The organism is Bacillus paranthracis (assembly GCF_024296885.1).
GTDB lineage: Bacteria > Bacillota > Bacilli > Bacillales > Bacillaceae_G > Bacillus_A > Bacillus_A paranthracis.
In genome coordinates, this window is sequence record NZ_CP101135.1 from 4,175,148 (window position 1) to 4,405,833 (window position 230,686).

At 36.0% G+C, this 230,686-nt stretch carries 236 protein-coding genes, 1 tRNA gene, 4 pseudogenes and 7 other annotated features (2 of these 248 only partly in view); of the genes and pseudogenes, 52 read left to right on the forward strand and 189 right to left on the reverse strand.

The window, feature by feature from the left end; genetic code table 11:
* The 26 genes from obgE to hemA all read right to left on the reverse strand — a co-directional run.
* Positions 1-214, reverse strand: partial view of a GTPase ObgE gene (gene obgE, locus NLJ82_RS21595; protein ID WP_000497125.1) — the beginning only. The gene continues 1,073 nt to the left of window position 1, outside the view; the window shows 214 of its 1,287 coding nt (coding positions 1-214); it begins with the start codon at positions 212-214; the stop codon falls past the left edge of the window.
* Positions 214-762, reverse strand: coding sequence for a sporulation initiation phosphotransferase B (locus NLJ82_RS21600; RefSeq protein WP_001037006.1), 549 nt, complete (start codon positions 760-762; stop codon positions 214-216). Before NLJ82_RS21600 ends, obgE begins: the two co-directional genes overlap by 1 nt.
* 63 nt (positions 763-825) lie before the next feature.
* Positions 826-1,116 carry a 50S ribosomal protein L27 gene (gene rpmA, locus NLJ82_RS21605; protein ID WP_000944958.1) on the reverse strand — a complete coding sequence of 97 codons (291 nt, stop codon included), beginning with the start codon at positions 1,114-1,116 and terminating at the stop codon, positions 826-828.
* A 3-nt stretch (positions 1,117-1,119) separates the two neighbouring features.
* Positions 1,120-1,464, reverse strand: coding sequence for a ribosomal-processing cysteine protease Prp (locus NLJ82_RS21610; RefSeq protein WP_001993153.1), 345 nt, complete (start codon positions 1,462-1,464; stop codon positions 1,120-1,122).
* Between the two features lie 11 nt (positions 1,465-1,475).
* Complete coding sequence (gene rplU / locus NLJ82_RS21615) at positions 1,476-1,784, reverse strand: 50S ribosomal protein L21 (protein ID WP_000270908.1); 309 nt, start codon at positions 1,782-1,784, stop codon at positions 1,476-1,478.
* A gap of 14 nt (positions 1,785-1,798) precedes the next feature.
* Positions 1,799-1,876: a sequence feature (ribosomal protein L21 leader region), on the reverse strand.
* 77 nt (positions 1,877-1,953) lie between these two features.
* On the reverse strand, positions 1,954-3,342 hold the full coding sequence (locus NLJ82_RS21620) for an Rne/Rng family ribonuclease (protein ID WP_000855434.1): 1,389 nt from the start codon (positions 3,340-3,342) through the stop codon (positions 1,954-1,956).
* Between the two features lie 67 nt (positions 3,343-3,409).
* On the reverse strand, positions 3,410-4,270 hold the full coding sequence (gene spoIVFB / locus NLJ82_RS21625; RefSeq protein ID WP_000599050.1) for a stage IV sporulation intramembrane metalloprotease SpoIVFB: 861 nt from the start codon (positions 4,268-4,270) through the stop codon (positions 3,410-3,412).
* The gene (spoIVFA, locus tag NLJ82_RS21630; RefSeq protein WP_000797473.1) at positions 4,263-5,009 is read right to left on the reverse strand and encodes a stage IV sporulation protein SpoIVFA; all 747 of its coding nucleotides are present in this window, start codon (positions 5,007-5,009) and stop codon (positions 4,263-4,265) included. Before spoIVFA ends, spoIVFB begins: the two co-directional genes overlap by 8 nt.
* A gap of 133 nt (positions 5,010-5,142) precedes the next feature.
* A complete protein-coding gene (minD, locus tag NLJ82_RS21635; protein WP_000503310.1) occupies positions 5,143-5,940 on the reverse strand; it encodes a septum site-determining protein MinD in 798 nt (265 codons plus the stop codon).
* Between the two features lie 2 nt (positions 5,941-5,942).
* On the reverse strand, positions 5,943-6,629 hold the full coding sequence (minC, locus tag NLJ82_RS21640; RefSeq protein WP_000391517.1) for a septum site-determining protein MinC: 687 nt from the start codon (positions 6,627-6,629) through the stop codon (positions 5,943-5,945).
* Between the two features lie 35 nt (positions 6,630-6,664).
* A complete protein-coding gene (gene mreD, locus NLJ82_RS21645; protein WP_000975746.1) occupies positions 6,665-7,210 on the reverse strand; it encodes a rod shape-determining protein MreD in 546 nt (181 codons plus the stop codon).
* A 14-nt stretch (positions 7,211-7,224) separates the two neighbouring features.
* Positions 7,225-8,076, reverse strand: a complete 852-nt coding sequence (mreC, locus tag NLJ82_RS21650) for a rod shape-determining protein MreC (protein WP_001135483.1) — start codon at positions 8,074-8,076, stop codon at positions 7,225-7,227.
* A 41-nt stretch (positions 8,077-8,117) separates the two neighbouring features.
* On the reverse strand, positions 8,118-9,137 hold the full coding sequence (mreB, locus tag NLJ82_RS21655; protein WP_000466737.1) for a cell shape-determining protein MreB: 1,020 nt from the start codon (positions 9,135-9,137) through the stop codon (positions 8,118-8,120).
* Positions 9,138-9,294: 157 nt separating this feature from the next.
* Entirely contained in the window at positions 9,295-9,972 is a 678-nt protein-coding gene (gene radC, locus NLJ82_RS21660) for a DNA repair protein RadC (RefSeq protein ID WP_001013367.1), read from the reverse strand.
* A gap of 46 nt (positions 9,973-10,018) precedes the next feature.
* Positions 10,019-10,594, reverse strand: coding sequence for a Maf family protein (locus NLJ82_RS21665; protein WP_001226286.1), 576 nt, complete (start codon positions 10,592-10,594; stop codon positions 10,019-10,021).
* A gap of 221 nt (positions 10,595-10,815) precedes the next feature.
* Positions 10,816-11,778 (reverse strand): hypothetical protein, encoded by a 963-nt coding sequence (locus NLJ82_RS21670; RefSeq protein WP_000360988.1) that lies wholly within the window; start codon positions 11,776-11,778, stop codon positions 10,816-10,818.
* Positions 11,779-11,943: 165 nt separating this feature from the next.
* The gene (locus NLJ82_RS21675) at positions 11,944-13,245 is read right to left on the reverse strand and encodes a bifunctional folylpolyglutamate synthase/dihydrofolate synthase (RefSeq protein ID WP_000582085.1); all 1,302 of its coding nucleotides are present in this window, start codon (positions 13,243-13,245) and stop codon (positions 11,944-11,946) included.
* Positions 13,246-13,338: 93 nt separating this feature from the next.
* Complete coding sequence (locus tag NLJ82_RS21680) at positions 13,339-15,984, reverse strand: valine--tRNA ligase (protein WP_000072232.1); 2,646 nt, start codon at positions 15,982-15,984, stop codon at positions 13,339-13,341.
* A 38-nt stretch (positions 15,985-16,022) separates the two neighbouring features.
* Positions 16,023-16,255 (reverse strand) — a binding site (T-box leader).
* A 122-nt stretch (positions 16,256-16,377) separates the two neighbouring features.
* Positions 16,378-17,403, reverse strand: a complete 1,026-nt coding sequence (gene ysxE / locus NLJ82_RS21685) for a spore coat protein YsxE (RefSeq protein ID WP_000367001.1) — start codon at positions 17,401-17,403, stop codon at positions 16,378-16,380.
* Between the two features lie 62 nt (positions 17,404-17,465).
* Positions 17,466-18,485, reverse strand: coding sequence for a stage VI sporulation protein D (gene spoVID / locus NLJ82_RS21690; protein ID WP_139253834.1), 1,020 nt, complete (start codon positions 18,483-18,485; stop codon positions 17,466-17,468).
* A 79-nt stretch (positions 18,486-18,564) separates the two neighbouring features.
* Positions 18,565-19,854, reverse strand: a complete 1,290-nt coding sequence (hemL, locus tag NLJ82_RS21695) for a glutamate-1-semialdehyde 2,1-aminomutase (protein WP_000712928.1) — start codon at positions 19,852-19,854, stop codon at positions 18,565-18,567.
* Complete coding sequence (hemB, locus tag NLJ82_RS21700) at positions 19,854-20,843, reverse strand: porphobilinogen synthase (protein ID WP_001087059.1); 990 nt, start codon at positions 20,841-20,843, stop codon at positions 19,854-19,856. The genes hemL and hemB overlap by 1 nt, the downstream gene beginning before the upstream one ends.
* 20 nt (positions 20,844-20,863) lie before the next feature.
* On the reverse strand, positions 20,864-21,616 hold the full coding sequence (gene hemD / locus NLJ82_RS21705) for a uroporphyrinogen-III synthase (protein WP_000992370.1): 753 nt from the start codon (positions 21,614-21,616) through the stop codon (positions 20,864-20,866).
* A 2-nt stretch (positions 21,617-21,618) separates the two neighbouring features.
* Positions 21,619-22,548, reverse strand: coding sequence for a hydroxymethylbilane synthase (gene hemC, locus NLJ82_RS21710; protein ID WP_001226410.1), 930 nt, complete (start codon positions 22,546-22,548; stop codon positions 21,619-21,621).
* Positions 22,549-22,563: 15 nt separating this feature from the next.
* A complete protein-coding gene (locus NLJ82_RS21715) occupies positions 22,564-23,397 on the reverse strand; it encodes a cytochrome C assembly family protein (protein WP_000008995.1) in 834 nt (277 codons plus the stop codon).
* Positions 23,398-23,414: 17 nt separating this feature from the next.
* Positions 23,415-24,749 carry a glutamyl-tRNA reductase gene (hemA, locus tag NLJ82_RS21720; protein WP_000547852.1) on the reverse strand — a complete coding sequence of 445 codons (1,335 nt, stop codon included), beginning with the start codon at positions 24,747-24,749 and terminating at the stop codon, positions 23,415-23,417.
* 416 nt (positions 24,750-25,165) lie between these two features.
* Between hemA and NLJ82_RS21725 the strand changes: the two genes are divergently transcribed.
* Both NLJ82_RS21725 and NLJ82_RS21730 read left to right on the forward strand, forming a co-directional pair.
* On the forward strand, positions 25,166-25,618 hold the full coding sequence (locus NLJ82_RS21725; protein ID WP_000133920.1) for a MarR family winged helix-turn-helix transcriptional regulator: 453 nt from the start codon (positions 25,166-25,168) through the stop codon (positions 25,616-25,618).
* Positions 25,619-25,620: 2 nt separating this feature from the next.
* On the forward strand, positions 25,621-26,037 hold the full coding sequence (locus tag NLJ82_RS21730) for an organic hydroperoxide resistance protein (RefSeq protein WP_000359781.1): 417 nt from the start codon (positions 25,621-25,623) through the stop codon (positions 26,035-26,037).
* A gap of 32 nt (positions 26,038-26,069) precedes the next feature.
* Here NLJ82_RS21730 and ysxC read toward each other — a convergent pair whose 3' ends face one another.
* The 8 genes from ysxC to NLJ82_RS21770 form a co-directional block, all read right to left on the reverse strand.
* On the reverse strand, positions 26,070-26,666 hold the full coding sequence (gene ysxC, locus NLJ82_RS21735) for a ribosome biogenesis GTP-binding protein YsxC (protein WP_000869113.1): 597 nt from the start codon (positions 26,664-26,666) through the stop codon (positions 26,070-26,072).
* Positions 26,663-28,993, reverse strand: coding sequence for an endopeptidase La (gene lon, locus NLJ82_RS21740; RefSeq protein WP_000097295.1), 2,331 nt, complete (start codon positions 28,991-28,993; stop codon positions 26,663-26,665). Before lon ends, ysxC begins: the two co-directional genes overlap by 4 nt.
* Before the next feature lie 182 nt (positions 28,994-29,175).
* Complete coding sequence (gene lonB, locus NLJ82_RS21745) at positions 29,176-30,846, reverse strand: ATP-dependent protease LonB (RefSeq protein WP_025991615.1); 1,671 nt, start codon at positions 30,844-30,846, stop codon at positions 29,176-29,178.
* 106 nt (positions 30,847-30,952) lie between these two features.
* On the reverse strand, positions 30,953-32,212 hold the full coding sequence (clpX, locus tag NLJ82_RS21750) for an ATP-dependent protease ATP-binding subunit ClpX (RefSeq protein WP_000472282.1): 1,260 nt from the start codon (positions 32,210-32,212) through the stop codon (positions 30,953-30,955).
* A gap of 264 nt (positions 32,213-32,476) precedes the next feature.
* Positions 32,477-33,754 (reverse strand): trigger factor, encoded by a 1,278-nt coding sequence (tig, locus tag NLJ82_RS21755; protein ID WP_000729258.1) that lies wholly within the window; start codon positions 33,752-33,754, stop codon positions 32,477-32,479.
* Positions 33,755-34,063: 309 nt separating this feature from the next.
* On the reverse strand, positions 34,064-35,062 hold the full coding sequence (locus tag NLJ82_RS21760) for a hypothetical protein (protein ID WP_000358268.1): 999 nt from the start codon (positions 35,060-35,062) through the stop codon (positions 34,064-34,066).
* Positions 35,063-35,259: 197 nt separating this feature from the next.
* The gene (locus NLJ82_RS21765) at positions 35,260-35,508 is read right to left on the reverse strand and encodes a hypothetical protein (protein ID WP_001993185.1); all 249 of its coding nucleotides are present in this window, start codon (positions 35,506-35,508) and stop codon (positions 35,260-35,262) included.
* A 286-nt stretch (positions 35,509-35,794) separates the two neighbouring features.
* Positions 35,795-36,208: a group I intron-associated PD-(D/E)XK endonuclease gene (locus NLJ82_RS21770; protein ID WP_000274735.1), complete on the reverse strand. Its 414-nt coding sequence runs from the start codon at positions 36,206-36,208 to the stop codon at positions 35,795-35,797.
* A 156-nt stretch (positions 36,209-36,364) separates the two neighbouring features.
* On the opposite strand from NLJ82_RS21770, the gene NLJ82_RS21775 reads away from it, so the two are divergent.
* Entirely contained in the window at positions 36,365-36,979 is a 615-nt protein-coding gene (locus tag NLJ82_RS21775; RefSeq protein ID WP_000475206.1) for a PH domain-containing protein, read from the forward strand.
* A gap of 205 nt (positions 36,980-37,184) precedes the next feature.
* Here NLJ82_RS21775 and NLJ82_RS21780 read toward each other — a convergent pair whose 3' ends face one another.
* The 3 genes from NLJ82_RS21780 to NLJ82_RS21790 form a co-directional block, all read right to left on the reverse strand.
* Entirely contained in the window at positions 37,185-38,054 is an 870-nt protein-coding gene (locus NLJ82_RS21780; protein ID WP_002028537.1) for a hypothetical protein, read from the reverse strand.
* A gap of 40 nt (positions 38,055-38,094) precedes the next feature.
* Entirely contained in the window at positions 38,095-38,280 is a 186-nt protein-coding gene (locus NLJ82_RS21785) for a hypothetical protein (protein ID WP_000715456.1), read from the reverse strand.
* Positions 38,281-38,607: 327 nt separating this feature from the next.
* Positions 38,608-38,808 carry a hypothetical protein gene (locus NLJ82_RS21790; RefSeq protein ID WP_000124456.1) on the reverse strand — a complete coding sequence of 67 codons (201 nt, stop codon included), beginning with the start codon at positions 38,806-38,808 and terminating at the stop codon, positions 38,608-38,610.
* Positions 38,809-38,960: 152 nt separating this feature from the next.
* On the opposite strand from NLJ82_RS21790, the pseudogene NLJ82_RS28940 reads away from it, so the two are divergent.
* Positions 38,961-39,047: pseudogene (locus NLJ82_RS28940) on the forward strand (DUF6572 domain-containing protein); the annotation flags it as partial.
* 495 nt (positions 39,048-39,542) lie between these two features.
* Here the strand turns inward: NLJ82_RS28940 and NLJ82_RS21795 are convergent.
* The 9 genes from NLJ82_RS21795 to NLJ82_RS21835 form a co-directional block, all read right to left on the reverse strand.
* Positions 39,543-40,040 (reverse strand): hypothetical protein, encoded by a 498-nt coding sequence (locus NLJ82_RS21795; protein WP_001100287.1) that lies wholly within the window; start codon positions 40,038-40,040, stop codon positions 39,543-39,545.
* A 459-nt stretch (positions 40,041-40,499) separates the two neighbouring features.
* A complete protein-coding gene (locus NLJ82_RS21800) occupies positions 40,500-40,733 on the reverse strand; it encodes a hypothetical protein (protein ID WP_000170096.1) in 234 nt (77 codons plus the stop codon).
* A gap of 34 nt (positions 40,734-40,767) precedes the next feature.
* Positions 40,768-41,019: a hypothetical protein gene (locus tag NLJ82_RS21805; RefSeq protein ID WP_000044269.1), complete on the reverse strand. Its 252-nt coding sequence runs from the start codon at positions 41,017-41,019 to the stop codon at positions 40,768-40,770.
* Positions 41,020-41,078: 59 nt separating this feature from the next.
* Positions 41,079-41,240 (reverse strand): hypothetical protein, encoded by a 162-nt coding sequence (locus NLJ82_RS21810; protein ID WP_000848813.1) that lies wholly within the window; start codon positions 41,238-41,240, stop codon positions 41,079-41,081.
* A gap of 68 nt (positions 41,241-41,308) precedes the next feature.
* Complete coding sequence (locus NLJ82_RS21815) at positions 41,309-42,103, reverse strand: hypothetical protein (RefSeq protein WP_000183764.1); 795 nt, start codon at positions 42,101-42,103, stop codon at positions 41,309-41,311.
* A 127-nt stretch (positions 42,104-42,230) separates the two neighbouring features.
* The gene (locus tag NLJ82_RS21820) at positions 42,231-42,500 is read right to left on the reverse strand and encodes a helix-turn-helix domain-containing protein (protein WP_000501236.1); all 270 of its coding nucleotides are present in this window, start codon (positions 42,498-42,500) and stop codon (positions 42,231-42,233) included.
* A 274-nt stretch (positions 42,501-42,774) separates the two neighbouring features.
* Positions 42,775-43,470, reverse strand: coding sequence for a phage antirepressor KilAC domain-containing protein (locus tag NLJ82_RS21825; RefSeq protein WP_249276739.1), 696 nt, complete (start codon positions 43,468-43,470; stop codon positions 42,775-42,777).
* A gap of 315 nt (positions 43,471-43,785) precedes the next feature.
* Positions 43,786-44,133 carry a hypothetical protein gene (locus tag NLJ82_RS21830; protein WP_001224387.1) on the reverse strand — a complete coding sequence of 116 codons (348 nt, stop codon included), beginning with the start codon at positions 44,131-44,133 and terminating at the stop codon, positions 43,786-43,788.
* 12 nt (positions 44,134-44,145) lie between these two features.
* Positions 44,146-44,823, reverse strand: coding sequence for a helix-turn-helix domain-containing protein (locus NLJ82_RS21835; protein WP_140418903.1), 678 nt, complete (start codon positions 44,821-44,823; stop codon positions 44,146-44,148).
* Positions 44,824-46,325: 1,502 nt separating this feature from the next.
* Between NLJ82_RS21835 and NLJ82_RS21840 the strand changes: the two genes are divergently transcribed.
* On the forward strand, positions 46,326-46,907 hold the full coding sequence (locus NLJ82_RS21840) for a recombinase family protein (RefSeq protein WP_000873667.1): 582 nt from the start codon (positions 46,326-46,328) through the stop codon (positions 46,905-46,907).
* Between the two features lie 505 nt (positions 46,908-47,412).
* Here NLJ82_RS21840 and NLJ82_RS21845 read toward each other — a convergent pair.
* The 14 genes and pseudogenes from NLJ82_RS21845 to NLJ82_RS21910 form a co-directional block, all read right to left on the reverse strand.
* The gene (locus tag NLJ82_RS21845) at positions 47,413-48,147 is read right to left on the reverse strand and encodes a dCTP deaminase domain-containing protein (protein ID WP_000927248.1); all 735 of its coding nucleotides are present in this window, start codon (positions 48,145-48,147) and stop codon (positions 47,413-47,415) included.
* A 676-nt stretch (positions 48,148-48,823) separates the two neighbouring features.
* Positions 48,824-49,159: pseudogene (locus tag NLJ82_RS21850) on the reverse strand (DnaD domain protein); the annotation flags it as partial.
* A gap of 196 nt (positions 49,160-49,355) precedes the next feature.
* Entirely contained in the window at positions 49,356-50,492 is a 1,137-nt protein-coding gene (locus tag NLJ82_RS21855) for a DUF5677 domain-containing protein (protein ID WP_000054132.1), read from the reverse strand.
* A gap of 260 nt (positions 50,493-50,752) precedes the next feature.
* Positions 50,753-51,604 (reverse strand): hypothetical protein, encoded by an 852-nt coding sequence (locus tag NLJ82_RS21860; RefSeq protein ID WP_000834581.1) that lies wholly within the window; start codon positions 51,602-51,604, stop codon positions 50,753-50,755.
* 28 nt (positions 51,605-51,632) lie between these two features.
* The gene (locus NLJ82_RS21865) at positions 51,633-51,833 is read right to left on the reverse strand and encodes a hypothetical protein (RefSeq protein WP_000654945.1); all 201 of its coding nucleotides are present in this window, start codon (positions 51,831-51,833) and stop codon (positions 51,633-51,635) included.
* Positions 51,830-52,513, reverse strand: coding sequence for a hypothetical protein (locus tag NLJ82_RS21870; protein WP_000445883.1), 684 nt, complete (start codon positions 52,511-52,513; stop codon positions 51,830-51,832). Before NLJ82_RS21870 ends, NLJ82_RS21865 begins: the two co-directional genes overlap by 4 nt.
* Before the next feature lie 707 nt (positions 52,514-53,220).
* A complete protein-coding gene (locus NLJ82_RS21875; protein WP_000039107.1) occupies positions 53,221-54,219 on the reverse strand; it encodes a tyrosine-type recombinase/integrase in 999 nt (332 codons plus the stop codon).
* A 473-nt stretch (positions 54,220-54,692) separates the two neighbouring features.
* Positions 54,693-54,766, reverse strand: a tRNA-Gly gene (locus tag NLJ82_RS21880).
* 109 nt (positions 54,767-54,875) lie between these two features.
* Positions 54,876-55,379 (reverse strand): metallophosphoesterase, encoded by a 504-nt coding sequence (locus NLJ82_RS21885; RefSeq protein WP_000645498.1) that lies wholly within the window; start codon positions 55,377-55,379, stop codon positions 54,876-54,878.
* A 13-nt stretch (positions 55,380-55,392) separates the two neighbouring features.
* Positions 55,393-56,001 (reverse strand): XTP/dITP diphosphatase, encoded by a 609-nt coding sequence (locus NLJ82_RS21890; protein WP_000815941.1) that lies wholly within the window; start codon positions 55,999-56,001, stop codon positions 55,393-55,395.
* Between the two features lie 11 nt (positions 56,002-56,012).
* Positions 56,013-56,750, reverse strand: a complete 738-nt coding sequence (rph, locus tag NLJ82_RS21895) for a ribonuclease PH (RefSeq protein WP_001261765.1) — start codon at positions 56,748-56,750, stop codon at positions 56,013-56,015.
* Between the two features lie 128 nt (positions 56,751-56,878).
* Positions 56,879-57,928, reverse strand: coding sequence for a spore germination protein GerM (gene gerM, locus NLJ82_RS21900; RefSeq protein WP_001126764.1), 1,050 nt, complete (start codon positions 57,926-57,928; stop codon positions 56,879-56,881).
* Between the two features lie 131 nt (positions 57,929-58,059).
* The gene (gene racE, locus NLJ82_RS21905) at positions 58,060-58,869 is read right to left on the reverse strand and encodes a glutamate racemase (protein ID WP_000773996.1); all 810 of its coding nucleotides are present in this window, start codon (positions 58,867-58,869) and stop codon (positions 58,060-58,062) included.
* Between the two features lie 210 nt (positions 58,870-59,079).
* Positions 59,080-60,405, reverse strand: a complete 1,326-nt coding sequence (locus NLJ82_RS21910) for an MFS transporter (RefSeq protein ID WP_000503381.1) — start codon at positions 60,403-60,405, stop codon at positions 59,080-59,082.
* 361 nt (positions 60,406-60,766) lie between these two features.
* Here NLJ82_RS21910 and NLJ82_RS21915 point away from each other — a divergent pair, with 361 nt between their 5' ends.
* On the forward strand, positions 60,767-61,456 hold the full coding sequence (locus NLJ82_RS21915) for a type 1 glutamine amidotransferase domain-containing protein (protein WP_000728511.1): 690 nt from the start codon (positions 60,767-60,769) through the stop codon (positions 61,454-61,456).
* A 43-nt stretch (positions 61,457-61,499) separates the two neighbouring features.
* Here NLJ82_RS21915 and NLJ82_RS21920 read toward each other — a convergent pair whose 3' ends face one another.
* From NLJ82_RS21920 to gerE, 4 genes and pseudogenes are all read right to left on the reverse strand, one after another.
* Positions 61,500-62,138 carry a TetR/AcrR family transcriptional regulator gene (locus NLJ82_RS21920; RefSeq protein WP_001233027.1) on the reverse strand — a complete coding sequence of 213 codons (639 nt, stop codon included), beginning with the start codon at positions 62,136-62,138 and terminating at the stop codon, positions 61,500-61,502.
* Between the two features lie 156 nt (positions 62,139-62,294).
* On the reverse strand, positions 62,295-62,957 hold the full coding sequence (locus NLJ82_RS21925) for a type 1 glutamine amidotransferase domain-containing protein (RefSeq protein WP_000919613.1): 663 nt from the start codon (positions 62,955-62,957) through the stop codon (positions 62,295-62,297).
* A 154-nt stretch (positions 62,958-63,111) separates the two neighbouring features.
* Positions 63,112-63,399, reverse strand: coding sequence for a hypothetical protein (locus NLJ82_RS21930; RefSeq protein ID WP_000780754.1), 288 nt, complete (start codon positions 63,397-63,399; stop codon positions 63,112-63,114).
* 158 nt (positions 63,400-63,557) lie between these two features.
* A pseudogene (gene gerE, locus NLJ82_RS21935) lies at positions 63,558-63,647 on the reverse strand (spore germination transcription factor GerE); the annotation flags it as partial.
* 440 nt (positions 63,648-64,087) lie between these two features.
* On the opposite strand from gerE, the gene NLJ82_RS21940 reads away from it, so the two are divergent.
* Both NLJ82_RS21940 and NLJ82_RS21945 read left to right on the forward strand, forming a co-directional pair.
* Positions 64,088-64,786 carry a hypothetical protein gene (locus NLJ82_RS21940; protein ID WP_000823539.1) on the forward strand — a complete coding sequence of 233 codons (699 nt, stop codon included), beginning with the start codon at positions 64,088-64,090 and terminating at the stop codon, positions 64,784-64,786.
* 5 nt (positions 64,787-64,791) lie between these two features.
* Complete coding sequence (locus NLJ82_RS21945) at positions 64,792-65,187, forward strand: DUF1413 domain-containing protein (protein ID WP_163170609.1); 396 nt, start codon at positions 64,792-64,794, stop codon at positions 65,185-65,187.
* 76 nt (positions 65,188-65,263) lie between these two features.
* Here NLJ82_RS21945 and NLJ82_RS21950 read toward each other — a convergent pair whose 3' ends face one another.
* A complete protein-coding gene (locus NLJ82_RS21950; RefSeq protein ID WP_012644631.1) occupies positions 65,264-66,739 on the reverse strand; it encodes a recombinase family protein in 1,476 nt (491 codons plus the stop codon).
* Positions 66,740-67,243: 504 nt separating this feature from the next.
* On the opposite strand from NLJ82_RS21950, the gene NLJ82_RS21955 reads away from it, so the two are divergent.
* Entirely contained in the window at positions 67,244-67,597 is a 354-nt protein-coding gene (locus tag NLJ82_RS21955; RefSeq protein WP_000620280.1) for a YopX family protein, read from the forward strand.
* A 44-nt stretch (positions 67,598-67,641) separates the two neighbouring features.
* On the opposite strand, the gene NLJ82_RS21960 is transcribed toward NLJ82_RS21955, so the two are convergent.
* The 4 genes from NLJ82_RS21960 to NLJ82_RS21975 form a co-directional block, all read right to left on the reverse strand.
* A complete protein-coding gene (locus NLJ82_RS21960) occupies positions 67,642-70,641 on the reverse strand; it encodes a TrlF family AAA-like ATPase (protein WP_000121932.1) in 3,000 nt (999 codons plus the stop codon).
* Between the two features lie 934 nt (positions 70,642-71,575).
* Entirely contained in the window at positions 71,576-73,174 is a 1,599-nt protein-coding gene (locus NLJ82_RS21965; RefSeq protein WP_000816327.1) for a recombinase family protein, read from the reverse strand.
* Positions 73,161-74,681 (reverse strand): recombinase family protein, encoded by a 1,521-nt coding sequence (locus NLJ82_RS21970; RefSeq protein WP_000750831.1) that lies wholly within the window; start codon positions 74,679-74,681, stop codon positions 73,161-73,163. The genes NLJ82_RS21965 and NLJ82_RS21970 overlap by 14 nt, the downstream gene beginning before the upstream one ends.
* Positions 74,656-74,865 (reverse strand): hypothetical protein, encoded by a 210-nt coding sequence (locus NLJ82_RS21975; protein WP_001129132.1) that lies wholly within the window; start codon positions 74,863-74,865, stop codon positions 74,656-74,658. The genes NLJ82_RS21970 and NLJ82_RS21975 overlap by 26 nt, the downstream gene beginning before the upstream one ends.
* A 42-nt stretch (positions 74,866-74,907) precedes the next feature.
* Here NLJ82_RS21975 and NLJ82_RS21980 point away from each other — a divergent pair, with 42 nt between their 5' ends.
* Both NLJ82_RS21980 and recJ read left to right on the forward strand, forming a co-directional pair.
* Positions 74,908-75,255: a helix-turn-helix domain-containing protein gene (locus tag NLJ82_RS21980; protein WP_000615667.1), complete on the forward strand. Its 348-nt coding sequence runs from the start codon at positions 74,908-74,910 to the stop codon at positions 75,253-75,255.
* 137 nt (positions 75,256-75,392) lie between these two features.
* Entirely contained in the window at positions 75,393-77,054 is a 1,662-nt protein-coding gene (gene recJ / locus NLJ82_RS21985; RefSeq protein WP_000558658.1) for a single-stranded-DNA-specific exonuclease RecJ, read from the forward strand.
* Between the two features lie 104 nt (positions 77,055-77,158).
* Here the strand turns inward: recJ and NLJ82_RS21990 are convergent, their stop codons facing one another.
* On the reverse strand, positions 77,159-78,040 hold the full coding sequence (locus NLJ82_RS21990; protein ID WP_000186197.1) for a helix-turn-helix domain-containing protein: 882 nt from the start codon (positions 78,038-78,040) through the stop codon (positions 77,159-77,161).
* A 312-nt stretch (positions 78,041-78,352) separates the two neighbouring features.
* Between NLJ82_RS21990 and NLJ82_RS21995 the strand changes: the two genes are divergently transcribed.
* Positions 78,353-78,727 (forward strand): hypothetical protein, encoded by a 375-nt coding sequence (locus NLJ82_RS21995; RefSeq protein WP_000377848.1) that lies wholly within the window; start codon positions 78,353-78,355, stop codon positions 78,725-78,727.
* A gap of 41 nt (positions 78,728-78,768) precedes the next feature.
* Here NLJ82_RS21995 and NLJ82_RS28685 read toward each other — a convergent pair whose 3' ends face one another.
* The 3 genes from NLJ82_RS28685 to NLJ82_RS22005 form a co-directional block, all read right to left on the reverse strand.
* Positions 78,769-78,897, reverse strand: a complete 129-nt coding sequence (locus NLJ82_RS28685; protein ID WP_254915608.1) for a hypothetical protein — start codon at positions 78,895-78,897, stop codon at positions 78,769-78,771.
* An 82-nt stretch (positions 78,898-78,979) separates the two neighbouring features.
* Positions 78,980-80,320: a hypothetical protein gene (locus NLJ82_RS22000; protein ID WP_001031198.1), complete on the reverse strand. Its 1,341-nt coding sequence runs from the start codon at positions 80,318-80,320 to the stop codon at positions 78,980-78,982.
* Entirely contained in the window at positions 80,313-80,498 is a 186-nt protein-coding gene (locus tag NLJ82_RS22005; protein WP_000058763.1) for a hypothetical protein, read from the reverse strand. The genes NLJ82_RS22000 and NLJ82_RS22005 overlap by 8 nt, the downstream gene beginning before the upstream one ends.
* A 434-nt stretch (positions 80,499-80,932) precedes the next feature.
* On the opposite strand from NLJ82_RS22005, the gene NLJ82_RS22010 reads away from it, so the two are divergent.
* The 4 genes from NLJ82_RS22010 to NLJ82_RS22020 all read left to right on the forward strand — a co-directional run bounded on the left by NLJ82_RS22010 (position 80,933) and on the right by NLJ82_RS22020 (position 83,787).
* Positions 80,933-82,057 (forward strand): hypothetical protein, encoded by a 1,125-nt coding sequence (locus tag NLJ82_RS22010; RefSeq protein WP_012644635.1) that lies wholly within the window; start codon positions 80,933-80,935, stop codon positions 82,055-82,057.
* 54 nt (positions 82,058-82,111) lie between these two features.
* Entirely contained in the window at positions 82,112-82,342 is a 231-nt protein-coding gene (locus tag NLJ82_RS22015; RefSeq protein ID WP_000610000.1) for a glycine zipper family protein, read from the forward strand.
* Positions 82,343-82,344: 2 nt separating this feature from the next.
* Complete coding sequence (locus NLJ82_RS28690) at positions 82,345-82,476, forward strand: hypothetical protein (RefSeq protein ID WP_254915609.1); 132 nt, start codon at positions 82,345-82,347, stop codon at positions 82,474-82,476.
* A 315-nt stretch (positions 82,477-82,791) separates the two neighbouring features.
* Complete coding sequence (locus tag NLJ82_RS22020) at positions 82,792-83,787, forward strand: RpnC/YadD family protein (RefSeq protein WP_000208889.1); 996 nt, start codon at positions 82,792-82,794, stop codon at positions 83,785-83,787.
* 15 nt (positions 83,788-83,802) lie between these two features.
* Here the strand turns inward: NLJ82_RS22020 and NLJ82_RS22025 are convergent, their stop codons facing one another.
* The 4 genes from NLJ82_RS22025 to NLJ82_RS22040 form a co-directional block, all read right to left on the reverse strand.
* On the reverse strand, positions 83,803-84,291 hold the full coding sequence (locus NLJ82_RS22025; protein ID WP_000227017.1) for a hypothetical protein: 489 nt from the start codon (positions 84,289-84,291) through the stop codon (positions 83,803-83,805).
* A gap of 482 nt (positions 84,292-84,773) precedes the next feature.
* Positions 84,774-84,947 carry a helix-turn-helix domain-containing protein gene (locus tag NLJ82_RS22030; protein ID WP_000659489.1) on the reverse strand — a complete coding sequence of 58 codons (174 nt, stop codon included), beginning with the start codon at positions 84,945-84,947 and terminating at the stop codon, positions 84,774-84,776.
* 165 nt (positions 84,948-85,112) lie between these two features.
* Entirely contained in the window at positions 85,113-86,408 is a 1,296-nt protein-coding gene (locus NLJ82_RS22035; protein ID WP_000792693.1) for a purine/pyrimidine permease, read from the reverse strand.
* A gap of 97 nt (positions 86,409-86,505) precedes the next feature.
* On the reverse strand, positions 86,506-87,747 hold the full coding sequence (locus tag NLJ82_RS22040; protein ID WP_000128154.1) for an amidohydrolase family protein: 1,242 nt from the start codon (positions 87,745-87,747) through the stop codon (positions 86,506-86,508).
* 180 nt (positions 87,748-87,927) lie between these two features.
* Here NLJ82_RS22040 and NLJ82_RS22045 point away from each other — a divergent pair, with 180 nt between their 5' ends.
* Positions 87,928-88,113, forward strand: a complete 186-nt coding sequence (locus tag NLJ82_RS22045; protein ID WP_000044337.1) for a PspC domain-containing protein — start codon at positions 87,928-87,930, stop codon at positions 88,111-88,113.
* Between the two features lie 70 nt (positions 88,114-88,183).
* Here the strand turns inward: NLJ82_RS22045 and NLJ82_RS22050 are convergent, their stop codons facing one another.
* Entirely contained in the window at positions 88,184-88,756 is a 573-nt protein-coding gene (locus NLJ82_RS22050; protein WP_000658053.1) for a helix-turn-helix domain-containing protein, read from the reverse strand.
* A gap of 100 nt (positions 88,757-88,856) precedes the next feature.
* Between NLJ82_RS22050 and NLJ82_RS22055 the strand changes: the two genes are divergently transcribed.
* Both NLJ82_RS22055 and NLJ82_RS22060 read left to right on the forward strand, forming a co-directional pair.
* Positions 88,857-89,822 (forward strand): DMT family transporter, encoded by a 966-nt coding sequence (locus tag NLJ82_RS22055; protein ID WP_001201652.1) that lies wholly within the window; start codon positions 88,857-88,859, stop codon positions 89,820-89,822.
* A 143-nt stretch (positions 89,823-89,965) separates the two neighbouring features.
* Positions 89,966-90,631, forward strand: coding sequence for an MIP/aquaporin family protein (locus tag NLJ82_RS22060; protein ID WP_000913198.1), 666 nt, complete (start codon positions 89,966-89,968; stop codon positions 90,629-90,631).
* A gap of 59 nt (positions 90,632-90,690) precedes the next feature.
* On the opposite strand, the gene NLJ82_RS22065 is transcribed toward NLJ82_RS22060, so the two are convergent.
* From NLJ82_RS22065 to NLJ82_RS22075, 3 genes are all read right to left on the reverse strand, one after another.
* The gene (locus NLJ82_RS22065) at positions 90,691-91,122 is read right to left on the reverse strand and encodes an Rrf2 family transcriptional regulator (RefSeq protein ID WP_000512998.1); all 432 of its coding nucleotides are present in this window, start codon (positions 91,120-91,122) and stop codon (positions 90,691-90,693) included.
* A gap of 118 nt (positions 91,123-91,240) precedes the next feature.
* Entirely contained in the window at positions 91,241-92,467 is a 1,227-nt protein-coding gene (locus NLJ82_RS22070; RefSeq protein WP_001224982.1) for an ABC transporter permease, read from the reverse strand.
* Positions 92,468-92,469: 2 nt separating this feature from the next.
* Complete coding sequence (locus NLJ82_RS22075; RefSeq protein WP_000058123.1) at positions 92,470-93,354, reverse strand: ABC transporter ATP-binding protein; 885 nt, start codon at positions 93,352-93,354, stop codon at positions 92,470-92,472.
* 344 nt (positions 93,355-93,698) lie between these two features.
* On the opposite strand from NLJ82_RS22075, the gene NLJ82_RS22080 reads away from it, so the two are divergent.
* A complete protein-coding gene (locus NLJ82_RS22080) occupies positions 93,699-94,526 on the forward strand; it encodes a 5'-nucleotidase, lipoprotein e(P4) family (RefSeq protein ID WP_000782776.1) in 828 nt (275 codons plus the stop codon).
* 26 nt (positions 94,527-94,552) lie between these two features.
* Here the strand turns inward: NLJ82_RS22080 and motB are convergent, their stop codons facing one another.
* Positions 94,553-95,338, reverse strand: coding sequence for a flagellar motor protein MotB (gene motB / locus NLJ82_RS22085; protein ID WP_001256753.1), 786 nt, complete (start codon positions 95,336-95,338; stop codon positions 94,553-94,555).
* Complete coding sequence (motA, locus tag NLJ82_RS22090) at positions 95,328-96,122, reverse strand: flagellar motor stator protein MotA (RefSeq protein WP_000344867.1); 795 nt, start codon at positions 96,120-96,122, stop codon at positions 95,328-95,330. The genes motB and motA overlap by 11 nt, the downstream gene beginning before the upstream one ends.
* Before the next feature lie 265 nt (positions 96,123-96,387).
* On the opposite strand from motA, the gene NLJ82_RS22095 reads away from it, so the two are divergent.
* Positions 96,388-97,167 carry a M15 family metallopeptidase gene (locus NLJ82_RS22095; protein ID WP_000720579.1) on the forward strand — a complete coding sequence of 260 codons (780 nt, stop codon included), beginning with the start codon at positions 96,388-96,390 and terminating at the stop codon, positions 97,165-97,167.
* A 36-nt stretch (positions 97,168-97,203) separates the two neighbouring features.
* Here NLJ82_RS22095 and NLJ82_RS22100 read toward each other — a convergent pair whose 3' ends face one another.
* From NLJ82_RS22100 to sdhC, 4 genes are all read right to left on the reverse strand, one after another.
* Positions 97,204-97,650: an acyl-CoA thioesterase gene (locus tag NLJ82_RS22100; RefSeq protein WP_000822740.1), complete on the reverse strand. Its 447-nt coding sequence runs from the start codon at positions 97,648-97,650 to the stop codon at positions 97,204-97,206.
* 92 nt (positions 97,651-97,742) lie between these two features.
* Positions 97,743-98,504 (reverse strand): succinate dehydrogenase iron-sulfur subunit, encoded by a 762-nt coding sequence (gene sdhB / locus NLJ82_RS22105; protein WP_001291826.1) that lies wholly within the window; start codon positions 98,502-98,504, stop codon positions 97,743-97,745.
* On the reverse strand, positions 98,497-100,290 hold the full coding sequence (sdhA, locus tag NLJ82_RS22110; RefSeq protein ID WP_000676735.1) for a succinate dehydrogenase flavoprotein subunit: 1,794 nt from the start codon (positions 100,288-100,290) through the stop codon (positions 98,497-98,499). The genes sdhB and sdhA overlap by 8 nt, the downstream gene beginning before the upstream one ends.
* Positions 100,291-100,303: 13 nt before the next feature.
* Positions 100,304-100,930: a succinate dehydrogenase cytochrome B558 gene (gene sdhC / locus NLJ82_RS22115; RefSeq protein ID WP_000678352.1), complete on the reverse strand. Its 627-nt coding sequence runs from the start codon at positions 100,928-100,930 to the stop codon at positions 100,304-100,306.
* Between the two features lie 300 nt (positions 100,931-101,230).
* Here sdhC and NLJ82_RS22120 point away from each other — a divergent pair, with 300 nt between their 5' ends.
* Positions 101,231-101,680, forward strand: coding sequence for a YslB family protein (locus NLJ82_RS22120; RefSeq protein WP_000042220.1), 450 nt, complete (start codon positions 101,231-101,233; stop codon positions 101,678-101,680).
* 113 nt (positions 101,681-101,793) lie between these two features.
* On the opposite strand, the gene uvrC is transcribed toward NLJ82_RS22120, so the two are convergent.
* The 8 genes from uvrC to NLJ82_RS28945 form a co-directional block, all read right to left on the reverse strand.
* Positions 101,794-103,578, reverse strand: coding sequence for an excinuclease ABC subunit C (gene uvrC, locus NLJ82_RS22125; protein ID WP_000544270.1), 1,785 nt, complete (start codon positions 103,576-103,578; stop codon positions 101,794-101,796).
* Between the two features lie 148 nt (positions 103,579-103,726).
* Entirely contained in the window at positions 103,727-104,041 is a 315-nt protein-coding gene (gene trxA / locus NLJ82_RS22130; protein ID WP_001018943.1) for a thioredoxin, read from the reverse strand.
* Between the two features lie 211 nt (positions 104,042-104,252).
* Entirely contained in the window at positions 104,253-105,230 is a 978-nt protein-coding gene (gene etfA, locus NLJ82_RS22135) for an electron transfer flavoprotein subunit alpha (RefSeq protein ID WP_000101965.1), read from the reverse strand.
* Positions 105,231-105,266: 36 nt separating this feature from the next.
* A complete protein-coding gene (gene etfB / locus NLJ82_RS22140) occupies positions 105,267-106,040 on the reverse strand; it encodes an electron transfer flavoprotein subunit beta (protein ID WP_001029030.1) in 774 nt (257 codons plus the stop codon).
* A gap of 78 nt (positions 106,041-106,118) precedes the next feature.
* The gene (locus NLJ82_RS22145) at positions 106,119-106,895 is read right to left on the reverse strand and encodes an enoyl-CoA hydratase (RefSeq protein ID WP_000911295.1); all 777 of its coding nucleotides are present in this window, start codon (positions 106,893-106,895) and stop codon (positions 106,119-106,121) included.
* An 11-nt stretch (positions 106,896-106,906) separates the two neighbouring features.
* A complete protein-coding gene (fadR, locus tag NLJ82_RS22150) occupies positions 106,907-107,494 on the reverse strand; it encodes a fatty acid metabolism transcriptional regulator FadR (protein WP_000742222.1) in 588 nt (195 codons plus the stop codon).
* A gap of 106 nt (positions 107,495-107,600) precedes the next feature.
* A complete protein-coding gene (locus tag NLJ82_RS22155; RefSeq protein ID WP_000414716.1) occupies positions 107,601-109,286 on the reverse strand; it encodes a long-chain-fatty-acid--CoA ligase in 1,686 nt (561 codons plus the stop codon).
* Between the two features lie 188 nt (positions 109,287-109,474).
* A complete protein-coding gene (locus NLJ82_RS28945; RefSeq protein WP_254754595.1) occupies positions 109,475-110,782 on the reverse strand; it encodes a BclA C-terminal domain-containing protein in 1,308 nt (435 codons plus the stop codon).
* Between the two features lie 566 nt (positions 110,783-111,348).
* Here NLJ82_RS28945 and NLJ82_RS22165 point away from each other — a divergent pair.
* Entirely contained in the window at positions 111,349-111,852 is a 504-nt protein-coding gene (locus tag NLJ82_RS22165) for a DinB family protein (RefSeq protein ID WP_000284985.1), read from the forward strand.
* An 80-nt stretch (positions 111,853-111,932) separates the two neighbouring features.
* On the opposite strand, the gene NLJ82_RS22170 is transcribed toward NLJ82_RS22165, so the two are convergent.
* The 7 genes from NLJ82_RS22170 to NLJ82_RS22200 form a co-directional block, all read right to left on the reverse strand.
* Positions 111,933-112,628: an ABC transporter permease gene (locus NLJ82_RS22170; RefSeq protein WP_000902928.1), complete on the reverse strand. Its 696-nt coding sequence runs from the start codon at positions 112,626-112,628 to the stop codon at positions 111,933-111,935.
* A 26-nt stretch (positions 112,629-112,654) separates the two neighbouring features.
* Positions 112,655-113,527 carry a DUF4097 family beta strand repeat-containing protein gene (locus tag NLJ82_RS22175; protein ID WP_000240790.1) on the reverse strand — a complete coding sequence of 291 codons (873 nt, stop codon included), beginning with the start codon at positions 113,525-113,527 and terminating at the stop codon, positions 112,655-112,657.
* A gap of 34 nt (positions 113,528-113,561) precedes the next feature.
* Positions 113,562-114,266, reverse strand: coding sequence for an ABC transporter permease (locus NLJ82_RS22180; RefSeq protein ID WP_000475554.1), 705 nt, complete (start codon positions 114,264-114,266; stop codon positions 113,562-113,564).
* A gap of 34 nt (positions 114,267-114,300) precedes the next feature.
* Positions 114,301-114,462 carry a hypothetical protein gene (locus tag NLJ82_RS22185; protein WP_000931776.1) on the reverse strand — a complete coding sequence of 54 codons (162 nt, stop codon included), beginning with the start codon at positions 114,460-114,462 and terminating at the stop codon, positions 114,301-114,303.
* On the reverse strand, positions 114,455-115,378 hold the full coding sequence (locus NLJ82_RS22190) for an ABC transporter ATP-binding protein (RefSeq protein ID WP_000221085.1): 924 nt from the start codon (positions 115,376-115,378) through the stop codon (positions 114,455-114,457). The genes NLJ82_RS22185 and NLJ82_RS22190 overlap by 8 nt, the downstream gene beginning before the upstream one ends.
* Before the next feature lie 125 nt (positions 115,379-115,503).
* On the reverse strand, positions 115,504-116,439 hold the full coding sequence (locus NLJ82_RS22195) for a HAMP domain-containing histidine kinase (protein ID WP_000247671.1): 936 nt from the start codon (positions 116,437-116,439) through the stop codon (positions 115,504-115,506).
* Position 116,440: 1 nt separating this feature from the next.
* Positions 116,441-117,133, reverse strand: coding sequence for a response regulator transcription factor (locus tag NLJ82_RS22200; RefSeq protein WP_000018056.1), 693 nt, complete (start codon positions 117,131-117,133; stop codon positions 116,441-116,443).
* Positions 117,134-117,301: 168 nt separating this feature from the next.
* Between NLJ82_RS22200 and NLJ82_RS22205 the strand changes: the two genes are divergently transcribed.
* Together NLJ82_RS22205 and NLJ82_RS22210 are read left to right on the forward strand one after the other, a co-directional pair.
* Positions 117,302-117,475 carry a hypothetical protein gene (locus NLJ82_RS22205; protein ID WP_001293578.1) on the forward strand — a complete coding sequence of 58 codons (174 nt, stop codon included), beginning with the start codon at positions 117,302-117,304 and terminating at the stop codon, positions 117,473-117,475.
* Complete coding sequence (locus NLJ82_RS22210) at positions 117,476-117,670, forward strand: YwbE family protein (protein WP_001014310.1); 195 nt, start codon at positions 117,476-117,478, stop codon at positions 117,668-117,670.
* A 39-nt stretch (positions 117,671-117,709) separates the two neighbouring features.
* Here NLJ82_RS22210 and NLJ82_RS22215 read toward each other — a convergent pair whose 3' ends face one another.
* A complete protein-coding gene (locus tag NLJ82_RS22215) occupies positions 117,710-118,909 on the reverse strand; it encodes a class I SAM-dependent rRNA methyltransferase (RefSeq protein WP_001255958.1) in 1,200 nt (399 codons plus the stop codon).
* 89 nt (positions 118,910-118,998) lie between these two features.
* On the reverse strand, positions 118,999-120,789 hold the full coding sequence (locus NLJ82_RS22220; protein ID WP_000230342.1) for a cation:proton antiporter: 1,791 nt from the start codon (positions 120,787-120,789) through the stop codon (positions 118,999-119,001).
* Positions 120,790-121,132: 343 nt separating this feature from the next.
* Here NLJ82_RS22220 and isdG point away from each other — a divergent pair, with 343 nt between their 5' ends.
* Positions 121,133-121,456: a heme oxygenase gene (isdG, locus tag NLJ82_RS22225; protein WP_000587815.1), complete on the forward strand. Its 324-nt coding sequence runs from the start codon at positions 121,133-121,135 to the stop codon at positions 121,454-121,456.
* Positions 121,457-121,521: 65 nt separating this feature from the next.
* On the opposite strand, the gene srtB is transcribed toward isdG, so the two are convergent.
* From srtB to zapA, 12 genes are all read right to left on the reverse strand, one after another.
* Positions 121,522-122,286 carry a class B sortase gene (srtB, locus tag NLJ82_RS22230; RefSeq protein ID WP_001086115.1) on the reverse strand — a complete coding sequence of 255 codons (765 nt, stop codon included), beginning with the start codon at positions 122,284-122,286 and terminating at the stop codon, positions 121,522-121,524.
* A gap of 32 nt (positions 122,287-122,318) precedes the next feature.
* Positions 122,319-123,089, reverse strand: a complete 771-nt coding sequence (locus NLJ82_RS22235) for an ABC transporter ATP-binding protein (protein ID WP_000403769.1) — start codon at positions 123,087-123,089, stop codon at positions 122,319-122,321.
* Entirely contained in the window at positions 123,079-124,062 is a 984-nt protein-coding gene (locus tag NLJ82_RS22240; protein ID WP_001036818.1) for a FecCD family ABC transporter permease, read from the reverse strand. Before NLJ82_RS22240 ends, NLJ82_RS22235 begins: the two co-directional genes overlap by 11 nt.
* A gap of 27 nt (positions 124,063-124,089) precedes the next feature.
* Positions 124,090-124,971, reverse strand: a complete 882-nt coding sequence (gene isdE, locus NLJ82_RS22245; protein WP_041185190.1) for a heme ABC transporter substrate-binding protein IsdE — start codon at positions 124,969-124,971, stop codon at positions 124,090-124,092.
* A gap of 69 nt (positions 124,972-125,040) precedes the next feature.
* On the reverse strand, positions 125,041-127,926 hold the full coding sequence (isdX2, locus tag NLJ82_RS22250) for an NEAT domain-containing hemophore IsdX2 (RefSeq protein ID WP_001083142.1): 2,886 nt from the start codon (positions 127,924-127,926) through the stop codon (positions 125,041-125,043).
* 21 nt (positions 127,927-127,947) lie between these two features.
* The gene (gene isdC / locus NLJ82_RS22255) at positions 127,948-128,673 is read right to left on the reverse strand and encodes a heme uptake protein IsdC (RefSeq protein ID WP_001226894.1); all 726 of its coding nucleotides are present in this window, start codon (positions 128,671-128,673) and stop codon (positions 127,948-127,950) included.
* Positions 128,674-129,172: 499 nt separating this feature from the next.
* Entirely contained in the window at positions 129,173-130,498 is a 1,326-nt protein-coding gene (brnQ6, locus tag NLJ82_RS22260; RefSeq protein WP_000842666.1) for a branched-chain amino acid transport system II carrier protein BrnQ6, read from the reverse strand.
* A gap of 117 nt (positions 130,499-130,615) precedes the next feature.
* Positions 130,616-130,871: a binding site (T-box leader), on the reverse strand.
* A 108-nt stretch (positions 130,872-130,979) separates the two neighbouring features.
* The gene (locus NLJ82_RS22265; protein WP_000700731.1) at positions 130,980-131,669 is read right to left on the reverse strand and encodes a 23S rRNA pseudouridine(2604) synthase RluF; all 690 of its coding nucleotides are present in this window, start codon (positions 131,667-131,669) and stop codon (positions 130,980-130,982) included.
* Between the two features lie 195 nt (positions 131,670-131,864).
* Complete coding sequence (locus NLJ82_RS22270) at positions 131,865-134,225, reverse strand: endonuclease MutS2 (RefSeq protein WP_000893744.1); 2,361 nt, start codon at positions 134,223-134,225, stop codon at positions 131,865-131,867.
* A gap of 19 nt (positions 134,226-134,244) precedes the next feature.
* Positions 134,245-135,963, reverse strand: a complete 1,719-nt coding sequence (gene polX, locus NLJ82_RS22275; protein WP_000867555.1) for a DNA polymerase/3'-5' exonuclease PolX — start codon at positions 135,961-135,963, stop codon at positions 134,245-134,247.
* A gap of 54 nt (positions 135,964-136,017) precedes the next feature.
* Positions 136,018-136,557: a CvpA family protein gene (locus NLJ82_RS22280; RefSeq protein WP_000565413.1), complete on the reverse strand. Its 540-nt coding sequence runs from the start codon at positions 136,555-136,557 to the stop codon at positions 136,018-136,020.
* 1 nt (position 136,558) lies between these two features.
* Entirely contained in the window at positions 136,559-136,828 is a 270-nt protein-coding gene (zapA, locus tag NLJ82_RS22285) for a cell division protein ZapA (RefSeq protein WP_000082701.1), read from the reverse strand.
* Positions 136,829-136,951: 123 nt separating this feature from the next.
* On the opposite strand from zapA, the gene rnhC reads away from it, so the two are divergent.
* From rnhC to NLJ82_RS22300, 3 genes are all read left to right on the forward strand, one after another.
* Positions 136,952-137,887 carry a ribonuclease HIII gene (gene rnhC, locus NLJ82_RS22290; protein ID WP_000071600.1) on the forward strand — a complete coding sequence of 312 codons (936 nt, stop codon included), beginning with the start codon at positions 136,952-136,954 and terminating at the stop codon, positions 137,885-137,887.
* Between the two features lie 116 nt (positions 137,888-138,003).
* Positions 138,004-138,273 carry a hypothetical protein gene (locus NLJ82_RS22295; RefSeq protein ID WP_000925558.1) on the forward strand — a complete coding sequence of 90 codons (270 nt, stop codon included), beginning with the start codon at positions 138,004-138,006 and terminating at the stop codon, positions 138,271-138,273.
* Entirely contained in the window at positions 138,270-138,521 is a 252-nt protein-coding gene (locus NLJ82_RS22300; RefSeq protein WP_000994761.1) for a hypothetical protein, read from the forward strand. The genes NLJ82_RS22295 and NLJ82_RS22300 overlap by 4 nt, the downstream gene beginning before the upstream one ends.
* Positions 138,522-138,560: 39 nt before the next feature.
* On the opposite strand, the gene NLJ82_RS22305 is transcribed toward NLJ82_RS22300, so the two are convergent.
* The 5 genes from NLJ82_RS22305 to NLJ82_RS22325 form a co-directional block, all read right to left on the reverse strand.
* Complete coding sequence (locus NLJ82_RS22305) at positions 138,561-138,695, reverse strand: YuzL family protein (protein WP_000039587.1); 135 nt, start codon at positions 138,693-138,695, stop codon at positions 138,561-138,563.
* 92 nt (positions 138,696-138,787) lie between these two features.
* The gene (asnS, locus tag NLJ82_RS22310; RefSeq protein WP_000432166.1) at positions 138,788-140,179 is read right to left on the reverse strand and encodes an asparagine--tRNA ligase; all 1,392 of its coding nucleotides are present in this window, start codon (positions 140,177-140,179) and stop codon (positions 138,788-138,790) included.
* 52 nt (positions 140,180-140,231) lie between these two features.
* Positions 140,232-140,483 (reverse strand) — a binding site (T-box leader).
* Between the two features lie 317 nt (positions 140,484-140,800).
* Positions 140,801-143,221 carry a phenylalanine--tRNA ligase subunit beta gene (gene pheT, locus NLJ82_RS22315; protein WP_000498169.1) on the reverse strand — a complete coding sequence of 807 codons (2,421 nt, stop codon included), beginning with the start codon at positions 143,219-143,221 and terminating at the stop codon, positions 140,801-140,803.
* 18 nt (positions 143,222-143,239) lie between these two features.
* Positions 143,240-144,274, reverse strand: a complete 1,035-nt coding sequence (gene pheS, locus NLJ82_RS22320; protein WP_000388219.1) for a phenylalanine--tRNA ligase subunit alpha — start codon at positions 144,272-144,274, stop codon at positions 143,240-143,242.
* A gap of 43 nt (positions 144,275-144,317) precedes the next feature.
* Positions 144,318-144,546 (reverse strand) — a binding site (T-box leader).
* A 48-nt stretch (positions 144,547-144,594) separates the two neighbouring features.
* On the reverse strand, positions 144,595-145,392 hold the full coding sequence (locus NLJ82_RS22325) for a TrmH family RNA methyltransferase (RefSeq protein WP_001993769.1): 798 nt from the start codon (positions 145,390-145,392) through the stop codon (positions 144,595-144,597).
* Positions 145,393-145,474: 82 nt separating this feature from the next.
* Between NLJ82_RS22325 and sspI the strand changes: the two genes are divergently transcribed.
* The 3 genes from sspI (at position 145,475) to NLJ82_RS22340 (ending at position 147,257) form a co-directional block, all read left to right on the forward strand.
* Positions 145,475-145,684: a small acid-soluble spore protein SspI gene (gene sspI, locus NLJ82_RS22330; protein WP_000009513.1), complete on the forward strand. Its 210-nt coding sequence runs from the start codon at positions 145,475-145,477 to the stop codon at positions 145,682-145,684.
* A 161-nt stretch (positions 145,685-145,845) separates the two neighbouring features.
* On the forward strand, positions 145,846-146,403 hold the full coding sequence (locus NLJ82_RS22335; RefSeq protein ID WP_000554789.1) for an HD domain-containing protein: 558 nt from the start codon (positions 145,846-145,848) through the stop codon (positions 146,401-146,403).
* 140 nt (positions 146,404-146,543) lie between these two features.
* Entirely contained in the window at positions 146,544-147,257 is a 714-nt protein-coding gene (locus NLJ82_RS22340; RefSeq protein WP_001183249.1) for a CPBP family intramembrane glutamic endopeptidase, read from the forward strand.
* A gap of 137 nt (positions 147,258-147,394) precedes the next feature.
* On the opposite strand, the gene NLJ82_RS22345 is transcribed toward NLJ82_RS22340, so the two are convergent.
* The gene (locus tag NLJ82_RS22345) at positions 147,395-149,194 is read right to left on the reverse strand and encodes a DHA2 family efflux MFS transporter permease subunit (RefSeq protein WP_000095287.1); all 1,800 of its coding nucleotides are present in this window, start codon (positions 149,192-149,194) and stop codon (positions 147,395-147,397) included.
* A 12-nt stretch (positions 149,195-149,206) separates the two neighbouring features.
* Positions 149,207-149,860: an HlyD family secretion protein gene (locus NLJ82_RS22350; protein ID WP_001071404.1), complete on the reverse strand. Its 654-nt coding sequence runs from the start codon at positions 149,858-149,860 to the stop codon at positions 149,207-149,209.
* Positions 149,861-150,157: 297 nt separating this feature from the next.
* Between NLJ82_RS22350 and NLJ82_RS22355 the strand changes: the two genes are divergently transcribed.
* A complete protein-coding gene (locus NLJ82_RS22355) occupies positions 150,158-150,775 on the forward strand; it encodes a TetR/AcrR family transcriptional regulator (protein ID WP_000023670.1) in 618 nt (205 codons plus the stop codon).
* Positions 150,776-150,816: 41 nt separating this feature from the next.
* Here the strand turns inward: NLJ82_RS22355 and NLJ82_RS22360 are convergent, their stop codons facing one another.
* The 19 genes from NLJ82_RS22360 to NLJ82_RS22450 all read right to left on the reverse strand — a co-directional run bounded on the left by NLJ82_RS22360 (position 150,817) and on the right by NLJ82_RS22450 (position 170,999).
* On the reverse strand, positions 150,817-151,902 hold the full coding sequence (locus NLJ82_RS22360; RefSeq protein ID WP_000163568.1) for a M42 family metallopeptidase: 1,086 nt from the start codon (positions 151,900-151,902) through the stop codon (positions 150,817-150,819).
* Between the two features lie 69 nt (positions 151,903-151,971).
* On the reverse strand, positions 151,972-152,463 hold the full coding sequence (locus NLJ82_RS22365; protein WP_000365050.1) for a dUTP diphosphatase: 492 nt from the start codon (positions 152,461-152,463) through the stop codon (positions 151,972-151,974).
* Positions 152,464-152,933: 470 nt separating this feature from the next.
* Complete coding sequence (gene rplT, locus NLJ82_RS22370) at positions 152,934-153,290, reverse strand: 50S ribosomal protein L20 (protein ID WP_001138362.1); 357 nt, start codon at positions 153,288-153,290, stop codon at positions 152,934-152,936.
* 37 nt (positions 153,291-153,327) lie between these two features.
* Entirely contained in the window at positions 153,328-153,528 is a 201-nt protein-coding gene (gene rpmI / locus NLJ82_RS22375) for a 50S ribosomal protein L35 (RefSeq protein WP_001125945.1), read from the reverse strand.
* A gap of 21 nt (positions 153,529-153,549) precedes the next feature.
* The gene (gene infC, locus NLJ82_RS22380) at positions 153,550-154,053 is read right to left on the reverse strand and encodes a translation initiation factor IF-3 (protein WP_000973214.1); all 504 of its coding nucleotides are present in this window, start codon (positions 154,051-154,053) and stop codon (positions 153,550-153,552) included.
* Between the two features lie 62 nt (positions 154,054-154,115).
* Positions 154,116-154,236: a sequence feature (ribosomal protein L20 leader region), on the reverse strand.
* Between the two features lie 210 nt (positions 154,237-154,446).
* Positions 154,447-156,384, reverse strand: a complete 1,938-nt coding sequence (thrS, locus tag NLJ82_RS22385) for a threonine--tRNA ligase (protein WP_000786084.1) — start codon at positions 156,382-156,384, stop codon at positions 154,447-154,449.
* Positions 156,385-156,431: 47 nt separating this feature from the next.
* Positions 156,432-156,660, reverse strand: a binding site (T-box leader).
* Positions 156,661-156,691: 31 nt separating this feature from the next.
* The gene (gene ytxC, locus NLJ82_RS22390) at positions 156,692-157,573 is read right to left on the reverse strand and encodes a putative sporulation protein YtxC (RefSeq protein WP_000569621.1); all 882 of its coding nucleotides are present in this window, start codon (positions 157,571-157,573) and stop codon (positions 156,692-156,694) included.
* Between the two features lie 279 nt (positions 157,574-157,852).
* Positions 157,853-158,791, reverse strand: coding sequence for a primosomal protein DnaI (gene dnaI / locus NLJ82_RS22395; RefSeq protein WP_000400101.1), 939 nt, complete (start codon positions 158,789-158,791; stop codon positions 157,853-157,855).
* Between the two features lie 33 nt (positions 158,792-158,824).
* On the reverse strand, positions 158,825-160,231 hold the full coding sequence (locus NLJ82_RS22400; protein ID WP_000415043.1) for a replication initiation and membrane attachment family protein: 1,407 nt from the start codon (positions 160,229-160,231) through the stop codon (positions 158,825-158,827).
* 126 nt (positions 160,232-160,357) lie between these two features.
* Positions 160,358-160,819 (reverse strand): transcriptional regulator NrdR, encoded by a 462-nt coding sequence (gene nrdR, locus NLJ82_RS22405; protein ID WP_001203687.1) that lies wholly within the window; start codon positions 160,817-160,819, stop codon positions 160,358-160,360.
* Positions 160,820-161,104: 285 nt separating this feature from the next.
* A complete protein-coding gene (gene speD, locus NLJ82_RS22410; RefSeq protein WP_002003660.1) occupies positions 161,105-161,488 on the reverse strand; it encodes an adenosylmethionine decarboxylase in 384 nt (127 codons plus the stop codon).
* A gap of 389 nt (positions 161,489-161,877) precedes the next feature.
* Positions 161,878-162,906 carry a glyceraldehyde-3-phosphate dehydrogenase gene (locus NLJ82_RS22415; protein WP_000198972.1) on the reverse strand — a complete coding sequence of 343 codons (1,029 nt, stop codon included), beginning with the start codon at positions 162,904-162,906 and terminating at the stop codon, positions 161,878-161,880.
* A gap of 109 nt (positions 162,907-163,015) precedes the next feature.
* Complete coding sequence (gene coaE, locus NLJ82_RS22420) at positions 163,016-163,618, reverse strand: dephospho-CoA kinase (protein WP_000219296.1); 603 nt, start codon at positions 163,616-163,618, stop codon at positions 163,016-163,018.
* Between the two features lie 53 nt (positions 163,619-163,671).
* The gene (gene ytaF, locus NLJ82_RS22425) at positions 163,672-164,304 is read right to left on the reverse strand and encodes a sporulation membrane protein YtaF (RefSeq protein ID WP_000281751.1); all 633 of its coding nucleotides are present in this window, start codon (positions 164,302-164,304) and stop codon (positions 163,672-163,674) included.
* Positions 164,305-164,376: 72 nt separating this feature from the next.
* The gene (gene mutM / locus NLJ82_RS22430) at positions 164,377-165,207 is read right to left on the reverse strand and encodes a DNA-formamidopyrimidine glycosylase (protein ID WP_001114483.1); all 831 of its coding nucleotides are present in this window, start codon (positions 165,205-165,207) and stop codon (positions 164,377-164,379) included.
* A 12-nt stretch (positions 165,208-165,219) separates the two neighbouring features.
* Positions 165,220-167,853, reverse strand: coding sequence for a DNA polymerase I (gene polA, locus NLJ82_RS22435; RefSeq protein ID WP_000412816.1), 2,634 nt, complete (start codon positions 167,851-167,853; stop codon positions 165,220-165,222).
* 285 nt (positions 167,854-168,138) lie between these two features.
* Entirely contained in the window at positions 168,139-169,902 is a 1,764-nt protein-coding gene (gene phoR / locus NLJ82_RS22440; protein ID WP_001032121.1) for a sensory box histidine kinase PhoR, read from the reverse strand.
* A complete protein-coding gene (gene phoP / locus NLJ82_RS22445; RefSeq protein WP_001065225.1) occupies positions 169,895-170,614 on the reverse strand; it encodes a two-component system response regulator PhoP in 720 nt (239 codons plus the stop codon). The genes phoR and phoP overlap by 8 nt, the downstream gene beginning before the upstream one ends.
* Positions 170,615-170,762: 148 nt before the next feature.
* Complete coding sequence (locus NLJ82_RS22450) at positions 170,763-170,999, reverse strand: hypothetical protein (RefSeq protein ID WP_000871418.1); 237 nt, start codon at positions 170,997-170,999, stop codon at positions 170,763-170,765.
* A gap of 86 nt (positions 171,000-171,085) precedes the next feature.
* Here NLJ82_RS22450 and NLJ82_RS28695 point away from each other — a divergent pair, with 86 nt between their 5' ends.
* On the forward strand, positions 171,086-171,217 hold the full coding sequence (locus tag NLJ82_RS28695; RefSeq protein ID WP_001993614.1) for a hypothetical protein: 132 nt from the start codon (positions 171,086-171,088) through the stop codon (positions 171,215-171,217).
* A gap of 56 nt (positions 171,218-171,273) precedes the next feature.
* Here the strand turns inward: NLJ82_RS28695 and NLJ82_RS22455 are convergent, their stop codons facing one another.
* The 5 genes from NLJ82_RS22455 to NLJ82_RS22475 form a co-directional block, all read right to left on the reverse strand.
* A complete protein-coding gene (locus tag NLJ82_RS22455) occupies positions 171,274-171,747 on the reverse strand; it encodes a MaoC family dehydratase (protein ID WP_000914178.1) in 474 nt (157 codons plus the stop codon).
* 216 nt (positions 171,748-171,963) lie between these two features.
* Positions 171,964-172,902, reverse strand: coding sequence for a malate dehydrogenase (mdh, locus tag NLJ82_RS22460; protein ID WP_000153232.1), 939 nt, complete (start codon positions 172,900-172,902; stop codon positions 171,964-171,966).
* A 19-nt stretch (positions 172,903-172,921) separates the two neighbouring features.
* Positions 172,922-174,214, reverse strand: coding sequence for an NADP-dependent isocitrate dehydrogenase (gene icd, locus NLJ82_RS22465; RefSeq protein ID WP_000206898.1), 1,293 nt, complete (start codon positions 174,212-174,214; stop codon positions 172,922-172,924).
* A gap of 160 nt (positions 174,215-174,374) precedes the next feature.
* Positions 174,375-175,523 carry a citrate synthase gene (gene citZ, locus NLJ82_RS22470; RefSeq protein ID WP_000503660.1) on the reverse strand — a complete coding sequence of 383 codons (1,149 nt, stop codon included), beginning with the start codon at positions 175,521-175,523 and terminating at the stop codon, positions 174,375-174,377.
* A 387-nt stretch (positions 175,524-175,910) separates the two neighbouring features.
* On the reverse strand, positions 175,911-176,372 hold the full coding sequence (locus tag NLJ82_RS22475) for a DUF441 domain-containing protein (RefSeq protein ID WP_000625508.1): 462 nt from the start codon (positions 176,370-176,372) through the stop codon (positions 175,911-175,913).
* Between the two features lie 419 nt (positions 176,373-176,791).
* On the opposite strand from NLJ82_RS22475, the gene ytvI reads away from it, so the two are divergent.
* Positions 176,792-177,910, forward strand: coding sequence for a sporulation integral membrane protein YtvI (gene ytvI / locus NLJ82_RS22480; RefSeq protein ID WP_001081397.1), 1,119 nt, complete (start codon positions 176,792-176,794; stop codon positions 177,908-177,910).
* A gap of 574 nt (positions 177,911-178,484) precedes the next feature.
* Here the strand turns inward: ytvI and NLJ82_RS22485 are convergent.
* The 8 genes from NLJ82_RS22485 to dnaE form a co-directional block, all read right to left on the reverse strand.
* Positions 178,485-178,874, reverse strand: a complete 390-nt coding sequence (locus NLJ82_RS22485; RefSeq protein WP_000871624.1) for an FxsA family protein — start codon at positions 178,872-178,874, stop codon at positions 178,485-178,487.
* A 199-nt stretch (positions 178,875-179,073) separates the two neighbouring features.
* Positions 179,074-180,831 carry a pyruvate kinase gene (pyk, locus tag NLJ82_RS22490; protein ID WP_001232661.1) on the reverse strand — a complete coding sequence of 586 codons (1,758 nt, stop codon included), beginning with the start codon at positions 180,829-180,831 and terminating at the stop codon, positions 179,074-179,076.
* Positions 180,832-180,884: 53 nt separating this feature from the next.
* On the reverse strand, positions 180,885-181,844 hold the full coding sequence (gene pfkA / locus NLJ82_RS22495) for a 6-phosphofructokinase (protein ID WP_000821163.1): 960 nt from the start codon (positions 181,842-181,844) through the stop codon (positions 180,885-180,887).
* A gap of 128 nt (positions 181,845-181,972) precedes the next feature.
* Positions 181,973-182,947, reverse strand: a complete 975-nt coding sequence (accA, locus tag NLJ82_RS22500; RefSeq protein WP_000818794.1) for an acetyl-CoA carboxylase carboxyl transferase subunit alpha — start codon at positions 182,945-182,947, stop codon at positions 181,973-181,975.
* Positions 182,935-183,804: an acetyl-CoA carboxylase, carboxyltransferase subunit beta gene (gene accD, locus NLJ82_RS22505; RefSeq protein ID WP_000942861.1), complete on the reverse strand. Its 870-nt coding sequence runs from the start codon at positions 183,802-183,804 to the stop codon at positions 182,935-182,937. The genes accA and accD overlap by 13 nt, the downstream gene beginning before the upstream one ends.
* 185 nt (positions 183,805-183,989) lie before the next feature.
* Positions 183,990-184,634 (reverse strand): FadR/GntR family transcriptional regulator, encoded by a 645-nt coding sequence (locus tag NLJ82_RS22510; protein WP_000204431.1) that lies wholly within the window; start codon positions 184,632-184,634, stop codon positions 183,990-183,992.
* Between the two features lie 14 nt (positions 184,635-184,648).
* On the reverse strand, positions 184,649-185,857 hold the full coding sequence (ystJ, locus tag NLJ82_RS22515) for an NADP-dependent malic enzyme (RefSeq protein ID WP_001970845.1): 1,209 nt from the start codon (positions 185,855-185,857) through the stop codon (positions 184,649-184,651).
* A gap of 133 nt (positions 185,858-185,990) precedes the next feature.
* Positions 185,991-189,317: a DNA polymerase III subunit alpha gene (dnaE, locus tag NLJ82_RS22520; RefSeq protein WP_000673752.1), complete on the reverse strand. Its 3,327-nt coding sequence runs from the start codon at positions 189,315-189,317 to the stop codon at positions 185,991-185,993.
* Between the two features lie 42 nt (positions 189,318-189,359).
* Here dnaE and NLJ82_RS22525 point away from each other — a divergent pair, with 42 nt between their 5' ends.
* Together NLJ82_RS22525 and ytrI are read left to right on the forward strand one after the other, a co-directional pair.
* The gene (locus NLJ82_RS22525; RefSeq protein ID WP_002003648.1) at positions 189,360-189,773 is read left to right on the forward strand and encodes a YtrH family sporulation protein; all 414 of its coding nucleotides are present in this window, start codon (positions 189,360-189,362) and stop codon (positions 189,771-189,773) included.
* A complete protein-coding gene (gene ytrI, locus NLJ82_RS22530; RefSeq protein WP_001265737.1) occupies positions 189,770-190,273 on the forward strand; it encodes a sporulation membrane protein YtrI in 504 nt (167 codons plus the stop codon). Before NLJ82_RS22525 ends, ytrI begins: the two co-directional genes overlap by 4 nt.
* Before the next feature lie 51 nt (positions 190,274-190,324).
* Here the strand turns inward: ytrI and NLJ82_RS22535 are convergent, their stop codons facing one another.
* Positions 190,325-191,257 carry a DHH family phosphoesterase gene (locus NLJ82_RS22535; protein ID WP_000545147.1) on the reverse strand — a complete coding sequence of 311 codons (933 nt, stop codon included), beginning with the start codon at positions 191,255-191,257 and terminating at the stop codon, positions 190,325-190,327.
* Between the two features lie 236 nt (positions 191,258-191,493).
* Here NLJ82_RS22535 and NLJ82_RS22540 point away from each other — a divergent pair, with 236 nt between their 5' ends.
* Positions 191,494-191,799, forward strand: coding sequence for a YtpI family protein (locus tag NLJ82_RS22540; RefSeq protein ID WP_001144764.1), 306 nt, complete (start codon positions 191,494-191,496; stop codon positions 191,797-191,799).
* Between the two features lie 7 nt (positions 191,800-191,806).
* Here NLJ82_RS22540 and NLJ82_RS22545 read toward each other — a convergent pair whose 3' ends face one another.
* The 4 genes and pseudogenes from NLJ82_RS22545 to NLJ82_RS22560 all read right to left on the reverse strand — a co-directional run bounded on the left by NLJ82_RS22545 (position 191,807) and on the right by NLJ82_RS22560 (position 194,237).
* On the reverse strand, positions 191,807-192,070 hold the full coding sequence (locus NLJ82_RS22545; protein WP_000099739.1) for a DUF3949 domain-containing protein: 264 nt from the start codon (positions 192,068-192,070) through the stop codon (positions 191,807-191,809).
* An 89-nt stretch (positions 192,071-192,159) separates the two neighbouring features.
* Positions 192,160-192,339: pseudogene (locus NLJ82_RS22550) on the reverse strand (phosphotransferase enzyme family protein); the annotation flags it as partial.
* A gap of 62 nt (positions 192,340-192,401) precedes the next feature.
* The gene (locus tag NLJ82_RS22555; RefSeq protein WP_000538207.1) at positions 192,402-192,725 is read right to left on the reverse strand and encodes a hypothetical protein; all 324 of its coding nucleotides are present in this window, start codon (positions 192,723-192,725) and stop codon (positions 192,402-192,404) included.
* Between the two features lie 198 nt (positions 192,726-192,923).
* Complete coding sequence (locus NLJ82_RS22560; protein WP_000201583.1) at positions 192,924-194,237, reverse strand: CBS domain-containing protein; 1,314 nt, start codon at positions 194,235-194,237, stop codon at positions 192,924-192,926.
* A gap of 244 nt (positions 194,238-194,481) precedes the next feature.
* Here NLJ82_RS22560 and NLJ82_RS22565 point away from each other — a divergent pair, with 244 nt between their 5' ends.
* Positions 194,482-194,643, forward strand: a complete 162-nt coding sequence (locus tag NLJ82_RS22565; protein WP_000976310.1) for a hypothetical protein — start codon at positions 194,482-194,484, stop codon at positions 194,641-194,643.
* Between the two features lie 40 nt (positions 194,644-194,683).
* Here NLJ82_RS22565 and NLJ82_RS22570 read toward each other — a convergent pair whose 3' ends face one another.
* Positions 194,684-195,367, reverse strand: a complete 684-nt coding sequence (locus NLJ82_RS22570) for a metal-dependent hydrolase (protein ID WP_000868956.1) — start codon at positions 195,365-195,367, stop codon at positions 194,684-194,686.
* 149 nt (positions 195,368-195,516) lie between these two features.
* Here NLJ82_RS22570 and pepQ point away from each other — a divergent pair, with 149 nt between their 5' ends.
* On the forward strand, positions 195,517-196,614 hold the full coding sequence (gene pepQ / locus NLJ82_RS22575; protein ID WP_000994043.1) for a Xaa-Pro dipeptidase: 1,098 nt from the start codon (positions 195,517-195,519) through the stop codon (positions 196,612-196,614).
* A 27-nt stretch (positions 196,615-196,641) separates the two neighbouring features.
* On the opposite strand, the gene NLJ82_RS22580 is transcribed toward pepQ, so the two are convergent.
* Together NLJ82_RS22580 and NLJ82_RS22585 are read right to left on the reverse strand one after the other, a co-directional pair.
* Positions 196,642-197,004 (reverse strand): DUF3221 domain-containing protein, encoded by a 363-nt coding sequence (locus tag NLJ82_RS22580; RefSeq protein WP_001038938.1) that lies wholly within the window; start codon positions 197,002-197,004, stop codon positions 196,642-196,644.
* 20 nt (positions 197,005-197,024) lie between these two features.
* The gene (locus NLJ82_RS22585; protein WP_074601433.1) at positions 197,025-197,402 is read right to left on the reverse strand and encodes a hypothetical protein; all 378 of its coding nucleotides are present in this window, start codon (positions 197,400-197,402) and stop codon (positions 197,025-197,027) included.
* 90 nt (positions 197,403-197,492) lie between these two features.
* Between NLJ82_RS22585 and NLJ82_RS22590 the strand changes: the two genes are divergently transcribed.
* Positions 197,493-198,320, forward strand: coding sequence for a DUF2785 domain-containing protein (locus NLJ82_RS22590; protein WP_000917773.1), 828 nt, complete (start codon positions 197,493-197,495; stop codon positions 198,318-198,320).
* Positions 198,321-198,334: 14 nt separating this feature from the next.
* Here the strand turns inward: NLJ82_RS22590 and NLJ82_RS22595 are convergent, their stop codons facing one another.
* The 7 genes from NLJ82_RS22595 to NLJ82_RS22625 all read right to left on the reverse strand — a co-directional run bounded on the left by NLJ82_RS22595 (position 198,335) and on the right by NLJ82_RS22625 (position 202,052).
* Positions 198,335-198,541, reverse strand: a complete 207-nt coding sequence (locus NLJ82_RS22595) for a hypothetical protein (RefSeq protein WP_001248905.1) — start codon at positions 198,539-198,541, stop codon at positions 198,335-198,337.
* A gap of 63 nt (positions 198,542-198,604) precedes the next feature.
* Positions 198,605-199,618, reverse strand: coding sequence for an anti-sigma factor C-terminal domain-containing protein (locus NLJ82_RS22600; RefSeq protein ID WP_000087163.1), 1,014 nt, complete (start codon positions 199,616-199,618; stop codon positions 198,605-198,607).
* Positions 199,599-200,108 (reverse strand): RNA polymerase sigma factor, encoded by a 510-nt coding sequence (locus tag NLJ82_RS22605; protein ID WP_000017722.1) that lies wholly within the window; start codon positions 200,106-200,108, stop codon positions 199,599-199,601. Before NLJ82_RS22605 ends, NLJ82_RS22600 begins: the two co-directional genes overlap by 20 nt.
* A 123-nt stretch (positions 200,109-200,231) precedes the next feature.
* Positions 200,232-200,576, reverse strand: coding sequence for a DUF6176 family protein (locus tag NLJ82_RS22610; protein ID WP_001100222.1), 345 nt, complete (start codon positions 200,574-200,576; stop codon positions 200,232-200,234).
* A 2-nt stretch (positions 200,577-200,578) separates the two neighbouring features.
* Complete coding sequence (locus tag NLJ82_RS22615; protein ID WP_000736722.1) at positions 200,579-201,367, reverse strand: GNAT family N-acetyltransferase; 789 nt, start codon at positions 201,365-201,367, stop codon at positions 200,579-200,581.
* Positions 201,364-201,696, reverse strand: a complete 333-nt coding sequence (locus NLJ82_RS22620; RefSeq protein WP_000411496.1) for a cupin domain-containing protein — start codon at positions 201,694-201,696, stop codon at positions 201,364-201,366. The genes NLJ82_RS22615 and NLJ82_RS22620 overlap by 4 nt, the downstream gene beginning before the upstream one ends.
* A gap of 146 nt (positions 201,697-201,842) precedes the next feature.
* The gene (locus NLJ82_RS22625; RefSeq protein ID WP_000540691.1) at positions 201,843-202,052 is read right to left on the reverse strand and encodes a hypothetical protein; all 210 of its coding nucleotides are present in this window, start codon (positions 202,050-202,052) and stop codon (positions 201,843-201,845) included.
* Between the two features lie 136 nt (positions 202,053-202,188).
* Between NLJ82_RS22625 and NLJ82_RS22630 the strand changes: the two genes are divergently transcribed.
* Positions 202,189-203,534 (forward strand): IS3-like element ISBth10 family transposase gene (locus tag NLJ82_RS22630; protein WP_085964325.1). Its coding sequence is split into 2 segments (ribosomal slippage): positions 202,189-202,630 and positions 202,630-203,534, totalling 1,347 coding nucleotides; the frame shifts between segments, so codons are not numbered across the junction.
* Positions 203,535-203,594: 60 nt separating this feature from the next.
* Here NLJ82_RS22630 and ald read toward each other — a convergent pair.
* Both ald and NLJ82_RS22640 read right to left on the reverse strand, forming a co-directional pair.
* Positions 203,595-204,728, reverse strand: coding sequence for an alanine dehydrogenase (ald, locus tag NLJ82_RS22635; RefSeq protein ID WP_001219405.1), 1,134 nt, complete (start codon positions 204,726-204,728; stop codon positions 203,595-203,597).
* Between the two features lie 213 nt (positions 204,729-204,941).
* Positions 204,942-205,733, reverse strand: a complete 792-nt coding sequence (locus NLJ82_RS22640) for an SDR family oxidoreductase (RefSeq protein WP_002028605.1) — start codon at positions 205,731-205,733, stop codon at positions 204,942-204,944.
* Between the two features lie 147 nt (positions 205,734-205,880).
* Here NLJ82_RS22640 and NLJ82_RS22645 point away from each other — a divergent pair, with 147 nt between their 5' ends.
* The 3 genes from NLJ82_RS22645 (at position 205,881) to NLJ82_RS22655 (ending at position 208,733) form a co-directional block, all read left to right on the forward strand.
* Complete coding sequence (locus NLJ82_RS22645; RefSeq protein WP_001066673.1) at positions 205,881-206,339, forward strand: universal stress protein; 459 nt, start codon at positions 205,881-205,883, stop codon at positions 206,337-206,339.
* A 547-nt stretch (positions 206,340-206,886) separates the two neighbouring features.
* A complete protein-coding gene (locus NLJ82_RS22650; RefSeq protein WP_000659475.1) occupies positions 206,887-207,339 on the forward strand; it encodes an ArsR/SmtB family transcription factor in 453 nt (150 codons plus the stop codon).
* 104 nt (positions 207,340-207,443) lie between these two features.
* Positions 207,444-208,733, forward strand: coding sequence for an MFS transporter (locus NLJ82_RS22655; RefSeq protein ID WP_000749778.1), 1,290 nt, complete (start codon positions 207,444-207,446; stop codon positions 208,731-208,733).
* Between the two features lie 137 nt (positions 208,734-208,870).
* On the opposite strand, the gene NLJ82_RS22660 is transcribed toward NLJ82_RS22655, so the two are convergent.
* From NLJ82_RS22660 to NLJ82_RS22680, 5 genes are all read right to left on the reverse strand, one after another.
* Positions 208,871-211,387 (reverse strand): class III lanthionine synthetase LanKC N-terminal domain-containing protein, encoded by a 2,517-nt coding sequence (locus NLJ82_RS22660; protein ID WP_000999991.1) that lies wholly within the window; start codon positions 211,385-211,387, stop codon positions 208,871-208,873.
* 68 nt (positions 211,388-211,455) lie between these two features.
* On the reverse strand, positions 211,456-211,965 hold the full coding sequence (locus NLJ82_RS22665; protein ID WP_000528928.1) for a GNAT family N-acetyltransferase: 510 nt from the start codon (positions 211,963-211,965) through the stop codon (positions 211,456-211,458).
* A 64-nt stretch (positions 211,966-212,029) separates the two neighbouring features.
* Complete coding sequence (locus tag NLJ82_RS22670) at positions 212,030-212,119, reverse strand: class III lanthipeptide (protein WP_000994778.1); 90 nt, start codon at positions 212,117-212,119, stop codon at positions 212,030-212,032.
* Between the two features lie 44 nt (positions 212,120-212,163).
* Complete coding sequence (locus tag NLJ82_RS22675; RefSeq protein ID WP_000994777.1) at positions 212,164-212,253, reverse strand: class III lanthipeptide; 90 nt, start codon at positions 212,251-212,253, stop codon at positions 212,164-212,166.
* A gap of 548 nt (positions 212,254-212,801) precedes the next feature.
* Positions 212,802-213,497, reverse strand: coding sequence for a hypothetical protein (locus tag NLJ82_RS22680; protein ID WP_001252901.1), 696 nt, complete (start codon positions 213,495-213,497; stop codon positions 212,802-212,804).
* 95 nt (positions 213,498-213,592) lie between these two features.
* Between NLJ82_RS22680 and NLJ82_RS22685 the strand changes: the two genes are divergently transcribed.
* The gene (locus tag NLJ82_RS22685; protein ID WP_000342760.1) at positions 213,593-213,772 is read left to right on the forward strand and encodes a hypothetical protein; all 180 of its coding nucleotides are present in this window, start codon (positions 213,593-213,595) and stop codon (positions 213,770-213,772) included.
* Positions 213,773-213,867: 95 nt separating this feature from the next.
* Positions 213,868-214,434, forward strand: a complete 567-nt coding sequence (locus tag NLJ82_RS22690) for a DinB family protein (protein ID WP_000834361.1) — start codon at positions 213,868-213,870, stop codon at positions 214,432-214,434.
* A gap of 54 nt (positions 214,435-214,488) precedes the next feature.
* On the opposite strand, the gene argH is transcribed toward NLJ82_RS22690, so the two are convergent.
* Entirely contained in the window at positions 214,489-215,880 is a 1,392-nt protein-coding gene (gene argH, locus NLJ82_RS22695; protein ID WP_000041272.1) for an argininosuccinate lyase, read from the reverse strand.
* The gene (locus NLJ82_RS22700; protein ID WP_000412313.1) at positions 215,877-217,082 is read right to left on the reverse strand and encodes an argininosuccinate synthase; all 1,206 of its coding nucleotides are present in this window, start codon (positions 217,080-217,082) and stop codon (positions 215,877-215,879) included. The genes argH and NLJ82_RS22700 overlap by 4 nt, the downstream gene beginning before the upstream one ends.
* 166 nt (positions 217,083-217,248) lie before the next feature.
* Between NLJ82_RS22700 and NLJ82_RS22705 the strand changes: the two genes are divergently transcribed.
* Entirely contained in the window at positions 217,249-217,566 is a 318-nt protein-coding gene (locus NLJ82_RS22705) for a hypothetical protein (RefSeq protein WP_000417212.1), read from the forward strand.
* A gap of 28 nt (positions 217,567-217,594) precedes the next feature.
* On the opposite strand, the gene NLJ82_RS22710 is transcribed toward NLJ82_RS22705, so the two are convergent.
* Positions 217,595-217,789 (reverse strand): hypothetical protein, encoded by a 195-nt coding sequence (locus NLJ82_RS22710; protein ID WP_000910278.1) that lies wholly within the window; start codon positions 217,787-217,789, stop codon positions 217,595-217,597.
* An 842-nt stretch (positions 217,790-218,631) separates the two neighbouring features.
* Here NLJ82_RS22710 and NLJ82_RS22715 point away from each other — a divergent pair.
* On the forward strand, positions 218,632-219,294 hold the full coding sequence (locus NLJ82_RS22715) for a YitT family protein (RefSeq protein WP_001244531.1): 663 nt from the start codon (positions 218,632-218,634) through the stop codon (positions 219,292-219,294).
* A gap of 31 nt (positions 219,295-219,325) precedes the next feature.
* On the opposite strand, the gene NLJ82_RS22720 is transcribed toward NLJ82_RS22715, so the two are convergent.
* Positions 219,326-220,159: an EcsC family protein gene (locus tag NLJ82_RS22720; protein WP_001256868.1), complete on the reverse strand. Its 834-nt coding sequence runs from the start codon at positions 220,157-220,159 to the stop codon at positions 219,326-219,328.
* 136 nt (positions 220,160-220,295) lie between these two features.
* Between NLJ82_RS22720 and NLJ82_RS22725 the strand changes: the two genes are divergently transcribed.
* On the forward strand, positions 220,296-220,931 hold the full coding sequence (locus NLJ82_RS22725; RefSeq protein WP_001053723.1) for a DUF1796 family putative cysteine peptidase: 636 nt from the start codon (positions 220,296-220,298) through the stop codon (positions 220,929-220,931).
* 226 nt (positions 220,932-221,157) lie between these two features.
* Positions 221,158-221,592, forward strand: coding sequence for an NUDIX hydrolase (locus NLJ82_RS22730; RefSeq protein ID WP_000283491.1), 435 nt, complete (start codon positions 221,158-221,160; stop codon positions 221,590-221,592).
* Positions 221,593-221,615: 23 nt separating this feature from the next.
* Here NLJ82_RS22730 and ackA read toward each other — a convergent pair whose 3' ends face one another.
* The 5 genes from ackA to NLJ82_RS22755 form a co-directional block, all read right to left on the reverse strand.
* A complete protein-coding gene (ackA, locus tag NLJ82_RS22735) occupies positions 221,616-222,809 on the reverse strand; it encodes an acetate kinase (protein WP_000034576.1) in 1,194 nt (397 codons plus the stop codon).
* Between the two features lie 299 nt (positions 222,810-223,108).
* Complete coding sequence (locus tag NLJ82_RS22740; RefSeq protein WP_000084357.1) at positions 223,109-224,095, reverse strand: class I SAM-dependent methyltransferase; 987 nt, start codon at positions 224,093-224,095, stop codon at positions 223,109-223,111.
* A 197-nt stretch (positions 224,096-224,292) separates the two neighbouring features.
* Positions 224,293-224,793 carry a thiol peroxidase gene (tpx, locus tag NLJ82_RS22745; RefSeq protein ID WP_000024528.1) on the reverse strand — a complete coding sequence of 167 codons (501 nt, stop codon included), beginning with the start codon at positions 224,791-224,793 and terminating at the stop codon, positions 224,293-224,295.
* A gap of 134 nt (positions 224,794-224,927) precedes the next feature.
* Entirely contained in the window at positions 224,928-225,323 is a 396-nt protein-coding gene (gene ytfJ / locus NLJ82_RS22750) for a GerW family sporulation protein (protein ID WP_000350002.1), read from the reverse strand.
* Positions 225,324-225,335: 12 nt separating this feature from the next.
* A complete protein-coding gene (locus NLJ82_RS22755) occupies positions 225,336-225,974 on the reverse strand; it encodes a DUF2953 domain-containing protein (protein ID WP_041185191.1) in 639 nt (212 codons plus the stop codon).
* Between the two features lie 205 nt (positions 225,975-226,179).
* Between NLJ82_RS22755 and NLJ82_RS22760 the strand changes: the two genes are divergently transcribed.
* A complete protein-coding gene (locus NLJ82_RS22760) occupies positions 226,180-226,983 on the forward strand; it encodes an NAD kinase (protein WP_000785168.1) in 804 nt (267 codons plus the stop codon).
* Between the two features lie 234 nt (positions 226,984-227,217).
* Here NLJ82_RS22760 and NLJ82_RS22765 read toward each other — a convergent pair whose 3' ends face one another.
* The 3 genes from NLJ82_RS22765 to mbcS form a co-directional block, all read right to left on the reverse strand.
* Complete coding sequence (locus NLJ82_RS22765; RefSeq protein ID WP_000503956.1) at positions 227,218-228,786, reverse strand: amidohydrolase; 1,569 nt, start codon at positions 228,784-228,786, stop codon at positions 227,218-227,220.
* A gap of 71 nt (positions 228,787-228,857) precedes the next feature.
* Positions 228,858-229,289 (reverse strand): VOC family protein, encoded by a 432-nt coding sequence (locus tag NLJ82_RS22770; RefSeq protein ID WP_000600363.1) that lies wholly within the window; start codon positions 229,287-229,289, stop codon positions 228,858-228,860.
* Positions 229,290-229,391: 102 nt separating this feature from the next.
* Positions 229,392-230,686, reverse strand: the 3' portion of a protein-coding gene (mbcS, locus tag NLJ82_RS22775) for an acyl-CoA synthetase MbcS (RefSeq protein ID WP_000817739.1). It continues 292 nt past the right edge of the window; only the last 1,295 of its 1,587 coding nucleotides appear in the window; the start codon falls outside the window, past its right edge; its stop codon occupies positions 229,392-229,394.

The following is a 230,686-nucleotide window of genomic DNA, read 5'->3' on the forward strand; positions in this document are numbered from 1 at the left end:
CGTGCTGACCGCGATCAGCTTTGAAATGACGTTGGTAGCGGAAGTCCATTAATGTACGTAAGCCTTCTTCAACAACGAAAACAACATCTGCACCTTTACCACCGTCGCCACCTGCTGGACCACCTTTTGGAACATACTTCTCACGACGATACGCAACCATTCCGTTACCACCGTCGCCGCCTTTTACATATATCTTGACCTGATCTACAAACATTATTTCACCACACTTTTTTCAATTGGTTGTAATATAACTGAGACTTCTTCGTCTCTTACTGTATAAGAAATGGAATACCATTTATTGTTTTGGTTCGCAAGCCAATTCTGTAGTTCTTCTACACTCGTTAGCTTACCACGAAAATCAAAAAAGAAACGAGCATTCTCCGCGTCACATTCAATTGTGATACAAACATAATTTTCAACATATACGTCTAAACTATGCTGAAGCATTGAGAAAAATTGATTCGTCCATGTACATACAGTCTCATCTAAGTGAGATAAGTTATGTAAATTCCCTAATACTTCGTACTCCAATAAGCACGGCTGCTGTTTCCAATTATATGTTAAAATCCACTCTGAAAATAAAGGCATTGATAGCCCCATCAGATTGGATTCTTGTCTCGCTTCTTGGACAAAACGATCGATGAGACTATGAATTTCTTCCACTTTTCCAAGGGAAAGGTTTCCTTTCACCATCTGCATACGATTGAGCCAATCATGTCTTGAATGGCGCAATGCATCTATAATTGTCCATTTTTTATTCATTTAGATACTCCTTAATATAGAAAAACTCTAACCTGCACTCAGGTTAGAGTTTTCCGTGAGTTCTTATGCTTCTTGAGCAACAGGATATACGCTCACTTGTTTGCGGTCACGGCCAAGACGCTCGAAGCGTACTACGCCGTCAACTTTCGCGTATAAAGTGTCATCGCCACCACGACCAACGTTAACACCTGGATAAATTTTTGTACCGCGTTGACGGTAAAGAATTGAACCACCTGTAACCGTTTGACCATCTGCGCGTTTAGCACCAAGACGTTTTGACTGAGAGTCACGACCGTTCTTTGTACTACCTACACCTTTCTTAGATGCGAAAAACTGAAGATCTAATCTTAACATACGTTACACCTCCTGCACTTTTTCTATTAAACGGATATACTTTCCGTAATCAAGTTCGATCGTCTTAAGCGAAACAACCAATCCTTCTAAAAGTATCTGTGCTTTTTCTGCTGTATGAACGTCTAAATCATTAGGCAATTCATACGTTAAGAATCCACCATCACTTCCGAGTTCAATAGTTGCCTGCACATTACAAAGTTCTTCCACAGCATTTATGGAACCAAACACAACCGCTGTAGTTCCAGCACAGACAAGATCTTGTCCATGTGGCGCATAATCGGCATGTCCAGTCATTTTAAATGATTGGATACTTCCTAATTTCGTGCGACTTATCGTAATTTTAATCATGTTAACCAGAATTAAGCGTTGATAGCTTCAACAACTAGCTTAGTGTAAGGTTGACGATGACCTTGTTTCTTACGATTGTTCTTTTTCGCTTTGTATTTGAAAACGATGATTTTCTTAGCGCGACCGTGTTTTTCAACTTTCGCAGTAACTGTTGCACCTTCTACAACTGGGCTACCAACTTTCACGTTTTCGCCACCAACGAAAAGAACTTTGTCAAAAGTAACAGTTTCACCAGCTTCAACATCTAATTTTTCAATGTAGATTTCTTGACCAGCTTCAACTTTGATTTGTTTTCCACCTGTTTCGATAATTGCGTACATACTTGCACCTCCTCTTAATTACTAAGACTCGCCAAAAACGAGGTAGACATAAATGCCTTTAAGGAACCTGTCTTGTGCGGTTGTAGCATATAGCCGTTTAGGTGCTATAAACTATAACATAAAGATGTTATCATGAATCATAGACTATTGTCAATGAAAGTTCTAATAACTATTTTTTCCGTTCTATAATTTCTTTTTTACTTCCAAAACGGATAATAGCGTACTTTTCGATCATATCATCTTTGAAATAAATTTCAAATGGAATATTTTTTTGTAATTCTTTTTGCAAAAATTGTTTTTGTAATTCTTTAGGTGCAGAGATTAATACTGCCTCATCTTCTATATTGCCATATGTAATTAGCTCTCTCTCTAGCTCATACGCAATCGTTTCATATGACATGACATAACCCGTCGCTTTGCACGGTGCACACTCTTCAAGTAATACGTCGCGTAAAGAATGTTTTTTACGTTTACGTGTCATCTCTAAAATCCCTAACTCTGTGAACCCGAGCACTCTTGTATATGTGCGATCATGTTGCATAGCAGCGATGAGACATTCTCTTATCTTTTCTTTATCTTCTCTTCTTTTCATATTAATAAAGTCAATTAATATCATACCACCAATATCACGGAGTCTTAATTGACGCGCTATCTCTTCAGCTGCTACTTCATTTGTACGAAGGACTGTATCTTGTAAATTCTGTTTTCCAGTAAACTTACCCGTATTCACATCAATTACAGTCATCGTCTCCATTTGTTCCACAATTAAATAAGCACCATTTGGGAGCCACACAATTTTTTGAAGTGCTTTCTCAATCTCACGCTCTATGCCAAAATGGTTAAATATTGAAGACTTTTCATTATAAAAAGATATTTTTTCTTTGCCGACTTTTTCTTCTAATTCTTTTACTATACTTCTTGTATCTACAACTACTTTTTCAATCGTTTCAATTGGATTCTCTTGAAATACACGATCTAAAAAGGTTGCTGGCCGATGGACTAGTAACGGTGCCTTTCCTTGGCCCTCTTTTCTTTTTAACTCTTCATATAACTGCTGTAACCTTTGCATTTCAGCTTGTATTTCTTCAATTTCTCCTTTTTCAGAAGCTGAGCGGAAAATATAACCTCCTTTCCCTTCTACTTCAATTTGGAGTAATTGTTGCCTTCTTTTATTGTTTTTTATTTTCCGAGAAACCGCACGCATTTCATCATATGGCATATAAACGACATATTTCCCGGTAAATTCTATATTTGCTGTCAATTTTGGTCCTTTCGTATCAATTGCCTCTTTTACAACTTGTACGAGTACCGCTTTTCCTTCATGTATATGATAAGAAGATGGTACATCATCGTACGAAAGATAAGCATGTTTTTCTAAACCTATATTTACAAAAGCCGCATTCATTCCAGCAATCGTTCTTACGATACGTCCAACATAAATATGCCCAACAATCTCTTGTTCTTCATTTCGTTTCCATAAAAACTCAACAATTTTCTTCTTCTCTTCAATTGCAACGCGTTTTTCCGATCCAGCGTAGTTCATATATAACGTTTTCAAAATACTTTCCTCACTTTATAATCTTCTTTGCTTTTACAATAATAAAAGGTTAGTGCTAACGTCAACACTAACCGATTAATTCTTCAACAGATGAAGTTGTTCGTTTTTCAGTAAAATACGCATAAAGCAATTCATTTTCATCCAATGTGTAATGTTCTTTATATTTTCCGCGGACGATAATAGAATGCTTATATCCTCTACGAAATTTTGTGAATATCTTATATAAATGATCTTCTGATTGCACCTCAATCGATGCAATCTTTTCAATTCCTCTTTTGTTCCCATAATAACGTTCTAATAAAAAACGCATAAAGGCATACCGTCTTTGCTTCCATTCTTGATATAACGACACCGCTAAAAATATGAGTAGTACCCACATCATAATATTATTACTATTCCAAAGTAACTGCCACCCTAGTATGACACTAAAAAAAACACATGATAATTTCATCATCTTTTCATGTGCTTGTAAATAAGGAAAACGATATGATAGTACGTTAAACAATACTTTTCCACCATCAAGAGGCCAAATAGGTAGTAAATTAAACGCTAAAATAATTATATTATTCCACATAAAGAAATAATATAATTCCGCATGAAGCCAACCAGCTTCAAACAACATATAGCCTACCGCCATCATCCAAATATGTTGAATAGGTCCTGCAATTACAACAACTAGTTCCTCTTTCAATGATTTATTCCCATGTTCCTCAAGCTCAGCCACACCACCAAACGGCAAAAGTTGAATCTTCTTAATACGCCAATTATAGTGTGCCGCTGCAAAAGCATGCCCAAGTTCATGGATGAGAACGATACAAAATAACAGTAGTAACTCTTTAAAACGTGCCGTGAAAATACCAATGACAATAATAACCCAAAACAACGGATGTACTGAAATCTTTGTTAAAACATCTCTATATTTAATCAAATGAAATCACCTGAATCGGATCAATAAATTTTTCGTCCTTTTTTATTGCGAAATAAAACTTACCATTTTTATTATTCGCATCATTATTCACTGTTCCAATTTTTTGTTTCTTTGAAACATAATCATATAATTTCACTGACATATCATTTAAATTTGCATACCATGACTCCGTACCATCTGCATGCTGAATTTGAACTGTATTACCAAGTTCCTCTTTCTTGCCCGCAAAAACTACTAGCCCTTCATTCACTGACTCAACAGTTGCATTTGTAGCTGTTTGTACAAATACACCTTGGCCATTTTTTTGAAACCCTTGCATCACCTTTCCGGAAGCAGGAATGGCATAATCTTTTTGCTGAATCATTTCTTCTTTTTTCTCATTAGGCGAATAGAACACGAGCGGTTTTCCAAACTGTTTTTCGTACCATTTCGCTACAGTAGCAAACTGAAATTCTTCTTTCATCACTTTTTCTGTAACAGCTTTAGCACCGTCGAAAGAAGCTGGTGCATTCTTATATAAAATAGCGACAGAAAGAACTAATATTGCTGATAACAATACTTTGAAGAAAAACACTTCTTTTCGAAATAAAGGATGAATTTCCTTTTCTCCATCTTCAATAAATACTGTTTCACTATCAAAATTCCCTTCAGTAAAATACTGCTCTTCCTCCATCCTTTCTTGCTCTGCCTTCCTCTTCGCAATCCGTTTTTTAATTTCTTCTACACGTCTATTCTTCATACTGTCTCCTTTCTTTCGTTAAGCTAATGTACATAGAAACAGTTGTATACAGTTTGTACATATGTATGAGCTAGGTATGGAAGATATTCGTGTGAAGAAAAAAGAAAGCACTCCGCAAATATGCGAAGTGCTTTTAACGGATTCCAAAGAAGTTTTTCATCTTTGTAAATACCGATACCTTTTCTTGTTCAAATGCTTGTAATGGGACATTCTCACCCAACAAACGTCTTGCAATATTACGATAAGCTAACGCTGCTTTTCCGCTCGGTTGCAACGCTACAGGTTCACCTGTATTTGTAGCACGAATAACTTCATCATCATCTTCGACAACACCAAGAAGCTCGATTGACAATGTACGTACGATTTCATCAACATCTAACATATCCTGTTCATGAAGCATATGACTACGCACACGATTAATAACAAGTTTCGGTGGTTCAATATCCTCTTTTTCTAAAAGCCCGATAATACGATCCGCATCGCGCATTGAGGATACTTCTGGCGTCGTAACAACAATTGCTTTATCCGCACCAGCTACCGCGTTTTTAAATCCCTGCTCAATCCCCGCAGGACAATCAATTAATATGTAATCATAATCTTGACGTAATACTTGTATTAATTCATCCATTTGTTCAGGTGTTACCGCTGATTTATCACTCGTTTGTGCTGCAGGTAATAAATAAAGATCATCAAAACGTTTATCTTTAATAAGAGCCTGAGGTAAACGGCAACGCCCTTCAACGACATCAACAAGATCAAATACAATACGATTTTCCAGCCCCATTACTACGTCTAAGTTTCGAAGACCGATATCTGTGTCAATTAAGCACACTTTCTTTCCAGATAACGCTAGGGCTGTCCCAATGTTCGCAGACGTTGTAGTTTTACCTACACCGCCTTTTCCAGATGTAATTACTATTGCTTCTCCCACAGCTATACAATTCCCCTTTCTAACTTTGTTAAATTAGGTCTAAGATGAGTGAGAAGTTGCAGTCGATCGACAACAATGTGATTGTTCTCATTAATATACGCACATTCTGCCGCCTCCGCTCCGTCTTCTTTCTCTTCCGGAGCCCGCATTGCCACATCACTAATTCGAAGTTGCATCGGGTTCATAACAGATGCAGCGATTACAGCATCTGAATCCCCATAATACCCCGCATGTGCAATTCCTCTTAATGATCCTACGACAAAAATATTCCCCCCAGCGATAACCGTTCCGCCTGGATTAACATCACCAATTAACAATAAATTTCCTTTTACATGTAAAACTTGTCCAGAGCGAACAATTTTGGAAATAGGGACGATTTCTGTTTCTTCTTTCCAAGCTATTGCTTCCTCTTTCGTTATAACATCACTTTCAATCGAATCCACAACGAGATTCTTTTTATTACGAATTAACGTACGAATCTCTTCTTGTTGGACTTCTGTTAAATAACGGTTTCCTACTTTCACATGCACTTCAATTAAAGAGCGTCCATCACCATCATAGTAATGTGTAGAAAGCTTTTCATCCAATTCCTTCAATAATTCAGAGAATGAACAACAATCATCTAAATGAAGGGTTATTCCGTCTTTTGTCCCTTTTATTGTTACATTTTGTTGCTTTTTTTCTTCCACTAAAGTTCACCCCACCGATTCAATTCGACATAAAATTAGAAAATCCTTTTTTCTTTTTCTTCCATCGCTTTTGAAAGACGCACTAAATATCGTCTCAGTGGGAAACAAACTATCAATAAGAAAATTGCATTTAGCAATAAAGTAGACAGGAGACGATCTGTGAAAAAGACATACGCCGACATATGAGTACGTCCTAACAAAGTTAAAAATCCATACACATAATACTCTAATGCTACTATGCTAGCTAGTACGATAGAAGTAACAATAAATAAATTCAATTGTAGTACCTTCATCACACTATAAACTAAATAAACTAAAATCGGATACGCAAAAATATATATACCAACAAGTTCCGTGTATACGGTATCAAATAAGAAACCAAATAATAGTCCGTAATAAATCCCTTGGACCGGACTATAGTACACAGTAATAAAACATAACACAATGATAAAGAAATGAGGTGATGCTATACTGTCTTTCCAAAAAACCTCTGTTGGAACAATAGTAGCAAACATATTTTCAAATAAAAAAGCAAAAAGGAGCAAAAGAGGAAGAGCTGCTCTTTTTAAAATCTTCATCATCTCTTCTCCCCCTCCTATTCTAATGGCGCTGAAGGCGTTTCACGTTTCGCAACTACAACATGCTCTACGTCATTTAAATCAGCGGCTGGCTTTACATAAGCTGTTTTTGTTAAACCGTATGGATCCTGCTGAACTTCAACGATTTTTCCAATTACAAGACCTTTCGGGAAAATATCACCGAGCCCAGATGTTACAACTAGTTGATCCTTATCTACCGGTGCATCAGAACCAATCTTTGTGAAAAGAAGTAAGTGCTTTTCTTTATCGTAACCTTCAATCAATCCAAAGATTTTCTCATTCCCTTGTACGATAGCAGAAACACGATTTGTTCGGCTCATAGAACTTAACAATTCTACTGATGATGTAAACTGAGATACACTTTTCACTCGTCCCACTAAACCTTGTGGAGTTAATACAGCCATATCTTTTTTTATTCCTTGCTGTGCCCCTTTATCAAGTCCAACTAAATCGTACCATTTATCTGGGTTACGAGAAACAACAGTCGCTGGAATTTCAGTATAACCGCTATTTAACTTATCTTTACCCGTTAACTCTTGTAACTTCTTGTTATCATCTTCTAATTGTTTTACTTTCCCTGATAGACCTGCATAATTGTCTAATTTTGCTTTTAATTCTTTATTCTCTTCATACGTGCGCTTTACATCCTCTACATTTTCGAAGAATCCAGCTACGTATTTCGCTGGCTTTTGGAATACACGTTCTACAACACCGACAGTGTCTTTAACAAACTGCTCTGGCCATGTTAAACTGTTCCGTTCTTTCAATGAGATTCCAATCAATGCCACGAGAAGAATAATACTAACTAACAAAACAATTAATCTTTTGTTTAAGAAAAACTGTGGCACGTTCACACCCTCTTAATTTCATTGATTTTTATTTTGCAATATTATCGAGCAGCAGTTTTGAAAAGATCGATATTGTCTAATGCTTTACCCGTTCCAATTGCTACGCAATCTAATGGATCTTCTGCAACAAGAACTGGCATATTTGTTTCTTCACTAATTACTTTATCTAAATTACGTAGTAATGCTCCGCCACCTGTTAATACGATGCCACGGTCCATAATGTCTGCCGCTAATTCTGGTGGAGTTTTCTCTAACGTATTTTTAACAGATTCTACAATGGCATCTACTGTATCTTTTAATGCATCTGCAATTTCTTCTGGTTGAATTAGTACTGTTTTTGGTAAACCACTTACTAAATCACGACCACGAATTTCCATAGGCTCGATACCTTCTGGCTCGCCTGCAGAACCGATTTCTAATTTTAATGCTTCAGCTGTTCTTTCACCGATCATTAAGTTGTAGCTTTTCTTAATGTACTGAATGATTGAATCATCCATATCATCACCAGCAACACGAACTGATTGACTTGTTACAATACCACCTAAAGAAATGATTGCAACTTCTGTTGTACCGCCACCGATATCAACAACCATGCTACCAGTTGGTTCCCAAACAGGTAAGTTTGCACCAATTGCTGCTGCAAATGGTTCTTCGATAGGATAAGCATCACGAGCACCAGCTTGACGAGTCGCATCGATTACTGCACGTCTTTCTACAGCTGTAATACCAGATGGTACACATACCATTACATAAGGCTTACGTGAGAAGAATCCATTTGATTTTTGAGCTTGTTGAATGTAATATTTCATCATTGTTGCTGTTGTTTCGTAATCAGCAATTACACCGTCTTTCATCGGGCGAAGTGCCACAACGTTTCCTGGTGTACGACCAATCATTTGTTTTGCATCGCTACCTACAGCAACGATTTGTTTCGTATCAGTTTGTAACGCTACTACTGAAGGTTCACGTAAAACTACACCTTTTCCCTTTACATATACAAGCGTGTTCGCAGTTCCTAAGTCTATTCCAAGATCGCGAGTAAAGCCACCAAATCCAAACATATTATTTATCTTCCTTTCTTGTTTTCACGGACTCATTTTTTCTTACTTTATATTATAAAAACAGTACGTTTTTTATATCTTTATCCTTTTTGTAGATAATTTTCTACAAAAAACTCATAAATCACATTATAAAACAAAATAAGTAAAAAGCATAGTCTTAAATATGACCTTTTTCCTTTAAACTCACGAATTTATGGTCACCTATTATAATATGATCGAGCACTTCAATTCCGATAATCCTGCCGCATTCTACTAAGCGTTTTGTTACTTCAATATCTTCTCGGCTCGGCGCAGGGTCTCCTGAGGGATGGTTATGAAGACATATGATAGAGGCTGCTGCACGGCGAAATGCTTCTTTAAAAACTTCCCTGGGATGTACAATTGAAGAGTTTAAACTTCCAATAAAAATCGTTTGCCTATGTATAACTTGATTCTTTGTGTTCAAATAGAGACATACAAAATGCTCCTGCTGCAAGAAGCGCATTTCTTCCATCATATATCTGGCGCAATCTTCCGGGCTTCGAATGCTGTATCTATTTTGATATTCTAAACGCACCATTCTTCTACCGAGTTCAAAAGCAGCGATGAGCTGTGATGCCTTCGCAACTCCAACACCATGTATACTCACTAACTCTTCTAGCGTTGCGTCTTTCAACATACGTAAACCATCAAAATGATGCAAAATTTTATCCGATAACTTTAAAACTGTTTCGTCTTTAGAACCTGTTCTGAGTAACACTGCAAGAAGCTCCCGATTGGATAAACTTCCAGCCCCTTCTAACAATAAACGCTCCCGTGGCTGTTCTTCTTTGACAACATCACGAATACCGTTCATTTCTCCACCCCTTTATTTGTTCTCTCAAAGAAAATCCCATGCAGTTTTACGCATGGGTTACATCAATATTAAATTGTTTTAATTCCCGAACAAGACGTGAAATTGGTAACCCAACTACACTATAGTAGTCCCCTTGAATATGTTGAACAAAAATAGACCCTTTACCTTGAATCCCATAACTTCCTGCTTTATCCAAAGGCTCTTTTAATGCAATGTATGCGTCAATTTCCTCTTCTGTTAATTCCCAAAACGTAACTTCTGTACGCTCGTAAAAAGTGACTGTTTTGTCTTTTGCTATAATTGCAACACCTGTATACACTTCATGTGTTTTCCCTGATAATAATTGCAACATTTCTTTCGCCTCAGCCTCATTAGATGGCTTTCCAAGAATACGCGATTCATATGTAACAATTGTATCTGCACCTAACACAATATGATCACTGTTATATTCTGCTACCGCAGATGCTTTTTGCAGGGCGAGGGACATAACAATATCAGAAGGTGATGAATACGCACCAATCGTTTCTTCTACTTCACTTACAATAATTTCAAATGGTACACTCGCTAACTCAAGCAATTCCTTCCTGCGAGGTGATCCTGAAGCTAAAATAATTTTTCTCATATTTTCTCCTTCCTTTCTCACATGAAGCAGAATCATTTATATCAATCGTATCAAAGGAATAGTTTGTCCACAAATAAAAGAAATATTATTTTCTCTAAACAAAATAATACTTCCTTACTAAAACACGATTATATTCCTGTCATAGAGAAAGCACTTTACTCTAAATTCAAAAGAAAAGAAAGAAGCCTCTACACTTCTTCCTTCGTCATTTCATTATCCTATTATTTCACCTTTTGTGAAACAATTTTTTCGTATGAAAGTATACCATCAATGATAACTTGATTTAATTTCGCCAAAGACTCCTTATCACCTTTGCCGTCCTTCACTGTTTGCACAGCTACTGAAGTGTACATATACAATTTCTTTGCTTCCTCCTGCTTCATACTTTTCCCTTCTTTTTCAATCGCTTTCCACTCTTTTTCGATCGCACTTATATCTTTTGCATTACTTTTTTCACTAGCTTGTACGCTAGAAGCATATTTTGCTAAATGAGTATATAATGGCTGTACTTTTGTTAAAAACGCCCCAACTTCTTTATCATCTTTCAGTAACGCTTTATCTGTTATATCCCAGTCCTTTTTCAATACGGAGACATTATCATTTTTATACTGCGTCATTAATTGGTTTATGCCTTGTTCATCGCTAGCAATACCAACAACTAATGCATACTTATCACCGCTCGGTTTTAAGGCTGCTACACCTCCATTACCTTTCCACTCTTCAAGAGCGGCCTGTCCCTTTTCTTCAGAAGAATAGATTCCTCCTTGAACAAAAAATAATTTCATTGGATCTAATGACGTTCCTGTCTGTGCTTTTGTTTTTTCCTCTTTTGGTGCTGGTGTTTGTTCTGCCGTTCCACCCACCTTTGATTCTTCCTTTCGCATCTGCTTCGAAGCTGTTACTTCGCTTCCTCCTGTGGCACCTTGTCCTTTCAGTAACTGTAGCATCCCCATCCCAAACGCCGTACCAATAATAATTGCAGTTGCAACGATTGCAATTAACGTATTGCTCCACTTCTTTCGATTTTTTTCCGTAGACGCTACTTTCGATTTTTGAAACGGAACAACGTTTTTTGGCCTTTCACTTTCTACTACCATCCAGTCAAATTCATCTTTCTTCTTCTCCTCATACTTCGCTTCTGTTCCATTCACTTTCACTGAGATCGTTCGTGATTGCTTGTCCATACACTCACACCTCACCTCTTATCGTTGTCCGCATCATATCATATTCATTTCACAAAAAAACGAGATATTTGTCAGAGGAATTCGCCAAATAACCCTATATATTTATCTTATATGTATGCATTTGACTTCATTTGTAGAACAAAAAAACTAGATAGCAAAGACTATCTAGTTTTTTTCGCGAATATATTTTCGAACTTCCGAAATGAAATAAAGAGAACCTGTTATGATAAAAACATCATTTTCTCCAAGCATTTCAACCTTCGTATCAATTGCCTCTTTCCAATTGTCAAAAACTAATTTTGACTCTTCCTTTGCATACGATGCAAGCTCGCCTGCTGAAATAGCACGATCAAAGGCGAATGTTGTAAAAATAATTTCATCGGCGATGCTTTCTAATTGACCTACCATATTGTGCAATTGTTTATCACCAAGGGCAGTAAATAAAACTATTACATTTTTATCTTTGTAATGTGATTCTACCGTTTTCACAAGACTTTCAATACCTTCTGGGTTATGAGCACCATCTATAATAATATCCGGATTACTTTGCAGTTTTTCAAAGCGCCCCACCCAATACGCTTCCTGTAATCCAGTTCTTATTTCTTCTTCCTCAATTAAAAATGATAAGTATATTTTTACATACATGACTGCCATAAGTGCAAGTGCTGCGTTTCCTACTTGATGGCTGCCTTTCATTGTGATTCGCACATCTTCAAAAGAGGCGAAAGGACAAGTGAAATCGAACTGTTCTCCATCTTCACTAGACTGTTTATGTAACGATGTAAAATGGTTGCCCATCTCGTATAAGTTTGCCTGATTTTCCTTTGCAACTTTTTGAATGACTTGCAACGCTTCCTCATCTTGCACACCAGTAATAACCGGAACACCAGATTTAATAATCCCCGCCTTTTCATATGCAATTTCTCCTAATGTATTACCTAAAATATGCATATGATCGTGACCGATATTCGTAATAATCGTGAGAACTGGATGAATCACATTCGTAGAATCAAAGCGCCCTCCAAGCCCTGTTTCAAATAAAACAACATCACAGAAATTAACTTTACCGAAATAACAAATTGCCATAACAGTAATAATTTCAAACTCAGTCGCTTCCCCTAAATCCGTCTCATCTAGTTTTTCAACGACTGGCTTTACCATCTTTACAAGTTCAGTAATCTCTTCATCTGCAATTGGCGTTCCATTCACACTAATACGCTCGTTAAATGTTTCAATATAAGGGGAGGTAAATGTTCCTACCTTATATTTTGCATTTTCTAACATGTAGCGCATATATGTTAACGTTGAACCTTTTCCATTTGTACCAGCAAGATGAACACATTTTATGTGACGTTCTGGATTTCCGAGTTCTTCTAGCATCCATCTCATTCTTTCTAATCCTGGTTTAATACCAAACTTCAATCGGCTATGAATCCACCCTATCGCTTCTTCGTATGTATGTATCACGTATGCTTTCCCCTTTCAAAAAACAACCTTCATCATTCTATTATACGCAAAGAAAAGAGACTCACCAATATAGTGAGTCTCTAAAAAACATTTTTATTTCTCAAGATCCGCTAGACGTTGACGAACTGCTTCGCGTTTTTCTAGGTAATCTTGCTCTTTCGCACGCTCTCCTTCAATAACTGCTGCAGGAGCTTTCGCTACGAAACCTTGGTTTGAAAGTTTCTTCTGTACACGTTCTACTTCTTTATCGAACTTCTCAAGCTCTTTCTCAAGACGTGCTCTCTCTTCATCAAGATTGATAAGATCAGCTAACGGTAAGAATAACTCTGCACCTGTTACGATTGCAGTCATTGCTTTTTCTGGCGCTTGTAAGTCCGTTTGAATTGTTAATTCGCTTGGGTTACAGAAACGCTCAATGTAAGAGCTGTTTTTCGTAAGTTGAGCAAGTACAGCCTCGTCTTTTGCTTTAATTTGCATTTGAACTTTTTTGCTCATTGGCGTATTAACTTCTGCACGAATGTTACGAACAGAGCGAATGATATCAACTAGAAGGTGCATTTCTGCTGCAGCTTCTGTATCTTGTAAATCTTCGCGAACTGTTGGCCACGCTGCTACTGTAATAGATTCGCCTTCGTGCGGTAAATGTTGCCAAATCTTCTCTGTTACGAAAGGCATGAATGGGTGTAATAGACGCATTGTTTGGTCTAATACGTAAGCTAAAATAGAACGAGTTGTTTTCTTAGCTGCTTCATCTTCACCGTATAGAGGAAGTTTCGCCATTTCAATGTACCAGTCACAGAAATCATCCCAAATAAAGTTGTATAATGAGCGACCAGCTTCACCGAACTCATATTTATCCATGTTACGTGTTACGCTTTCGATTGTTTCATTTAAGCGAGTTAAAATCCACTTATCTGCAACTGATTTTTCACCAGTTAAATCGATTTCTTCATATTTCATGTCATCCATGTTCATTAATACGAAACGTGATGCATTCCAAATTTTATTAATGAAGTTCCAAGTAGATTCTACTTTCTCCATGCTGAAGCGTAAATCTTGACCTGGTGCACTTCCCGTTGATAAGAAGAAACGCATTGCATCTGCACCGTACTTCTCGATAACTTCCATTGGGTCAATACCGTTACCAAGAGATTTACTCATTTTACGTCCTTGCTCATCACGAACTAAACCGTGAATTAATACATCTTTAAATGGACGCTCGCCTGTAAACTCTAAACCTTGGAAAATCATACGAGATACCCAGAAGAAGATGATGTCATAACCAGTTACTAGTGCATCTGTTGAATAGTAACGCTTGAAGTCTGCTGCATCTTCATTTGGCCAACCAAGTGTTGAGAATGGCCATAGTGCTGAACTGAACCATGTATCAAGTACGTCGTTATCTTGATTCCAGTTTTCAATATCTGCTGGTGCTTCTGTACCTACGTATACTTCACCAGTTTCTTTATGATACCAAGCTGGAATACGGTGTCCCCACCATAATTGACGAGAAATACACCAGTCGTGAATATTTTCCATCCAACGTAAATATGTGTTTTCGAAACGCTCTGGTACGAACGTTACTTTCTCTTCTTCTTTTTGCTGAAGCGCTACTGCCTTCTCAGCAAGTGGAGCCATTTTTACGAACCATTGTGTTGATAAGTAAGGCTCAACAACTGCACCACTACGCTCACTATGACCTACTGAATGCATATGAGGCTCGATTTCTACTAATACGCCCACTTCTTGTAAATCTTTTACTAACGCTTTACGGCACTCGAAACGATCCATACCGTTATACTTACCAGCTTTTTCGTTCATCGTTCCATCTTCGTTCATTACTAAGATACGTGGTAAGTCATGACGGTTACCTACTTCAAAGTCATTCGGGTCATGAGCTGGCGTAATTTTTACAACACCTGTTCCGAAATCTTTTTCTACATACTCATCAGCAATAATCGGAATCTCACGGCCTACGATTGGAAGTGTAACTGTTTTTCCGATTAAATGCTTGTAACGATCGTCTTCTGGATGAACTGCTACCGCTGTATCACCAAGCATCGTTTCTGGACGAGTTGTTGCAAGACGAATGTGGCCAGATCCATCTGTTAACGGATAGTTCATATGGTAGAATGCACCTTGAACTTCTTTATGAATTACTTCAATATCAGAAAGAGCTGTGCGTGTTGCCGGGTCCCAGTTGATAATATATTCACCGCGGTAAATTAAGCCTTTTTCGTATAATTGAACGAATACTTTATTAACCGCATCAGATAAACCTTCGTCTAATGTGAAACGTTCGCGAGAATAGTCTAGTCCTAAACCAACTTTCCCCCATTGTTGACGAATGTGAGAAGCGTATTCTTCTTTCCATTCCCAAGCCTTTTCAAGGAATTTCTCACGGCCAAGATCGTAACGTGAAATACCTTCTTCACGAAGTTTCCCTTCTACTTTTGCTTGTGTTGCGATACCCGCATGGTCCATTCCTGGAAGCCACAATACATCGTAACCTTGCATACGCTTCGTACGAGTTAAAATATCTTGAAGAGTTGTATCCCAAGCATGACCTAAGTGTAACTTACCAGTTACGTTCGGAGGTGGAATTACAATTGTATACGGTTGTTTCTTCTCGTCTCCTGTTGCTTCAAAATATTTGCCTTCTAACCACCACTGATAAAGGCCTTCTTCAACGGACATATGATCATATTTAGTTGGTAAATTCTTTTCCGTGTTTGACATTATTTTCCCTCCTTAAAATAAAAAATGCCCCTCATCCAAAAAAGGACGAGGGACATCGCGGTACCACCTTTATTTACAAACAAATTCAGGAATTTGCTTATACTCTTAATTTGATAACGGACAAATCCGTCTTTTCCTAATGAGAACTATTCCGTTCAGAAAAGATGCTCCAGGGCTACCTTCTAACATAACTATCTAGAGAATCTCCCAGCTAATGATTCTCCTCTCTGAAGACGTTTCTTGTTATACTCTTCCCCTTCAAGGCATTTATATGATTGTTAATTATTATATACAATAGTGTAAAAAACGAAACCTTATTCGTCAAGATAAATTTAATACTACAGCTTTTTGAGTAAAAAAAAGAAGATAAGTAACATCCTCTACTTACCTTCTTTATCCGTTCCCTTGCTGGGCAGCTTGTAATTGCGAAAGAAAATATTCTATATTACTAACGAGCCAATGCGCTTGTTGCAAACTCTTTACTCCGAGAAGTTCATTTTCCTCATTACGCCGCTCTCTTCTTTTCTTATAAGACTGGATTTGCCGAATAAATTGCGATGGATACGTCATATACGCAAACATGAGTAGTTGCTCTTCTTTCGTAAAAGGGAAATTTTTTTGATACATTTGATACCATTCAAACCGATCACTTCGCGCAATTGGATATGTGTTTAAAGACCGAGAATAAAAGCCTACAATATCTTGCACAGGTGTTGCAAACTTCGATTTTTCTAAACTAATAAAATAGCCATTCCGTTCATAATCAAATAAAAAATGATTAAGCGATACGTTACCATGTACAAAAGTAATGCGCGTTGTTTCTTTTTCTTTCATTGCATCGTTCCACTCATTTAATTGCTTCGTTGCAAACTCACGCGCCCTCATTACATGATGATAGTACGTACAATATTGCAATTCAAACGGAGACATATACCACTTCGCTTCAGATTCTACAAGAAACTCTTCTAACATCTCTCCATCACTTTCCCAGCGATCGGATATATTTGTATAATGTTTTTCTAAATCCTCTTCTGTATACGTTTCTTCTTTTACCGTTTTTTGATGCAACGTTCCGAGAGTCTGAAACATTTTATGGTATTGATCATTATCCTCGCCGTTCCCTTCCGCACGCTCTAACCAGGGCATTAAATAATAATTATACGTACCGTCACTTAAAATATAATTTCCGTCCGTCGCATGATATATAGGTACATAATTTGAAAAGCCTTTCTCCTTTAAATATTGAATATGATGCAAAAAGTTATTCCGCTCTAACTTCCTGCCTTCTATTTTCTTGAGCGCATATGGACCTTGATTCGTATAAATTTTCGTCACGCTTCCGTGTTCTTCCATATGCTGCGTATCCAATCTATATTGCCTTACAATGGGTTCATAGCGATTTCGTAATTCCATATCCATACGAATAACCCTTTCTATTCAAAACATAGCCTTTAGAAAAATAAGTGAGTGAAAACACTCACTTATTTCGCTTTTGCTCTTGAAACAGGAATATAAATAATTTGTCCTGTAGTTAAATATATATCTTCTGTTTGATTGACACGGTATAAGTTTTGTACAGATGTTTCATAACGTTCTGCAACAGATTCAATCGTATCTCCTTCTTGCACGAAATACATTCTTAACTTTGTAAATTCTTCTTCCGGTTCTTTCGTAAATAATTTCGTTAAATAAAGCGCATTTTCATCTCGCTGTGAATACGTTTCTTCTTCTTGCTCTTCTTGTTTTTTCGCTTTTTCTTTCTTGAAATCTTTTCGTCCGAACAATTCAAATTGCGGCGTTGTTTCTTTCTCCTCTTCACGCTCTACAAATTCATGTTCTTCTATTTCCTCTTCTTCTACTTCCTGCTCTTTTCTTTCTTCTAGTTGGAACGGTTCAAACGCGTAATCTTCCCACTCATCTGATTCCTTATAAGCTGGTTCTTCTACTTGCGGCGTCGGTCTATTTTCATCCTCTTGCGCTGAATCAACTTCCAACTCAGCATACGCCGTTTCTTCCTCTTCCTCTTCCTCTTCATCCTCGATTCGTTCTTCATCACATAAACCTGTAATAGATATATCCGCTAATAATTGTAAGCAACCATTTTCCTTTAGTTCATAATCAAATTCCTCGATAGATACATATAGTTCTTCAATTACTTTCACACGGTTTCTCGGGATTGATATTTCAAGCGGAAAGGAATGAACAAGTTCATTAACCCCATCTTCTCTCGTTTCTACATAATCTATTGACTTCGCTGGCGATAAATCTCTTAATGAATAAGCTGAATCATCTTGCCTTGCAACATACTCTCCCGTTAAATCTAATTGCCCTCTCACAATTACCTCATGATCAAGCTCTTCTATCTCAACGTCTGGATCTAACGAAATTGACAAAAGTTCTTCGACTTCCTGTCCTTTTTGGAACCAAACAGATTCTTTTAATGAAAAACGTAATGAATGATCTGTTGCCACTTCTTTTCCCCCTCCCAAACTATATGTCATTACAGATTTATGTACGGAAAGCTGACTTTATGAATAAAAAAAATCGCCCCCCTTACGGAGAGCGATTTTCTTTATTCAATTAAGCTTTTAATTTTGACATGGCAATTTCAGCCGCTGCAATCGTCGCTTCAATATCTGCATCACTATGTGCTGTCGATAAGAATAAACCTTCGAATTGAGATGGTGGCAAGAATACACCTTGTTCTACCATTTCACGATAGTAAGCTGCAAAGAATTCTAAGTTTGAAGATTTTGCTGCATCGTAATTAATAACTGGTTCGTCTGTAAAGAAGATACCAATCATAGAACCCGCACGGTTAATATGATGCGGAATGCCATGTTTTTCAGCCGCTTTACGTAAACCAGCTTCTAACATTTCAGCTTTACGCTCGAATTCTACATACGATTCTGGCGTTAACTGTACTAACGTTTCATAACCTGCTGCCATTGCTAGTGGGTTACCTGATAAAGTACCCGCTTGATAAATTGGTCCGCTCGGTGCAACTTGGCGCATAATTTCTGCTTTACCACCGTATGCTCCTACCGGTAATCCACCACCGATTACTTTACCTAAACAAGTTAAATCAGGTGTTACACCGTAATAACCTTGTCCGCAATTATAAGCAACACGGAATCCTGTCATTACTTCATCAAAAATAAGCAATGCACCATTTTGCTCTGTTACTTCACGAAGACCTTCTAAAAATCCTGGTTGCGGAGGAACAACACCCATATTCCCTGCTACTGGTTCTACAATGACACAAGCAATATCATCACCGAATTGTTCGAAAGCGTATTTCACACTTTCTAAATCGTTATACGCTACTGTAATCGTATTTTTCGCTACACCTTCTGGTACACCAGGGCTATCTGGTAAACCTAGCGTTGCTACCCCAGAACCCGCTTTAATTAATAACGAGTCACCATGACCGTGATAACAACCGATAAATTTCAAAATTTTGTTACGGCCTGTATAACCACGAGCTAAACGTAGTGCACTCATTGTTGCTTCTGTTCCAGAGTTAACCATACGTACAATCTCAATTGATGGTACACGCTCAATAACAAGTTTCGCTAATTTATTTTCAATTTCCGTTGGGGCACCGAAGCTTGTACCTCTTTCAGCAACAGCTTTTAAAGCCTCAACAACACGATCATTTGCATGACCATGAATTAAAGGACCCCATGATAATACGTAATCGATGTATTCATTTCCATCGATATCATATACTTTAGAGCCTTTTCCACGCTCCATAAACAACGGATTCATACCGACAGACTTAAAAGCACGAACTGGGCTATTTACGCCACCAGGCATTAAATCTTGAGCCTCTTCAAACGCTGCAATCGACTTATCAAACTTTTTCATTATTTAGCGCCTCCTTCTTGTAACCATCTTGCTGCATCTTTCGCATGATACGTAATAATTAAATCTGCTCCTGCGCGTTTCATACTAATTAATTTTTCAAGTACAACTTCTTTTTCATTAACCCAGCCATTTTGCGCTGCCGCTTTAATCATTGAATATTCACCGCTTACGTTATAAGCAACGACTGGTAAATTAAAGTTATTTTTCACATCACGAACGATATCTAAGTAAGAAAGAGCTGGCTTTACAATTAAGAAATCTGCCCCTTCCATTACATCTGATTCTGCTTCACGGAATGCTTCCATGCGGTTCGCTGGGTCCATTTGATATGTTTTACGATCACCAAATTGCGGTGCACCATGCGCCGCATCACGGAATGGTCCGTAAAATGCTGATGAATATTTAACAGCGTACGACATAACTGGTACATGTCCAAAACCATTTTCATCTAATGCGTGGCGAATTGCTGTTACGAATCCGTCCATCATGTTTGATGGCGCAATAATGTCCGCTCCTGCTTTCGCTTGGCTTACAGCTGTTTTTGCAAGAACTGCAAGAGACTCGTCATTTAAAATAATACCATCTTCAATTACACCGCAATGACCATGGCTTGTGAATTGACATAAACATGTATCCGCAACTACTACTAGATCAGGGAATTCACCTTTAATTTGCTGAATCGCACGTTGCACAATTCCATGATCACAATATGCTGATGATCCAACTTCATCTTTTTCAGCAGGTAAACCAAATACAATAACAGAACGAATACCTAAATCAACAACTTCTTGCATTTCAGCTTGCAATAAATCTAAAGATATTTGATATACGCCTGGCATAGAAGGCACTTCATTACGAACATTCTCTCCTTCTAATACAAAAATAGGGTAAATAAAATCTTCCGTATGTAAAAACGTTTCACGCACAAGCGCACGCATGCCTCCACTTTGTCTTAAGCGACGATGACGATTAAATTGTAAAGAGTTCATAGATTTCTATCCCCATTCTTTTATTTTATAGATTCACAAACACATTGTAGTAATGCTTCTACAGTGTACTCTTTCGGCATAATAATATGCGAAAAATAAAGGCTCGCCTCTTTTTCCGTAATAGGCCCTATACAAGCAATTGTACATTTTTTTGTCCATTCTCTCCAGTTTGTATCCTCAAGTAAACGAACAAAACTCGTAACAGTGGAAGGGCTCGTAAATGTAATAATGTCTACTTTCCCTACTTCTAACGCTTCTATAAGCTCTTGCCTTTTCTCTACATTTTCTTTCGTACCATATACGATAAGCTCATCTAGAGAAACACCCATTTCACGAAGCGCAACTGGAATTACGTCTCTTGCTAAATTCCCTTTCGGAAATAAAATACGTTCGTTTCCACTTAATCTTTTTACAAACTCTTCTGCAAATACTTCTGCAACAAATGAAGTTGGAACAAAATCCACTCGATAGCCTCGCTTTTCTAACTCTAACTTTGTTTTCACACCTACTGCAGCAATTTTAGTCGTTACAGGTAGCTTCTGTCTCAAACGATCTAGAAAAAAAGCTACCCCATTTTTACTCGTAAAAATAACCCAGTCATACGAATGTAACTGCCCTGCTATATGTTGAATTTGCCTATGAGACATACCTTCCATACGCAAAAGCGGAATTTCCAATGGAATTCCGCTCTTTTCTTTCACCGCTACACTCATTTGTTTTGCTTGATGCTGGGCACGCGTAACCAATACCGTTTTGCCAGCGAGAGCGTTCATACTTATTGTTGCTCCTTATTTGCAGCAAGAATGAGTTCTTTTGCGCCTTGGTTAATTAAACGGTCCGCAGCCTCTAATCCTACTTTCTCTGGATCAGTTCCTACTACTTTCTCTTTCAATAAAACAGAACCGTCCATAGACCCGACAAGAGCTGTTAATTCGATTGCATCGTTTTCCGTAAGAGTTGCATATCCAGCGATCGGAACTTGGCATCCCCCTTCAAGTTTATGAAGAAATACGCGTTCTGCTGCCACTGTTTTTTCTGTTACTCCATCATTCATATGAGCTAACAACTGCAGTAAATCTTTATCATCCTCACGACACTCAATCGCTAATGCACCTTGTCCTACAGCAGGTACACATAACGTCTCATCTAAATGTTCTGTAATAACTTCATTATCCCAGCCCATTCTTTGTAATCCCGCTGTCGCTAAAATAATTGCATCGTAATCTTCTTCTTTTAATTTGCGTAAACGTGTATCGATATTTCCACGAATCCACTTCACTTGTAAGTCTGGTCTCGCAGCGAGTAGCTGTGCACTACGTCTTAAACTACTCGTACCTAAAATAGCGCCTTCTGCTAACTCTTTAAACGACGCTCCGTTTTTTGAGATAAAAGCATCACGAGGGTCAACACGCTTTGGTGTACAACCAATCATTAATCCTTCTGGAAGTACGGCCGGCATATCTTTCATACTATGTACAGCCATATCAATTTCTTTCGTAAGTAGCGCATGTTCAATCTCTTTCACAAACAAGCCTTTGCCACCTACTTTTGAAAGAGTAACATCTAAAATTACATCGCCTTTTGTGACGATTTCTTTCACTTCAAATTCATATGGTAAACCTAGCGCTTTTAACTGATCAATAAACCAGTTTGTTTGCGTTAATGCTAATTTACTCTTTCGTGACCCTACAATAATTTTGCGCATAATTTTCTCTCCTCATTATAAATACCAAAAGTGGAAGTTGGATAAACTGCTTAATAGAAAAATGTTAATTAGCATTACGAGAAATGCTCCGATGTTCCACTGCACGATTTTCTTCCCTAGCAATACATCTGCCGCTCGTAAATAAAGACCCGCACAATATACAAATAGAACGACAAAAGACCCGATTACTTTCGTATCATACCAATGGAAATTGTCCAATTTTGTATATCCCCATATGCATCCTAATAAAATAGCTAGTAAGAAAAATGGAACAGAAAATAAATTTAATCCGTAAGACATCGATTCTAGCTTCGGTAAATTCCCTAACCTTCTTAATCTCGCATTCCATTTTTTCTTTTTTAATAGGCGATATTGCAATAAATACATAATAGAAAAAATGAACGATACAGTAAAAGTTGCATAAGAAATAATAGCCATACCGACATGTACATATACAAGCTCCGAAACTAATTGCTCTGCAAGTACCGGCGACATCTTTCCAAGCGGCGTAAAAATAGAAAAAGCGCTTACGCCAAATGCAACAACATTTGTAAAAAAGACTAAAAAATCGATTCTCATAAATCGATTAATGACTAACGACATCGTAATCAATAGCCAAACATAAAAATAAATGCCTGATAATAAGGTTAAAAGGGGGTTCGTTTCTGAATCTGTAGCTCTAAGCAACATAAAAATAGAATGCAGAACCCATACAATCGAAAGTAACCAAAAAGCAAATCGGTTCGCCTTTCGGTTACTTTGGAAATAATCTATAAAATATAAACTAATGCTACAAGCATATAAAATAATTGCAATATGATAAATAATACTGTTATTTAAAAAGCTCATCCGATCATCCTTCCAAATTATAAAGATGGAACGGATGGTGTCCACGCTCTTTTATGTTCTACTTCTTCCGCACGACTCTCTACGTCTTCCATTTCTAAATCGAAAATCTTTGCAAATAACGCTAATTTTTCGTCTGCTCCCTCTTCAGCAGCTATTTCTTTCGCTACTAAAATTGGGTCTTTTAATAATTGATTAATAATACTTTTCGTATGCTTACTAATTACTTTTCTCTCACGATCACTAAGAGTTGGTATTTTTCGTTCCAAACTTTCCATCGTTTCACTTTGAATAGCAAGTGCCTTATCACGAAGAGCTGATATTAACGGAACGACACCAAGTGTACTTAACCACGTTTTAAATACAACAATTTCCTCTTCAATCATAAATTGAATTTTCTCTGCTTCTTTTAAACGTTCAGCACGGTTCGCTTCCACTACTCCTTGCAAATCATCAATGTCATACAAGAAAGAACCTTCTAGCTCATCAATTGCTGGATCAATATCACGCGGCACTGCAATATCAACCATAAATAATGGACGACCAGAGCGCATTTTCTCTACCTTGGTCATCATCTCTTTCGTAATGACATAATCCGATGCACCAGTTGAACTAATTAAAATATCAGCTTCTAATAATGCACATTGTAATTCACTTAAAGGTTTTGCGTGTCCCATATATTTCTCAGCCATTATTTCTGCTTTTGAAAGCGTTCTATTCATGACTGTTACTTTACGAGCACCACTTCCATATAAGTTTTGTAGTGCAAGTTCACCCATTTTACCAGCACCAAGAATAAGTACGTGACAATCTGTTAACTCGCCAAATATTTTCTTCCCAAGCTCAACAGCAGCATAACTAACAGACATCGCGCTTTCACCAATTGTCGTTTCTGAGTGAGCACGTTTCGCCAATGTAATAACTTGCTTAAACAATTCATTAAAAATTGTCCCTGTTGCTTTTACTTGTTGCGCTTCTAAAAAGCTATCTTTTATTTGACCTAAAATTTGCGTCTCTCCAACTACCATAGAATCTAAACCGCACGTTACGCGGAATAAATGATCGATTGCACCATCTTGTTCAAAAATAGTTAAATATGGTGCGACTTCTTCTATTTCAAGCTGAAACCAATCAGCTAAAAACTTCTTAATATAATACCGTCCCGTGTGTAATTGATCGACAACAGCATAAACCTCAGTGCGATTACAAGTTGATACAATGACATTCTCTAACACGCTCTTTTGATTTTGTAATGTAGTCATTGCTTGCTCTAGCTCTGCTGCCTGAAATGTGAGTTTCTCACGAAATTCTACAGGGGCTGTTCGATAATTTACACTAACAACAAGAATATGCACGCAGCATGTCCCCCTTCACCCGTTTTATCACTTTATCTACTATCATAATACAACTTTCCTCTTATGAATCTGACAATCGTGTGAACAACCGATTATTTTTTTATTTATTCTCCATATGTAAGAAAGGAGATTCAGTAAAATGAATAAAATTTTCCTACTTTATAATGATTATAAATTAATAACTCTATTTGTACGTTACCAAAAAAAGCCCTCATAATCAAGTGATGGAAACTATTCCATATAAATTATAACATCATCTTTCCTATCTTCTTTCATCATGAAGGAAAATATGTATGATTGTTCCAAATTGTAGCACAAACTTTCTCAATACAATGTATTTGACATTGTATTTCTTTTTCGTTATATTGATTTTACAAAATTAAATTGTGCACAACTTAATTAGAAAGGAGTCATTCATGACAGAAGATTCTTTGCATCTAGATAATCAACTTTGTTTTTCTATTTATGCTTGTTCTAGAGAGGTTACACGCTTTTACCGACCATATTTAGAAGAAATGGGCATTACGTATCCACAGTACATTACTTTACTCGTACTATGGGAGCAAGATGGACTCACAGTAAAAGAAATTGGAGAACGTCTATTTTTAGATTCCGGTACGTTAACACCTATGTTAAAACGAATGGAATCATTAAACCTTGTAAAACGCGTTCGTTCCAAAGAAGATGAGCGAAAAGTGTGTATTGAATTAACAGAACAAGGAAAAGATTTACAAGATAAGGCTTGTTCATTGCCGACAACGATGGCAACAAATTTAGGAATTACAGAACAAGAATATCGTTCTTTATTAATTCAATTAAATAAACTAATTGAAACAATGAAAACAATTAATGATAGAAAAGGGGAATAAACATGGATAAATTATATACTGCTTCAGTAACTGCTACAGGTGGAAGAAATGGAAAAGTAGTATCAGATGATGGCATATTAAATCTTGATGTGAAAATGCCGAAAGCACTAGGTGGTGCAGGCGGAGAGGCAACAAATCCAGAACAACTATTTGCTGCTGGTTACGCTGCTTGTTTTGATAGTGCATTACAACTTGTCATTCGTACGAAACGTGTGAAAGTAGAAAGTACAGAAGTAACTGCTCACGTTTCTATCGGAAAAGATACAGATGGTGGTTTCGGCCTATCTGCTGTACTTGATGTACATGTCGCTGGCGTTTCACATAGCGAAGCACAAGAACTTGTAGAAGCCGCTCACGGCGTATGTCCTTACTCTAAAGCAACACGAGGAAATATTGAGGTTACATTAAACGTACGCTAAAAGTGTATAAAGAAAAAAACGCGCGACATTCGTCACGCGTTTTTTGTTTTTGTAAATTTATGAATTGCTTTCCATGCTTCTTCTTTTCCAAGTCCTGTTTCAGAAGAGAATAGAACGACTTCATCGCCACTTTCAATATCAAGCGTTTCTTTTACAACTTTTAAATGCTTTTGCCATTTCCCTTTCGGAATTTTATCGGCTTTCGTTGCAATAATAATGGTTGGAATGTCATAATGCTTTAAGAAATCATACATCATTACATCATCATTTGTTGGTTTGTGACGTAAATCAACTACTAATACAGCTGCATCTAATTGCTCACGTGTTGTAAAATACGTTTCAATCATTTTACCCCAAGCCGCGCGCTCTGTTTTAGATACTTTCGCATATCCGTAACCTGGAACGTCCACAAAGTGCATCATCTCATTAATTAAGAAGAAGTTTAATGTTTGTGTTTTTCCTGGTTTAGAAGAAATACGTACTAACTTTTTACGATTTAAAATTTTATTAATAAAGGAAGACTTCCCGACATTTGAACGACCTGCTAATGCAATTTCTGGTAAGTCACCGTCTGGATATTGTTCTGGTTTAACAGCACTAATTACAATGTCTGCTTTTGTTACTTTCATTGTTTCACTCCTACTAATGCGTGCTCCAATACTTCATCTAAATGAGATGCAAGCACAAACGTAAGGTTTTCTTTTACGCTCTCTGGAATATCATCTAAATCTTTCTCATTTTCCGCTGGTAAAATAATCTTTGTTAAACCTGCGCGGTGAGCACTTAATGTTTTTTCTTTTAAACCACCAATCGGTAATACACGACCACGAAGTGTAATTTCACCTGTCATCCCCACTTCTTTACTTACAGGAATACCTGTTAGCGCAGAAATAAGTGCCGTTGCCATCGTAATACCTGCTGACGGTCCATCCTTTGGAACTGCTCCTTCTGGAACATGAATATGAATATCATTTTTCTCATGGAAATCAGGATCAATCTGAAGCTCTTCTGCACGAGAACGAATATAGCTAAACGCTGCTTGCGCGGATTCTTTCATAACATCCCCAAGTTTCCCTGTTAAAATTAATTTCCCTTTACCTGGCGCTACAGACACTTCAATCGCCAGTGTATCGCCACCTGCTGTCGTATACGCTAAACCTGTCGCCATACCAACTTGGTCTGTTTTTTCAGCTTGCCCATAACGGAATATGTGCTTACCAAGTAAATCAACAACGTTTTTCTCTGTTACTACAATACGCTTACGTTCTGCTGTAACGATAATCTTTGCTGCTTTACGACAAACCTTTGCAATTTGGCGCTCTAATGTACGAACACCAGCCTCACGTGTATAATAGCGGATAATTTCAAGAAGCGCTTCATCACGTACTTGTAAATTACCTTTTCGTAAGCCATGCTCTTTTAATTGTTTCGGCAATAAATGTTCACGAGCAATGTGAACCTTTTCAAGCTCTGTATAGCCAGCAATCGAAATAATTTCCATACGGTCAAGTAACGGACCTGGAATACTTGAAAGTGTATTCGCAGTTGCTACAAACATAACTTTCGATAGATCATATGGTTCTTCAATATAATGATCACTGAAGTTATGGTTTTGTTCTGGGTCTAACACTTCAAGTAATGCTGCTGAAGGATCTCCACGGAAATCGTTAGACATTTTATCAATTTCATCTAATAAGAAGACTGGATTAACTGATTTCGCCTTTTTCATACCTTGAATAATACGTCCTGGCATTGCTCCAACGTACGTACGACGGTGACCACGAATTTCAGATTCATCACGCACACCACCAAGGGATACACGGACAAAATTACGATTTAATGATGTTGCAATAGAACGCGCTAACGAAGTTTTTCCGACCCCAGGTGGTCCTACTAAACAAAGGATAGGCCCTTTTAATGAATTCGTTAACTTCTGTACCGCTAAATATTCAAGTACGCGCTCTTTCACTTTCTCAAGACCGTAATGATCTTTGTTTAAAATCTCTTCAGAATGAGCAAGATCAATCATATCTTCTGTTGCCTCTGTCCACGGAAGTGCTAATAACCAATCGATATAATTGCGAATAACACCGCTCTCCGCAGAACTTGCTGGTAACTTTTCATAACGATCTAATTCTTTCAGTGCGGCCTTCATTGTTTCTTCAGGCATTCCTGACTGTTCAATTTTCTCACGAAGTTCTTCAACTTCCCCGCCCTTACCTTCTTTATCGCCAAGTTCAGTTTGAATCGCCTTCATTTGCTCACGTAAAAAATATTCTTTTTGCGTGCGCTCCATTGAACGTTTCACTTTTTGTCCAATTTTCTTTTCTAAACTAAGTAATTCTTGTTCATCTTGAATAATTGAAATAAGTGTATGTAATCGTTCTTTCACAGATATGATTTCTAAAATTTCTTGTTTCTGCTTCGTTTTAATTGGCAAGTGAGAAGCAATTAAATCCGCTAATCTTCCTGGCTCTTCTACATCAGCTACCGTTGCAAATGTTTCATTTGAAACCTTTTTCGAAACTTTAATATATTGTTCGAAATGCTCCAGTAATGTGCGCATAAGAGCTTTCTCTTCTAAATCAGCTTCCACTTCTTCCGTTATCGTTTTAATAGAAACTTGCACTACATTTTCTTCTTCGATAAACTCTACTACTTCTGCTCTATGTAAACCTTCTACAAGGACACGAAGCGTACCGTTCGGCAATTTTAACATTTGCTTCACTTTCGCCACTGTACCTACACTATATATGTCATCTTCTTTCGGATCATCGATATTCATTTCTTTTTGCATTGCTAAAAAGATGATATTTTCATCCATTGCCGCCTGCTCTAGTGCTTGTATCGATTTATCACGTCCTACATCAAGATGCAGAACCATCGTTGGATATACGAGAACGCCTCTTAATGGTAGGAGGGGCACGATTCTTTCATTCGTATTCATACTAGACATAGCACCTCCATAATAAATTAAACTCCTGTTCAACTATTTTATATTACAATACATCTAGATGCAATTGCAGAGATTCTCCGCAACTGTAAATCTCTCGTTTTTTCTCCCTTATAAAAGAAAAAAGACTCCGCTTAAGCATACAAACTTAAACGAAGTCTGGCAAATACTATTATCGTTCATTCTCACATTGATTGTGCATCTGTTTCGTCTATCGTAGTATGTACATCGAGCTCTCGATGTATATTTTCCTGTATAAACGTTAGCTCAAATACTTCCTTCAACTTCCGAACAGGAATAATTTCAATTCCTTTTATTGTATACAAAAATGGTTGCATGTTTTCAGCAGGAATGATAACTTTCTTAGCTCCTGCCTTTTTCGCAGCTTTTATTTTTGCGTACACACCACCGATAGGTTTCACTTCCCCGTGTATACTTATCTCACCAGTCATCGCTACTTCATTATTCACATACGTATGATGCACTGCTGAATACACACCTGTTGCCATAGCAATTCCCGCCGAAGGCCCATCAATCGGGATACCACCTGGAAAATTAATATGTATATCGTACCCTTCTGGCAATACATCTAGAGATCGAAGCACTGTTAATACATTATCTACAGAACCTTTCGCCATACTTTTACGACGAATGGATTTCGTTTGACTACCAATACTTTCCTCTTCAACAATTCCGGTAACATTTACCGATCCTTTATCTTTCGCCTTGATTGCTGTTACTTCAATTTCTAATAACGCACCTGTATTTGGTCCGTATACAGCAAGTCCATTTACAAGACCGATTCTCGGAATAGGGTAAATGCGTTTTTCATACTTCGGTGTAAGTTGACTAGAGTGAACAACCCACTCTATATCTTCATCTTTAATGAAAGGACGTTCTTCATTTATTGCCATTCCAGCAGAAATTTGTACAAGATTAATCGCTTCTCGCCCATTTCTTGCATACATCCCGATCATTTCAATACCATTTTCACCGATTTGCATTTCCACTTTGTCAGCCGCATTCTTCGCTACTTTTTGAATTTCTTCTGTATCTAACTCACGGAAGAACACTTCTAAACAGCGCGACCGAATAGCAGGAGGAATCTCCTCTGGCGAACGTGTCGTCGCCCCAACTAAGCGAAAATCGGCTGGTAAACCTTTTTGAAAAATGTCATGTATATACGTTGGAATCATCGTATTCTCTTCACTGTAGTATGCACTTTCCAAAAATACTTTTCGATCTTCTAGCACCTTTAACATTTTGTTCATTTGAATCGGATGTAATTCACCTATCTCATCAATAAACAAAATACCACCGTGAGCATCTGTTACCGCACCTTTTTTCGGTTGCGGAATACCTGCTTGCCCCATCGCACCAGCACCTTGATAAATTGGATCATGCACCGAACCAATTAAAGGGTCTGCAATACCACGTTCATCAAACCGAGCTGTCGTCGCATCCAGTTCAATAAATGTTGCATTTGTGCGAAATGGAGATTTTGGATTTCGTTTCGCTTCTTCTAATACGAGACGTGCTGCCGCTGTCTTTCCGACACCTGGCGGACCATATATAATCACATGTTGCGGGTTCGGACCACAAAGAGCCGCTTTTAACGACTTAATCCCGTCCTCTTGCCCTACAATATCTAAAAAGGATGTAGGACGCACCTTTTCCGCAAGCGGCTCTGTTAAAGAAATCTCGCGCATTTTACGAAGCTGTTCTAATTCTTTTTTCGATTCTCGATCAATTGAAACTTTTTGTGTTCGCTGATTTCGAAGTAAATGCCAAAAATACAATCCGACAATTACACCAAAAACAAGTTGAACAAGTAAAAATATATTTGTCCAGCTCATCATTTATTTCCTCCCGCAATGTTTTATCTCTTAGTATTTCCGCGGAGGAACATAGCTAAACATAAAGAAAAACAGCAATTATAAAAATTGCTGTTTCTCCTTCGCATTATGCAGATGTTTTTGTATCAAGTACAGTACCGTCTTGTAACACCAATTTTGGTGCTGCATTATCAGCTACTGTTTCTTTTGTAAGAATACACTTCTCGATATCTTTGCGAGATGGTAGCTCGAACATTACCTCAAGCATTAAGCCTTCAATAATAGAACGAAGTCCACGAGCACCTGTTTTACGTTCAATTGCTTTTTTCGCAATCTCAATTAGTGCGCCTTCTTCAAACTCTAACTCAACATCGTCAAGCTCCAATAGTTTTTGGAATTGCTTAACAAGTGCATTTTTCGGTTTCGTTAAAATATCAACAAGAGCATCTTCATCAAGCGGCTCTAGGTTCGCAATAACTGGAAGACGACCGATAAACTCTGGAATTAAACCAAATCTTAAAAGGTCCTCTGGTAATACGTGAGATAAAACATGCTTCTCATTTACATCAGCATTTTTCTTCTCAGAACCAAATCCAATTACTTTTTCACCAAGACGACGTTTAATAATTGGCTCGATGCCATCAAACGCTCCACCACAGATGAATAAGATATTCGTTGTATCAATTTGAATAAACTCTTGATGCGGATGCTTACGGCCACCTTGAGGTGGAACGCTTGCTACAGTACCTTCTAAAATTTTCAGAAGTGCCTGCTGCACACCTTCACCAGATACATCACGTGTAATTGATGGATTTTCGGACTTACGTGCCACTTTATCAATCTCATCAATATAAATGATTCCTTTTTCCGCTTTCTCTACATCATAATCAGCTGCTTGGATTAATTTAAGTAAGATGTTTTCTACATCTTCCCCAACGTACCCAGCTTCAGTTAAAGATGTTGCGTCCGCGATTGCAAATGGAACATTTAAAATACGCGCTAACGTTTGTGCCAGTAATGTTTTACCACTACCTGTTGGCCCGATAAGTGCGATATTACTCTTCGCCAATTCTACATCATCAATTTTGCTGTTAGAATTAATGCGTTTGTAATGGTTATATACCGCTACCGCTAGTGCTTTTTTCGCGTTATCTTGTCCGATGACATACTCATCTAAAATTTCACGAATTTCTACCGGTTTCGGTACATCTTTGAATTCTACTTCTTCGTCTTTCGCAAGCTCCTCTTGTACAATTTCAGTACAAAGTTCGATACACTCGTCACAAATGTAAACACCTGGACCTGCAACTAACTTTCGGACTTGCGTTTGTGTTTTACCACAGAAAGAACATTTTAATTGCCCTTTTTCATCATTAAATTTAAACATATTTTCACACCCCTTACAAAGTGCTAACCTCTTGCCTTCGTATGTACACGATAAATGTATCGTATGTAAATACATATTATGTCACTACGTGGCGAGAAATACAAATAATATGACTAGTTATGTACAAATAAAAAATTTTTAAAACTTTTGAAATATGTATATTCGACTTATTAAGGAAGTTTTCCTTCTTCATCGAAAAGTTTTATAAATATATTTCTATATTTATAAAACAAGGCACGATTAAAATCGCGCCTTGTTATTTTATTATGCAGCGTTTTCTACTAAGAAGTCTACAGCTTTACGAACTTTAAGATCTTCAGCTAAAGCGTCTACGCTTCCAAGAGCTTGCTTGATAGCGTCTACTGGCATACCGTACATTTCAGCCATTTTTTCAACTTCTGCAGTTACTTCTTCTTCAGTAACTTCGATGTTTTCAGCTTCAATGATAGCTTCAAGAACAAGGTTGATTCTTACGCGTTTTTGAGCGTCTTCTTTCATTTGCTCTTTTAACTTGTCAGCATCAGTACCTGTGAATTGGTAGTAAAGCTCAAGGTTCATACCTTGTTGGCTTAAACGTTGCTCGAATTCACGAACCATACGATCTAACTCAGTGTCGATCATAGCTTCTGGAATGTCGATTTCAGCGTTAGCAGCAGCTAATTCTACTACTTCGTCACGTACTTTGTGCTCAGCTTCGTGCTTTTTGCCTTCTTCTAAGTTTGTGCGAAGTTTTGCTTTTAATTCATCAAGAGTTGCAACCGCTTCGTCAGCTTCTTTAGCGAACTCGTCGTTTAACTCAGGAAGTTCTTTTGTTTTGATTTCGTGAACTGTTACTTTGAATGTTGCTGGTTTGCCAGCTAATTCAGCAGCATGGTACTCTTCTGGGAATGATACTTCAACGTCTTTAGACTCACCAGATTTAAGACCAATTAATTGCTCTTCGAAACCTGGGATGAATGTACCAGAACCGATTGCTAGAGAGTAGTTTTCGCCTTTTCCGCCTTCAAATGCTTCGCCATCAACGAAACCTTCGAAGTCGATTACAGCTGTATCACCGTTTTCAACAGTTCCTTCTTCTTTAACAACTAGCTCAGCTTGACGCTCTTGTAAAGATTTTAATTCGTTCTCTACATCTTCGTCAGTTACAGTTGTTTCAACTTTTTCTACTGCTAAACCTTTGTACTCACCTAATTTAACTTCAGGTTTCACTGTAACTTTTGCAGTGAAGATAAGGTTAGCATTTTTTTCGAACTTCTCAATGTCGATTTCAGGATGAGCAACTGGGAAGATACCAGCTTCATCGATTGCTTCACCGTATGCTTTTGGTAAGATGATATCTAAAGCATCTTGGTATAAAGATTCAACACCAAAGCGTTGTTCGAATAACGGACGAGGCATTTTTCCTTTACGGAAACCTGGTACGTTGATTGTTTTTACTACTTTTTTGAACGCAGCGTCGATAGAGTTGTTTACTTCTTTAGCATCAACTTCGATTGTTAAAACGCCTACGTTACCTTCTAATTTTTCCCATTTTGCAGCCATTTATTCTTTCCCTCCAACTATAATAATGTATGCACATACCTCTATAGATTAAGATCTTCATTATCTCTTTTTTGAAATAACAAAAGTACAAATAATCCTCTAGCAAAAGCTTTCAGATATAATGTTCCAATCTACTAATTGCCTAAAAGACAACTACGGTATATTTTGTTCGAGAATAATATGAAACATATTAAGTAAGAGAATTACACTTCTCTTCTCTTACAAACAGGCAGATTTCTGCCTTTTGCAACCCTTACATTATAACATAGAATATGCTCGTTTCAAGAACCGAACGATTCTTTTTCATAATTATACGGGCAAATATCCTTCTCTTTCGACACGTAATAACCATTGATAGGCAATATGAAACTCTTCTAATTCAATATTATACGCTGTCATAAGCTCTTCTTCATCAATAGTCAACCCGAAACGCTTCCTACCAATTCTCTCTAAAACAGCAGCCCAAATCTCCACTTTATCCATTAATAGAGCGAATGGGAAAATGCTAATTTGCAATTCTTTCCAATATGTAACCATCGCATCAAATATATCAGGATAATTTTGCTCTAATCGACTTGATAATCTATGTATAATGTTATCGGATTGCTCCTCATTATGACCTGTAAATGCCGGAATTACTTTGATCGTATTCCCAAACTTTTCTACCTCTATCTCTTCTTCTATTTGATTTTCTATCATTTTATACAAAATAGAAGTTTTCAAATAAGGGTGCTGTTTTTCGTCTATTAAAAATTTCTTTAAAATAGGTAATGCAAGATCCAAGTCTTTTAACGAAAGTTGCTGAATCGCTCTTAGCTTTTGCCCAAAGTTTTCTCCAAATATTTCATTAGTAAATTCATCTAACTCAAAATTCGAATCAACTCGTGATGTATCTACTTCATGTAACATACCTTCTGCAAATAAAGCGAGCTGTGCTAATTTTTCCTTTTGCTCAGGCATTACATCTTTCGTTTGCAAAACTTTTTCAACAGTTTCAATAACGCCTTCATAATCATTTGTTTGAACTAAAATTGTCACATACGTTTCAAGAATATCACCAAATAAGACCGCTCCTGTTTCCAGTAACTGTTCACATTTCTCTTTCGCTTCTTCCATATGTTTTAATTCTAACAAACAAATAACCGAAGCTAGTTCCGTTTGTTCCGTTTCTGCATTATACTGACGTAATATTTCAAAGCAGCGCAATGCATCTTCGAATTTCCGCTCTTTCAGCGCTAAAAAACCTTCATCAATATAGCGCTCTGATAATTGCGGAAACAATACGACCGTATTTTCTTTTTTATCCATACGTCCGCCTCTTTTTCTAGATTTTAATTATCTTTAAAGTAAATATATCAAATGAGTAATGAGAACACAACATCCCGAAACCCTTTGTTTGAAATATAGAAATATTTAATTTTTACATTTCAATACAAGTGAATTCCTACTCAAAATTAAAAATATGCAAATAAAAACCCTCAGCAATTCAAGCAGAGGATTCATCATTAATGGAAAGCTTTTATAATAGTGGGGTATATAACAAGGGTAATAATTTGGAGAACAATAATTGCCATAACAATCATGCTAAAGTAGAAGATTGGTTTACTTCGCTTCATTAAAAACATAATGATGAGCATTGTACAAGCAAACAAACTTAAGAAGAACAAACTCGTTGTCGAACTAAGTATACCACTTGGGACAAAGAACAATAACGCAACACTACAAGTACCTATAATTCCAAATAACCATTCCATTCATTCACTCATTCCCTTTCCCTCTCATGGTAGTTTCCTCTACGCGATTAAATGTTTTACAACATCAACTACATACGTTAATTTCTCATACGCTACAAATCCAAAAGCAACTGTTAAACCCGTTACGATTAATCCCTTCATTATTTCTTCCTCCTCGTTTTATCGTTGTTACCTTCATTATAGAGGATTAACAATTTGTTACCATCGAACTACCTTACAGTTACCTTACAGAATTGTAAGATTTCAAAGAGAGATTGAAAAACACCCCATATCGCTTGAGGTGCTTTCACGGAATTTCTCTATAATCACTTGCAAAATTAACTTTTTTCTCTTGTTTATTTTTCGGAGAATCCACTCTTAAACTAATAGATTTACTAAATAATTTCGGATTGAAATAATAACAACAATCCGTTTGAGGACAATATACACAATACACGTCTATTTCTTCTTTATTCACTTCTTTTGTAGCGACTCCGCTTGCTGTAGAATAACTAGATCGGAATCTTACTTCCAGTATCCCTCTTGCATTCAACTCTCTATATTTCACTTGCACCCTTTTAAATACCCCGCCCTTATATACTACAAGATCAAAGGGCGAATGCTCTGTTTGTGGTATTAAAATCATATATCCTTTTTCATACAAATCAACTTGTGCCTTTAAAACAGCTAAATCTCCTTTTGTTTTTGTATGATGGTACACTTTTTCTCAGCACCTTTTTACATATTTTCAAAATAATATTCGTTCCTTTTCTTAACTTACCTCCCAACATTTTCTCATTAAAAGAAAACTCTTTGTTAAAACCATGTTAATATATTTTTGTATAATTAAGAATTTAATTTACAAGGGGGATTATATATGTTCAAAAAAGTAGCTGCTGATGTTTTAGGGTTAAGTGATGTAGGTTCTGTAATTACACCGAAAGATTATGACAAGGTCGATGCTGATGATTACGTAATGCATGAAGATGGAGAGAAAATTTATTTTCTAATTAAATCGAAATCAGATGAATATTGCTTCACAAACAAAGGATTACTTCACCTAGATGGTACAAGTGCGACAAGCAAAAAACGTACACTACGCCGCTTTAGCTATAGTAAATATCAAATTAAAAACGTAGCGCTTGAAACTGCGGGAACGATTGATTTAGATGTAGAAATTAAATTTCAAATGGGAGATGAACATTATTCAATTGATGTTCATAAAAAACATATCGAGGAATTAAAAGATTTATATAAAGCTTTACTTAAAATCGAAGAAATTTCATACGACAACGACATTACATTGCAGTATGCACATAAAAGTTTAGATATGGCATCTAACGCTTTTAGCCGTATTTCAAACGCACAAGTAAATTTAGCAGAGCAGTTTAAAGAAATGAATGAGATTGCCTTTAACTGGCTTGTTGATACGAAGAAACAATATAATGTGAAAGATTATGGTTTTGTATTTGAGAAGTTTATTAATAACTAATTTAAAATACACAAAAAACCTTGTTATCAAAAGATAACAAGGTTTTTATCTCAGGAGAAAGTTAAATTCCTGATCCATCTATTACCTATGTTCTATTACAATCCAGCAAAAATTTCTTTCCTTCCGCACTAATCTTCTACTCAGATTAGTGATATATAATAAAATTAAATTTCTTATTATATATACAAATGAAATATACGTTACTTTATTCCTGACTTTCCATCTCTTTCATTTCATCTTGCCACGTACCACCGATACCACCGCTAGGCGTATTCCAACGTTTTTCCTGTCTTTTGATTCTCATCTTGTCTTCTTCAGATAGTTCATATTGTTCCATTTCTTTACGTTGTTGTTCCTCATATTCTCTTTCCTGTTGTTCTATATGCCTTCTATGAGCTTCCCTATCAATAATCTTGTCGCAGCCGTGTGCTAACTCCTTCGTTTCATCATGTCCGTGTCCACAATAATCGTTCGGAATTTTAGCATTAGATTTCGTAGCTGGTTTAGAATCACGCTCATGGTTGCTTGTAACTCGACCTTCGTTTCCTCCGTTAGCTGTCGCATCTTGAATCCTAGTATTTCTAAGGCCATCTTGCTCTTTCTTCGTTACACTACCATCAGGATTAAACGTTATAGTCATGGTGCCTTCTCCACCATGACCTAAATACCCGTAAATAGAAAACGACTTATATTTCTCGATAAATCTAGGCGCACCCGCTATTTCTTTAACTTTATTCGCAGACATTCCAACCTTAATTCCTTCGTACTGTTCTAACGACACGGTTGGTGCATCATTATTCGCATCTTTATAATATGGACGCCTGTCGTTAATCTCCTTATCTTCTTTTGTCGTTTCCTCCACTTGTTGTAACTCCTCGTCCTTAGCAGGTTCTTCGTCAATCTTCTCGCCCTTATCCGAATTAGATGTGCCCTCTTCCCTCTGCGCATTTTCAACAGATTCATGTTTCTTATATGGCTCATAGTTCGCTTTTTCTTTCGCGGAGCAAGCACTAAGAGTTAATAGAGACATGGCACCTAGTAAAAACAACTTTTTAAATGCTTTCTTATTAAACATCACAGTATAATTCCTCTCTTTACCTTCTTTGAATCGAACTTCAAGAGTCTTCTTTCCTCTTTCGTATAAAATTGCCAATCCGTGCAGTAATAACCGTAGCGACTACAGCCATTGCTAACACTACCGCAAGCCCACCTAATATTGAATTTCCTATAATACCTGTAACTATTAGCATCAGCAATGCAATTGTCATTAGATTGATAGTATCCTTCTTTCCCTTTTTCATTGTAATTTTGCTACACCAACTTTTCTATTACTTCTTTTTCGTATCCTCTGGCCTAGATCCTCGCACCATACCTCTAGCCGAATCAAACAAGTAACTTAATCACGTATCTTATTCTACAGAAATAGTCGACTACTCCATTTAATCAGCAATATGTAATACGATTTTATTTTTTCTATATAATTATTATCACATATTCCATTGTGATAATCTTCCATTTTTAATCAAAAATCAATTTTTAAACAAACAGAAAACCTTGTTATCAAAAGATAACAAGGTTTTGTTAGCGCCCTAGGAGAGGTTCGAACTCTCCACCCGCCCATTTCCGTACTATTTTATATATTTTGATCGCAGTCTTAATATATCTTCCTCTTCTCGAATACCTGCCGATCCTTTCCTCACATTTTTTACGATAGTCCAATCCGGGTTGGTTTCATCACCGATGTTCTGTACTGTAAAGTTGCCATCACCATATTTTCGGTGACCTTCTGCCAATTTCTCCGTCAAATCGTTCTCATTTGATCTCGCCATCTTTGCGCCATCTCCCTTTTTTATACAACCTTCTTAAACTGTCTAACCAATCACAGGTCTAGTCAATTGGAGATTCTCGTTTTCCGCTTCTATTCATTGTAACACACTAACGGGGATAAGTTTCGATAACGGTTGCTCAATCGTACGAGGGCGGTAAAAAGTTTTATAATATTGTAAGTGAACAGTTAGGAGAATCTGGATATGGATTTGAGTTCCATCATAAACCTATTGATTCTTGAAATGAAATAAGAGGAATAGGGCGCATAAATGGCACTCTTTTCTTCATGCACTTTAATCCGTTACACATAATAATTACCACATATTACGTTACATTTTTTACACCTTTTGCACATACATCAATTTGTAGACAAACAAAAAACCTTGTTATCAAAAGATAACAAGGTTTTCTTAGCGTCCCAGGAGAGATTCGAACTCCCGACCCGTCAATTACCTATGATATATAAACGATTCTTTCATCGCTTGCTGAACGTTCATTTGTGCGGTCAACTGACCGTTTTTGTTAATTAATATTATACGCTATATAGTAGTTTTGCGTCAATGTTAAAAGCACTCTTATTCTATCGATTCCCTCTCGAAAATTCTGATGCATTTAGATGATACTATATCCACTGGAGAAAAGATAATTGCCTTAAAACCGCAATCTCGGCGAACCTTTACGCAATTACAGCCGAAAAAAGACGCAGATTATAAATCCCACGTCCCTCTCACCGTTATTACACCTTATATTTCTCAAAGAACTCACGAAGCGCAATCTCTATAATATCATCACGATTGATTCGAAGCACATCTTCGGCTATACCTAATTTCGAACATGTCTCCTTGCCGAGATACACCGTCCTACTAACCTTTTCTTTCGACCCACTTTTCCTAATACGCTCATTTAACGAATGAATCGAATTAGTATTCTTCTGTGCCAAAACCTTTTCCTTTTGTTGCATTTTCCGTAGCCCACTTACCTTTTTTTTCTTAAGAGTATTATCTGTATTTTCCGCCTGCGTATCGTCAGTGCCTGTTATAAATTCTCGGATATCCGCTTTTAAAGGTGGTTCGCCTGCACCCGCAAAATACCAACCTCTGCCACTATTTCGACTATATTCATAACCTGCGGCTTTTAATGCTTTACGCAACTTTTTGTCATTCATATCAATTTTTTCCGCCACTGCCACAGTCCCATTCGCTTTCAATTCATTCACTATATATTCCACATTCATATTTATTCCTCGTTTCTTTTTAGGATTATATTTAAGTATATAATTTCGCAAGTTGCTAAATTATTATATTATTCAAATAATTAATTTCATTTTCTAAATATAACACATAAAAATAAAAAATGTAACGAGTCTGCTGTCCCCTCAATTTCATCATTCTCCTAATCTATTTAAATCGCCATAGAGCGCATATAAGCGTATAAACTGTTCATCACATTAAATCTAATCGCCTAGAATTGCGTTTCTCAACATCGTAGTTTTTGAATGTAAGATATAAAAAGAAAGGCGATGCCATTAAACACTGCCATTCGTTTCACGCAAGTCTATTAATTCGAATTCAGATGCCTAGACGTCGCCATACCTCGAACAATAGTTTTCTCTCGTGGTGCGTCGTTCCCTTTCGGCTGAATATCTCTCGATGTCATTTGGGTCGTTACCTTTTGCGCATCTTGTTTCTTCATATTATCTCTCCCCTTCGCTTAGCCGTTTAACTTCTTTTTCTAACTCTAGCACTCGCCCAACCGCTTTTAGTAGTACAACGTCTGAAAGCGATGCGCCTTCGTCCTCTTTTGTGATTCTATCTATTTCCGTGTGTGCCGATGGTACTAACTCTATCTTGCTTCGTAATGCTTCGCCGATATCCTCGACAATGTCCGTATTATGTAATCTTAGCGTTGTTTTGTTTACTTTCGTCATGTTATCTCTCCCCTTCTTCTTCCAGCGATCCGTTTTAGATTGCGAAACTTAATTCGTTGCTTGTATAACCTCGGTGGCGTCGTTCGTATTCGTCAACCCCCGCATTTCCTTTATTGACTTTCTTTACTATTTGCCACTCGTTAGTCTTTGCGCATCGAATTAAATTAAATCCGTCACGCCCGTGCAAATGCGCTCCTACTCGTAGCATTATGTTTACGTCTTCTTTATCTGATTTCGTTAGTTGGTCGAGAATATGTAGAATTGCTTCGCCTTTTCTTTTGCTCATTCCGTTTCCCTCCGATTAGTAGAATAGGTGGAGCGATATCGTCCGCCCCGTTACGTTTGTTATTTCGCATTAACTACGACATCGTTTGCCGTACCATTCTTCGAGAATTTAACAGTAATATCATTACCGTACTTCTCGTTTAGTGCGTACATTTGACGCTTAATGTTGTCGTGATTGATTTGCTCGCCTTTTGTTGCTTCGATTTCGATGATAGTTTTCATAGTTTCGTTTCCCTCCAATATATTTATAATTTACGAGATAGGCGAGGGCATAACGCCCTCTTCCTGTCTTACTCGCTATATAGGTCGTGACCGAATCTTTTATGATTCTCAATCTTGCCTTCTACGAACTCGACTGTTTCCGAATGGTCTTCGAAATACTTCGTAGGATTATTTACGTATCGACCTGCAACGTGTCCGATATTTTCTGTGATAGCTGTTTGCGTTTGACCTATCGCAAATGCAACCTCTCTCATTTCGTTAATATCGTTTAGTTGCGCCTTGATGCCGTCGAAATCGTCGACCTGTGACGCCCGTGCTAGTTTCTTGGACATCGTTAGTAGTTGCGGACGGATATGTGCTAGATTCTGACTCTTGCCGACCATTTCCGCTAGTTGCCCAGTTAGATATCCCTGTAACTCGTGCGCCGTCTTTCCATTCTTGCTCGCTAGATTTACCATTTTCTCTAGGTATTGCATTGATAGTTTTTCGTCGACTGATAATAACACCTTCGTTTTTAGGTCGCTGATTTCCGCATCATATAAAATACGGTCGCTTTCCTCTAGGTCTTCGAATTGCGGTGTTAACTTCGCTCGCACTTGCTTTTCAGCTTCATCTAGTAGTGCGCCGTATTTCTCTCGGCGCTCTTTCATTTCAGTCATTAGCACATATTCAGCAACTTTCTTTACTCGCCCTTTCTTCGCTTGCTTGCCTTGGAACGTTAGATTTGCGTCTGTATCGATTTTACTTGTTGTTTCGTATAGTCCGCCTTGACCTCGTACCAGTTCGACTACGAAACTAGGTGTAGCACTTTTGATTTCTCTTGCTTCTACGATTAACTCATTGATTGATTTATTGTTTGTCATATTAATACATCCCCTTAATTAGTTTAGTTTGGTTTATACCTGCATGTGTTTGAATAGCTTTTTGCACCATTTTATGAAATGGCTGCTGGCGATCCGTTTGCTCTTTTTTATTTCGTGTGTTGGCATTTTAACGCTCACATCTCTTTGCCTGTATACGTTTCTGAATATCTTCCGCCACTTCTAGCAACGGCATATTATAAATGAGTGTCGATTGTATAACCTGTAAGTTTTTCGCACCTACTAACGACTCGATTCGTTTAATGCTTGCTAGTTTCGGTTGTACGTGACCGCATTCCCAGCGATTCACCGTTAATTCCGACACGCCGATAAGTCGTGCAAATTCATTTTGTGACAACCCTATGAGTTGACGAAGTGCTTTGATGTCTCTTGCTCCCATTTTCCTATACCTCCTGGCATTGTTAATTACATACTGGGGTTTTGTGTTCTCCATACTTAGCGGATAAATAAAGGAGGAAGACGGACTATAAAGGAAAAGCCCTCCTATGCATCATCTAATCGTATCCGCTCGTAGTTCCCTACGTTATATATTGGGGACTGAGGGTATATAATTTGCATACTCACCGTAATATTTTTCTATTTTATTTACGGTAAATGAAATTATCTCCGCTTCGTATGTATGGGCGCACCTTCTCACCTGTTCTCGGTCAGTTTTACGCACTCATCTCCTGCGCTTGCACCTTCTTATAGAATTCAGCGATTTCCATGCGTCCCTTCGTCGTAATGTACGTGTTAGTAAACGTAACTCCCGACCACTTTGCCACTCTTGTTTGTGTACTGAACCAGCCTAGTCCCTTATACTTTCCAATTGGTCGATACACTTCACCTCTCGACTTATGACCCAGTACGCCATGTACTTGTAGGAATTCACGCAATGCTTGTGCGGACAGTCCATCGATTCCTTCTGCGACCTCACCAAACGTATATACTTCATCAGATTCGATGAATGCCGATACCTTTTCGCCTAGTGAATCCCTTTCTTCTGTGACTTCGTTTAGTTTCGCTTCTACTTTTGCGATATGGCGGTTTTTATATTCGATGATTTTCGCATTAACTAAGGCAACGGCTTGTACGTCACCGTTCATAAGTGCCCTCGCTAGTTCCATTTGTAACTCTAGTTCGTTATTGATTTCGGCTACTTTGACCTCTTTGCTCGCCTTCTCTTCGATATTTAGTAACTGGGTGCGGACTTCCCTCGCAACTTCGCTATCTCGTAGCAACATGCCGATACGAAGAATTGCGCGTTTAGGATATAGCCCAATCGTTGAATATGGAATTTGTGTCGCCATTCCATCAAATTCTATTAGAATGTGTCCTTTTTCTCTCGTAACTTTAGCCGTAGACATCATGTTGGTGGCTAAATTCTCCGCCAACATTTTTCCTGTCATGGTCGTATATCCATCTTCTCGAATTTCCGCAATGTGTCGGGTATATATCTTTTGTATAGTCTTAACAGGTACCTCGTAGAATTCCGCAATCTGTCTATTCGTTGCAAATTCCATGTTAGGAAATAATAGCAACCCTTTGACCTTTTCTAGTACGCCAACACGCCCTGCCAGTTCGTCACGTTGCGCCTTTGATTCGATTAATTCCACTTCGTTAACCGTTCCTTGCACTACATCCTTATTGATTACTAGTTCTAGTTTCATCTTTTAACCTCTCCTTTAATTTAGTCGTTTTATAATCGCTTGCTCATCGTCTTCAAGCGGTTTCCCGCCATTGAAGGTTATTACTAGTTTGGGCATCTTGTTTCGCCTTGTACTGCGCTCCCTTTCCGCTTGTTTTTGCGTTTCAGTTTGCTTCCTCTTCGTCTTTACTTCGTTATTACCTTCAAATATATTAACGCCATCTTGCGACGTTTCTGCGGTGCTTCTCGTAGGTTTCCTGCGACATCTTCGCTTTCTTTTCTTCGTATAGAGTTCAGCTTTCACACTCTCAGGAAGGTCTAGATATCTCGTAGCGCTTGCGGGTATTTCTATGAAACCGTACGTACTTGTTATTTCTTTTCGCATATGGATCGCCCCTTAGAACGTAATATCGTCGTAGTCCGTTTGCGTTTCGCCTTGCTTCGGTGCGCTGGCTGGTTTCCCGCCGTTTTTTACGATTCTTGATAGTAATTCATTTCGCTTTTCGACGTCTCTTCTTCGAAGTTTCTCGACCGCTAGCGTGTGCTTTAAATAGCGTAGGCGGGCTTTAGGAAATCTTTGTAGCAACTCGTCTAGGTCTAGCGGTAACTTTGGCTTGTATTCGTTATTTTGACGTATGCCCGTACGATTAATTTCGATTAAACCAACACTAGCGAGCGCTTTTAAGTTTTGATTAATCGTTCGTACACTTTTCCCCGTCTCTAGTGCTAGCTTGTATTGAGAAGGGTACGCCTTCTTTGTATCTCTATTGAATTTATCGACAATAATTTGATATAGCATCAACGCACTATCATTTATCCCGTAATCTTGCATATACACGTAGTTTCGTAGATATGTCGGCATCTTAATAAACATTAATTCGGGCTTCTTGTCGGGATTGTCCAGTGACTTATCGAATACAGGTCGATTCTTTAAACCTACGGCGAGTGTTTCGACGTCTGTATTTAATAGCGGTTTGTCCTCCTTTAGTGCCTCGATTGTTTGCGTTATTGCTTTGATTGATACTTCTCGTTCTTCTTGCTTGGTTGTTTTTTCTACCATTAATGACCATCTCACTTTCTTTTTATTGCTAGAGTTCGGCAGAATTTCGCTTGTGGCATTATATCGCCAAACTCCCAGCGGAATATCGCTCAACTCTCGGCAGTATTCTTCTGGTTAAACTAGATTTATATAACGATATTTATGTAACTAGAAAATATACCGTCTTACTTCGTAAGAGCGTAGCTAAAGCTAACGCAATAATAGTAATAACGTACTTACTTAGTTAAAAGATCGGCACGCAGTACTAATAGAATAGAAAGAGGGAAGAGGGAAGAGCGAAGGGAAACCGCCCGACCTGTGTTAGTATTTGACGCCGTAGTGGTTTTTTGCGTCACCTACGTTTATATAGGGGCGTGATACCCGCTAGAAAGGTTAATACGATATATGTCGTTCCCCTTACGTATCTATTGGCGCACCCGTAGGCGCTTTTGGGTATCGGTATGCCTTACACTGATATAAGGGCACAACACTCGTATAAAAGAGCATATATACCTTATATTCTTTCTGCGTATCTTTCGCAGTATAAGATTTATATTGGCTATAGTTCTTTATAGGTCGAGTTAGTGAGCGGTTGGGCTATGATAGGTAGACCTCTCATGTGAATAACGCCCCCAGTTGAAAAATGGTGTGCGCTATTTGTAGGGGCTTGCTTCAGGGGTATCAAGGGGGTGGCTTGGAGGGGAGCGAGTTTTCGAGTGATGGGCGAGTGATTTGGTCACGTCGTCCTTATCGTTCATCAGCGAGTCAAAGAAGTGCTTCAAAGACTTCGCAAAAGTTTTGAGACTCAAAAAGAAACGAATTCGAATCACAAAAGCAAACGCAAAGAAGTTCGAAACTTAATTCGAATCGCAATCACAATCGAAACTTAATTCGAAGAAGAAAGAGAGACGAAATCATTTACGAATTCGATTCGAATTACAATCGCAATCACAATCGAAGAAGAAGACAACGAAGAAGAAAGCAATCAAAATAACTTCGCAATCTTTTCATTATTATTTTGAATTGAATCGCAAATACAATCGAATCAATCACAACGAATCAATCACGCACAACGTTCATATGCTCATCGTGAGCACGGCAAGCCACGGCATGATGAGTGATACGCTGTACTATATAGTACGTGTACGTAGCCTATTGCGTTAAAGGCGTCAGTCAAGCCGAATAAGAGCCGTTAGCTACTTCGAATTTTTATATTGATTGAACGTGTACGAGCGATCATGTGAGCGCCGTGGTATTGTGGTGTGGTACGTCGGGTATGCAAGGATAGGCATACCCCTGTTGGTAATATAGTGCGGGCTGTTGGTGATGTGGTGTCAGCGCTTGGTAATACGAAACACATAGCGGGGTATTCGAGTATGTAATAAGGGCTTGGTCAATAGATGCAATGTCATATGTCATTATACTTATGTCATAACTCTCGAGATTTGACACAAATTTTAAAGTGTAGTAATATAGCATCATCTTATTATGTCGTAACTCTATGTCAAAAGTGATGGCGCAGAAAGGACGGATTAATTATGAAATATGGATACGCTCGTGTCTCAACGGTAACTCAAGATTTAGAATCACAACTACAAACGTTAAAAGCAGAAGGATGCGATGTCATTTATTCGGAAAAGTTCACGGGAACGACTACAGACCGCCCCGAACTATCGAAGGTACTCACAGTATTAAGCGAAGGAGATACACTGACAGTAACGAAGCTAGATCGCCTTGCACGTAATACAAAGGAAGGTATCGAGATAATTGAAGCGCTATTCAAAAGAGGTATAAGGGTTCACGTTCTCAACGTAGGACTACTAGAAGATACGACAATGGGGCGATTCTTCTTACAAACGTTATTAGCAGTCGCAGAAATGGAGCGCAACCTAATCTTAGAAAGAACACAAGAAGGTAAAATAGTAGCTAGACAGAATCCGAATTACAAGGAAGGTCGCCCGAAGTCACATTCAGATAAAAAACTAGTCGAAGCTATGCGTATGAAAGAGAAAATGGGCTACTCATTCCGCCAGCTATCGGAAGCAACAGGTATTAGCATGAGTACGCTACAACGATTCGCTAGAAAGCAACGTGACCAGCAAGAAGCATCGGCAGAATAGGTCGGTGTCTTTTTATTATGCGCTGATTTCTTCACCCCCCGAGTTCCGAAGTCGACGCTCTTCCTACTCCTCAGCAGGTGTATAGCTGTCATTCGCAGCGCTACACACCAATCTGACGACATTTTCCCCCGTGACATCGCTTATTTTTGTAAATCGTTGTAATCGTTATATTTACACCTAAACCATCATAAACCCTACAGTGGCATAGCTTTGCGCTGTCTTACGTTAAATTGTCAGATAGTTTACACGACATAAATTTTCGTTACTTTGCACATATAAAAAGAGCTACACCTTCTCAGCGTAACCCTCCTATCAATTACCAACTATACGGTACTACAATTCTATTAAAGCATACCAATTCATAAGAAGCTTCAATAGATCGCTCTGACTTCTTTGAGATTATGGGAGGAAAGAGAGATGGAAGGGCTTTCAAATATACCTAAAAAAATATCTTAAATGAAAAAGTCCCCCTAAAAACCTTTCCTTATCCTAACTTTAGCTAATTTTACTTTAAAAACAAACTTGCCAAATAAGTAGACAGTGCACTCCCTAAAATTGCTCCTAAAACTGCCCCTATTATAGCTATACTTAAAGGATACTTAAAAGTTTCCTTAAACTTTTTTTTATCTTGTTCTTTTTTGATTATTTCTGCATTTTCTTCTTTATAAAACTCTTTATAACTGTCTGATTTTAACATTCTACCTGATATACCTTGTTCATTCCTATGCCATTGTTCTTGCAGAAATAAATCCTCTCCACTACTTAAGTTAAAGGTCTTGGCAATATCTGGTCGACTCGGTGTGTTTTCTAATGTGTTTAAAGAAGAGGGAGTTTTTAAATAGTACAGCATAATAGAAACTAATGATTCCCCTACTATGATGCTTACAGCTTTATTTGTAGGATTATTAACAGCAATTAATGACAAACCAGCCCATCCAGGGTCTAAGGTAGTTGAGATATGACCTAATCCTTTTGAAACAAGTGATACTCTAGGATGATATGTACCTCCTATCCACTTAGACACCCATATTGCTTCATTTGTGTAAATACAAACAGTGTCATTAGGAGGAATCTCTATAATATTATCCTTAACAGCAGAATTTTTATCTGACACCCTCCATGCCAATTGGCTTGCAGTTAGGTTTATTGAACCCCCTTTAATATTATCCATATTCAAAGGGTGAATCCTAATATTACCTTTAATTAATTCTCTCTTTATATCATTATTACTTAGTAGCAAGTTAGTCCCCCCGCATTTCTGACAATTCTATTAAAAGGCAATAATCACAATAGTAATATTTTATCATATTTTGTGAGTTTTATCCATTCAAGGATTTTAATATAATTAACTAATTAAATTAAGTTTTGTAAAACGAGCAACACCACGATTACGCATGATATCACTTGATAGCAAATAAGTTCTTACAAGACTATTAAATATCGATAAGAAGACGAAGACAGACGTTAAAACTGCGTATATTAACGAAGAATTAACGCTACAGACTAACATGTATAAGACATTATATCATGCGCAATATTACCAGCTAGTGTACAGTCGATTTGTGTACGATACCTCAACGGTAAACATACGTAATTGCATTCTTGTTAGTTTCAGAGGGGGGACGTGCGTTACAAGGTTTCGGCTGGTAATATGTAACGTAATGTATAACGGTTAGAGTACGCTAAAATGTTAAGTTACGTTAAGTATACCGTTGTATGTGTCCGAATAAGGCACGCATGCTTAGTCGGTGCCACATGTCACTACCCTCTTCCCCCCTATCGATTGGCATATCGACATGTCATTAACCTTATTGATTTCCTTCAAATAATGTACGAACAAACTTCCCTAACTCTTCATCGGAAATCCCCTGAGAAATCGCCTGCTCTATTGCTATACTTCTAGCCCTTTCAACAGGCGTTGGTTTAGCACTTTCTTTCTTCCTGTCTGCCCATTCTTGGTATTGACGATTTTCTTTTTTCGCAAGCGCTAGTGCTTCACGGACCGTATTAACTTTCTTTCGTGCCCAATGTCCAGCGACTTTTTCAACGTATGATTTTGGCAACATCATATCGTTTCTAAGTAGAACATAATAAATTAATACGTTCACTACACCTGGTCTTAGCTTTTGATTTATCATTATATCTTCGACTATTTTTAAGTCTGCTATCGTTACCTCTGCACCACCTGAAATTTCTTTCAGCAGTTGTTTTGGAGTAATTTCCTCTAACTGCTTTATTAACATTTCTTCTTGTATGTTCATAGGTCCCTCCCATTACAAATTGGTTATGTGAAATTTTCATGTGCTATTTTATATTTTTGGATTTTCTTACTGATTATAATTACCTACCCTTTACGCGTTCCCCTCACTTAGTTAGTGGTAATAACTCTCGTCATCCCTTGTCACTTATCCCTCTCGTAGCCAGTGGCATTATATGTAATTTGTTCTTTTAGTATAAAGTGGTATTCAAAATACTCTCTTCAATCTCTTCCTGTTCAATCTCATTTTGGACCTTATCAAACTCAAGTATTGCATTATCTGCGTACTTTTGAAAAACTGTTGCCCTTATTAATCTATCTATGTTTGAGTTTAGTAACAATAAAGAAGTCGCCATTTGCATTAATGATATAATAGTTAATTGGCCTGGTATTGATAAACCGTAGTTACTAGGACCAAAAACATATCCATGTTTCTGTACCCTTTCGTCTTGAATATCCCCTAAGCTATTGTATAATCCAGTAGGGCTTGCGTGTATGTGATAGCTTGCTTGTTTATAATAAATAGATAGGCGATCAATTCCTGCATTATTCTCTAAATCACTGAAGTATATTCTATTTTTAAAAGGAAATAAAGATTTCGCCCATGAATATGGTTTGCTAAAATCGTTACCGTATTTCTTTAGAACCTCTTTATAATCCTTTTCTATATTATTTGCTTCTATTTGATTTAGTTTAAACTCGTCATCTTTTTTCCTATATTTAGTCAACTCTTGGTAGTCTTCAACAACTGAATAATCTATGAATTTACATATTAAATCGTCTGTGAACCCTTTATCGCTATACCTTGAAGTTAGATTTCGAAAATATACATTGCATTCATGGAGACTTCTCCATCTAGACATTGCTCCATCTGAAAATCCCGATTTAAGCAAAGTATATATTTCCTTGCTTATAACGATTGCTTTAGCATAGAGTTTCATTAGTACATCAAAGGTAACAGAAATTGAATATTTATTATTTTCTACTTCAGCATGCTCTTCCATATACTCATCAATAATATTCATAGCTGTTTCTTCTGAAATCTTTATAATAGAGGCTAAATCGTAAAAAGCATCTAACCATCTAAGTTGGAGTCGCGACTCAAATTCTTGATGTATTAACCTCTCTTCCTCTACCATTTTTGGTGTTGTTTGCTTAAGTGTAGAGTAGATAGGACTTGCATACTCATCAAGGTTTTCCTTTGAATATATTCCTTTTATAGCGGATAATAATTTATCTTCGTCAATTTCTTCTCCCTTTTTTAATTTTTCTTCAACAACTTTTTTGACTATGTTACCTAATTCTTTTTCAAACGTTTTTAAACTCAATATAATCCCCCCGTACCTTATAGTTGTGGTTGTTAAAACATTAATAGAATATATCCCCATAATAATTGAGTCAATATTTCGAAAAACATAAATGATGATGTGTACATATACACCCAAACATCTCATCCAACTTACCCGCTACCTCCCGTTGCATCGTCGGCAGCACATGGATATATGTATTAAGCGTCATCTGCTTATCCCATAATTTTATTTTCTTCGCGTAAAATCTTCACGCGCCCCCTTCTTTCTTAAATCGAACTTTAACGCGTCCCTTCCTGCTCTTCCATTTCTTTTAATTCATCTTGCCACTTATCACCAATACCACCGCTAGGCGTATTCCAACGCTTTTCTTGACGTAGGATTCTCGCCTTATCTTCCTCGGTCATTTCATCTTGGTATTTTTTCGCTTCCTTACGTTGCTGTTCTTCATATTCTCTTTCCTGTTGCTCTAGATGTCTTCGGTGTGCCTCTTCATCAATAATCTTATCGCAGTCATGCTCTGGTTCCTTCGTTTCATCGTGTCCGTGTCCGCAATAATCGTTCGGAATTTTAGTACTAGATTTCGTAGCAGGTTTAGAATTACGGTCACCATTACCAGTTGAACTATTTTCATTAACTTGAGTATTTCTAAGACCATCTTGCTCTTTCTTCGTTACACTACCATCAGGATTAAACGTTATAGTCATCGTGCCTTCTCCACCATGCCCTAAATATCCGTAGATAGAGAACGACTTATATTTCTCGATAAATCTAGGCACACCTGCTATCTCTTTAACTTTGTTCGCAGACATTCCGACCTCAATTCCATCATACTGTTCTAATGACACGGTTGGTGCGTTGTTATTCGCATCTTTATAATATGGACGTCTGTCATTAATCTCCGAATCTCCCTTCGTGGATTCCTCCACTTGTTGCGGTTTCTCATCCTTCGTAGGTTCATCTTCAATCCCCTCGACCTTAGGCGGATTGGATGTTTCCTCTTCTCCTTGCGCAGTTTCAACAGATTCGTGTTTCTTATATGGCTCATAGTCCGCCTTTTCTTTCGTAGAGCAAGCACTAAATATTGACGTTGTCGCCACACCTAATAAAACTACTTTCTTAAATGACTTCATAGTAATTCCCCCTTCTTTCTTCGAACCTTTATACGTCCTCTTTTTCCTTCCTCTTCCGCATAAACTCTCCAATCTTAGCAGTTATAACCGATGCGACTACAGCCATTGCAAACAATACTGATAGCCCACCCATAATGGCATTTCCGATTATCTTTGTAACAACCAGCAATACAAATGAAACTATTAACAGGTTCGCCCTTATATTTTTCTCTTTCTTTCTATCCTTCACGCCCTATCTTCCTTTCTAATATTTCTTTTTTGGATTCTCTGCTTAAATCCTCTCACCGTACTTCTAGCGGAATCAAATGAGCGCCCCGTCTTTTTCGATAATACTCTAGAGATTTCGGCTTCTGTAACCCTATTGTAATTCTCTACCGTATGTATCATAGTATCTAGTACAATGAAATCTATTTTCTTCTTGCATATGTTTTCATATAGCTTTGCGTAAGTATCTCGGTTAGTCATTATATTGCAGATCGCTTTCTCTTCCGCATTTTCTGCACAATCCTCTAGCGTTTCAAGTACGTTTATATCACTTATAAGCGTTAGTACCGTTCGTCTTTTTCCTCTTTCTCCGCAATATTTACGTAATGCTTGATAAATAAAACTCTTAACTCTCTTATCGAAATCACCCTTATTTATATCAAACGTTCTAATCGCATATCTTATTCTACGGAAACACTCATCGATAAAGTGTACCTCGTTATTTATCTTATACCAGTTAGCTTTGGCTAAGTTTTCAATCAACGGTATGTAATGCGCTTCAATTTTTTCTACATACTTATTATCGCATATTCCAGTGTAATAATCTTCCACTTCTTCTTTAGCCAGTATCGCTATTCTATTTAATGTTGCGCTTATGTCTTCGCCTTTATTTGCATATCTTCTTATAGTCAGTCTGCTTTCCATACGTAAGTCCTCCGCCTCTTGTAGCGCCCTGTGTCGACCTTAGATGTTTAACTCACTTCCGCTAGTAACGTTAAATACCGAGTTTATGCTATTGACAAGCGGTGACACATCGACTAGCAGAGGCGAGGGAGTCGTAGGAAGCTGGGCGCAGTTTGAACCCCTATTTCGCAGAGATAAAAAATAACGAAGCATTTAAACTTCGTCAGATTTCTTATATATCAATGCAAATAGAGGTAAGGCGTTAACAACTAGCGTCGGCTCGTTGTGTGAGGTTTTCAGTAACGCATTCCCCGTCCTTGTGCTTTCACACATATCGACTTTCTACACTACAAAACGTCCCATAGTGCTTAAATCTTTCGATACACCCTGTTACCGCAGTAACAACGTATTTCCACCCTTGCCGTATAATGCCCGCAATCGGCTAGACCTATACGACGCACGGGGAATGATATGCGTTGAATTGTATAGCGCTAGTGGATGCAGCGGTCTAGCTACCCTTTTACGTTTTTAAGTTATCGACTTGGTACGGCTTCCACGTCGTGACTTACCGCATCAGTACCTAAAAAAGACATTACTAAAGACGCCTTGCAATTTCCGAATTTTTTCGATAAAATGCAAAGTAGATGGTCGAACTGATACGGCTTGTCCGTTATTAAGTTTCGATGTGTATAGTTTTGAGTCTCCGATTGCCGTCGGGGACTTTTTATTTACAAGAAGTTTCGTAGACTTTCCGCCACTTCGTTTTTATCTAAATGCAGATAACGCGTTGTAACGGATATATCACTATGCCCTAGCGCCTTTGATATCAGCGCGACATTTGCGCCTTTCTTCAAGAGATTCTTCGCAAAACCTCTACGTATAGCATGCGGATTAATGTTTTTAAGTCCGTATTCCTTCGCATGTTTAGTCATTCGTTTTGATATAATGTTATTCGTCGGACTAGTTAAAACACTTCCACCGCTCTTCGTAATAAAGAGATAATCATTTTTTACGTTATATTCTCTTCGAATAATTTCGTTTTGTTTCATAAGAACGCTTATTAACCGCGCCAGAACATCATCAAACGGTAGATATATCGATTCATGATTCTTAATAATTCCACCATCGACATTTAATACTTTTGCATCTAAATCGACGTGCTTATGTTCTAGTTGCGCCAATGTGCCGACACGTATTCCCGTCTGATACATAAGTAAGATAGCGGTAGCATCTCGTAAATCTAAGAATCGTGTTAAATCGAGTACCGATAACAAGATATTAATTTCACGGTCTGTCGCACCTTCTTTAACAGGTGTATCCACCTTTATCTTCACATTGCGCCAAAAGTTAATATCAATCCACCCGTTATCATGACAACGTCCTAGAAATGCCTTTAGACACTTCAAACGGGTTAATTTCGTTTGATTACTAACATTCATAGACGACAACCACTCGTAAATATGATTAACGTTCAACTCTTCTATATAGTGCGTGTCTGTTATTTTCGCAAAATGACTAACGTGTATGTAATAATCGTTTATCGTGCGCTCACGTAAGCCTGTCGCTTTCATTTGACGCACAATTATCTCGAGCGCTTTGTCGATTGTTAAATTGAACGTATAACGATTTTCTGCGGTCTCTTTCTTTCGCTGATCGCTTTTCAATCTATCGCCAAAAACATTCGATAAATCCTCACTAATCGTTAAAGAATCGCGTTTTTTTGACATAAAAAAATAAGCCCCCTAACTCGTTAGCGACCGCACATTGTACGATTCAACTTACGAATTAGAGAGCTTATATATTGCGGATTTTGACGTCACCGCAAAAGGTTTTCTTAGCGTCCCAGGAGAGATTCGAACTCCCGACCGACGGCTTAGCTTACCACCATAGCTTTCGCTACCAGCAATTACTGTTTGTAGTCTGGACTATATCTTCACCATTTCAGGTGCGACACGTGTAGTCTCTACGGAACCTCACGATGATTTTCATCATACTTCAGAGTCTTTACCATTAAATTTTACTTAATCATTCAAAACTCCTTAATCTTTTTCAAGATCGTAAGTTTCCTCGGTATTACCATCAGCCGAACTGTTAAGGCTTCACCGATATAGTGTCGTCCACTTTATAGGTTCTTGTTTCCCTATAAAGGCTCCTATTTTTCTTGAAGGCCGTTGCTCTATCCTGCTGAGCTACTGGGACATGGAGCGGGTGAAGAGAATCGAACTCTCGACCAGAGCTTGGAAGGCTCTTGTTTTACCACTAAACTACACCCGCATATGTTATTTTATTTTTCTTCGTTAGCGCCGTTGCCCTATCGACAATATTTATTATATGTATAACCATACATAAAGTCAACACCTTTTTTAAAAGAGGATAATTTTTCTTATCCTCTTTTAAAAACTGCTTGTTCAACTAGCTGTCCGTCTAGTGTTTCAAAACGAACTTCCATTTGATTTTCATCCATTTCTAATAAAGCAAATGTTTTTTCTACACGCTGACGCGGTAATAAAATACTGCCTGGATTAATAAATAAAACGCCGTCGATTAATTCCGCACCTAATACGTGAGAGTGTCCGAAGCATGCAACTTGCGCCCCTACCTCTTCAGCATGGTACGCTAATGTTTGTAACGTCATTTTCACGTTATGACGATGTCCGTGCACAACTATGAAACGAACACCATCTACATCAGTTACAATTTCGTCTTGAAAGTTAGCATAATCACAATTCCCTTTTACAACATGGAAACCTTGCAACTCTTCATGAGCAGGCGTTAGCTCTGAATCACCGCAATGAATCATGATATCTACTTTCCCTTCATACTTCTCTTTTAACTGCTGTAATTCCTTCACAGAGCTATGACTATCGCTTACGATTAAAGCTTTCATCAATCTCTCTCCCTTATTCTCCTAAAAACCATTCAGGGATTTTTTCTTCTAGCTTACGTAGAGCACGTCCGCGGTGACTAATAGCATTTTTCTCATCTGAACTTAGTTCCGCCATCGATTTTTTATATTCTTCCACATAAAAAATCGGATCATATCCGAAGCCGTTTTCCCCGCGGCGTTGTTCTAAAATAAAACCTTCGCACGTCCCATTTACAATGACAGGCTTTTTATCCCCTTCAGGGAAAGCCACTGCTAATGCACAGTAGAAGCGAGCTTTACGCTTATCAAACGGTATTTCATTTAATTCTTGTAAAACTTTATCAATATTTGCTTGATCATCTTTCGGCTCTCCAGCAAAACGTGCTGAATACACACCTGGTTTCCCGTTTAAAGCATCTACAATAAGACCTGAATCATCCGCAATTACAATTGCATTCAATTGTCTACTCAAACTGTCCGCTTTTAAGATTGCATTTTCTTCAAATGTTTCACCAGTTTCTTCGACTTCTTCAATATGAGGAAAATCGTGTAATGATTTCACTTCTAAATCAAATCGCTCAAATAACTCAGCAAATTCACGTACTTTCCCCATATTTTTTGTCGCTACAACAACTTGTTTCATTTTTTCCACCTCTACTCTATATGAGATACGATGTCACCTAACGCTTCTTTTTGCATATCAATCAGTTGGAAAATGCCTTGTTCTGCAGCATCAAGTAATTCATTTAACTGCGCTCTACTAAACGTCGCTTCTTCTCCAGTTCCTTGCACTTCAACGAACTGACCTTTTCCAGTCATAATTACGTTCATATCAACGTCTGCTTTAGAATCTTCTGCATAGTTCAAATCTAAAACAACACCTTGCTCTTCAACAATCCCTACTGACGTTGCTGCTAAATAATCTTTTACTGGAATTTTAGATACTTTTTCTGCTTGTAATAACTTCTCAAACGCTAATACCATCGCTACGTATGCACCTGTAATAGAAGCAGTTCGCGTTCCACCATCCGCTTGAATAACATCACAATCAATCCAAACCGTTCTCTCACCAAGCGCTTCTAAGTCAACTACCGCACGTAATGCTCGTCCAATTAAGCGCTGGATTTCCATTGTACGTCCTGTTACTTTCCCTTTACTTGACTCCCTAATTGTACGTTGTTCTGTCGCACGTGGAATCATCGCATATTCAGCTGTTACCCAGCCCTTTCCTTCTCCACGCATAAAAGGCGGGACGCGCTCTTCAATTGTCGCTGAGCAAATTACCTTTGTATCCCCAACCTCAATTAACACTGATCCTTCTGGATGTTTTAAATAATTCGTATGAATATGTATATGGCGTAATTCTGTTTTTTCTCTACCATCTACTCGCATAAAAATAACCTCCTCATAACTACTTGTTAGTATAGCCAAATTTAAATGTATGATATGTATACAATAAAAGAAGAGGAACCCAAAAAGCAATTCCTCTTTCTTACTTAAGTATATCAAATTATTGACGATTAAAAACTACCTGTATTCACGTTTTCTGGACGATCTACAGGTTTTATTAACTTTCCGCCCTTTTCATCTACAAGATTTGCTTTACCATTCACTTCAATAGAAACGCTTTTCACACCTTTCTTTTCAGTTAAAGATAAAACTAATGACTTCAATACATAATTTGAAACCATATTTTTATCTGGGTTTATAAATATATTTTCGTTAAAGTTTAATGTAAGATTTCCGTCTTGTAATTTTGGATTCGTAATCAGCTTAACTCCTGGATTAAAATCATTTAGGAGCGATTGATGAATCGGCCCTTTTACAAGTTCATCTACAATTGCTGCATAATCATTTTCTTTTCCTTCTACAACGCGGCGTGTTACTGGTACGTAGTATTGCTGTTTATTATTATTTTGTGCCATAAAATAAAGTGTTACTGGTTTTGTATTTGTTACATCCGCTACTTGCTCATCATCGAAGTTAATACCGTTCGCACGGCTCACCCCTTCACCAAGCGGTGTACCACTAACAGGCATCTTCGCTAATTTTTCACCATTTATTTGGAACTGCACTTGTTTTATTTCTTTAAATTGCGTCAACGTCCATGCAATAGATTCAACGATTTGACGTTCTTCCTCTTTCGCATAGTTTTTCATTTCTTTAGAAAAATCAATGACTGCCGTCCCATCTTTTTTCAAGTTAAGGGTCATCGATGTATTCGCTGGAATGACTGCACGGAACCCATTCGGTAATAAATTCGTTACCGGCCCATCTTTCACAAGGTACTCTAACGTTTGCTGAATAACCTCATTCGCTTTCGGAGTAGGTATAGCTAACGTCTGCGGTACAACATAGCCATTTTTATCAACAAGGTATAATTCTCTATTCACTGTTTGTCCTTGCTTATCTTTCTTAGATACTTCTTTCTTTCCACCCTCTGTATACGTAACTTGTTTTGGTGGATCAATTTGTTCCGTTGCTTTCTCCTGATTTATAAAGCCACACCCTGTTAGTAAAACAGCGCTCACAGTAGCACCAACAACCCATTTAAAAGTGGATTTAGGCATGCCATTCCCCCCTAAAATCTAAGTTTGTACTATTATGTATACGAGCTGTTTCATGTTTTAGAACAAGCTGTGCTCCCTATAAACAAAAAAACTCCTGATTTCTCAGGAGTTCACTTATATGAATTCTATTATTATTCTTTTTCTAAATAAATATGTTTCACATTTTCAATCGGTTGACCGAACCATTTTGATGCAATTTCTTTAAATAGGCCTATTTTTCCTGTTGTTAAGAAGAGATGATCACTTTGTTCCTCTCCCTCATTCAACATTTTACTATGGTATAAAATGGTACTTACTTCACGTGCCGTTTCATCACCAGAACTAATGAGTTGCACTTTATCTCCCATTACTTGTTTAATAACAGGACCTAAAATTGGATAATGTGTACAGCCTAAAATAAGCGTATCAATATCAGTGTTTTTCAGCGGTTGCAACGTTTCTCTTACAACTTCATACGCCATTTCACTTTCGAAATTACCGCTCTCTACAAGCTCAACAAAAGGTGGACACGCTAAACTTTCTACCATAACACGATTATTAATAGACTTTAACGCTTCTTCGTATGCACCACTTTTCACCGTTCCAATCGTTCCAATAATCCCAACATGATACGTGTTTGTCATTTTTAAAGCTGTACGTGATCCTGGGTGAATAACTCCTACCACTGGAATTGGTAATTGTTTCTGCATCTCTTCTAATACAACTGCAGTTGCTGTATTACATGCAATAACTAACATTTTGATATTTAAATCTAGTAAATGCTCCGTCATTTCCCACGTAAATTGACGCACTTCTTCTCGAGAACGTGGACCATAAGGGCAACGTGCTGTATCCCCTAAATATATAATGCGCTCTTTCGGCAACTGACGAATTAATTCCTTCGCCACTGTTAAACCGCCAACTCCTGAATCGATAACACCGATTGCTCTATTCAACTTCATCACCCGTTTTCTCATTCATCATCTTATTTTATCATTATATTTTTCACACTTTAAGTTCGCTCACTTAAACTGCTTCTATATGAAAATTTTCATTTGTACCTGTATAGACTAGGACCTTTTTTATTTTGCTCCTTTTTTTCATAATTTGCAAGACAGAAAAACAACCGACCTTCTATATGAAAGTCGGTTTCTTCTATATAAAGTACATCTTTAATGCTCCATCTTTTTTTGGAAAGAAGACATTCCTATTAATAAGAAGAAATGAGCAGAAATTAACATGACGATTAAAATAAAATTGAAACGATAACTATTTGTAGATTCCATAATTTTGCTCGCAACAGCTGGTCCAAATGCCATACCGAAAAAGTTAATTAAATTATATAAGCCGAGACCGACTCCAACTTTAGCTGCATGTAATGTTTTCGGTATAAATGTGTTCAATGATACTTGAATGGCAGAATAACTCATAAATGTCAAAATAATCGCCAATACAATAACGACTATACTTCCATTCGGAATAAACCCTAAAATTAAAAAGCCAACAATCATAATGACAGACGCTACATAAATCATATTCACATTTCCAAACGAAGGGACAATCTTTCCAGTAATAAAACTAGACACAATACCAAAGAGTGATGCAACAAATAATACAATTCCGATAACAAATGGAGACAATCCGTGCTCTCTTCCTAACAGTAATGGCAACAATAATAAATTAGCACATAACGCCACATTAATTATAAATCCGACTGTTATTAAACGAAGAAATGCTTTGTTCGAAAACAACTCAATATCGATAAATGGATGCTCCGCTTTCTTCATACGAACCGTGAATAAAAATAAAGAAATTATCGATAACACAAATAGCCAACGATTCATATTGATACCTAGTAAAACAGTCGTAATGAATGCAAATAGTAACGCCGCTCCAATATAATCAAAATGAAACGTTTCATCCGTATGCTGCATTTCTTCTGGCATAAATTTTATAAGCAAGAAAATCCCCACTACTGAAATAACCATAAATAAAAATAAATATGGCCATCCTAGTGTATTTGTAATAGCCCCGCCAACTAAAGGGCCAATACCTATTGCTAATGCAATAGAAGAACTAATCATCGCTAACGCACCAGGCTTCTTATGAGGAACAACTAATTTTGCCACCGCGATCATACTAAGCGCAATAAACGCCGCACCCCCGCTCGCCTGCACTAATCTTGCAAAAATGACAATCGCATAAGATTGATTTACAAATCCAATAATGGATCCAGCTACAAATATGATGATTGAAATAATCAATAGTTTTTTTACACTGTAACGATCAGCAAGCTTCCCATATATCATCGAACCAATACCGACAGCTAAGGAATAGCCTACTACAACCCAACTTACTTTCGATTGACTAATGGATAAATCATGAGCAATATCCTCTAACGCAACATTAAATAAAACCGCATTCATCGGTCCTAATAAAACGATAAAACATAATGTGAAAACAAACCATTTTGAATGATTGTTTATATCTTCCCCCATGTGTAACACCTCTCCTGATTGTAGTAATTGAAAACGAAAAATGAAGTTGTTTAGCTCTTCTATTATCACTAGACAACTTCATCAAATGTATACATTTATCGCGCGACAAATTGAATTCGAAACGAAACATGTACGTTGTTCGATATTCATGGAACTATCATAGTTTCAGCATTACAGTTTGTCAACGAAAAATATACAAAGTAAACTAATTTAGTGTTTTTAGTTTACTTCGTTCGAAAATTGTTATACACTAATTTCGAATCCGATATAAGGAGGACTAACACGGTTATTCAAATTTGCAATTTCTAACTTAATAAAATAATGAACTTGTATACGGAAGAAACATTACAGGAGGATTATGATGAAGAAAAAAATGTTAGTTGTATTAACGAGCGTTGAAAAATATCCAAATTTAAATCGAGCTACTGGCCTTTGGCTTGGTGAAGCTGTCCATTTCGTTAAAAAAGTTGAAGAAGCTGGTTACGAAGTAGATTATGTTAGCCCACAAGGTGGTTATACACCGATTGATCCGCATAGTTTAGCAATGGCGGAGAGCATCGATTGGGAATGGTATCAAAAGAAAGAATTTATGAATCGCCTCGGTTCTACAATGAAACCGAGTGAGGTGAATCCAGAAGACTATGCTGTTATTTATTACGCAGGTGGTCACGGTGTGATTTGGGACTTCCCTGAAAATAAAGAACTCCAAATGATTAGCCGTAGCATCTATGAAAATGGCGGAATTGTTTCCTCTGTTTGTCACGGAGCTGCTGGTTTATTTCATATTACATTAAGTAATGGGGAACGTTTAATTAGCGGTAAAAAAGTAACAGGATTCTCAAATGAAGAGGAAAAACTAGCTGAATTAGATCAATTCGTTCCATTTTTAACAGAAGATGAACTTATTAAAAATGGAGGACTTTACGAAAAAGCAGCGCAGCCTTGGGACGCTTTCGCTGTAGAAGATAGTCGTGTTATCACTGGTCAAAACCCAGCTTCAGGTGGTCCAGTAGCTGAATTAGTATTACAACACTTAAAAAAGAACATGTAATAAAAAAAGCAGATTTTCCATTCATATAGGAAAATCTGCTTTTTTACGAAATCATTTGCAAAATAGCCATAACTTCTTTTTCAATTTCCGAATCATCAATTGCTTCTATATACTCCGGTTTAAACAGTTGATACTTCTTTAGTTGATAAAAATCAAGTATCGCTTTCTTTAACGTAATATCGTACTGAATACAAAAAGAATGATCTATAATACGCCTTAACATCACATCATCTTGCACCATAAATAATTGTGCGTTCATCTTATTAAAGTAGCCTTGTTCCATACCAGCTTCAAAAAACATTTGCAAATTATGATTACGATTTTGTTGTGCAGCGACTAACCGATCAGATAAGTGCGGATATGCCTCTTTCAAATCTTGTAAAAAGACATCTGAAATGTATGTCACACATTTTAAAGAGTGAATAAACGTCTTTTGGAAACGTTCTGCAAAAGACATACTTTCATCTTGATTATCCGCATCCCCTTCAAGAAGATAGTTCATAAAATCTTCTACCACAGCTTCAATAATCTCATCTTTTGAAGAAAAACGTTTATATAAAGTAGCTTTACTAATATCCATATACTTCGCAATTTCATCTATTTTCAATTGACTAAAACTCGTTTTTCTAATAACGGGCTTTATTTTATTAATATAAGTATTTGCACACGCAACTTTTCTCATTAAAAGAGCCTCCCCTTTTGTCCATACAAAATAGTATAGCAAATTCACGATTAATTATAAATGAAGTCACTATACTCAATACATCTTTTTAGTTTAAGGGGTCATTTATCCTATAGAAAAAGTGCCCGCTACCTTTATGAGTAACGAGCACTTTTTCTATACTTTATTTACAGCTCTTCTTATAGCTTTCCCTATTTCCATACTAGACTGCGGATTTTGCCCTGTAATTAAACGCCCATCTACTACGACGTGCGGCGTAAAGTTTGGAGCAACATAAAACAAAGCCCCTTCTTCTTTCAATTTATTTTCTAACAAAAACGGCACTCGCTTTTCTAAATGTACAGCTTTTTCCTCATCATTTGTATAACCTGTTATATGCTTACCCGCACTAAAAAACGAGCCGTCCTTATTTTTCACACCGACTAAAGAACTTACTCCGTGACAAACAGCCGCTACAATTCGGTTGTTGTTGTACATATTCACAATTAAGTTTGCAACATATGGATTACCTGGAAAATCTACAATCGCCCCGTGTCCACCACCAAATAAAACCGCATCATAATCCGAAAAATGAACATTTGAGATTGGCTTCGTATTTTGCAATAAAGAAGCGACATGCTTAAATTCACGAGGTATCCCGTTCGGAATAGAAACTCTATCAATCGGCACTCTACCGCCCTGTATCGACACAATATCAACATCGAACTTAGCTTTTTTAAACAAGTTATAAGGAGCTGCGAGCTCTTCCAGCCACAAACCAGTCGGGTGTCCATTCATATCATGAGCGCTTGTTGAAACTAACAATATCCTTTTCAACATATCCCCTCCTTACTACCTATTTATGTATGGAGTGTTCTTATCATTCATATAGCAAGCGAAAAAACGATAACAATAAGCTGACCTTTTGTAAAAAGTGAGCTTATTGTTATCGTTTGAATTCTTTCATACGAAGATGTTCACAACTGTATAGCTTTTATCTCCAACGCCACGCAATTGTTGTATCCTCCATATGAATAGCAGGTATATCAATCCCTAAATACCGCTGAGCATCCTCATCAAAAATAGACCAATTTTCTTCATATAAAAATTCAGGGTCTATGCTTTCAAAATCAAATATACTATCTTCGTCTACCATCTCACGAAAATATTTTTGGAAAGGCTTACTATTCTCGAATAAACGAATTGTTCCATACATCCATGGCATGTCTCCAAAAACATCTTTAATTTCACCTATCTCCATATCCTTAAAATACAACTTCATATTTGCACCTTCTTATCCATGAATGACAAGGACACCTCATCATATGTTAAAATGGTTATTTTTAACACATCTTCTCCCTCACAGTCTGAGATACCTTTTTTAAGTTCAAAATATAAACAGAAAAATAGCCGACTCTCTTATAAAAGTCGGCTTTCTTTTTATAACTCGAGCTCTCCCATACGAAGAAGCTCAACAACTGCTTGTGAACGTCCTTTAACCCCTAGCTTTTGCATTGCGTTTGAAATGCGTAGTGTTTGCAAATTAATTACGAAAAATACACGTTTTTAACAGTTGCTAAATAAAAAAATCTCTCTTTTTGATCATCACTGAATCTCATGTTCAGACCTGGAAACAACTATTATCCAAAATAAAAACGAGATACTCTTTATCCATCAATTGCTAGTCCCTTCTTCATTTTTATCCCCTATATTTTCCCGAGTGTGTTTCCTTGATATCTCCCTTATTTCCTATATCTAATCTTATATTCTTTCCCACGTCCTATACTTTATTGTAATAAAAAATTCTTAAGAATTAAAAGTTAGTTACCAGTAAAAAATTAATTAGATTATGGCGTATAACCTAAAGTATTTTTGAAGGAATTAAAATAAGTTGTCTTATTTCCATACTTGTGTTATTGTTGTTAACACAAAATTAATAAATTGTCATACATATTAAAGGAGAGATCATTATGAAGAGAAAAAAGGTGTATAAAAAAACATGTAAAAGATTAAAAAATTTAAGAAGCACGATGATAAGCAAACTAACGCCTATTAGCATGAGTAATGAAGAAAAATATATATTGGAGAGAATAGAAAGGCTTTCCATTGAGGTTAAACAAAACATGCTTCCAAAATCCAAAAAAAGATATATGATTATGAAATATAGTCGACCGATACTTGAAATATGTACAAATATAATTAATTTAATAGAGGTAGAAGGATATACAAATCATTTAAATAAGGAGTCCGAGGAAAAAGCATTGGAAAATTCTCGTGATTACTTAAGAGGTTTCATTGATTCCAAGGAAAAAAATGATCGAATGAAGTTTCTTAAACGAAACAATGAAGCCTGTAAATATAATAAGCTCAGCCATATGCCTATTAGGTGTAGTGATATATATATCGATTCGAGTGCAATAATTCATGATAATCAAGTTTCATATAAATATCACCCTAAAAAAGAAGATATAAGATATGTCGATAGTATTTTGCTATACCTCATAACATACATTTACCGCAGATTGTGTAGTAAATACGGATTTAGTAATAATCAATATATAAACAAAGTGCATTGGAAAATGCATACAATCCTTCAAGTTGACTATAACTTAACCTTAAAAAAAGGACATAAAAAAATGTATAATGGATTAAAACGAATTGGAGGATAATGAAAGTGGATTCAAGAATTGTTGTACGTTTTTCCGTAGAAGAAAAGGAAGATTTAATGGAAATTTCTTCAGATTTAAATTTAACATTAAGTTCGTATATTAGGGAGAAATTATTAGGGGGAAATTTAGAAAATAATTATTTAGTATTCATAAATAATCGATTAAACCAATATAATGAAGGTCAAGTATTTACTCTTAAAGAACTTTTAGGAAAGCACTGGAATTACATGTCTAAGCATGAAAGGCTACACCTTTTAAATGTTATTATTGAAGAAATCGAAGAAGAAGAAATGGAAATGGATATTTATAAGGTAACCAAAAAAGGTAAGTATAAATTTATTAAATCAAAGGATTCCTACTATATAAATGAATTGATTGAAAAATATATGGAAGCAGATTAAATAAAATTTCCTCATACTAAATTAATTACTTTTATTTGATCCATAAAAAATAAGAAGGGATATATACATCCCCTTCTTATAATGGACTTTCAAAAGTATATGTAATATCCACCATACCATCTTGATGAATCACGATTTTTTGAATAAGCGTTTGAAATACATGATATAAATCATGCTCTCTCTGTCGTAGCTGCTCAAAAGCTTCTTTTATCGTTTTAATATCTGTTTGTACTATATCATTCTGCTGCAGAATAAACAATTCATGATTCGCTTTCGTTATTTCTGCTTCAAGATCGTTCCGTTTTTTTTCAAATTCTTCTTTATTAATGAGTCCTTCTAAATACAGATCTAGTAGTGCTTTTTTCTTTTGTTCGTTCACGTTCATAAGCTGTTGTAACTTTTTTATTTTTTTCTCTTGCCCCTCTTCGATATTACCTTGAAGTTTTAAAGTGACAGACTCCCCTTTTTTTACTAACAAATCAATAATGAACTGACGAAAATCACGATATTGAATGGGTACATGATTTACACAACCATGCTTCCCAGCTCTTCTGTACTGTGAACACTTTAAATATTTCCATTCTGTTCGTTCTCCGTTCTTCTTTTTCGAATATGATTGTACAATCACCATATTTGAACTACAAACTGCACATTTTGCTAAATTACGAAATTCATTCCAAGCCGTAATCTTTGTTTTATTTGTATTAGTATCTTTGGGATTCACTTGATTCCATACCTCTTCATCTATAATTGCTGGGTGATGATTAGGAAAAACAAACCATTTTTCTTTCGGATTTCGAATTTGTTTTTTCTTACCACTAACTTTCACGGAAGTATATTGATTTAAAATAAAAGTGCCTTTATAGATTGGATTTCGAAGAATTCGCTGGACAGAAGTCATTTGCCAATTCTTTTTAGTTTTCGACTTTACACCTAATCGGTTTAATTCATTTGTAATCTTTTTATATCCCCAACCATCGGTATACCAACTATATATCTTTTGAACAATTTCTGCTTCTTCATCATGAATTACTAATTTCTGATTTTCACGATTATATCCAAAAGGAACTTTCCCAATATGCTCTCCACGACGTACTTTTACTGCCAAAGCTGCGGTAATACTTGAAGAAAGAGTTCTGCTGTATTGAGCTGAAAATAAAGACCATAGCTCAAACGCCATATCATTTTTCCCAGCTTTTACTGAATCGTAACCTTCTTCCACAGAGATAATTCGAACATTATGAGCCAAAAGCACTTCACGAATTTCAAGCGAATCCTTCAAATCCCTTGCTAAACGAGAAATAGATTTAAAAACAACCATATCAATTTCTTTTGCTTTTGCTTTTTGCAGTAACAATTGAATAGCAGGACGATTTACAAATAAAGTCCCACTAATTCCCTCATCTTTGAACACACGTTTTTCATCCCATATAAATCCATTTCGTTCTAACCAGTTTCGGCAGATGTCAATTTGGTTTTCGACAGATGAAACCTGTTCATCTCGGTCTGTTGATACACGAACATAAATTGCATAAGACCCCAATCTTTTCACCTTCCCATCTTCGAAGCACCAGACTACCGAATTTCACACTACATACTTTTGTCTTCTTATAAAAGATATGACACCTTAGTGTTTTTTCATTACTAAAAGAAAATATAACCTGTTTCAATATTAGTATATCTTTAACAACACATAAAATTCATTTTGATAAAATTAATTTATAAAAATGAATTATGAATACAAATAAATAAGGAACTAGCATAGGCCCTTTTAAACAACTTCTACTATAAGTGTCCATTAATAAACTTAGAAAAACTTTACATGTCTTGTATCTCTCCCTTACAAACCCTCAATCCCAAACACTTTTCATAAATCCGAATTTCCCGCCAATATATAAACCACCAATATCGACTTGTAAAACCATGCATATACGTTAACTAATAAAAATAAATTATAAACAACTAAGCACAATAAAACTCATTAAATCCACACTAATATAAATGAAATTTAAGGTCATCTGATTCTTCATCAACTTAAAAACTAGGGGTGTGTTACATGATAAGATTGAAATTCAGAGCCTACGATTCTCTTGAAAATAAGATGTATGAGGTTACAGAAATATCCTTTGAGAGAGGACAAATTGGAGTTTTATTTCGGGGACATTTAAAAAACTATTTTGATTTTGATGAGGTTCTTTTATTACAATTCACTGGCTGGGCAGATAAACATAATAACGAAATTTATGAAAAAGACATATTAACGAAAAAAGAGGAGAAATATATTGTTGACTATGATTTTAATTGCAATGGATATATATGTACTAGTACCTCCCACAATAAACCATATCACTTAAACGATCTCATCAAGAGTGGTTATGTCGTTGAAGGTAGTAGTTTACTCACAAAATAATAAAAAACATGAAGAGGACGGCATACTGCGCCGCCCTTTTCGTATTAATGTACGTCTTTCATATAATATTTCGATTCCCTGTTCTTAAAAGCTGGAGTAGTTCCTTCAAGTATGTCAATAAGCTTTTTATTAATTATAGGGCTCTCTATTGAACCAACTTCATAACTAATATTGTTGTTTTTTACCTTATCTATACTTGCATGAATAATCTGCTCTGCATCACAAACTACTGCAAGGTTTGGATTATGAGTTACTATAATAATTTGTCTCCGATTTTTCGCCTCTTTTATGCTTGGTACTAACAATTTATAAACAGTTTGATTGTCTAAATTCTCTTCTGGTTGATCAATAATCAAAGGAATATCATCATTGTCTACTAGTAAATAAAATATTAAAAGCAATGTCCCCTTTTCTCCTGGAGATAAAGTGTTTAATTCCTTTTCGCCCAGCTTCAGCATGTACACAGGGTTTAGATAGGAAAGTGAGAATAAATAATCATAAAATTCTTCCATTGTCGCATGCTTAGTTAATTGTAGTGCAACATTGTAAGTCTCAGGTTCATTTTCATCTTTATTGCATAATTTTGATATCACTGTCGTTATGAAATCCAGTGTAGACTCAGTATTATTAAAGTCATGAGTTTCAACTATTTCTTGTAAAATGTTTCTTCCTTCTTCTTTCCCCTGAAAAGCCCCTTTTACTCCTTGATTAATGTAACTCAGACACTTATCCACAAAATTTTTCAACTGTAGAGACACTTCAAATTTTAGTTGGAAATTCGAATCTGCCAACTCGTGTTTGGAAATAAACTCCTGAACTGGTTTATATAACTCCTCGTAGATACTTTTAATTTTAATAATATTTCCATGTATTTCCTGTACTTTTTCCACCCTTTCAGCTTTAAATTGTTTAAGTTCTACAGCTACTTTTCCGTTTATGGAGTCCCTTCTCTCCTCCAGCCCCTTTAATTCTTTTTGTAAATCATTGCTCTTCACCTGCCACTCTAATAACTCTTTTTGATAAAGCTGATACTTCCTTTGCGGCTCATCTAATTGAACTTGTAACTTACGGATTTCACCTTCAATAGTCTCTTTCGTTTTAAATAAGCTATGATCAGATTGTTGTTGTAACTTAACATCTAATTGTCGTTTTTGTTCGATAAGTTCTCTCTTCAATTTTTCAAGAGCTTCAAGGTTTGTTTGAACAACCATCATTTCTTTAATATTAAGACCTATACCACCTAACTCTTTTTCACAATTTGCTATAAATAGCTGATATTGCTTCTTAAAGTTCTCGATATGCCCTTCCACTCTTTCAATTGAAGATAAATCTCTATTAACCTTCCCTTTAAACCCTTCACTATCGTCTATATTTTTGTAAACATTCTCCAATTCTCCATGTAGTTCTTCCAATTTTTTTTGAATTTGAGGATCAGTCTCTACTTCTACTACTTCAACAGGTTTAAGCCCCTGTTGAACAGCGATTTCCTTCTTTTTATACTCAATTTTCTCTTGAAATTTCTTTTTGTAATCACTAGTAAAAAGCTTTTCAAGATCAAAAATTGCTTTGTTAATGTGTTTAAGCTCTTCTTTTAACAAACTTATATTATCTTTAAAACGACCAGTTCTCAATTCAATTAATTCATCTAATGATTGCTGTTGCAGCCGCTCTGTCTCAATAACATGAGAAAATATTACTTGCTTTAGCTCACTTTCAAATTTATCATTATCTAAATTACAAATCTTTTCAATAAATTGCTGGGGTAAGTATTTTACCTTCTCCGTTTCATGCGCCTGAGGGTCTTCACTTAAAAACTTGGTTTCTTTATTACCACTTTCCCATTCTATTTCTCCTAAAAAGCCATTTGCTAAACTTCCACTTCGAAACTTATTTTTTACAAGAAATGAGAATTCTTTATGGTTTTTTGTATTTCCTAACAGGCCCATAATATCAGCCAAAGCACTTTTTCCGTTTCCTTTGTTTCCAATCACAGCAATTAAATCATGGTTAAGTGGAATAGTAGAATTAAACCAACCATCATGTGCGGATTCTTCTGTTTTTCTCACCGATATGCTTTTAATATATTTAGTTGGATTTTTCTGAACCTTATCCAACTTAGCTGGAATATCACCTATAAACACACGATCTTCAAATTCATTTCTAATTTGCTTCAATCCCTCAAAAGTTGGATCACATTTTAGCCATGTTAAACAGTTACCAAGACGATCTTTTTCAACAGAATCTGAAAAATAATGTGCATCACTACAATCAAGAAGCCTTGAGTTTACCTTCTCTTTGATAAGGCTGCTCTTTGCATTTTCAAAATGTCGAATATCAGGGCTAGCAATAAAAACGAAATCACTTGTATTAATAATTGTTTTTTTGTCCGCTATAGAATGATCATTCCATTTAATATCAGCCCATTCAGTTTTCCCTACGGCTGTTAAATACTTCCCTTTAAAATAATTTCTCGATAATACTTCCTTGACATGTGATAATTCTAAATTTAAATTATTAAACCCTTCAATAAAATCACTTCCATAGTGATTCAGTTGTTCTTGCGGCACAGTTGCTTTTATTTTCCTTCCCAGCTCTTCTAAACTATCTCTTGTAATAACTCCCTGCCAATAGCTTTCGCCACAAGAAGGATCCAACTTATAGTTCGATGTCAGAGCGTGCAAAAATTGATTTTGAATTACATCAGGTGATATTTCATTAGAAAAAATAACATGGTAGTTTACCCTGCTAAGTTTACTTTTTGTCCCCCCAAATTTATTGAGCCTTAGCTCAATCACTGGCAAAATAAGATCAATATTTACCAATCTACCTGACTGTTTATACTCCAACACTTTACGATAACCCTCAATAAATATGTAATCATTTATACCTAAGACCTTTATATCTTCAGGTAAGCCTTCCAATTCACTTATAAATTTCTCCCAAACATCCTCTGCTTCTCCACAACTATAATTGTGAACTACAGAAGCTGGAGTATGTACATGTAAATCCCACTTTCTCCAAACCGAACCTCTTTGATAAGACATATTTAACTTCTCCTCCTTTATATTCCCAATGTAAATTATACTAAATTTGTTTATTCACAGGAATTAATTTAGAAAATTTAAGAATATGTTATCATTTAAAATCCTGTTACAAAATTCCCCATAATAAAATGTCTGTCTTTTAATATAACAAATGTGATGTAAGAAAGTTAAAATAGCAAACAACCTAACATTCTCGTAAGAAGAGTACTTTCATGTCATCAAAATCATGTAACATCTATATTAAAATAAATCCAAATAAGAATATTCCATTTTTTCTTTTTATCACCATATATAAAACGTGCATACTTCAAATACCCCTATCAAACTTTGAAACTATATCTTAATATCTATACACCCAAAGCCGAAACACAAATAGCTTGTTATGCTTGACCAGTTCCCAAAACCGAAAGATCACTTACATAAGTTTCTTTTATTTACAAGCGAAGGACAAGAATCCAGTAATACCATAGGATAAGCACTCTTTTTCTCTAATCATTCGGTTTTGAGTTATGATTGGCATGGGTTACATAACTTTAAACCGAATAGATGAATTACCGATTTTACAGTAACTTCTCTCAAAACCGAAATACCGCTTGTCCTAATTTAGTATTTTCATAGTACAAAAATGCTAATTGTGTAGATTCCACAGGGGATTTTTGGAATAACCGCTGGTATTTAAAACTAAAATCCGTTTTCCTTTGTCATTCCCTCTATATTCGACAACCTATTCGACATTTCTTTTACCTAGAATATTTTACCCCTTAAAAATAAGAAAAAAATTTTAAAATCCCACCATGAAATTTTTCTCCACCGCCCTATTTGGAATAGGCATGAACAGTGGCCCTTTCGCTACTACACACAAAATATATTTTTCTTATTTTTACACAGAGAAAATCTCAAAAAAAAAACTCTTTCTCATTTTTAGAAAGAGTTTTTATGATTCAATTAAAGAATTATTTACGATCATTAACAATTCACCGTCACTTGTAATATATACACATTTAAAAAATTGAAGTAAAAATGCTCTTAATTTTTGCGGGTTCACATTTTCTTGTGCAAATTCACTGAGTAGATTGTGCGAAGGAAGATAATTTTTTTCTTTTATAGTCTGTTCAATACGATTCATTCTCTTCTTCAATTCATCTCGATTATCCTTTATCACATTCAGTTCATGCATCTTATTCGAACGATGGGTCATTAATATCTTCATAAATTCTAATACTTCTTCTTGAATTATTTCTTGTTCATAATGCAATTTTATTTCTCGATTCAATTCCTCAATTTGTTGATTTAATTCTATAGCTTCAGTTTCCAACTTTCGGTTCGCGCTTCTCAAATCACTTAGTTCTTTCTTTAATCTTCTTTCTATAGAAAGTTCAACTTGATCTTTTTTCCCCTGTGTTACTTGTTCTAATACATATGGAAGGTACTTCTTTCGAAATTGTTCATGGACCATCTCTGCTTGCAACTTAAAGTTACAGTTCTTGCAATCATATATACGTCTTATTTTCTCTACTTTTTTATTTTTGGATTTCGTTCCACCTGGTTCTTGATTTTTTGTTGTCATCGATTCTTTACAATGCTCACAATACAAAATGTTTCTTAATAAAAAAGGCGTGCTATAATCTTTCGAGTGAATTTTTCTTTCTTTACGTTCCTCAAATAGCCCTATTATATATTCCCAATACTCTTGAGAAAATATAGGATTCATATTAGGTACTTTCCCTTTAATCCATTCACTTTTATTATTTAACACTCCCTTATGATAACGATTCATTGTTATCATACCAGAGTAAAATGGATTTGTAATAATATACCGTATCCGTTCTTTTGTCCATTTAATTCTTTCATCCCATTTTTTATTTCTTATCTCATCTGCAATTTGCTGAAACCCAAATCCTAATTCAAATAATCGGTATATTTCCTTTACAACTTGTTGTTCCTGCTCTACATCATCAAATTGTTCTACCCGACTCTTTATTCCGCCGTTATTCTCCACTGTTACCTGATACTCATATCCGTATGACGCTTTACCACCTAGCCATGCGCCTCTCTTAGCTTTACTATGAAATGTATCTTTTGTACGCTCTTGAATTAAAGCAGCTTCAATTCTAGTCAATCCATCCTTCACCGTTTGCGGCACGATTTCTCCAACGGTATATAGTTCATGAGAACTACTCACTACTACATGCATATTCATTTCAAACATTTGTTTTCGAAATTTATCATGCTCTTCAATGTGTCTTGCAATACGATCATTTTTATACACAATAATACAGTCAAACTTTTTATCTGCTGCATCACCAATTAATTTTTGTAAATAAGGTCTCTCTTCAAATGGAACCTTTGTAGCAGAAACTCCTGCATCCACATACTCGTTTTTAATTTCACACCCATATTTTTGTAAAAAAACTTCTACAGAATGCTTTTGCATTTCATACCCTTGATCTTTCGTAGAATAACGTGCATAAAAAGCAACTCGTTTCCCTGGTTGTAAAATGTCTTCTAAGCGCATTTCATTATACTGTTTCACTATTTTGATGCACCTCCTGTATCAGCATAAAAGGATGCTTAAACACAATATGGTATTCCCATGAATCCACCTGAATGCAATGGATCATGTCACGATAAAAACGCTTTCGTTCCTCTTTCTCAAGAAACAAAATATCTTTTGGACACTCTAAATGAGTTAACCATTCTTTTGCTTTCTCTTTAAAATTTTTAATTTCATATAATCGCATCCGCAAATGTTGTAACTTTCTTTTTTCAATCTTTAAAATTTCATTTGCTTCTTTTATCTCTCCTATATGTTGATTACTTTGGCATTTCGCACACTCATTTTCCTCATGTTTTCGTTGCACCTTTTGACAATTCAACCACTGATCTATTAATTTACCAACTTTTTTCGTCACACTCTTAATAACCATATCCTGGTTTGCGATAATTTTTTGAATCTTTCGTACATTTTGATATGTACTTCTTTCATATAATTCATTAAAATTTTCATCCAATAGACGATGAAAAAAAGCTTTTGCATGTTTCAATATTTCTTCTTCTATATACCTAGCTTCGACACAAACGTCATGTTCTTTGCACTCATATATGTAGTAATCCTGATAATTTCTCATACGTTTTTTTGCAATAAGTGGCTTTTGACATTCATGACAATGAAGGATATTTTCTAGTAAAAATTGAATTATTTCCTTACCAGTCTCTCGCTTCACAATCATTTTATCTAATTGTTCATTCGCTATATCCCAATCTATTTTTTCAACTACTTTAATGTTTTTGTATGCTTTTTTATATTCTTTACTTCCAAAGTTCATCACTCGCAAACCGTGATAAATAGGGTTTTTTACGATGTTAACAACTTTAGATTGATCCCAATCTTTAGTCTCTTCTATTTTATATTTTTCATTTAAACCGTTACACAATTCTTGTATACTTTTACATTCTTTATTTAGTAATGCGTTATATATTTCTTTCACTACTTCAATTTCATGTGATACTTGTAAAATATTCACTTGTCCATCGGCATTCGGTTCACCTTTTTCATATCCATAGGGTAAATTCCCTGCATACTTTCCGCTCAAAAACTTTGCAATCTTTGTTTCTTGAATGCGCTGCGCAATCAGTGAACCTTCGTTTTCACATATAGAACCGAGAATCGCTTCAATGTATTCACCAATGGGCGAATAATTTATTTGCACCTCACTATCTGATGAAAAATAAACATCAATATCATACTCTTGAAATAGACGATATAACTGCATATGCTCTTGTAACTTACGCGCCAATCTATCTCTTTTATAAACAATAATACTACCCACAACTCCAGCTTCGATTTCTTTCATTAACTTATTCATACCAGGTCGTTGCATCAATGTTTTTTTTCGAGCAGAAACATCTTTATCTACATATTCTTCATCAATTGTTATACGTTTTTTCATGCTATACTCAAAAGCTTTTATTTGTTGCATCTCAATCGAATTTTCTTGAAGATCAGTCGAACTTCTATAATAAGCTATTGTCTTTTTCATTTTCAGCATCACCATCCTTTCTACTTACAATATGCACTTGTCCTTCTACTTTAGAAGAATCTTGCATCAACTTTTCATGTAAACATTCTATATATAAAGCAAACCATTTTTCTGCTGCCTTAGGGTCATGAACATATTGAATCGAACCCAATGTGACATGTCTTACTTCCTTACGCTTTGCCATCTTTTACACACCCTTTATCTAATAAATAAGGAGGAATATCATATGATACAAAACCTCGGACAAACCATTCGAAATTTACGAAAACAAAAAAATATTACTTTAAACGATTTTGCTGAAAAGCTTAATATTTCGGCAGGTTACTTAAGCAATCTAGAAACAGCAAAAACAGATACTATCTCCTTACAATTACTTGTAAAACTAAATGAAGAACTTGATTTATTTCCTTCACTGAATCAAACTTCTTCTCCCTATCATGAATTACATTTCCGCTTGGATCGTATGTGTCAGTTGCTAAAATCACTGCATGATACTGATCCAAAGTTAGCCAATTATTTTATCTCTCATATCGAAGAAGGTTTAGAGTTGTTCAAACAGAAGCAAATCCCTTGATGGTTAATATTGTCAAAAAAACTCAATTTTATTCATATTAATGAACATTTTTTATAAAAATGAATAAAATTACATAGAAGAAGAGAACCTGTTGATAAAAAGGTTCTCTTTTTTGTGCCTATCCAAGGAGGTTCTTTATGCATTGGAAACAACTTGATATTCCATTTGAAAATCATCCGCACTGCGCGAACATGCTGTACCTAGCAAAACATGTAAACATCCATCCTTTACTCGGTTATCATTTGTTTGTTCATGGTATTCAAACCGAAGAACAATTATGGTCGTTCTTATATCCTGATCCTTCACAATTCCACAATCCTTTTCTACTCAATGATATGAAGCGAGCAGTCGATCGTATTTTAAAGGCTATTCAGCAAAAAGAAAGCATTTATATTTTTGGTGACTACGATTGCGACGGAATTACTTCTTCAACGATTTTAAAACAAGCACTAGAAAAGATCGGTGCACATGTAATGGCACGACTACCTTTACGAGAAGAAGGGTATGGATTATCACCATATGCCGTGGATTCTCTTCCTGAAAATGTTTCACTATTAATCACCGTTGATAATGGCTCAAGTGCACACCCAGCAATAAAACGAGCAAAAGAAAAAGGAATTGATGTAATTGTCACAGATCATCATGAAGTATTAGGAGAACATCCTAATTGTTTAGCATTCGTGAATCCAAAGCGAAAAGACAATACTTACCCCTATCAACATCTATGCGGTGCTGGAGTTGCATTAAAATTGATACAAGCTCTTTTTATCACATTAAAACAAGATTGGGTGAAAGAAACATGGAATTACATTGAATATGCAACCATAGGAACCATTGCTGATGTTATGCCACTGACTGGAGAAAATCGAATTATCTGCTGGTACGGTCTCTATAAAATGCGAAATTGTCCAAATCCACTTTTGAAATTATTTCGGGAACAACTACAACTCAATTATGTTGACAGCACTACCATTGGCTTTTTTATTGGACCTATGCTAAATTCCTGCGGTCGTATATCTGATCCTAATCTCGGAGGAGCACTTCTCCAAAAAGTAGAACCAACAACAGACGATATTCAGCTTCTTATAAATTTAAATAACAAACGCAAGCAATTAACAAACGAACAATTTCGAATCGCATCTAAAATCATTCAACAACAATCACTAGAACGAGATTCCTTACTCGTTGTACAAGGAGATTTTCATAAAGGCATTACAGGTATATTAGCTTCTAAAATTTCTAGCCATTATAAAAAGCCCACAATTGTACTTACCCAAGATGGAGTGGGCTCCGCTAGAAGCGGAAACGGAAGTAAGTTCTCCATCATTCAGGCTATACAATCTGGTGGTGAACTATTGAAGAAATACGGCGGACACGAGGCAGCAGCTGGATTATCTATTGATCCTACAGAACAGAATGTTCAACTGTTTCGAGAGCAAATGCAAGAAGCGGTTAAGCAACAAACCGACCCTAAACCTATTTCGTATTTTATAAGTGAGTTTCCAATCTATAACTTTCCAAATCATTTATTTGATGACTTGATGGCACTAGAACCCTTCGGAAATGGTCATCCAAAACCTATTTTTCGAAGCCAAAACATATTTGCATGTGGGCACTCCTGCTTTGGGAAAAATAAAGAACATGTTGAACTCTTTTTTTCAAAAAAGCGGGCCCACGCCTATTCGCACGGTCACTTATTTCAAAACTGGAATCGATATAATCGAATGGATGTTTTATATACACCTCATTCTTACGAAAAACTAGATTTTCTTATCAATGACATTCGATTGGTTCAATAAAAACTAAAAAGGTACAATGTGTTTATCACCTAACATTGTACCTTCTTTATTTCTCTTACTTTATACTCGCTGAATATCATTAGTTTACTAAAACCCCTATCTTCTTATAACACATTTCCAACCGAAATCATTGCATTCTTTTTTCCGTTTTCTTCTTGTATTATATTGTCCAACATCTTACGAATCACAGGATTATAAATGCGATTAATGTGTTTATATTCTTTCTGACTAACAGGACAAATATAAAAGTCGCCTTTTCTTATGATTACTGATTCTTGATTTTCCCCCTGTTGGTATAATTTCTTATGAAATATTATATAAAACCTTTTTATTTCTTCATCTTCTAAGGAAATCATTGCATTAGGAAATTTCTTTTTCCATTGTTCCTCTAATAAATCATGAAATTCTTTTTCGCTTATCTTAGCAACTTCTTCTCTTTCTTCTTCCTCCTCACCTAACACTGGTGCTTCAGCATTTGCACGTTGTGTTTGTAATTCCTCATATAAAAAATTATAGTCGCCTATCATTTGTTCATACGCTTGATTTATCCATTCATTTTGCTTTTTTACTTCCTGCAATTCATCTAACACCATCTCTAAAAGATCATATAAAAACTTCATTTCATCGTTATAAACCTGCCTTTTTACTGGTAGAGGATTACAACTTTTCTCTTCATCCCACACTCCTACATGCACACCAATATTCTGTTCACTTTCCATTAGTACTTTTACTTGTAGTTTCACCTGTTCCATATCTTCCACTAAACCTTGATATCCCTCCAGTATTTGCCGCAAACCTGGTCGCTTTTTATCAATAAACGCTAAAATATCCTCTTTTCTAATTACCCATCCCTCCTTACGATTCTCTGACGGAACTGCTGGAATTTCTAATTTACGGAGCCAATCTGTAAATGTCTTATAACTAACTTGTATATAATGTTCCTCCAAAATCTTCATTGCTTCTTGAACATTAATCCAATTTGTCATATTTCACCTCGTATTATTTCTTTAGTTACTTTATGAACGTAATAAGAAAGATATAACTATACAAATGTGATAAGAAAAATTTAAAATACGACTTCACTCACTTAGGAACAAAGTCGTATTAACATAAATATGTTTTATAATTCATTTCACGGAACTCCTAATATTTTTCATTTTACATTCCTGTTTACCGAACCTATTTCAATCCCGTTTTTTCATATACATAAATAAATTTTATAATTATGAATAAAATCTTTAAAAACAGGGAATCTATATGTGTAGATGCTCTTGTTTATTTAAAAGGAGGGAAAAACAGTGGATTCTCTTTCACTTACAGAATGCATTCAAAAATTAGGAGTAAATGATTCAAAACCAATTATTACATTTTTAGAAAATCAAAAACGGAATGGATTTATTTATTACAAAGAAGATTTAAATACTATCCCAGAAGATACCCAATTCGATTTATACTTCTCAGAAACAAAGGGATTTATTAAAAACAATCACGCTTTTCCAATCTCACGCAATCTATATCACTCTTTAAAAATTAATCATTGGTCTTTTAGATGGCTAAGTTTCTTTTATCACTTGTATTATCAAGAAACTTCTCCCTCGCCTTTCGAATGGCAAGATTGGGATTTTTATATCGGGGATCAATTTGTTTGGGTTTATAAATTAATTCAAAAATAACGTTAAATCACAATTTAAGGAAAAGAAAAATCTCCTAATTTTTAATTAGAAGATTTTTCTTCTTGCTGTGTTTTAAAGAATTCTTGCAAAGCTTTCAAGAACGCCTCTTCTACTTTTAGTCCCCCAAAAGTTTCTTTTCCAATTTTAAGTGGAGATGTTTTTTGAACCACACAACATCACCTCACTCAAATATATGCGAATTGATTTTAAGGACAACCCTATTTCTTTTGAGGGGGAAAAAAGCTTTAAATATTAGGCATAATATTTATCTTCAATCTCATCACTTGTACCAGGATTATATCGAACTTTAATTGTATCTCCTTCATCCATTAGCTCGTATTTCCTTTTTAATTTATCAATATCTGCAACTACTAAGTTATTATAACTCCTTTCTAACTTAGACAGATGGATATGAGTACCAAAAAGATATATATCAATACCTTTATATACAGCAGTCAATTTAACTCCCTTTGGTTCTTTGTTAAAGATATCTAATATAGATGATAATTGTTCCTTCTCTGTAACTTCTGTATTCAAAAACTCAAACTTTGAAATTGTTAACGTTTGATTCATTACAGCTTCTAACACTTCAATTGCTTCAAAATCACTAATATCAAACTCTTCTGGAACATCAAATGCAACATTAAAAAATTCTTCTAACTTTTTTAAACGTTTAAATAAGGAAAGACTCTGTTGAATGTTTTCTGATTGTTCTTCATCCGCTGTATAATTTTTCCCAACCAAAAATACTCTATTTTTTTGTAAGTCTGTAAATACAACATCTTTACCCAACTTCGTCCCTTCGATGAAATTCAAAAGGGCTAATTGAGCATCCACTTTATGTTGAAATTCATCTCTTACCACTATATTAACTTTCCCGTTGACTACAACTCCCTCTTCGGAAGTGCCCTGCAAATTATCAAATTGTAATATAATTTCAACCACAAGAGGACTATTCACCTGTCGATTATTATTTATCACAAAGGTTTTCTCTATCTCATTAAAATCTCCTAGAGTCATTTCAAGATAATCTGCTATACCTAGCTCTATATTCTCATTTTTCAAAGAAAGCTTTAACAAAACCGTTTCAGGTTCATCTATAGGTTTTATAAACCATTGTATATTATCCCCATCTAATTGTTCGGTAATTGAAGGGACTTTTATTTGTTTAATCCACGCTTCTAAAGAAAGCATATCAATTTCGATTTGTTGTCGATTTAAATAAGCATACTTTAAAACCTCGTTAACATTTCCAAGTTTAGGGATGTTTTTATCTACAATTTTAAATGTCCCTTTATACATTAAAGGGAACTCTTTAGCCGCATACTCACTTGTGGGCTGATGTTCAAAAACTACTTTTGATCCTATTTGAATCGGTTCGTACATATAATGTGGTGCAAATGGATGTTTGCTACTCATAAATCTCTGCAATTCACTAAACATCGTGGCTGCTCCCTGAAGATCACCAGTGGATAATAATTTTGAAAGCTCATCTATTGCTGTATTTTGATGTACAACAACACTTACGTTTTTAGATCGATTTATCGCCAAATTGTTTCGCCCGTCAACTTGCACTTCATTTTCTTTATTCACTCTTATCACCTTTAATTGAGATGTTAACATTTTTAGATTTATTAACCCCTATGTTTTTCTTTCCTTTTTGCACGATGCCTGCATTCTTTTTTTTCTTTTTTATTACATATGTAGCTCCTACGAATACAGTTGCTAAAATACCTGCTAATACAGACCATATAAATGCACTTAAACTCATTACATTTACTCCCCTCGTTAACTAGTTTGCTAATTACTATTTTAACAGAAATAATACTCCTGTTTAAATCAGATTTACTGGTTGCTTCTTTATAAACTGCTCCTCTAAAACTCGAAGAAATAATTCCTCAAATTTTATTATCTTATATAATTCATTACCTAGTTTAAGTAGAACTACTTTTTTGAACATAAAATATCACCTCATTCCACTATCTTTCCTGAATAATAAGCACATCTTATTTATCGTTCTAATTCAAGCTTTTTGCATGAGTATTAGTATTTTATAGTCTGAATAAAAACAGTTTGAATTTAACCCCTCTCTAAAAACCCTAATTTATCAAGAAAAAAATGATTCCAACACAACGGTTTAATACACAAAAAAAGATGATATATTACTTTTATAAAATAAAATTGGCTATGAAAGGGATGGTTAGGTTGAACTGGTTTAAATTAGCAGATGGGGATTTCAGATTATTCCCTTTATTTCTAAATGTCCGATTTCAAGATAACCAAGGCGATATTTCTATAGATGATTGGGTCGAAATGCTTTATCAAGCAAAGCAAATTGAGCTTCTTACAAAAATACATTTACATGTTAATTCAAAAGGAAATTATTTAATTTACCATAATATGGATATAACATTAAATAATACTCAGGTAACGTACTGGTTTATGGAAAATAAAGAAACTACAAAAAACCATAAGATACGGGATATTAATTTCCTAAAGAAACATCGAGAGCTATTCTATAAATTACAAACAGATGTATACAACATTATTATAGCTATGGAAAACTCACATGAATTAAATAAGAAGATTGCATCTGTTTATAAGAACGTTAGTCCTTTAGATGCTCAGGATATATTTGACTATCATCAAAACTTATATGAAACAGCAGCAAATGTAATCACAAACAAGGGGAATGAAGAGTGGATAAAAAATCCGAATATAAATCTAGATATAAAAGAAAACGATATTTCAGAGGCATTAGATATCATTAAAGATATAGAAAATCATCCTGATAAATATAATTTTTCAATTAATTTTAATATGCCTGCATTTGACTGGGAACTTTTCGATAAAATGGATCAATATACAAAAAATCCACATGTGACCTCATTTTGGGATAACAATAAAAACAACTATATTTATTTCGCTGACTTGGCTGGAAATAAAACTAACCAATTATTAAATGAACTTAAAGAGGTTTACATCAGCAAAGGTCGTCCTATTCGTGATCCTCACACAGGCGTTTATATGCCAACATTTGATCGTTCGAGACATTTTCGCGGAGAACTCTATCTTCACTTAGTTCAATATGCCGTAGAACAATTTGAAGAATATGGTAGATTCCCAAGATGTTCTTGGTGCGGGGCCCTCGTATCCCCTAAAAAAAATCAAAAAAGAGCTTTAAAAAATGGTGCAAGAATCTATTGTCACCCTACTTCAAATCAATGTGAAGAATCCGAAACATGCTATGGGAAACAACGCAGACATGACCAAAATACAAAAAGAAACCAAAACAAACAAAAAAAACAAATTGTACTACATTCTTTTTAAAAGTATTAATGATCTTTTAACAGAATTAAAACACTTAACTTAGGAGGATATTTTATGATTAACCAAATGATTTCTTCAACTGCTGGAGGCGCAGTCGTTGGTGCGGCTAGTTCTTCTATATTTACAGGAGTAGGTTTAGTGATAGGAGGGCCGATCGGCGCTGCAGTCGGCTTTGGCTTTGGTACAGTCACTGGAACTGTAGCAGGGACAATGCTTGGGAATGAACTATCCAAAAAGTTTAAACAAAACAAAAATACAAATTCAATCAAAAGAGAGGGGAATTAGATATGGACTGGAGCAGATTTTCTGAGGGATCATCGAAAGGATTTGATATGTTTATCTCTATTCTCAAAGGCAAGGATCTTATAGATGCGATGAAGGATATTAAAGAATATTTCGAAAAACAAGATACAAAATAATAATGAATATTAGATAAAAATTCCTAAATTAAACAGGAGTTTTTATCTTCCCATTGTAAAGCAAAGATCCTTAATACACACTTACTTCTCTTCTATTACCCAAAACTCATATTTTTATAGAAAAGAAAAAACAACGAATTCCACTATAGTTTTTTCTAACTAACAACCTTGACCAATAAACACAATAAGCAAGGTAATCTATACAATAAAACTAAAAAATCCCTCCGCACAATTTAAGAAAATAATTAAACAAAATATTTTTAAAAAGGATATTTTATATTATTATTTAATTAATACATTAGGGGGATTATCATTTTGACTACAAAAACTAAAAAAGAAGAGTGGAATAGACATGACAGGAATTTTAAGAGGCTATTCCATCAATCAGCAAAAAAATTCATTCAATTATTTTATCCTAATTTCTACAAAGACCTAGACATTTCAGGCGAATGGTTAACAGTTAGTGAAAACCCAGAAGACGCAGCAACGATTTTTAACAATGAAGCAATAGATCAATTTCTTGACAAAGCATTCTTAGTGAATACTCTAAATGGACAATCACTAGTTTTACACTTTGAATTCCAATCTACAGTAGGACAAGGCGACTTTGATAAAAGAGTTCTACACTATAACGATCGACTCTCTGCTATATACAAAGAGAGAGAAGTCATTTCTTTCGGCATCTGTTTTTGGGAATATCCCACCTCAAAAGCAAAAAGTGTAGAAAGAAAATCGGATTTCCAGAAATATTGGGGGTTACAAACAGCAAAAAAAGTTTTCGATTATGAAAAAATTCATTTAGAAACAATTCAGTGGAACGATAGCAAGTATTATAAAGAAGATGAACCCAATCCAGTATTAATTGCATTTTGGGGGCTTATGAAGCATAATAAAGGCACAGAGTGTATAGAAATTGCTCGTAAGGCCTACACTGGACTTGCAAAGATAAAAAAAGAATTAGATAATGCAGAAATAAAGGTAGTGCTAAAGTTTATTGGTGATTATTTAGAACGTCACTTAACCAAAGATCAGTCGAATGAATTAAAAACCTGGTTAAGTAATTTACAAAAGAATAAAGAAAAGGAGGAAGATATTGTGGCTCTTTTAGACTTAATTGCTAATGAGAAAGTTATTGAACATGAGCAGAAAAGAATTCGTGAAGAAGTGATCTCATTGTTTGGAAAAAAAGGATTAGACTCAATTTCTCCCTTATTAGATAATATTGATGATTTAAAAAAATTAGACGATGTATACAAAACTATGGTTAAAACTGAAAGTTTCGAATCTACAAAAAGAGTTTTAGAAAAATAAAAGGAGTCATGTTATTCATGAACTCCTTTTTTCCTGATTTTTTATCCATTCTTCAATTAACAAGGTATATTTATTAAATACTCGATTGATTGCATCCTGTTCTTGTTTTATTGTCTCTAATACCTCACTCATGTCAGGCTGATTAATATGATCCCTAATCTCCATTAGATCTTTAACCACTGTATATAAACCCCTTGTTATTTCTAACTTATTATCTTTAATTTTCTCTGGAATTTTAGAAATGTTACGGAACTCATAGTCTGTTTGTATTGCTAATAAATTAATTAGTTCCCGCTTTACTTTAGATTCATGGTCACAAATTAGCAAGGATTCCTGACTTTCATCAGTAAGAGGATAAGTATTTGATTGAGGTGATGGAACACGCTTTAAAAGATTAAACATCTGTTCAACTTCCACAGACAATGATATTTTATTTTTCAATTGACTAAGAATATACTCTCGCTTTTCTTTAAATAGTTCCTCACAAGTCTTTATACACACCATTATACCCCTCCCTTTATCAATTAATCGTCTTAATATATATTCATTTCATTTTTTTTCATTTATAAACCTTGAATTTTTTTATTAACTCCTAAAATAATTCTAAATATTAATTTTTTGAAAGTGTAAAGTTCTTAATTCACCATAAAAACATCTACTTTATCAAAATTATCATTCTCCTTTTTATAAATAATATGCTGGCATAAAAGCTTATTATTCATAAAGGATTTGTTTTCAATATTCTTTTTTACCATGCAATTTTTCAAATTCCCCTCCCCGAATCTTTCTTAATCAGAAAGAATAACAACGACATCCCAATCAATAATATCCAGAATACGGTATACACTTGAACTTAATCGCTCTTTAAAATAAACAAAATTCGGAAAAATACTCTTAAAAAATAGCATTTAACTCCTAAAAACAAATCATACATTAATTTTTCCATATAAAAAAATATAAGGACTGACCTTAATATACTGTACACTTTATCTTTTGCAATCCCTACACATGACATTTGAGATGTGGTTGCGAACTGTCTTTTCACTGATAAAAAGTTCACCTGCAATTTCCTTCGTTGTTTTATCTTGAACCAGTAATTCAAATACTTCTCTCTCTCTCTTTGTGAGTAAAGGTTTAGATTGATACGCTTTTTCCTTCAACTGGTATAACCCTCCTTGCTTAAGCCAGAGCTGTGTATGTGTAAGTTGGGTGTTTATTTAGTCAAGATATTGTATGAACGAAATGTGCGGGTGGTGAATGAAAATGGGCTTTATTTCACATGTTATTTTAGACTTTTATACAGTGCGTTCACTCTTTGTATCCACTTACTTTTCGGTACGCCATATTTGTTCTAGTAATATGCTGACAACTGTACCTACGAACAAACCATTTCCAAATATATATTGTATGACAGACGGCAAGGACTGGAGCGCCCCAGACGGTAAAAACATAACGCCGCTACCAAATAATACTGCAACGCCTAAAATTGTTACATTCCTTTCATTAAGCTCCACTTGTTTTATATTATTTAACCCAATTCCAATTAACTGTACGAAAGAAGCCATTAAAACCGCAGATGCGACAGCGGGTGGTAAAGATGCTAAATAACGAATAATACTTGGAAACAGCGACATTACGACTAGTAACATACATGCTAATAAGAACGAACGTATATATTTTTGTTTCGTTAAACGTATAAATCCTGCCGTTGCCGGTAACGGCACGACACCTACAGTTGAAAATATGGAAGAAATGATGTGTGAAATCCCTCCAACCCACGTGCCATCCTTTAACTGTTTCTGTTCAATAGTCGCTTTTTGAATGGTAGCTTGATTAATGGCTATAATAGCTGCCACTGTATTTGAAACTAAAATACATACCATAACGAAACTTGATACTGCCATACCTGTATTCCATTTTGGAAGTCCCCAAGCAAATATTTGCGGAAGTTGCACAAAATGAGTTACTTGAGATGGAATCGTCACTTTTCCTGCAATGAGAAAAAGAATCCACCCACTAATTAATCCTATTAAAACCGCATAACTTTTGACAAAACCTTTTCCAAAATTAGATAGTATAACAACGAACAAAAATATACTAAACGCGATTATCGCTGTAAATCCATCGATTTGCGAAGCAGTAGCAGTAATTCCTAGCATTCCCTTTAAAAATACACCGCTTAATTGTAAACATAATAAAAGTAAAAACGTCCCTGTCACAAGTGGCGTAAATAAAAATAAAATACGTCCGATGAAACCAGTTACTCCTAGTCCTATTAAAATAACACCAGAAATAATCATTCCTAATTCTAAAATTTGCAATGTACTGTGTAATTGATCTTGTCCGGCCGTTGCGTAAGCAAGTACAGTAAATACTCCAACCCAAGATCCAGCTGGTCCATCTGCAATTGGTAGTCTATGTCCAAGCCACCCTTGTAAAAAAGAAGATATACCAACTACAAAAAATGTACGCTGCATTAAATAAAATATTTCCTCCGTCGTAAGATGAAATAATCCGCCAACGACAATTGGTAATGCGATTGAATTCGCTAATAAAAATATAAACCATTGCAAAGTTCCCATAATATGATTTTGGTTATGTTGATTGTCCAAATTTTTCATCCCTTCTAGCTTCCTTATAAAAAATATATTGTAAGCATAAAAAAGAAGGGTTCTACACACACAATTAGAACCCTTCCAAAACATTTAAACGATTCCTTTACACAAGATTATTTAATTCCACCTCATTTAAACTTCCAACAACAATATTTCCTTTATGCACGACTAAACGCTTCTCTGTTTGACGCGCTACCGCTTCAGCGACACATGTTGCATTCGTCAAAACAAAACTCGCTTCATCTCCTACATTCGGCCAAACTCGCTTCCCATCATCGTTTAACGTTTCTTTTCCTCCCGTAATAAAGCGAAGTGCCTTTCCTAAAGACCTTTCATCACTCCATCCGAAACGTTCCGCTAATCGATTTGCCTTTTGCAGCATATCACCCGTTCCAAACGGTGACCAATGATCTGTAATACTATCGTTTCCTAATGAAACTTTCACACCTTTTTTATCTAATAACGGAATTGGAATTACTTGTTTCCCAATTGGAACCGTTGAAGTAATATCAATGTTTAAAGCAGCTAGTCTTTCTGCCACTTCTTCAGCTTCTTTATCCGTAACACCACCAAGTCCAAGCGCATGACTAACTGTTACGCGCCCTTGCCATCCCGCTTCCTCTGTTAAACTTGCCAATCTTTTCATCGTAAACGTTCCAAGATTGTTCGCATCATGCAGATGAATATCAACGTCCGCATTAAATTCTACCGCGATATCCATAATGGTATGTAATGATTTTTCAATATCATTATCCACTGTAGCTGGATCCACTCCACCAACTAGTTGCGCACCCATACGCATCGCATCTTTCACGAGTTGCACAGAATTACTGCGCAATAATCCATGTTGCGGAAACGCAACGATTCTACTAGAAACCTGATCTTTATATGTTTCCAACGCCGCTAACGTCGCCTCCAAATTACCAAGTCCAATAATCGGATCAACATTACAATGCGTTCTTATATTCGTCGCACCGTTTCGAAGCAATAACGCTAGCATATTTTCCGCTCTATCTTGAGCAGTTGCTAGTTGCTTTGGCAAAATCTTTTCTTCTTCTTTAAAACGTGTAAAGATACTTTCTGCTGGCATACAAGCTTTCCACGGGCCACTATAATAGGTTTTATCAATATGAATATGCATCTCTTCAAAAGCCGGTAAAATTAATAAGCGATTGGCATCAAGAATGAGTAAACCTTCCTCTTGAACAGTCCCTGCTATGATGTTTTTAATTCGTCCCTCTTCAATAAGTAAACTACATAACTCTGTTTCTGTTTTTGAAATTCTTCCCTCTTCATATGTATACCCCGATTCAAGCGTTACATTAGTCAACCAATATGCTGTCATCTCTATTTCCCCACCCTTTATTAAAAGTTACGTCTTACTATAATTTTAATATCAACTGAAAATTAAGACAATTAATATGACTGTCCCCTAAAAAAATGTAATACAACCTCATAGTCTCCTCATAGATTTCCATATAGAATAAAAGTATAGAGTTTGCTATAAAAAGGAGTGTATTGGAAGATGTCAAAAAGATTATGTAAATCCGAAACTGATAAAATGCTATTTGGTATATGCGGTGGTTTAGGAGAATATTTTGATATTAGCTCTACTCTCATTCGCATACTTTGGGTCATTGCAGTTTTATGTTTTGGGACGGGGTTTTTAGTTTATTTTATTTGTTTATTACTTATGCCACGCTCTTACTAATAACATTCTTTCGTATATTTGAGCATAGTGTATACAAAATCCCCTATAGATTTTTCTATAGGGAATTTTTTCATGAAGAATATTTCATCGTTAAATGTAATACCGCCACTTCATCTTCTTCATTCTTATAACTATGTTTCTTATTCGCTTCAAATTGAATCGAGTCAAACTCATTTAATTCGTATACATCGCTTTCTACTTGAATCGATACTTTCCCTTTCATTACCGTTACAAGCTCAATAGCACCTTCATGATGAGATTCTGGTTCATATATACTATTCGACCTTAAACAAGCACGATGCATTTCCATACCCGTTTCTTTCGTATAACGGAACATTGTTTCTAAATGCCATGCTTGTCCTACGTCTACTGCAAATCCTTCTCCGCAGCGCGCAACCGCTACAGGTTCTCCAACGACCATCAATCTCGATAAAGGAATCGATAACCCTTTCGTTATTTTCCAAATGACAGCTAACGTCGGATTCGTTTCGCCTCTTTCAATCTTTCCTAATGTTAATTTACTAACCCCTGTTTTTTGAGCTAATTCTTCTAAACTTAATTTTTGTTCATTTCGAATTTGCCTTAATAACTGACCTACTTGCTGAATGACTTCTTTCGTTTGCATATCTTCATGTTCTTTCATCTATAAAACCACCTTAAAATATAAAATAGTTTACTTTTATCTAGATAAAGTATATTATACTATACATAATCATTAAATTCCGAAAGGAGTGCTATACTTCATGCGCGCAATTTTATTAGGCCTTTTATCATCAGCCTTTTTTTCCGCAACTTTTATTATAAATCGAGCGATGAATGTATCTGGAACGAGCTGGGCTTGGACAGCTTCCTTCCGTTTTTTATTTGCTCTCCCTATTTTATTCCTTATCGTTTTATTTCGCAAAAACTTAAGGGAGTTATGGGAAGAATTAAAGAAACATCCATTGGCTTGGATTGGGTGGGGTTCTGTTGCTGGTATTGGTTTCTATTCTTTATTAAGTTTTGCAGCTGTCTTTTCTCCAGCTTGGCTCGTTGCTGGAACTTGGCAAGTTACTATATTAGCAGGTTTACTACTCTCGCCATTATTTTTCGTTAAAATAGAAACGAAATCAGGTACGAAACTTGTACGCGGAAAAATTCCACTTCGTAGTTTATACGTTGCATTATTTATTTTACTTGGTGTAATTTGTATGCAAGCAACTGCAGCAGGTCACATTACAATAACTCAGTTTATTTCAGGGTTTTTACCTGTCGTGTTAGCTGCTTTCTTATATCCGTTCGGTAACCGAAAAATGATGGAACTTGTTGGTGGGCGCCTTGATACATTCCAACGTGTATTAGGAATGGCAATAGGCAGTCTTCCTATAACAATTTTACTTGGTATATACGGATTTTCTACTACTGGTATTCCAACATCAAGCCAAATGCTACAAGGATTTTTGTTAGCATTATGTTCTGGCGTTATAGCGACAATGACATTTTTCTTTGCTACTGACTTAGCCAAAGATAATCTCGCTCTACTTGGAGCTGTTGAAGCAACGCAAGCTGGAACGATGGTCTTTACCGTGCTTGGCGAAATTGTTTTCTTAAATGGTTCATTTCCTGGGGGGCTTTCCCTACTTGGAATGATTATTATTATGTTAGGAATGGTTGCAAATAGCATTTTAAACCGTTCTGTTCCAGTCGTTAAACAGAAAAAAACAGCATAAAAAAAGAGTATGGTTCTGTGACAAAGAACTATACTCTTTTTTATTGTCCCCCTATTGCGCCTTATCAGAATAGTATTTCATTAACGGTTTATACTAAAACCTATGTTATAATACGGTTCATGCGCAACAATAGGAGGTAAATTATGTTAAAAAAAGCAATCGCTGAATTTATTGGTACATTTGTACTAGTATTATTCGGAACTGGAGTAGCTGTCATTGGCGGCGGAATTGAAGGAATTGGAACATTAGGAATCGCCATGGCTTTCGGTCTATCTATTGTGGCTATGGCATATAGCATCGGAACAATTTCTGGATGTCACATTAACCCAGCAGTATCAGTAGCTATGTTCATCAATAAAAGAATGAACGCTATGGAACTTTGTTATTATGTATTAGCTCAAATTTTAGGTGGTTTATTAGGAACTGCAACGTTAGTAACAATTTTAAAATCTGCTAAAACACCTTTAGATAATTTAGGACAAAACGGTTTTGGAACTCTTGGTTTATCTGGAGCATTTCTAGTTGAATTTATTTTAACTTTCGTATTCATTTTAGTGATCGTTGCTGTAACAGGTAAAAAAGGAAGTTCTTCTCTAGCAGGATTAGTAATTGGTTTCACATTAGTTTTAGTTCACTTATTAGGTATTCCGTTAACTGGAACTTCTGTTAACCCAGCTCGTAGTATCGCCCCAGCTTTATTCGCTGGCGGAGAAGCCCTTTCTCAACTATGGGTATTCATCATCGCACCAATTCTTGGTGGTATCGTAGCAGCTATCGTAGGTAAATTCATTTTAAATACTGAAAAATAGAATTTTCAATATTTCTGAATAAAAAAAGGCGAGCCCTCATTATGAGGATGCTCGCTTTTTTACTCTTTCATTTTAGACTTTAAATTTGTAACTAGTTGATCTACCGTTACATTTGCAAGTACATTTTCCATCGCTTCTTGTGCTTGCATTAAAATAATTTCTAATACTGATTGAATATTAGCTCCTACTGGACATTCAATGTTGGGATTTTCATGGAAGGAAAATAGCTGTCCTTCTTCTACAACTTCCACTGCTTTATATACATCAAGTAATGTAATTTCTTCTAAATCACGAGCAAGTGTCGTACCACCTTTACCAGCTTGTACATCAACAAGTCCTGCTCTCTTCAACATTCCTGTAATGCGACGAATCACAACTGGATTTGTATTCACACTACCGGCAATCCATTCAGAGGTACAGCGAGAGTTTCGATCTATCGCAAGTAATGTCAGCATATGAACACCTACTGTAAAACGACTACTAATCCCCATCTGCACACCCTCCTTTTTATTCATTCTATTAAAAGACGACTCTTATTATTATATACTATTTTTAATTTATACATAAAGAAAAAGCATGATTTCAATAGGAAATCATGCTTTTCTCTCATTATTGACGCTTTATAAATTTCGCTAAATCTTTAAATTTCACTTTATCTGAGTAATTCATTACGCCGTTTACGTAAATGCGGCTTGTAACAGCATTTAATACTGCAATTGTCGCCAATAAGACTGCTAATGTTATCGTAATTTCTAGCATACCTGCTTCACCAGCTACAATACGTGAGAAGGTAACCATTGGTGTAAAAAATGGAACGTAAGAACTTACAACAACGATAGTACTATTCGGATCACTTAATGATTTAATACTAATAAAGAATGCAGCCATAATTAAAATCATTACCGGGAAAGATACAGCTTGTAAATCCTCCGTCTTAGATACGACAGCTCCAGCAGCAGCATACATCATCGCATAAAGTAAATATCCCGTAATGAAATAAACAAGAAACATGCTGATAACTTTTGCATCTAATTTCGTAAAGTCAATTGGAATACCAAATAGTGAGGCACTTTCTAAATCGACCCAACCTAACAAATATGGAATAAGATAACCACACGCCAATACGACAAGTTGCAATAACGCCGTTGAAACAACCGCTAAAATTTTCGCATACATCATCGTAAGAGGCTTCACTTTCGGAAGCATTACTTCCATTACACGTGACGCCTTTTCAGATGCAATATTCATTGCGATTGTATTTCCGAACGCTACAATAAACATATATAAAGCAAATGTAAAGAAATAGGCAATTCCGAAAGAAGATGTACGATCTTTTATCGCTTCTTGCTTTACTTGAATTTCTGTTTGTAATTGCTGTGCAATTTCTGGTGAAACATTATTTTTGGCAATCGTCACCATCGTATATTGTTGCTTTAAATATCCTGCCATAATTGCAGAAGTTGCTTGGCTTGGAAATCCATTATACATATATGTAATCGATGGAGCCCCACCCTTTTCCGTCACATGGAATAGACCATCTAAATCGCCTTCTTCTACTTGCTTATGCAGTTTATCAAAATCATCCTTTGAACCAATTGTTATTTTTGCTGATGGCAATAGCTTATTTAGCTCGTCTTTTTGTACTTTATATGTGGAACTCTCTACTACAACTGCAATTTTATCTTTATCCTTATTTTTATCATCGCCTGAAGTAAAATGATTAAATGCAAAAATCCCAAACACAACTAAAAATAAAATCGCACTCGTAATTAATGATTTTTTAGATAAAAATGCTTCTCTAAAATAAAATGAAAATACGTGAGAAAATTTACGCATCGTTATTTCGCCCTCTCTACAAAAATTTCGTTTAACGTCGGCTCTAACATTTTAAATTGTCTTAAGGTAACACCCTGCTCTTGCAATTGTTGTAAAATGTTGAGAGCTTCTGCATCATCTTGTACTCGCACATAAAGAAGGCCTTGTTGTTTTTCATACGATACATGTATAGCTTCTAATCCCTTCTCATTCACTTCTGTATCTTCAATCGTTAAATTACGAAAACCATATTGTTTTTTAATATCACTTAACTGGCCTTTTACGACTGCTTCGCCTTTTTTCAAAATACATACATGTTGGCAAAAAGCCTCTACTTGTTCCATACGATGACTAGATAAAATAATTGTCTTTCCGCTCTGTACTTGTTCTTCAATAATGCTAGCTAACATTCCAGCATTCACTGGATCCAGTCCGCTAAATGGCTCATCTAAAATGAGAAGTTCTGGATTATGAAGAAGAGCAGCAATTAATTGAATTTTTTGCTGGTTCCCTTTTGAAAGCTCTCCTGCTGTTTTAAATTTATATTCTGGTATTGCTAATCGATCTAACCAGTGATCAATAGCAAGATCTACTTCTTTTTTCGTCATTCCTTCTAATCTACCAAAATATCGCAACTGGTCTATTACTCTACTTTTAGTATATAAACCTCTTTCTTCTGGTAAGTATCCTATCGTTACCCCACTAGTCCCAAATGGTTTTCCATCCCATGTAATAGAGCCTTCATTAGGCGTTAATAATCCGAGAAGCATTTTGATTGTCGTTGTTTTTCCTGCACCATTTCGTCCAAGTAATCCTAACACTTCACCTTTTGGTAACGAAATTTGCAAGCCGTTAACTGCTTTTGATTCCCCAAATTGTTTCGTTAAGTTTTGAATTTGTAAACTCAAAGTATAAAGCCTCCCCTTTAGTATCATTCATACTCTCTTTCAAAGACTATGTTTATTCAGGATAAAATATAGCACTACACTCCATCCTCTTATTATGTAGCATCTCTCTAATCCATCATTTGTTTCATTTAGTTAAAATTGTAAATAAAATTACATGATTTGTCAATTATTATTGTCATTTCGACAATTAAACTTGTCAAAATAATTCCCATCATTTTTTCTCATCTTTCTAATATAGGACATACTACTATATATACAAAAGACAATATGCAAATGTTCATACAAAAAATATTATTTTTCGATATATAATATTAACTGGTTTTCTAACATCAAGGAGGGTACATATGAAGATGAAAAGGGGCATTACCACTTTATTATCTGTAGCGGTTCTATCTACATCGCTTGTAGCATGTTCAGGAACACAAGAGAAAACAGTGGCGAAAGAAGAGAAAGTAAAATTAACAGACCAGCAATTAATGGCTGATTTATGGTATCAAACAGCCGGTGAAACGAAAGCACTGTACTACCAAGGATACAATATCGGTCAATTGAAACTTGATGCAGCTCTTGCAAAAGGAACCGAGAAAAAACCCGCTATCGTACTTGATTTAGATGAAACTGTTTTAGATAACAGTCCTCATCAAGCAATGAGCGTAAAAACAGGAAAAGGCTATCCGTATAAATGGGATGATTGGATTAATAAGGCTGAAGCTGAGGCCCTTCCAGGTGCAATTGATTTCTTAAAATATACAGAGTCTAAAGGTGTAGATATTTACTACATCTCAAATCGTAAAACGAACCAACTAGATGCAACAATTAAAAATCTTGAGCGTGTAGGCGCTCCTCAAGCAACAAAAGAACATATATTACTACAAGACCCGAAAGAAAAAGGAAAAGAAAAACGACGTGAACTCGTTTCTCAAACACATGATATCGTCTTATTCTTCGGTGATAACTTATCTGACTTCACTGGTTTTGATGGAAAGTCTGTAAAGGACCGAAACCAAGCAGTAGCAGATTCAAAAGCACAATTTGGTGAGAAATTTATTATTTTCCCTAATCCGATGTATGGTGATTGGGAAGGCGCTTTATATGATTATGATTTCAAAAAATCAGATGCAGAAAAAGATAAAATCCGCCATGACAACTTAAAATCATTTGATGCAAAATAAAAGAGGATGGCATGTGCCCTCCTCTTTTATTGCATATTTCTCGTTAAAGGTAAAATAAACACTTCTACACGTCTATTTTTCGCTTTTCCTTCTTGTGTATCATTTGGAGCAATTGACCGATATTCTCCGTAACCAACTGCACTAAATTTTCCTGGTTGTAATTCTTTATTTTGCAGTAATACTTGCATAAAATTAACTGCCCGCTGCGTACTTAATTCCCAGTTCGATGCAAATTGCGCATTTGCAATAGGAACATTATCTGTATGTCCAGATACTGTGATTTCACGAGGTGATGCTGAAACAAGTAAATTAGACATTTCTTTCGCAATACTTAACGATTCTAATTTTACGTCCGCTTTCCCAGAATCAAATAGTACATTTTCTAATATCGTTACCTTCAATCCCTTTTCTGTTAAATCAGTTTTAAAAGAAGAAGATAATCGATTTTCCTCAATATACTTATCAATACCTTTTTGTACCGCTTTTAATTCGTTCATTTCTTGTTGCTTTACTTCAGCTTCAGCATTCTTTTTAATCTTCTCAGACTCTAAACTACTTGCTGATAATTCCTTTTCATCATTTGGCTTCTGATCACTTAAAAATTCTTTGTTACCTGTTCCACCAGCTAATTCACTTCGAAAAGCAACAGCCATCTGTTTAAACTTAGCAGCATCTATACTGCTCATTGCGAATAAAACGATGAACAATGCAAACAACAACGTTAACATATCAGAATAAGGGATTAGCCAAGTTTCATCGATATGTTCTTCGTGTTTTTTCTTTTTACTTCTTCTATTTTTTTTACTCCGCATTTTTTTCTGCCCCTTTTTCAAGCTTTTTGCGCTCAGTTGCAGAAAGTGCACCTAAAATGCGGTTCTTCATAATAAACGGATATGTACCTTCTTGTAACATTAATAAACAATCAATAATTAAACGTTTTTTCTCTAATTCAGCTGCAGATTTTTGCTTTAATTTATTTGCAAATGGATGCCATAGTATATAACCTGAGAAAATACCAAAAATCGTTGCAATAAATGCACCCGAAATAGCGTGACCTAACTTTTCAATATCAGTTAAATTACCAAGTGCAGCTACAAGACCAATAACAGCACCTAAAACCCCTAATGTTGGTGCATATGTACCAGCTTGAGAAAAAATTGCTGCCCCCTTTGCATGCCTTTCTTCAATTGCTTCTAATTCAGCTTCTAAAATCTGTTCTAAATCTTCTGCAGATACGCCATCAATCACAAACTTCATACCACGCAAAAGAAATTCATCTTGAATTTTGTCTAATTGCTGCTCTAAAGACAAAATACCGTATTTTCTACTTTCAGATGTCCAATGAACAAACAATTCTAGCAACTGTTCATAACTTAAATCTTTTTTATTAGAACCAAAAAGAACTTTAAATAATTTTGGAATCTTTTTTAATTGATCCATCGGAAATGCGATACATACTGCAGCAAATGTACCTACAAAAATAATTAATGCTGCGGCAGGATTAACTAAGGCCATTACGTCAGCGCCCTTGACGACCATCCCTACAACTACCGCCACTACTCCTAAAATGATTCCAATAAGTGTTGCAAAATCCATTCCCATTCACTCCTAGTCTATACAAGAAGTTCTTTATTCTCGATAATCGCTACATCTTCTTATGTATATATATTACATAAAAAATGAATTTCATGAAAGATAAGAAATGAATTATATAAAAAAATACTACAATTCCACACATTTTCTGACATTTTCTTTGCATTTCTATTACGTTACGACTCTTATATTTCTTTTTCAGTAAACTAGACTTATAATAAAAAACGATACATATTTTATTAAGAAAGGATCGTGATTACAAGGCATCATGAAAAAAATAATCCTTATTTCTGCCGCTACTATTGTAATCGGTATCACTTCTTTCGCTTACTTTGATTCTAAATCGCCACTACAAAATGAGGCGAAAGCTGTCGAAAGTCAACAGCATAATAATCACCAAAAAGAAGAGATTCCTGCTTTTCCAAAAGCTGATCATAACGCCAAGAAGCTAGACAATGATTTTTCCGTTGTAACAAATCCAGATTCTAACCTTGTATTAGTTAATAAACATCGAAAACTACCAGATGGATACACACCTGAAGACTTAACAAGACCAAATGTACCATTTACTAGTCCAAAAGATAAAGAAAAAACATTGCTACGCAAAGATGCTGCAGATGCGCTTGAAAATATGTTTGCAGCAGCAAAAAAAGAAGGACTTGAACTTACAGCTGTATCTGGTTATCGTTCATACAAACGCCAAAAATCATTACATGATACATACGTTAGACGTCAAGGAAAAGCTGAGGCAGATTCAGTAAGCGCCATTCCTGGTACGAGTGAACATCAAACTGGTTTAGCAATGGATATTAGTTCAAAATCTGCTAAATTCCAATTAGAGCCTATTTTTGGAGAGACAGCCGAAGGTAAATGGGTTGCAAAACATGCTCATGAATTTGGCTTTGTCATTCGTTATTTAGAAGATAAAACAGAAACAACAGAATACTCATATGAACCGTGGCATTTGCGCTACGTTGGAAATCCATACGCTACATACATATATAAACATCATTTAACATTAGAAGAAGCGATGGAAGACAAAAAATAAGAGAGCATGTTGCTCTCTTATTTTTCTTTCACTCTATTATTGTAGTAATTTTTTCTTCCACTCTTCAGGCCACGGTTCGCCTCTTCCTGTTTTTTTCGACGCTTGGACCATCATTCCACGACCAACTAAACAAACCTCTCCTTCTGCATTCTTCACCATATAATGCAAATCTAATGAAGAATTTCCAACTGATCCCGCTTTTACATACACCTTCAACTGTTCATCAAAATATATTTGTTTAATAAAATTACATTGTAAATCCGCAACAACAATCATCGTTTCTGAAGATTCATGCGTCCATTCTTGCATAAATCCAAGTTCTTTAAACAATGCGATACGCGCTTCTTCAAAATAGGTGAAGGCAACGACATTATTTACATGTCCAAACATATCTACTTCACCAAAACGAACCTTTACAGGATTGTAAAACGAAAAACCACTTTCCCATTGCTCAAAGTCTTCAATATAAGAAATCCTCTTCATTGTTCCCTCTCCTTTTCGCTTTAAAATAAACAGAATAAACAGAAAAATGCAGTTATAAATATTGCCCCTTCGAAATGAAGAGGCAATATTTTTTAATAGTTATTGTCGCTACCAAAGAAATCTTTGAACGATTGAATTGTTGTATCACGGTTTAACGCCGCAATTGAAGTTGTTAATGGAATACCCTTTGGACATGATTGCACACAGTTTTGAGAGTTACCACAGTTTGCAAGTCCTCCATCACCCATAATTGCACGTAAGCGATCTGCTTTATGCATTTCACCCGTTGGATGTGAGTTAAATAAACGAGCTTGTGATAACGGTGCTGGTCCAATAAAGTCCGATTTACTATTTACGTTTGGACATGATTCTAAGCAAACACCACATGTCATACATTTTGAAAGCTCATAAGCCCATTGACGTTTCTTCTCTGGCATCCTTGGTCCTGGTCCTAAGTCATACGTACCATCAATTGGAATCCAAGCTTTAACACGTTTTAGAGCATTAAACATGCGACTACGGTCAACTTGTAAGTCACGAACAACCGGGAATGTCTTCATCGGTTTTAAGCGAATTGGTTGTTCTAATTGATCGATAAGCGCTGTACATGATTGACGTGGTTTTCCGTTAATCACCATCGAACATGCACCACATACTTCCTCTAAACAGTTCATATCCCATGCAATCGGAGTTGTTTTGTTTCCTTTTGAATCAACAGGATTACGACGAATTTCCATAAGCGCCGAAATAATATTCATATTCGGACGATACGGAATTTCAAACTCTTGGTCAAACGCTTGCGCATCTGGTCCGTCTTGTCTCGTAATGATGAGGCGGATTGTTTTCTCAGACATGTTGTTTATCCCCCTTCTCTTCACTCTTAGCAGCTACATCGTGTTTTGAAGAATAATCACGTTTACGTGGTTTAATTAATGAAATATCCACGTCTTCGTAATGGAATGCCGGTGCATTTCCTTCTCCTTCAAATTTCGCCATCGTAGTTTTTAAGAAGTTTGCATCATCACGATTTGGGAATTCAGGTTTGTAATGCGCCCCACGGCTCTCATTACGGTTATATGCACCAATTGTAATAACACGTGCTAATTCAAACATATTTGCAAGTTGGCGTGTAAATGAAGCACCTTGGTTGCTCCATCTCGCTGTATCGTTAATGTTAATACGTTTGTAGCGAGCCATTAACTCTTCAATTTTTGCATCTGTTTCTAATAATTTTTTATTTTCACGAACTACTGTAACGTTATCTGTCATCCATTCTCCAAGCTCTTTATGAAGAACATACGCATTTTCGTTACCATCGAGCGTTAAAATATTGTTAAATTTCTCTGTTTCGATTAATTCATTTTGTTCATACACAGTAGATGAAACAGCATCTGATGATTTAGAAAGACCTTTCATATATTCAATTGCATTTGGTCCTGCTACCATACCACCGTAAATTGCTGATAATAGTGAGTTCGCGCCAAGACGGTTACCACCGTGCATAGAATAATCACACTCACCTGCTGCAAATAAACCTGGAATGCTTGTCATCTGCTTATAATCAACCCATAGCCCGCCCATTGAATAGTGAACAGCTGGGAAGATTTTCATTGGTAGTTTACGAGGATCATCACCTGTAAATTTCTCATAGATTTCAATAATTCCACCAAGTTTAATATCTAGTTCTTTCGGATCTTTATGAGAAAGATCTAAGTACACCATGTTTTCACCGTTAATACCTAGTTTTTGCTCTACGCAAACATCAAAGATTTCACGCGTTGCGATATCACGAGGTACAAGGTTTCCGTAAGCCGGATATTTTTCTTCTAAGAAATACCATGGTTTACCATCTTTATATGTCCAAACACGTCCACCTTCACCACGTGCAGATTCACTCATCAGACGTAATTTATCGTCTCCAGGAATTGCCGTTGGGTGAATTTGAATGAACTCACCGTTTGCATAATATGCGCCTTGTTGATATACAGCAGAAGCTGCTGTACCTGTATTGATAATGGAGTTTGTTGATTTTCCGAAGATGATACCAGGGCCCCCTGTTGCCATAATCACGGCATCAGCTCGGAAACTTCTAATCTCCATAGTTTGTAAGTCTTGTGCAACGATTCCTCGGCACACACCTTCATCATCAATAACAGCTCGTAAGAAATCCCAACCTTCATATTTCGTTACAAGTCCTGCTACTTCGTGACGACGTACTTGCTCATCTAATGCGTATAGTAATTGCTGTCCAGTTGTTGCACCAGCAAATGCTGTACGGTGATGTTGAGTTCCACCAAAACGACGGAAATCAAGAAGTCCTTCTTCCGTACGGTTGAACATAACACCCATACGGTCCATTAAATGAATGATACCAGGTGCTGCTTCACACATTGCTTTAACTGGTGGTTGGTTCGCTAAGAAGTCCCCACCATAAATTGTATCGTCAAAGTGGATCCATGGAGAATCCCCTTCACCTTTCGTATTTACGGCACCGTTAATTCCACCTTGGGCACATACAGAATGCGAACGTTTTACTGGTACTAAAGAGAACAGTTCAACATTTACTCCTGCTTCCGCCGCTTTAATCGTTGCCATTAAGCCAGCCAAGCCACCGCCGACTACTATAAGTTTCCCTTTCATGCTCTCCCACTCCTTACTGGTTTGCTAGCTGTGGATCGATGAACGCTAATAATGCACTCACACCTACATAAGATAGACCTAAGAAAATAGCTAATGTTACATAAGTAGAGATTCTTTGTGAACGTGGAGATACTGTAATTCCCCAGCTGATGCAGAATGTCCATAGTCCATTTGCAAAGTGGAAAATTGTTGAAACAACACCAACTAAGTAGAATGCAAACATAGCTGGATTGTTTAAAATATCTGCCATCATGTCATAGTTTACCTCTTTACCTAACGCTGCTTGAATACGAGTTTCCCAGACGTGCCAAGAAATGAAAATCAGTGTAACGATACCTGAAATTCTTTGGAAGACGAACATCCAGTTGCGGAAATAACCGTAAGAAACCGCATTGTTCTTAGCTGTAAATGCAATATATAAGCCATATATAGCATGGTACAGTATTGGTAAAAAGATAATGAAAATTTCTAGCGCATACCGGAATGGAAGGAGCTCCATAAAGCCTGCAGCTTTGTTAAAAGCCTCTGCTCCTCGTGTTGCAAAGTTGTTTACAATTAAATGTTGCGTCAAAAAGACACCAACCGGGATGACCCCCATTAATGAGTGCCACTTACGAAACGTATACTCGCGGCCTTTCATGTCCCCATTACCCCCCTTGAATGATTGACTGCTGTTTTCAGATTAGTTTATGGCAATAATGTTTTTTCACTATTGGCATAAGAAAAACTGAAAAAATTATTCGAAATATTTCAGCATAATTTGATACCAAGTTCATTTTACTCCTATTTTTGTCGAAGCGTCAAGAAAACGTATACATAATTTGCATATAATTTGCCAATTCTTTTTTTCTTCTTATATATTCAGATTTTCCCAAAGAAAAATCTGTTTTTATAAATGAGAAATGTTATATAATAATCCCTATAGAAAGAGGGGAATATTGTGAGTAAAAATACAATCGATACAACATCTTTAGAAGATGTTTCATTGAACGCCTTCGCTTACGAATTGCTACGTGAAGAATTACTACCTGATTTAATCGGTAACGATCTAGATGGTATTTTATACTGGTCCGGTAGAAACCTTGCAAGAAAATATCCACTAGACACAATTGAAGAAGTCATTCAGTTCTTTGAAAAAGCTGGCTGGGGCACTTTAAGCATTATTGAACATAAGCGTCGTGAAATGCAGTTCCAACTTAAAGGCACACTCATCGCTGAACGTCAAAAACAAAAAAGACATTCTTCTTATCAATTAGAAGCTGGGTTCATCGCTGAACAAATTCAAAAGCAACGAAACGTCGTTGCAGAGTCCTACGAAGAAAAGAAAAAACGTTCAGACTCTATTACATTTCTCGTAAAATGGGATATAAAAGACCTCATTGAAGTGTAGCATTACCCACAGTCAACTAGACATATCAGTTTAGTTGACTTTTTGCATTTTCATTCATTTGAATTTATTTTAAATCTTCAGAAATTATACCAAAAAATAGAAGACGTTGTAAACTACAACGTCTTCTTATCCGCTAAATAACTATAAATCGTCTCTGCGACATTTTTCGGCATACCCGCTTCGACAAATTCTGTTACAGAAGCCTCTTTCATCTTTTTTAGCGATCCGAAATGTTTTAACAATATCTTTTTTCGTTTATCTCCAATTCCAGGAATATCATCGAGTGCCGATTGAATGACAGATTTCCCGTGTAATTGACGATGGAATGTAATTGCAAATCGATGCACTTCATCTTGAATGCGCTGCAATAAATAAAATTCTTGGCTATTTCTCTCAAGCATCACAGGTTCAGGTGGATCTCCAATAATTAAATGAGATGTTTTATGTTTGTCATCTTTTACAAGACCTGCCATCGGAATATATAAACCGAGCTCATTTTCTAAAACATCACTTGCAGCCGCCAGATGACCTTTTCCGCCATCAATAATGATTAAATCTGGTAAAGGTAACCCCTCTTTCAGCGCCCTTGTATAACGGCGTCTCACAACTTCTCTCATAGACTCATAATCATCTGGTCCTTGAACTGTTTTAATTTTATATTTCCTGTATTCTTTCTTAGCTGGTTTCCCATCAATAAAAGCAATCATTGCCGAAACAGGATTTGTCCCTTGAATATTTGAGTTATCAAACGCTTCAATACGATAAGGCGTTTCAATTCCGAGCTGCTCCCCTAAATTCTCTACCGCTTTAATCGTTCGTTCTTCATCACGTTCAATTAAATAGAATTTCTCTTCCAAGGCAATCTTCGCATTTTTATTTGCCAGTTCTACAAGATCTTTTTTCTTACCGCGTTTCGGCTGTGTCGCTTCCACTTCTAAAAAGCGTTCTACTAATTCAGAGTCTATACTTCCTGGAACGACAATTTCTTTCGGCTTAAAATGACTGCTGTTTTCATAAAATTGACCGATAAACGTTAAGAACCCCTCTTCTGGTTCATCGTAGATTGGAAACATAGAAACATCACGTTCAATTAGCTTTCCTTTTCGAACGAAGAAAACTTGAACACACATCCACCCTTTATCAACTGCATAGCCAAACACATCACGATCCACTAAATCACTCATAATCATCTTTTGCTTTTCCATAATCGCATCGATATGAGCAATTTGATCACGTAACTCTTTTGCACGTTCAAACTCTAGTTTCTCTGAAGCTTCATACATTTTTGTTTCTAATTCTGAACGAACTTCTTTATGTCCACCATTTAAAAACTTAATAATTTCATCTACAATTTCTTTATTTTGTTCTTCCGTAACTTCTTTCACACAAGGTGCTAAACATTGACCCATATGATAATATAAACAAACTTTATCGGGCATATTTGAGCACTTACGAAGCGGGTACATACGATCTAGCAGTTTTTTCGTTTCATGAGCTGATTGTGCATTCGGATAAGGACCAAAATACTTTCCCTTATCCTTTTTTACATTTCGCGTAATGAGTAATCGCGGCTGTTTCTCAGCTGTAATTTTAATAAAAGGATATGTTTTATCATCTTTTAATTGAATATTATATTTTGGATCATGTTTTTTTATTAAGTTTAACTCTAAAATGAGAGCCTCTAGATTTGAGGAGGTTACAATATATTCAAAATCTACAATTTCTCCTACTAACCGAAGTGTTTTCCCATCATGCGAACCAGTAAAGTACGAGCGCACACGATTTTTAAGCACTTTTGCCTTTCCGACATATATAACCGTTCCTTGCTTATCTTTCATTAAATAACAACCAGGTTGATCTGGTAAAATGGCCAATTTTTCTTTTAAATGTTCGTGCACTCGTTACCCTCCATTTCTACATGCTTAGCATTTTTATTTTCACATGAAAACATACTATGCCAAAATACCCAACATACGTTCTTTCATTGTAACGGAAAGGTGTAAAAAAGGAAAATAAAAAAGGCTACCATTTGGTAGCCTTTTTATTTTAGAAGTGTTTAGAAACTAATTCTACTAACGCTTCTTTCGGTTTGTAACCTAACGCTTGATCAACTACTTTACCGTCTTTTAATACGAAAAGAGCTGGAATGCTCATTACTTCGAATTGACGAGCAGTTTCTTGATTTTCATCCACGTCTACTTTTACTACTTTTACTTTTTCGCCTAGTTCTGCATCAATTTCCTCTAATACAGGAGCGATCATTTTACAAGGTCCACACCAAGGTGCCCAGAAATCTAATAATACAACACCTTCGCTAGTTTCTGCTGCGAAGCTTTGGTCATTTGCGTTTACAATTGCCATTTTATTTCCTCCTTCAAGTATATTCTACCAAGAGTATATCATTAACTTATATACGTGGCGAATAATATGTATCGTTATGTATTGTAACAAAAAAGTGTTCCTTTATACTATATAAAAATACGGATTAAATACTAAAAAGATGAGAGACAGGGGATCTCTCACCTTTTTCTATATATAGGGGTACTTCACTTGGAACTCAAGGGTACTCAAATCATGAATGTACTTTTAACTTTTTAAACTCTTCTGTTAAAAGAGGTACCACTTCAAATAGATCGCCAACAATACCGTAGTCAGCTACTTTGAAGATACTTGCTTCTGGGTCTTTATTAATCGCAACGATTATTTTTGAGTTAGACATACCAGCTAAATGCTGAATCGCTCCAGAAATACCGCATGCAATGTATAGGTCTGGCGTAACAACTTTACCAGTTTGACCAATTTGTAATGAGTAATCGCAATACTCAGCGTCACAAGCACCACGAGATGCTCCAACAGCGCCGCCTAATACGTCAGCTAACTCTTTTAATGGTTTGAACCCTTCTTCGCTCTTCACACCGCGTCCGCCAGCGATAATAACTTTTGCTTCAGAAAGATCAACGCCTTCTGCCGTCTTACGAACGACATCTTGAATGATTGTACGCAAGTCTTTCACATCTACTGTAATAGAAGACACGTCACCACTGCGAGACTCATCTTTTTCGAGCGTTGCGATGTTATTTGGACGCACTGTCGCAAATAAGATGCCGTCTGTTACAATCTTCTTCTCAAACGCTTTACCAGAGTAAATTGGACGAGTAAAGATAACATTTCCACCTTCAACTTCTAAAGCAGTTACGTCAGAAACTAGACCAGCTTCAAGCTTCGCTGCTAATTTTGGTGATAAATCTTTACCAAGTGCTGTATGTCCAAATACAATTCCTTCTGGATTTTCTTCAGCATATACAGCTAAAAATGCTTGTGCATAGCCATCAGATGTATATGATTTTAATTTATCATTTTCAACTGTCACAACGCGATCTGCACCGTAATGAATCAATTCATTTGCAAAAGAAGCAACGCTATCTCCAACTAGAAGACCTACTACTTCACCGCCTTCTGCAATTGTTTTTGCTGCTGCTACCGCTTCAAACGAAACGTTACGTAGCGATCCATCACGAACTTCACCCATTACTAATACTTTACGAGCCATAGATTTTCCCTCCTGCATATATAATTTCGTATTTTATTAGATTACTTTCGCTTCTGTATGGAGCAACGATACAAGTTCTTTTACTTGATCTTGCAGCTCGCCTTGTAACACTTTTCCTGCATCTTTCTTAGGAGGCAAATAGATTTCAATTGTTTTTGTCTTTGCTTCCACATCATCTTCTTCTAAATCTAAATCATCTAATTCTAATTCTTCTAGTGGCTTTTTCTTCGCTTTCATAATACCTGGAAGCGATGGATAACGAGGTTCATTTAAACCTTGCTGTGCTGTTACTAAAACTGGTAATGAAGTTTCAATCACTTCTGTATCACCTTCAACATCGCGCTCAATCTTCACGTTTGTACCGTCAATTTCAAGTTTTGTAATTGTCGTTACGTACGGAATATTTAACGCTTCAGCTACACGCGGACCAACTTGTCCAGATGCACCATCAATTGCAACGTTTCCGCCTAAAATTAAATCTGCATCTTTATCTTTTAAATATTCAGCAAGCACTTTTGCTGTCGTGAACTGGTCACCATTTTCTACATCATCTTCAATATTAATTAATACCGCTTTATCGCAGCCCATCGCTAACGCCGTACGAAGTTCTTTCTCACTATCTTCGCCACCAACTGTTACGACAGTAACTTCTCCACCTTGTGCGTCTCTTACTTGAATTGCTTCTTCAATTGCATATTCATCGTAAGGGTTGATGATGAATTCCGCTTCGCCATCGTAAATTGCACCGTTTTTAATTACGATTTTTTCTTCTGTATCAAATGTTCGTTTCATGAGTACGTAGATGTTCATTCCATTTACCCCCTTGTTTTTCAGAAAGATTCTATCAATTTTAATTTTCTGTTAATTTATATTAAAAAAATAATTGAACTACCTGCCGCTAAATGAAGGCTTACGTTTTTCTAAAAACGCCGCTACACCTTCTCTTCCATCTTCACTCGTAAATACTTCACCAAAGATTTGAGCTTCGCGTTGTACACCTTCATAATAATGAGACGATTTCGTCGTTTGCAATAACTCTAGTACAGCACGAGTCGTCGCTGGGCTTTTTCCAGCAATCTGTTTTGCAACTTTAAGCGTATCATCTAAAAATGTTTCTTCAGCAAAAACTCCGTTAACTAGTCCCCATTTTAATGCTTCTGCACCAGTAATCGGTGTACTTGTTAACATCATTTCACAAGCTTTCGCTTTCCCAACATAACGTGGTAATCGCTGTGTACCTGCAAATCCAGGAATTAATCCAAGTGTTAATTCAGGTAAACCAAGTTTTGCACTTTCAGTTGCAAAGCGCATGTGGCAAGACATAGCAAACTCAAGGCCGCCGCCAAGTGCCGCTCCATGAATTGCCGCGATAACTGGTTTTGAACATTTTTCAACGCGCTCAAACGTAACTTGTCCAAGCTGCGCTAATTCAGTCGCTTGCTTCGCTTCAGTAACAGATGTAAATTCTTTAATATCTGCTCCCGCCGAGAAGAAGCGCCCTTCACCGTGAATAACAACAACACGAATGTTATCATCCTTCTCCACTTGATCAATTAATTCAGTAACGTCATGCATAACTTGTGAAGACATCGCGTTAGCTGGCGCATGATTTAACGTAGCCACCGCGATATGATCTTCAACTCTTACAGATAGGAATTTCAACATGATCCCTCCCATTATTGACGATAACCACAAGCTGCAATAAGTAGCCCATGTACCGTTTTTGAAAGTGCGACCAGATCATACTTATGATCGCTCATTACCCAATTGGTCACAACTTCATCTACTGTTCCAAAGATCATTTGTCTTGCCACGCGAACATTTAAATCCGCTTGGAATTCACCTTGCTTTATACCTGTCTCTAAAATCTCATCAATAACTTGTAAGTAGCCTTTTAATACTTCATTTATTTTCAGGCGTAAGTCTTGATTGGACTGTCTTAGCTCTAATTGCGTAACGATAGCAAGAGGATCATTTTGCGACAACAGCAAGAAGTGCGTTTCTACCAACATGAATAACTTCGATACAGCGCTTTCAATTCCTGCTGTTTTTTGACGAATTGTTTCGACAAATTCTCCCATCTTCTCTTGGAATAAGGATATTAATATATCTTCTTTATTTTTAAAATATAAATAAATCGTGCCATCAGCTACCCCAGCTTGCTTTGCTATTTTAGAAACTTGCGCTTGGTGGTACCCATTCTCCGCAATCACAATGACTGCCGCATCAATAATTTGATTGTATTTCGGTCTATTTTTCTTCACTTTACTGTCCCCTTCAAGAAGATGACTGAATGAATAGTCATTCATATTCTTATAATACTGACTATTTAGAAAAGTGTCAATCCCATTTTTTCAAAAAGAAAGGGCCTTAGCCCGTTTGCTCATCCTCATTCTTTCTTTTCTCTTCCTCAATTAGGACACGGCGCAAAATTTTCCCAACTGTCGTTTTCGGCAGTTCATCTCTAAACTCATATACTTTCGGAACTTTATAGGCCGCTAAATATTTACGAGCAAACTGATTTAATTCTTCCTCAGAACACGCCGTACCTTCTTTTAACACAACAAACGCTTTAACTGTCTCTCCCCTATACGGATCGGGAACTCCAATCGTCACTACTTCTTGCACTTTTTCATGCTCATATAATACTTCTTCTACTTCACGAGGATACACATTAAATCCACTCGCAACAATCATATCTTTCTTACGATCTTTCACATAGAAAAAGCCATCTTCATCCATGTAGCCAACATCCCCTGTATGAAGCCACCCATCTTGCAGCACAGCTGCTGTTTCTTCTGGCTTATTCCAATACCCTTTCATAACTTGAGGGCCTTTTACTACAATTTCACCGATTTCTCCCGGTGGTAATGCCTCACCAGTTTCAAGCGACATAATCATTGCTTCTGTATCTGGCCACGGAACTCCAATGCTACCTGGCACTCGCTTTTCCCATAAAAAATTACTATGTGTAACTGGAGATGATTCTGTTAAACCATATCCCTCTACTAGTTTACCACCTGTAACTGTTTCGAACTTTTCCTGTACCTCTACCGGCAGTGGTGCTGATCCACTAATACAAGCACGAATAGAAGAAATATCGTATTCTTTTAAAAGCGGGCTATTTAAAAGAGCGATATAAATAGTTGGTGCCCCTGGGAACAATGTCACTTTATGCTTCTTAATCGCTTCAAAGACCATTTTCATATCAAATTTTGGAATAAGAACCATTTTGTATCCTTGCATAATACTTAAATTCATAACAGCCGTCATGCCATACACGTGGAAAAATGGAAGAACCCCAAGAACGACTTCTTCTCCTTCTTTGCAATTATATAACCATTGAACTCCCATCAAAGTGTTAGAAACGAGGTTTTTATGCGTTAACATAACGCCTTTCGGAAATCCAGTTGTTCCTCCTGTGTACTGTAAAAGAGCTAAATCATTTTCAGGATCACAAGGCACCTCAACATCCGTATTCACTTCTTTTTCTACTGAGTTCCAAAGGTGAATCGTTTCACTCTCTGATACTTTCACAACTAAATTTGACTGTTTTTTCTGCACAAATGGATACAATAGATTTTTAGGGAAGGGCAAAAAGTCCGCAATACGAGTTACGATAATATGCTCAATTTTTGTAGCAGATTGAACATTCGTTACTCTTGGGAACACTAAATCGAGGCAAAGAATGACTTTTGCTCCCGAGTCATGAAGTTGATATTCTAATTCTCTTTCTGTATATAATGGATTTGTTTGGACTACGATACCTCCCGCAAGTAATGTACCGTAATAACCGATTACAGCTTGCGGACAATTCGGCAACATAATGGCAACTCGATCACCCTTTTCCACACCGAGCTTTTGAAGATAATTTGCAAATCTCTTCACCTTATCATGAAAGTCTGAAAATGTAATATCCTTCCCTAAAAAGTGAAGCGCTTTCTTTTCTGGGTAGCGAGAAGCCATCTGTTCTACATATTTATGAAGCGGCTGAATATCATAAGAAATTGTACTTGGAATTTCCTCTGGATAATTTTTCAACCATGGTTTTTCCACCTTCATTCCCCCTTCAAATACATAAAAATAAATGAATGTTCATTCATGAGGTTGTTTTCATTATATTATAGTCACCATAACGTTACAATCATAATATTCTGACTTTTATATAACTATGCTTCACTCCATTAACTTCTTATTATATGTACAAACTCTCCTAATCTATAAAAAAATAAGAGAGTTATTATTTAGCTTAATCTTATTATCGTTAACACAGCTCCTGGTGTAGTTGTTGATAATGTTGCAACAGCTAACAAACCAAATAGTTGCAAACTAATAGCATCTCCTGCTGCAAGAGTTGTAATAATTGTTGCGCTAAATGATGTAGTTGCTAACGCAGGAGAATTGATCGTTCCAGCAAGTGGTGCTCCATTAATTGTAATACGAGAACTGACTAATAATGAAGCCGTTATATTAATCGTATATGAAATATAATAATTCCCAGCATTTGCAACCGTAAATACTGTATTCCCACCAGAAACAGTAATTCCTGGACCGATGTTTTGATTATTCGGAAGCGGGACATTCGTTCCACCAAGAAGTACCGATATCGCTGTTCCCGACGTATTATTTGCAAATGCATACGTCGCCGTGATACTTGTACCTGTAGCTCCGGTTGCCCCCGTTGCTCCTGTTGGACCTGTTGATCCTGTTATTCCTGTCGCTCCCGTTGGACCCGTTGATCCTGTTACTCCTGTCGCTCCCGTTGGACCCGTTGATCCTGTTACTCCCGTCGCTCCCGTTGGACCTGTTGATCCTGTTACTCCCGTCGCTCCCGTTGGACCTGTTGATCCTGTTACTCCCGTCGCTCCCGTTGACCCTGTTATTCCCGTCGCTCCCGTTGGACCTGTTGATCCTGTTATTCCTGTCGCTCCCGTTGGACCCGTTGATCCTGTTACTCCTGTCGCTCCCGTTGGACCCGTTGATCCTGTTACTCCCGTCGCTCCCGTTGGACCTGTTGACCCTGTTGCTCCTGTTGCTCCCGTTGATCCCGTTGATCCCGTTGATCCGGTTGGACCTGTGTCACCTGTTGCTCCCGTTGGACCTGTTGATCCTGTTACTCCCGTCGCTCCCGTTGGACCTGTTGATCCTGTTACTCCCGTCGCTCCCGTTGACCCTGTTATTCCCGTCGCTCCCGTTGGACCTGTTGATCCTGTTATTCCTGTCGCTCCCGTTGGACCTGTTGATCCTGTTACTCCTGTCGCTCCCGTTGGACCCGTTGATCCTGTTACTCCCGTCGCTCCCGTTGGACCTGTTGACCCTGTTGCTCCTGTTGCTCCCGTTGATCCCGTTGATCCCGTTGATCCGGTTGGACCTGTGTCACCTGTTGCTCCTGTTGGGCCTGTCGCTCCCGTTGATCCTGTTGCCCCCGTCGGACCGGTTGGACCAACCTTAGGTACTGTCCCATCACAACTAAAACAGCATGAATCAACATGTACACCATTTTGATTATTACAACTACAATATCCATTTGTATTATTGAGCCATGAAGACATGTTGATCACTTCCTTTACATTCGATCTTTTAAGTACAATCAACGAGTTAGAAAACAACTATCTAAATAACAAAGACATACTTTGCCTAGTGGGGATAAACGCAGATTTATTCCATACATTCTAGTAATTATTACATGCGATTCTCACTCCTGTTGCTTGTACTTTCGCCTTCTTGCTCAAACGAAATTCTTTTTCTCCATTCTGCATACACATATAAATTTCAATCCAATTGGTGTATTCATCGGCAGATTACTTGCAGTTGGAATTGTACTTTTCTTTTCATGAAAATTAGGGTTTAGCTCAACACTCCTTACTTTAATAAGAACCGGTATTTCAGCTCTCGGCTCAGCGATTATTCCCCCCTTTTATTGTTAACACAGATTTGAACGTTGCTGTACTTGGAGCGCCTTATTTCTTATGGCTAATGAGAAAGAGTGGGAAGAAGGTTAATTAAAAAAGAGGCTTCTTACGTGAGAAGCCTCTTTTTTCATTCATTCTCATAAGCCCGAAGGAAACTATCTTTTTTTCACGAATTTAACCTATGAACATAACTAGGAGGGATAACAATGTACCAAACTATTGAAGGCTTCTTACAATCGTGGACATACGAGGCTGAATCTACTCAAAAGATGCTCGATGTACTAACAGATGAATCTTTGTCACAAGAAATTGCACCTGGACATTGGACGTTAGGAAGAGTCGCTTGGCATATCGTGACGGCAATTCCTGTTATACTATCTGGCACAGGGCTAAAGTTTGAAGGAGAAACGAAAGATTATCCTGTTCCAACTTCTGCAAAAACAATTGCAGCTGAATACCGTAAAGTAAACGCGGCTTTTGTTGAAACACTTCAAAGTAAATGGACTGATAAAGACTTAGCTACTATTAATGACTTCTTTGGTCGCCCTATGCCGAATTCTATATTTTTAATGACACTCATCAATCATCAAAATCATCACCGCGGGCAAATGACGGTATTAATGAGGCAAGCTGGCTTAACAGTCCCTGGCGTATATGGCCCTGCAAAAGAAGAATGGGCTGCCGCTGGAATGGAAGCTCCTAAAATGTAACAGCAGAAAAAGACAAGGTGTTTACACATCTTGTCTTTTTCTGTAACTTGTTTCATGTGAAACTATTTTACGTATTCTTATCATACAGTTATATCTTCCTTCTCTATATTTTTAATTCCGTAATATGCAATGGCAACTCCAATTGCTGCCAATGCTAGTTGAAGGGGAAGAAAAGTTGCTGTAGAAAACTCTGGGTTGCTATTCATTGCAATTGAGACAACGATAAGAGATGAAACAATTGTAGTTGGCACTGAACGTTTACGCATTCCGAAACATAGAGGGATTAAACTCATTCCCGCAGTTGCAATGGCTAAAGGAACCAGTTTTATTCCTTCTTGCACCAATTGATCTACTGTGAATGAATTAGGAAGAATTGAAAAATAGCTATCTATCCCAAAGAAAATTCCTACTACTAAAATGTTAGATACAATAACTGTTATAAATGTTACTATCGCTGTAATAGCCAACTTACTAGCCATCATTTTCTTTCGGTTAATAGGATAAGAAAACATAAGTAGTATTGTTTTATTTTTATATTCGCCAATTATTAACCTTGCGATTAATACACTACCAAAAATAATAAATGTTGCTCTTACTATTGTGCTAGCCATTAACAATATCGTCTCTGGATTCCTTATTTCTGCATCACCTTCTACTTGAGCGATGATGCTCACAAAGATCATTACTGCCAGTATAACAATATTCGCAATAATTGCCCTCTTCACGTACCAACCAAGCTTAAACTTTTTCAATTCTAGCTTCATTAAATGTAGCATGATAGTGTCCTCCTTCCTCCTAAGATTTAATCAATATAAATGACTCCTGTTTCACTTAAAATCTTCGCTTCATTTTTCGCATCACCAATTGTTCCTACTTTTATTTTTTCTGTATTTTTATCTTTCTTAAGTCCTTTTAAATCCACTATTACGTCAGCCGAATTACTTTTAGCCATAAGCTTCAATGATGCCGGGACACCTTTATACCGTACGCCAATATCCCCTGATTTTGTTTCTACAAATAATGATTTTCCTACTGTCATATCTTTCAGTAATACTTCCCCAGATGTTGAAGTGATGTTCATATTTTCGTTTTTTACATTTTTTACATAATTATCACCAGTAGTGGAAGTTATATTTACTTCTTGTAATGAACTATCTTTTAACATTAAATCTCCGCTTTCGGATGTAAATTCACCCTTCTCTGCCGATAGTCCTGTAATCATTCCATCTCCAGATTTGCCTTTTGTCACGATGCTTTTTACTACTATATCGTTTATTTTCACATCACCCGATTTATTATTTAATACAATTTTATCTATTTCTTTCTTCGGAATAGCTATACATATACTATTTTTCTTCCTAAACGTAAAACCATAAAAAAATCTGGTCGCCTTTTGTTTTTGCTTAACTATAACTTTATTCCCTGCCTGTTCTATTTCGACAGGATCTACCTCTTTATCTAAACGTTTACCTTGAGCCGAAATGACTATTTTGTTAGCATCTGTACTTTTAAATTCAATATTCCAATTTTCATTGTCTACTTCTATTTCTTTTATATTATTTATATCAAAAGACTTTTCTTTCTTAAAATCTTTCCCCTGAAATACCTTAATACCAAAAACTACACTAGCAATTGTAATGAATACTATTGCAATTACTATTATTCTTTTCACCATTCATACCCCAGTTCGTTTTTGTTTTAAGCTTACTTCACGCCACATCGATCTTGTCGATTTTACGAAATGATAGATAACTAATGAAAATTCCTAATAAACAGAGCACGATTGGGATAGCTATAAAATCAAACATACTTACTTGACCGTTTCCAGCACCAACGTTACCACTAATCAGCATACCAATTATTACTGCCGAAGTAATCGTTGTCGGTGTCGATTTCTTTCTCATTCCAAAAAATAAAGGAATTAAACTTATACCAGATATCATAAATGCACTTATAATAGTACCTGGAACGATAGCTATTATTTCGCCTATCGTAGCAGGTGTTTCAATCAGTCCCATCATTGGACTCACAAAATATACGAGCAAGCTAATAATGAAAGTCGCGATAATCGTGCTCACAAAACAAAAACAGAAAACAATTGTTAATTTCGCACTCATTAGCATTTTCCTTTGCAGCGGATACATAAATGATAGTTGTATCGTTTTGTTCTTATACTCATCAATTACTAAACGTGATAAAATGACCGAACTAAAAATAATGAATGTTACCCTAATAAAAATATTTACTAAAGCCATGTTCTGTGTGAAGTCAGAGAAGAGCACGTCTTCCTCGGCTTTCATTCCCACTGCCATAAGGCTTACTACAGCGAAAATTGCTATAATACAAATTGCTACACTTTTAAAGTAACTAGATAATTGATGTTTCTTCCATTCGAGCTTCATTAATTTAAACATACAAACCACGCCTCCATTCTTTATATAACTGTCTCTACACTGCTAACATTCTAATTCCAGCAGTAACGAAGCTTAACATTCCTATCACTAGTAGAATTAACAACCATTTCCGCTCTGGTTTCCTATAATATAAAATCCCGCTTATGAACATTACGACCAATCCACTTACTAGATTCACTAACAATCCATTAAGCATGAATGCCCTCTCCATCCATTACATTTAAGAAATATTCCTCTAAGGAACTATGTTTCTTATTAATACTTTCAATTTCCACATCGTTCATAATAAGCGCTTTTGAAATGGCTTGCTGAGACACTTCTGTATCATACACACGAATCATATTTCCACTCATTATTTTATAATTTTTTATGCCAAGTTTATCTTCTAAAATATAAGCTGCACGCTTCACATCAGGAACAGTGATTTCAATGTACTCTGTTTGTTTTCCGTTAATACTCTTCATTGAAACTTCTTTTATTAGTTTTCCATTTTGAATTACACCAATTGTATCCGCCATTAGCTCCATCTCACCTAAAATATGACTAGAGACTAATAATGTAATGCCATATTCTTTGCAGAGCATTTTAAATAAGTCTCTTAATTCTTTAATACCAATTGGATCTAAACCGTTAATTGGTTCATCTAAAATGAGTAATTCTGGCTTTGTTACGATTGCCCTTGCAATACCGAGTCGTTGTTTCATTCCTAATGAAAAATCTTTTACTTTTTTATTATCTATGCCTTGCAGCTTCACTAAATGTAAAGCATGGTCAATTGCGTTTTTATCGTAATAGCCCATATATTCACAATGTAATTCTAAGTTTTCTTTCGCCGTTAATTTATCATAAAAGATTGGATATTCAATAATTGTCCCCATTCTTTTTAATACTTCATAAGATGTATCTGTTAATTTCTCACCGAAGATTTCAATATCACCACTCGTCGGTTTTATTAAATTTGTAATCATTTTCATAATCGTTGTTTTACCAGCACCATTCGGTCCTAAGAAACCATATATTTCTCCTTTTTTTACATGCATGTTAACACTAGAAATAACTTCTTTCCCTTTAAACACTTTCGTTAACTGATTTGTTTTTAAAATATAGGTCATGTCACTTTCCCCTTTCGCACTACTTTATATTTCTATAATAGACAACGGAAATCTCTTTTTTCTTACCCGTTTCTTACAAATTCCTTACGCTGCAAAAAAGCTTGTAGAATCTACTTCTCTACAAGCTAAAACTGCATCTTCTTTAATGCAACTGTAAAAATTGTTTTTTCATACGGCTTACTAGAAAGATGAATTTTTCCATCCATCGCTTCCACCAGTCTTTTCGTAATCGTTAACCCTAAACCGCTCCCTTGGTACAATCTATTTCTTGAATCTTCAAGTGTGTACATACGCTCGAACACTTTATCAATATGCGATTCATCAATTCCTTTTCCTGTATCCCATACGTCTATATACACATTCGTTTCATCATCTCTTAACGTCATACCAAGTGTCTTTCCATCGTCTCCATATGTAATCGCATTTGATATTAAATTGTTCAATACCCTGCCTAATACTTCTACATTTCCAAGTGCATATATATTTCTTTCTGGTATATCAATATGAACATGAAAACCTTTCGACGTCACTAAATCATAAAAAGATAAAATCTTCTCTCGACAAACTTCATTCATATTTACTTTTGTCATCTCGATTGCCTTGTCACCAGATTCTAACTTTGCTAGATCAAAAAACTTATGAATTAGTTCCATTACTTCTAGTGTTTTCACATGTACCTTTTCAAGTAAGATTTGTTGTTCTTCTTTATTTATCGTTTTATCCTTATTTAACATTTCTGTATATCCAAGAATAACTGTTAGTGGCGTCTTCAAATCATGTGAAATATTTGAAAGCATTTTTCTCATCGAAATTTCTACTTTTGCATGATCTGCATTCGTTTTCTGTTTTGCATCTAATAATTGATTAATTGCCACTAACAATTTTTGCAATTCTAGATCATCTGTCATAACAAGTAACTTCTCACCTGTTTTTTCATTAACAATACTTTCTAACTTTTCATATGTGTATCGCAAATTTTTGTTACTATTTTTCCTCATTTTATATTGCATATAAATAACACATAACAATATAAAAATAATACCTATTAACAAATTGACCATATTACATCACTTCCAACTTATAACCGATACCCCATAACGTTTTAATATATTCTGGATTAGATGGATCACTTTCGATTTTCTCACGCAATCTTCTCATATGAACATTAATAACGTTATCATCACCGTAATACTCTTCGTTCCAAATTAGTGTATATATTTGTGCTTTCGTAAATACACGATTTTGATTCTTTACAAACAGTTTTAAAATCTCAAATTCTTTTAAAGTAAGTTTGAGAGGCTTCCCGTTTTTTTCCACAGTAAAATTAATTGGATCAATCGTTAAATCACCAATTTGAATCATCTTTTCTGTTGTTTCTGTAGCTGAATATTTCGTAGATCTCCGAATTCCTGCTTTTACACGCGCGGCTAATTCAATCATAGAAAATGGCTTACAAATGTAATCATCTGCTCCAAGTCCTAATCCGACAGCTTTATCAACATCTGTATCTTTTGCCGACATCATTAAAATCGGAACGGCACTTTTTTCTCGAATGATGCGTACAACCTCTAAGCCATCTAACTTTGGCATCATAATGTCGAGGATAATCAAATCAAATGAACCTTTTAAATATGTGTTCACGCCCTCTTCTCCATCAGACGCGATTGTAACTTGAAAGCCCTCTTTTATTAAATACTTTTCCACCATCTCTTGAATTGAGAGATCATCTTCAACTAATAATATATGATGTGACATATGTCTATCCCCTTTTTACAAACGTTAACAATTCAATTGTATCGTAACTACTACAGACTTGAAACAAATATATGAATTTTCAAACCAACTTCCCTTCCTTCCTTAACAATGATATGATGAAATTCACTACGATTGTTCATAATTAACTTTATATAAAGGAGACTTATCATGTCAGAAAACAAAAAAGTAAGCTTAGCTGATTTAATGCGCGAACAACTTGCAAAGAAAAAGCAAGGTAACGGTAATGGTCAAAATGCCAAAAACCAAAGCCAAGAAACAAAAAAATTACAAAACCAACAAACGAAAAAGACAAACAACCAACGTAGACGTACAGGTGTATAAATGAACGGACAAAAACGTTCTAATATCGCACCCGGCCTTGAAGTTGATATTGTATTAAAACAAGATCAACGAACTGGCAAATTAACACGTGGAATTGTAAAAGATATTTTAACGAACTCCCCTTCTCATCCGCATGGCATTAAAGTGCGATTGCAGGACGGGCAAGTCGGTAGAGTACAAAATATCGTTCAATAAGAAAAGGAGCTCAAGTAAACTCGAGCTCCTTTTTCTTTATTATCCTTTAATTTTCTCGATGAAAACTACTTTTAAATAGTCTCCTTCTTTAAATTGATCGATTGTACGGAAATCTTCTGGTAAAGAGTGTTCTTCTAATATTTTATATTTACCATTCATTTCTTTAAAGGCTGTATCAATAAAGCCTTTAAACTTTTTCATATCGAATGCACTACAATTTGTAGAAGCAACGATAATACCGTTATTTTCTGTAATGGCAATTGTTTCTTTTAATAAGTTTTTATAATCTTTCGCTGCACTAAATGTATATTTTTTTGAACGCGCAAAGCTTGGAGGGTCAAGTACGACCATATCAAATTTCATTTTTTTCTTCGCTGCATATTTGAAGTAAAGAAATACATCTTCTACAATGATATCTTGCGCTTCATAATCAACTTCATTTACACTAAACTGCTCAATCGTTTTACTTAAACTACGATTTGCAAGGTCGACACTCGTCGTTTTGCTTGCTCCACCAAGCGCTGCAAATACAGAGAAGGCACCTGTATAAGAGAACATATTTAATACTGTTCTTCCCTTCGCATATTTATCACGAATTTGTTTTCGCACGTTACGCTGATCTAAAAATACCCCAACCATCGCTCCGTCATTTAAATAAACAGCGAAATTCACACCATTCTCTTTTACGATAAGCGGGAACTCACCGCGCTCTCCTGCTACGAAATCATCGCCTTCAATATATTTCCCTTTCGTATCAAAGCGCTTCTTCTCATAAATACCTTTAAAATTTGCTACTTTTTGAAGAGCTGCTATAATCTCATCTCTGAAAGTATAAATCCCTTCGCTATACCAACTAACTACATAATAGCCATCATAATAATCGATGATTAAGCCTCCAAGCCCATCACCTTCACCGTTTAGAGCGCGGAATGCTGTCGTATCACTTGATTTATAAAATTGCTTTCGTTTATGTAAGGCAGATTTTATTTTACTTTCAAAGAAAGATTGATTAATTTGTTCACTCTCTTTTCTCGTTAAAATCCAGCCGTATCCTTTATTTTGTTTTCCATAATAACCTTTTCCGACAAAATGGTTCTTCTCATCTACCACTTTAATGATTGTTCCTTCTTCCTGAACATCATTTAAATTTTGAATCGCATCTTTTAAAATAAGCGGATATCCACTTTTAATTTCTTTTATAAATTTCGGTTTTATTTTTACAGTTACTTCTGATCGCATATAAAAACTTCCTTTCCATTTGCATGCTTTCTCTATAGGAAGCACTTAAAAAACGAGACTGAAAAACAGCCTCGTTTCACTATACCATATTATTGCTTTGCTAGTACAACTAGCTCATCCCCTGGCATAACAGCTATATATTTATACAATGTTGAAAAAGTAAGACTACCATCTCTATGGCGAATAAATAGTATTAAATCCTCTGAATCGATTTCTTCTTTATTAATCTTTTGTTCTTCTACAACTTGTATCGTTTTAAACGTATAACCATCTTCAATTTTTCTATTTAATTCTTCATAAATTTCATTTTGACCAAACAGTAAATGAGCTTTTTTCGAAAGGGAAATGCGTTCTTGTTCAATCTTTTCCACATCATGGATTGGAAGTAAAAATGTATTATGATGTCCAAACTGCGGTACGTATGTATTTGCGACTAATACATTATAAGAATCCGTATCTGTAACTGCAATTAAGTATTCGTACTGATTCATATCAACTTCAAATTGTAATTGTTCAGAAAGTACTTGGCCATTATATGTATTAAGCCCTTTCACCTTTGCACATTGCAAATGCTCTTCTGATACATCTACAATTAAGCTCGGAATACCCATCTCTTTACAGTGCAATGCAAAAGCAGATGAGAATGTACTCGCACCTGAAATTAAAATTCCTGGTGGCTCCGTATTCGCCAATCCCAATCTTTTCGCTAAAAATCCAATTGAAAATCCATGAGCACAAACGGTCGTAATAACGAGTGCAAATGTAAGTGCCGTTAATATAGAAGCATCTTTATAACCTTCTTGTAATAACTCCGTCGCAAAGTAACTTGAAACCGTTAATGCAACAATACCTCGCGGCGCAATCCAGCCAACTAGCGCCCGTTCTGCTTTTGTTAACTCTGTGCCGATTGTCGATATCCAAATCGATAAAGGGCGTACAACAAATAGCATCATAAGTACGAAGCTTATAATAGGCCAGCTGAAAATCTCCATAATCGTTGTTCTTGGAAGGGATGCTGTTAATATGATAAAAACAGTCGACGTTAGTAGCACAGAAATATTTTCGTTAAAATGACGAATATCACCGATAGAAGAAATATATTTTTTCATCCGCGCAAGCGTAATCCCCATTACTGTCACAGCTAGCATACCTGTTTCATGCATCACTTCATCCGCAATGCCAAAACATAACAGTACCGTAACTAGCAAAATTGGGGCTTTTAAATATTCTGGTACTTTTCCCTTTAAAATCATATAGCTCATAAAAATACTAAATACATAACCGAGTACCATTGCAAATAATGAACCTGCAAAGAAGTACAGCAACGTATGTAATTGTACATTTTCTTTCGTTAAGAAATTTACAATTTGAAAGGCGAATACAGCAAGCAAAGCGCCAAATGGATCAACGATAATCCCTTCCCATTTTAAAATTGCAGCTGTTCTTGGTTTTAATCGCGCTTGGCGTAACAACGGAATAATTACCGTTGGACCTGTCACAATAAAAAGTCCTCCAATAATAAATGCAACCGCCCAATCTAATCCAGCGACGTAATGAGCTGCAAGCGAGCCAGCAATCCACGCGATAAACGCACCAAACGTAACGATACGAAATACTGGTTTTGATAGCCCCCTCAGTTCACGTATATCTAAACTTAAACTACCCTCAAACAATATAATCGCAACAGAGAGTGATACGAGTGGACTAAAAACATCCCCAAGCACCTCTTTTGGATTAATAATACCGAAAACCGGACCAATTAATAATCCAGCAACTGCCATAACAACAATCGCAGGAAGCTGGAAGCGCCATGCAGTCCATTGTGAAGCAATACCTAATGTAATAATAATAACGATACTAAGTAAAAGTGATTCAACCATAATGCCCTCCTTGTTCATAGTATTGCGACAGCAAAGTATAAACCATACTTTACTTCTATATATTTTCGATTGATTCTATTTGCATAATATATAACTAAGTTAAATATATAGTCAACAGGAGGATATTATACTACATAAAGTGAAACTTTAATCAGCCCGCCCTCCACCTAACTTCTTCGCTTTCGCTAAATTTTGAGGTGGGGGTCTTACTGCCCAACAAATAGCGGGATTAAAAATATTATCATAATTTAAGATTACCATTGACAATGATAATGATTTTCATTATCATTTAATGTATATGAATTCTCGAAAATAAAGGCTACAACTTATAGGAGGAATAAACATGATTATTGTTACAAATACAGCTAAAATTACAAAGGGAAATGGACATAAATTAATTGATCGTTTTAATAAAGTAGGTCAAGTCGAAACAATGCCAGGATTTTTAGGATTAGAAGTTCTTCTAACGCAAAATACAGTTGATTATGACGAGGTAACAATTAGCACGCGCTGGAATGCAAAAGAAGATTTCCAAGGTTGGACAAAGAGCCCAGCATTTAAAGCTGCTCACTCCCATCAAGGCGGAATGCCAGATTATATTCTTGATAATAAAATCTCTTACTATGATGTAAAAGTTGTACGTATGCCAATGGCTGCAGCACAGTAAAAACTGTTTTTTAAAGTATAGAATATGAGAAGCGTTACCACTTCTCATATTCTATACTTTTTTATTTACTGTCTTTTTACTAGTTTCGCATGTACGACTAATCTTCCTGCTTCTGGATCAAGTGCATAGTCACATGTAGAAAGTGTTATAATTTCATCATTAGCCGTCAATTTCGTATCCGTTTTGTAAAGGGATTTATCTTGAATTTGCTTTAAGAACGCTGTATACGCTGCATCGCTTTCAAAATCCGTTTCAATGTAATAAAAGTCCGTCGTTGTCGTATATACTGAAAAAACTTCAACGTCGTATCCTTCAAATAATGTATCGTAATACAATTTACGATGGGACATGAAGAAATCTTCATCCAACATCTTTTTTAAACTTCCAAACATAGAACCGTCCTTCATACGATGACCATATAAAATAGTATTTCGGTTTTGAGATTTCACATCATTACGATAATCCATAAAAATACTTCCCGCTCTCATATCCTCGCCTTTATAATTACGAAATAAATAGTAATCATTATCCTTCGCTTGAACGATTGGATAATTGATTTGTGTATCATCCATCGTAATCCATCCCACTATTTCTGGATTAATTTTTTGGAGAGCTTGAAACTGTTTACGTACTTCCCCATCTCCTGATTTTTCTTCCATTGGACTTCTCTTATAAATATGTTGCGCTTCAGCCATTACTTTACGATTTTCATAATAATCCATGAAAATCCCACCCAATTCATACATTGAATAGAAAAAGATTCCTAAAAATACAATTGTAAGTATTCGTTGAAAAAAAGAATTCTTTTTCCGTTCTTTCTTACTATTCAAATTATCACCTCAAAACGGATTATGCCCAGCCTTTAAATTCCCATTGGTACCATGTATAACCCTGTATCTTCGTCTTGTTTTACAACGACATCTACACCATATATTGCTTTAACCATTTCTTCTGTTATTACCTCATTAGGATTACCTTTCGTAACAATTTCCCCATCTTTCATAACGATAATATGATCACTATAGCGAATTGCCTGATTAATATCGTGTAATACCATAACGATCGTCAATCCATGTACTTCATTTAACTCTTTTACTAGCTCTAATATTTCAAGTTGATAATAAATATCTAAATAGGTCGTCGGTTCATCTAAAAAGAGCATTGGTGTTTTCTGAGCTAACGTCATAGCAATCCAAACACGTTGTCTTTCTCCACCAGATAAAGCATGAATCTCTTTATCACGTTTGCTTAGCAAATTCGTACATGCTAAAGCCCTTTCGATTGCTTCTCTATCTTCATCGGTTTGCGCGGAAAAAATATTTTTATGGGGCATACGACCAAAGCTTATTAGTTTTTCCACTGTAATATCTGCTGGCGCCTCATTTTGTTGATGGACAACAGCTAACTTTCTAGCAAACTCTTTCGGTTTATACTCACTAATCGTTTTTCCATCAAGTATTACTTCCCCACTATTAGGAGCATGATTTCTAGACATAACACCAAGTAATGTTGATTTTCCGCAACCATTCGGACCAATGATTGTTGTAATTTTCCTAATCTCTATTTCACTACTAACAGACTTTAAACGATTTGTTACATTATCGTATGAAAAGGTTACATTTTTAATTTCCATGAACTTTATCACTCTTTCTAAGCAAGAATATTAAGAATGGGCCACCAATAACTGCCATAATCGTCGCCGCTGGAATTTCGTTAGGTGGTACAATTAACCTTCCAATCGTATCCGCCGTCAAAATTAATAACGCTCCTGCAAGAGCAGAAAATGGAATTAATACTTTATGATCTGAACCGACTAATTGCCTTGAAATGTGCGGAACAAGTAATCCTACAAAAGCAATAACACCTGCAATCGCTGTTGATACTGCAGCTAAGAGTACTGCAATAGCAGAAATAATAAGACGAACTCTCGTCACGTGCAAACCTAAGTTTTTCGCAGTCTTATCTTGTAGCGATAATAAATTACACCAAGCTCCTACAAACAGTGCAAGAATAAGACCAATTGTTCCATACGTAACCATTATTTCTACATCGCTCCACGTCTTCATCGTTATATTAGAAGTCGTCGTTTGCTTAATACTCTTAATGAAATATCCACAAATCGTAATGAAAGATTCATTTAATCCAGTAAACATCGCATTAATAGCTATACCAACTAAAATAATACGAAGTGGACTTAACCCTGACTTCCATGAAAAGGCATAAACGAGATAACACGCAAACGCACCACCTAAAAAGGCGAATACTGGTGTCCAGAAAAAGAATTGCGGGAATAACGTAATAATAACAAGTGTCATAAAACTTGCTCCTGAAGATATACCGATCACTCCAGCATCAGCGAGTGGATTTTTCATTACAGCTTGAAAAAGCACACCAGAAACAGCAAGAGCTGCCCCAGTGAACAGTGCAATAATAATGCGCGGGAAACGTAAATCTTTAATGACCTCAACATCTTCATTTGCCCCTGTAAATATCCCTTGTAAAAGGTCAACGATACCAACCTCTAAACTTCCTTTCATCGCTGACAATGACGTCATAACAATAAGCAATACAGTAACAATGAAGAAACTCCAAGTTTTTTTATTCATTTCACTCTTCCTTTATATGAAAATGCATCACGGATACATCATTTTCTTCAATTCATCTAAAGCTTCGATTGCTGCTAAATTTCCTGTCGTTCCAAATAAACGCTCTTCTAAATCGTAAACACGATTATTTTTAACTGCAGCGAAGTGTTTCCAAATATCATTTGTTTTAAATTCTTTATCAAACATTTTTACAACTTCATCAGGCATACCATGAGCTGCTCGTAAAATAATATCCGGATCAGCTTTCTTTAAATACTCTGTATTAGAAGCTAAATATTCTACTTGTTCACCTTGTACAATATTTTTACCACCTAGTTGTTTCACTAAATCACCAATATAGGAATGCTCTGTAGCTACTAAATAACTTCCCGGCACCCCTAATAAAATAAGAACTGTCGGCTCTTTCTTTCCTTTTACTTCTTTTTGAATGCTAGTAACCTTTTTATCTAACTTTGTTACAACTGCTTCAGCTTGTTTCTCACGCCCATATTGCTTACCTAAATTACTAATGGAATTTTGCATATTTTTCAAACTAGTTAAGTCTACAAAGTTTGCTTTCATGCCCACGCCATCAAAAACCGGCTTTAATTCATATTCAAGTGTTGTCACAGATAACACTTCTGATGGCTTTAATGATTTTACTTTTTCCATATCTGGACTCATTGGATTCCCGACTTCAGGTAAACCTTTATATCGCTTCGGTAAGGTTTTAGAACTAGTTGGAACACCAACTAGTTCTACTTCTAACGCATCCATAATTTCAGTAACAGCGACTGTCGTTGCAACAATTCGCTCTTTACTTTCACTCTTTACTTGCTTCGCGGTTTCTTTTTTAGGTGATGAGCACCCAGCTATACTCATTAACAGAATGATAACCATTAGTACACTTGCAATTTTCTTCACTCTCAATCACCACTCCTTTCAAAACAATATGAAACAAGTCTTGATGCACGCGAACATGCATCAAGACTCCAAAAATTACAATCTACCTGCTCTATATTTACGAACTAGTAAAGCAAGTGAACCTAGCAGTAACACCATGTATAAACCAAGTTGTGCTGTATCTGCAGTTTTTGAGTTTTTCTCTTTTTTCGAATCATTATTTGTAGCTTCGTTTTTCTTTTTACCATCTGCATTTCGGTTAAAATCAGGAGTTCCTACTGTTTTTACATTATCTACTTTTGGTGTAGTTACTGGTTTTTTCGGTTCATTCTTTGGCTCTTCTTTTACCGTTCCTACAGCGCCAATCTTCGTCGTATCAAATTGAATTTGTACGTCGTAGAAATGATGGTAATTCATTGAATCGATATCTACTTTTACTTTTGCATTTAATTTTGCAAATAAATCATTAGCTTCAAATTCTACGACTCTTGTATTGGCAGCCTTATCTTCACTTACTACTTTTGCATCTGCAAATCCACCATTATTTTCTGTTTGGAATTTCGTAATCCAGTCACTATTTTTCAGTGTCATTGCAACATACTTCTTGCCATCTTTCACTGTTAATCTTGCTGGACTTACAACATATTGATTCATCATTGAAATTTCTTCTGTCTTATCTTTTAACACTTTAAAGGCAATATCGTACTGACCATCTTTTAAATTTTTCGGATCAACTGTTGGGTTTTCATTTAGATTATTCGTTCCATCTTGGTTGTTACTTCCACCTTGGTTGTCGTTTCCGCCTTGGTTGTCGCTTCCGACTTGATTACCATTACCATCTTGGTTAGTATCTCCACCTTGGTTACCTAAAGCTTTAATACTTCCTTTATCGAATGCAAATTGAATATCATAGAAATGATGATAATTCATTGCATCGATATCTACCTTCACTTTTGCATTTAACTTTTTCGATAAATCATCTACTTCCACTTCTACTACTCTTGTATCTTTCTCTTTATTTGTACCTAATACTTGCGCATCGACGAACGCACCATTCTTTTCAAACTCAAACTTCGTAATCCATGAGCTATTTGTTAATGTGAAGGATACATATTTCTTTCCATCTTTCACTTTTAATACACCTGGATTCTTCGTATATGTGTTCATCATTGAAATTTCTTCTGTTTTATCTTTTAACACTTTAAAACCGATACTGTATTCACCGTCTTTAAGAGCGTTTGGATCAATTGCTGTGTTATCGTCTTGGCTGTCGTTTCCGCCTTGGTCGTTATTTCCACCTTGGTTGTCATTTCCACCTTGATGGTCATTTCCACCTTGGTTGTCGTTTCCATCTTGGTTGTCATTTTCACCTTGGTTGTCATTTCCACCTTGGTTGTTGTTTCCACCTTGGTTGTTGTTTCCACCTTGGTTGTCATTTTCGCCTTGGTTGTCTAACGGTTGAATACTATCATTATCAAATGCAAATTGAATGTCATAGAAATGGTGATAATTCATTGAATCAATATCTACTTTCACCTTTGCATTTAGTTTCTTAGATAAATCAGCTACTTCCACTTCTACTACACGTGTATCAGCTTTCTTATCTTCACTTAATACACTTGCATCAACAAATGAATTATTCTTTTCAAATTCAAACTTTGTAATCCACGAGCTATTCGTTAATGTGAAGGATACATATTTCTTTCCATCTTTCACTTTTAATACACCTGGACTCTTCGTGTACGTATTCATCATTGAAATTTCTTCTGTTTTATCTTTCAATACTTTAAAACCAATATTGTATTCACCATCTTTAATGGTATCTCCGCCTGATTGTTTATCTCCGTCTGGTTGTTTGCCTCCGTCTGGTTGTTTACCTCCGTCTGGTTGTTTACCTCCGTCTGGTTGTTTACCTCCGTCTGGTTGTTTACCTCCGTCTGGTTGTTTGTCTCCGTCTGGTTGTTTATCTCCGTCTGGTTGTTTGCCTCCGTCTGGTTGTTTGTCTCCGTCTGGTTGTTTGTCTTCACTTTTAATAGCTTCCAATTTGTCTTGTTCAAATACAAGTTGTACGTCATGCGTTTGTTTATAATTTCTTGATGCCATCTCAATAAATACTTTTGTATTAAGTTTTTTCGATAAATCAGTTACTTCAAACTCTACTACTCTTGTATCTTTTTCTTTATCTTCACTCACTACTTTTGCATCAACAAATGCACCATCTTTTTCCGTTTGGAAATTTTTAATTAATGAGCTACTTTTTAACGTTACAACCGCTTTTTTCTTACTATTTTCTACTTTCAATACTCCTGGATTTTCCATGTAACTATTCATTTTAGATTCTTCATCTGTTTGATCTTTTAACACTTTGAAAGGAATGCTGTACGCACCATCTTCAATTGTGTTAGAATTTGGTTGTTGATCTGGGTCAGGCTTTTGGTCGGGCTTCTGACCTGGATCCGTAGTTTCATTTGGATCTGGCTTATTAGCTGGGTCCTCTTTTTCATCTGGTTTTTCTACATGAATTGGTGTAATGCTATTTTGATCAAATGCAATACGAACATCATATTTATGATGATAGTTCAGAAAATCAATATCTACTTTTACTTTCGCTTTTAATATCTTCTCTACATCTTCCACATCGAATTCTACTACTCTTGTATCTTTTTCTTTATCTTCACTAATTACATTTGTCTCAACAAGTTGACCTGCTTTGTCTGTTTCAAATTTCGTAATCCATGAACTATTTTTTAATGTAAAGGACACTTTCTTTTTCCCATCCTTCACTTTTAAAGTTCCTGGACTTACAGAGTATTCATTCATCATGGATACTTCATCCGATGCGTCTTTAAGAACTTTAAAACCGATTGAGTATTCACCGTCAGCTAATTGAGTAGCTGCTTGAACTGCAAGTGGTTGTAGTGTTGATACGAATGTAAATATCATTAAAAACATAGCAACAACAATCTTAAGATACCTGTTCAATGAAATAACGCTCCTTTTTATTTATTTACTAAACTTCACGTTACGAATTAAGAAAACACCTGAAATAAGAATTAACACCGCAAATAATCCGATACGTGCTTCATCGCCTGTTTTAGGATTATCTGTTTTTTCAGCTTTACCATTTTCATTTTTTGTATCTTTATTTGTTTCTTTGTTCGCTTCTTTTGTTGTTTCTTTATTCTCTACTTTTGTTTTCTCTTCTTTGACTTGTGTACCTGTTTTCGTTTGATCATTGTTTTTTGTTGTAGCAGCCGCGCCGTTATCTCCACCTACAGCTTTTACATTTGCATCAAAAGCAAAACGAATTGTGTAGTGGTGGTCATAGTTTGCACTTGGTACGACAACATGAATTTTTACTCCTAATGGTTTTGATAAATCATCAATTTTAAATTCAACCGTTCTTTTATCAGCAGCCTCGTCCTTGCTAACTACTTTTGCATCAACAAAATTCCCGTTTTCAGGTGCTTTAAATTCTGTAATCCAAGCACTATGATTCATCGGGATTTGCACTCTCATCTCACCATTTTTCACAATTAGCTTAGCTGGTTTTTCAAAATAATCATTTGCCATTGAAGCTGAATCATTTTCCGCTTTTTGAATGACATAGTTAATATCATACGTACCGTCAGCTAGTTGTGCTGCAACTTTCCCATATGGCATGACAAGAAAAGCTAGCATACATACGAACGTTATAATAAAAGCGGGTAATACAGAAATCTTTCTCATTTGGCTTACTTCCTCCTTGTTTATCTTTCATCCATACTTTTTTGAAAATGATAATTATTCTCATTATATTAGAAAAAAATAATAATCTTCTATCCTTATTTAATTGTAATTTGTTTATGTAATACAGATATTATTGATTATCATTCTCAATTCATGTTAAAAATAATATCCCTCTCTATTCTTTATAAAGAGCGATTCTTATTTTAACATAAGTCTCTATTTATTTTATTGATTATCATTCTCAATGAATCTCAAAAAAATAAAACTATCCATCTTCCTACTTGATCACCTCTATCTACAAAAATAATATTGTTATAGAAAACCTTATACCTTTCACTCCTCACTTTCCTTCCAATATTTCCACAACTAAGTCAATCTTAGCCTACTCATAATTTTTTTGTCAACTATATTACGTATAAAACTTTAAATATCTGAATTTCCTTATATGTGGCTTTTTCTACAAAAAAAGAGGCTTTCTTTCATAGAAAGCCTCTTTTCTCTATTTTTCTACAGCAACTTCTTGCTTTTGAAACAATGAAATGACATATCCAATTACAATACCTACTAGAGCAGGAACGAACCAACCAATCCCAACACTATATAATGGAATTTTATTTAAAATTGGTGTTAATGCTGTAATCTCAAGATTTGCATTGTGTAATCCATCAAAGAAGCTAATCATGAATGCTCCTACAATACCACCTACATACATTACTAAAGGAAGACGAATATAGTTTTCAACCAGTGATAATATAATTAGCACGATACCAATTGGGTAAATTGCGATTAAGATTGGTAATGCTAATGCATTTAACTGAGTTAAACCAAGATTCGCTACCATAAATGCTAATACACAGAAAATGAAAACAACTTTTTGATAAGAAAGCTTCGGTAATAAAGAAGAGAAATATTCTCCGCAAGCTGCGACAATCCCTACTGAAGTTGTTAAACATGCTGCTGAAATTGCGATTCCTAATAATAAAGTTCCGTAACTACCGAATAAATGATTTACAACGTTTGTTAAAATAATTCCGCCGTTTGCTCCCATTCCAAGAGAGACACTAGAAGCTCCGAGATAAGCAAGCGCTAAGTAAACGAGTAGTAAACCAAGTGCTGCAATAAATCCTGCAAAAATTGTTACTTTTGCAATGCTATTTTTATTTGTAATACCTTTTTCTTTTAACGCATGAATTACAACATTTCCGAATACAAGTGCTGCAAGTCCATCTAAAGTTAAATATCCGTCAATAAAACCTTTAAATAGCGGAGCACTATATGCTTCTGTTGGTGCACCAAATTCACCCATTGGTGTAATAAGTGCTTTCACTATAATAATTGCAATAACAGCTAATAAAATCGGAGTTAATACTTTACCGATGCGGCCCACTAATTTTGATGGGTTTAAAGCTAAATAAAAAGTTACAGCAAAGAAAATAAATGTAAAGATAACAAGTGGATACGATTGACCAGCTATCTCACTTGGTAAGAACGGTGCAACACTCATTTCATAAGCAACTGTTCCTGTACGCGGCACACTTACGAATACGCCTAAACATAAATAAATTGCAGTAATAAAAACTAGTGCGAATATAGGGTGTACACGCCCTGCTAGCTCATTAATATCTCCCTTTAAAGCTATAACGATAACTCCTAATAAAGGCAATCCAACGCCTGTTACGACAAAACCAAATAGCGCGATCCATACATCTGTTCCAGCGCCTTGTCCTAATGCTGGTGGAAAAATCATATTACCCGCACCGAAAAATAGTGCAAATAACATTAAACTTATTGCAAACATCTCAGAAAACTTTAAAGATGATTTCATTTCTACTAACCTCCTACATAATTATAAATTAACAAAATATTCTGAATTAAAATCCGTCACATATCCTCTTTCAAGCATACTTCCCCGTAAAAGAACGCAAAAAACACCCGTCCCTAACAAAGGGACGAGTGTTGAAATCGTGGTTCCACCCTTATTCTAATAAAATGAATTTATAGCGAAATAAGCTCATTTTATAGCTCGTGTAAATTGATAACGGTTTTATCCGCCAAGAATTACAATGCATCATGTATGCAGTTCACTCTTGAAGTTTAGAGGTGGTAAGCTTGTCTTTTCGTATTAGGAAGCTCACAGCCTAAGGCTTCCCTCTCTGAGAATCGTAAAAAACAACTCATGTCCTCATCATTACTTTTATAAAATATCTTGTCGAAACTTGTTGTTTTTTATTATATGGGCTATTTTTTAAAAAATCAATAGTTTTATTTTTTCTGACAAAAAAATATAGGGAGAAAATTTCCCCTCCCTATAACTGCCCTATTAAAATTTCTAACTCTTCAGCTGTAACGCTCCGCCACTTTCCAACTTCAAGCTCATTTAGCTCTATATTCATAATGCGTACTCGCTTTAACTTTGTTACAGTAAACCCGAAAACACGGCTCATTCTACGAATTTGTCTGTTCATTCCTTGCGTTAAAACGATGCGAAATGTAGACTGGTCCACTCTCGTCACTTTACATGGCTTCGTCATTCCATCTTTAATCTTTACACCGCTGGACATCTCATCAATAAACCAGTCCGTAAAAGGTTTATCGACTGTGACAACATACTCCTTCTCGTGCTCATGATCACCATGTAAAATTTGATTCGCAATGCCGCCATCATTCGTTAATAAGATAAGTCCTTCTGACGCTTTATCTAATCGCCCAACTGGAAAGATTCGCTCTGGGTAATTGATATAATCAATAATATTATCTTCAATATGATCGGCTGCTGTACAAGTAATTCCGACTGGTTTATGAAATGCGATATACACTTTTTCTTTCTCTTCTTTTACAATAACTTGCCCATCAATCGTTACCCTATCACCATCGCTTACGAGTGCACCGTGCGTACATATTTCGCCGTTAATAGCCACGCGTCCAGCTTTAATAAGGCGATCTGTTTCCCGTCTTGAACAGGATTTTGCTTCGCTTATGTATTGGTTGATTTTCATGTTTTATTCCTTTTCACATATATTAAAAGCGTCAATCTATGGCAATATCATTATGCCACGATTGACGCTCGTTTACTTCGCAAAAACAACTAAATAAATAACCCCAATCACCAAAAATATTCCGCAACAAGCTAACAATACTTTTGCAAGTTTGTCCATAAACATATAATGGTTTCCCCTTTGTTTCGTTGTTTTCTATTTTAATTCGACAACTGTTACGCCTAGGCCTCCCTCGCCCATGTCACCGTAACGGAATGTTTTCACACCGCGGTGCTTCTTCAAGTAATCTTGAACACCTTGGCGAAGTGCTCCTGTTCCTTTACCGTGAATGATTGATACGCGAGGATAGCTTGCAAGCTGGGCATCGTCTAAATATTTCTCGACGCGCGCCATTGCATTTTCAAATCGTTCACCACGAAGGTCAAGTTCTAGCGAAACATGATAGTCTCTACCCTTTACTGTTGCAACTGCTTTTTTCTCTGTTTGTTTCGGTGTATTAATGTATTCCATATTAGATTCTTTTACTTTCATCTTCAGAATACCGATTTGTACGCTCCACTCTGTATCGCTTACTTTTTCGAGTAATTGACCTTTTTGACCGAACGTTAATACTTTTACTTCATCACCTGCACGTAACTGTTGTTTCGGCGCAGTGTTTTTCACATTTACTTTTTGTTTTTTCACAAGCTCTGGTGCTGCGCCTTCTAGACGGCTCTTCGCTTCAATTAGCTCGTGATCTTTTACATTTGCAAGTTGGGCTTTACGCAATTGACGAAGTTCTTGAATAATGCCTTCTGCTTCTTTCTTTGCAGCTTCGACTTTTTCTTCCCCTTCTTTTTGCGCTTTTAACAATCGTTCATCACGCTCTTCGTTAAATTCAATAATTTGACGTTGTAATTCACGATGCAGTTTTTCAGATTGCTTACGAAGTGCTTCTGCTTCGTTCCAGTCACGCTCTGCATTCTTTTGACTTTCTTCTAACTTCGCAATCATATTTTCAATTTTGTTTGTATCTGTACTAATGTGATTGCGTGCTTGCTCAATGACGCGATCAGATAATCCAAGACGTTTCGAAATTTCAAAGGCATTACTACGCCCTGGTACACCGATTAATAATTTATACGTTGGGCTTAATGTATTTACATCAAACTCAACGCTCGCATTAATAACTTGCTCACGATTATATCCGTATGCTTTTAATTCTGGGTAATGCGTTGTAGCAACAACGCGAGCACCGCGGTTACATACTTCATCTAAAATTGAAATGGCTAGTGCAGCCCCTTCTTGCGGGTCTGTTCCAGCACCTAATTCATCAAATAAAACTAAGCTTTCAAAATCAGCTTTTTCTAAAATATCAACAATGTTCACCATATGTGAGGAGAACGTACTTAAACTTTGTTCAATCGATTGCTCATCACCGATATCAGCAAAGATATTTTTGAATACACAAATCTCTGACTCATCCATTACTGGAATATGAAGGCCAGATTGCGCCATTAATACACAAATACCAACTGTTTTCAGCGTAACTGTTTTACCACCTGTATTCGGTCCTGTAATAACAATTGTCGTGAAATCTTTACCTAGCATAATGTTATTTGGCACAATAATTTCTGGATCGATTAGCGGATGACGAGCTTGTTTTAAATCCATGTAACGCTCGTTATTTACGATTGGTTTCGTTGCTTTAATTCGCTTCGCATAGAAAGCTTTCGCAAAAATGAAGTCAAGATTTGCAACTACTTCTACGTTTGATAAAACGATATCGGCTTCTACTGCCACTTCTTCTGTTAACATTAATAAGATGCGTTCGATTTCTTGTTTTTCTTTCACACGTGCTTCTTGGAGCGCGTTATTTAACTCTACAATGACTTGCGGTTCAATAAATAACGTTTGTCCCGAAGCTGATTGATCATGAACAATACCGCCATATACGCCGCGGTATTCTTGTTTTACTGGGATTACGTAACGTTCATTACGAATCGTTACAATTGAGTCAGACAGCATCTTTTGCGCGTTTGAAGAACGCGTCATATTTTCTAACTTTTCACGAATACGGCTTTCCGCAGTACGAATTTGAGTACGAATACCACGTAGTTTATCACTTGCGCTATCGACTACTTCACCACCATCACCGATACAATTTGTGATTTTCTTTTCTAAATCATATAAAGATACAATTTGAGCGACATGAGTTGCTAAAATGGGAAGCTCGACACCATTATCAACCATATCTTCAATGAAACGTTTCATATTGCGACTACCATACATCGTATTCGCAATATCAAGTAGTTCATTTGGACTTAACATACTTCCAATCTTTGCACGCTTCACATTGGAGCGAATATCCGTAATACCACCTAATGGCGCACTACCTTTTAAACGAATGACTTTCGCTGCTTCATCCGTTGTATCTTGCATCTCTACAATTTCTTCAAAATCAGTGCTCGGCACTAAGTTCTTCACTTTGTCACGACCAAGTGAAGATGCTGTATGTTCAAGTAATTGTTCTTTTACTTTATTATATTCTAATACACGCAACGTTCTTTCTAACATGTTGCAGGTCCCCCTTGTGTTACTTATTACGTTTAATATAGTCTAATAAACGTTCAATATCCCACGTGTTAATCACGTTATCTTTTTGAATCCAACCTTTACGTGCTGCCGCTACACCTGTTTCCATATCTTCTAACATTTCAAGTGTATGAGCATCCGTATTAATCGCTACTTTTACACCGGCATCTTGTGCTTGTTTTAATAATTTTGCGCTTAAATCTAGACGGTTTGGATTCGCATTTAATTCTAAAACTGTATTTGTTTCTTTTGCGAGTTCGATTAATAAGTCTGTATCTACATCATAACCCTCACGGCGTCCAAGAAGACGTCCTGTCGGATGAGCAATCATTGTGACATGCTTATTCTCTAGCGCAGCACGAAGACGTTTCATAATCGTTTCACGGTCTTGTGAGAAGCTAGAGTGAATTGCTCCAATGACATAATCTAATTCAGCTAATACTTCATCATCAAAATCAAGCGAGGCATCCGGTAAAATATCCATTTCAATTCCACGTAAAATTGTAATGTCTGGATACTTTTCATTCATACGTTCAATTTCTTTCGCTTGTTCACGAAGGCGCTCTTTCGTTAAACCGTTCGCCACTTTCAAGTATTGTGAGTGATCCGTAATTGCCATAAACTTATATCCACGAGCACGGCACGCTTGTACCATCTCTTCAATTGAAAAGGCACCGTCACTCCATGTTGTATGCATATGTAAATCACCTTGTATGTCAGAGAACTGAATTAAGTTAGGATACTCTTTAATTAATTCAATTTCTTTTCCATCTTCACGCACTTCTGGCGGGATAAATGGAAGACCGAAATGAGCAAAGAATTCTTCTTCCGTCTCAAATGTTTTCACTTCACCTGTTTCCAAGTTCTCTACACCGTACTCACTAATTTTCTCGCCTTTATCTTTTGCGATTTGACGCATTTTTACGTTATGGTCTTTGGATCCTGTGAAATGGTGAAGAGTTGTAATAAACTCTTCTGGTTTTACTAAGCGAAAATCAATTGAAATATCATATTCATATTGAAGACGAACAGAAACTTTCGTATCCCCGCTCGCGATTACTTCAATCATATTATCAAATTGTAGTAAATGCTCACGTACTGCAGCTGGTTCTGTCGTTGCAATAATAAAGTCTAAATCTTTTACTGTTTCACGAACACGGCGCAAACTACCAGCGCGAGAGAAACGAATTACCTCAGCAATATTCGACAATTTCTCCTCTATTTCCCCGGCAATAGGCAATACCATCGCGATTGGTAAACGCTCTGGACGAGATCCTACTTGATCGATTGCTTCTAATATTTTCTCTTCTGTTTTTTTGCCGAAACCAGCTAAAGCTTGTACTTTATTTTCCTCACAAACCGCTTTTAGCGATTCCATATCAACAACACCAAGTTCTTTATATAACTTAGCTACCTTTTTACCACCAAGGCCTGGCAATTTTAATAACGGTAATAAGCTACTTGGCACTTCTTGTTCAAGCTCTTGTAATACTTCAGATGTTCCCGACTCTATATATTCTTGAATAACTGCCGCTGTTCCTTTTCCAATGCCCGGAATCTTCGTGAAATCTTCAATCTCAGAAAGACTACGATCATCACTTTCTAATGCTGCTGCCGCTTTACGAAATGCAGATATTTTAAATGGATTCGCGCCCTTTAGTTCCATAAAAAGCCCGATTGTCTCTAATAATTTGATAACTTGTTTTTTATTTACTTTCATCATTACCCCGCCTTTCTTTCATAGAAAAAACTTCTCTTTCCGAAAAAAGAGAAGTTATACTCTGCTACCTGTCTGCCATAGTTCCTTCACCTTTTCAGAGAGAATCGGTGTATCGTCTACAATTATTTTGCTAATTGATGATTGTTGTAATGGTGTTTGTAATTGTTCAATCGGAAGAATGTTTCCAATGATAATTAAGACAAACAAAATAATATATACTTCTAAAAATCCGAGGAGTGCCCCCGCAAACGCATTTACTTGCTTTAAAACCGGTATTTCTGCAAACATATTTAACAAATTACCAAGTAATGAAAGTGCAATTTTTGTAATAATAAACAATATGATAAACGCAAGCGCTTGATAAAATACTGTCTCAATATTATTTGCATCAATCCATTCTGGAACAGATACGTTTTTATCAAATGGATACGGAATAAATTTCGCAAGTGCTGGCGCTAAATCTTTACAGTACCAGTATGCAACAAGGTATGCGATAATAAAGCTTGTTAACTTTACAAGTTGCAGAATAAACCCTCTGCGTAAGCCGAGGAAAAATCCCATAACAAGCAGTAAAATGATAATAATATCAATCATGTTATTCCATTCCTTTTTTTGTCATACTTTCTTTCAATTTCTCATGTTCTTCTTTTAATTTTATGTAATCGTGTATGACGTTTACCGCCGTCAATACCGCTAGTCTACTCGTGTCAAGCGAAGGATTCTTGGCATTGAGTTCGCGCATTTTATCATCCACAATCGCTGCTACCATGCGGATATGACTTGTACTTTCATCGCCAACAACTGAATATTGCTGACCATAGATTTCTACATTAATTCGACTTTTCTTTCCCTTTTGTTGTGACAACTCACCGGCCTCCAATCACGTACAGAATCCTAAAGTTTATCATACCATGAACCTTCATAATATGGAAACAGAAAGAACAATCCGATATGATAAAAATAACAATATAAAAAAAGGGTGACCATTATGTCAAATTCTATCGTAATTCAAACAAATTCTACAGTAATTGAAGACATGAAACAACAATATAAACATTCGCTTAGCCCGAAAACTCCACAAGGCGGAATCTTCATGGCAAAAGTGCCATCTTGCACAATCACAGCGTATAAATCTGGAAAAGTAATGTTCCAAGGTGGACGTGCTGAAGCAGAAGCTTCTCGTTGGCAAACTGTCTCTCAAACACCGAAAACAGCTGTAAAAAGATCTGTTGATTCACACCGTTATGCACCGCCTGCTTCCATCGGTACAATGTCGATCGTAGGGTCAGATGAAGTGGGGACTGGTGATTTCTTCGGACCGATGACAGTCGTTGCTGTATATGTGGATGCGAAGCAAATTCCACTACTAAAAGAACTTGGTGTAAAAGACTCTAAAAACTTAAATGACGAACAAATTACTGCCATTGCAAAACAACTTCTACACGTTGTTCCTTACAGCTCTCTCGTTCTTCATAACGAAAAATATAACGAGCTATTTGATAAAGGAAACAACCAAGGTAAACTAAAAGCTTTGCTACATAATAAAGCTATTACAAACTTATTAGCTAAAATGGCACCTATAAAACCTGAAGGCGTCTTAATCGACCAATTCACACAGCCTGATACATACTACAAATATTTAGCAAAACAAAAACAGGTACAACGTGAAAATGTTTACTTCGCAACGAAAGGCGAAAGCGTCCATTTAGCAGTAGCCGCCGCCTCCATTTTAGCTCGTTACTCATTCGTAAAACAATTTAACGAACTAAGCAAAAAAGCTGGTATGCCCCTTCCAAAAGGTGCAGGTAAACAAGTTGATATCGCCGCCGCTAAATTAATTCAAAAGCTTGGTAAAGAACGATTACCTGAGTTTGTGAAACTGCATTTTGCTAATACGGAAAAGGCGTTTCGCTTACTAAAATAGTATCGACAAAAACAGGAGCCTACAAACTCCTGTTTTTTGTTTTACCCTACTATTATCCTTATAGTTTTGTTATAATTATAATATACAGATTATTCTAACATAGGAGGGGATCCCTATTGCTACTTCTACAAATGATTCTAAATATTTTACTAGGTAATCCACACGAAAGACAGTTCGAAATTAGGGAAAACATTCAGCTGCTAAGTGAACAACGAGCGTTCAACGATTTAATAGAGCGCTATGGCCGATCTTTCTTATTAAACTTTCGGATTCGAAGATTTATCGGGAAACACGATGCCCGCTTGTTAATACATAATCCAGCAAAACTACAACACTTCTGTGAGGAACTTGAATGTATGATTAGAAAAAGGCGGTCTTTCATATGAACGCTGTAAAAGTTAAAAAGGTACTTTATGCATCCGTACACATCGTAGGTCCTCTTTCTTATCTCACTATTTCTACCATTTGGGGCGCTTTTTTCACTACTAAATCTACATTTGAAAATATATCTGATAATCTTGGCGTGATGGCCATCTATTACGTGTTCATGAGTTTACTGTGGTTTTTCTATTTCGATCGATTAGACAAAGATGTAGATACTATTACAAAAGAGATTCATGATAAAAAGATGTAACACATAAAAAGGAGAGTCGCCAAGACTCTCCTTTTTATGTTAGCTTTGTTTCTGCTTCTTATTAGATGAAGGTACTTTATGAGAACCTGTTTCATGTGTCGTCGTTCCTTGTCCTTCTACTTCTGGAGAACCGAGGCCCGATCTTGAATGATCTTTTTTCACTTTTTTACTCATTTATATTCACCCCTTCGCGTTACTTTTTGCTACGAGGCAGTAAACTATACAAAATAAAAAGCGAGAGGAAATCCTCTCGCTTTTTTCATATTTTAGAATTCAGAAGAACCTGGAGTTCTTGGGAATGGAATTACGTCACGGATGTTAGCCATGCCAGTGATGTACATTAGGAAGCGCTCGAAACCTAGACCGAATCCAGCGTGTTTTGTACCGCCGTATTTTCTAAGTTCTAAGTACCACCAGTAGTCCTCTTCTTTCATGCCTAATTCTTTAATTCTATCTACTAAAACGTCCATTCTTTCTTCACGTTGACTTCCGCCGATTAATTCGCCGATGCCAGGAACTAGAAGGTCAGTAGCAGCTACTGTTTTACCGTCGTCATTTAAGCGCATGTAGAATGCTTTAATGTCCTTCGGATAGTCAGTTACGAATACAGGGCGTTTGAAGATTTCTTCTGATAAGTATCTTTCGTGCTCTGTTTGTAAGTCAATACCCCATTCTACTGGGTATTTGAAGTCAGCACCTGATTCTTGAAGTACTTTAATTGCTTCTGTATAAGTGATACGACCGAAGTCAGAGTTAATTACGTTGTTCATACGCTCTAAAACTGTTTTATCAACGAAGCTGTTGAAGAATTCCATTTCTTCTGGTGCATGCTCTAATACGTATTTCATTGCATATTTCAGCATATCTTCTGTAAGGTTCATTACGTCACCTAGTTCAGCAAATGCAATCTCAGGCTCAACCATCCAGAACTCAGCTGCGTGGCGAGTTGTGTTTGAGTTTTCTGCACGGAATGTAGGTCCGAATGTGTATACATCACGGAATGCTAATGCATAAGCTTCAGCGTTCAGCTGTCCACTTACTGTTAAGTTTGTTTCTTTGCCGAAGAAGTCTTTTGATTCATCAACTTGTCCGTCTTCGCCTTTTGGTACGTTGTTTAAATCTTGCGTTGTTACGCGGAACATTTCGCCCGCACCTTCTGTATCACTACCAGTAATGATTGGTGTGTGAACATGTACGAATCCACGCTCTTGGAAGAATTGGTGAATCGCAAATGCTGCGATAGAACGTACGCGGAACGTTGCAGAGAATGCATTTGTTCTTGGACGTAAGTGAGCAATTGTACGTAAGTATTCAAACGTATGACGTTTCTTTTGAAGTGGGTAATCAGAATCTGATAAGCCCTCAATATCAATTTTTTCTGCTTTAATTTCAAATGGTTGTTTCGCTCCAGGCGTTACAATTACTTTACCTTCTACTTTAACTGAAGAGCTAAGTGGAAGTTTTGCAATTTCTTTGAAGTTATCTAATTCTGTATCGAAAACGATTTGAACGCTTTTGAAGAAGCTACCGTCGTTTAATTCGATGAAGCCAAATGCTTTTGAATCACGTAAATTACGAATCCACCCTGATACTTGTACTGTTTGACCTGCGTATTTATCTGTATCTCTATACAGACTTTTTACTAATGTGTTTTCCATAGTGAAATTCTCCTTTGCTGATATATTTAAATACAAAAAAACCTTTCATCCATAAAGGGACGAAAGGTTAAACTTCGCGGTACCACCCAATTTGTCATAAAGACCAACTTTAACTCGTATGTAATACATACTTCCCGGTTTGTAACAGGCCGGATTCCCGTCTAAGTCTACTCTTGAATACAAGATTCAATTTCGGTTAGCAACTCCAAGGTGTTCTTCACATATACCGCCTCATCAGGCTCTCACCGTCCCTGACTCGCTTTGGATTATAGTATATACTACTTTTCCTTATCATCGTCTTTCATTTTGTTAAACTAAAATTAATGTACTACATTCGAGAGAAAGATGCAAGATGTCGGAAAATATATCAGCGATTTTTGTAATATATCGATCGTAACTCCAAATATATCAGCGATTTTTATAATATATCGATCGTAACTCCAAATATATCGGCGATTTTTGTAATATATCGACTTACCGACATTTTCCGACATTTTCCGACAACCAATCCAATAAAAAAATTGCCGGAATAAATCCGGCAATTTCTTATTACTTACGTAACTCCGCACCAAATTTCTCTTCTACCGCTGTTAACACGCGGTTATGTGCTTCTATTTCTTATTACTTACGTAACTCCGCACCAAATTTCTCTTCTACCGCTGTTAACACGCGGTTATGTGCTTCTGTTACTTCTTCATCTGTTAACGTACGCTCTGGATCGAAGTAGTTCATAGAGAATGCAAGTGATTTCTTGCCTTCTTCCATTTTTTCACCTTCGTATAAGTCAAATAGCGTTACGTCTTTCAGAAGTTCTCCACCAGCTTCAGCAATAACTTGCTTCATTTCGCCAGCTTTTGTTTCTTTCGTTACGACAACAGCCATGTCACGTGTCATAGATGGGAAACGTGGAATTGCTGAGTAGTAAGTTTCTTCAGCGTCTGCACCGAATACTTTTACAAGAGATAGTTCGAATACGAATGTATTTTTCACATCTAATTGTTTTTCTGCTTCTGGGTGCAATTGACCGATGAAACCAATTACTTCGCCTTCTAATACGATGTCAGCTGTACGACCTGGGTGCATACCTTCACGTTTTGCTGGTGCATATGTGATTTGGTTTGAAACGCCAAGTACGTCAAATAGACCTTCTAGTACACCTTTCACAACGAAGAAGTCTACTACTTTTTTCTCACCTTGCCATGCATGGTGAAGAGCAAGACCTGTCATAACACCCGCAAGATGTTGTTCTTCTTTCGGAAGTTCTCCTTCTTCTGTCGGTAAGAAGATAGAACCTACTTCGTATAAAGCAACGCTATCGTTTTTACGAGCGACATTGTATGAAACTGCTTCTAACAATTGTGGCACTAAGCTTAAACGAAGTTGGCTGCGTTCTTCACTCATTGGAAGTGCAAGAGCTACAGGCGCTTTTTCGTTTGGCTCCACCATATATTGTTTCGCTTTGTCAGCGCTTGTTAATGAATACGTGATTGCTTCATATAAACCAGCACCTTCTAAGAAGCGACGTACTTTACGACGTTTCGTTTGTGCTGCTGTTAATTTACCACGAGTCATTGTTCCAGAAGGTAATGTAACTGGAATGTGGTCATAACCGTATAGACGGCCCACTTCTTCTACTAAGTCTTCTGAAATTGTAATATCAGGACGACGTGCTGGTACATTCACGTGGAATGTTCCTTCTACTTCTGTGAATGGGAATTTCAAGTTTGTGAATATTGTACCCATTTCACTCGCAGAAATATTTGTGCCTAATACTCGGTTTACTTTTTCAGCAGTAACAGATACTGTACGCTCCTGTACTTGTAAGTTATCAACTTCTACGACACCTTCAAGCGCTTCTCCGCCAGCATATTTCGCCATTAAAGCGGCTGCGTGTTGAATTGCTTCAAATGTACGTGTTGGATCGATTCCTTTTTCGAAACGTGCACTTGATTCACTGCGAAGACCTAAGTCTTTTGATGTACGACGTACTGTTTGACCTGCAAAGTATGCAGACTCAATTAGAACGTTTACTGTCTCATTTGTAACTTCTGAATCCGCTCCGCCCATTACACCAGCAACAGCTAACGCTTTTGTGCCGTTTGTAATAACAAGGTGGTGGCTTTGTAACGTACGTTCTTGATCATCTAACGTTTCAATTTTTTCGCCTTCTTTTGCAAGACGAACAACGATTTCTTTTGAACCTAATTTATCGTAATCGAATGCATGTAACGGTTGACCGTATTCCATTAGAATGTAGTTTGTAATATCAACTACGTTGCTAATCGGACGAATGCCAGCTGCCATAAGGCGAGTTTGCATCCACATTGGTGATGGACCAATTTTTACGTTCTTCACCATTTTTGCAATGTATAATGGATTTTCTTCTTTCGCTTCTACACTTACAGAAATGTAATCGGCAGTTTTTTCTGCTGTTTCTTGTAAGTCGATAGCTGGAAGTTTTACTTCACGGCCGTAAATAGCAGCTACTTCATATGCAACACCTAACATGTTTAAGCAATCTGCACGGTTTGGTGTTAAACCAAGCTCAAGTACTTCATCATGTAAGTTTAAAATTTCAAGTGCATCTGCACCAACTTCAGCGTCACTTGGGAAGATGAAGATACCATCTGCGTATTCTTTTGAAACTAACTTTCCATCAATGCCAAGCTCTTGAAGAGCACAAACCATACCGTGAGAAGCTTCACCACGTAGTTTTGCTTTTTTAATTTTGAAATTACCAGGAAGTACAGCGCCAACTTTTGCAACTGGTACTTTTAAACCTTTTGCAATGTTAGCAGCACCACAAATAATTTGAACTGGTTCTTCTTCGCCGATGTCAATTAAGCATTTGCTTAACTTATCAGCTTCTGGGTGTTTTTCACATTCTAATACGTGACCAACTACAACACCTTTTACACCTTTATTTAATACTTCAACACCTTCTACTTCAATACCACTTTTCGTGATTTTGTCTGCTAGTTCTTGTGCCGTTACATCTTTAATATCTACATACTCTTGTAACCAACGATATGATACGAACATACTTATCCTCTCCTTCCCTTACGCTCGTTTGAATTGTTGTAAGAAACGTACATCATTTGTATAGAAATGACGAATGTCATCTACGCCGTATTTCAACATTGCGATACGCTCTGCGCCCATACCGAATGCGAAACCTTGATATTCTTTTGAATCATAACCAGCCATTTCAAGTACGTTCGGGTGAACCATACCTGCGCCTAAAATTTCAATCCAACCAGTTCCTTTACAAGTGCCGCAACCTTTGCCGTGACACATCATACAAGAAATATCCATCTCTACAGATGGCTCTGTGAATGGGAAGAAACTTGGACGAAGACGGATTTCACGATCTTCACCGAACATCTTTTTCACGAATACTTGCAGTGTACCTTTTAAGTCACTCATACGAATATTTTTATCAATTACAAGACCTTCAATTTGCATGAACTGGTGTGAATGCGTCGCATCATCGTCATCACGGCGATACACTTTACCAGGACAAATAATTTTAATTGGGCCTTTTTCTTTATTATTTTCCATCGTACGTGCTTGCACAGAAGATGTATGTGTACGTAGTAACGTTTCTTCTGTAATGTAGAATGTATCTTGCATATCACGCGCTGGGTGATCTTTCGGTAAGTTTAATGCTTCGAAGTTGTAGTAGTCTTTTTCTACTTCTGTTCCTTCCGCTACTTCATAACCCATACCGATGAATACATCTTCAATTTGTTCAACAACAGCTGTTAACGGATGGTGACAACCTGTTTCAACAGGACGACCTGGCAATGTAACATCAATTGTTTCAGTTGCTAATTTCGCTTCAATTACTGCTTTTTCTAAGTTGCTGATTTTGTCGTCTAGACGCGTTTGAATCGCTTCACGTACTTCATTTACTAATGCTCCCATACGTGGACGCTCTTCTGCTGATAATTTTCCCATGCCGCGTAATACTTCTGTAATTGGACCTTTTTTTCCTAAATACGCTACGCGTACGTCGTTTAAGCCTTTTAGCTCTTTCGCTTCTTCAATAAGCTCTAACGCTTTTTGCTTTAGCTCTTTTAAACGTGCTTCCATTTGGAACCCTCCTAATTTTAAAAATAAAAAAACCTCGCTCCCAAAAAGGGACGAGGTAAATTCGCGGTACCACCCTAAATTGACAGAACATGTCTGCCCACTCATTAGTTATAACGATCAATTCTGACCGGAACGCCTTTACATATACATGGTCCTGGCGTCAACTCCAGAGGTGAATTCACTTCCGTCTACCATAAGAATGCTTTCAGTCTACGGCATTCTCTCCCTATATGGCGATTTTGTAAGCTACTCTTCTCTATCAACGTTTTTCGTTATTTAACTTTTAATATAATGTACTTCAACTTATTATAAGAAGTTTTTTATTTGTTCGCAACCGGGCTTTGCAAATAATACGTTAAAATCCCTGCTGCAACTGCAACATTTAATGATTCTGCCCCGCCGTAAATCGGAATATACAAGTTTCGATCCGTTTTTGCAAGAATTTCTTGGCGTACGCCGTTTCCTTCATTTCCTACAATTAATGCAAAGCTACCAGCTGGTGTTACTTCCCCGTACGGAACTCCATTTTCAAGAGCTGTTCCATATACAGGAACGTTATTTTCTTTTAGCTTGTCTACCCATTCTTCTAAGTTCCCTTTTACAATTGGTAAGTGAAAAATAGAACCTTGTGTAGAACGGAGTACTTTACTATTATAAACATCAACACAACCTTCTCCAAGCACAACGGCATGAATACCAGCTGCATCAGCTGTACGAATAATTGTCCCTAAGTTACCTGGGTCTTGCAGGCCATCTAATAAAAGAAACTTCCCATCAGCAAGAGCTACTTCCTTCTCATGCTTTTCACAAACAGCAAATACACCTTGCGTCGTTTCTGTTTCACGAAGTACTTTTACGATTGCTTCCGGTACGATATACATTTCTACATCATTAACTGTCCAATCTTTCGGAAGGTCTGTCTGATCTGAAACGATAAGTTCTGTTACAACTCCTGCTTTTAAAGCTTCCTCCACTAAATGGAATCCTTCTACAAAAAATAAACCTTTTTTATCGCGCTCTTTCTTCGTTTGCAGCTTTTTCCACTGCTTCACACGCGGATTTTGTACTGAATCAATGTTTTTCATAATATGTATTTCCCTCTCTTCTTGTCTTATCATTATAGCCTATTTTTCATACATATTTACAGAAAAAAGAACAAAAACTAACGTCAGTTTCAATTCTGAAGAAGAGGTGAAAACAATGAGTTTTAATTTACGCGGTGCTGTATTAGCAAATGTATCTGGTAATACACAAGATCAATTACAAGAAACAATTGTCGATGCAATTCAAAGCGGTGAAGAGAAAATGCTTCCAGGTCTTGGTGTCTTATTTGAAGTCATTTGGAAAAACGCTGATGAAAATGAAAAGCATGAAATGTTAGAAACACTAGAGCAAGGATTAAAAAAATAAGCAATTTAAAAATCACCTTTGCATAAGCTAAGGTGATTTTTTTCTTCTCCTAAACATTTCTACTTTACTAACGCTACTCGATGGAGTACAATGTTCAAAATACATTTAAACCGATCGATTTTTCTTCATATACACCATTAGATAAAAGGAGTGAATGTTTTATGCACCGTATTACGCTTGAACAAATTTTTAAACACCACATTACACAAAAATACGTAAATCGTTCTGGGATGGTCCACGCGATCGCTGTCGCTTACCATGCGTTTCACTTAGCTAAAAAGCATCACGCCTCAGTCGATGCTGCGACAAAAGCCGGTTTCCTTCATGATATCGGACATCATACATGGTACACAGGCGGCGAATGGGACTATGATTTATATAAAAAGAATGATATACACGCAATTAAAGGAGCAGAAAGAGCTCATAAATTGCTTATTAGATTAGGAGAACACCCTAAACTAGCAAAAGAAATTTCTATCGCCATTCTTCTTCATACAGATTCTTTCTTAGTGGAACAAGAAATTGAAAGAACGTCTCTTCAAAATATTATTAAATGGGCAGACGAAGCAGATGAAGAACCGGGCGGAGCGCATCATTATCGAACAATTTCTTATGAAAAAGCACTAAAAGCAATTCAACAGTTAGATCGATTGGTAGAGCGTGAATTACAAATAGAGCAATCGAAATCAAACAACAAAACAGAACATAGTTATCAATGAGAAAGAGGCATCACTATAGGGTGATACCTCTTTTATTATTTTATGGAAAATACACCTTTATATGTAATATTTAAATGTTACATTCAAAAATCAAATACTTTATAATTAAATATACAAATATAAAGAGGTGGTTTAAACATATGCAACCTACTACACAACTTCCGCACGAACAAAAACAATCCATGTCATGGGGACAATTTATCCCCTCTACTCTATTTGCATTTTGGGGCACTGGTTTTATAACTACATTCCTTATACTCCCACTAATAATGTATAAAAGTATATTTGCAGATAAAACACAAATCGCCTTATACGAATCTATTATAGATACGACAGGTACTGCACTACAACTAATTATTCTATTGTTTTTCATATTTAAATACGAGCCTGCCAAAACATTATTATTACCATCATTTGACTTTAGTGTATTAAAAAAATATCGTACATACGCATACTTGTTCATTATCTTTTCATTAAGTATCCTTTTCAATTCATTCGTATTACAACACGTATTTCCAGATGCATCAGAAGAACAATCGTCTGCGTTAAACTTACATATTTTAAGCCAATATCAAATATTGTTACTTATCGGGTCCGCAATACTTACACCCATTTTTGAAGAACTCATTTTCAGAGGTTTTATGCTTCGCTTCTTCTCAGAACGGTTCCCATTCTGGATTGCTGCAATTTTGACAAGTTTATTTTTCGGAGTCGCCCATACATACTCACTGGGAATAATGGTGAGTGCGTTCTTCGCAGGGCTAATGATGGCTTTTTTATACAGGAAAACAAATTCCATCATTCCAACCATACTATTTCATATTATAAATAATATAGTAGCACTTTTAAGTTAAAGAGAGATATCATCACGATTTCTCTCTTTATTCTTTTATAACAACTTCAAATTCCTCTTTCTTTAACATTTTTCAATAATTTGGATCGTTATTTCTCATTTATTTATTAATACTATCCAAAATAAAAAGCAGGGAAATTAATTCCCTGCTTTTCTATTTGGTTTATTGCCTGATGGTAAGAAGAACGATAACACCCAAGCAATCCCTGCAAGTATCGTTGCAATTAAGAAGGCATCGTTAATACCGTTAATTGCAGATAACTTTGAAATTTGTCCGAATAATAGTTGCGTGCTCATCGCATCTCCTGCTTGTGCTGAGCCGGCTAAGGCCGCTAAGCTTTGCCCCATGCCGTGTACTTTATCAACTAAAATTGGGTTTGACGTTGTTAACATGTTGCCATAATCTGCTACGTGAGCAGTCGTTTGTTGCGTCATAAGTGTAATTAATATCGCTGTTCCAATTGAACCAGCTACTTGTCTTGACGTATTTTGCGTTGCTGTACCGTGAGAAATTAATTTCATCGGTAGCGCGTTCATACCAGCTGTCATAATTGGCATCATAATGAATGACATACCAATTGAGCGTATAATATAATCCGTCATAATAACGCTATACGGTGTATCCATCGATAATTTTGTAAATTCATATGTCGCATACGTCGTAATTGCCAATCCAATTATCGCTAATGGACGAATGCCATATTTATCGAATAATTTACCCGCTACTGGTCCCATGATCCCCATAATTAATGATCCTGGAAGAAGTAGTAAACCAGATTCAATTGGCGTAAAGCCACGAATGTTTTGCAGATATACCGGAAGTAATAACATACCTCCGAATAATGCCATTGTAACGATTGCGTTAATTACTAAAGTGAAAGTAAATACTGGATATTTAAATACTTGTAAATCAAGCATTTTATTGTCCGTTGTTAACTCTCTCCAAATAAATAACGCTAAACCAATTACACCGATAATAAGTGAAATAACAACTTCTGCACTAGTCCAACTATTATTTCCAGCTTCACTAAATCCGTACAATAAGCTTCCTAGTCCAATACTTGAACTAACCACACCGAATATATCTAATTTTGTTTTAGACACCGGCTGAGCTAGTGTAAAGAATTTTAAAGATAGGAACGTAATAATTAAACCGATAATAAACATCGCATAGAACATTAAGTTCCAGCTGTAATTTTCAATTACCCAACCTGTTACAGTTGGTCCGATAGCTGGTGCTAAAATCATTGCTACGCCTAGTAATCCCATCGCTGCTCCGCGCTTATGAGGCGGGAATAGTGTCATGAAGATATTCATACCAACCGGCATTAAAATACCCGCGCCAACCGCTTGAATAACACGGCCCGTCATCATCATTGTAAAGTTTCCTGAAGTAGCACAAATGATAGATCCTACCGTGAAGAATAACATTGCTGCTACGAATAATTTACGATACGTAAATCGTGAAACTAAAAAGGCACTAATCGGTACTAAAATACCATTTACAAGCATGAAGCCTGTAATTAACCATTGTGCTGTTGAAGTTGATACGTTAAATTCATTCATTAACGGAGGCAATGCAACGTTAATGATTGTTTGGTTTAAAATAGAAACGAACATGCCGAGAATTAATACAGCTACCACTGCTTTTACGTTCACATTCTCTACAGGCATAGACATTTGTTTTTTCGGCACTTCTTTTTCTTGCTTTACTTCTTCTTGCTTTCCTGTTTCCAACTCAACTACATTAGAAATTTCTGGTTCTTGCTTTCGTTCAATGTCTTTCTCTTCTGTTTCAACTTTACTTACTTCTATTTTACTTACGGCTGGGACTTGTTCTTCTCCCATTTTCGTTTTTTTCTTTCGTAAAAGACGATTTACAAGGAAGAAGACGATTATACAAAATAGTGCATATCCTGCAATTACAATTGAGGACATCTCATCTCCCCCTTACTTATGAATACGAACTGTCACATTCATGCCAGGAACAATATTTACTGATTTACTATGATCTAAAGAAATTTTAACTGGTACTACTTGTGTTACTTTCGTATAGTTCGCTGTTGCGTTGCTTGATGGTAACATAGAGAATGTGTTCGCTGTTGTTAAGCCAACTTGTTCTACTTTTCCTGTTAACGTTGTATCTGGGTATGCATCTACATACACATCTACATCTTGACCTTTTTGAACATCATCAACATCTGTTTCTTCAATATTTGCTGTTACCCATAAATTGTTCATATCAAATGCATAAGCGATTGGGCTACCTGCTCCAACGAAAGCATTTGTTGTTGCGTTTGATTGTACAACTGTTGCATTTTGTGGAATTGTTACATCTACTGTTTGTTCTCCATTCGCTGCTGCTACAGTGACAGCACCTAATTTATCATTCTCGTTGTAGTTCTTACCTACTTCAGCTTTCCAGTCAGTTAATTTCCCTGCTACTGGTGATGCAATCGGAATTACCTTTCCATCAATTTTTGCATTGTCTGTTTTTAAGTAATTTTCCGCTTGATTGTAATAGTAATAACCGCCAATACCGCCGCCAACTAGTACAATTAATGTGATAATGTTGATAATCACCATTCTTCGAAACTGATTCATTGCATTCCTCTCCTTATATCGCATATAATTTTTTTCTAAACTATTTACGTCCTTATTGTTTAGATTGTTTAATTGTTAATTATATTAACTTTTAAACAAAAAAATCACACCATCTGCAGTGTAAATCGAAATTTATCTACCTGCGAGCGGTGCTGATTTCTGAAGGACTATCGTTTATAATTATAAATAATTATTTCAAATCTACAACCGACAATTTACGTATGAAATGTCGCTTAAACAACAATATGATACCGATATGTTGTTTAAATACAGAAAATTAAACGAGGTGAAGTAAAAATGTCTATTAAAAATACAAATGATCCACGTGTAAAACGGACGAGACAACTCATACAGGATGCTTTTGTCGCTTTAGTAGGCGAAAAAGGGTTTGAAAATGTAACTGTTCAACATATTGCAGAACGTGCTCCTGTAAATCGCGCTACGTTTTATAGCCATTACCACGATAAATATGACTTACTAGACAAAAGCATTGAAGAAATGTTAGAGAAGCTAACAGAAGTTATTAAACCGAAAAATAGAAATAAAGAAGATTTTCAACTTACATTTGATTCACCACATCCAAATTTCTTGTCTTTATTTGAACATATCGCAGAAAATGCGAACTTCTATAACGTCATGCTTGGTGATAAAGCTGCCGGAAACTTTACGTATAAAATGATGAAAGCCATTCAGACACATTTAACATTAAGCCTCTCTATTGCACAGCCTAACGATGAAAAACTAATGGTTCCACGTGATATTCTCCTTAGTTATGTTACTGGTGCCCATCTCGGCATGATTATGTCATGGCTAAAAAAAGGGATGATATATACCCCGCATTTTATGGCCATGCAATTAACTCGTTTAATCATTTTAGGGGCTCATACTGCCGCGGGATTAGAACGACCTTTTTAAAACACAAAAAAAGCGAAGGAGAGGCTCCTTCGCTTTTTCTATTAATTAAATGTAATGTTATGTACAGCCTCTTTATCAAGACGTTTAATAACTTCTACAATTAACTTCACTGCATTTTCATAATCATCACGGTGTAACATTGCCGCATGAGAATGAATGTAACGGGTTGCAATCGTAATTGCCATAGACGGAATACCATTTACAGCAATATGAATTGCACCTGCATCCGTTCCACCGCCCGCTACTGAATCATATTGGTATGGAATTTGTAATTCATCAGCAACATCAACTACAAAGTCACGTAAACCTGTATGACCAATAACAGAAGCATCATATAAAATGATCTGTGGTCCATCACCCATTTTACTTTGCGCTTCTTTTGACGTTACACCAGGTGTGTCACCAGCAATACCAACATCTACCGCGAACGCGATATCTGGTTTAATATAGTTTGCAGATGTTTTTGCACCACGAAGACCAACTTCTTCTTGTACAGTCCCTACGCCATATACAACGTTTGGATGCTTTTCATCTTTTAATTGTTTTAATACGTCAATTGCAATTGCACAACCAATTCGGTTATCCCATGCTTTTGCAAGTAACATTTTTTCATTCTTCATCACTTGGAATTCAAAATAAGGTACAACTTGATCTCCTGGTCGTACACCCCACTCCATTGCTTCTTCTTGGCTAGAAGCACCAATATCGATGAACATGTCTTTAATTTCAACTGGCTTTTTACGCGCTTCTGGAGGTAAGATATGCGGTGGTTTTGAACCGATAACACCTGTTACATCTCCTTTACGCGTTACAATTGTTACGCGCTGTGCAAGCATAACTTGTGACCACCAGCCACCAACCGTTTGGAAACGAAGGAAACCTTTGTCATCGATTTGTGTAATCATAAATCCAACTTCATCTAAATGACCTGCAACCATAATTTTCGGGCCGTTTTCTTCCCCTACTTTTTTCGCAACTAAACTTCCTAAATTATCAGTAGAAAGTTCGTCCGCAAACGGCTCAATATATTTCTTCATTACTTCGCGTGGTTCACGCTCGTTACCCGCAATACCACGTGCATCTGTTAATTCTTTTAGCATTGTCAATGTCTCGTCTAATTTGGTCATTGCCAACACCCTCCTTTTTCTTCAGTCACTTCATTATACAAAAGGAAATTGAAATATTCAAAAATTAACTTAGTATCCTTGTGTTTGACGCTGATGATTTACTTCGTTTTTATCTAAATATGCCTTTTCAATCTCTTCTTGTTCAAACTCAAGTGCTTGTCCAAGTCGAAGGTAGCTTGTAAATAATTCAATATAGTTCGTAATAGATGGTTGATCTGTAAAACGAATCACCTTCGCATACGTATCTAAGAAAATTTCTACTTGTGTTTTATTCGTCTGTGCACACTTATAGAATAAGAAGTTTTTATCAATACCTAAATCAATTCCGATTGATAAAATAAAATGTAAACCATCTACGTATTCTTCTAGTATGACTTCACGTTCTGATGCTGGTTTGTTGCTCCAATATTTAAAACAACGTGTTTCATTTGCAAGTTCTCCAATTTCTACAAGAAGAGCTAACATTTTCTCTTTTAACAATTTTTTCGGTTGTAAGTCATGTTCTTTCGCAATACGGTCATCTAATTCTTTTTGTAATTTAAATAGTTGTAGTAAGTCCACTCTATTGTCCTCCTCCAACATCGCATTTTACGCAACAATGTTGTTTCATCTCAAAGTTCATTATTATTTTTCGTTTCTTATTAATAAGTCAGCCATTTACCTCTTTACAAAATAGCTTGTCCTTAATTTACAAATACGTTTCAATCATCACGATTAGATTGTTCACTCCGATTGGTGATAGTTAATAATTATCCAGGAATTGCCCACTATTAAAAATATTATTTTATCTGATGAAAGTTCCATATCATCTTTCCATTATAGCAGTGTCGTTTCAGGTAGGAAAGATACTCTTCTTTCCAGAGGATGATAATTAAAAGAAGCCAGGAGGATTCTCCTGACTTCATATGCATATTCTTCTATATTGCTATAACTTTTATATTGATTTTGTCATATCGATAACGACACACTTCTCTTTGCATACAAATAAAAAAACCTTAGAAGAAAAATCTTCTAAGGTTTCAACTAATTGATTAGTTAATGTTGTTTTTTGCAACTGTTGCTAATTCAGCGAAAGCTTTTTCGTCATGAACAGCTAAGTCAGCAAGCATCTTGCGGTTAACTTCGATGCCAGCATTTTTAAGACCGTGCATTAAGCGGCTGTAAGAAAGACCATTCATACGAGCTGCTGCGTTGATACGTGTAATCCATAATTTACGGAAGTCACGTTTCTTTTGACGGCGGTCACGGAATGCATACATTAGAGATTTCATAACCTGTTGGTTAGCAACCTTGAATAATGTATTTTTTGAACCGTAGTAACCTTTTGCTAATTTAATTACTTTTTTACGACGTTGACGAGTAACTGTACCACCTTTTACTCTTGGCATAATATTACCTCCTAATTGTTCTATATATCAGCCGAACTTATTTTAAGTTGTCAAGCATTTGACGAATGCGTTTGAAGTCACCAGCGCTTACTACACCAGCTTTACGTAGTTTACGTTTAGCTTTTGTAGATTTGTTAGCGAATAAATGGCTTGTGTAAGCGTGAGAACGTTTCAGTTTACCTGATCCAGTCTTTTTGAAACGCTTTGCAGCGCCGCGATGAGTTTTTTGTTTAGGCATAGGTATTTCCTCCTCTATCTATTACTTATCGTTTTTCGGTGCTAAAACTAAGAACATACTGCGTCCTTCCATTTTAGGCTTAGATTCGATTGTACTAACTTCAGCACAAGCTTCTGAGAAGCGATCTAAAACACGTTGACCGATTTCTTTATGAGTAATGGCACGTCCTTTAAAGCGAATTGACGCTTTAACCTTGTCGCCTTTCTCTAAAAACTTGATAGCATTACGAAGTTTTGTGTTAAAGTCGTGTTCATCAATTGTTGGACTTAAACGAACTTCTTTCATGCTAATTACTTTTTGATTTTTGCGCTGTTCTTTTTCTTTCTTCTGTTGCTCAAAGCGGAATTTACCGTAGTCCATAATGCGGCATACTGGCGGTTTCGCATTTGGAGCAACTAATACTAAATCAAGATTAAGATTTGCAGCTAAGTCTAAAGCGTCATTACGAGACTTGATTCCAAGTTGATCGCCATTTGCGCCAACTAAACGTACTTCACGTGCACGAATTTGCTCGTTAATCATCATATCCTTGCTAATAGTAAGCCACCTCCAAGGTTTTCTCAGAACATAGTTTGTAGTCATAGAACCCGACAAAAAAAGTGCGGGCATACGACACCCACACTTGTAAAATCTTAAGTAAGAAATACATTTACCTGTAAACTGCGAATGCGTCCATCAGGTGAGAAGCGGGTGCTTCTACTTGTTCCACAAAACAATATTCTATTATCCTTGATGAGTTTATCATAGGACATGACGTCTGTCAAGAAGACGCGATGTGTTTTACTAACAACAAGAAATATTGTAACAAACAACTAACATACTTGCAATACTTTTTTACGATAAGTGTTACATGGTTTTTTTTTCTAATTTTTCTTACTCATATTACATAGAAAAGCCGCGGTATACCGCGGCTTTTTCTTATCGTTTTCCTTCTACTTTAATCATATCAACAAAAGCATCTAATGCGATTGTTTCTGATTTTTGTTCACCGTATTTACGTACGTTTACGCCGTTTTCAGTTACTTCATTGTCACCTACTACAAGCATGTACGGAATTTTTTGCATTTGTGCTTCACGGATTTTGTAACCAATTTTCTCTTCACGAGTATCTAATTCAACACGCATACCAGCACGGCGTAATTCGTCTTGTACTTTCTTCGCATAGTCTAAATGTACTTGCGGAGAAACTGGAATTACTTGTACTTGAACTGGAGCTAACCAAGTTGGGAATGCACCTTTGTATTCTTCAATTAAGAAGGCTACGAAACGTTCCATAGTAGATACAACACCACGGTGAATTACAACTGGACGATGTTGTTTACCGTCTTCACCAACGTAAGATAGTTCAAAGCGTTCTGGAAGTAAGAAGTCTAATTGTACAGTTGAAAGTGTTTCGTCTTTTCCAAGAGCAGTACGAACTTGAACGTCAAGTTTTGGACCGTAGAATGCCGCTTCACCTTCAGCTTCATAGTAATCAAGACCCATTTCATCCATAGCTTCTTTTAACATACCTTGTGCTTTTTCCCACATCTCATCATCAGCATAGTACTTTTTAGTATCTGCTGGGTCGCGATAAGATAGACGGAATGAGTAGTTCTCTAAACCGAAATCTTTGTACACTTCTAGAGTTAAGTTTACAACACGTTTTAATTCTTCTTTAATTTGATCTGGGCGTACGAAAATGTGCGCATCGTTTAAAGTCATTCCGCGTACACGTTGTAATCCAGATAACGCACCTGACATTTCATAGCGGTGCATTGTTCCAAGTTCCGCAATACGGATTGGTAATTCACGGTAGCTGTGAATATCGTTTTTATAAACCATCATGTGGTGAGGGCAGTTCATCGGACGAAGAACTAACTCTTCATTATCCATTTCCATTGATGGGAACATACCATCACGGTAGTGGTTCCAGTGACCAGAAGTTTCATAAAGCTCTCTGCTTCCTAGTACTGGAGTGTATACGTGATCATAGCCTAAGCTTGCTTCTTTATCAACGATGTAACGCTCGATAATGCGGCGGATTGTTGCACCCTTTGGTAACCAAAGTGGTAAACCTTGTCCTACTTTTTGGCTATTAGTAAATAGTTTTAATTCTTTACCTAATTTACGGTGATCGCGCTCTTTCGCTTCTTCAAGCATGCGTAAATGCTCATCTAATTCTGCTTTCTTAACGAATGCAGTACCGTAAATACGTTGTAACATTTTATTATTGCTATCGCCGCGCCAGTAAGCACCCGCAACGCTTAATAATTTAAATACTTTAATTTTCCCTGTAGATGGAAGGTGAACGCCACGGCAAAGGTCGAAGAATTCGCCTTGCTCATAGATTGAAATAACAGCATCTTCTGGAAGATCGTTAATTAAATCTAATTTTAACTCATCGCCGATTTCTTCAAAACGACGAATTGCTTCTGCACGTGGTACTTCATGACGAACGATTTCTAAGTTCTCGTTCACAATTTTTTGCATTTCTTTTTCGATTTTCTTGAAGTCTTCAACTGTAATTGCTTCTTCCATATCAATATCGTAGTAGAAGCCATTTTCAATTACTGGACCAATGCCAAGCTCAACCTTAACATCTTTATATAAACGTTTTAACGCTTGCGCTAAAAGGTGAGCTGTTGAGTGGCGTAAAATATATAAGCCATCTTCAGAATCTAATGTAATGATAGAAACTGCACCATCTTCTTCGATTGGTGTAACAAGATCAATCATCTCATCATTTAATTTTCCAGCCACAGCTTTTTTCTTTAAGCCTGGGCTAATAGAAGCTGCGATTTCTTCAGTTGTTACGCCTTTTGGAAACTCCTTCACAGCTCCATCAGGGAAAGTAATTTTAACTACATCTGCCATCACTGGTCACTCCTCTTTTTCTCAAAATAAAAAACACTCATCCCGTAAAAAGGGACGAGTGTTGAATTCGTGGTTCCACCCTTGTTCCAATTAACATAATTGTTAATTGCTCAAGTTCAACATAACGGTGTTGTCCGTTAGCAATTACTTGAAAAACCGTTCACTGCTAAAGTTTAGAGGTGGTAAGTAATAATCCCGTACTAGGAAGCTCACACCCTAAGGCTTCCCTCTCTGAAAATCGTAGAAAATTACTCATGTCCTCATCATGACATTTCAATATATTTCATTTATGTAGGTAATTATATGCTCAAAAACTTAGAAAATCAAGGGCGTTACCTTTATTTTTTAAATTTTTCACATTGCGCTCAAACTCATGTAATCCATGTAATTGTACCCGTTCTTGAAATACATTTCGCAAAGTAATAATCATATTATGGTCTTGTTCTTTCGTATATAAATAAATTTTTTTCGGCGAAATAGAAAGAAGTGGTGCAATTACTTTCGTATCAATATATACATCCTTTTGTTTTAATAAGTCTTCATCTATATATTGAACCAATTTCTCTTGTTTTAAACGTCTACCTTTATCATCATAGAAAATAAAACTTTCATCAAAAATAAGATGTACACATGACAAACGTGATTTCCGGCTACGGACTTGTTGCCGGAGCGTCTCAATAAACATTTGATATTCTTGTTCTAACTTATACTCATCAATCGCAACTTCAGCAAGCTTAGCTACCATTTCCCTATATGTACGAAGACGAAAACGAACATATGATGAAAACGAGAATGAAAGCGGATCACAAAGCCAGTTATTTAAAGAGGATTTAATATATGATTCAAATGTGTGACGTGTTAATTCACGAGCAATTCCTTTTCTTCTTCCTTTTAAAATCTCTTGTGCCATATGCAATATTTGATGGCACTCTTCCTCTTCTTCATAAAAAAACTTCTCTTTTAATATTGTATATATCCACTCATTTTGTTTCACATTCACAATGAAATATACCATTACTGGCAATAAAATCTTTTCAATATAATTTGATTCACGTACTGGTATGTGAATCACCACTTTTTGTTCCTGTAAATACACACTCGTTTCCTTATATAACAGTTCCGCTCTTTTCAATAGTTGTCTATATACGTGCATAGCATCATTTTTTTCTTCGAAGCAAATTTCAATCACTTTTGTCCCCCCTTTTATCCCTGCTCTAAAGGACTGTATCTATACGTTACAAATCCTATAAGAGTCCGTCCCGCTTGAAAGTTCACTCTTAGTAGAATTACCTTTCCTATCGTTAGAAAATCTACTCGATATGGCTTGCTAATTTTATATATATTAAGGGAGGGAGAAAAAAATGATACAAGCTAATAGGAATTTTCAATAAGAACTTTTCATTTTATAATTCGACTACTTTAAAAAGCGTTTAACTACAAAAAAAGAGCAAGCTTTTCAGCTTGCTCTTTACTTATGACGACGGTTTTTCCCGCCAATCGGAATTGGTTTCGCCAAATATTTAATGCGTTCCATAATACGAGCTGCTTTCATTTCTTCCGCTTCACCGCGCTGCGTATATGTTAAATGATGTTCTAGCTGTTTAAAATCAAAGTTAGACGTAAAGAACGTCGGTAAGTTTTCTAACATACGGAATTGCAAAATTGCACCGAGTACATCATCACGCACAAAGCTTGACATCGCTTCTGCTCCAATATCATCTAACATTAAAACTTGTACGCGTTTCACCGCATCAATCTTTTCCCCAATCGAATTATCTTGAATTGAACTTTTAATTTCACGTAAAAATTCAGGGAAATATACGAGCATTGAACTTATTTTCTTTCGAGCAAGCTCATTCGCAATTGCTCCTAATAAATACGTTTTCCCTACACCAAATTTACCGTACAAATATAAACCTTGTACTTTTTTACCAGGTTCATATGTACTTAAAAATTCATTAGCTGCACCAATTGCATCAATACGCGCATCTAAATCTGAAGGATCTAAGTTTTCCATCGTTGCTTGTAAAATATCAGTTGGCATATATACACTTTGAACGAGCTTTTCATATTTCTTCCTCTCGTCATATGCTACTTTTCTAACGCAACGATCATATTGAATATCAATCATCTTCCCTTGGATAACGAGCTTTGGCTCATATCCTTGCAGCATGTTTTTACACGAACCTAGATCCGGACAATCCGCGCAACCTACACTTTGTCCAATATATTCGTATAATTTCACAAGACTGCGTTCAATCATAGACGTTGTTACTTCCCCTTTATGTTCGTCTATAAATTCTTTCACACGCGGATGTGCCATTACTTCCGCCTTTAATACTTCATATCTATTTTTAAAATTTTCATTTTCCATTAATTTTGCAAATGAATTTTGAATATGCTCCATTTCCTCACCTCAAAGAGCGTTCATTCTCTTCTATTAATCACGCTTATATTTTTTTAACACTTCTTCTAGTCGTTTCCGTTCATCCTCTAACGTACTTGCACCTTTTTCAGCACTTGCATCTTTTTTCACAGTTTCTTTCTCTTGTTCTTTCGGCTCTTCTTTCAACCAATCTGGTACCATTTCTTTTCGTACCGTTTTCTTCGATGTACGGCCTTTCTTCTTCGTCTCAGCCCATTCTTGATATTGACGGTTTTCTTCTTTCGCTAATGCCATCGCTTCAGCTACTGTACCGACCTTTTTACGTGCCCAATGTCCAGCAATCTTCTCCACATACGTTTTCGCAAGTTTCATATCTGAGCGTAGCATAACGTAATAAATAAGTACATTCACAACACCTGGCGTTAATTTTTGATTGATCATTACATCTTCAACAATTTGCAAGTCAGCCTTCGTCGCCTCTGCACCACCAGAGATTTCTTTCAATAGTTGTTTTGGTGAGATTTCCTCTAGCTGTTTGATTAACATCTCTTCTTGCGTAGAAGGCTCTTTTTCTTTCATCATACGTGCAGCGTGAGGCTGTACTCTTTCACTTAATACAGGTAACGCTTGGCCGTTTTCGAACTGATACCAATCACGTGCTCCTTTTCTAAGCCTTTCGATATCAATTGTCTGCATCTCTGTCACCGCACCAAGAACGATATTTTGCATCGATAACACATCTACATCATACACGTAAGCAAGTGTAATGACACATTCTCGCACTTGATCTGTAATCGCCTTTTTAGGAACAAGAGCGGACAAGCCATCTACAAATAAGGAGAAATCAAAGAAATCATTCCAAACTTTTGGAGCGTCTCCCTTTTCATTACTTGGCATAGCTGTCGTTTTTGGAATACGAAGGTCTTCTTGCGCATGCTCAAGCTGCCCTGGATTAAACGAACCAAACACATCATTAAAAGAACGCGTAACATTTTCATAAGATGCAAAATCAAATTCTTCTTCTAAGAAATAATGCTTTACTTGATTATATTTTGTCCGACTCAATCGATTGTATAAAAAGATACTTAAAACAATATCATCAAAAAACTGCTTCGGAGATAAAGGTGGTTGCAGCTCATATATAAACATTCGAATATCTTTTTCTTTCTTAATATATACTTTCAAAAGTCCAATTGCCTCTAACTTTACTCGTTCCTCATATACTTCAGGAAGCTGCATTTGCATGGTCACCATAAGGGAATGATGCGTATTCTCTTTTCCAAATACACGATCTTGTTCTAACTCTCCCCATAGCGTCATGTACAAGCTAAAAGCTCTACTACCTATTAACGGCTGATATAACATCGTTAACACTTTTCGGTCGTAATTATGCAATAATCCTTTCGCACTTACTTTATAACGATCAATCGGCAATAGCTCCATCCATGACTGTTTTTCCATTCTTGCTTTCCTTTCTCTCATCCAATCTTCACTATATAATTTATTAGCGAAAAAGAGCTATTAGCTTTCGCTTCTAGCTCTCTTATCTCATTACTTACGGTATGTAAAGAGAATACGATACAGATTCTACTCTCTTTCTTTTTGCAGTATATCTTTTAATTCTTCAATAAATACATTTAAATCTTTAAATTGGCGATATACAGAAGCAAAACGCACGTAAGCAACATCATCGATATCACGTAGTTCTTCCATAACAATTTCACCAATCATATCACTTTTCACTTCTGATATACCTAAATTACGAAGTTCACGTTCCACACTTTGAGTTACTTCTTCTAATTGTCTTAAAGATACTGGTCTTTTTTCACACGCTTTAATTAAGCCACGTAAAATCTTTTCTTTATTAAACTCTTCTCGTGTTCCTTCTTTTTTTACAACGATAAGAGGTGACTCTTCCACTCTTTCAAATGTCGTAAAGCGGCTTAAACAGCTTTCACACTCTCTCCTTCTTCGAATAGAGCGCCCCTCGTCTACCGGACGCGAATCTAACACTCTTGTACCATTATGAGAACAGGATGGACAACGCAATATATTCACTCCTTTACACTATACTCTTTATTTTTTCTCTACTTACTTCATCTGACAATATATATACATTATTATATAACTCATTTTAACTCTCTTACCACTTTAAGTTTAAACGCATTATGTTATCATCTCGTTTTCAAAAATAAGATAGTAGATAGGGCGTTAACTCATTCGTAAGAGCTCCATTTATTCAACTAACGAGTACGTTATATTTTCCCTTTTTTATAAACTAAAAAAGAGGTGCATTATACACCTCTTTACATTTTAAATCAATTATGTTCTTTTTTAAAGAGCTTTTGTTTCTCTCTGCTTAATTTCGAAGCTACCAGTGCCTCGAGGAAGCTCGATGCTCTCACGCGTTTTCGCGTTTAAACCTTCTGCAATATATTCTGCAGCAACATTTGGATCAATACGATCCCCACAAGTATAAACATCAATACTTGCGTAACCGTGCTCCGGAAAGCTATGAATTGTTAAATGTGATTCCGAGATAATTACTACTCCACTTACACCTTGTGGTGCAAATTTATGGAAAGCAACCTCACGCACTTCAGCACCAGCTCTTAGTGCTGCATCCACAAATAATTGTTCAATATACGGCATGTCATTAAGCTTGTCGAAATCGCAATCCCAAAGTTCAGCGATCACGTGACGACCCATCGTATCCATAGTATCCATTCTACAGTTCCCCCTTGTAAATTTATTCTAACTGTTCGAATTGAAAACTAATTTGCAATTTGGCTTGCTCCACTACCACGGGGGAAAGTTAGTCCAGAGAGGTCCTAACCCTTTAAGTAGTGACTACGTACCTCAGCTCTTAAGTTTACGAGTGTTAGTATACTTTGTTTATTTTCATTTTGCAACAACAGTTTTTTCGATTTTCTGTCATATTTTCCTCTTTACTTTTCCCTAAAAAAAATAAATGATTCACAAATACAGTAACCCCAACGTTTCGTGGTATGTCCACTTTCAAAAATATACTCCTATAATTTTTTTCCTTTTCAGAAAAAAATAAAAAAAAGAGGGCAAATATTCCACTTGCCCTCTCCCTTATTCACTTAAATATGTTGCACATTTTCTTGCTTCGCTAATTCGTCAACAACTAACGTTACAAGATCTACAACACGACGAGAGTAGCCCCACTCGTTATCATACCAAGCCAGCACTTTCACTTTACGATCACCCATTACCATTGTAGATAAACCATCAATGATAGCTGAGTGTGTATTTGTATTAAAGTCAATAGATACTAAAGGCTCTTCGCTGAATTCTACAATGCCTTTTAACGCACCGTTTGCAACAGTTTTGAATGCATCGTTAATAGCTTCAACTGTTACATCACGTTTTACATCTACTACTAAGTCAACAAGAGACACGTTTGGTGTTGGTACACGAAGTGCCATACCATGAAGTTTTCCATTTAAATGTGGAAGAACTTTTGCTAGCGCTTTCGCAGCACCTGTCGTTGTCGGAATAATTGATTGTCCGCAAGCACGTGCTCTTCTTAAATCTTTATGTGGGTTATCAATATTTTTTTGGTCATTTGTATAAGCGTGAACTGTCGTCATTAAACCGTTTTCAATTCCAAACTGCTCATCTAACACCTTCACAACAGGTGCTAAACAGTTTGTTGTACAAGATGCATTTGAAATAACAGTATGTTTTGTAATATCTAATTGGTCTTCGTTCACACCTACTACAATTGTTACATCTTCATTTTTACCAGGCGCTGTTAAAATAACTTTTTTCGCTCCAGCTTCAACGTGAAGAATTGCTTTTTCTTTTGAATTAAATTTACCAGTTGCTTCAATTACAACTTCAACACCTAAATCTGTCCAAGGCAATTCCTTTGGATCGCGGTTGTTTAAAAGGCGAATCATTTTCCCATCAACTAATAAGTGATCTTCAAATGCTTCTACTGTTCCGTCAAACTTGCCGTGAACTGTATCATATTTAATTAAATGTGCTAACGTTTCAGATGGATAGCTTGCATTGATTGCTACAATTTCGAATGCGCTTTCTTTTATTGCCTGACGAAATACCATTCTCCCAATACGTCCAAATCCATTAATTGCCACACGAGTCATAATATGTTATCCCCCTTGAATGCGTTATACTATTTATCTCCAATCCCAATAATAGTATAACACAAAAAGGGGATATGTCACTAAGCATTTTCATTAATTTCACAATTTTTTAGTCAATAACGTTCCAATTCTTTAAAATCACCTGCAATTGTGTTTTCGTTCCCATAATTGTGCCATCATTATTTATTACTTCATCTGCATGCTTCACTTTTTCTTCTAACGGCATTTGAGATTGAATACGAGCTGTTGCTTCTTCTTCTGAAAAATTATTTCGCTTCATTAAACGTTCTAATTGCGTATGCGGCTTAACTGCTACAACTAAAACGCGGTCAACGAGACTTGTTAATTTACTTTCAAATAAGAGAGGAATATCTAACACAACCGCTTGCATACCTTCTTTTATGTACATTTCCTTTTGCCTATTCATTTCCTCACGCACTGCAGGATGAACAATTTTGTTTAACTGCAATCGTTTCTCTTCATTATAGAAAACGACACTTCCTAATTTCGGTCGATCCAGTTCTCCATCTTCTTGTAGTACTTCCGTTCCAAACACTTCTACAATTTTGTTATATGCTGGCTTTCCTCGTTCTACAACTTCTCGCGCAATAATATCTGCATCAATAACTGGTATATTTAGCTCGCGAAACATTTGAGATACTGTACTTTTTCCGCTTGCAATACCTCCCGTTAATCCAATTACTACTGTCATCATATAATCCTCCTCATAATAAAAGGCGCGAAACTAATGTTCCACGCCCGTACTTACATTTTCCAAATTCCAATAATAATGAGTAATACCCCAGGCAGGAATGTAAATTTTTGCAACCATTTCATATTTGATAAAACCGTTCCAAGTTTCATTCCAATAAATAAAAACAAAGAACTCATCACTGCAACTAATATCGCCATCATAGCAGGTGCATACCCTAATAAAGATGCACCAATTCCAGCACCAAATGAATCTACAGAAAGAGCGATACCAAGAAGTAACGCTTCTCCTGCAGAAATGGTGCCTGATTTATCGAAATCTGCTACAGTCGGTTTCCGTAAAATTTGAATGACTAACCCAAGCGAGGCAATCTCTAATTTCCATACCTTCTCCTCTTGCTTCGGTTCTTCTTTTTTCTCACTTCGAAAAAATTGGTATAATACCCAAATCCCTATTCCAATAAGAACAAGCCCACCGATACGCGTTGCGATAACAGGTGAAAATACTTTCGCGATCATATGTCCAATTCCCATTGAAACAAGCATAACAGCCGCTGAACACATTCCGATAATTACAATTGATCTTAGTGGAATTCTTACGCTTCTTAAACCATATGTTAGCCCTACACTACAGCTATCTAAGCTTAATGTAAAAGCTAATAAAATAAGAGATAAATAAAGGTACATCGGTAAGCTCCTCCCTTATACATAGCTCTGCTGTATGTATATGACAAATGCCTATCCGATGTTATCTCTTTTCTATATTCTTGGCTGACAAATTGGGCAGTAATGCGTTCCTCTTCCACCAACAACTGTTTTTTCTAATATCGTACCGCAAGTCACACACGGTTCTCCTTTTTTTCCATATACATTTAGAAGTTCTTGGAATGAGCCAATTTGCCCTTGTGAGTTGATATACGTTCGAATTGTACTTCCGCCACGCTTCACTGCTTCGCCTAACGTTGTAACAGTCGCCTCATAAATTCGCTCAATTTCTTCTACTGTTAAAGATGATGCTTCTCGTTCTGGATGAATTTGAGAACGGAATAAAACTTCATCTACATATATATTTCCAAGTCCTACTAAAAGACGCTGGTCTAATAATACAACTTTTATTTTACGATTTGTCTTCTGCAATCTCTCTTGTAAATACTGTGGTGTCAATTCAGCATCAAATGGCTCCGGACCTAAGTCAGCAAGAGGCATTTGATTCATTTCCTCACCTTTTTTAAAGAGATGCATCGTACCAAACTTTCTCACATCTTTATAATGTAATTCAGTTCCATCTGTAAATAAGAAACGGACGTGCGTATGCTTATCAATTGGCTCATCCTCTTGATGCAGTAAAAACTTACCTTCCATACGCAAATGTGAAACAATGACATAATTTGTTACATATAAAAGCAAAAACTTTCCTCTTCGCTTTATATTTTCAATCGTCTCGCCTTTTAGCATTTCTTTAAAGATTTCTGCATCATCCGGTCGTTTCACTATTTTCGGATAAGTAACAATAACATCCTCAATCGTTTTTCCTGTTACAAGATTTTCAAGTGTCCGTCTGACGTTTTCAACCTCTGGTAATTCAGGCATTTCATCACTTCCTTATTTTGCGTCGTACCAAGTTGGACCGTAAGAATAATCAACTTTCAACGGAACTGCGAGTTCAATTGCATGCTCCATTACTTCTGGTACAAGCTTCTCTAATTTTTCAATTTCTTCTTTTGGTGCTTCAAATATTAATTCATCGTGTACTTGCAATAGAAGACGCGCTTGTAATCCTTCTTCTTCTAAACGATCTGCCATAATAATCATCGCTTTTTTAATAATATCTGCTGCAGTACCTTGAATTGGTGTATTCATAGCTGTACGCTCAGCAAAGCTACGCAAGTTAAAATTACGACTCGTAATTTCCGGAATGTAACGGCGGCGATTTAATAATGTAGCTACATATCCTTTTTGTTTCGCATCTTTTACGATGTCATCCATGTATTCTTGTACACCAGGGAAACTTTCTAAATACTTTTCAATAAATTCCGCTGCTGCTTTTCTTGTAATTCCTAAGTTTTGTGAAAGACCATAATCACTAATACCATACACAATTCCGAAGTTAACAGCTTTCGCTTGTCGTCTCATATTTGAAGTTACTTCATCTTTTTCAACGCCAAATACATCCATAGCTGTTTTCGTATGAATATCCATGTCATGTTGGAACGCGTCGACTAGCCCTTTATCATTTGCAATATGAGCTAATACACGAAGTTCAATTTGTGAATAATCCGCTGCGTACATAATCCACCCTTCTTCTGATGGAACGAATGCCTGACGAATCTTTCTTCCTTCTTCTAATCGAATCGGGATATTTTGTAAGTTTGGATCCGTTGAACTTAATCGGCCCGTTTGCGTTAATACTTGATTGAAACGAGTATGGATTTTAGATGAATCTTCATGTACAACTTTTAATAAACCTTCAATATAAGTTGAATTTAGTTTCCCTAATTGACGGTAATGTAAAATGTTTGGAATAATTTCATGGTGATCCATCAGCTTGTCTAGTACATCAGCTGACGTAGAATAACCTGTTTTCGTCTTCTTAATAACCGGTAAGTTTAAATTCTCAAACAGAATAACACCAAGCTGCTTCGGTGAATTAATATTAAATTCTGTTCCCGCCAGCTTATAAATTTCCTGTTCCATTTCCTTTAATCTACCTGCAAGTTCTTCTCCCATATTACGAAGACGTTCTGTATCAACTTTTACACCTTTTACTTCCATATCAGCTAATACACGTGCAAGTGGTAATTCTAACTCTGTAAACAGTTCATATTGCTCATTCTTTTCTAACTCTTCAACGAATGTTTGCTTCACATCATATAATACATGCACTTTACGAGCTACATGCTCCGCTACTATCTCTAGCTCTGGAACAGCACGCTTCGCACCTTTTCCGTAAACTTCTTCATCAGATTTCACAGCATGTGTTTCTTTCATTTTCGCTACAGTACGGAAATCTTTATCTGTATCAGCCGGGTCAAGTAAGTAAGCAGCAATTAATAGATCAAAGTCAATCCCTTGCATATCTATACCGTTCCATTTCAGTGCAACGATCGCACGCTTCGCATCAAATGTATACTTTCTCATTTCTCCATCTGCAAGCCACTCTTTAAAAGCATCTGATTTAAGTGCACTATCTGTCTGAATAAAGTAACATCCATTTTCATTTTGAATACCGAAACCTTGAATGTCTGCTTTATGATAATTATCTTCTTGTACTTCAACGATAAGCGCACTATCTTGCTGAAGCATTTCTTCTGTAACTTCTTCCACAATATCAAATGTAATATCATCTAATTCAGCTGGAGCCGTTTCTTCTGGAGTAACACCTAATTTATTTAAAAGAGATGTGAATCCTAAATTCTCGAACATTGGAATGACATCACTTGGCTCATATCCTTTATACTCCATATCATCCACATGCACAGTAATCGGTGCGTCTGTAATAATGGTTGCAAGATCTTTACTCATAAGAGCTTGGTCTTTATTTGCTTCCAGCTTTTCTTTTAATTTCTTCCCGCTTACTTGATCTATATTTTCATACACTTCTTCAACCGTTCCAAACTGTGTTAACAATTTAATCGCAGTTTTTTCACCAACTCCTGGTACACCTGGAATATTATCTGATTGGTCTCCCATTAAACCTTTCATATCGATAATTTGCTTCGGTGATAAGCTGTATTTCTCAAATAAAGCTTCTTTCGTATATTCATCTACTTCCGTAATCCCTTTTCTAGGAATGCATACAAGCGTGTTATCAGAAACAAGTTGAAGTAAATCTTTATCTCCTGAAATAACTTTTACACTAGCTCCTTGTTCACTCGCTTCTTTCGCTAGCGTTCCCATAATGTCATCCGCTTCATAATTTTCTAATTCATAACGCGGTACATTGAATGCATCAAGCATCTCACGAATAAATGGGAATTGCTCTGATAACTCAGGCGGAGTCTTTTGACGTCCTCCTTTATACTCACTATACGTTTTGTGACGGAACGTTGTTTTACCCGCATCAAATGCAACTAACATATGCGTCGGTTTTTCTTCCTCTAATATTCTCATTAACATCATTGTAAAACCGTAAATTGCGTTCGTATGTATACCTTTGTCGTTATTTAAAAGCGGTAGTGCAAAGAAAGCACGATACGCGATATTATTACCATCTACTAATACGACCTTTTTTTCCAAATCAGAAACCTCCCCATACAAATTTGAAATGATTTTTTTCACAGAAAAAAACCGTTTCTTTCCTCTCTCTATATTAACATGACTAATAGAGAGAAGAAAAATAACGGTTATTTTCTTTCATATATAAAACAGACTGATATTGGCATAAAGGGAAGTGACGAGAACAGCTTAACTATTCTCGTCCAAAATTACTCCTTGGATGAAGGGGTTTTCATGTATTATATTAACAGAGCTTTATTAATATTTAATTAAGCCATTGTTAATATATTGTAAACATCCTTCATCCTATTTTTCAGTTGCTGATTTTGGTAAAACAACTGTAAATGTTGTCCCTTCCCCAATTTCACTATCCACTGTAATTGTACCGTGGTGCGCCTCAACTAAATGCTTTACAATCGATAACCCAAGGCCTGTACCACCAGTATTTCTACTTCTCGCTTTATCCACTCGGTAAAAGCGTTCAAAAATACGTGGAATTTCATCTTTACTAATACCAATTCCAGTATCCGACACTTTTATATAAGCATTATATTTATCTTCTACTAATTCTACAGAAACAACGCCTCCAGCCGGTGTATATACGATTGCGTTATTCATTAAATTAATAAAGATTTGCTGCAAACGACTTGGATCTCCAATGACAGAGACACGTTTTAATGCATTTACTTGTAAAGAGATTTCTTTTTCTCCCGCTTTATTATCAAGCACCATATGAATATCTTCAAGAAGTCCCTTCATATCAACGGTACCCATATTCAATTTAAATCCTTGTTGCTCAATCTTTGATAAATCTAATAAATCTTCAATTAATCCTTGCATACGTTCACTTTCTTTTAAAATAATGTGCAAGAAATGTTCGCAGAATTTTTTATTATCCATAGCACCGTCTAAAAGTGTTTCTGAAAAACCTTTAATAGAAGTAATCGGCGTTTTTAGTTCATGAGAAACATTCGCTAAAAAGTCTTTTCTCATTTGTTCTAACTTTTTCAGCTCAGTAATGTCATGGAATACAAGGACAATCCCTTTCCATTCATGGTTCGTCCCGATAATCGGTGCTCCATATACCTCGAAATGCTTTCGCTCAATTCCAAGTGGCAATAACATTTGTTTGCGCACTTTCACTTCTGTCATAAAGATTTCTTCCACAAGTTCTATAATTTCCGGATGATGAAACGACTCATAATATAAACGATCTAAATATTCTTCATCTGTGACGTGGAAAGTTTCCTTATACGAACGGTTTACAAGGTTGATATAACCGCGGCTATCAATTAAAATCATTCCGCTTCCCATATTTTCAATTAACGTATGCAGACGATCTTGTTGCATTTCTTGCTCAAGTGTCATCTCTTGTAAATTACGAGCTAAAATATTAATCGCTTTACTTAACATTCCCGTTTCATCCGAATGACTTTCATAAGCGCGTGCTTTATAATTCCCCTTCGCTAATTCGATGGCAACTTTCGTAACGGACTCAATCGGCCTAATATATTGCCCTGTAATTTTCATACCTAAAAATACGACTACAAGACACGCAATAACAAATCCGATAATTAATAATCCCCACGTTTTTTGATGAACGTCTTTCAAAGGCTCAATTGTGCTCTTCACCAAAATGTATCCTTGTTTCCCTGCTACATCTTGCACGAACACCGCATGGTAAAATTCATTATTTTGATCTGTTTCTTTCGTAATGACTTTATTTCTTTGTTTCGTTGTTTCAGAGGAAAGTTCTTTTATTATCCCTTGGCTAAAAGCAGACGATTCTCCCCCGCTATATTGAACCTTCTTTTTTTCATCTACAAATGCAATTGAAGCCTGAATTTTTTCTTCTAGCTTTTTAAATATATATGGATTTTTTAAAACATCATCAAAACCTTGTTCTTCTGCTAATACCGCAACATACTCTGTCTCTTTTACCATTCTCTCTTTCGCATGATCTATATAATAGTTTTCAAACACGGTTTCCAGCAATAAACCGAGTCCGACTAAAATAAAAACAATAAGAGAAACAAATGTAAAAAGAAGCCTGGAACGAAATTTATTCATCCCCTTTTGGCTCCTCTAATTTATATCCTAAACCACGTATCGTTTTAATGTACGTCGGTTTTTTCGTATTTTGTTCAATTTTATCGCGCAAATGGCTAATATGAACGTCAACAATTCGTGTATCACCAGCGAAATCATAATTCCATACAGCACTTAATAATTGATCACGCGTTAATACGCGACTTTTATTTTTCGCAAGATAAACAAGTAGTTCAAATTCTTTTGGTGTTAATTCAAGCTTTCTTCCTTGGAAATAAGCCTCATAAAACTCCGGTAAAATTTTAAGTTCAGCAATTGTAATGCTCTCTTCATCTGACGATTCTGTAACTTGCTCTTCTTGTTGTAATTTCGTGCGGCGTAAAATTGCCTTCACACGCGCGACAACTTCCCTTGGACTAAATGGCTTCGTCATATAATCATCAGCCCCAAGTTCAAGACCTAGCACCTTATCAAATTCATCATCTTTTGCTGTTAACATTAAAATTGGCGTCATAACGCGCTGCAATCGTAATTCTTTACATACTTCCATACCATCCATTTTTGGAAGCATTAAATCTAATATAATTAAATCTGGACGTTCTGTTGTCGCTTTTTGAAGCGCCATTTCTCCATCCATCGCTGTTATCACTTCAAAACCAGCTTGTTGTAAATTAAATTCGATTAAAGTTAAGATAAACTCCTCATCATCAACTACTAAAATACGATTGTTCATTCTTTTCCTCCAAGTTATAGACTTGAAACCTTCTTCATCCTAGTATTTTCCCCGTTATTCTCATCATACTAGAAAACAAGGTCCCTCTCAATATAATTGTCTATTCATGGATTCGGATTGTGCCATTGTTATTACTCATTCACTTCCATTAACGTGTTGTTATCCATACTTTATACACATCTATATTTTCATTCCATTCTACTTCCGTATGAATATTGAATTCTCGATTTTGCGCTAGAAAAAAAGAAAGAGCATACGCTATTTTATAATCTAGCGTTTCATATCCATCAAATAGTCTTCCATGCATTTCATTCGCAACCCCGTCCGCCCACACTTCAGCTTCTCTTATCGTTTCAAAGATAACGTCTTCTCTCTTCCACTTCATCTTAAAAAACCCCTTTAATTGACTTTAATTATCAATTTATATATTATTAATTTTAATATATAAATAAACACAACAAAGGAGCTATTATGCGAATATTACTACCTATTTTAACTTTAGTAGTAACATGTTTCCTTACTTTTAACGTACCGAGCTGGGATACGATTAAAACGGGGTGTTCAGATTTTGCTGAAGGGTTCAAAGAGGGATTCTTCAACTAAAAATAGCGCTAGCCCCCTTATGAAAGGTATGCTAGCGCCATTCACATTTTCATGTTTTAAAAATTATCTAATGCTTTTTCCATAATAGAGACTGATTTGTAAGGTGGTGTTACTGTTAATGAGCCTTTCACAACAGTATCCCCTTTTTCATCATGAGCAGATACAAGCATATCAATTGTATGTTCCTCCTCAGAAACAGCCACAACTTCAAAGTGGATTTGTAACGTTTCATAATGGTGAACATGCTTCACGAACGTAAGGTCCTTTCTCGTAATATGACTACCTGGACCTGGTAAATATTTCGTAACTGCCGTTGTAATCATTCCAGTTAGCATAATGCTTGGTACAATCGGCTTTTCATACGGAGTTTGGGATGCGTAATCATGCTGAATATATAATGGATTGGCATCATTCGTTAACCCTAAGTACAATAACAAATCTTTATCCTCAATTTTTTCAGTGATAGATAATTTCTCTCCTACTGTAATTTCATCCATTTTACGACCAATTTGAACTTTTTTCTTTAACATGTTACAACCCCCTCCGATTTTTTCACCTTATTATCCTACTAAAAGCGATACTTGATCCGACATTTACTATGATGAGGGCAATGTATAGTATAAATCTACAGTTTCATTATAGGATATTACAAATGATAGCGTTTTCATGTTATTTCAAAAAAACATTTGTATAAATAGTAGAAAAAGATTCGGGGCCCCGAATCTTTTTCTACTTAGATTTAATGATTAAACAAGAACCTTCATAACATTACGTACAGATTCTACAGAGCGATCTAACGCTTCTTTTTCATCTGCAAGAAGTTCTAATTCAATAATTTTTTCAATTCCGTTACCACCTAGAATTACTGGTACCCCTAAGTAAAGGTCACTATAACCGTATTCACCTTCAAGGTACGCAATAGCCGGTAATACACGGCGTTGATCTTTTAAGATTGCTTCTGTCATTTCAACTAAAGAAGCAGCTGGTGCGTAATATGCACTACCGTTTCCTAATAAGCCTACAATCTCGCCGCCACCTTTACGGGTACGTTCTACGATTGCTTCTAAACGCTCTTTCGGAATTAACGTTTCTAACGGAATGCCACCTGCATAAGAATAACGTACAAGAGGTACCATATCGTCACCGTGTCCACCAAGAACAAATCCTGTAATGTCTTTCACAGAAAGATTTAATTCTTGTGCGATGAATGTACGGAAACGAGCTGTATCTAATACGCCCGATTGACCGATAACACGCTCTTTCGGGAATCCAGCTTCTTTAAATACAGAATATGTCATTGCATCAACTGGATTTGTTAACACAACAATAATTGCATTTGGTGAATGTTTTGCAATGTCGCGCGTAATACTTTTCATAATTTTGGAGTTTGTTGCTACTAAATCATCACGGCTCATACCAGGCTTACGCGCAATACCTGCTGTAATCACAACAACGTCAGAATCAGCAGTATCTGCGTAATCAGATGTTCCAATAATGTTAGCATCAAAACCTTGTACTGGGCTCGCTTCTAACATATCTAACGCTTTCCCTTTTGTTGGATTTTCCAGCTGTGGAATGTCCACTAATACAACATCTGCAAGTTCTTTTTGTGCTAATAAGAATGCTGTTGTTGCTCCTGTAAATCCTGCACCGATGACTGAAACTTTCTTGCGTTTGATTGTCATAATTTACCCCCCACTTTAATTATGCGTTTTTGATTATCGCTACATCCATGTTTTTAATAAGTTCATTAGCAAACTCAGAACATTTCACTTCTGTTGCACCTTCCATTAAGCGTGCGAAATCATAAGTTACTACTTTTGAAGCAATTGTCTTCTCAACTGAAGCAGTTACTAATTTCGCAGCTTCGTTCCATCCTAAGTGTTCTAATAATAATACACCAGAAAGAAGAACTGAAGATGGGTTTACTTTATCTAAACCTGCATATTTTGGAGCTGTACCGTGCGTAGCTTCAAAGATAGCATGTCCAGTTACATAGTTAATGTTTGCACCAGGTGCAATACCAATTCCACCTACTTGTGCAGCAAGTGCATCAGAGATGTAGTCACCGTTTAAGTTCATTGTTGCAACAACATCGAACTCACGTGGACGAGTTAAAATTTGTTGTAAGAAGATGTCTGCAATAGAATCTTTTACGATGATTTTTCCAGCCACTTCAGCGTCTGCCATCGCTTTATTCGCTGCATCTTTACCATCTTTCTCAACGATACGATCATATTCAGCCCAAGTAAATACTTTGTCGCCGAATTCTTGTTCCGCTACTTCGTAACCCCAGTTTTTGAAAGCACCTTCTGTAAATTTCATAATGTTTCCTTTATGAACTAATGTAACAGAAGAGCGTTTTTCGTTAATTGCATATTGAATTGCAGCACGAACAAGACGCTTTGTCCCTTCTTCTGAGATTGGTTTAATACCAATACCAGATGTTTCTGGGAAGCGGATTTTATTAACACCCATTGCTTCTTTTAAGAAAGCAAGAACTTTTTCTGCTTCTGGAGATCCTTGCGCATATTCAATTCCAGCATAAATGTCTTCTGTATTTTCACGGAAAATAACCATATCAGTATCTTCCGGACGTTTTACAGGTGAAGGAACACCTTCAAAATAACGAACTGGACGTAGACATACATATAAATCTAATTCTTGACGAAGTGCTACGTTTAGAGAACGAATACCACCGCCAACTGGAGTTGTAAGTGGACCTTTAATCGCGATTAAATATTCACGAATTAAATTTAAAGTTTCTTCTGGTAACCACTCGCCTGTTTGGTTGAATGCTTTTTCCCCTGCAAGCACTTCTTTCCAAACGATTTTCTTCTCACCATCATAAGCTTTTTCAACTGCTGCTTCTAGTACACGAGATGCAGCTGCCCAAATATCAGGACCAATTCCATCTCCTTCGATAAATGGAATAATCGGATTGTTTGGTACATTCATAACACCATTAGTTACAGTAATTTTTTCACCTGTCGTCAATGTGATAACCCCCATGTTTGAAATTTCATATGTATGAAACTGAGGGAATAACCCCTCAGTTCAAACCGTTAGTCAAATTAAAATATTCTAATCATTACATCTTTCCGAAAAAATCAGACTTTTGAAAGCGTATTTTCACTATCAAAATAGTGTTATTCGCTTATCGTTGTGCAATTGGAACATACACTTGATGTGTTGGTCCATTATAATCAGCACGCGGACGGATTAAACGGTTATTTTCATATTGTTCTAGAATATGAGCTAACCAGCCTGACATACGGCTAATTGCAAAAATAGGTGTAAATAAGTCATGGTCAATTCCTAAACAATGGTATACAGAAGCTGAATAGAAATCAACATTTGGTGGAAGACCTTTTTCTTTTGTTACAATGTCTTCAATTTTGATAGACATATTATACCATTTCTCTTCTCCTAAAAGCACGCATAATCTCTTAGACATTTCGCGTAAATGTTTTGCACGCGGATCACCCTGCTCATATACACGGTGGCCAAAGCCCATGATTTTCACTTTATTTTGAAGAGCATTATGAATATATGATTCTACATTTTCTTCTTCGCCAATTTCAGTTAACATCTTCATTACATTTTCATTTGCCCCACCGTGAAGAGGACCTTTTAACGCACCGATTGCTGCTGTAATGCCAGAATATACATCTGAAAGTGTAGCTACACAAACGCGTGCAGTAAATGTAGAAGCGTTTAACTCATGATCTGCGTGAAGTACAAGCGCCTTATCAAAAGCTTCAATTTCAACTTCATTTGGCTCGCGATCATTTAACATGTACAAGAAGTTTGCAGCTAATGATAAATCATTTCTAGGCTCAACAACATCTAAACCTTTACGGATTCTTGCATAAGCAGCAACTAAAGTACCCACTTGAGCCTGTAATTTAACCGCTTTCAAATAATTGGACTTTTCATCCATAATTTCAGCGCTCTCATCGTATAATGATAGCATGGAAATTGCAGTTCGTAAAACAGACATCGGATGTGCGATTTTTAAATCTACTTGTTTCAAATATGCTAAAATCTCACCTGGAACTTTATAGTATTCCGATACAATCTCATTAAATTTCGCTAGTTCTTGCTCGTTAGGAAGCTTGCGATGCCATAATAAGTACACTACTTCTTCAAATGTAGCATTCTCAGCTAAATCATCAATATTATACCCAACATAAGTTAATGTATCATCAATAATAGAGCTCACAGATGATGTTGTTGCTACTACCCCTTCTAAACCTCGAATAACAGTCATGACATTCTCTCCTTTTCCTGAAAATTCTCCCAACCTTGCTCCTTATATCTATTTGCTCCCCTTTTGAATTATGAACGCCCGTTCACTCTTTAGGCAAGCAAAATGCACGATCATGCAAATTTGTTGCGATGTTCCCCTCTTATTGTCCATTGTCTACATGGAAAGCATGAGCGTGAATGTCTCCCCGAATCCTCACGCTCAAAACAACAAGTTAGTGAGGAAAATGAATTCCGAAGAGTTTTATGATAAAAACAACATAAAACAATATCATTATAAAATTGTTTTATGTTGTTTTTATTTTATCTGGTGTAAAGTCTCTGCTGTTATGTAACTTTTCAAAGTTTCTAATCCTATTATAAACAATTATCTGACTTTTGTGAACAGAAAGAATTCAAAAATTTTATATTACTATAAAATTCCTTATTTAAACATCTGTATAATACTCATTACTGCATAGGCAATTCCAGACCCAATTAATGGACCTACAGCGACCCCATTAAATAAAGCAACTGCTATAATTGTCCCGAAAACGAGCGCAGTTGTAATATGAGGATCTGTCGTTAATAATTGTACGCCACCTTTTGCTAACAGAGCAACTGCTACCCCTGAAGCTAAAGCAATCCATGCATAATACGATTTCGCTGCTTCTCCAAGTTGCTTAAACCCTATTTCCCCCGTCGCAATCGGTACGAGTACTGCTATTGTAATAACCGTAACACCGAGGTTAATCCCTTTCGTTTGTAGATAAGGAAAGACTTTATCCCCTAGAAATGTAAATTTTAATAGAAATAACACACCAATAGCTACAGTAAGCGATTGGTTTTTCGCAATAAGCCCTATAATAAGTAGTATGAATAAAAATAACGTTGACTGACTAATCATGTTTGCACTTCCTTTCTGAAAATAATGAACTCATTTCCAAACAAAAATACCTTTAAACCTATCGTTATACATGCTATATCGATGCCTATTCAACATGAATCACTTCATTTTTTTACGCATTTTAAAATGACAAACTGAGACTTTCACCATCAAAATGCAAGCATGTATACATTTTAAAAAACGGGCGTCTCTCCTTTCTTTTCTAATTAGAAACAGGTAAAATAAAAAGAAGAGAAAATGAAGTTTTTACCATATAGTAGAAGCATCAACACCAAGCTTTCACAGTCACTCACATACTGAAAAAGCAGGAAAATCCATCATTCCACTATAACATAAAGTGAAACTTTAATCAGTGGGGCACACTCGTTATAAGTTGAACGAATTAGGATAATCCAAATTGGAATGGGAGGTATACATCTTTGAATCGAAACTTACTATATATGATATTGCGACTCGTATTTGTCATTGTAGCGACGGTAGCCGGGTTCTATGCATTACTATATATGTCAGGACTTATCTATCCTTTTATTATCGCTTTCGCATTTGCTTATTTAATTAATCCTGTCGTCAATTTCCTGAATCAAAAACTACAATTTCCTCGCGCACTCGCAGTACTCGTTAGCTTAATTCTCGTATTTGGAGCTATCGTCGGACTCGTTACATATCTTGTAACAGAAGCAATATCTGCCACAACATACTTACTACAACTTGTTACAGTAAAATTTCCGGATATCGTTGCATTCGCTCAGCAGTTTGCACTTAATCATATTATGCCTCTCTACGATGATTTAATCTCTAAATTTAATCATCTTGGGGAACCGCAGCGCTATACGATTACACAAAACATTCAAAACTTAGGAACCGAAGCAACGACGCAAATGAAAGAACTTTTAACCGCTATTATAAGCGGGTTAACAAATTTTATTAGTGCACTACCAACTACTTTAACTGTACTTGTATTCGTTTTATTAGCCACTTTCTTCATTAGTTACGATTGGCATCGTCTTGCTCAGAAAGTAAGAAAGTTTTTGCCCAACCGTGTTCATGGCTATGGAAAAACTATTTTTGTGGATTTAAGAAAAGCTTTATTCGGTTTTGTTAAAGCGCAACTTACACTCGTATCTATGACAACTGTTATTGTACTAATCGGACTTTTAATATTACGCGTACCATACGCCATTACTATCGCGATTATTACAGGGGTTGTAGATTTACTCCCGTATTTAGGAACAGGAGCTGTCTTCGTTCCTTGGGTTATATACGTATTTTTCACTGGCGACACTGCTTTCGCCATCGGTCTTCTCATTTTATACATCGTCGTGATTGTCCAAAGACAAATTATGGAGCCGAAGGTACTTTCATCTAATATCGGCCTTGATCCATTAGCAACACTGATTGCTCTATTTGTCGGCTTTAAGCTCTTTGGCTTCTTAGGATTAATCATCGGTCCAGTCACCTTAGTACTACTTAATACATTACACAAAGCTCGTGTATTCCATGATTTATGGAAATATATTAAAGGCTCACCTTCAAAATAATAGTTTCTAATTCATACACAACCAAAAACTTACATGTAATCAGTGGGAAATTCCCACTGATTATTCCTTGTACTTATTTTTCATACTCATTACATAAAACAAGAGAATTGCACTCAAAAAAGATAATTCTCTTGTTTTTTTGCATAAAAAACGCATATTTCGTGGTGTCTTTACATATTTATTCTATTAATTTTATAATTATTACTTACATTTATTACTTTTTATGTAAATGAATAAATATACAAAATAGCGCAAAATGAGACTTAAACTGACCATTTCCCTGCCCTTATTTAACTTTTTTCATTCCAATTCATTCTTTTACATACAAAAACAATCTTAAGTTCAGATTCCCACTTTAAACACACTGATTAAGAGCTAATAACTCCTCAAATCGAAAAAATACACAACAAATACAACAAAGTAAAACTTTAATCTACAAGGATCCTATCCCCATCGATTATTAACCGTCACATTCGCCGCATATTAAAACACATCTTTCATTAACTGAACTTTAACCACTCTCTCATCCTTTTACAGACAAAAAAATAGTGCTTAGATCGCTATAATCTAAGCACTATTTCTGCACAATAATAGTTGAGTTTTTTCTAAACTTCCATTCCATCCACTTCATAACAAACGGCTTCAATAAAGCCCTCGTCATAGGGATAACAAAGATGAAACCTATTATATCCGTTACATATCCAGGAAGCACTAAAAGAATACCCCCTACAAAGATAAAAATACCATCTAAAACCGCTGCTCCTGGCATTTCTCCTCTATTCAACTTAGATTGAATCTCTCCAAGTACTTTAAACCCTTGTCTTTTCGCCAAATACACACCTACAACGCCTGTAAATACGATCATAGCGAACGTAGACCACAAACCTATTACATGACTCGATCCAATTAAGACTGTAATCTCAATAGCCGGTATTAATATAAACAAGAATAGTAACCACTTCATAGCTCTACACTCCTTTCATATCCTATCACTTTAAACACCCTCACAACGTCCATATACACCATATAAAAGCTAAACGCACTTTCCCATCAAACTTCATAATAAACAGCTTTTAAAAGCAATTTCAGACGTTTAAAGCTAGTTTCACCTCATTTTTGTGTAAAAAAAAAGAGAAGGACTCCGATCCTTCTCTCCGTATTACTTATAGCACTTCCGCATGTCCATTATAAACAATTCCGCGTGCTGCATCAACTGTTACTTCTTGGCCATTTTTTAAAGTTGCTGTTACGCCGTTTACACCAACGATAACAGGAATACCGATTGATACACCTACAACAGCCGCATGGCTTGTTAGGCCGCCTTCTTCTACAACTAGAGCAGCAGCTTTTTCAATTGCAGGAATCATATCTTTATCAGTGCTTGTTGTAACAAGGATATCACCTTCGTTTACGTTTGCTACAGCTTCAGCAGCTGTTTTCGCTACAACTACTTTACCTTTTGCAGCTTTACGACCGATCCCTTGCCCTTTAGCAACTTCTTCACCAACAACGTGGATTTTCATTAAGTTTGTTGTACCAGTTTCAGCAACCGGAACACCAGCAGTGATTACTACAGTGTCTCCAAGTCCGATTAGACCTGCATCCATACCTGTTTGAATCGCTGTATCTAACATTTCGTCAGTAGAAGCTGCGCGCTTCTCAGCCATAAATGCTTGTACACCCCAAACAAGTGCAAGACGACGTCCTACTTGCTCGTCAGATGTTACAGCTACGATTGGAGATTTTGGACGGTATTTAGAGATCATTTTCGCAGTATATCCACTTTCTGTTGGAGCTACGATTGCAGCTACATCAAGAGCAAGTGCTGTATGCGCAACAGATTGGCTAATTGCATCTGTAATTGTTGGAGTGAACTCTTTAATACGTTTTTTGAACATATCTTCATATTGTAATGATTTTTCAACACGTACTGCAATGTTAGCCATCATTGTTACTGCTTCTACTGGGTATTGTCCAGCAGCTGTTTCACCTGAAAGCATGATTGCGTCTGTACCATCGAAGATTGCGTTAGCTACGTCACTTGCTTCCGCACGAGTTGGACGTGGGTTACGTTGCATAGAATCTAACATTTGTGTTGCAGTAATAACTGGTTTACCTAACACGTTACATTTTTTGATTAGACGTTTTTGTACTAATGGTACTTCTTCTGGTGGAATTTCTACACCCATATCACCACGAGCTACCATTAAACCGTCAGAAACCTCTAAGATTGAATCGATGTTGTCGATACCCTCTTGGTTTTCGATTTTTGGTACGATTTGGATGTATTGAGCGTTATGCTCTTCTAGTAATTCACGGATTTCTAATACGTCAGCTGCTTTACGTACGAATGAAGCTGCGATGAAATCAACTTTTTGCTCGATACCGAAGATGATATCTTTTACGTCTTTTTCAGTGATACCAGGAAGCTTAATGCTTACGTTTGGTACGTTAACACCTTTTTTATTTTTTACAGTTCCGCTGTTAAGAACTTTTGTACGGATGTTTCCGTCAGCTTTTTCGATTACTTCTAGCTCGATAAGACCGTCATCGATTAGAATACGAGAACCTGGGTTTACATCGTCATAAAGACCAGCATAAGATACAGAGAACTTCTCTGCAGTACCTAATACTTGCTCAGTAGAAATAACTACTTCTGCACCTGTTACAAGCTCAGCTTGTCCGTCTACGAAGTCGTGAGTACGGATTTCTGGACCTTTTGTATCAAGTAAGATACCAACTGTTTTACCAGTTTTCTTTGAAGCTTCACGAATGTTTTTAATACGAGCGCCGTGTTCTTCATGGCTACCATGAGAGAAGTTTAAACGAGCAACGTTCATACCTGCTTCGATTAATTGCTCTAATTTTTCAATACTTTCACTAGCAGGACCTATAGTACATACAATTTTAGTTTTACGCATATTGCACCTCCGAAAATTATGAAACCGTTCCCAAATATCCGACATTACGCCGATTAGATGGATAATTCTTTAGATAATTGATACATATCTTTATCGATTGTATGCTTTTGAGCTAACGCTTCGATAATATCATGATCAACAAGTTTGTTATCTTGAATACCGACACAACGTCCACCTTTACCAGCAATTAATAATTCAACTGCTCTTGCACCAAGACGGCTTGCTAATACACGGTCTTGTGCACTTGGTGATCCACCACGTTGTACGTGACCTAATACAGTTACGCGAGTATCAAAGTTTGTTGCTTCTTCAATGTGCTTACCGATGTCAATTGCACTTCCAACACCTTCAGCTACAACGATAATACTGTGTTTTTTACCACGTTCACTACCGCGCTTCAGACGAGCGATAACATCTTCCATGTCATACTCTTCTTCTGGAATTAAGATTGTTTCCGCACCATCAGCTAAACCAGCCCATAATGCGATATCACCAGCGTGACGTCCCATTACTTCGATAACATATGTACGTTCATGAGATGTAGCTGTGTCACGAATTTTATCAATTGCATCAATAACAGTGTTTAAAGCTGTATCGAAACCAATTGTGAAGTCTGTTCCAGGGATATCATTGTCAATTGTACCTGGTACACCAACACATGGGAATCCTTGTTCAGTTAATTTTTTAGCGCCTTGGTAAGAACCATCTCCACCAATAACAACAAGTCCTTCGATACCGTGTTTCTTTAATTGCTCGATACCTTTTAGTCGTACTTCTGGGTCTTTAAACTCAGGACATCTTGCTGTATATAATTTCGTACCACCGCGGTGGATAATATCGCCAACAGAACCTAGTTCTAATTTTTCAATGTGACCAGAAATTAATCCAGCGTATCCATGGTAAATACCATATACTTCAATATCATGGAAAATCGCTTTACGAACAACTGCACGAATGGCAGCATTCATACCAGGTGAATCTCCACCACTTGTTAATACACCAATACGTTTCATTTGTACTCACCTCATAAAGATTATTTGCCTTATAATAAAATAACACGAAAAAATATAAAAATACAATGGAGAAGATGTGTCTTTTCATAATAAAAACGTGCATTCGCGAAGTGGAACGCACGCTTTTCTTATTTTATCCAAATGGAAGCGTTTGAAAACGAAACTTGCCCAATTTTCATATATTTTTCATAACGTTTTTCGATTAATTCATCTTTCGAAATTCCGTTTAATTGTTCAAAAGTTTTTCTAAGCATTAAATCTATATTTTCTGACTGTTTCAAAACATTACGGTGTGCTCCACCTTTTGCCTCTGGAATAATTTCGTCAATTACACCTAATTCTTTCAAATCTGCTGCTGTAATTCTCATCGCCTCTGCAGCTTCCTTTGCTTTTCCTGCATCTTTCCAAAGAATTGCCGCTGCACCCTCTGGCGTAATAACAGAATAAGTGGAATTTTCTAGCATATGAATGTAATCTCCTACTCCAAGACCTAGTGCACCACCACTACCACCTTCGCCGATAACGATACAAATAACAGGCACCGTTAAGCCTGCCATTTCAAATAAATTGCGGGCGATCGCTTCACTTTGACCACGTTCTTCAGCAGCTTTACCAGGATAAGCTCCTTTCGTATCAATAAAACAAATAATTGGACGATTGAACTTTTCCGCCTGCTTCATTAAACGCAATGCTTTTCGATATCCTTCTGGGTGAGGCATCCCAAAATTACGGCGAATATTTTCTTTCGTATCTTTTCCGCGTTGATGCCCGATTACAGTTACAGGCATCCCTTTATACTTCGCAATGCCGCCGACAATCGCTGCATCATCGCCAAATAGACGATCTCCATGACATTCAAAAAAATCAGTAAATAAGTGCTCAATATAATCGAGCGTTGTCGGTCGTTCTGCATGACGAGCAATTTGAACACGGTCCCATACTTTCATATTGCCGTATATATCTTCCTCTAAATTTTCTAGCTTGTCTTCCAAAATACGAATCTCCTCACTGAAGTCCATCTGGCTGTTTTTCGTATAGTCTTTCAGTTCACGAATCTTATTTCTTAGCTCAACAACTGGTTTCTCAAATTCTAGCTCTGCCATACAGCCATTTCCCCTCCTTGATGAACTTCTAAAATCTTACGAAGCGATTCTCTCATATCATCACGATGTACCACCGCATCTAATTGACCATGTTCTAGTAAGAATTCTGCCGTTTGGAAATCTTCCGGTAGTTTCTCACGCACCGTTTGTTCAATTACACGTCTACCAGCAAATCCGATCAGCGCCCCTGGTTCTGCAAGATTATAATCACCAAGTGAAGCGAAACTCGCTGAAACCCCGCCCGTCGTTGGGTGAGTCATAACAGAAATAAATAATCCTCCTGCATTACTATGCTTTTTCAAAGCTACGCTTGTTTTTGCCATTTGCATTAAACTTAATATCCCTTCTTGCATACGGGCACCACCCGAAGCAGTAAAGATAATAAATGGAACTTGTAAGTCGTACGCCTTTTCAACCGCACGGGCAATTTTTTCTCCTACAACAGAGCCCATGCTCCCCATTCGAAAACGAGAATCCATTACTGCAACAACAACAAGCATGTCATCAATTGTTCCTTCACCAGTTACAACCGCTTCGTTCAAGTCAGTCTTCTTACGATCGCTCTCTAGTTTCTCTTCATAATCTGGAAACTCGAGTGGATTTAATGAAACCATTTCTTTGTCATACTCACGGAATGACCCTTCGTCCAATATACTATCAAGACGTTCCCATGCATTCATAGGATGATGATATCCACAATTCACACATACTTTTAAATTTTTTAGAAGCTCTTTCGTATACATGATTTTTTTACATTTCGGACATTTTGTCATAACGCCGTCTGGTACATCTTTTCGTACTTGTTCTGAAGGTATTGCAGCGTACTTTTTCTTTTTCACGAATAAATCTCTTAGCACAATTTGACCCCCTTCGTTGAGAGCTAAGGTTAGCGTAAGAAGAAAATTGGGCTAACACCAAAGTTTGATGTTAGCCTTATCTTCTCAATCTGTCTAATAACCTCACTCTTTACGTTTAACTTTAACCGCTACGCGATAGAATGTTTGTCATAACGTGTCATGGTCATTTCGACAAATTTTATACATTACGAGTGAAACTGTATATTCTCTACTAATTCATCGTAAATTTTTAGTGCATCATTTTCTTGTTTTTCTTCCAAAATAGCGTAAAGCTTTCTATACATATCGATAGAATCTCCTGAAACTTTACAAGAAAGCGTTGATACGTAATCATTTACGATCATCCAAATGCGATATAGTAAATAATTATCGACTTGTTCAATAAGTGTTTTAAAGAACGTTTGGTGAAGCATTGGAACTGAGTTTTCATTTCCTTCAAGCACTTGATGTAATTTACTTAGCACTTTAGAAAACATTTCTTTCGGTAAATTACATACAATTCGAATCATATCTTTCTCAAGCAATCGTTTTGTTTGTAATAAATCACGAATTGTTTTCTCATCTTGCAGCAAGAACGGAGCAATCAATTGTACAAGACCGTTATCGTAAAAGTTTCGAATAAACGTCCCTTCACCACGTCTCGTTTCAATTAATCCTACAAGTTCTAAAGCACGCAACGCTTCTCTTACAGAGGAACGTCCTACGTTTAAACGTGAACTTAACTCACGCTCAGACGGCAAACGATCCCCTGCTACCAATCCATCCTCTTCCATAATGGAACGGATTTTTTTTACAATTTCGAGATATACTTTTGTATTTGATGATGTCAATGGAAATTCCTCGCTTATTCTTTACCAATCAGCGCTAATTGTTTTGTTTTCTCAGCAACTTCATTTGGATCTACTTGACGGCGAGCTACTCCTGTCTCCATTGCAGCTTTTGCAACGTAAGCTGCTACTTGAGGCGCTACACGCGCGTCAAACGGTGCTGGAATGATATAGTCTGCATTTAACTCATCTTCTGCTACAAGCTCAGCAATAGCTTGTACAGCTGCCATCTTCATTTCTTCGTTAATTTGTGTCGCATGTACGTCAAGTGCACCGCGGAAAATACCAGGGAACGCTAGTACATTATTTACTTGGTTTGCGAAGTCAGAACGACCCGTTCCAACAACAGCTGCGCCCGCTGCTTTTGCCAATTCTGGCATAATTTCTGGAACTGGATTCGCCATTGCAAAAATAATTGCATCGTCATTCATTGTACGAACCATCTCTTCTGTTAATGCACCTTCTGCAGATACACCAATGAATACGTCCGCACCTTGTACAACATCAGCTAAAGAACCTTCGATACGATTCTTATTTGTATATTTTGCCACTTCATCCTTCACCGGATTCATACCTGTAGGACGACCATCATAGATTGCCCCTTTACGGTCACACATAATAATGTCGCGTACGCCATAGCGATATAAAAGTTTAATAATTGCAATACCTGCTGCACCTGCGCCATTTGCGACAACTTTAATGTCAGACATTTTCTTTCCAACTAGTTTTAGCGCGTTCACAAGACCCGCTACTGTTACGATAGCTGTTCCGTGTTGATCATCATGGAAGATAGGAATATTTGTTTCTTTTTTCAAACGTTCTTCAATAATGAAGCAGTTTGGTGCTGCGATATCCTCTAAGTTAACGCCGCCAAAAGTTGGCTCCATTAATTTTACAGTTTCAACAATTTTATCTACATCGTTTGTATTTAAGGCAATTGGGAATGCATCTACACCAGCAAAGCTCTTGAATAATACAGCTTTACCTTCCATTACTGGAAGAGATGCTTCAGGTCCGATGTTACCAAGACCAAGTACAGCCGTTCCATCTGTCACAACTGCTACCATATTTCCCTTCATTGTATATTCATATACCTTACTTTTATCGTCATAAATTTCTTTACAAGGTTCTGCAACCCCTGGAGAATATGCAAGACTTAAATCTTTTGCATTTTCTACTTTTACTTTTGATACAGTTTCTAATTTTCCTTGATGCACTTTATGCATGTGAAGTGCTTCTTCACGAAGTGTTGACAAACTATCCACTCTCCTCAAATTATTCTTGCTGATATCAATTTCTCCAAGTGGTCTGACCACGAACACTACTACTATAATAATCGAAGTGTAGGGAAATTGTCCATTATATTTTCACAACCACATTTTCTTCCCCGACAATTTCACGAAGTGCTCCTAAACATTCTTCACTTGGATGAATCGATAAACTTCGTGATAATTGTACCATTTTATGTTCCTTTTCATAATAAATTAGTACTTTCGCAAAACCCGAATAGTCAAACAATATTTTAGTAACCTGATTTAAAAGCTTTTTCTCATATTGAGACGGCAATTTCACGTAAACAGACGCATCTTTCTTTTCTTCATACACATCCATTTCTTCTAACGGATATAGTCCATTTACAATCCATTGCAGCTTATGATTTCTAAGCTCAATCATGCCGTCAACTAAAACAATTGCTCCTTCTTGTAACTTATCTGAGAAATGTATATACGTTTCGGGGAAAAGAACTGCTTCCATTTCATCATTTTGATCACAAAATGTAATAAATGCCATCTTTTGCAACTTTTTCGTACGAATCACTCTCACGCTTGTTATGTACACGATAGCTCTTTGTACTTTTTTCTTATGTCGCATCGCCTGAGCGAGAGTTGGAATTTCTAATTCTTTCGCTAACTTCACATACTGCGCTGTCGGATAGCTTGATAAATAAAAACCTAGTACTTCCTTCTCTTTATTTAACTGTTCAATAAAAGAGAGCTCTTCTCCTTGTACGTATTTTGATTTCGGAACAGCATCTCCTAAATCACGTGCAAGATTGGCATACTCTAACGCTCCTTTAAGACTTTTCCATAAATTCGTTCTCGAAACACCGAAATCGTCAAAACACCCAGACCAGACGAACGCCTCTAAATTTCGCTCTGTTACAAACTTTGATGGCATGCGCAGACAAAATTCAAATAAATCTTCAAACATTTTTTTCTCTCGTTCTTCGATTAATGCTGTCACTGTAGCCATTCCGATGTTTCGAATGGAAAGTAAGCTGTAACGTATCGCATTTCCTTCTATTTGGAAATTGTAACCACTTCTCTGAAGAGACGGCGGCAAAACATGAAAACCTTTTCGCTTCGTTTCTCGTATATACTGCACAATCTTATCTTCATTTCCAATTGCACTCGATAATAGCGCCGTCATAAATTCCAACGTATAATTCGCTTTTAAATAGGCAAGCTGATATCCAATCATACTGTAGGCTACAGCGTGACTTCGGTTAAAACCGTAATTTGCGAATCTTACAATTAAATCGTAAATTTTCTCTGCAGATGTCTCGTCATAACCATTTTGTAAACAACCTTGCACAAAATGCTTACGTTCCTGGTCTAAAATATCACGATTTTTTTTACTAACTGCACGGCGTAATAAATCTGCTTCTCCGAGCGAGAAGCCCGCTAACTTCGACGCAATTTGCATAATTTGTTCTTGGTATACAATTACACCGTATGTTCTTTCTAAAATCGGTTTTAAGTCCGGATGTATATATTCAATTTTTCTTTTTCCATGCTTTGATTCAATAAAGGTTGGAATTTGTTCCATCGGTCCTGGTCTATATAACGAGTTAACAGCGACAATATCTTCAAATTCATTCGGCTTTAACCCGCGAAGTACATTTCGCATACCACCTGATTCAAGCTGGAATACACCTGTTGTATCCCCTCTACCTAACAATTGGAACGTCTTTTCATCTTGAAGTGGTAAATTTCTTATATCGATTTCTTTCCCTGTTTTTTGCACGATAAACTTTATAATATTTTCAAGTAACGTTAAATTACGTAGTCCTAAAAAGTCCATCTTGAGCAACCCAAGTTCTTCTAATGCATCCGCCGGGTATTGCGTAACATACACATCGTTATGCCCTTCTTGAATGGCTACACTTCCCGTTAATGGCTCTTGGCTCATAATGACGCCAGCTGCATGAATAGACGTATGACGTGGTAAGCCTTCTACACGTTTTGCAATTTCAAACACACGCTCATGCAGAAGGTTTCCTTGTATAAACTCACGGAGTGATTGCGATTCCTCATATGCATCTTTTAACGTTATACCAAGCTTTGATGGGATAAGTTTTGAGAATATGTCGATATCTCGCGGCGGAAGCCCCATTACACGCGCAATATCTCTAATTGCTGCTTTCGCTGCCAGCGTTCCGAACGTTACAATTTGAGCAACACGAAGCTGACCATATTTATCTTTCACATATCGAATCATCTCATCACGTCTTATATCTGGAAAATCGATATCAATATCTGGAAGTGTCACACGTTCGGGGTTTAAAAATCTTTCAAATAATAGATCGTATTCAATTGGATCAATATCTGTAATTTCTAATACGTAAGAAACGAGTGAGCCAGCCGCCGATCCACGACCTGGTCCTGTTAAAATATGATTTTCATGCGCATACTTCATAAAATCCCAGACGATGAGGAAATAATCACTAAACCCCATACTAGAAATCACGTTTAATTCATGATTCAAACGCTTTATATGTACTTCTTTCGGCGTACCATAACGTTTCTGCAATCCTTCTTCACAAACGCGGCGTAAATACATATCATTCGTCTCGTTAGCTGGAACAGGGAATTTCGGTAATTGATTTACATGAAACGGTATTTCTACTCTGCAACGTTCTGCAATTTCTACTGTGTTATAAATCGCTTCTTCTACGTGAGAAAATAGTGCTTCCATTTCATCTGATGATTTTAAATAATATTGATCTGTTTTCAGCCTCGGCCTATCTGGATCCGTCATTTTCGTTCCACTTTCAACAGATAATAAGCATTCATGAACAAGTGCGTCACTTTGATTGATGTAGCGTACATCGTTTGTTGCAACGACTGGAATATTTATCCTACTCGTAAATTCAGGTAATTTCTCTTGCAGAAGTAGTTCATCTTGAATCGCATGATGCTGTAAACTCATATAAAAATTACCGAACATACTTCGATACATGCGAGCTACTTCTTCAGCTTGACTCTCTTTGTCTTCTAATAATAATTGTTCAATTTCCCCATCTTTACCTGGTGAAATAGCAATTAATCCTTTCGCATAATGTGCAAGCCATTTCTTAGGAATACCTTCTTTTGACTTCGTCATAATGCTACTAGAAATCTTTAATAAATTTTGATAACCTATTTCATTTTCAGCAAGTAAGACAAGCGGATAAGACTTTTCTTCTTCTTCACTAAAAATAGAAGCTGTTAAGCCGATAATAGGATGTATACCATGTTTCTTACATGCTTTATAAAACGGAATCACGCCATACATAACATTTTCATCCGTAATAGCAAGTGATGAATAACCGAGCTCTTTCGCCCTAACTACAAGTTCATCAATTTTACAAGCACTTTTTAATAAACTAAAAACGGTTTGACATTGTAAATGCACAAACTTCACTGTTGTACCCTCTCTTTACCTATTTGACTACTTTTATTATAGGTGAAGAGGAAAGCGGAAATCAAAACATACTTCTTATACTTTGTCCATATATATGAAGAAGAAAGGGGAATGACGATGGATGTAAGAGAACATACTTTTTTCTCTCTGCTTATTATTAGTTATTTTATTGCCTTTGGGGTTATACTTGGTGGTTCATTAATTGGTGGATTTGGTGCGTTTCTTATCGGAAAACCAACTCTAACTTACATTAATCAATTCGCCCAAAATTTAAGAATTTGGGCACTCGTTGCAGCGATCGGCGGAACATTTGATACTTTTTATAGCTTTGAAAGAAGTTTCTTTGGCGGGGATATGAAAGATATCGTAAAACAAATTCTCCTTATTTTTTTCGCAACGGGTGGTATGCAAACCGGTCTTATTATTATTAAATGGCTAACGCAGGAACATGTATGAGAGTACCAAGTGCCAATACAGCAAAAAGATGGTATTTAGTTTTAGCTGGGGCTGCTGTTGGAGGCGTGTTGAGCTGGTTTATTTTTTTGTACATATACGGTGTTTTTCAAGAAGAACAAGCTAGTAAAATAGCAGAACAAAGAGAAATTATAGAAAAACAAGAAGCAAAGCTCCACGTCCTTCTCGAAGATCAAGAAAAATTAAATACTGAAAATAAACGGCTCTTAACCATTCAAGAGATTAAAATAAAACTTGTAAATCGAGAAAAATACGATTTAGACAATCTTACACTCGAAAATATGACTACATCTATCCATAATGACCTCCAGCATCTTTTAACGAAAAACATACAAAGTATCGCAAAAAATAAAGACCTACTCAAAAAGGTAATCGAAAACAAGACGTACAAACATTACGATCGGCTATACCGTTTTAAAGTCGATACAATATCTTTCGATACCGTGCTTGAAATTAGCATTACGATAGAGAAAGAAAAATAAAGAAGGAGGGGTTTAGCGCCACTCCTTCTTTTCGTTCTAACATATAATTTCTTATTTACAAATCTCACGTAAATCAGCAAATAGACGATCCGCTTCTTCCCAAGAAGATGCTTTTGCACCAGAAGCCATCGGATGTCCTCCGCCGTTATATTGCATTGCTAATTTATTTATAACTGGTCCTTTTGAACGAAGGCGAACACGAATCACATCGTCTTCCTCTAAAAATAGAACCCATGCCTTTAATCCATCAATATTACCAAGTGCTCCAACAACGCCGGATGCCTCAGAAGGAAGTACATCAAATTCTTCTAATACTTCTTTCGTTAATTTAATGTAAGCTGCTCCTTCTTCTACCATCGTAAAGTTTTGTAAAATATAACCGTTTAAACGAGCGATTTTTTCTTTTGTCTTATACATTTCATTGTATAAATCTGTGAATTTCACACCCATGTCAACAAGCTCACTTACATAACGAAGTGTTTTTGCTGTTGTATTCGGGAATAAGAAACGACCTGTATCCCCAACAATACCCGCTAAAATAAGACGAGCTGCTTCTTTCGTTATTTTTAATCCTTTATCTTTTCCATAATTATAAAACTCATAAATCATTTCACTTGTAGAACTTGCTGTCGTATCTACCCACGTAATGTCTCCGTATGGATCTTCATTTGGATGATGATCAATTTTGATTAACATCTTCCCTTTTGTATAGCGTTGATCGTCAACACGTTCTTGGTTTGCTGTATCACAAACGATAACAAGCGCATTTTCGTATACACTATCTTCAATATCATCCATTACTCGTAAATATGCTAATGACGGTTCATTGTACCCAACCGTATAAATATTTTTCTCTGGAAACGATTCTTGTAGAATTGTACTAAGACCGCCCTGTGAACCTAACGCATCTGGATCCGGACGCACATGACGATGAATAATAATTGTATCAAACTCTTTAATTGCTCCTAAAATTTGCTCATGCATATGTATAATCTCCTTTTTATTCAACTTCTTCACTTCAACGTGCAGTAAAAGCCCAATGAATGTGGGCTAATCATTAGCGCGGAAACATCCCTACACTAATGAAAGTCTCACTTTATCCTCCATTATAACGGAAAGTATTTCATACATGCGAACAATTGCTTTATAATAAAAATTAGAAAGTTTAGATATTTCTTTTTTCTCTACTATTTTTTCATAAAGCGATGGGAGTGTGCATGATGCCAGTATTAGTCTTCTGTATTATCGTCTCATTTATGTTGTACCTCTTCTACAAAACAAAATACTTTCGTACAAACCGCCCAATGGAGAAAGGTTGGCTCTCAGGAAAATCCGCAATGGCACTCGGTTCATTCGTTTTATTCTTCGGGATAAACCAATTCTTTTTAGAACTTTCAACCGCTCGTATTATCGTTGGTATCTTATTCGTTCTATTTGGCAGTGCAAGTGCATTTAATGGATTTCGCCAATACAAACATTTCTTACCATTAGCAGTTAAAGAAGCCGAAGCTTATGAAGCAACGTAAAAAAGCATCAACATTGTGATGCTTTTTTACGTCCTCTAACTTTCAAAATCATATATGCGACAAACGCAGATGGTATATTAAATGGGTTGCCTTGCACATGAAGATGTAATTGTTCTTCCCCAAAAGACATTTTTTCGTATAGTTCTCGCTGAGATAATCCTGTTTTTTTCTTTTTTTCATGTAAACCTTGTAAGTATAAATATTGAATCGGTATCATCACAAGGAAGTAAAATAGTGCGATACTACCAAAAAAGAGTACTGTTGATGACATCATGCATACCACCTTTCAGGAATCCATTTTCTTACAATTAAATTATAACATAGTCTAGAATCCAAATGAATTAATATTCTGTTTTTTTATCAGACAATTGTCTTACTGCATAACTCCTCTTCCGCATACTGAATATATCGGCGAATGAAATAATCAGGATTCTTTTTAATAGGTTCAATATCAAGTCTTAATGGTATTTTCCCTGCCATATAAAAGATTCTTGAAGCAGTTCCAAGTCGAATGGCTGCTTCTGAAATATTTTCCCCATACAACAATGAAACTTTCTTATCGACTAATCACCAATTTTCTATCCGCACCGATACATATCCTGCTATTTTTTCACTTCTCTCCCAAAACTCTGACCGAACTTAAGTAATAGCTTCAAAATCCAATAAAACAAAATAAAGTTAAAGAAAAAACCTAATGGATGAAACGAAATTTCCCATCCGCCATAATAAACAAATGTTTCAGCTGGTACACCAAAGTATAGAAAATCGCCCTTATTTTCTCCAGCTGTAGAGATAAAGGAACAAACAATAGCGAAAATCAAACTTACTACATACAATTTCTTTTTCTTTATATCCATTCTTCGATGTGTTAACACATGAAAAGTTATTGCAAATACTACCCCTAAAAAGAGAATTATTACTCCCATTCGACACCTCCACAATTATTATTCAAGCATCTTCAAATGATTGCCCGCTTCTATTTATAAATATGAAACAGAACGTAATTTACCTTTTTCTTTTGCAATTCAAAACATAATAGATTCAGTTGATAACTAAATTTTAAAAAGCTCTACTATACCTTCTTAAAAAAAATGGAACAAACCAAAGCGGCTTGCTCCATCTTTTTATTTATCGATCAATTGCACCATAAGTAATGCTTTCCCAACAACATTACCTTCATGATGCACTTCTACATCAACCTTACCAAATTTACGTCCAATTTCTAATACTTTCGGATGAACCGATACAACATTATCAATTTGAACTGGTTTTACGAAATAAATTGTTAAGTTCTCAACAATTAAATCGCTCTTCTTTTGCGCACGAATAACGCGATTCGTTGCTTCTGTCACAATCGTTGCAAATACACCGTAAGATAACGTTCCGATTGAATTCGTCATTTGCGGTGTCACTGAAAATTGATATAGATGCTCATTTTTCGCTTCTTTCGGCGTCATAAATTGATTCGTTACAATATCATCAATTGTTTCACCGACTTGCGGCTGACGTTGAATCATTTGCAATGCCTGCAGTACATCTTGACGGCTAATAATACCTTGCAACTTATTTCCTTCATCAACAACTGGAAGTAACTCAATACCTTCCCACACCATCATACGTGCCGCAGCTGCGACAGACATTTTTCCATTTACCGTAATCGGATGTTTTGTCATCACTTTATCAATTGGTGTTTCTTTCGCTACACCGATCATATCTTTTGAAGTTACAATACCTAATACCTTTTTATTTTCATCAACAATCGGATATCTTCCGTGCATCGTCTCTTCGTTATACGCATGCCATTGCTGCACTGTATCATCTGGCTTTAAATATAACGTTTCTTCAATTGGCGTTAAAATATCTTCAACGAGTACAATTTCTTTCTTAATAAGCTGATCGTAAATCGCACGGTTAATTAACGTTGCAACTGTAAATGTATCGTAACTACTTGAAATAATCGGCAGTTTTAATTCATCTGCTAATTTCTTCACATGATCTTCCGTATCAAATCCGCCCGTAATTAACACCGCAGCTCCGGTTTCTAACGCTAATTGATGTGCGTTCGTACGATTACCGACAATAAGTAAGTTTCCAGCTTCTGTATAGCGCATCATCGCTTCTAATTTCATTGCTCCGATTACGAATTTATTTAACGTTTTATGTAGTCCTTCTCTGCCTCCAAGTACTTGACCATCGACAATGTTAACGACTTCTGCATATGTCAGCTTTTCAATATTTTCTTTTTTCTTTTGTTCAATTCGAATTGTTCCGACACGTTCAATCGTACTAACATACCCTTTATTTTCTGCATCTTTAATTGCACGATAAGCTGTACCTTCACTTACACTCAAATCTTTTGCAATTTGCCTTACAGAAATTTTATGCCCTACTGGCAGGCTATTAATATGTTCTAAAATTTGGTTATGCTTGGTAGCCAAATGGTTTCACCATACTTTCTTTTCCCTAAATTCTTCATGTGTTGTATTTTCAGTATACTATATTTTCAAAACTGTTACACTCTCTCTTTGTATATCTGTACTATTTTTTTTATAACAAAATACGCCTTACATTACACCACTGCTTCTATTACAACAATGTAATGGTATTGTCATCTCGTTCGATAGTTTGTCCAGCCACTTCCATATACAATGAAGACAAGAAATAAAACAAAGGAGCGGATACATGATGAAAAAATTATTAGAAGTTGTAGGTGCTGTATTGTTAGCTTTCGTAGACGGGAAAAAAGTTGCAATGGAATTGAATGAAACACCTGAACAGCCACTTCCAAAAAGAAAAGAATCATCAAAACAAGTACAACCTTTACAAGCTGTCCTACACACGTAAAAAACCCTTCACTTGTCTTTTCAAATGAAGGGTTTCTTTTCTATAGTGTAATACTTTCTCCAGCTTCTAATACTTTCCCTGTACAATTTTGTAGCTTTTCTACAAATTGATATGGATCTTGTTCAATAACCGGGAACGTATTGTAATGCATCGGTACAACAGTTTTCGCTTGAACCCATTTTGCTGCTAAAACAGCATCTTCTGGTCCCATCGTGAAATTATCACCAATTGGTAAAAATGCTACATCAACGTTATTGAGTTCCCCAATTAGTTTCATATCAGAGAATAGAGCAGTATCCCCTGCATGATACAAAGTCTTCTCTTCTGCTGTAAATAAAATACCCGCTGGCATACCTGTATATGTAATCGTCTTATTTTCTTCATCAATATAACTAGAGCCGTGGAATGCTTGTGTAAACTTCACTTTTCCGAAGTCAAATTCATGTGAACCACCAATATGCATCGGATGTGTTTTTACACCTTGCCAACTTAAAAATGTCGCTAGTTCAAACGGTGCCACTACAACTGCATTATTTTTCTTCGCAAGTTCTACTGTATCTCCAACATGATCACCATGACCGTGTGATAAAAGAATCGCATCTACTTTTACATCTTCAGCCTTTAAATCTGTTTTTGGATTTCCTGTTAAAAACGGATCAATTAACATTACTTTTCCATTCGTTTCAATCTTTACAACTGAATGCCCGTGATAAGATACTTTCATTATTACATTCCTCCCCTTATTACATTCTCACTTTTTATTCTACATGATTTTTCAATTCCCTGTCTTTTCTAACATCTATTTACTTGTCATAACGCTTTCTTCCGAGTTAAAGTTATATTTGTAATTAAATATCTCGGGGGTGCCAATCGATGAATGCTAGATTAGAAAATTTAATGCAATGGCTAAAAGAAAAAAACGTAGAAGCTGCGTTCTTAACTTCTACACCAAACGTCTTCTACATGACAAACTTCCACTGTGAACCACACGAAAGACTTCTTGGTATGTTTGTATTCCAAGAAAAAGAACCTATTTTAATTTGCCCTAAAATGGAAGAAGGCCAAGCACGTAACGCTGGCTGGGCACATGAAATTATCGGATTTACTGATACTGACAGACCATGGGATATGATTGCAAAAGCAATTAAAGACCGCGGTATCAATGCAAATGCAGTTGCAATTGAAAAAGAACATTTAAACGTAGAGCGCTACGAAGAATTAACAAAATTATTCCCAAATGCAGCTTTCACGTCAGCTGAGGAAAAAGTTCGTGAACTTCGTTTAATTAAAGACGAAAAAGAACTTTCTATTTTACGCGAAGCAGCTAAAATGGCAGACTATGCTGTTGAGGTTGGTGTAAATGCAATTAAAGAAGATCGTAGCGAACTAGAAGTATTAGCAATTATTGAACACGAATTAAAAACAAAAGGCATACATAAAATGTCATTTGATACGATGGTATTAGCTGGTGCAAACTCTGCTCTTCCACACGGTATTCCAGGTGCAAACAAAATGAAACGCGGCGATTTCGTACTATTTGATTTAGGCGTAATCATTGATGGCTATTGCTCTGACATTACACGTACAGTAGCATTCGGCGAGATTTCTGAAGAACAAAATCGTATTTACAACACTGTACTTGCTGGACAACTACAAGCAGTTGAAGCATGTAAACCAGGTGTTACGCTTGGCACAATCGACAACGCTGCTCGTTCTGTTATCGCAGATGCAGGTTACGGCGACTTCTTCCCGCACCGTCTTGGTCACGGACTTGGAATTAGCGTACATGAATATCCAGATGTAAAAGCTGGCAACGAATCTCCATTAAAAGAAGGTATGGTCTTCACAATCGAGCCAGGTATTTACGTACCAAACGTAGGTGGTGTTCGTATTGAAGATGATATTTATATCACAAAAGACGGATCAGAAATTTTAACGAAATTCCCGAAAGAATTACAATTTGTAAAATAATAAAAAGGCAGCTTAATTGCTGCCTTTTTATTTCTCTACTATTTCAAATTTCTCTACTATCATTTTCGCTGGATAACTCTCAAGCGTTTGAGAAGACCATACTTTTATTTTATCCCCTGTTTTTAATTGATTATATGCGTCTTTATCCTTAAAACTCAACACTATATCTGATGGATGCTCTTTATTCATTTGTTTTTCCATATAATGTTGCAACTCTACTTTTGTATGAAACGTTTTATCACCGACAAAAAATACCGCATCATTTCTTACTATGATATACCCTTCTTCAGGTACTTTTTTTACCTCTACTTGTTTTGTAGTACACGCTGATAATACGAGTAGAAATATACTAAAAAATATATACATAGAAACTCTCTTATTCTTATTCATTTTCACCCCCTCACTCTATGCTATTTCCGATTTAAAACCATCTTCTCTTCATACTTATCATCCCATTTAATCACAATCTCTATCGGTTCATCTTTAGATAGAGGTGCACAACTTACACAAGAAGACTTCATTTCAATCTTTGCTCCTTTATGATTTTCTGACGTTTGTGTCATTGTGCTAAAGGCTCCATTAATAGCAATCTCTAAATTTTTAAATTCTGTATTTCCATCTCCGCCCTTATACCGAAATGTAAACATTCCATCTTCACTGTCATCCTTAATATGGCCTTTATATTGTCCCGTCCAACTTTTGCTCTCGCTAGAAAAAGTAACATACCAAATCGAGCAGCTTCCTAAAAAGAAAATACTAATGAAAAAGAATAATGCTCTCTCCATCATGCCCCTCCATTCAAATGCACTTATTTATTGTCTATTTCTTCCTTCTATTATACTATTAAAATACAGAATTTTCTAAAATAGGAGGTTTATATGTTAAAACAACAGTTAGAAGAAATTCGTAATAATAATTACATCATAGATGACACACTTCATATTGATCCCTTAAGTTACAGTATGCTTGAGCATATCGGGGATACTGATAGCTATTTAAGAGACAAACTTATTTACTCTACTTTTTATCATCTCATCAAAAAGGACTACCTTTCTCACACGCAATTACAGAAACTACTATTAGAAAGCATCGGTGAAAAATATTTATTGTATAAGATTCATTCGGATGATGAAGATGCGGTATTTACCCGTGCATTTACAACATTATTAATTGCGCTCATTATTGATGCTGATACAAATCATAATTTCTTATCACAGACTGATATTTCAAATGTAAAAGATCAACTAATTCTATATATGAACAACGAACATGATTTCCGGGGATATGTGCAAAACCACGGCTGGGCACATAGTATCGCTCATGCTTCCGATACATTTGAAGCGCTTGTTCGTAGTCCTAAACTGGAAACTTTACATTACGAAGAAATATTACAAACTTTATTAAACAAAGTCTGTGTCCATTCTATTTACTACAAATATGAAGAAGACGAGCGTCTCGTTTATCCGATTGTCGCAATGCTACAAAATGGCTTAAAGGAAGAAGCACTCATATTAGCCCTTCATGACTTAGTAGCTCAATTACCCGCAAAAAAACAAACATTACATATTGAATCGTACGAGTTTCTATATGGGAACATAAAATCTTTCTTACGCAGCTTATTTTTCAGACTGCGCAAGCTTTCTATATGTGAAGAAACTGAATGTGAAGTTGAAAAATTGCTACAAGAGCTTCCAAAATATTATTAAAAAAAGAAGGCCACTTAGAAAGTGCCTTCTTCTATTTCACTAATATTTAATTGAAATTTCACGATCCAAACTGAGAAAAGGTGGACAAGAAGCGCAAACGCCATACATGCTCCGCTTAAAAAAGTTAGTATAGGATGCGAATACACGTGCCCTAATCCATAAGATATCGCCACGAAAAACATTGTTATGTAAATATAAATTGCTCCATGTATTTGCCTCATATGAACCTCCTTTTCATATATTATAACATAAATTTTCTGATTATTCACATTAATAGACTGTAATTAATATTTCTCAACTGTTACACCTCTAACAGCAGCCTTAATATATGGTGCTCCTTGTAAACTTTGTAAATCCTCTGTTTTGCCTGTTACGACTACACCGTATATTGGTAGGTCTTTCGGTTCGAAGTTTTTCATTTCATTATAATTTTCCCTAAAATATTCTTGATATCCCCCTTTATTTTCGCTTAAAGATTTCATAGCATCAATAAACCCCATTGAGTTCCCTTCAATATCCTTGTACTCGTCTTCCTTCTTATCAGCATAACTACCCTCAAAGCCAAAAATGTTCATTGATACCTCTGCATTTAACACTGCTCCAGTTTCAGGATCCGTTAACCCAGTATACGTCTCTGCTTTCGTTTCATCATATGTATCTACCCAAAGCCACACAGGTCGTATTCCTTCAGGGAGCATTTTTACTACTTCCTCCGCTGTATATGCCTTATCAAAAGATAGAGCTACCTCTGCGACTTTATTCTGCAATTCACTAATTCTCTCTAAATCATTCACATAGTTTAAATACTTTACAAAAGGTAAATAAAACCGCATTTCTCTTTGCATTGTCTGTCTATTGTAATCTTGCCTTGTAGCAAATTCTGATTGTTTATTTATATTCTCTTCTTCTAAACCTGTATTTCCATTATCATTTTTTTGACTGTAACCAAAAATCGAATACTCATAAATTTCATCAATCCATTTAACTGGTTGTCCTTGAATGTTTTTATAGGAACTGTACATCATTGTACCGCTAGCTATTCCCATGCTTAACTTTGTATGTCCATTAAAAATAATATTAGGCCCTTGAACACTGTGTCTGAAATATACTCTCTGATCCATTTCCTGCTTATTCTTTTCATTAAAATAAATTAATAAACTAATACCACCTACAATCAAGACTACTGTCACAACTACTGAGATTACTAGATTTCTCCAAAACTGCTTCCTCTTCGCTCTCTTCATCAAAGCTTTCATCTGTTTATCATCCATATTCAAATCAAAGTCCTTCCGACTCATCATTTCTCCTCCTATACAATTTTTTAAATTGATTCCTTGCACGGTACAAACTTGTTTTCACTGTTTCTTCTTTCATATTTAATAAAATGGCAATTTCCTTATAAGATAGTTCATATTCATATTTCAACAGTAAAATATGGCGATATTCCTCCGTCATCGTCTCCAATATTTCTTGTACCTCGCCTTGTAGTTCACTTGTTAAAAGCACTTCATCTAATGACTTTTGACCAATAAGAACGACAGATTCAATCGCAATTGGATTTAGTCTTTTTTCTTTTCGGTGTAAATCTCGGTGCTGATTGATCGCAACTCTAAAGAGCCACGGTGTTAAATGTTCTAACGGTATTTCCTCCATAAGCAATAAAGCTTTATACAACGTATCTTGTACAATATCTTCTGCTTCTTTTCTATTTGCTCCAATCTTAATTAAGTATCCAAACACAGCTTTTGACTTCTCTATTAATAACGATTCAAATGTATCATGGCTCATCTAGCTCTCCTTTCTATATACTCAACGTTTGAGAGCGTAAAATGTATACAGCTTTTCTTAAAAAAATTTTAATAATAAAAAGCACATCCATTTTGATGTGCTTCTCTCAAAAATACTATTCTATTATTTCATCGCGTCCTTCACAACATCTTGAATCATAACGACTTCTGTTTTCATATCAACAGACGGTACTTCTTCATCAATACACTCATACCAAAATTCCAAGTGCTTTTTATCAATTTCATGATGAGAATTTTCGACAAGAGCCCCGCCTTCTCCTTGCACAGAATACCAATATAAGTACTCTTCCCCATCTCTTATTTCCCGGAAAATTGTCTCAACGTACATCTTTTCGTCGTTTAATGTCAAAAGTACTTCTTTCATATTGTCATTCAGAAGCTGCATCCATTCATCTACACGATGACTTTTATCTTGTTTCACTTTAAATCTCGTTAACTCCACATTCATTTTTATTCCCCCTTTTTCTTACGTACAAACAATCTATATTCTATTGGATTATAAAAACTTAATTTACTAGCTAATTTTTGCGAAGGAATATTGTCTACATAACAATCCCAGCACGGTATAATATCATTTTGTATGCAATGTTCAATAAAACTTGCTGCAACAGCTTGGGCTAATCCTTTCCCTTGATATGCTTTATGCGTCACAATATCAATTTCAGCAAATCCGTTCCCACTAAATATTGAAACACATTCCGCTACAATTATTCCCTCTAGTTCTATACAAAATCCAAAACCACCGTTTAAAAACGTTTCTTTTGATCCCCAATATTCTTTGTAGTACTCCTCTGTAAATTCACCGCTTCGTTCTATATCTCTTCTATCAATACGCTTCACTTCATATATATTTTTGTTACAATCTCGTTTTCTCTCTTCAAAGGTTACGCTTTGAAATTTCATTCGCGGAATGTTTCGAAGTACATGACTAAAACGTTCTTCTATCATCATTTCCCACTCGTCACTCGAAGAGAACAATGTAAATCTCTTCTCTGTTTTTTCAATAGCCTTTTTTATAAACGAAAATAAATCTTCGTTATAATTTTGATCATCCGTATGACCAAATACATAATAAATACCGTTAACTGTACGAATTAGTCCTGCTGTTAATTTCTCGTTTGCAAAAACCTCACCATCTATTACTTGATCACATACCGCATAAGCAAACGTTGTCGTTTTTGTATGACTTTCTAAAATCGGAAAGATCTTTCTATACTCGGCTACAGATAATTTTTTCATAATTGCTCCACTTTAATCGTATCCGCCTCTATATGTTCAAAACAAAGATTTACCGTTCTCTTTAATGCTCTCGTTCTATGAATCGTACATGCTGGAATTAAAATAGAATCATTTGGCTTTAATACCGCTGTTTCTCCATCTTCAAAATCAATAAGTAATTCTCCCTCTAACACAATAAATAATTCATCTGAATTAGAATGATAGTGCCAATCATATTCACCAGTAAACACAGCGATTCGTAAACAATGACTATTTACATTTGAAACGACGAAGTTTTTATGTTGATCTTGAATGTCTTTTGTTAGCTCTATTAAATTTATTTTTTCCATAGAATCTCTCCCCTTTACACCCCTTTATATACTTATCTTAAAATTAGCATAAGAGGTATTTTACTAACAAGAAAAAAATCCCATATTCTGAAATCAAAAAAGATCCCTAATCTTTCCTAACTATAAGAAAAATTAAAGATCTTTTTTTATTTTATCGGAAATGTACTATCTCCAGCAGAAAGTACACCTTTCATATAACCTTTTGCAAAATCAGGCAATCCAATAATAAGTACTGCGGTTACAATTCCAATACCAATACCTCTTAGTTTCGGATTATTCTTCTTTTTACCTAAAATCATTGTAATAATTCCTGCTATAAGCAAAACAGATGACAAAATATCATAAATATACCCCATGTCGTGCCTCCCATTCTTATCCTAATTTCTCATTATTTATATTATAAGATATTTTTATTTTAAATAAAAGCCCTCCTAAAAAATGAAGTGCACCCCAATTGTTAGACACAGTCTAACAATTGGAGGTGCATTTTTTATGGCTAAATTTTCTTCAAAAGAAAAAATCCAAGCGGTGAAACGATATTTAGATGGTACAGAAAGTGGAAAAATAATTGCTAAATCTGTAGGAGTTAACCCTAGCGTACTTCGTGAGTGGATTAGACGATATGAGTCTTCAGGTGAAAAGGCCTTTGAAAAGTGCTATACATTCTACCCAGCCCAGTATAAACTAGATGTACTTTATTATATGAATGAACACGGGACATCTATCAGAGAAACAGCGGCACTTTTCAATATACCGTCTTATGAAACACTTCGGAAATGGAAAATAGCTTATGAAACAGGAGGACTGGATGCCCTACAATTAAAGAAAAAGGGGCGTCCAACCATGAAAGATAAAAAAATAAAACCAGTAGATGAAGGATCAATCGAAGCCTTACAAGCGGAAAATGAGCGTTTACGTATGGAAAATGCATATTTAAAAAAGTTGAATGCCTTAGTTCAAAACAAAGAAAAATCACCAAACAAGACAAAGCGCAAGTAATCTACGAGTTAAGGCATGAATTTCCTATCAAGGAGTTACTTCAACTCGCAAACATTCCACGTAGTACGTACTATTACTGGATGAAACGTTTTAATCGTCCTGATCCAAATGCGGAGGTAAAAGAACTGATTCAAGCTATTTATAATGAACACGATGGGTGTTATGGCTATCGTCGTATTCGTGATGAACTTATGAATCGTGGACACAAAGTAAATCATAAAAAAGTGTATCGCCTTATGAAAGAATTAGGGTTAAAATGTCTGGTTCGTATGAAAAAATATCGCTCTTACAAAGGGACAGTTGGGAAAATTGCGCCAAATATTTTAAATCGCAACTTCCAAGCTGAAAAACCAAATGAAAAGTGGGTTACAGATATTACGGAGTTTAAATTATTTGGGGAGAAGTTATACCTATCACCAATGTTGGATTTATTTAATGGTGAAATTATCACGTATACAATTGGTCCCAGACCGACCTATTCCCTTGTTTCAACGATGTTGGACCAAGCACTTTATTGTGTAACCGATCCGGATAAACTCCTCATTCACTCTGATCAAGGTTGGCACTATCAAATGAAACAATACCGTCATTCTCTTAAGAATTGTGGCATAACTCAAAGTATGTCTCGCAAAGGAAACTGTTATGACAATGCCGTTATTGAAAATTTCTTCGGTATCATGAAATCGGAATTTCTGTATCGAAAAGAATTTGAAAATATAACACATTTCAAACAAGAATTAGCAAAGTATATAGAATACTATAACCATAAAAGAATTAAGGCAAAATTAAAGGGTATGAGCCCAGTACAATACCGGGCTCATATCCTAGAGGCTGCCTAATGAAACGACCTGTCTAACTTTCGGGGGTCACTTCAAAAAGGAAGGCTACATATATTTTAATTATGATAAAGCAGGAGCTTTTTCAAGAAGCTCTTTCGCATCAGCGTATTGTAAACCGTGAGCTTCTGCAACTGCTTCGAATGTTACGTATCCATCTAATGTGTTAATACCTTTTAGTAATGCAGTGTTGCCTAAGCAAGCATCTTTGTAGCCTTTGTTCGCAATTTGTACTGCATATGGTACTGTTACATTTGTTAATGCAAGAGTTGATGTACGTGGAACCGCACCTGGCATATTAGCAACTGCATAATGAACAACGCCATGTTTTTCGTAAGTTGGGTTGTCATGAGTTGTAATACGGTCAGTTGTTTCGAAAATACCACCTTGGTCAATCGCGATATCTACAACGACAGAACCTGGTTCCATTGATTGAATCATTTCTTCTGTTACAAGTTTTGGCGCTTTTGCACCTGGAATTAATACTGCACCAATAACAAGATCAGATTCTTTTACAGCTTCTGCGATGTTGTATGGATTAGACATTAACGTTTTTACTTGGTTACCGAAAATGTCATCTAGTTGACGAAGACGTTCTGCACTTAAGTCGATGATTGTTACATCTGCACCTAAACCTACTGCAATCTTCGCTGCGTTTGTACCAGCTTGACCACCACCGATAATTGTTACTTTGCCGCGTTTTACCCCTGGAACGCCTGCAAGTAAAATACCTTTACCACCCTTGTTTTTCTCAAGGAATTGTGCACCGATTTGTGCAGACATACGACCTGCTACTTCACTCATAGGTGCAAGTAATGGTAATGAACGATTGTCTAATTGTACTGTTTCGTATGCAATTGATACAACTTTGTTATCAATTAATGCTTTCGTTAATTCTGGTTCTGGAGCTAAGTGTAAGTATGTGAATAAAATTAAACCTTCACGGAAATAACCGTATTCACTTGCTACTGGCTCTTTTACCTTCATAACCATATCTTGATTCCATGCTTCTTCAGCAGTTTCAACAAGTTTCGCACCAGCTTGTACGTATTCTTCATCCGTAAAGCCAGATCCTAAACCTGCTCCTTTTTGAACAAAAACTTCATGACCATTTTGTACTAAATGTACTGCTCCCGCTGGCGTCATTGCCACGCGGTTTTCATTGTTTTTAATTTCTGTTGGAATACCGATACGCATTATTAGTTCCCCCTTGAGTTATGAAATGACCCCTGAATCATTTTTTAAAGCGCTTTCTACGCTCTTATATTTTAACATAATATCTCAATATTTGACAAAAAATAATACAAGTTTTCCGATAGATTTAATTTTATATTAAAGGACAGTATTATCCGCACCTCTTTGCATAAAGGATAAACTGTCCAATTATTCGAAACTTCTCTTTATTTTTCTCTATCGATGTCTATGAATAACATCAACTGCACCAGTCACTTCAATAATTGTACCGGTAATCATATCGGAATCGTCCTCACATAAAAACGCAATCGTTCTTGCAATATCTTCACCTGTTCCAGATCTACCAACTGGTGTGTTACGTTCTTTCAACTGACGTGCTTCTTGAATCGTCGCTTCTTTCATTTCACCAATAATATCACCAGGACATACCATGTTTGCAGTAATACCATATTCAGCTTCTTCGTAAGCCACTGTTTTCGTTAATGAAACAAGTCCTACTTTCGCTGCGGCAAAAGCTGAACGATAAATCCATCCCGGTGCGCTATCCGCCCCTTGAAATCCGTAATTAATAATACGGCCAAAGTTCTGTTTTCTCATAATCGGAACGACAAGTTTCAACAAATGAAACACCGCTGTTAAATTACCCTGAATCATTTCATTCCATTCATCTTCTTCATAATCGACTAACTTTTTTCGTTCAAATACATATGGACCAGCATTATTAACTAAGAAATCGATTTTGCCAAAACGGCTTATCGCTTCTTCTACTATTTTATGTAAATCTTCCTTTTTCGTGACATCCGCTTGTACGAATTGTAGACGCTCTTCCATATTTTTATATGTTTCTTTCATCTTTTCCATAGCCGTGATATCGCTATGATATGTTACTGTTACTGAATAGCCTTTAGCCAATAATTTTTCTGTTACTTGCTTTCCTAAACCTTTCGTACCGGCTGTAATGAGCGCGTGTCTCACAAAACGGCCCCCTTTTAAATTGCTATAGTTCATATGTAACAAGTTCTCGCACCAATTACAACTAAAATGAATCAAAACAGAGTTTTCGAAATTCTGTAACGTTTCCGACAAGCACATTACCAAAATTTGTTTTATAATAAAGTTGTAAACGGTAATAAAAATGATTGGGAGGAATTTACTATGAATAATACATATACAAATATTTTAATCGCGGTGGATGGTTCTAAAGAAGCAGAAAAAGCCTTTAAAAAAGCAATTCAAGTCGCAAAACGCAACAATGCAACATTAACTATTGCTCATATCGTTGATGTAAAAGCATACTCAGCAGTAGAAGCTTATAGCCGTGCAATTGCTGAACGTGCAAATCTATTTGCAGAAGACTTATTAGAAGACTACAAAAAAACTGCGCTTGAAGCTGGCCTTGAAAAAATTGAAACTGTATTAGAATTTGGTAATCCTAAATCAAAAATTTCAAAAGAAATCGCTCCAAATCATAAAGTAGATTTAATTATGTGTGGTGCAACTGGTTTAAATGCTGTTGAGCGTTTCCTAATTGGTAGCGTCTCTGAACATATTATTCGCTATGCGAAATGCGATGTCCTTGTTGTTCGTGGTGATGAGGAGCAAGGTGAGCTTTAATTTATAAATAAAACTTCAAATCAAATTTGTAATACTGAATCTAAAGGAATTAAAGATAAATACGCTAAATTACACGACAACACATGTTATTTTACAATATATTTTTAAGGCGTATCTAACAATGTTTTAGATACGTCTATTTTTTTATGCTTTTATCGCTTGTTTATTACTACATTTAGTGCTTTTTAATCCGCTCTATTTTCTGAATAAAGATCATCATTCATACTAATATTAGAAGGAGTTATGAACGACTAAAATAACAAAGAAATACTAAATCAAATGAATTTTTTTGTTTCTTATACAACCAAAGTTCATTTTTACCATTTTGGGAAAGAACGTGTTTCTTTATTTGATAGTGATGTAGTGGTACTCTAAAATGATTAATAACCATAACTGAAAATATCTCATTTTAATAAGTCGTGAAATTCATATAGATGTGATATGTATAGTCTATCAAAACCACAAAAAAAAACGTTACTGTTTAAAAAAATTGACTGTTATGAAAGTTGATGATATACTAAAAAAAATTGGAAGGATGGTATTATTAATGAAAGAAATTTACATGATAGATAGCTTAGAACAACTTAAAAGTATTAGCGATCCTCTCCGAGTGAAAATTATACACCTAATTGGTATAAAACCTCTAACAAGCCAAATGTTGAGTGATGAACTTGAAGTTCCACGTTCTAAAATTCATTATCATTTAAAAGAATTGGAAAAAAACGGTTTAATAGAAGTAGTCAAAACTGAACAAGTCCGAAATTTCATACAAATGTTTTATCAGCCAATTGCTCAATCCATCATCGCTTCTCCTGATTTGCTACTTAAACAAAATGAATCTAATAATAATTTTATTAAAGCATTCAACGTTCAATTTGGTGAGAGTCTAGCTGAAGAATTTTATGAATCCCTTAAACAGCTTTGCAAAAATTTTGAAGAAAAATCATCTCAAAATGATTCTAAAATACAAATGCATATTTCTTTAACAAAAGTAGATTAGAAGTACTTATATAAGTACTTTTAATTTTTAATATACAGTTTATTTTTTTTTACTGTAACAAAAAAACAAACAGTATAAGAACTAAAACGAAGGGGACATGTGTTTTGAAAAAATCATCTTTATTTCAAATAATAAAAGTATTAACAAGCCACTTTATTAGTAATTTTGGTAGCCAAGTGTTTTCATTTGGTATAGGTTTATTTGTCTTAAAAGAAACTGGATCTGCATTAAGTTTTGGGATAACAATATTGATTGGACCTTTAATATCCCTTCTACTAACCCCCTTAGTGGGATATACGGTCGATAAATTAAACCGTAAAATAATTGTACAAGGAGCTCAAATATTAAGCATATTATCATTGATATTCTTTTTTATTTTTTCAAAATCATTTGATTCATATATGTATATTACAACTATATTATTATTAATTGTTTTACATACGTGTGATAAATTTTTAAGCGTTGCATTTAACGCTTCCATTAGTTCACTTGTCTTTAATAAAGATATTCAGAGGACTAATTCCTTTCTACAAGTATCATCATCTTTATCTATGATTTTAGCACCAGTGTTCGGCAGTTTGTTGTATGCCTACCAAGAATTCCCTTCATTTGTATTAACAATAATTTTTACAGAAGCACTTTCTTTTGTTGTTAATATCATTATTAATTTTAACTTTAATAAAAGTGTTAACGAATCCACTGAATACGAAAAAAATGAAGAGGGCATTTGGTTATCTTTTCTTTCAGGTATGAATTATATTAGGGGAAATTCTATTATTAAATTTGTTATTGGTATGGCGGTATTTGTTAACTTATTCATTACTGCTTTGTTTATAGGGTTACCTTTTGTAGCAATTAAAACCTTTCAGGTCAACGATATTCAATATGGATTAATTGAATCAGGAATCGCAATTGGGATATTTATTGCCGGTATTATTATGAGTATAAGAAAAGATATAGAAGATCCTTTAGGAAACTTACAACTTGGTATTATCGGTATTGGCATATTAGTATCTTTAATAAGTATTCCTTTCCTATTCTCGTTAAATAATACATGGATAACTGTATACTATTTTATAATAAATGCCTTAATTGGAGGTATAACTACAAGTGTAAATATACCAATTATGGTCATCTTACATAAAACTATTAAAGAAGAATTTAAAGGAAGGGTTTTTAGTATATTTTTTACTTCCGTTCAATTGTTTAATCCGCTAGGAATAGTTATTTTTGGTATTCTTTTTGAAAAGATAAATCCTAATATGATATTTATTTCTGTAGGAATCTCGATAATTCTAACAGTAAATCTTTCTACCTATCAACTCTTAAAAAAAGAAAGAAGATTAATCTTAGAGAAAAGTGTGTTACGTAAAGATAACAAGATTATTTCTTAGTTGAAAATATATTTAAAATCCTTTCATATAGAGGAGAAAGCCGGATGGTATCTAATACCATCCGGCTTTCTCCTCTCGATTATTACTTATCATCCAGTCTATTAGTATAGAAAGTTATATATGAATATTATGTATAATCAACAGGAAGTATTTTGTAATAAAGAATTATCTTTAGATTTCATTGTTTGATTTAATTTTTTATAAAAATAGAGAATACCCGCTAATCCTTTTTCAAAATCCAAACCTAAATTCAGTAAGTCAACTCCTGGATAATAATGATTCCCTTCAAATGGCACCTTAAATAATTGTATACTCTGGAATATTTCATATGCTTTTTGTAGATATAATTCATTATTAAAATAATGGTAAGCATCAAGAAAAGCATCGCCAATACCAGCTAATCCATAGAAGTATGACGGGTTAGAGGCGAATTTACTATCTATTCCATCCAAGAGTAGGAGTAGATATTTTTCAAATACATCTTTACTTGCAGTACTATAGTTCAAATGCCTTATTATTGTTTTTACTAATCCGGCTCCACCATTGGCTAAATATGGTGAAAAAACATTTGAATTGGATTTAATTGGAAGTGAAATTCCCTTAAAAATATTTTTTTTATGAGACAGTATTTTTTTTATAAGAGATTCAGATAAAACTAAATATTTAGTTTCTAAAGTAAATTCATATAAATATGTATAGAAATATGCAACCCCCGTCAATCCATCTAACAATCCTAAGTTTATTCCTATTAAGTCTTTTTCAAGTTCAGAGATAACTAATTTCTGAATCCTTTTTTCTAAATCTATAGCTTTAGTAAGAAATGATTTATCTTGTGATTTTTTATACATGTGTAAGTAAGTAATACCAATACCACATAAACCATTGCGTATATTTATATCAGATAAATGTTTAATTTCATTATCAATTTTTTTTATATAGCTTTCAATATCCTTGAATTGACCGATTAAGGACTTGTAAAATAGGTATCCAGAAATACCATTAGCTAGACTTATATCATTAATTTTTAAAATTTGATCCTTCATATGATTTTCTTCTGAAATATGAATTCCACCCATTAAGGATATTAATGGATATCCGTATAATAAACTATAATCATTTTTCTCAGGAGAATTAATAGGATAAAAAGCTTTGCTATGTTTATTATAGTGGTATTGGATAGTGTTCTTTAAGCTATTAATTTCTTCTGATAAACAGGGATAAATTTCTTTTTTGATAGCATTATCATATGTAACTTTTAAATTATCATTTTCAAGTAACTTCAAGACATATTCAAGCTCAATATTTTTAGACTTTATCAGCAGATTTATGATTTCCACAAAAATTTTCGGTACTTGATATTCAATAGCAAAGGATTGGAAAATACGATCTGTCATCCCTCCGGTTCGATCTAAATAGAGCAGTTTATTACTATTACTAAACATATTTAAGAATAAATATCCTAACTTTTGTTTATCCTGATTTTTAAGGCTTAATTCATCTATTCCCTCATTATAAAATCCAACTGTTTTCGCATTAAATTGAGGCTTTTTATCAATTAATTGTGCATCTTCTAGATCAATAAAAGTAATACTCGTATTATTTACTATTATATTATCAGAAGAAATATCTCCTAATACTATTTCAGATTTATGAAATTCAATAACCGCTTTTAAAATATTTATAAATATTTCTTTAATTTTTTTATAACAATGAATAAGTTCTTGTTTATTTTCTTTATGCATCACCGCTGGTCCAGCTGATGCAGCATAATCACTGAAATTAATACCTTCAATATATTCTAGAGCTATATAGTAATGTTCCCACTCCCAAAATTCATCTATTATATTAGGAGTATAAGGAGACGAAGCCAATATTCCAAGATTTCTTTTTTCATTCTTCCGAAAATATATACTTGTTAGTTCTTCTGAAATCCCAACGTATGGACGTGCTTCTTTTAAGACCACTTTTTTATGCATCTCTTTTGCATAAGCTATATATATTCCTCCACTATTATTAATATTTATAGCACTTTCAACTAAATACTTTTTAGATAAATATTTAGGTTCCTGTATCAGCTCCTCACTAAAAGGAGGGGTAACAAAATCGGGCTGAAAATAGTAACAGTCTTTTAGATCCTTTATTGTCTCTCCATCAGGACCAATTAAATAATCTTGATAGGAATCACTTTGAGGATTAATTAAACCATATCTATAATATATAACTTTTGCGTCAAGATATCTTTTATCAGTCAATATGTATGGACCATTAAATAATTTTAATTCATCATATAAAGATTCCAATATGTATTTGAAGCTTTTTTCATCATCTGGATAAATTGTAATGTATTTACCAGCACTAAATCTATTAGCAGATTTCTCAAGAAGAGAAAAAAGAATATTCGTGTTATTTATGTATTTAAATGTAATTTTATTTCTAAAACAATAATCACTAACTATATTTAATATATCTTGATAGTTATCATAGTAACAGGAAATGTGTATTTTCCAGCCCTGTCTAGGTAATGGTTTAAGCGACAAATCAAATTGAGTGAAGAAATTATAATCACAAGATACATCTTTCATAAACGAGTTTTTTATATATATATTTTTTTCCGTTTTATTATTTTGACTATAATAAAAAAAAGAATCATTCATTTGCGATAAATCCCGTTCATTCAAATTATTCACACTACTTTCTATATTTTTTCTTATGCATTTTAACTTTAAGTTAACCAAGTAGAATATATTTTAAAGTCATAAAATTGATTATTTTTCTTTATATGTTTTTGAAAAGTACATTCATTTATAAACCCTTTTTTTTCTATAAATCGTATTGCAAGTGGATTATATTCAAATACCTCTGCTGAAATTTTAATAATAGCTTCTTTTTCTTTTAACTTCTCCATTAAAAAATTAAAAATTACGCTTCCAAATCCTTCGTTAGTGCAGTCTTTCAATAAAGATATTCCAATTTTTGCCCTTTGATGAAACTTGGAGTAATCGTAAATTATACCAACACCAATGGGTTTAGTATGATTTTTAACAATATAAAGGGCTCCATTAGATTCGTCTCTTAAAAATTCTATCGTATCTAATAAATTTTCAGGGTTATTTAACTTAATGTCTGGACTTAATGCCTGCTCCACAACTTCATCTGATGTATATAATTTAAAAAGAAAATCTAAATCCTTTTCTTCAGCTTTTTTAAAAGATATATTTTGATAATTCCCCATCTGAATTCCTCCAAAAAAATTATAGAAAAAATGGATAGATCAATATCTATCCATTTTCACTCTATTAATCAGCCATTTTGCATCTTTTAGTAATAATGATACCTTTTTTCTCAACTTCTACATTCATTTTTTGTAGGTTTAATACAGCATTCATTAGAATCTCTCCTAGTATTTGATTTATTAGTAATTTCTTTTAAATTAACCTTCGTATTTGCATTTACGAGTATAAATAATACCTTTTTCTTCAACTTTAGCACTAATTTTTTGTAAGTTTAATACAGCATTCATTAGAATCCCTCCTAGCATTTGATTTAAGATTAAATTTTTTCAGTAAATTCAATCTGTTGGTAATATCTTACCATTTCATTTTAACTTTATCAATAAAAAAAATTTAATAGTTATTTTTTTTTATTACTGTTTGTTTTTTTAAACAGTAATCTTTTTAAAACTCACATTTCCTATGAGTTAACTATGTTATAGAATATTAAATCACAATTTTAGTAAAATATAAAGGTGCATGAAGCTGGTTATACGACAATATCCGAAACTATCAATGAAGCTAAATTATTTTCTTTTAATATTTATAAAAATATATTAAACTACTTATCCTCTAAATTTCTTACTAATCTTGAAAATTTAATTAACATAAATACAAGGTTCATAACCATTTCTCTAAAAAATTACTTGTCCTCAAAAACGAAGAAAATGATTTAAATCTCTAAAAATAATTGTAAAGATATAAAGTTTGGTACTGTGCTAAGAATCATTTTTTTATCAAGGTCAAAAAAGCATAACCCCGCACTAAATTTAGTACGGGGTTATGCTTTTTAACTCTTCTATGTGAGATACTTCACTATAAATACAAGACAAACTACCACAACAATAGCAATCGCCAACACATAAGGCGGAAGAAACTTCAAAGACCATAATGCCATCATAATCGTAGCTACTGTTAAATAAGATTGCCTTGCATCTTCTGTCATTTTTTTACGAAGGCAGAATACATACAAATAACCGATTGGCGGCGTAATAAAGCAAAGAACATATATAATTTTAGATTTCAAATACCATTTTTGTTCCCCAAGTTTCTGTATATCTTCTTCTATTCTCTTATGCTCTTGTTCTCTCACTTCTTCTACAAGCGGATCTTCCCCTTCTCCTCGCTTTTCTTTCATATAAGGAAGAAAATGCATGAAAAAATAGTATGCAAATACGAACGCTCCAAATCCAATATTTACTCTTTCTAATGGAATATGTTCACTAAAACAAGCAGCGGCAATCACTAAAGAAAAACAATACGTCGTTATCCAAAATGAACGTTTTCTCTTTTTTCGTTCCATTTCTTTTTTATCTTGTACAGGTTTTCTTTTCGAAAGCCATATCGAAATACAGCAGTCTACTACAAATAGAATAAAGATAAATATCCCGATATGTACTGTTTCTACATCCTCAAATGAAAAGATATTTGGGAATGCAACGTGCAATACAATTAGCGTATACAAAATTAACCCTATAAAATAAATACGTCTCATTTTCCATCCCCTTCTTATTTCCTAACATTAGGTTAACATACATTTTTTAGAAATAGACGGACAAAATATATATGTTTAAAAAAGGAGGATGCCACATGGATGATTCTGAACGTATTATTTTAGATGTGAATGGGAAAGAAATCGAAATGTTAGATACGATTCGTACTCATTTTAAAGAGAAACATGGAGTTGAACTAAGTAACGGTGCACTGCTTAGAGATTTGATGGATATTGAGTATATTCGAATTACGGAAGATCGACATAAGTATGATTAATCGATACATTTTAGGCCTAGAGCAAATTGCTCTAGGCCTACCTACATCCACACGAAAAATGCTATAATTAGGAAAAATGTGGAGGGTGTCAAAATATGAAATCCGAAAATATCTCAAAACATTTTCAAACATTACATGTACAAAGGAACGAGTTCCTTCCTCATCTCCATTCACTATCTCAAGAACAACTATGGTATCGCCCGCAGAATGGAAAATGGTCTATTGGGGAGCATTTTTATCACTTATATTTAATTGCAAAAATGCTCAAAGTAGCGATTAAATTCTCATTCACCCTTATCCCTTATGCAAAGCTAAGAAAAAATGCCTCATTTTCCACTGAAATACATGACATTTATGCCGAATATAAAGAAAAGCATGGCAAAGGAATGAAAGCACCTTGGATTTTAATCCCTTCAAAAAAAGTCTATCAATCTATGAATGTAACTCAATTAGAAGAATTACTTACACGTGAAACAAATGAAATAAAAAAACTCGTTCAAAATATAGAAGAAAATGTTGCAGGGCATATCGTATTTTTAGATCCAATTGCTCACTATCCTAATTTGATTCAATCTATTCAACTATTAGCGATACATGAGAAACATCATTTTATGATTATGAAAAATAATTATGAAATGATAGATACTCCCCTGAAAATCTAAATATAAAAAGATAAGGTGCTTTCTAAAAAAGCACCTTACCTTCTATCTTATACATCATTTAATTCCTACAAACTCTCCAACCAATCCCTTCGCCTTCTCCAAAGCTTTTTCAATTTGCTCAAATCCAGTCCCGCCAGCACTGTTACGACGCTTTACAGCTGCATATGGTGACAGCACTTCATACAAATCTTCTTCAAATAACGAGCTCATTTCTTTATACGTTTCAAGTGGTACATCTACTAAATAAATTCCTTTTTGTGTACAGTGCAGCACTAGCTTTCCAACAATTTCATGAGCTTGACGGAATGGTAGTCCTTTGTTTGCTAAGTAGTCAGCAATTTCTGTTGCGTTAGAGAAATCTTGCGTTACAGCTTGCCCCATTTTTTCTTTGTTGACAGTCATCGTCTCTAGCATGCCTGCCATAATATGAAGGCATCCTTCTACTGTTTTTACTGTATCAAACATTCCTTCTTTATCTTCTTGCAAGTCTTTATTGTAAGCGAGCGGCAATCCTTTCATTACTGTAAGTAAGCTAAATAAATTACCGTACACTCTGCCTGTTTTACCACGAATAAGTTCCGCCATATCTGGATTTTTCTTTTGTGGCATAATGCTGCTTCCCGTTGCGTATTGATCGCTCATTTCAATAAATTGAAACTCTTGGCTACTCCATAAAATAAGTTCTTCGCAAAAGCGTGATAAGTGCATCATAAGCATAGATGAGTTACTGAGGAATTCCAATATGAAATCGCGATCGCTTACTGCATCTAAACTATTTTCATAGATTCCATTAAATCCAAGAAGCTCCGCACTATATTCTCGGTCAATCGGGAATGTTGTCCCAGCTAACGCTCCTGCTCCTAATGGTGAAATGTTAATACGCTTTAATGAATCTTCATAACGATTCACATCGCGCTCTAACATCCAAAAATAAGCGAGAATATGATGCGCAAATGAAATTGGCTGGGCACGCTGTAAGTGCGTATAGCCAGGCATAATCGTTTCAATATTATTTTCTGCTTGATGAACAAGAACAGTTTGCAATTGTTTTGTAGCTTTTATAATATGCTCTACTTTTTCATTTAAATATAAGTGCATATCTGTCGCTACTTGATCGTTACGACTTCGGCCAGTATGAAGTTTCCCGCCTACTTCACCGATTTTTTCAATTAACATCTTTTCGATATTTAAATGAATGTCTTCCGCTTCAACGGAAAAATGCAATTTATTTTGTTTCGCTTCTTCTAATAAATATTGAAGACCTATCTTTATTTTCTCTGCTTCTTCTTTCGTAACGATGCCTTGCTTTGCTAGCATCGTTACGTGCGCAATACTCCCGTTTATATCTTGATTTACTAATTGTTGATCGAAGGAAATGGATGCCCCGAACTCTTCAACCCACGCTTCCGCTTCTTCTGTAAAACGTCCGCCCCAAAGTTTGCTCACGCTTCCACCTTCTTTTGATTCACTTGGCTGTATACTTTCGTCGGTAAACCGAATAATGAAATGAATCCAACTGCTGCATCATGATTAAATTCATCCTGAGCAGTATACGTTGCTAATTTTTCATCGTATAAAGAGTACTCAGATTTACGTCCTTCTACAATTGCATGACCTTTAAATAATTTCACACGCACCATGCCTGTTACATTCTTTTGCGTTTCTTGTAAGAAAGCATGAAGCGCTTGTTTTAAAGGCGAGAACCATAAACCGTTATAAATAAGCTCTGTTATTTTTTGCTCAATCATCGGTTTAAAATGTGCTACTTCTTTTACGAGTGTTAAATCTTCAAGTTCTTTATGCGCCGTAATTAATGTCATTGCTGCTGGGCATTCGTATACTTCACGCGATTTAATACCGACAAGACGATTTTCTACGTGATCGATACGTCCAACGCCATGTTTTCCAGCAAGTGCATTTAACGTTTTAATAAGTTCTGAAAGTGGGTATGCAGTACCATTTAAAGTCGTCGGTACGCCTGCTTCAAAGCCGATTTCTACAAACTCTGGTTTATTCGGTGTATCTTCTAATGCTAATGTCATCTCATATGCATCTTCTGGCGGTGCTGCCCATGGATCTTCTAAAATGCCACATTCATTACTGCGTCCCCATAAGTTTTGATCGATTGAAAATGGGCTGTCTAAATTAATCGGAATTGGTACATCGTTTTCTTTTGCATAGGCAATTTCTTCTTCACGTGACCATTTCCATTCACGTACAGGCGCAATCACTTCTAAGTAAGGATTTAACGCTTGAATAGAAACTTCAAAACGAACTTGATCATTCCCTTTCCCTGTACATCCGTGTGCCACTGCAGTCGCTCCTTCTTGTTCTGCAATCTCTACTAATTTCTTTGCTATAAGTGGACGAGATAACGCCGAAACGAGAGGATATTTCCCTTCATATAACGTGTGTGCTTGCATCGCCATCAATGCATATTCGTTTGCAAATTCTTCTTGAACATCAATCATATATGATTTAATTGCACCTACTGAAAGTGCTTTTTCTTTTACAAATGCTAAGTCTTTACCTTCCCCTAAGTCTAAACAAAGCGCAATAATATCATAATTCTTCTCTTGTAACCATTTAATTGCAACGGAAGTATCAAGGCCTCCAGAATATGCTAATACAACTTTTTTCTTCTCCATTTTGCATCCCCCTAAAGAATAAATATTCATTTTCTTTTATAATAATTCACACTTTAACACCTTTTACAAAATGTATCAAGAGTCATTTTCAAATTTTTTCAAACAATTTCGTCGAACTTCTTTCTGTTTTTTTGTACAATATAAGCAGGAAAACGGGGGTGAACTTATGGAAAAGTATTTCTTATACGATGAACATCTCGGAATTGAAATTCCGCATTTACAAGAAGACTGGGAAGATATCCCCGAAAAAATGCAACATGCGATTTTATTAAAATGGGAACAAGTTCGCGGAAAGATTCCTGATCGTATAAAAGAACTCGAACATTATATTAATGCAAAACAGCATCATTTAAATAACGAAGAAGACTTCGAAATTTCTTGCAAACTGAATTCAGAAATTGCCGATCTCGCTTCCATCATTAATGACCTTTGGCTTTGGTATCGACTCACTCAAAATGTATCTGAGGGGAAAGCACACCAATAAAAAAAGCATGCCCCTCAATTACTTTGGGTCATGCTTTTTTGTCGTAACACGATTTACAATATATTTCTTGTGCTGTTTTTGCCAAACACACATCAAATGGACCAACTAATATACTTCTTTCTTTCGGCAACTTTACAAAAGCAACAAGCTCTTCTTCATATTGAATCTTTTTCTGACATGAAACGCATATTAACTCTTTTCTTTTAAACATGTCTTTTAGCATATTCTCACTCTCCTCTTCATCTATCTATATTAATATACTCTCATAATAGTTAAAACTTGTAAAAAAATGACACATTATAAAGTAAATGATTCATATACTATGTACAAAAGGAGGCCTTACACTTATGCGCGCTTTCGTTATTATCGCTTTAACTTTTTTAAGTGTGATTAGCTGGGATGCGTTTTTTAAAGATAAAAATACAACTGAATAGAAACTCTTCTTTTCTTACTTATTGGACAAACTAAAAAAAACGGTCCAATTCTCCAAAATAACTTAGGCTTTTCTACAAAAATATTTAAACATAACAATTTTTGTAGATTTCCTCCGTTTATTGTCGGTTTCCATCCGCATACATTTTTTGAAAGTATGATATAATAATATAAATCTTGAAGGAAGGGATTTTGATATCATGATCGCTCGAAGGAGCATGTGGCATCGTATTGACGAATCATACACGTAGCGTATTTTCCAGCTCAGATACTTTAGTCTAGCGAAAAAAATACGAGAGTGGGGAAATTATGATTGCCCGAAGGATAATTTGGCAAAAAAAAGACTCTTCTTACACATAGCGTTTTGTTTAGGGCTTAATTGTTACTAGCTAAACAAAACAAAGAAGAGCAGGATTGCTAAATGAAGAATCCTACTCCACGTTTTGTTTAGTCGTTTTAAGACTTAAACTAAAACGAAAGTAGGGAGAATTGATGGACGAGAGGATTATTCGTTATTTCTTCAGCGACATATAGCGTAGTTAGTTTTTTCGTAAACTAACTGAAGCTACATGTGAGCTCGTAGTTAGTTTACAACACAAAAAGGACTACTAACTACGGAAAGAAGGAATAACGATGAGGAACATCCAAAGTCGACAAATTATTAAAGAAGTTTTTATGGTTTTAATCGGTTCATTTATTTTAGCAGCAGCGCTATATCACATTCACTTCCAAAACCACTTAACAGAAGGTGGCTTTGTAGGTATCGCACTATTCATCCAAAATTTTTATGATATTTCACCATCTATTTCAACTGTAATGATGGATATCCCAATTATTCTACTATGCGCTTCATTGTTAGGTAGAAAAATGGTTGGCTATTCATTCTTAGGTTCAATTTCATTCGGAGTATTTTATTCTCTTATGGAAAATTATTCTCCATTTACGGTCGATTTATCAAACAATTTATTTATAGCTGCAGTAGTTGGCGGTGCGTTAGCTGGTATTGGACTCGGTTTTATATTGCGATTTGGCGGTGCAACCGGTGGAGACGATATTTTAACAATTGTATTAAGTAAAAAAACACGTTTTACAATTGGGCAAATTTTCTTCGTCTTTGACGCGATTGTTCTTGCGCTTTCATTATATTATTTAAATTGGACAGAAATTGCTTTTACTATTCTTTCGATTGCCGTACAGGCAAAAACATTGGATTTAATTTATTATCCAAAAACAGAAAAAGCAGAAGAAAAGCAGCCAGTATCTATTCCAATGTCCAAAAAGCATGCAACAAATTAAAAAAGCGAAAGGCTTCGGCCTCTCGCTTTTTTTATGCTCTTTTTTCCTTCTCGACTATGTGGCGCACTTGATAAAATCTATTTGCAAATTCAGTAACGTTTCTTGTTAAACGATAATTCACTGTAGACCCGATTGCCATTCCAATTAACGGAATACCTTGGAATAATTTACGACGAAGAGCATAAATCGAAAATGTTTTCAAAATTTGTTTTAAAATAATTTCAGTCGAAGCTGGTTGTAACACCGCTTCATCTCCTTCGTAGAAGAAGGAATCTTCTTGTTCTAGCTCTTGCAGTAAATTGTACCATGCGTATTGCTGAAGTCTTCCTGGTAGTAATGACGCATGAAATACCTTTAACGCAAGCATCATTTCATAAGGCTTGTTCACATCATGCCCAAATGACGTTGCAATAAGTTGGACAGCCTTCACATTTAACGCAATCATAACAGGAAAATCAGCTGTTAATAATAATAAGCCTCCAGCACCCGTTGCTCCGCCTTGTACGAATGAATATAGGCGATGGCGTGCTGTTTGCTGCTCTGCTATGTATGTTAATTGATCAATAGATAATGCTTTTAAATCCTCTAGTTGCTCAATCGATTCATCAAATAATCTCGATGTTCCTAAAATACGATTACGCGCCTCTAACTGTGATTGTGAACTTTGAATCAATGCATGCAAATGAAAGAGCCATCCATCTGCTTTCGTAAAGAAATCTTTTCGTTTTTTCTCAGGTAGTTTCGCAATTGTATTATGTACCCATTTATCAAACAGTTTTTGAAAATCAGTCGCTTCTTGCTCAACTAATTGCGATTCCCATTCTTTTATATTGTCTAAAATGGCTTGTTCTCGCTTCGATCGCATCGTAACAACCACCTCGTTCGATTTTTTTCTATTGTAACATATTTCTGCTTATTCTTTGCAAATATGCTTGTCTATCTTTATTCACATACCACTTTTAGTGACATAAAATATTAACAAAAAGGATGAGATAAATCACATGAATCTATCCGATATAAAAAAAGAATATCATGCAGTATTTAGTTTAGGACAAAACTGCTGGCCTGCTTGGGCGTTATATCAATTCAAATTATCGCCATTTTTTGGCGTTATTGATTTTATGCTAAGCCCATCATTAGAAAAGGTGAATATATTATTACAAAATCGATTTGACCGTTTTTTACAGTTAGAAAACTTATCCTTCATCTCATTTTGGGATGATGATGCGAAATTAAGACTACGGGACAATCTATATGAAATCGACTCCTGCCACGACTTTAAAACAGATGTAAACACACCAACTTCTTGGCCTTCTTATACAGAAATTAAGTTAAATTATGAGCACCGAATTAATCGTTTTCTAACAACAATTGACACAGCACAATCCATATTATTTATTCGAACTGGAGGAACATACGAAGAAGCACGTTCCTTGGAACACATTTTATCTCAAATCGTTACACATACATTCTCTGTCCTATTACTCATTCCTGAAGATGTACCAACTGTTACGGAAGAAGATTGGGGATTGCAAAATATTTGCGTTATAAAATGTCCTATTATGGATGTATTTCAGTACAATGAAGCATTTTGGAATGACTTATTTAATGGCATTGTAATTCGACCACATTCTTAAATACACGACACTTTTATTACGCAATACATTATAATCATCCTTATACAAAATAAGGTGAAACTTTAATCAGTGGGGGTTTTGTTCATCCCCCACTGATTATCAGCCCTCACCAATCGGACTTTTACGGACAGCCCGACCCCCACCTAACTTCTTTGCTTCCGCTGAATTTTGAGGTGGGGGTCTTACTGCCTGTTAAAGCGGGATAAATAAGGAGTGATTGTATTATATGTATCCACGTGCAAAAGCTTTCGGTCTTGCTTTACATCACGAGCGGCTTCTCGTACAAGAATATCATACAGGCGATGAAACATATTACCGGCCTCTTGGCGGTTCAATTGAACTTGGTGAAAAATCAGCACATACCGTTATTCGTGAATTTCAAGAAGAGCTTCATACAGAAGTGGAGATCACTGCTTATTTAGGTTGCTTAGAAAACATCTTTCACCTTGATGGAGAAATTGCTCATGAAATCATTCAGTTATATTCTTTACGCTTATTAGACACGTCACTATATGGAATGGAAGTACTGAATATACAAGATGAACAAACAGTATCGTATGCGAAGTGGATTCCCATTACAGCATTCATTCAGGAGAAAAAAGCACTATATCCAGATGGAATCTTAAACTATATCCAAAAGAAAAAAGACGAAATCCTATAGGACTTCGTCTTTCTTTTCATATATTAACCGATGTTTCCAAGACGTAGTACGTCACGAGCGATCATAACTTCTTCGTCAGTTGGAATTACAATAATTTTTACTGGAGAATGTGGGAAGTTGATGAATGCTTCCTCACCGAATACGTTATTGCGTTTTGCATCGAAGTATACGCCCATGTATTCAAGGCCTTCTAATACGCGTTCACGAATAATCGCACTGTTTTCACCTACACCAGCTGTGAAGATGATTGCGTCTACACCTTTCATACGAGCAGTGTAAGAACCGATGTATTTGTGGATACGGCTTACGAATACATCAAGTGCTACTTTCGCACGGTGATCGCCTTCTTCTTCTTTCGCAATGATGTCACGTAGGTCACTAGAGTAACCAGTAAGACCTAACATACCACTCTTCTTGTTTAATACGTTAACTACTTCTTCTACTGTTTGGCCTGTTTTTTCCATGATGTATGGAATTAACGCAGGGTCAATGTTACCAGAACGTGTACCCATTGTTACACCAGCAAGTGGAGTGAAGCCCATAGAAGTATCGATAGATTTACCGCCTTCTACTGCTGCGATACTTGCACCGTTACCTAAGTGACAAGAAAGTAAGCTTAAGCTTTCAAGTGGACGACCTAATAGTTCAGCCGCACGCTCAGTTACATATTTATGAGAAGTTCCGTGGAAACCGTATTTACGGATACCGAATTTTTCATAGTACTCATATGGTAAGCTGTATAGGAATGCAGATTCCGGCATTGTTTGGTGGAATGCTGTATCGAATACTGCTACTGCTGGTACGTTTGGTAATACTTCTTGGAATGCTTTAATACCAACAACGTTTGCTGGGTTATGAAGTGGTGCTAAATCGCTTAATTCTTCGATATCAGCTAATACTTCATCAGTAATTAGAACAGAGTCAGCAAATTTTTCGCCGCCGTGAACAACACGGTGACCGATACCGCCAATCTCATCTAGAGATTTAACGATTCCGTTTTCAGTTAATTTTTTAAGAAGCATATTAACTGCTACTGCGTGATCTGGAATGTTTGTAATTTCTTTTTGTTTTTCGCCATCTACAGTAATAGTGAAGATACTATCTTCTAAACCGATACGTTCTACTAAACCTTTTGTTAATACTGTTTCACTTGGCATTTCAAATAATTGGAATTTTAAGGAAGAGCTTCCTGCGTTAATCGCGATGATTTTTGACATCTAGTCTTTCGCCCCTTTTTCTCTTGGTAGTTGTGTGGATGTTTCCACAAACCGCTCGATTTTATCTGATCAAATTTACTAAATATGAAAACGTTTCATCATTAGTAAATTTTATACTCACGATTTTAATTTAAACATCGTACGACATATATTTCAAGTGAAAAAATTGTAACACCAAGAAAAAAAATATATTACAGATTTCAAAAAAATTCAGTTAAATCTTGTATATATTTAAAAATATGACATATCATATAAAACTGTACTACATGAATTACTAGCCCTGTTACATATACCTAGCCTTATTTATGCGTTGCAAACCAAGTATTTAATTGGTCCATAATGTCCTCCATCGCCTTCATGTTGGAGAATTTAGGTAACTCCACTAATAACGCCTGTTTTGGCATCGTTACACTAGGACCTTTCTTTTGGAGAACAAATATACTTTTTGCATTTTTCTCGTTTTTAAACATGGAAACAGGTAGCTGTAATAACCCCTGAATAAAGCATGTTTCTTTAATAAATGCATGTAATTTCGGTGCTTGATCACTTTCAAAAATGAAGTTCGGTACTAGGAAGAATAAGTATCCGCCTTCTTTCGTATGCTTCACACTTTGTTCAATAAATAGGTGGTGGGCATATGACATTCCTTCATCTGCTTTTAACTTATATTCACTTGCACCGATTTCATTTGGATAGTAACCAACCGGTAAGTCTGAAACGACTGCATCAACTGGATCGATATAAAGCGGTGCTAGTCCATCTTGATGGAAGAATTCGATTGCATGCTTTTGTAAATTCGCATTTACTAAAGCAAGTTTAATTAGCACTTCGTCCACTTCTACACCAAATCCACTCATCGTAACGTTTTCTTGAGCACTATTGAAAACTGTCGTCATCAAGTTACCTGTTCCAATTGCAGGGTCTAACACAGTAATTTCATTTTGACCCTTCATAAATTTATGGAATAAGTAGCTCATGAACATACCAACTGCATCAGGCGTCATTTCGTGATTCGCTTGTACGCCTTCCTTCATTCCTTTTAAGATGGCTAACTGAAATGCTTTACGAATTTCTTCACCTTTATATGTTTCTTCATTAAACGTACTATATTCACGATTCAGCCTTTCAATTGCTGATTCTGATAATTCCTCTTGTAAAATTGCTCCTTCAAACAAGTTATCCCCTGTTTCTACAAGCGCCTCTAAATATGTTACATCTAATTCTTTACGTAAAACTACCGCAGAAGAATCAAAAATAGAAAATAAAGTTTCTACTGTCTGACTCACGTACATTCCTCCTTCTCTCTTTTACACATAACTTATATCATACCATAATCTGATTTTTTCCCAAAAGAAAAAGCGACCTCTTTTTAAGAGCTCCCTTTTTAGTGATGTATGATGTAACGTCTTCTCTCGTATATCGATTCCATATAGCAATATATGAGAGAAGACGACCTCTTACAAAGAGGTCATCTTCGTTCACATTATTTTGCAGCTTTTGCTGCTTCTAATGCTGCTTCATAGTTTGGATGGCTTGTACCTTCGCTTACGTATTCTACGTAAACTACTTTGTCATTGCTATCTACTACGAATACTGCACGAGCAAGTAAACGAAGCTCTTTCATTACTAAGCCGTAAGCTTCACCGAATGAAAGGTCACGGTGGTCAGAAAGTGTAACAACATTTTCTAAACCGTTTGCTGCACACCAACGTTTTTGAGCGAATGGTAAGTCAGCGCTAATCGTTAATACTTTCGCGTTTTCAATACCTGCTGCATCTTGGTTAAAACGACGTGTTTGTGCATCACACACACCTGTGTCGATTGAAGGTACAACACTAATTAATTTTACTTCACCTTTGTATGTTTCTAAACTTACTGGAGATAAGTCATTTGCTAACACTTGGAAGTTTGGCGCTTGATCGCCAACTTTAACTTCTGTTCCAACTAAAGTCATTGGGTTACCTTTAAAAGTTACGTTTGCCACTTGAAAATCCTCCCTTATTTAAACAAAATATGTACAATGTAAATGATAGTTTGTCCCTATCGATAATGCAAATAAAATCGCTTTATTTACAAAAAAATTAAAGAAGCTAATCTATTGATCAGCTTCTTTATTCGTTAAATTTGAAATTCAGGATCGTCTTCTTTTCGTTTATCCATCATTTCTTTCACTTTATCAACAGCTTGTGGCGCTAATTCAATTATTTTATCGATGACGTGTGTTTGCTTATCTAAGTGCAACACTTTTACGCCTTCTCCATTTATAACAAGAAAAGCAACAGGATTAATAGAAACTCCTCCACCGCTTCCCCCGCCAAATGGATGGCGGCCTGAATGTTCTATTTTACCAAATTCACTTCCACCAGCTGCAAATCCGAAGCTAACTTTTGAAACGGTAAGAATTACACTTCCATCAGCAGCTTTAATTGGATCGCCGACAATTGTATTTACATCAGTCATTTGTTTTAAATGCTGCATTGCAGTTGTCATTAAACCTTGAATTGGATGGTCCATTCTATATCCCCCCTATGCTTGAACAGATTTTTCTGTCGTACCAGATCTTTGTCTTCTCATAAACACGAGTAATTTCACCGCTGTTTTTATAGTACGGAATATACGAAAAGATGCTGTTAACTCACATCTTGATGCAAATCCTTTCCCTTGAAAAACAGGAGTAATTTCAAATTCTGGTACGTCGACAATATGCATATATTGTCCTACAACTCCAGCAGCCATTCCTTTTGTCCCCCATGCATATCCGGTGACAATTCCAGTACTAGCTGCGTCGCCTGCTCCAATTTGCGTATGCCATTTCCAACCATTGATTTTCACTCGTTTGAGAAAATCTTTAACGATAGTATGAACTTCTTGCAGCTTTTTTATCAGTTCCCCAATACTATCAAGTTGTGCCATAATTTTATTATCAAGTCCGCCGTCCTCTTCAGCTTTTTCGATTTTTTGTCCTGTTTTCTTCTGCTGTTTTTCAATTCTTTCCAACACATCAAATGTATATCGGATCATCCATATTTTCACTTGAAGCAAACATTGCTTTTCCATTTCTGAATATAAAAATGTCACTTTAAGCTTTATTTTCGACAATAGTATAAACAAAATAAAAAGGAGAAGAATTATTATTCCAATTACGAGCCACTTCATACGTATCATCCTTTCACTCCGTACCCATTATCGACAACTTTATTCATCATTAAACAGCGTTTCATAAGATTGAATATAAAAATTTTTCTAAAAATAAAAAGGTATTTTGACAATTTATATCGAAATATATTATTTGAACATATCATCAGGGAACGGACTCTAATGATATGTAGCACGAAGCATAGAAAATTTAACTGCAGTGGAGGGATACATAATGGCAGATCGTCGCAATTTATTTTTCTTTTATGGTGATGACAAAGCAAAGCTCGTTGAAAAAATGAAACCAATCTATCGTATTTTAGAAGAGAATGGATTTACCATATTAGATCATCCAAAAAATGCAAACGCTATCGTCAGTGTTGGAGATGATGCAACTTTCTTACAAGCCGTTCGTAAAACTGGTTTTAGGGAAGATTGTTTATACGCAGGGATTTCTACGAAAGATGAAATTTCATTCTACTGCGATTTCCATATTGATCACGTTGATACAGCCCTTCAAGAAATTACAAAAAATGAAATTGAAGTGCGAAAATATCCAACAATTGAGGTAGATGTAGATGGTAGCACATCTTTCCATTGTTTAAATGAGTTCTCATTACGTTCTAGCATTATTAAAACGTTCGTTGTAGATGTTCACGTTGATGATTTATATTTCGAAACTTTTAGAGGTGACGGTTTAGTTGTTTCTACCCCAACAGGAAGTACAGCTTACAATAAATCGTTACGTGGTGCAGTTGTTGATCCGCTTATCCCTTGCTTCCAAGTAAGTGAATTAGCATCTTTAAATAACAACACATATCGTACACTTGGTTCACCGTTCATTTTAAATCACGAACGTACATTAACTTTAAAACTAAGACCAGACGGTAACGATTATCCTGTTATCGGCATGGATAACGAAGCGCTTAGCATTAAACAAGTGGAAAAAGCTGTTGTACGCTTAAGCGATAAACAAATTAAAACAGTTAAATTAAAAAACAACTCTTTCTGGGAAAAAGTACAGAGAACGTTTTTATAGTATTAAAATAACCGTAGAATTATGGTGGCCCATAATTCTACGGTTATTTATTTACCCTGATTGGTGCGAGCAACAACCTCTCGCTATCCGGCCGATATTCTTGTCAGTTTTTGTCGGTAAGTCGATATATTCTAATAATCGCTCATATATTTGGAGTTACGGTCGATATATTTCAATAATCGCTGATATAATTCAGGTTACGGTCGATATATTCCGATAATCGCTCATATATTTTTACGCACCTTTTCTATAGACGACTTTGCCATCTATTACGGTCATCTCTGCTTGTACTTCTTTTATTTCCTCTGCCTCTATTTCAAAAATATCGCGGTCTAATATTGTAAAGTCTGCCTCATATCCTTTTGTAATTCGCCCTCGCTTCGCTTCTTTTCCGATTGCATAGGCACTTCCTGTTGTAAATAAAGAAACAGCCTCATATACCGTTAATCTTTCTTCTGGCATATAACATAAACCGTCAATAAAACTTCTACGTGTAACAGCGCTATATATGCCTAGAAACGGATTTACTTGCTCGATCGGAGCATCAGATCCCCCGTTACAGTGTAATCCCGCTTCCAGTAACGTCTTCCAAGCATACGCATAACGAAGACGTTGCTCGCCTAGTTTTTCAATGACTGATGGAAAATCCGATGAAACAAAGACTGGTTGTATATCAATAATGGCTTGTAAGTTTTTCATTCTTTCAATCAACTCTTCACGAGCTAGCTGACAATGAATAATACGGTCACGTAATCCTTCTGCTGGCGGATACAATTCAAGTGCATCAATGACATATTCAAGCGATAAGTCACCGATAGTATGAATCGCAACTGGCATATATAAATCTCGTGCTTTCTTCACTAATTCCGCAAGTTCTTCACGTGAGAAAATCGCAACCCCATTCGTTTCCTTCGCATCTTCATACGGTTCACTTAATAATGCGGTTCTTCCGCCAAAAGAACCGTCAGAAAAAATTTTCATTGCCCCAAATTCAATATAATGCTCATTTTCATATTCCTTTCGTTCATGTGCTACTTCATGGTGAACGAGTAAATGTGCTTTAAATGGCATTTCCTTTATGACATGAGAAAACGCATTATGCGTCTTTCTAAAACCACCGTAATAATTTAAATCTTCCGTATGCCCGCCAACGAGTCCATATTGCCAGCAGTCTTTAATTGCTGTTTGCAAAGCACTTTGTAAGTAGGCTTCATCAATTTCAGGCTGGACATGTTTGATTAACTCTTGGCCTTGTTCATATAAAAGTCCTGTTAATTTATTGAATGAGTCCCGTCCAACTTTCCCGCCTTTTGGATCTTCTGCCTTTTCTGTTATGTTCGCTTCTTGCAGTATGTATGAGTTCACCCATGTAACATGGCGACAAACTCTCTTTAATAAAATGGGATGTTCTTTCGAAATTTCATCTAAATCACGCGCGTGAACATCTTTCGTATCCTTAAAATTATTTTCGTTCCAGCCCTCTCCGATAATCCAAGAACCTTTCGGCGCTTCTTCTACTCGCTTCCGAACGAGAGTCAGCACTTCTCTATAAGATGTGCAGTTTGATAAATCTAAACGAAGTAACCTCTCCCCGTGACCAATAAGATGCATATGGCTATCAACGAGACCTGGAATCATCGTTTTGCCTTTTAAATCGCGCAATTTAGCCACAGCATATCGGTTTTCTAACTCTTTTTTACTTCCAACATCAACAATCATACCGTTTTCAACGTAAATAGCGTCCACTTTTTCATTTTCTTCTCTCATTGTGTAAATGTTGCCACCATACCAAATTTCCCCCATATATTTCATCTCCTTTATTTTTTATTGTATAAAAAAAAGCACCATTTCAAAACATGGTGCTTTTCTAAACATTACTTTTGTTCAGTAGTAGACGTTGTAACTTGCCATTCAATATTAAATTTATCTTTTACTTGTCCGTATGCTGGGCTCCAGAACGTTTCTTGAAGGGGCATAATAACTTCGCCACCTTCTTGTAACTTATCGAATACTTCTTTCGCTTTTTCTGCGTTACTAATTTGAATTGCGATTGTTACTTGAGATCCAATTGCATGCCCTTGACCTGGGAATGTATCAGAAATCATAAGATCCGTATTACCAACTTTTAAAGTAGCGTGTAAAACGCGTTCTTTCGCTTCAGCTGGAACCGGGTATTCTGGATTTTCAGGCATATCACCAAAAGTTTGCATGACTTCCACTTTTGCATCTAACGCCTCTTTATAAAACTGTACAGCTTCTTGCCCACTACCATCTAAAACTAAGTACGGATTAATACCTAAAATCATACGGACACCTCTTTTTTCAATTTATAAAATCGAACTTGTGTTCGTTTTTATATTATCATTGTTTGCCATTTCATTCAACTATTTCCTTCACTGTTTTCAAATTTATTTTGACGGAATCTCCATCTCTTGTTTTCTAAGCTCAATACGGCGGATTTTTCCAGAAATCGTTTTTGGTAGTTCATCTACAAATTCAATTTTGCGAGGGTATTTATATGGTGCAGTAAGTTCTTTGACGTGTTGTTGGAGTATTGGAATTAATGTTTCTTCGTTCTTTTCTATATTCTCTCTTAATACGATAAATGCCTTCACGACACTTCCGCGAATTTCATCAGGACTTGCGACAACCGCACATTCTCTCACGTAAGGGTGCTTTACGAGCGCATCTTCTACTTCAAACGGCCCGATTGTATAACCAGAGCTAATAATAATATCATCACCGCGCCCTTCAAACCAGAAATAGCCGTCTTCATCTTTTTTCGCTTTATCACCTGTAATATAATAATCACCGCGGAATTGCATCGCTGTACGCTCATCGTCTTTGTAATATTGTTTAAAGAGTGCCGGCGTTTCAATGTGAACTGCAATATCACCAACTTCGCCTACCTGTACCGGAATACCTTCCTCATTTACAATATCAACGTGGTTACCCGGCGTCGGTTTCCCCATTGATCCTGGTCTAATATCCATTCCTTTCATTACACCAACAAGCAATGTGTTTTCCGTTTGCCCATAGCCGTCTCTTACTGTAATATGAAAGTGCTTTTGGAACGTTTCAATGACTTCTCTATTTAACGGCTCACCTGCGGATACAGCGCTATGTAACGCTTCTAAATTGTATTCACTTAAATTTTCTACTTTTGCCATTAATCTATACTCAGTCGGCGTACAACAAAGCACATTCACCTTATTATCGTCTAATAAATTTAAATACGTTTTTGGTTCAAACTTACCGTGGTATACAAATCCTGTTGCCCCCGAGCCTAGAGTTGCTAAAAACGGGCTCCAAATCCACTTCTGCCAGCCTGGACTAGCTGTTGCCCACACAACATCATTCTCTTCAATTCCGAGCCAATTTGGAGCGCTCGTACGTAAATGAGCGTATGCCCACGCATGTGTATGAACAACACCTTTTGGATTTCCCGTCGTTCCTGACGTGTAAGATAAAAAGACCATATCTTCTTTATCTGTCTTCGCCATTTCTAACATGTCACTTTCTGTTTCTAACGCTGTTTTTAAATTGATCCATCCATCTACTGGCTGCTCGCTCAGAACGAATTTTTGAAGGGATTCCATCGCTTCTATATCATCAAACTGTCCAATGTACGGCTCATAACTTACGATTGCTTTTACTTCCCCATGTCCAATGCGGTACTCGATATCCTTTTTGCGTAACATTT

Coding starts and splice junctions, on each gene's coding strand:
- NLJ82_RS21600 (WP_001037006.1), bottom strand. CDS start 762: ATGAATAAAAAATGGACAATTATAGATGCATTGCGCCATTCAAGACAT.
- rpmA (WP_000944958.1), bottom strand. CDS start 1,116: ATGTTAAGATTAGATCTTCAGTTTTTCGCATCTAAGAAAGGTGTAGGT.
- NLJ82_RS21610 (WP_001993153.1), bottom strand. CDS start 1,464: ATGATTAAAATTACGATAAGTCGCACGAAATTAGGAAGTATCCAATCA.
- rplU (WP_000270908.1), bottom strand. CDS start 1,784: ATGTACGCAATTATCGAAACAGGTGGAAAACAAATCAAAGTTGAAGCT.
- spoIVFA (WP_000797473.1), bottom strand. CDS start 5,009: ATGAAGAATAGACGTGTAGAAGAAATTAAAAAACGGATTGCGAAGAGG.
- mreD (WP_000975746.1), bottom strand. CDS start 7,210: ATGATGAAGATTTTAAAAAGAGCAGCTCTTCCTCTTTTGCTCCTTTTT.
- mreB (WP_000466737.1), bottom strand. CDS start 9,137: ATGTTTGGATTTGGTGGCTTTACTCGCGATCTTGGAATAGACTTAGGA.
- radC (WP_001013367.1), bottom strand. CDS start 9,972: ATGAACGGTATTCGTGATGTTGTCAAAGAAGAACAGCCACGGGAGCGT.
- NLJ82_RS21665 (WP_001226286.1), bottom strand. CDS start 10,594: ATGAGAAAAATTATTTTAGCTTCAGGATCACCTCGCAGGAAGGAATTG.
- NLJ82_RS21670 (WP_000360988.1), bottom strand. CDS start 11,778: ATGGACAAGCAATCACGAACGATCTCAGTGAAAGTGAATGGAACAGAA.
- NLJ82_RS21680 (WP_000072232.1), bottom strand. CDS start 15,984: ATGTCAAACACGGAAAAGAATTTACCAACTAAATATGATCATATGTCC.
- ysxE (WP_000367001.1), bottom strand. CDS start 17,403: ATGGATATGGAATTACGAAATCGCTATGAACCCATTGTAAGGCAATAT.
- spoVID (WP_139253834.1), bottom strand. CDS start 18,485: ATGACATATAGTTTGGGAGGGGGAAAAGAAGTGGCAACAGATCATTCA.
- hemL (WP_000712928.1), bottom strand. CDS start 19,854: ATGAAAAAGTTTGATAAGTCGATTGCAGCGTTTGAAGAGGCTCAAGAT.
- hemB (WP_001087059.1), bottom strand. CDS start 20,843: ATGAACTCTTTACAATTTAATCGTCATCGTCGCTTAAGACAAAGTGGA.
- hemD (WP_000992370.1), bottom strand. CDS start 21,616: ATGAACGCTCTCGCTGGCAAAACGGTATTGGTTACGCGTGCCCAGCAT.
- hemC (WP_001226410.1), bottom strand. CDS start 22,548: ATGCGCAAAATTATTGTAGGGTCACGAAAGAGTAAATTAGCATTAACG.
- NLJ82_RS21715 (WP_000008995.1), bottom strand. CDS start 23,397: ATGAGCTTTTTAAATAACAGTATTATTTATCATATTGCAATTATTTTA.
- NLJ82_RS21725 (WP_000133920.1), top strand. CDS start 25,166: ATGACAGAAGATTCTTTGCATCTAGATAATCAACTTTGTTTTTCTATT.
- NLJ82_RS21730 (WP_000359781.1), top strand. CDS start 25,621: ATGGATAAATTATATACTGCTTCAGTAACTGCTACAGGTGGAAGAAAT.
- ysxC (WP_000869113.1), bottom strand. CDS start 26,666: ATGAAAGTAACAAAAGCAGACATTGTAATTAGTGCTGTTAAACCAGAA.
- lon (WP_000097295.1), bottom strand. CDS start 28,993: ATGTCTAGTATGAATACGAATGAAAGAATCGTGCCCCTCCTACCATTA.
- lonB (WP_025991615.1), bottom strand. CDS start 30,846: ATGAGCTGGACAAATATATTTTTACTTGTTCAACTTGTTTTTGGTGTA.
- clpX (WP_000472282.1), bottom strand. CDS start 32,212: ATGTTTAAATTTAATGATGAAAAAGGGCAATTAAAATGTTCTTTCTGT.
- tig (WP_000729258.1), bottom strand. CDS start 33,754: ATGGCTGCAAAATGGGAAAAATTAGAAGGTAACGTAGGCGTTTTAACA.
- NLJ82_RS21760 (WP_000358268.1), bottom strand. CDS start 35,062: ATGGATAAAAAAGAAAATACGGTCGTATTGTTTCCGCAATTATCAGAG.
- NLJ82_RS21765 (WP_001993185.1), bottom strand. CDS start 35,508: ATGGAATGGTTATTTGGAATTATAGGTACTTGTAGTGTTGCGTTATTG.
- NLJ82_RS21775 (WP_000475206.1), top strand. CDS start 36,365: ATGTTCAAAAAAGTAGCTGCTGATGTTTTAGGGTTAAGTGATGTAGGT.
- NLJ82_RS21780 (WP_002028537.1), bottom strand. CDS start 38,054: ATGTTTAATAAGAAAGCATTTAAAAAGTTGTTTTTACTAGGTGCCATG.
- NLJ82_RS21785 (WP_000715456.1), bottom strand. CDS start 38,280: ATGAAAAAGGGAAAGAAGGATACTATCAATCTAATGACAATTGCATTG.
- NLJ82_RS21790 (WP_000124456.1), bottom strand. CDS start 38,808: ATGGCGAGATCAAATGAGAACGATTTGACGGAGAAATTGGCAGAAGGT.
- NLJ82_RS21795 (WP_001100287.1), bottom strand. CDS start 40,040: ATGAATGTGGAATATATAGTGAATGAATTGAAAGCGAATGGGACTGTG.
- NLJ82_RS21800 (WP_000170096.1), bottom strand. CDS start 40,733: ATGACGAAAGTAAACAAAACAACGCTAAGATTACATAATACGGACATT.
- NLJ82_RS21805 (WP_000044269.1), bottom strand. CDS start 41,019: ATGAGCAAAAGAAAAGGCGAAGCAATTCTACATATTCTCGACCAACTA.
- NLJ82_RS21810 (WP_000848813.1), bottom strand. CDS start 41,240: ATGAAAACTATCATCGAAATCGAAGCAACAAAAGGCGAGCAAATCAAT.
- NLJ82_RS21815 (WP_000183764.1), bottom strand. CDS start 42,103: ATGACAAACAATAAATCAATCAATGAGTTAATCGTAGAAGCAAGAGAA.
- NLJ82_RS21820 (WP_000501236.1), bottom strand. CDS start 42,500: ATGGGAGCAAGAGACATCAAAGCACTTCGTCAACTCATAGGGTTGTCA.
- NLJ82_RS21825 (WP_249276739.1), bottom strand. CDS start 43,470: ATGATGTCTACGGCTAAAGTTACGAGAGAAAAAGGACACATTCTAATA.
- NLJ82_RS21830 (WP_001224387.1), bottom strand. CDS start 44,133: ATGCGAAAAGAAATAACAAGTACGTACGGTTTCATAGAAATACCCGCA.
- NLJ82_RS21840 (WP_000873667.1), top strand. CDS start 46,326: ATGAAATATGGATACGCTCGTGTCTCAACGGTAACTCAAGATTTAGAA.
- NLJ82_RS21860 (WP_000834581.1), bottom strand. CDS start 51,604: ATGAAGTCATTTAAGAAAGTAGTTTTATTAGGTGTGGCGACAACGTCA.
- NLJ82_RS21870 (WP_000445883.1), bottom strand. CDS start 52,513: ATGGAAAGCAGACTGACTATAAGAAGATATGCAAATAAAGGCGAAGAC.
- NLJ82_RS21875 (WP_000039107.1), bottom strand. CDS start 54,219: ATGTCAAAAAAACGCGATTCTTTAACGATTAGTGAGGATTTATCGAAT.
- NLJ82_RS21885 (WP_000645498.1), bottom strand. CDS start 55,379: ATGAAAGCTTTAATCGTAAGCGATAGTCATAGCTCTGTGAAGGAATTA.
- NLJ82_RS21890 (WP_000815941.1), bottom strand. CDS start 56,001: ATGAAACAAGTTGTTGTAGCGACAAAAAATATGGGGAAAGTACGTGAA.
- rph (WP_001261765.1), bottom strand. CDS start 56,750: ATGCGAGTAGATGGTAGAGAAAAAACAGAATTACGCCATATACATATT.
- gerM (WP_001126764.1), bottom strand. CDS start 57,928: ATGCCTAAATCCACTTTTAAATGGGTTGTTGGTGCTACTGTGAGCGCT.
- racE (WP_000773996.1), bottom strand. CDS start 58,869: ATGAAGTTGAATAGAGCAATCGGTGTTATCGATTCAGGAGTTGGCGGT.
- NLJ82_RS21910 (WP_000503381.1), bottom strand. CDS start 60,405: ATGGGGGAAGATATAAACAATCATTCAAAATGGTTTGTTTTCACATTA.
- NLJ82_RS21915 (WP_000728511.1), top strand. CDS start 60,767: ATGAAGAAAAAAATGTTAGTTGTATTAACGAGCGTTGAAAAATATCCA.
- NLJ82_RS21920 (WP_001233027.1), bottom strand. CDS start 62,138: ATGAGAAAAGTTGCGTGTGCAAATACTTATATTAATAAAATAAAGCCC.
- NLJ82_RS21925 (WP_000919613.1), bottom strand. CDS start 62,957: ATGTTGAAAAGGATATTGTTAGTTTCAACAAGCGCTCATGATATGAAT.
- NLJ82_RS21930 (WP_000780754.1), bottom strand. CDS start 63,399: ATGAAGTTGTATTTTAAGGATATGGAGATAGGTGAAATTAAAGATGTT.
- NLJ82_RS21940 (WP_000823539.1), top strand. CDS start 64,088: ATGAAGAGAAAAAAGGTGTATAAAAAAACATGTAAAAGATTAAAAAAT.
- NLJ82_RS21955 (WP_000620280.1), top strand. CDS start 67,244: ATGATAAGATTGAAATTCAGAGCCTACGATTCTCTTGAAAATAAGATG.
- NLJ82_RS21960 (WP_000121932.1), bottom strand. CDS start 70,641: ATGTCTTATCAAAGAGGTTCGGTTTGGAGAAAGTGGGATTTACATGTA.
- NLJ82_RS21970 (WP_000750831.1), bottom strand. CDS start 74,681: ATGAAAAAGACAATAGCTTATTATAGAAGTTCGACTGATCTTCAAGAA.
- NLJ82_RS21975 (WP_001129132.1), bottom strand. CDS start 74,865: ATGGCAAAGCGTAAGGAAGTAAGACATGTCACATTGGGTTCGATTCAA.
- NLJ82_RS21980 (WP_000615667.1), top strand. CDS start 74,908: ATGATACAAAACCTCGGACAAACCATTCGAAATTTACGAAAACAAAAA.
- recJ (WP_000558658.1), top strand. CDS start 75,393: ATGCATTGGAAACAACTTGATATTCCATTTGAAAATCATCCGCACTGC.
- NLJ82_RS21990 (WP_000186197.1), bottom strand. CDS start 78,040: ATGACAAATTGGATTAATGTTCAAGAAGCAATGAAGATTTTGGAGGAA.
- NLJ82_RS22005 (WP_000058763.1), bottom strand. CDS start 80,498: ATGAGTTTAAGTGCATTTATATGGTCTGTATTAGCAGGTATTTTAGCA.
- NLJ82_RS22015 (WP_000610000.1), top strand. CDS start 82,112: ATGATTAACCAAATGATTTCTTCAACTGCTGGAGGCGCAGTCGTTGGT.
- NLJ82_RS28690 (WP_254915609.1), top strand. CDS start 82,345: ATGGACTGGAGCAGATTTTCTGAGGGATCATCGAAAGGATTTGATATG.
- NLJ82_RS22025 (WP_000227017.1), bottom strand. CDS start 84,291: ATGGTGTGTATAAAGACTTGTGAGGAACTATTTAAAGAAAAGCGAGAG.
- NLJ82_RS22035 (WP_000792693.1), bottom strand. CDS start 86,408: ATGAAAAATTTGGACAATCAACATAACCAAAATCATATTATGGGAACT.
- NLJ82_RS22040 (WP_000128154.1), bottom strand. CDS start 87,747: ATGACAGCATATTGGTTGACTAATGTAACGCTTGAATCGGGGTATACA.
- NLJ82_RS22045 (WP_000044337.1), top strand. CDS start 87,928: ATGTCAAAAAGATTATGTAAATCCGAAACTGATAAAATGCTATTTGGT.
- NLJ82_RS22050 (WP_000658053.1), bottom strand. CDS start 88,756: ATGAAAGAACATGAAGATATGCAAACGAAAGAAGTCATTCAGCAAGTA.
- NLJ82_RS22055 (WP_001201652.1), top strand. CDS start 88,857: ATGCGCGCAATTTTATTAGGCCTTTTATCATCAGCCTTTTTTTCCGCA.
- NLJ82_RS22060 (WP_000913198.1), top strand. CDS start 89,966: ATGTTAAAAAAAGCAATCGCTGAATTTATTGGTACATTTGTACTAGTA.
- NLJ82_RS22065 (WP_000512998.1), bottom strand. CDS start 91,122: ATGGGGATTAGTAGTCGTTTTACAGTAGGTGTTCATATGCTGACATTA.
- NLJ82_RS22070 (WP_001224982.1), bottom strand. CDS start 92,467: ATGCGTAAATTTTCTCACGTATTTTCATTTTATTTTAGAGAAGCATTT.
- NLJ82_RS22080 (WP_000782776.1), top strand. CDS start 93,699: ATGAAGATGAAAAGGGGCATTACCACTTTATTATCTGTAGCGGTTCTA.
- motB (WP_001256753.1), bottom strand. CDS start 95,338: ATGCGGAGTAAAAAAAATAGAAGAAGTAAAAAGAAAAAACACGAAGAA.
- motA (WP_000344867.1), bottom strand. CDS start 96,122: ATGGATTTTGCAACACTTATTGGAATCATTTTAGGAGTAGTGGCGGTA.
- NLJ82_RS22095 (WP_000720579.1), top strand. CDS start 96,388: ATGAAAAAAATAATCCTTATTTCTGCCGCTACTATTGTAATCGGTATC.
- NLJ82_RS22100 (WP_000822740.1), bottom strand. CDS start 97,650: ATGAAGAGGATTTCTTATATTGAAGACTTTGAGCAATGGGAAAGTGGT.
- sdhB (WP_001291826.1), bottom strand. CDS start 98,504: ATGTCTGAGAAAACAATCCGCCTCATCATTACGAGACAAGACGGACCA.
- sdhA (WP_000676735.1), bottom strand. CDS start 100,290: ATGAAAGGGAAACTTATAGTAGTCGGCGGTGGCTTGGCTGGCTTAATG.
- sdhC (WP_000678352.1), bottom strand. CDS start 100,930: ATGAAAGGCCGCGAGTATACGTTTCGTAAGTGGCACTCATTAATGGGG.
- trxA (WP_001018943.1), bottom strand. CDS start 104,041: ATGGCAATTGTAAACGCAAATGACCAAAGCTTCGCAGCAGAAACTAGC.
- etfA (WP_000101965.1), bottom strand. CDS start 105,230: ATGGCTCGTAAAGTATTAGTAATGGGTGAAGTTCGTGATGGATCGCTA.
- etfB (WP_001029030.1), bottom strand. CDS start 106,040: ATGAACATCTACGTACTCATGAAACGAACATTTGATACAGAAGAAAAA.
- NLJ82_RS22145 (WP_000911295.1), bottom strand. CDS start 106,895: ATGTTGAAATTCCTATCTGTAAGAGTTGAAGATCATATCGCGGTGGCT.
- NLJ82_RS28945 (WP_254754595.1), bottom strand. CDS start 110,782: ATGTCTTCATGGCTCAATAATACAAATGGATATTGTAGTTGTAATAAT.
- NLJ82_RS22165 (WP_000284985.1), top strand. CDS start 111,349: ATGTACCAAACTATTGAAGGCTTCTTACAATCGTGGACATACGAGGCT.
- NLJ82_RS22170 (WP_000902928.1), bottom strand. CDS start 112,628: ATGCTACATTTAATGAAGCTAGAATTGAAAAAGTTTAAGCTTGGTTGG.
- NLJ82_RS22175 (WP_000240790.1), bottom strand. CDS start 113,527: ATGGTGAAAAGAATAATAGTAATTGCAATAGTATTCATTACAATTGCT.
- NLJ82_RS22180 (WP_000475554.1), bottom strand. CDS start 114,266: ATGTTTAAATTAATGAAGCTCGAATGGAAGAAACATCAATTATCTAGT.
- NLJ82_RS22185 (WP_000931776.1), bottom strand. CDS start 114,462: ATGCTTAATGGATTGTTAGTGAATCTAGTAAGTGGATTGGTCGTAATG.
- NLJ82_RS22190 (WP_000221085.1), bottom strand. CDS start 115,378: ATGACCTATATTTTAAAAACAAATCAGTTAACGAAAGTGTTTAAAGGG.
- NLJ82_RS22195 (WP_000247671.1), bottom strand. CDS start 116,439: ATGGTCAATTTGTTAATAGGTATTATTTTTATATTGTTATGTGTTATT.
- NLJ82_RS22200 (WP_000018056.1), bottom strand. CDS start 117,133: ATGTCACATCATATATTATTAGTTGAAGATGATCTCTCAATTCAAGAG.
- NLJ82_RS22205 (WP_001293578.1), top strand. CDS start 117,302: ATGTCAGAAAACAAAAAAGTAAGCTTAGCTGATTTAATGCGCGAACAA.
- NLJ82_RS22210 (WP_001014310.1), top strand. CDS start 117,476: ATGAACGGACAAAAACGTTCTAATATCGCACCCGGCCTTGAAGTTGAT.
- NLJ82_RS22215 (WP_001255958.1), bottom strand. CDS start 118,909: ATGCGATCAGAAGTAACTGTAAAAATAAAACCGAAATTTATAAAAGAA.
- NLJ82_RS22220 (WP_000230342.1), bottom strand. CDS start 120,789: ATGGTTGAATCACTTTTACTTAGTATCGTTATTATTATTACATTAGGT.
- isdG (WP_000587815.1), top strand. CDS start 121,133: ATGATTATTGTTACAAATACAGCTAAAATTACAAAGGGAAATGGACAT.
- NLJ82_RS22235 (WP_000403769.1), bottom strand. CDS start 123,089: ATGGAAATTAAAAATGTAACCTTTTCATACGATAATGTAACAAATCGT.
- NLJ82_RS22240 (WP_001036818.1), bottom strand. CDS start 124,062: ATGAATAAAAAAACTTGGAGTTTCTTCATTGTTACTGTATTGCTTATT.
- isdC (WP_001226894.1), bottom strand. CDS start 128,673: ATGAGAAAGATTTCTGTATTACCCGCTTTTATTATAACGTTCGTATGT.
- brnQ6 (WP_000842666.1), bottom strand. CDS start 130,498: ATGAAATCATCTTTAAAGTTTTCTGAGATGTTTGCAATAAGTTTAATG.
- NLJ82_RS22265 (WP_000700731.1), bottom strand. CDS start 131,669: ATGAAAATCAACCAATACATAAGCGAAGCAAAATCCTGTTCAAGACGG.
- NLJ82_RS22270 (WP_000893744.1), bottom strand. CDS start 134,225: ATGTTAGAAAGAACGTTGCGTGTATTAGAATATAATAAAGTAAAAGAA.
- polX (WP_000867555.1), bottom strand. CDS start 135,963: ATGAAAGTAAATAAAAAACAAGTTATCAAATTATTAGAGACAATCGGG.
- NLJ82_RS22280 (WP_000565413.1), bottom strand. CDS start 136,557: ATGATTGATATTATTATCATTTTACTGCTTGTTATGGGATTTTTCCTC.
- rnhC (WP_000071600.1), top strand. CDS start 136,952: ATGTCAAATTCTATCGTAATTCAAACAAATTCTACAGTAATTGAAGAC.
- NLJ82_RS22300 (WP_000994761.1), top strand. CDS start 138,270: ATGAACGCTGTAAAAGTTAAAAAGGTACTTTATGCATCCGTACACATC.
- NLJ82_RS22305 (WP_000039587.1), bottom strand. CDS start 138,695: ATGAGTAAAAAAGTGAAAAAAGATCATTCAAGATCGGGCCTCGGTTCT.
- asnS (WP_000432166.1), bottom strand. CDS start 140,179: ATGGAAAACACATTAGTAAAAAGTCTGTATAGAGATACAGATAAATAC.
- pheT (WP_000498169.1), bottom strand. CDS start 143,221: ATGTTCGTATCATATCGTTGGTTACAAGAGTATGTAGATATTAAAGAT.
- pheS (WP_000388219.1), bottom strand. CDS start 144,274: ATGGAAGCACGTTTAAAAGAGCTAAAGCAAAAAGCGTTAGAGCTTATT.
- NLJ82_RS22325 (WP_001993769.1), bottom strand. CDS start 145,392: ATGATAAGACAAGAAGAGAGGGAAATACATATTATGAAAAACATTGAT.
- sspI (WP_000009513.1), top strand. CDS start 145,475: ATGAGTTTTAATTTACGCGGTGCTGTATTAGCAAATGTATCTGGTAAT.
- NLJ82_RS22335 (WP_000554789.1), top strand. CDS start 145,846: ATGCACCGTATTACGCTTGAACAAATTTTTAAACACCACATTACACAA.
- NLJ82_RS22340 (WP_001183249.1), top strand. CDS start 146,544: ATGCAACCTACTACACAACTTCCGCACGAACAAAAACAATCCATGTCA.
- NLJ82_RS22345 (WP_000095287.1), bottom strand. CDS start 149,194: ATGTCCTCAATTGTAATTGCAGGATATGCACTATTTTGTATAATCGTC.
- NLJ82_RS22350 (WP_001071404.1), bottom strand. CDS start 149,860: ATGAATCAGTTTCGAAGAATGGTGATTATCAACATTATCACATTAATT.
- NLJ82_RS22355 (WP_000023670.1), top strand. CDS start 150,158: ATGTCTATTAAAAATACAAATGATCCACGTGTAAAACGGACGAGACAA.
- NLJ82_RS22360 (WP_000163568.1), bottom strand. CDS start 151,902: ATGACCAAATTAGACGAGACATTGACAATGCTAAAAGAATTAACAGAT.
- rplT (WP_001138362.1), bottom strand. CDS start 153,290: ATGCCAAGAGTAAAAGGTGGTACAGTTACTCGTCAACGTCGTAAAAAA.
- rpmI (WP_001125945.1), bottom strand. CDS start 153,528: ATGCCTAAACAAAAAACTCATCGCGGCGCTGCAAAGCGTTTCAAAAAG.
- infC (WP_000973214.1), bottom strand. CDS start 154,053: ATGATGATTAACGAGCAAATTCGTGCACGTGAAGTACGTTTAGTTGGC.
- thrS (WP_000786084.1), bottom strand. CDS start 156,384: ATGGCAGATGTAGTTAAAATTACTTTCCCTGATGGAGCTGTGAAGGAG.
- dnaI (WP_000400101.1), bottom strand. CDS start 158,791: ATGGAGCATATTCAAAATTCATTTGCAAAATTAATGGAAAATGAAAAT.
- NLJ82_RS22400 (WP_000415043.1), bottom strand. CDS start 160,231: ATGGAAAAACAGTCATGGATGGAGCTATTGCCGATTGATCGTTATAAA.
- speD (WP_002003660.1), bottom strand. CDS start 161,488: ATGGATACGATGGGTCGTCACGTGATCGCTGAACTTTGGGATTGCGAT.
- NLJ82_RS22415 (WP_000198972.1), bottom strand. CDS start 162,906: ATGACTCGTGTGGCAATTAATGGATTTGGACGTATTGGGAGAATGGTA.
- coaE (WP_000219296.1), bottom strand. CDS start 163,618: ATGACAGTAGTAATTGGATTAACGGGAGGTATTGCAAGCGGAAAAAGT.
- ytaF (WP_000281751.1), bottom strand. CDS start 164,304: ATGTACCTTTATTTATCTCTTATTTTATTAGCTTTTACATTAAGCTTA.
- mutM (WP_001114483.1), bottom strand. CDS start 165,207: ATGCCTGAATTACCAGAGGTTGAAAACGTCAGACGGACACTTGAAAAT.
- phoR (WP_001032121.1), bottom strand. CDS start 169,902: ATGAATAAATTTCGTTCCAGGCTTCTTTTTACATTTGTTTCTCTTATT.
- phoP (WP_001065225.1), bottom strand. CDS start 170,614: ATGAACAATCGTATTTTAGTAGTTGATGATGAGGAGTTTATCTTAACT.
- NLJ82_RS22450 (WP_000871418.1), bottom strand. CDS start 170,999: ATGAAGTGGAAGAGAGAAGACGTTATCTTTGAAACGATAAGAGAAGCT.
- NLJ82_RS28695 (WP_001993614.1), top strand. CDS start 171,086: ATGCGAATATTACTACCTATTTTAACTTTAGTAGTAACATGTTTCCTT.
- NLJ82_RS22455 (WP_000914178.1), bottom strand. CDS start 171,747: ATGTTAAAGAAAAAAGTTCAAATTGGTCGTAAAATGGATGAAATTACA.
- mdh (WP_000153232.1), bottom strand. CDS start 172,902: ATGACAATCAAACGCAAGAAAGTTTCAGTCATCGGTGCAGGATTTACA.
- NLJ82_RS22475 (WP_000625508.1), bottom strand. CDS start 176,372: ATGATTAGTCAGTCAACGTTATTTTTATTCATACTACTTATTATAGGG.
- NLJ82_RS22485 (WP_000871624.1), bottom strand. CDS start 178,874: ATGAAGTGGTTACTATTCTTGTTTATATTAATACCGGCTATTGAGATT.
- pyk (WP_001232661.1), bottom strand. CDS start 180,831: ATGCGTAAAACTAAAATTGTATGTACTATAGGTCCTGCTAGTGAAAGT.
- pfkA (WP_000821163.1), bottom strand. CDS start 181,844: ATGAAACGTATTGGTGTATTAACAAGTGGTGGAGATTCACCTGGTATG.
- accA (WP_000818794.1), bottom strand. CDS start 182,947: ATGGCAGAGCTAGAATTTGAGAAACCAGTTGTTGAGCTAAGAAATAAG.
- ystJ (WP_001970845.1), bottom strand. CDS start 185,857: ATGCATAAAGTGCATCAAGGAAAATTAGAAACTGTATCAAAAGTAAAA.
- ytrI (WP_001265737.1), top strand. CDS start 189,770: ATGAGAGTACCAAGTGCCAATACAGCAAAAAGATGGTATTTAGTTTTA.
- NLJ82_RS22535 (WP_000545147.1), bottom strand. CDS start 191,257: ATGCATGAGCAAATTTTAGGAGCAATTAAAGAGTTTGATACAATTATT.
- NLJ82_RS22540 (WP_001144764.1), top strand. CDS start 191,494: ATGCCAGTATTAGTCTTCTGTATTATCGTCTCATTTATGTTGTACCTC.
- NLJ82_RS22545 (WP_000099739.1), bottom strand. CDS start 192,070: ATGTCATCAACAGTACTCTTTTTTGGTAGTATCGCACTATTTTACTTC.
- NLJ82_RS22555 (WP_000538207.1), bottom strand. CDS start 192,725: ATGGGAGTAATAATTCTCTTTTTAGGGGTAGTATTTGCAATAACTTTT.
- NLJ82_RS22565 (WP_000976310.1), top strand. CDS start 194,482: ATGATGAAAAAATTATTAGAAGTTGTAGGTGCTGTATTGTTAGCTTTC.
- NLJ82_RS22570 (WP_000868956.1), bottom strand. CDS start 195,367: ATGAAAGTATCTTATCACGGGCATTCAGTTGTAAAGATTGAAACGAAT.
- pepQ (WP_000994043.1), top strand. CDS start 195,517: ATGAATGCTAGATTAGAAAATTTAATGCAATGGCTAAAAGAAAAAAAC.
- NLJ82_RS22580 (WP_001038938.1), bottom strand. CDS start 197,004: ATGAATAAGAATAAGAGAGTTTCTATGTATATATTTTTTAGTATATTT.
- NLJ82_RS22585 (WP_074601433.1), bottom strand. CDS start 197,402: ATGATGGAGAGAGCATTATTCTTTTTCATTAGTATTTTCTTTTTAGGA.
- NLJ82_RS22590 (WP_000917773.1), top strand. CDS start 197,493: ATGTTAAAACAACAGTTAGAAGAAATTCGTAATAATAATTACATCATA.
- NLJ82_RS22595 (WP_001248905.1), bottom strand. CDS start 198,541: ATGAGGCAAATACATGGAGCAATTTATATTTACATAACAATGTTTTTC.
- NLJ82_RS22600 (WP_000087163.1), bottom strand. CDS start 199,618: ATGAGTCGGAAGGACTTTGATTTGAATATGGATGATAAACAGATGAAA.
- NLJ82_RS22605 (WP_000017722.1), bottom strand. CDS start 200,108: ATGAGCCATGATACATTTGAATCGTTATTAATAGAGAAGTCAAAAGCT.
- NLJ82_RS22610 (WP_001100222.1), bottom strand. CDS start 200,576: ATGAATGTGGAGTTAACGAGATTTAAAGTGAAACAAGATAAAAGTCAT.
- NLJ82_RS22615 (WP_000736722.1), bottom strand. CDS start 201,367: ATGAAAAAATTATCTGTAGCCGAGTATAGAAAGATCTTTCCGATTTTA.
- NLJ82_RS22620 (WP_000411496.1), bottom strand. CDS start 201,696: ATGGAAAAAATAAATTTAATAGAGCTAACAAAAGACATTCAAGATCAA.
- NLJ82_RS22625 (WP_000540691.1), bottom strand. CDS start 202,052: ATGGGGTATATTTATGATATTTTGTCATCTGTTTTGCTTATAGCAGGA.
- ald (WP_001219405.1), bottom strand. CDS start 204,728: ATGCGTATCGGTATTCCAACAGAAATTAAAAACAATGAAAACCGCGTG.
- NLJ82_RS22640 (WP_002028605.1), bottom strand. CDS start 205,733: ATGAACTATAGCAATTTAAAAGGGGGCCGTTTTGTGAGACACGCGCTC.
- NLJ82_RS22645 (WP_001066673.1), top strand. CDS start 205,881: ATGAATAATACATATACAAATATTTTAATCGCGGTGGATGGTTCTAAA.
- NLJ82_RS22650 (WP_000659475.1), top strand. CDS start 206,887: ATGAAAGAAATTTACATGATAGATAGCTTAGAACAACTTAAAAGTATT.
- NLJ82_RS22660 (WP_000999991.1), bottom strand. CDS start 211,387: ATGAATGATTCTTTTTTTTATTATAGTCAAAATAATAAAACGGAAAAA.
- NLJ82_RS22665 (WP_000528928.1), bottom strand. CDS start 211,965: ATGGGGAATTATCAAAATATATCTTTTAAAAAAGCTGAAGAAAAGGAT.
- NLJ82_RS22670 (WP_000994778.1), bottom strand. CDS start 212,119: ATGAATGCTGTATTAAACCTACAAAAAATGAATGTAGAAGTTGAGAAA.
- NLJ82_RS22675 (WP_000994777.1), bottom strand. CDS start 212,253: ATGAATGCTGTATTAAACTTACAAAAAATTAGTGCTAAAGTTGAAGAA.
- NLJ82_RS22680 (WP_001252901.1), bottom strand. CDS start 213,497: ATGAGACGTATTTATTTTATAGGGTTAATTTTGTATACGCTAATTGTA.
- NLJ82_RS22685 (WP_000342760.1), top strand. CDS start 213,593: ATGGATGATTCTGAACGTATTATTTTAGATGTGAATGGGAAAGAAATC.
- NLJ82_RS22690 (WP_000834361.1), top strand. CDS start 213,868: ATGAAATCCGAAAATATCTCAAAACATTTTCAAACATTACATGTACAA.
- NLJ82_RS22700 (WP_000412313.1), bottom strand. CDS start 217,082: ATGGAGAAGAAAAAAGTTGTATTAGCATATTCTGGAGGCCTTGATACT.
- NLJ82_RS22705 (WP_000417212.1), top strand. CDS start 217,249: ATGGAAAAGTATTTCTTATACGATGAACATCTCGGAATTGAAATTCCG.
- NLJ82_RS22710 (WP_000910278.1), bottom strand. CDS start 217,789: ATGCTAAAAGACATGTTTAAAAGAAAAGAGTTAATATGCGTTTCATGT.
- NLJ82_RS22715 (WP_001244531.1), top strand. CDS start 218,632: ATGAGGAACATCCAAAGTCGACAAATTATTAAAGAAGTTTTTATGGTT.
- NLJ82_RS22720 (WP_001256868.1), bottom strand. CDS start 220,159: ATGCGATCGAAGCGAGAACAAGCCATTTTAGACAATATAAAAGAATGG.
- NLJ82_RS22725 (WP_001053723.1), top strand. CDS start 220,296: ATGAATCTATCCGATATAAAAAAAGAATATCATGCAGTATTTAGTTTA.
- NLJ82_RS22730 (WP_000283491.1), top strand. CDS start 221,158: ATGTATCCACGTGCAAAAGCTTTCGGTCTTGCTTTACATCACGAGCGG.
- ackA (WP_000034576.1), bottom strand. CDS start 222,809: ATGTCAAAAATCATCGCGATTAACGCAGGAAGCTCTTCCTTAAAATTC.
- ytfJ (WP_000350002.1), bottom strand. CDS start 225,323: ATGGACCATCCAATTCAAGGTTTAATGACAACTGCAATGCAGCATTTA.
- NLJ82_RS22755 (WP_041185191.1), bottom strand. CDS start 225,974: ATGATACGTATGAAGTGGCTCGTAATTGGAATAATAATTCTTCTCCTT.
- NLJ82_RS22760 (WP_000785168.1), top strand. CDS start 226,180: ATGGCAGATCGTCGCAATTTATTTTTCTTTTATGGTGATGACAAAGCA.
- NLJ82_RS22765 (WP_000503956.1), bottom strand. CDS start 228,786: ATGGGGGAAATTTGGTATGGTGGCAACATTTACACAATGAGAGAAGAA.
- NLJ82_RS22770 (WP_000600363.1), bottom strand. CDS start 229,289: ATGATTTTAGGTATTAATCCGTACTTAGTTTTAGATGGTAGTGGGCAA.